General features: G+C 58.1%; 216 protein-coding genes and 2 tRNA genes (2 of these 218 running past the window's edge). 136 read left to right on the forward strand and 82 right to left on the reverse strand.

From position 1 onward, the window contains the following. The 6 genes from rpsF to alr all read left to right on the forward strand — a co-directional run. Positions 1-142: the final stretch of a 30S ribosomal protein S6 gene (gene rpsF / locus QPL94_RS13495; RefSeq protein WP_135955260.1), read on the forward strand. The gene continues 275 nt to the left of window position 1, outside the view; 142 of the gene's 417 nt are visible here — the last part of the coding sequence; the start codon falls outside the window, past its left edge; it ends in the stop codon at positions 140-142. A 29-nt stretch (positions 143-171) separates the two neighbouring features. Beyond that, on the forward strand, positions 172-402 hold the full coding sequence (gene rpsR / locus QPL94_RS13500; RefSeq protein ID WP_114613426.1) for a 30S ribosomal protein S18: 231 nt from the start codon (positions 172-174) through the stop codon (positions 400-402). A 27-nt stretch (positions 403-429) separates the two neighbouring features. Next, positions 430-1,296 carry a hypothetical protein gene (locus QPL94_RS13505; protein WP_137437459.1) on the forward strand — a complete coding sequence of 289 codons (867 nt, stop codon included), beginning with the start codon at positions 430-432 and terminating at the stop codon, positions 1,294-1,296. A 20-nt stretch (positions 1,297-1,316) separates the two neighbouring features. Next, positions 1,317-1,763, forward strand: coding sequence for a 50S ribosomal protein L9 (rplI, locus tag QPL94_RS13510; RefSeq protein WP_137437460.1), 447 nt, complete (start codon positions 1,317-1,319; stop codon positions 1,761-1,763). 148 nt (positions 1,764-1,911) lie between these two features. Then, on the forward strand, positions 1,912-3,309 hold the full coding sequence (gene dnaB / locus QPL94_RS13515) for a replicative DNA helicase (protein WP_285358066.1): 1,398 nt from the start codon (positions 1,912-1,914) through the stop codon (positions 3,307-3,309). Continuing rightward, positions 3,309-4,406 carry an alanine racemase gene (gene alr, locus QPL94_RS13520; protein ID WP_285358069.1) on the forward strand — a complete coding sequence of 366 codons (1,098 nt, stop codon included), beginning with the start codon at positions 3,309-3,311 and terminating at the stop codon, positions 4,404-4,406. Before dnaB ends, alr begins: the two co-directional genes overlap by 1 nt. A gap of 1 nt (position 4,407) precedes the next feature. Here alr and QPL94_RS13525 read toward each other — a convergent pair whose 3' ends face one another. Beyond that, complete coding sequence (locus QPL94_RS13525; protein WP_285358070.1) at positions 4,408-4,767, reverse strand: hypothetical protein; 360 nt, start codon at positions 4,765-4,767, stop codon at positions 4,408-4,410. 204 nt (positions 4,768-4,971) lie between these two features. On the opposite strand from QPL94_RS13525, the gene QPL94_RS13530 reads away from it, so the two are divergent. Then, positions 4,972-5,850 (forward strand): sugar nucleotide-binding protein, encoded by an 879-nt coding sequence (locus tag QPL94_RS13530; RefSeq protein WP_137437464.1) that lies wholly within the window; start codon positions 4,972-4,974, stop codon positions 5,848-5,850. Between the two features lie 35 nt (positions 5,851-5,885). On the opposite strand, the gene fnr is transcribed toward QPL94_RS13530, so the two are convergent. The 3 genes from fnr to ylqF form a co-directional block, all read right to left on the reverse strand. Further along, on the reverse strand, positions 5,886-6,632 hold the full coding sequence (gene fnr / locus QPL94_RS13535; RefSeq protein ID WP_285358071.1) for a fumarate/nitrate reduction transcriptional regulator Fnr: 747 nt from the start codon (positions 6,630-6,632) through the stop codon (positions 5,886-5,888). A 161-nt stretch (positions 6,633-6,793) separates the two neighbouring features. Further along, the gene (gene fabB, locus QPL94_RS13540) at positions 6,794-8,002 is read right to left on the reverse strand and encodes a beta-ketoacyl-ACP synthase I (RefSeq protein WP_285358073.1); all 1,209 of its coding nucleotides are present in this window, start codon (positions 8,000-8,002) and stop codon (positions 6,794-6,796) included. Between the two features lie 138 nt (positions 8,003-8,140). After that, positions 8,141-9,028 carry a ribosome biogenesis GTPase YlqF gene (gene ylqF / locus QPL94_RS13545; RefSeq protein WP_285358074.1) on the reverse strand — a complete coding sequence of 296 codons (888 nt, stop codon included), beginning with the start codon at positions 9,026-9,028 and terminating at the stop codon, positions 8,141-8,143. Between the two features lie 218 nt (positions 9,029-9,246). Here ylqF and QPL94_RS13550 point away from each other — a divergent pair, with 218 nt between their 5' ends. Continuing rightward, a complete protein-coding gene (locus QPL94_RS13550; protein WP_285358075.1) occupies positions 9,247-9,699 on the forward strand; it encodes a Spy/CpxP family protein refolding chaperone in 453 nt (150 codons plus the stop codon). 187 nt (positions 9,700-9,886) lie between these two features. Here the strand turns inward: QPL94_RS13550 and QPL94_RS13555 are convergent, their stop codons facing one another. The 4 genes from QPL94_RS13555 to QPL94_RS13570 all read right to left on the reverse strand — a co-directional run bounded on the left by QPL94_RS13555 (position 9,887) and on the right by QPL94_RS13570 (position 16,115). Next, entirely contained in the window at positions 9,887-12,373 is a 2,487-nt protein-coding gene (locus QPL94_RS13555; protein WP_285358076.1) for an efflux RND transporter permease subunit, read from the reverse strand. Between the two features lie 52 nt (positions 12,374-12,425). Beyond that, the gene (locus tag QPL94_RS13560; RefSeq protein ID WP_285358078.1) at positions 12,426-13,646 is read right to left on the reverse strand and encodes a methyl-accepting chemotaxis protein; all 1,221 of its coding nucleotides are present in this window, start codon (positions 13,644-13,646) and stop codon (positions 12,426-12,428) included. A gap of 8 nt (positions 13,647-13,654) precedes the next feature. After that, positions 13,655-14,701 (reverse strand): lipoyl synthase, encoded by a 1,047-nt coding sequence (gene lipA / locus QPL94_RS13565; protein ID WP_137437471.1) that lies wholly within the window; start codon positions 14,699-14,701, stop codon positions 13,655-13,657. Between the two features lie 136 nt (positions 14,702-14,837). Further along, positions 14,838-16,115, reverse strand: coding sequence for an O-acetylhomoserine aminocarboxypropyltransferase/cysteine synthase family protein (locus QPL94_RS13570; protein WP_285358080.1), 1,278 nt, complete (start codon positions 16,113-16,115; stop codon positions 14,838-14,840). A gap of 144 nt (positions 16,116-16,259) precedes the next feature. Here QPL94_RS13570 and QPL94_RS13575 point away from each other — a divergent pair, with 144 nt between their 5' ends. The 5 genes from QPL94_RS13575 to QPL94_RS13595 are packed head-to-tail and all read left to right on the forward strand — an operon-like array spanning position 16,260 to position 21,858. Then, positions 16,260-18,008, forward strand: a complete 1,749-nt coding sequence (locus QPL94_RS13575) for a peptide ABC transporter substrate-binding protein (protein WP_285358081.1) — start codon at positions 16,260-16,262, stop codon at positions 18,006-18,008. 8 nt (positions 18,009-18,016) lie between these two features. Next, entirely contained in the window at positions 18,017-18,937 is a 921-nt protein-coding gene (oppB, locus tag QPL94_RS13580; protein ID WP_285358082.1) for an oligopeptide ABC transporter permease OppB, read from the forward strand. After that, positions 18,937-19,869, forward strand: coding sequence for an oligopeptide ABC transporter permease OppC (oppC, locus tag QPL94_RS13585; protein WP_285358083.1), 933 nt, complete (start codon positions 18,937-18,939; stop codon positions 19,867-19,869). Before oppB ends, oppC begins: the two co-directional genes overlap by 1 nt. 19 nt (positions 19,870-19,888) lie before the next feature. Next, positions 19,889-20,857 carry an oligopeptide/dipeptide ABC transporter ATP-binding protein gene (locus tag QPL94_RS13590; RefSeq protein WP_285358084.1) on the forward strand — a complete coding sequence of 323 codons (969 nt, stop codon included), beginning with the start codon at positions 19,889-19,891 and terminating at the stop codon, positions 20,855-20,857. Then, positions 20,854-21,858, forward strand: a complete 1,005-nt coding sequence (locus tag QPL94_RS13595; protein ID WP_285358086.1) for an oligopeptide/dipeptide ABC transporter ATP-binding protein — start codon at positions 20,854-20,856, stop codon at positions 21,856-21,858. The genes QPL94_RS13590 and QPL94_RS13595 overlap by 4 nt, the downstream gene beginning before the upstream one ends. A gap of 14 nt (positions 21,859-21,872) precedes the next feature. Here the strand turns inward: QPL94_RS13595 and QPL94_RS13600 are convergent, their stop codons facing one another. The 10 genes from QPL94_RS13600 to QPL94_RS13645 form a co-directional block, all read right to left on the reverse strand. Continuing rightward, positions 21,873-22,688 carry a PA14 domain-containing protein gene (locus tag QPL94_RS13600; protein WP_285358088.1) on the reverse strand — a complete coding sequence of 272 codons (816 nt, stop codon included), beginning with the start codon at positions 22,686-22,688 and terminating at the stop codon, positions 21,873-21,875. Positions 22,689-22,900: 212 nt separating this feature from the next. Continuing rightward, positions 22,901-22,977 (reverse strand) — tRNA-Met (locus QPL94_RS13605). A gap of 89 nt (positions 22,978-23,066) precedes the next feature. Further along, entirely contained in the window at positions 23,067-24,158 is a 1,092-nt protein-coding gene (gene ychF, locus QPL94_RS13610) for a redox-regulated ATPase YchF (RefSeq protein ID WP_285358090.1), read from the reverse strand. A gap of 251 nt (positions 24,159-24,409) precedes the next feature. Further along, complete coding sequence (pth, locus tag QPL94_RS13615) at positions 24,410-25,000, reverse strand: aminoacyl-tRNA hydrolase (RefSeq protein WP_285358091.1); 591 nt, start codon at positions 24,998-25,000, stop codon at positions 24,410-24,412. Between the two features lie 39 nt (positions 25,001-25,039). After that, complete coding sequence (locus QPL94_RS13620; protein ID WP_285358092.1) at positions 25,040-25,693, reverse strand: 50S ribosomal protein L25/general stress protein Ctc; 654 nt, start codon at positions 25,691-25,693, stop codon at positions 25,040-25,042. A 156-nt stretch (positions 25,694-25,849) separates the two neighbouring features. Further along, on the reverse strand, positions 25,850-26,800 hold the full coding sequence (locus tag QPL94_RS13625) for a ribose-phosphate diphosphokinase (protein WP_285358094.1): 951 nt from the start codon (positions 26,798-26,800) through the stop codon (positions 25,850-25,852). A 52-nt stretch (positions 26,801-26,852) separates the two neighbouring features. Next, positions 26,853-26,927: transfer RNA gene (locus QPL94_RS13630), tRNA-Gln, on the reverse strand. Between the two features lie 19 nt (positions 26,928-26,946). Next, a complete protein-coding gene (gene ispE, locus QPL94_RS13635) occupies positions 26,947-27,804 on the reverse strand; it encodes a 4-(cytidine 5'-diphospho)-2-C-methyl-D-erythritol kinase (protein ID WP_285358095.1) in 858 nt (285 codons plus the stop codon). After that, complete coding sequence (gene lolB / locus QPL94_RS13640) at positions 27,801-28,439, reverse strand: lipoprotein insertase outer membrane protein LolB (protein ID WP_285358096.1); 639 nt, start codon at positions 28,437-28,439, stop codon at positions 27,801-27,803. The genes ispE and lolB overlap by 4 nt, the downstream gene beginning before the upstream one ends. Next, a complete protein-coding gene (locus QPL94_RS13645) occupies positions 28,436-30,196 on the reverse strand; it encodes a tetratricopeptide repeat protein (protein ID WP_285358098.1) in 1,761 nt (586 codons plus the stop codon). The genes lolB and QPL94_RS13645 overlap by 4 nt, the downstream gene beginning before the upstream one ends. A 231-nt stretch (positions 30,197-30,427) precedes the next feature. On the opposite strand from QPL94_RS13645, the gene hemA reads away from it, so the two are divergent. Genes hemA through QPL94_RS13665 form a run of 4 tightly spaced genes read left to right on the forward strand, consistent with a single transcriptional unit; the run spans position 30,428 to position 34,391 of the window. After that, complete coding sequence (gene hemA, locus QPL94_RS13650) at positions 30,428-31,717, forward strand: glutamyl-tRNA reductase (protein ID WP_285358099.1); 1,290 nt, start codon at positions 30,428-30,430, stop codon at positions 31,715-31,717. Next, positions 31,714-32,799: a peptide chain release factor 1 gene (gene prfA, locus QPL94_RS13655; RefSeq protein WP_285358100.1), complete on the forward strand. Its 1,086-nt coding sequence runs from the start codon at positions 31,714-31,716 to the stop codon at positions 32,797-32,799. Before hemA ends, prfA begins: the two co-directional genes overlap by 4 nt. Beyond that, a complete protein-coding gene (prmC, locus tag QPL94_RS13660; protein WP_285358102.1) occupies positions 32,792-33,640 on the forward strand; it encodes a peptide chain release factor N(5)-glutamine methyltransferase in 849 nt (282 codons plus the stop codon). The genes prfA and prmC overlap by 8 nt, the downstream gene beginning before the upstream one ends. Further along, complete coding sequence (locus tag QPL94_RS13665; protein WP_285358104.1) at positions 33,630-34,391, forward strand: HesA/MoeB/ThiF family protein; 762 nt, start codon at positions 33,630-33,632, stop codon at positions 34,389-34,391. The genes prmC and QPL94_RS13665 overlap by 11 nt, the downstream gene beginning before the upstream one ends. A 113-nt stretch (positions 34,392-34,504) precedes the next feature. Here the strand turns inward: QPL94_RS13665 and phrB are convergent, their stop codons facing one another. After that, on the reverse strand, positions 34,505-35,905 hold the full coding sequence (gene phrB, locus QPL94_RS13670) for a deoxyribodipyrimidine photo-lyase (protein ID WP_285358107.1): 1,401 nt from the start codon (positions 35,903-35,905) through the stop codon (positions 34,505-34,507). A gap of 105 nt (positions 35,906-36,010) precedes the next feature. Between phrB and QPL94_RS13675 the strand changes: the two genes are divergently transcribed. From QPL94_RS13675 to QPL94_RS13700, 6 genes are read left to right on the forward strand one after another with little or no spacing between them, the layout of a single operon-like run. Beyond that, positions 36,011-36,829 (forward strand): DUF432 domain-containing protein, encoded by an 819-nt coding sequence (locus QPL94_RS13675; protein WP_285358109.1) that lies wholly within the window; start codon positions 36,011-36,013, stop codon positions 36,827-36,829. 48 nt (positions 36,830-36,877) lie between these two features. Further along, on the forward strand, positions 36,878-37,765 hold the full coding sequence (locus QPL94_RS13680) for a mechanosensitive ion channel family protein (RefSeq protein WP_502881548.1): 888 nt from the start codon (positions 36,878-36,880) through the stop codon (positions 37,763-37,765). After that, positions 37,746-38,243 carry an ATP-dependent zinc protease family protein gene (locus QPL94_RS13685; RefSeq protein WP_285358111.1) on the forward strand — a complete coding sequence of 166 codons (498 nt, stop codon included), beginning with the start codon at positions 37,746-37,748 and terminating at the stop codon, positions 38,241-38,243. Before QPL94_RS13680 ends, QPL94_RS13685 begins: the two co-directional genes overlap by 20 nt. After that, positions 38,240-39,145, forward strand: a complete 906-nt coding sequence (gene rimK / locus QPL94_RS13690) for a 30S ribosomal protein S6--L-glutamate ligase (protein ID WP_114613449.1) — start codon at positions 38,240-38,242, stop codon at positions 39,143-39,145. Before QPL94_RS13685 ends, rimK begins: the two co-directional genes overlap by 4 nt. 1 nt (position 39,146) lies before the next feature. Further along, positions 39,147-40,214 carry a succinylglutamate desuccinylase/aspartoacylase family protein gene (locus tag QPL94_RS13695; RefSeq protein ID WP_285358112.1) on the forward strand — a complete coding sequence of 356 codons (1,068 nt, stop codon included), beginning with the start codon at positions 39,147-39,149 and terminating at the stop codon, positions 40,212-40,214. 14 nt (positions 40,215-40,228) lie between these two features. Then, positions 40,229-40,654 (forward strand): secondary thiamine-phosphate synthase enzyme YjbQ, encoded by a 426-nt coding sequence (locus tag QPL94_RS13700; RefSeq protein ID WP_285358113.1) that lies wholly within the window; start codon positions 40,229-40,231, stop codon positions 40,652-40,654. Between the two features lie 20 nt (positions 40,655-40,674). Here the strand turns inward: QPL94_RS13700 and QPL94_RS13705 are convergent, their stop codons facing one another. Continuing rightward, positions 40,675-42,336, reverse strand: a complete 1,662-nt coding sequence (locus tag QPL94_RS13705) for a sensor domain-containing diguanylate cyclase (RefSeq protein WP_285358115.1) — start codon at positions 42,334-42,336, stop codon at positions 40,675-40,677. Positions 42,337-42,668: 332 nt separating this feature from the next. Here QPL94_RS13705 and QPL94_RS13710 point away from each other — a divergent pair, with 332 nt between their 5' ends. The 4 genes from QPL94_RS13710 to QPL94_RS13725 all read left to right on the forward strand — a co-directional run bounded on the left by QPL94_RS13710 (position 42,669) and on the right by QPL94_RS13725 (position 49,178). Beyond that, a complete protein-coding gene (locus QPL94_RS13710) occupies positions 42,669-43,646 on the forward strand; it encodes a TAXI family TRAP transporter solute-binding subunit (protein ID WP_285358117.1) in 978 nt (325 codons plus the stop codon). Between the two features lie 87 nt (positions 43,647-43,733). Next, a complete protein-coding gene (locus QPL94_RS13715; protein WP_285358118.1) occupies positions 43,734-45,923 on the forward strand; it encodes a TRAP transporter permease in 2,190 nt (729 codons plus the stop codon). Between the two features lie 91 nt (positions 45,924-46,014). Continuing rightward, entirely contained in the window at positions 46,015-47,829 is a 1,815-nt protein-coding gene (locus QPL94_RS13720) for a sensor histidine kinase (protein WP_285358119.1), read from the forward strand. Further along, positions 47,826-49,178, forward strand: coding sequence for a sigma-54-dependent transcriptional regulator (locus tag QPL94_RS13725; protein WP_285358120.1), 1,353 nt, complete (start codon positions 47,826-47,828; stop codon positions 49,176-49,178). The genes QPL94_RS13720 and QPL94_RS13725 overlap by 4 nt, the downstream gene beginning before the upstream one ends. 21 nt (positions 49,179-49,199) lie before the next feature. Here QPL94_RS13725 and QPL94_RS13730 read toward each other — a convergent pair whose 3' ends face one another. Both QPL94_RS13730 and QPL94_RS13735 read right to left on the reverse strand, forming a co-directional pair. Then, complete coding sequence (locus QPL94_RS13730) at positions 49,200-49,880, reverse strand: response regulator (protein ID WP_285358122.1); 681 nt, start codon at positions 49,878-49,880, stop codon at positions 49,200-49,202. Then, complete coding sequence (locus tag QPL94_RS13735; protein WP_285358124.1) at positions 49,877-51,466, reverse strand: ATP-binding protein; 1,590 nt, start codon at positions 51,464-51,466, stop codon at positions 49,877-49,879. Before QPL94_RS13735 ends, QPL94_RS13730 begins: the two co-directional genes overlap by 4 nt. A 252-nt stretch (positions 51,467-51,718) precedes the next feature. Here QPL94_RS13735 and QPL94_RS13740 point away from each other — a divergent pair, with 252 nt between their 5' ends. The 4 genes from QPL94_RS13740 (at position 51,719) to QPL94_RS13755 (ending at position 55,851) form a co-directional block, all read left to right on the forward strand. Then, positions 51,719-52,696, forward strand: a complete 978-nt coding sequence (locus QPL94_RS13740) for a Bug family tripartite tricarboxylate transporter substrate binding protein (RefSeq protein WP_285358125.1) — start codon at positions 51,719-51,721, stop codon at positions 52,694-52,696. Further along, entirely contained in the window at positions 52,693-53,139 is a 447-nt protein-coding gene (locus QPL94_RS13745) for a tripartite tricarboxylate transporter TctB family protein (protein ID WP_285358126.1), read from the forward strand. Before QPL94_RS13740 ends, QPL94_RS13745 begins: the two co-directional genes overlap by 4 nt. Beyond that, entirely contained in the window at positions 53,139-54,665 is a 1,527-nt protein-coding gene (locus tag QPL94_RS13750; RefSeq protein ID WP_285358127.1) for a tripartite tricarboxylate transporter permease, read from the forward strand. Before QPL94_RS13745 ends, QPL94_RS13750 begins: the two co-directional genes overlap by 1 nt. A 76-nt stretch (positions 54,666-54,741) precedes the next feature. Next, entirely contained in the window at positions 54,742-55,851 is a 1,110-nt protein-coding gene (locus QPL94_RS13755) for a porin (RefSeq protein WP_285358128.1), read from the forward strand. 91 nt (positions 55,852-55,942) lie between these two features. Here QPL94_RS13755 and QPL94_RS13760 read toward each other — a convergent pair whose 3' ends face one another. The 8 genes from QPL94_RS13760 to QPL94_RS13795 form a co-directional block, all read right to left on the reverse strand. Further along, a complete protein-coding gene (locus QPL94_RS13760; RefSeq protein ID WP_502881549.1) occupies positions 55,943-57,328 on the reverse strand; it encodes a PhoH family protein in 1,386 nt (461 codons plus the stop codon). A gap of 20 nt (positions 57,329-57,348) precedes the next feature. Then, positions 57,349-57,840, reverse strand: coding sequence for a CBS domain-containing protein (locus tag QPL94_RS13765; protein WP_285358129.1), 492 nt, complete (start codon positions 57,838-57,840; stop codon positions 57,349-57,351). A gap of 58 nt (positions 57,841-57,898) precedes the next feature. Then, on the reverse strand, positions 57,899-58,648 hold the full coding sequence (locus tag QPL94_RS13770) for an START domain-containing protein (protein WP_285358130.1): 750 nt from the start codon (positions 58,646-58,648) through the stop codon (positions 57,899-57,901). A 201-nt stretch (positions 58,649-58,849) separates the two neighbouring features. After that, positions 58,850-59,104 (reverse strand): cell division topological specificity factor MinE, encoded by a 255-nt coding sequence (minE, locus tag QPL94_RS13775; protein ID WP_137437499.1) that lies wholly within the window; start codon positions 59,102-59,104, stop codon positions 58,850-58,852. Positions 59,105-59,107: 3 nt separating this feature from the next. Further along, positions 59,108-59,920 (reverse strand): septum site-determining protein MinD, encoded by an 813-nt coding sequence (minD, locus tag QPL94_RS13780; protein ID WP_137437500.1) that lies wholly within the window; start codon positions 59,918-59,920, stop codon positions 59,108-59,110. A 65-nt stretch (positions 59,921-59,985) separates the two neighbouring features. Next, positions 59,986-60,750, reverse strand: a complete 765-nt coding sequence (gene minC / locus QPL94_RS13785) for a septum site-determining protein MinC (protein WP_285358131.1) — start codon at positions 60,748-60,750, stop codon at positions 59,986-59,988. Then, on the reverse strand, positions 60,747-61,136 hold the full coding sequence (locus QPL94_RS13790) for a HopJ type III effector protein (RefSeq protein WP_285358133.1): 390 nt from the start codon (positions 61,134-61,136) through the stop codon (positions 60,747-60,749). The genes minC and QPL94_RS13790 overlap by 4 nt, the downstream gene beginning before the upstream one ends. Further along, positions 61,136-61,414 (reverse strand): DUF1244 domain-containing protein, encoded by a 279-nt coding sequence (locus tag QPL94_RS13795; protein ID WP_137437503.1) that lies wholly within the window; start codon positions 61,412-61,414, stop codon positions 61,136-61,138. Before QPL94_RS13795 ends, QPL94_RS13790 begins: the two co-directional genes overlap by 1 nt. 114 nt (positions 61,415-61,528) lie before the next feature. Here QPL94_RS13795 and dinB point away from each other — a divergent pair, with 114 nt between their 5' ends. Next, the gene (gene dinB, locus QPL94_RS13800; protein WP_285358135.1) at positions 61,529-62,593 is read left to right on the forward strand and encodes a DNA polymerase IV; all 1,065 of its coding nucleotides are present in this window, start codon (positions 61,529-61,531) and stop codon (positions 62,591-62,593) included. A gap of 82 nt (positions 62,594-62,675) precedes the next feature. Beyond that, the gene (locus tag QPL94_RS13805) at positions 62,676-64,802 is read left to right on the forward strand and encodes a tellurite resistance TerB family protein (RefSeq protein ID WP_285358136.1); all 2,127 of its coding nucleotides are present in this window, start codon (positions 62,676-62,678) and stop codon (positions 64,800-64,802) included. On the opposite strand, the gene QPL94_RS13810 is transcribed toward QPL94_RS13805, so the two are convergent. Together QPL94_RS13810 and QPL94_RS13815 are read right to left on the reverse strand one after the other, a co-directional pair. Further along, entirely contained in the window at positions 64,760-65,332 is a 573-nt protein-coding gene (locus QPL94_RS13810; RefSeq protein ID WP_285358138.1) for a phosphatase PAP2 family protein, read from the reverse strand. The two genes, QPL94_RS13805 and QPL94_RS13810, sit on opposite strands and share 43 nt — an antisense overlap. Further along, positions 65,298-66,545: a glycosyltransferase family 4 protein gene (locus QPL94_RS13815; RefSeq protein WP_502881550.1), complete on the reverse strand. Its 1,248-nt coding sequence runs from the start codon at positions 66,543-66,545 to the stop codon at positions 65,298-65,300. The genes QPL94_RS13810 and QPL94_RS13815 overlap by 35 nt, the downstream gene beginning before the upstream one ends. A gap of 110 nt (positions 66,546-66,655) precedes the next feature. Between QPL94_RS13815 and QPL94_RS13820 the strand changes: the two genes are divergently transcribed. From QPL94_RS13820 to QPL94_RS13835, 4 genes are all read left to right on the forward strand, one after another. After that, complete coding sequence (locus QPL94_RS13820) at positions 66,656-67,693, forward strand: NADP(H)-dependent aldo-keto reductase (protein ID WP_285358141.1); 1,038 nt, start codon at positions 66,656-66,658, stop codon at positions 67,691-67,693. A 255-nt stretch (positions 67,694-67,948) separates the two neighbouring features. Further along, positions 67,949-68,263 carry a hypothetical protein gene (locus tag QPL94_RS13825; protein WP_285358142.1) on the forward strand — a complete coding sequence of 105 codons (315 nt, stop codon included), beginning with the start codon at positions 67,949-67,951 and terminating at the stop codon, positions 68,261-68,263. 167 nt (positions 68,264-68,430) lie between these two features. Then, positions 68,431-70,638 carry an acetyl-CoA hydrolase/transferase C-terminal domain-containing protein gene (locus QPL94_RS13830; protein WP_285358143.1) on the forward strand — a complete coding sequence of 736 codons (2,208 nt, stop codon included), beginning with the start codon at positions 68,431-68,433 and terminating at the stop codon, positions 70,636-70,638. After that, entirely contained in the window at positions 70,638-71,096 is a 459-nt protein-coding gene (locus QPL94_RS13835) for an FKBP-type peptidyl-prolyl cis-trans isomerase (protein WP_285358144.1), read from the forward strand. Before QPL94_RS13830 ends, QPL94_RS13835 begins: the two co-directional genes overlap by 1 nt. Positions 71,097-71,098: 2 nt before the next feature. Here QPL94_RS13835 and QPL94_RS13840 read toward each other — a convergent pair whose 3' ends face one another. Together QPL94_RS13840 and QPL94_RS13845 are read right to left on the reverse strand one after the other, a co-directional pair. After that, a complete protein-coding gene (locus tag QPL94_RS13840; RefSeq protein ID WP_285358146.1) occupies positions 71,099-71,941 on the reverse strand; it encodes a lysophospholipid acyltransferase family protein in 843 nt (280 codons plus the stop codon). Next, a complete protein-coding gene (locus QPL94_RS13845; protein WP_285358147.1) occupies positions 71,942-72,706 on the reverse strand; it encodes a GNAT family N-acetyltransferase in 765 nt (254 codons plus the stop codon). 299 nt (positions 72,707-73,005) lie between these two features. Here QPL94_RS13845 and QPL94_RS13850 point away from each other — a divergent pair, with 299 nt between their 5' ends. From QPL94_RS13850 to glpK, 3 genes are all read left to right on the forward strand, one after another. Then, a complete protein-coding gene (locus QPL94_RS13850) occupies positions 73,006-73,743 on the forward strand; it encodes a response regulator (protein WP_285358148.1) in 738 nt (245 codons plus the stop codon). Positions 73,744-73,801: 58 nt separating this feature from the next. Then, positions 73,802-75,376 carry an ATP-binding protein gene (locus tag QPL94_RS13855; protein WP_285358149.1) on the forward strand — a complete coding sequence of 525 codons (1,575 nt, stop codon included), beginning with the start codon at positions 73,802-73,804 and terminating at the stop codon, positions 75,374-75,376. 311 nt (positions 75,377-75,687) lie between these two features. Then, entirely contained in the window at positions 75,688-77,169 is a 1,482-nt protein-coding gene (gene glpK / locus QPL94_RS13860) for a glycerol kinase GlpK (protein ID WP_285358151.1), read from the forward strand. Between the two features lie 20 nt (positions 77,170-77,189). On the opposite strand, the gene QPL94_RS13865 is transcribed toward glpK, so the two are convergent. Then, positions 77,190-78,260 carry an ABC transporter ATP-binding protein gene (locus tag QPL94_RS13865; RefSeq protein ID WP_285358152.1) on the reverse strand — a complete coding sequence of 357 codons (1,071 nt, stop codon included), beginning with the start codon at positions 78,258-78,260 and terminating at the stop codon, positions 77,190-77,192. A gap of 4 nt (positions 78,261-78,264) precedes the next feature. Beyond that, positions 78,265-79,179 (reverse strand): ornithine carbamoyltransferase, encoded by a 915-nt coding sequence (argF, locus tag QPL94_RS13870; RefSeq protein ID WP_285358154.1) that lies wholly within the window; start codon positions 79,177-79,179, stop codon positions 78,265-78,267. A gap of 328 nt (positions 79,180-79,507) precedes the next feature. Between argF and grxD the strand changes: the two genes are divergently transcribed. Continuing rightward, positions 79,508-79,834, forward strand: a complete 327-nt coding sequence (gene grxD / locus QPL94_RS13875) for a Grx4 family monothiol glutaredoxin (protein ID WP_137437519.1) — start codon at positions 79,508-79,510, stop codon at positions 79,832-79,834. 15 nt (positions 79,835-79,849) lie between these two features. Here the strand turns inward: grxD and QPL94_RS13880 are convergent, their stop codons facing one another. From QPL94_RS13880 to QPL94_RS13900, 5 genes are all read right to left on the reverse strand, one after another. Next, positions 79,850-80,626: a TonB family protein gene (locus QPL94_RS13880; protein WP_285358156.1), complete on the reverse strand. Its 777-nt coding sequence runs from the start codon at positions 80,624-80,626 to the stop codon at positions 79,850-79,852. A 10-nt stretch (positions 80,627-80,636) separates the two neighbouring features. After that, positions 80,637-82,868, reverse strand: coding sequence for a DUF1631 domain-containing protein (locus QPL94_RS13885; protein WP_285358157.1), 2,232 nt, complete (start codon positions 82,866-82,868; stop codon positions 80,637-80,639). Positions 82,869-83,054: 186 nt separating this feature from the next. Beyond that, entirely contained in the window at positions 83,055-83,657 is a 603-nt protein-coding gene (locus QPL94_RS13890) for a Yip1 family protein (protein WP_285358158.1), read from the reverse strand. 123 nt (positions 83,658-83,780) lie between these two features. Further along, entirely contained in the window at positions 83,781-85,058 is a 1,278-nt protein-coding gene (locus QPL94_RS13895) for an HlyC/CorC family transporter (protein ID WP_137437523.1), read from the reverse strand. Positions 85,059-85,155: 97 nt separating this feature from the next. Next, positions 85,156-85,962, reverse strand: a complete 807-nt coding sequence (locus tag QPL94_RS13900) for a cytochrome C assembly family protein (RefSeq protein WP_285358159.1) — start codon at positions 85,960-85,962, stop codon at positions 85,156-85,158. A 179-nt stretch (positions 85,963-86,141) separates the two neighbouring features. On the opposite strand from QPL94_RS13900, the gene ffh reads away from it, so the two are divergent. From ffh to ung, 13 genes are all read left to right on the forward strand, one after another. Continuing rightward, complete coding sequence (ffh, locus tag QPL94_RS13905) at positions 86,142-87,530, forward strand: signal recognition particle protein (protein ID WP_285358160.1); 1,389 nt, start codon at positions 86,142-86,144, stop codon at positions 87,528-87,530. 143 nt (positions 87,531-87,673) lie between these two features. Next, positions 87,674-87,919, forward strand: coding sequence for a 30S ribosomal protein S16 (gene rpsP, locus QPL94_RS13910; RefSeq protein ID WP_007154391.1), 246 nt, complete (start codon positions 87,674-87,676; stop codon positions 87,917-87,919). A gap of 32 nt (positions 87,920-87,951) precedes the next feature. Continuing rightward, positions 87,952-88,479 carry a ribosome maturation factor RimM gene (gene rimM, locus QPL94_RS13915; protein ID WP_137437527.1) on the forward strand — a complete coding sequence of 176 codons (528 nt, stop codon included), beginning with the start codon at positions 87,952-87,954 and terminating at the stop codon, positions 88,477-88,479. Between the two features lie 3 nt (positions 88,480-88,482). Beyond that, positions 88,483-89,241 carry a tRNA (guanosine(37)-N1)-methyltransferase TrmD gene (gene trmD / locus QPL94_RS13920; protein ID WP_285358165.1) on the forward strand — a complete coding sequence of 253 codons (759 nt, stop codon included), beginning with the start codon at positions 88,483-88,485 and terminating at the stop codon, positions 89,239-89,241. A 26-nt stretch (positions 89,242-89,267) separates the two neighbouring features. Then, positions 89,268-89,624, forward strand: a complete 357-nt coding sequence (rplS, locus tag QPL94_RS13925) for a 50S ribosomal protein L19 (RefSeq protein WP_027831200.1) — start codon at positions 89,268-89,270, stop codon at positions 89,622-89,624. Between the two features lie 108 nt (positions 89,625-89,732). Continuing rightward, positions 89,733-90,665: a site-specific tyrosine recombinase XerD gene (gene xerD / locus QPL94_RS13930; protein WP_285358167.1), complete on the forward strand. Its 933-nt coding sequence runs from the start codon at positions 89,733-89,735 to the stop codon at positions 90,663-90,665. A gap of 172 nt (positions 90,666-90,837) precedes the next feature. Then, positions 90,838-91,584, forward strand: a complete 747-nt coding sequence (locus tag QPL94_RS13935; RefSeq protein WP_285358168.1) for a DsbC family protein — start codon at positions 90,838-90,840, stop codon at positions 91,582-91,584. A 113-nt stretch (positions 91,585-91,697) separates the two neighbouring features. Beyond that, entirely contained in the window at positions 91,698-92,999 is a 1,302-nt protein-coding gene (locus QPL94_RS13940; RefSeq protein WP_285358170.1) for a homoserine dehydrogenase, read from the forward strand. Positions 93,000-93,013: 14 nt separating this feature from the next. After that, positions 93,014-94,417 carry a threonine synthase gene (thrC, locus tag QPL94_RS13945; protein WP_137437531.1) on the forward strand — a complete coding sequence of 468 codons (1,404 nt, stop codon included), beginning with the start codon at positions 93,014-93,016 and terminating at the stop codon, positions 94,415-94,417. A 5-nt stretch (positions 94,418-94,422) separates the two neighbouring features. Beyond that, positions 94,423-96,156, forward strand: coding sequence for a single-stranded-DNA-specific exonuclease RecJ (gene recJ / locus QPL94_RS13950; RefSeq protein ID WP_285358172.1), 1,734 nt, complete (start codon positions 94,423-94,425; stop codon positions 96,154-96,156). 588 nt (positions 96,157-96,744) lie between these two features. After that, positions 96,745-97,840, forward strand: a protein-coding gene (gene prfB / locus QPL94_RS13955) for a peptide chain release factor 2 (protein ID WP_137437533.1) whose coding sequence is annotated in 2 segments (ribosomal slippage) — positions 96,745-96,816 and positions 96,818-97,840 — 1,095 coding nt in all. Because the reading frame shifts where the segments join, the coding sequence is not laid out codon by codon here. A 51-nt stretch (positions 97,841-97,891) separates the two neighbouring features. Next, positions 97,892-99,424, forward strand: coding sequence for a lysine--tRNA ligase (lysS, locus tag QPL94_RS13960; protein WP_285358174.1), 1,533 nt, complete (start codon positions 97,892-97,894; stop codon positions 99,422-99,424). Positions 99,425-99,426: 2 nt separating this feature from the next. Further along, a complete protein-coding gene (ung, locus tag QPL94_RS13965; protein WP_285358176.1) occupies positions 99,427-100,173 on the forward strand; it encodes a uracil-DNA glycosylase in 747 nt (248 codons plus the stop codon). A 174-nt stretch (positions 100,174-100,347) separates the two neighbouring features. Here ung and QPL94_RS13970 read toward each other — a convergent pair whose 3' ends face one another. From QPL94_RS13970 to nadB, 5 genes are all read right to left on the reverse strand, one after another. After that, the gene (locus QPL94_RS13970; RefSeq protein WP_285358178.1) at positions 100,348-101,181 is read right to left on the reverse strand and encodes an HDOD domain-containing protein; all 834 of its coding nucleotides are present in this window, start codon (positions 101,179-101,181) and stop codon (positions 100,348-100,350) included. Between the two features lie 117 nt (positions 101,182-101,298). Beyond that, on the reverse strand, positions 101,299-102,297 hold the full coding sequence (ygfZ, locus tag QPL94_RS13975; protein ID WP_285358179.1) for a CAF17-like 4Fe-4S cluster assembly/insertion protein YgfZ: 999 nt from the start codon (positions 102,295-102,297) through the stop codon (positions 101,299-101,301). Positions 102,298-102,311: 14 nt separating this feature from the next. Beyond that, entirely contained in the window at positions 102,312-102,782 is a 471-nt protein-coding gene (locus tag QPL94_RS13980; protein WP_285358181.1) for a hypothetical protein, read from the reverse strand. Then, the gene (locus tag QPL94_RS13985) at positions 102,766-103,020 is read right to left on the reverse strand and encodes an FAD assembly factor SdhE (RefSeq protein WP_285358183.1); all 255 of its coding nucleotides are present in this window, start codon (positions 103,018-103,020) and stop codon (positions 102,766-102,768) included. Before QPL94_RS13985 ends, QPL94_RS13980 begins: the two co-directional genes overlap by 17 nt. Before the next feature lie 44 nt (positions 103,021-103,064). Beyond that, complete coding sequence (nadB, locus tag QPL94_RS13990) at positions 103,065-104,669, reverse strand: L-aspartate oxidase (RefSeq protein ID WP_285358185.1); 1,605 nt, start codon at positions 104,667-104,669, stop codon at positions 103,065-103,067. Positions 104,670-104,868: 199 nt separating this feature from the next. On the opposite strand from nadB, the gene rpoE reads away from it, so the two are divergent. From rpoE to pdxJ, 13 genes are all read left to right on the forward strand, one after another. After that, complete coding sequence (gene rpoE / locus QPL94_RS13995; RefSeq protein WP_285358186.1) at positions 104,869-105,486, forward strand: RNA polymerase sigma factor RpoE; 618 nt, start codon at positions 104,869-104,871, stop codon at positions 105,484-105,486. A gap of 14 nt (positions 105,487-105,500) precedes the next feature. Beyond that, positions 105,501-106,079, forward strand: coding sequence for a sigma-E factor negative regulatory protein (locus QPL94_RS14000; protein WP_285358187.1), 579 nt, complete (start codon positions 105,501-105,503; stop codon positions 106,077-106,079). A 42-nt stretch (positions 106,080-106,121) separates the two neighbouring features. Then, a complete protein-coding gene (locus QPL94_RS14005) occupies positions 106,122-107,156 on the forward strand; it encodes a MucB/RseB C-terminal domain-containing protein (protein WP_285358188.1) in 1,035 nt (344 codons plus the stop codon). Continuing rightward, positions 107,153-107,602: a SoxR reducing system RseC family protein gene (locus QPL94_RS14010; RefSeq protein ID WP_285358189.1), complete on the forward strand. Its 450-nt coding sequence runs from the start codon at positions 107,153-107,155 to the stop codon at positions 107,600-107,602. The genes QPL94_RS14005 and QPL94_RS14010 overlap by 4 nt, the downstream gene beginning before the upstream one ends. 131 nt (positions 107,603-107,733) lie before the next feature. Beyond that, a complete protein-coding gene (locus QPL94_RS14015) occupies positions 107,734-109,158 on the forward strand; it encodes a DegQ family serine endoprotease (RefSeq protein ID WP_285358716.1) in 1,425 nt (474 codons plus the stop codon). Between the two features lie 148 nt (positions 109,159-109,306). After that, complete coding sequence (locus QPL94_RS14020; RefSeq protein ID WP_285358191.1) at positions 109,307-112,033, forward strand: bifunctional diguanylate cyclase/phosphodiesterase; 2,727 nt, start codon at positions 109,307-109,309, stop codon at positions 112,031-112,033. A gap of 105 nt (positions 112,034-112,138) precedes the next feature. Further along, the gene (lepA, locus tag QPL94_RS14025; protein ID WP_137437546.1) at positions 112,139-113,941 is read left to right on the forward strand and encodes a translation elongation factor 4; all 1,803 of its coding nucleotides are present in this window, start codon (positions 112,139-112,141) and stop codon (positions 113,939-113,941) included. Positions 113,942-113,952: 11 nt separating this feature from the next. Beyond that, positions 113,953-114,738 (forward strand): signal peptidase I, encoded by a 786-nt coding sequence (lepB, locus tag QPL94_RS14030; RefSeq protein ID WP_285358194.1) that lies wholly within the window; start codon positions 113,953-113,955, stop codon positions 114,736-114,738. Positions 114,739-114,767: 29 nt separating this feature from the next. Further along, a complete protein-coding gene (locus tag QPL94_RS14035; protein WP_285358196.1) occupies positions 114,768-115,157 on the forward strand; it encodes a DUF4845 domain-containing protein in 390 nt (129 codons plus the stop codon). Continuing rightward, positions 115,154-115,843 carry a ribonuclease III gene (gene rnc / locus QPL94_RS14040; protein ID WP_285358197.1) on the forward strand — a complete coding sequence of 230 codons (690 nt, stop codon included), beginning with the start codon at positions 115,154-115,156 and terminating at the stop codon, positions 115,841-115,843. Before QPL94_RS14035 ends, rnc begins: the two co-directional genes overlap by 4 nt. Then, on the forward strand, positions 115,843-116,760 hold the full coding sequence (gene era, locus QPL94_RS14045; protein ID WP_285358199.1) for a GTPase Era: 918 nt from the start codon (positions 115,843-115,845) through the stop codon (positions 116,758-116,760). Before rnc ends, era begins: the two co-directional genes overlap by 1 nt. A 7-nt stretch (positions 116,761-116,767) precedes the next feature. Further along, on the forward strand, positions 116,768-117,496 hold the full coding sequence (gene recO / locus QPL94_RS14050) for a DNA repair protein RecO (protein ID WP_285358201.1): 729 nt from the start codon (positions 116,768-116,770) through the stop codon (positions 117,494-117,496). Beyond that, a complete protein-coding gene (gene pdxJ / locus QPL94_RS14055; RefSeq protein ID WP_285358202.1) occupies positions 117,486-118,235 on the forward strand; it encodes a pyridoxine 5'-phosphate synthase in 750 nt (249 codons plus the stop codon). The genes recO and pdxJ overlap by 11 nt, the downstream gene beginning before the upstream one ends. Positions 118,236-118,253: 18 nt before the next feature. Here pdxJ and QPL94_RS14060 read toward each other — a convergent pair whose 3' ends face one another. Beyond that, positions 118,254-121,136 carry an ATP-binding protein gene (locus QPL94_RS14060; RefSeq protein ID WP_285358203.1) on the reverse strand — a complete coding sequence of 961 codons (2,883 nt, stop codon included), beginning with the start codon at positions 121,134-121,136 and terminating at the stop codon, positions 118,254-118,256. Between the two features lie 247 nt (positions 121,137-121,383). Between QPL94_RS14060 and cysM the strand changes: the two genes are divergently transcribed. From cysM to QPL94_RS14085, 5 genes are all read left to right on the forward strand, one after another. Then, entirely contained in the window at positions 121,384-122,277 is an 894-nt protein-coding gene (cysM, locus tag QPL94_RS14065) for a cysteine synthase CysM (RefSeq protein ID WP_285358204.1), read from the forward strand. Between the two features lie 35 nt (positions 122,278-122,312). Further along, entirely contained in the window at positions 122,313-123,650 is a 1,338-nt protein-coding gene (gene rlmD, locus QPL94_RS14070; protein WP_285358205.1) for a 23S rRNA (uracil(1939)-C(5))-methyltransferase RlmD, read from the forward strand. Between the two features lie 58 nt (positions 123,651-123,708). Then, a complete protein-coding gene (gene relA, locus QPL94_RS14075) occupies positions 123,709-125,946 on the forward strand; it encodes a GTP diphosphokinase (RefSeq protein WP_285358206.1) in 2,238 nt (745 codons plus the stop codon). After that, positions 125,943-126,800, forward strand: a complete 858-nt coding sequence (gene mazG / locus QPL94_RS14080) for a nucleoside triphosphate pyrophosphohydrolase (protein WP_285358207.1) — start codon at positions 125,943-125,945, stop codon at positions 126,798-126,800. The genes relA and mazG overlap by 4 nt, the downstream gene beginning before the upstream one ends. Positions 126,801-126,928: 128 nt before the next feature. After that, entirely contained in the window at positions 126,929-127,273 is a 345-nt protein-coding gene (locus QPL94_RS14085; RefSeq protein WP_137437558.1) for a pilin assembly protein, read from the forward strand. A gap of 78 nt (positions 127,274-127,351) precedes the next feature. Here the strand turns inward: QPL94_RS14085 and QPL94_RS14090 are convergent, their stop codons facing one another. Beyond that, on the reverse strand, positions 127,352-127,585 hold the full coding sequence (locus tag QPL94_RS14090) for a hypothetical protein (RefSeq protein ID WP_027831232.1): 234 nt from the start codon (positions 127,583-127,585) through the stop codon (positions 127,352-127,354). Between the two features lie 101 nt (positions 127,586-127,686). Here QPL94_RS14090 and ppc point away from each other — a divergent pair, with 101 nt between their 5' ends. From ppc to QPL94_RS14125, 7 genes are all read left to right on the forward strand, one after another. Further along, positions 127,687-130,332, forward strand: coding sequence for a phosphoenolpyruvate carboxylase (gene ppc, locus QPL94_RS14095; protein ID WP_285358211.1), 2,646 nt, complete (start codon positions 127,687-127,689; stop codon positions 130,330-130,332). Positions 130,333-130,357: 25 nt separating this feature from the next. After that, positions 130,358-131,728, forward strand: a complete 1,371-nt coding sequence (locus tag QPL94_RS14100) for an HDOD domain-containing protein (RefSeq protein ID WP_285358213.1) — start codon at positions 130,358-130,360, stop codon at positions 131,726-131,728. A 203-nt stretch (positions 131,729-131,931) separates the two neighbouring features. Further along, positions 131,932-132,585, forward strand: coding sequence for an adenylate kinase (gene adk / locus QPL94_RS14105; protein WP_285358214.1), 654 nt, complete (start codon positions 131,932-131,934; stop codon positions 132,583-132,585). A 4-nt stretch (positions 132,586-132,589) separates the two neighbouring features. Next, complete coding sequence (gene tsaB / locus QPL94_RS14110; protein WP_285358215.1) at positions 132,590-133,285, forward strand: tRNA (adenosine(37)-N6)-threonylcarbamoyltransferase complex dimerization subunit type 1 TsaB; 696 nt, start codon at positions 132,590-132,592, stop codon at positions 133,283-133,285. Positions 133,286-133,318: 33 nt separating this feature from the next. Then, positions 133,319-134,116 carry an undecaprenyl-diphosphate phosphatase gene (locus QPL94_RS14115; RefSeq protein ID WP_285358217.1) on the forward strand — a complete coding sequence of 266 codons (798 nt, stop codon included), beginning with the start codon at positions 133,319-133,321 and terminating at the stop codon, positions 134,114-134,116. Positions 134,117-134,209: 93 nt separating this feature from the next. Beyond that, complete coding sequence (locus tag QPL94_RS14120) at positions 134,210-134,572, forward strand: UDP pyrophosphate phosphatase (protein ID WP_285358218.1); 363 nt, start codon at positions 134,210-134,212, stop codon at positions 134,570-134,572. Beyond that, entirely contained in the window at positions 134,572-135,381 is an 810-nt protein-coding gene (locus tag QPL94_RS14125; RefSeq protein ID WP_285358219.1) for a class I SAM-dependent methyltransferase, read from the forward strand. Before QPL94_RS14120 ends, QPL94_RS14125 begins: the two co-directional genes overlap by 1 nt. 21 nt (positions 135,382-135,402) lie before the next feature. Here QPL94_RS14125 and plsB read toward each other — a convergent pair whose 3' ends face one another. Further along, complete coding sequence (plsB, locus tag QPL94_RS14130; RefSeq protein WP_285358220.1) at positions 135,403-137,871, reverse strand: glycerol-3-phosphate 1-O-acyltransferase PlsB; 2,469 nt, start codon at positions 137,869-137,871, stop codon at positions 135,403-135,405. A gap of 144 nt (positions 137,872-138,015) precedes the next feature. On the opposite strand from plsB, the gene nudC reads away from it, so the two are divergent. After that, complete coding sequence (gene nudC / locus QPL94_RS14135; RefSeq protein WP_285358221.1) at positions 138,016-138,837, forward strand: NAD(+) diphosphatase; 822 nt, start codon at positions 138,016-138,018, stop codon at positions 138,835-138,837. After that, positions 138,834-139,682 carry a glutamate racemase gene (gene murI / locus QPL94_RS14140; RefSeq protein ID WP_285358222.1) on the forward strand — a complete coding sequence of 283 codons (849 nt, stop codon included), beginning with the start codon at positions 138,834-138,836 and terminating at the stop codon, positions 139,680-139,682. Before nudC ends, murI begins: the two co-directional genes overlap by 4 nt. Here murI and QPL94_RS14145 read toward each other — a convergent pair. From QPL94_RS14145 to QPL94_RS14160, 4 genes are all read right to left on the reverse strand, one after another. Next, entirely contained in the window at positions 139,660-140,667 is a 1,008-nt protein-coding gene (locus QPL94_RS14145; RefSeq protein WP_285358225.1) for a DUF2156 domain-containing protein, read from the reverse strand. The genes murI and QPL94_RS14145 overlap by 23 nt on opposite strands. 49 nt (positions 140,668-140,716) lie before the next feature. Continuing rightward, on the reverse strand, positions 140,717-141,370 hold the full coding sequence (locus QPL94_RS14150) for a class I SAM-dependent methyltransferase (protein ID WP_285358227.1): 654 nt from the start codon (positions 141,368-141,370) through the stop codon (positions 140,717-140,719). Between the two features lie 241 nt (positions 141,371-141,611). Next, positions 141,612-143,786, reverse strand: a complete 2,175-nt coding sequence (locus QPL94_RS14155) for an EAL domain-containing response regulator (protein ID WP_285358229.1) — start codon at positions 143,784-143,786, stop codon at positions 141,612-141,614. Between the two features lie 22 nt (positions 143,787-143,808). Next, positions 143,809-145,788 carry an HDOD domain-containing protein gene (locus tag QPL94_RS14160; RefSeq protein ID WP_285358230.1) on the reverse strand — a complete coding sequence of 660 codons (1,980 nt, stop codon included), beginning with the start codon at positions 145,786-145,788 and terminating at the stop codon, positions 143,809-143,811. 317 nt (positions 145,789-146,105) lie between these two features. Between QPL94_RS14160 and QPL94_RS14165 the strand changes: the two genes are divergently transcribed. From QPL94_RS14165 to QPL94_RS14180, 4 genes are all read left to right on the forward strand, one after another. Next, positions 146,106-147,449: a MinD/ParA family ATP-binding protein gene (locus QPL94_RS14165; protein ID WP_285358232.1), complete on the forward strand. Its 1,344-nt coding sequence runs from the start codon at positions 146,106-146,108 to the stop codon at positions 147,447-147,449. Positions 147,450-147,687: 238 nt separating this feature from the next. Continuing rightward, entirely contained in the window at positions 147,688-149,226 is a 1,539-nt protein-coding gene (locus QPL94_RS14170) for a fatty acyl-CoA reductase (protein WP_285358234.1), read from the forward strand. Positions 149,227-149,508: 282 nt separating this feature from the next. Continuing rightward, a complete protein-coding gene (gene acs, locus QPL94_RS14175; protein WP_285358236.1) occupies positions 149,509-151,455 on the forward strand; it encodes an acetate--CoA ligase in 1,947 nt (648 codons plus the stop codon). A gap of 44 nt (positions 151,456-151,499) precedes the next feature. Then, positions 151,500-152,165, forward strand: a complete 666-nt coding sequence (locus QPL94_RS14180) for a response regulator (protein ID WP_285358237.1) — start codon at positions 151,500-151,502, stop codon at positions 152,163-152,165. 149 nt (positions 152,166-152,314) lie between these two features. Here QPL94_RS14180 and QPL94_RS14185 read toward each other — a convergent pair whose 3' ends face one another. Beyond that, entirely contained in the window at positions 152,315-153,295 is a 981-nt protein-coding gene (locus QPL94_RS14185; protein ID WP_285358238.1) for a D-2-hydroxyacid dehydrogenase, read from the reverse strand. A gap of 257 nt (positions 153,296-153,552) precedes the next feature. On the opposite strand from QPL94_RS14185, the gene QPL94_RS14190 reads away from it, so the two are divergent. The 3 genes from QPL94_RS14190 to QPL94_RS14200 are packed head-to-tail and all read left to right on the forward strand — an operon-like array spanning position 153,553 to position 155,559. Further along, positions 153,553-154,779, forward strand: a complete 1,227-nt coding sequence (locus tag QPL94_RS14190; RefSeq protein ID WP_285358239.1) for a pyridoxal phosphate-dependent aminotransferase — start codon at positions 153,553-153,555, stop codon at positions 154,777-154,779. 5 nt (positions 154,780-154,784) lie between these two features. After that, positions 154,785-154,976, forward strand: coding sequence for a CPXCG motif-containing cysteine-rich protein (locus QPL94_RS14195; protein WP_285358240.1), 192 nt, complete (start codon positions 154,785-154,787; stop codon positions 154,974-154,976). Between the two features lie 13 nt (positions 154,977-154,989). Continuing rightward, positions 154,990-155,559: a YceB family lipoprotein gene (locus QPL94_RS14200; RefSeq protein ID WP_285358242.1), complete on the forward strand. Its 570-nt coding sequence runs from the start codon at positions 154,990-154,992 to the stop codon at positions 155,557-155,559. Here QPL94_RS14200 and QPL94_RS14205 read toward each other — a convergent pair whose 3' ends face one another. Next, positions 155,560-156,711, reverse strand: a complete 1,152-nt coding sequence (locus QPL94_RS14205) for an isocitrate/isopropylmalate dehydrogenase family protein (protein ID WP_285358244.1) — start codon at positions 156,709-156,711, stop codon at positions 155,560-155,562. 193 nt (positions 156,712-156,904) lie between these two features. Here QPL94_RS14205 and QPL94_RS14210 point away from each other — a divergent pair, with 193 nt between their 5' ends. Continuing rightward, positions 156,905-157,672: an EAL domain-containing protein gene (locus tag QPL94_RS14210; RefSeq protein ID WP_285358247.1), complete on the forward strand. Its 768-nt coding sequence runs from the start codon at positions 156,905-156,907 to the stop codon at positions 157,670-157,672. A gap of 21 nt (positions 157,673-157,693) precedes the next feature. Beyond that, positions 157,694-158,050: a hypothetical protein gene (locus QPL94_RS14215; protein WP_285358248.1), complete on the forward strand. Its 357-nt coding sequence runs from the start codon at positions 157,694-157,696 to the stop codon at positions 158,048-158,050. A gap of 9 nt (positions 158,051-158,059) precedes the next feature. On the opposite strand, the gene QPL94_RS14220 is transcribed toward QPL94_RS14215, so the two are convergent. Continuing rightward, positions 158,060-158,953, reverse strand: a complete 894-nt coding sequence (locus tag QPL94_RS14220; RefSeq protein WP_285358250.1) for a LysR family transcriptional regulator — start codon at positions 158,951-158,953, stop codon at positions 158,060-158,062. A gap of 120 nt (positions 158,954-159,073) precedes the next feature. On the opposite strand from QPL94_RS14220, the gene QPL94_RS14225 reads away from it, so the two are divergent. The 5 genes from QPL94_RS14225 to QPL94_RS14245 all read left to right on the forward strand — a co-directional run bounded on the left by QPL94_RS14225 (position 159,074) and on the right by QPL94_RS14245 (position 164,032). Then, positions 159,074-160,285 (forward strand): acyl-CoA dehydrogenase family protein, encoded by a 1,212-nt coding sequence (locus QPL94_RS14225; RefSeq protein ID WP_285358252.1) that lies wholly within the window; start codon positions 159,074-159,076, stop codon positions 160,283-160,285. A gap of 232 nt (positions 160,286-160,517) precedes the next feature. After that, positions 160,518-161,333, forward strand: coding sequence for an SDR family oxidoreductase (locus QPL94_RS14230; protein WP_285358254.1), 816 nt, complete (start codon positions 160,518-160,520; stop codon positions 161,331-161,333). A gap of 158 nt (positions 161,334-161,491) precedes the next feature. Continuing rightward, positions 161,492-162,556 carry a phosphotransferase family protein gene (locus QPL94_RS14235; RefSeq protein WP_285358256.1) on the forward strand — a complete coding sequence of 355 codons (1,065 nt, stop codon included), beginning with the start codon at positions 161,492-161,494 and terminating at the stop codon, positions 162,554-162,556. Then, positions 162,556-163,245 carry a histidine phosphatase family protein gene (locus QPL94_RS14240; RefSeq protein ID WP_285358257.1) on the forward strand — a complete coding sequence of 230 codons (690 nt, stop codon included), beginning with the start codon at positions 162,556-162,558 and terminating at the stop codon, positions 163,243-163,245. The genes QPL94_RS14235 and QPL94_RS14240 overlap by 1 nt, the downstream gene beginning before the upstream one ends. A 16-nt stretch (positions 163,246-163,261) precedes the next feature. Beyond that, positions 163,262-164,032: an SDR family oxidoreductase gene (locus QPL94_RS14245; protein WP_285358258.1), complete on the forward strand. Its 771-nt coding sequence runs from the start codon at positions 163,262-163,264 to the stop codon at positions 164,030-164,032. 2 nt (positions 164,033-164,034) lie between these two features. On the opposite strand, the gene QPL94_RS14250 is transcribed toward QPL94_RS14245, so the two are convergent. Continuing rightward, positions 164,035-164,904 (reverse strand): DUF6279 family lipoprotein, encoded by an 870-nt coding sequence (locus QPL94_RS14250; RefSeq protein WP_285358259.1) that lies wholly within the window; start codon positions 164,902-164,904, stop codon positions 164,035-164,037. A gap of 212 nt (positions 164,905-165,116) precedes the next feature. Between QPL94_RS14250 and QPL94_RS14255 the strand changes: the two genes are divergently transcribed. After that, positions 165,117-166,517 (forward strand): DUF4397 domain-containing protein, encoded by a 1,401-nt coding sequence (locus QPL94_RS14255; RefSeq protein ID WP_285358260.1) that lies wholly within the window; start codon positions 165,117-165,119, stop codon positions 166,515-166,517. A 110-nt stretch (positions 166,518-166,627) separates the two neighbouring features. On the opposite strand, the gene QPL94_RS14260 is transcribed toward QPL94_RS14255, so the two are convergent. The 3 genes from QPL94_RS14260 to dacB form a co-directional block, all read right to left on the reverse strand. Beyond that, on the reverse strand, positions 166,628-167,437 hold the full coding sequence (locus QPL94_RS14260; protein WP_285358262.1) for an OmpA family protein: 810 nt from the start codon (positions 167,435-167,437) through the stop codon (positions 166,628-166,630). Between the two features lie 26 nt (positions 167,438-167,463). Further along, on the reverse strand, positions 167,464-167,838 hold the full coding sequence (locus QPL94_RS14265; protein WP_285358264.1) for a DUF4398 domain-containing protein: 375 nt from the start codon (positions 167,836-167,838) through the stop codon (positions 167,464-167,466). Positions 167,839-168,262: 424 nt separating this feature from the next. Further along, complete coding sequence (dacB, locus tag QPL94_RS14270) at positions 168,263-169,828, reverse strand: D-alanyl-D-alanine carboxypeptidase/D-alanyl-D-alanine endopeptidase (protein WP_285358266.1); 1,566 nt, start codon at positions 169,826-169,828, stop codon at positions 168,263-168,265. Positions 169,829-170,109: 281 nt separating this feature from the next. On the opposite strand from dacB, the gene QPL94_RS14275 reads away from it, so the two are divergent. Together QPL94_RS14275 and QPL94_RS14280 are read left to right on the forward strand one after the other, a co-directional pair. After that, complete coding sequence (locus QPL94_RS14275) at positions 170,110-171,033, forward strand: aldo/keto reductase (RefSeq protein ID WP_285358267.1); 924 nt, start codon at positions 170,110-170,112, stop codon at positions 171,031-171,033. Next, entirely contained in the window at positions 171,030-171,716 is a 687-nt protein-coding gene (locus QPL94_RS14280; RefSeq protein WP_285358268.1) for a DUF6064 family protein, read from the forward strand. Before QPL94_RS14275 ends, QPL94_RS14280 begins: the two co-directional genes overlap by 4 nt. Here QPL94_RS14280 and dkgB read toward each other — a convergent pair. Next, positions 171,685-172,494, reverse strand: a complete 810-nt coding sequence (gene dkgB / locus QPL94_RS14285; protein ID WP_285358269.1) for a 2,5-didehydrogluconate reductase DkgB — start codon at positions 172,492-172,494, stop codon at positions 171,685-171,687. The two genes, QPL94_RS14280 and dkgB, sit on opposite strands and share 32 nt — an antisense overlap. A gap of 124 nt (positions 172,495-172,618) precedes the next feature. Here dkgB and QPL94_RS14290 point away from each other — a divergent pair, with 124 nt between their 5' ends. Next, a complete protein-coding gene (locus QPL94_RS14290) occupies positions 172,619-173,032 on the forward strand; it encodes a GFA family protein (protein WP_285358271.1) in 414 nt (137 codons plus the stop codon). A 23-nt stretch (positions 173,033-173,055) separates the two neighbouring features. On the opposite strand, the gene QPL94_RS14295 is transcribed toward QPL94_RS14290, so the two are convergent. Next, complete coding sequence (locus QPL94_RS14295) at positions 173,056-174,138, reverse strand: PQQ-dependent sugar dehydrogenase (protein ID WP_285358718.1); 1,083 nt, start codon at positions 174,136-174,138, stop codon at positions 173,056-173,058. 258 nt (positions 174,139-174,396) lie between these two features. Here QPL94_RS14295 and QPL94_RS14300 point away from each other — a divergent pair, with 258 nt between their 5' ends. Continuing rightward, a complete protein-coding gene (locus QPL94_RS14300; RefSeq protein ID WP_285358272.1) occupies positions 174,397-176,574 on the forward strand; it encodes a TonB-dependent siderophore receptor in 2,178 nt (725 codons plus the stop codon). Between the two features lie 96 nt (positions 176,575-176,670). Here the strand turns inward: QPL94_RS14300 and QPL94_RS14305 are convergent, their stop codons facing one another. The 6 genes from QPL94_RS14305 to QPL94_RS14330 form a co-directional block, all read right to left on the reverse strand. Continuing rightward, on the reverse strand, positions 176,671-177,531 hold the full coding sequence (locus QPL94_RS14305; RefSeq protein ID WP_285358273.1) for a (2Fe-2S)-binding protein: 861 nt from the start codon (positions 177,529-177,531) through the stop codon (positions 176,671-176,673). Then, positions 177,518-179,569: a Fe(3+)-hydroxamate ABC transporter permease FhuB gene (gene fhuB, locus QPL94_RS14310; RefSeq protein WP_285358274.1), complete on the reverse strand. Its 2,052-nt coding sequence runs from the start codon at positions 179,567-179,569 to the stop codon at positions 177,518-177,520. Before fhuB ends, QPL94_RS14305 begins: the two co-directional genes overlap by 14 nt. Beyond that, positions 179,559-180,491 (reverse strand): iron-siderophore ABC transporter substrate-binding protein, encoded by a 933-nt coding sequence (locus tag QPL94_RS14315; RefSeq protein ID WP_285358275.1) that lies wholly within the window; start codon positions 180,489-180,491, stop codon positions 179,559-179,561. Before QPL94_RS14315 ends, fhuB begins: the two co-directional genes overlap by 11 nt. Beyond that, complete coding sequence (locus tag QPL94_RS14320) at positions 180,481-181,254, reverse strand: ABC transporter ATP-binding protein (RefSeq protein WP_285358277.1); 774 nt, start codon at positions 181,252-181,254, stop codon at positions 180,481-180,483. Before QPL94_RS14320 ends, QPL94_RS14315 begins: the two co-directional genes overlap by 11 nt. A gap of 93 nt (positions 181,255-181,347) precedes the next feature. Beyond that, on the reverse strand, positions 181,348-183,138 hold the full coding sequence (locus tag QPL94_RS14325; RefSeq protein ID WP_285358279.1) for an ABC transporter ATP-binding protein: 1,791 nt from the start codon (positions 183,136-183,138) through the stop codon (positions 181,348-181,350). Between the two features lie 71 nt (positions 183,139-183,209). Then, the gene (locus QPL94_RS14330; RefSeq protein ID WP_285358281.1) at positions 183,210-183,662 is read right to left on the reverse strand and encodes a YaiI/YqxD family protein; all 453 of its coding nucleotides are present in this window, start codon (positions 183,660-183,662) and stop codon (positions 183,210-183,212) included. Positions 183,663-183,772: 110 nt separating this feature from the next. Here QPL94_RS14330 and QPL94_RS14335 point away from each other — a divergent pair, with 110 nt between their 5' ends. Genes QPL94_RS14335 through QPL94_RS14350 form a run of 4 tightly spaced genes read left to right on the forward strand, consistent with a single transcriptional unit; the run spans position 183,773 to position 187,286 of the window. After that, entirely contained in the window at positions 183,773-184,339 is a 567-nt protein-coding gene (locus QPL94_RS14335) for a histidine phosphatase family protein (RefSeq protein WP_285358283.1), read from the forward strand. A gap of 36 nt (positions 184,340-184,375) precedes the next feature. Then, positions 184,376-186,337, forward strand: a complete 1,962-nt coding sequence (locus QPL94_RS14340) for an alkaline phosphatase D family protein (protein WP_285358284.1) — start codon at positions 184,376-184,378, stop codon at positions 186,335-186,337. A gap of 57 nt (positions 186,338-186,394) precedes the next feature. Continuing rightward, the gene (locus QPL94_RS14345; RefSeq protein WP_285358285.1) at positions 186,395-186,733 is read left to right on the forward strand and encodes a zinc ribbon domain-containing protein YjdM; all 339 of its coding nucleotides are present in this window, start codon (positions 186,395-186,397) and stop codon (positions 186,731-186,733) included. A gap of 37 nt (positions 186,734-186,770) precedes the next feature. Continuing rightward, positions 186,771-187,286 (forward strand): phosphate-starvation-inducible PsiE family protein, encoded by a 516-nt coding sequence (locus QPL94_RS14350; RefSeq protein WP_285358287.1) that lies wholly within the window; start codon positions 186,771-186,773, stop codon positions 187,284-187,286. A 26-nt stretch (positions 187,287-187,312) separates the two neighbouring features. On the opposite strand, the gene QPL94_RS14355 is transcribed toward QPL94_RS14350, so the two are convergent. Further along, the gene (locus QPL94_RS14355; RefSeq protein WP_285358289.1) at positions 187,313-188,041 is read right to left on the reverse strand and encodes a tellurite resistance TerB family protein; all 729 of its coding nucleotides are present in this window, start codon (positions 188,039-188,041) and stop codon (positions 187,313-187,315) included. 216 nt (positions 188,042-188,257) lie between these two features. Between QPL94_RS14355 and QPL94_RS14360 the strand changes: the two genes are divergently transcribed. Further along, a complete protein-coding gene (locus QPL94_RS14360; RefSeq protein WP_285358290.1) occupies positions 188,258-188,770 on the forward strand; it encodes a copper chaperone PCu(A)C in 513 nt (170 codons plus the stop codon). Between the two features lie 126 nt (positions 188,771-188,896). Here QPL94_RS14360 and vapC read toward each other — a convergent pair whose 3' ends face one another. Further along, positions 188,897-189,298 carry a type II toxin-antitoxin system VapC family toxin gene (vapC, locus tag QPL94_RS14365; RefSeq protein WP_285358291.1) on the reverse strand — a complete coding sequence of 134 codons (402 nt, stop codon included), beginning with the start codon at positions 189,296-189,298 and terminating at the stop codon, positions 188,897-188,899. Next, positions 189,295-189,489 carry a type II toxin-antitoxin system VapB family antitoxin gene (locus QPL94_RS14370; protein ID WP_011785720.1) on the reverse strand — a complete coding sequence of 65 codons (195 nt, stop codon included), beginning with the start codon at positions 189,487-189,489 and terminating at the stop codon, positions 189,295-189,297. Before QPL94_RS14370 ends, vapC begins: the two co-directional genes overlap by 4 nt. Positions 189,490-189,634: 145 nt before the next feature. Between QPL94_RS14370 and QPL94_RS14375 the strand changes: the two genes are divergently transcribed. The 5 genes from QPL94_RS14375 (at position 189,635) to QPL94_RS14395 (ending at position 193,283) form a co-directional block, all read left to right on the forward strand. Beyond that, on the forward strand, positions 189,635-190,663 hold the full coding sequence (locus QPL94_RS14375; protein ID WP_285358300.1) for a DUF5677 domain-containing protein: 1,029 nt from the start codon (positions 189,635-189,637) through the stop codon (positions 190,661-190,663). Continuing rightward, on the forward strand, positions 190,647-191,402 hold the full coding sequence (locus QPL94_RS14380; RefSeq protein WP_285358302.1) for an AAA family ATPase: 756 nt from the start codon (positions 190,647-190,649) through the stop codon (positions 191,400-191,402). The genes QPL94_RS14375 and QPL94_RS14380 overlap by 17 nt, the downstream gene beginning before the upstream one ends. Further along, positions 191,403-191,819: a VOC family protein gene (locus QPL94_RS14385; protein ID WP_285358303.1), complete on the forward strand. Its 417-nt coding sequence runs from the start codon at positions 191,403-191,405 to the stop codon at positions 191,817-191,819. 22 nt (positions 191,820-191,841) lie between these two features. Then, positions 191,842-192,243, forward strand: coding sequence for a GFA family protein (locus QPL94_RS14390; protein ID WP_285358304.1), 402 nt, complete (start codon positions 191,842-191,844; stop codon positions 192,241-192,243). Positions 192,244-192,341: 98 nt separating this feature from the next. Then, positions 192,342-193,283: an enoyl-CoA hydratase/isomerase family protein gene (locus QPL94_RS14395; protein ID WP_285358305.1), complete on the forward strand. Its 942-nt coding sequence runs from the start codon at positions 192,342-192,344 to the stop codon at positions 193,281-193,283. 463 nt (positions 193,284-193,746) lie between these two features. Here QPL94_RS14395 and QPL94_RS14400 read toward each other — a convergent pair whose 3' ends face one another. Beyond that, positions 193,747-194,790 (reverse strand): IS110 family RNA-guided transposase, encoded by a 1,044-nt coding sequence (locus QPL94_RS14400; protein WP_285358306.1) that lies wholly within the window; start codon positions 194,788-194,790, stop codon positions 193,747-193,749. Positions 194,791-195,024: 234 nt separating this feature from the next. Between QPL94_RS14400 and QPL94_RS14405 the strand changes: the two genes are divergently transcribed. After that, on the forward strand, positions 195,025-195,246 hold the full coding sequence (locus QPL94_RS14405; RefSeq protein ID WP_285358307.1) for a GDCCVxC domain-containing (seleno)protein: 222 nt from the start codon (positions 195,025-195,027) through the stop codon (positions 195,244-195,246). Positions 195,247-195,318: 72 nt separating this feature from the next. On the opposite strand, the gene QPL94_RS14410 is transcribed toward QPL94_RS14405, so the two are convergent. Both QPL94_RS14410 and QPL94_RS14415 read right to left on the reverse strand, forming a co-directional pair. Continuing rightward, positions 195,319-195,750, reverse strand: a complete 432-nt coding sequence (locus tag QPL94_RS14410; protein ID WP_285358309.1) for a tautomerase family protein — start codon at positions 195,748-195,750, stop codon at positions 195,319-195,321. Positions 195,751-195,779: 29 nt separating this feature from the next. Beyond that, complete coding sequence (locus QPL94_RS14415; RefSeq protein WP_502881553.1) at positions 195,780-196,148, reverse strand: DMT family transporter; 369 nt, start codon at positions 196,146-196,148, stop codon at positions 195,780-195,782. Between the two features lie 148 nt (positions 196,149-196,296). On the opposite strand from QPL94_RS14415, the gene QPL94_RS14420 reads away from it, so the two are divergent. Further along, positions 196,297-197,223 carry a pyridoxal-phosphate dependent enzyme gene (locus QPL94_RS14420; protein WP_285358310.1) on the forward strand — a complete coding sequence of 309 codons (927 nt, stop codon included), beginning with the start codon at positions 196,297-196,299 and terminating at the stop codon, positions 197,221-197,223. 71 nt (positions 197,224-197,294) lie between these two features. Here QPL94_RS14420 and QPL94_RS14425 read toward each other — a convergent pair whose 3' ends face one another. Further along, positions 197,295-197,813 carry a host attachment protein gene (locus QPL94_RS14425; protein WP_285358311.1) on the reverse strand — a complete coding sequence of 173 codons (519 nt, stop codon included), beginning with the start codon at positions 197,811-197,813 and terminating at the stop codon, positions 197,295-197,297. A gap of 225 nt (positions 197,814-198,038) precedes the next feature. Here QPL94_RS14425 and QPL94_RS14430 point away from each other — a divergent pair, with 225 nt between their 5' ends. The 4 genes from QPL94_RS14430 to QPL94_RS14445 all read left to right on the forward strand — a co-directional run bounded on the left by QPL94_RS14430 (position 198,039) and on the right by QPL94_RS14445 (position 201,181). Then, positions 198,039-199,049, forward strand: a complete 1,011-nt coding sequence (locus QPL94_RS14430; protein WP_285358313.1) for a DctP family TRAP transporter solute-binding subunit — start codon at positions 198,039-198,041, stop codon at positions 199,047-199,049. 60 nt (positions 199,050-199,109) lie between these two features. Continuing rightward, positions 199,110-199,604 (forward strand): TRAP transporter small permease, encoded by a 495-nt coding sequence (locus QPL94_RS14435; RefSeq protein ID WP_285358314.1) that lies wholly within the window; start codon positions 199,110-199,112, stop codon positions 199,602-199,604. Further along, positions 199,594-200,898 (forward strand): TRAP transporter large permease, encoded by a 1,305-nt coding sequence (locus tag QPL94_RS14440; RefSeq protein ID WP_285358315.1) that lies wholly within the window; start codon positions 199,594-199,596, stop codon positions 200,896-200,898. The genes QPL94_RS14435 and QPL94_RS14440 overlap by 11 nt, the downstream gene beginning before the upstream one ends. A 121-nt stretch (positions 200,899-201,019) precedes the next feature. After that, positions 201,020-201,181, forward strand: a complete 162-nt coding sequence (locus QPL94_RS14445; RefSeq protein WP_285358316.1) for a PFL_1563 family small protein — start codon at positions 201,020-201,022, stop codon at positions 201,179-201,181. Positions 201,182-201,375: 194 nt separating this feature from the next. On the opposite strand, the gene QPL94_RS14450 is transcribed toward QPL94_RS14445, so the two are convergent. The 4 genes from QPL94_RS14450 to QPL94_RS14465 form a co-directional block, all read right to left on the reverse strand. Beyond that, positions 201,376-201,816, reverse strand: a complete 441-nt coding sequence (locus QPL94_RS14450; RefSeq protein WP_285358317.1) for a universal stress protein — start codon at positions 201,814-201,816, stop codon at positions 201,376-201,378. A 102-nt stretch (positions 201,817-201,918) separates the two neighbouring features. Next, positions 201,919-203,127, reverse strand: a complete 1,209-nt coding sequence (locus QPL94_RS14455; protein WP_285358319.1) for an efflux RND transporter periplasmic adaptor subunit — start codon at positions 203,125-203,127, stop codon at positions 201,919-201,921. Between the two features lie 21 nt (positions 203,128-203,148). Then, entirely contained in the window at positions 203,149-205,527 is a 2,379-nt protein-coding gene (locus tag QPL94_RS14460) for an ABC transporter permease (protein ID WP_285358320.1), read from the reverse strand. Positions 205,528-205,531: 4 nt separating this feature from the next. After that, positions 205,532-206,254, reverse strand: a complete 723-nt coding sequence (locus QPL94_RS14465) for an ABC transporter ATP-binding protein (protein ID WP_285358322.1) — start codon at positions 206,252-206,254, stop codon at positions 205,532-205,534. 230 nt (positions 206,255-206,484) lie between these two features. Here QPL94_RS14465 and ndhC point away from each other — a divergent pair, with 230 nt between their 5' ends. From ndhC to QPL94_RS14540, 15 genes are all read left to right on the forward strand, one after another. Next, positions 206,485-206,901, forward strand: a complete 417-nt coding sequence (ndhC, locus tag QPL94_RS14470) for an NADH-quinone oxidoreductase subunit A (protein WP_285358323.1) — start codon at positions 206,485-206,487, stop codon at positions 206,899-206,901. Positions 206,902-206,973: 72 nt separating this feature from the next. Beyond that, positions 206,974-207,651, forward strand: coding sequence for a NuoB/complex I 20 kDa subunit family protein (locus tag QPL94_RS14475; protein WP_285358324.1), 678 nt, complete (start codon positions 206,974-206,976; stop codon positions 207,649-207,651). Between the two features lie 50 nt (positions 207,652-207,701). After that, on the forward strand, positions 207,702-209,474 hold the full coding sequence (gene nuoC / locus QPL94_RS14480; protein WP_285358325.1) for an NADH-quinone oxidoreductase subunit C/D: 1,773 nt from the start codon (positions 207,702-207,704) through the stop codon (positions 209,472-209,474). Further along, positions 209,474-209,989 (forward strand): NADH-quinone oxidoreductase subunit NuoE, encoded by a 516-nt coding sequence (nuoE, locus tag QPL94_RS14485; RefSeq protein ID WP_285358326.1) that lies wholly within the window; start codon positions 209,474-209,476, stop codon positions 209,987-209,989. Before nuoC ends, nuoE begins: the two co-directional genes overlap by 1 nt. A gap of 50 nt (positions 209,990-210,039) precedes the next feature. Next, a complete protein-coding gene (gene nuoF / locus QPL94_RS14490; protein WP_285358720.1) occupies positions 210,040-211,356 on the forward strand; it encodes an NADH-quinone oxidoreductase subunit NuoF in 1,317 nt (438 codons plus the stop codon). Further along, positions 211,356-214,073 carry an NADH-quinone oxidoreductase subunit NuoG gene (gene nuoG, locus QPL94_RS14495; RefSeq protein WP_285358327.1) on the forward strand — a complete coding sequence of 906 codons (2,718 nt, stop codon included), beginning with the start codon at positions 211,356-211,358 and terminating at the stop codon, positions 214,071-214,073. Before nuoF ends, nuoG begins: the two co-directional genes overlap by 1 nt. Further along, positions 214,070-215,047, forward strand: coding sequence for an NADH-quinone oxidoreductase subunit NuoH (gene nuoH, locus QPL94_RS14500; protein ID WP_285358328.1), 978 nt, complete (start codon positions 214,070-214,072; stop codon positions 215,045-215,047). Before nuoG ends, nuoH begins: the two co-directional genes overlap by 4 nt. A 57-nt stretch (positions 215,048-215,104) precedes the next feature. Then, on the forward strand, positions 215,105-215,668 hold the full coding sequence (nuoI, locus tag QPL94_RS14505) for an NADH-quinone oxidoreductase subunit NuoI (protein ID WP_285358721.1): 564 nt from the start codon (positions 215,105-215,107) through the stop codon (positions 215,666-215,668). A gap of 18 nt (positions 215,669-215,686) precedes the next feature. After that, entirely contained in the window at positions 215,687-216,217 is a 531-nt protein-coding gene (gene nuoJ, locus QPL94_RS14510) for an NADH-quinone oxidoreductase subunit J (RefSeq protein WP_285358329.1), read from the forward strand. Continuing rightward, positions 216,214-216,522, forward strand: a complete 309-nt coding sequence (nuoK, locus tag QPL94_RS14515; RefSeq protein WP_285358330.1) for an NADH-quinone oxidoreductase subunit NuoK — start codon at positions 216,214-216,216, stop codon at positions 216,520-216,522. The genes nuoJ and nuoK overlap by 4 nt, the downstream gene beginning before the upstream one ends. Further along, complete coding sequence (gene nuoL, locus QPL94_RS14520) at positions 216,519-218,402, forward strand: NADH-quinone oxidoreductase subunit L (RefSeq protein ID WP_285358331.1); 1,884 nt, start codon at positions 216,519-216,521, stop codon at positions 218,400-218,402. The genes nuoK and nuoL overlap by 4 nt, the downstream gene beginning before the upstream one ends. After that, entirely contained in the window at positions 218,399-219,931 is a 1,533-nt protein-coding gene (nuoM, locus tag QPL94_RS14525; protein ID WP_285358333.1) for an NADH-quinone oxidoreductase subunit M, read from the forward strand. The genes nuoL and nuoM overlap by 4 nt, the downstream gene beginning before the upstream one ends. Beyond that, positions 219,928-221,370 (forward strand): NADH-quinone oxidoreductase subunit NuoN, encoded by a 1,443-nt coding sequence (gene nuoN, locus QPL94_RS14530; RefSeq protein WP_502881554.1) that lies wholly within the window; start codon positions 219,928-219,930, stop codon positions 221,368-221,370. The genes nuoM and nuoN overlap by 4 nt, the downstream gene beginning before the upstream one ends. A gap of 1 nt (position 221,371) precedes the next feature. After that, a complete protein-coding gene (locus QPL94_RS14535; protein WP_285358335.1) occupies positions 221,372-221,602 on the forward strand; it encodes a hypothetical protein in 231 nt (76 codons plus the stop codon). A 31-nt stretch (positions 221,603-221,633) separates the two neighbouring features. After that, positions 221,634-222,107, forward strand: coding sequence for an ion channel (locus tag QPL94_RS14540; protein ID WP_285358337.1), 474 nt, complete (start codon positions 221,634-221,636; stop codon positions 222,105-222,107). 6 nt (positions 222,108-222,113) lie between these two features. Here QPL94_RS14540 and QPL94_RS14545 read toward each other — a convergent pair whose 3' ends face one another. Continuing rightward, on the reverse strand, positions 222,114-222,950 hold the full coding sequence (locus QPL94_RS14545) for a M90 family metallopeptidase (protein WP_285358338.1): 837 nt from the start codon (positions 222,948-222,950) through the stop codon (positions 222,114-222,116). A gap of 203 nt (positions 222,951-223,153) precedes the next feature. On the opposite strand from QPL94_RS14545, the gene QPL94_RS14550 reads away from it, so the two are divergent. The 3 genes from QPL94_RS14550 to QPL94_RS14560 all read left to right on the forward strand — a co-directional run bounded on the left by QPL94_RS14550 (position 223,154) and on the right by QPL94_RS14560 (position 224,605). Then, positions 223,154-223,612: an MgtC/SapB family protein gene (locus QPL94_RS14550; RefSeq protein WP_285358340.1), complete on the forward strand. Its 459-nt coding sequence runs from the start codon at positions 223,154-223,156 to the stop codon at positions 223,610-223,612. Between the two features lie 27 nt (positions 223,613-223,639). Next, positions 223,640-224,311, forward strand: coding sequence for an SDR family oxidoreductase (locus tag QPL94_RS14555; RefSeq protein WP_285358341.1), 672 nt, complete (start codon positions 223,640-223,642; stop codon positions 224,309-224,311). 99 nt (positions 224,312-224,410) lie between these two features. Beyond that, positions 224,411-224,605: a hypothetical protein gene (locus QPL94_RS14560; protein ID WP_285358343.1), complete on the forward strand. Its 195-nt coding sequence runs from the start codon at positions 224,411-224,413 to the stop codon at positions 224,603-224,605. Between the two features lie 53 nt (positions 224,606-224,658). On the opposite strand, the gene QPL94_RS14565 is transcribed toward QPL94_RS14560, so the two are convergent. Next, entirely contained in the window at positions 224,659-226,122 is a 1,464-nt protein-coding gene (locus tag QPL94_RS14565) for a vanadium-dependent haloperoxidase (RefSeq protein ID WP_285358345.1), read from the reverse strand. 257 nt (positions 226,123-226,379) lie between these two features. Further along, a complete protein-coding gene (locus QPL94_RS14570; protein WP_027831301.1) occupies positions 226,380-226,586 on the reverse strand; it encodes a cold-shock protein in 207 nt (68 codons plus the stop codon). Positions 226,587-226,818: 232 nt separating this feature from the next. On the opposite strand from QPL94_RS14570, the gene QPL94_RS14575 reads away from it, so the two are divergent. After that, positions 226,819-227,757, forward strand: a complete 939-nt coding sequence (locus QPL94_RS14575) for a M23 family metallopeptidase (protein ID WP_285358346.1) — start codon at positions 226,819-226,821, stop codon at positions 227,755-227,757. Continuing rightward, positions 227,754-227,800: the start of an antibiotic biosynthesis monooxygenase family protein gene (locus QPL94_RS14580; protein WP_285358348.1), read on the forward strand. 277 nt of this gene lie beyond the right edge of the window; only the first 47 of its 324 coding nucleotides appear in the window; the start codon lies at positions 227,754-227,756; its stop codon lies beyond the right edge, outside the window. Before QPL94_RS14575 ends, QPL94_RS14580 begins: the two co-directional genes overlap by 4 nt.

The raw sequence follows: 227,800 nt of genomic DNA on the forward strand, positions 1-227,800 counted from the left end.
CGATGGTGCCGATACGGACCTGTCCCCGATGAAAGCTTCCGAGTCCCGTGAAGACCGTCGTGGCGGCGATGATCGTCCGCGTCGTTCAGCTGAATCTGACGAGCCACGTCAGCAGGCTGAAACCCAGGACGAAGAAGAGTAAAACCATCACCGGAGTTGAGGAGTTAAGTTATGGCTCGTTTTTTCAGACGTCGTAAGTTCTGCCGCTTCACGGCAGAAGGTGTTAAAGAGATCGATTACAAGGATCTGGACACCCTGAAAGGTTATGTTACTGAAACCGGCAAAATCGTGCCCAGCCGTATCACCGGCACCAAGGCACGCTATCAGCGTCAGCTGGCTACCGCTATCAAGCGTGCTCGCTACCTGGCACTGCTGCCGTATTCGGACAGCCACGATAACTAAGTAACAGAATAAACAGGACCCGGGACCATGCGTGCACTGGCACAGTTTGTAATGCGCGGTCCTCTGCAGGCAGGCGGGGTTGCGGCAGTTACCACTGCGATACCCCTGTTGTTCTGGATTGGTGCAGCGGTTATCGGCCTGGTCATTCTCAGGCTGGGTATCAGCCAGGGGCTTAATATCGGCCTCTGGGCATTGCTTCCGGCACTCGGCTGGAGCTGGTTCGGGCAGGACCCGACAGCACTGGCGGTATTGCTTCAGGTGATGTTGATTGCGTCCATACTGCGAACAACCCTGTCCTGGGAGAAAGCGCTTCTGGCAGGCAGTTTCCTGGGTATTGTGACAGGCATGATGCTGCCCCTGCTGTATCCGGATCTGTTAAATGATCTGGTGCAGACCGGGGTCAGGTTTTACGAAGAGTACAATGCTGAAGTCGCCAGCAGTCTTGGCGACCGGCTGGAAACAGTCATTCGGCAGACCATGAACGCAAGCATGGCAGGCACTTACCTGGTTACCGGTGTGGGCATGACCATGTTGGCAAGATCCTGGCAGGCAGGGTTGTATAACCCTGGCGGATTCCGGGCCGAGTTCCACTCGCTCCGGCTGTCACCGGCAATCGCGGTTATCTGTGTGATTACCATGGTGGCAGGGCCCGTCCTCGGGCTGAACTCCATGCTGCTGGGATGGGCCGGAGGGTTGCCGCTGTTTCTGGCGGGGCTGGCCCTGGTTCATGGCATTGTTGGTCGTAAAAATCTGAGTGGTCAGTGGCTGATAATATTCTATCTGGCGCTGGTACTGCTTGGTCCCAGCCTGATGATTCTGTTAGTAGTTCTGGCTTTTGTGGATAGCTGGCTGGACATCCGGAGGCGAATAAAACCCTCCGGCCCGGCTGAATAAAGCACGAAGAGGTTAACGAGATGGAAGTTATTCTGCTCGAAAAAGTAGCAAACCTTGGTTCACTGGGTGACAAGGTCAAAGTAAAGGCCGGTTACGGTCGTAATTTTCTGCTGCCGTATGGCAAGGCTGTTCCGGCAACTGCCGACAACCTGAAGGCGTTCGAAGAGCGTCGTGCAGAGCTTGAAAAAGCTGCCGCCGAGAAGCTGGCCGAAGCCCAGGCTCGTGGCGAGAAGCTGGAAGGCGCCTCCGTCACTATCACCTCCAAGGCTGGTGAAGAAGGTAAGCTGTTCGGTTCTATCGGTGTGCGTGACATCGCTGATGCGATTACCGCCACTGGTACCGAAGTCGAGAAAAGCGAAGTTCGTCTGCCGGAAGGTCCACTCCGTGTGGTCGGCGAGTACGAAATTGAGCTTCAGCTGCATTCCGACGTGACCGTTGCGATTAACTTGGCTGTTGTTGCAGAGTAAGCAGTCGAGTAAATTGCACGTCAGGCGGTAACGCCGGGTTTCGACCCGGCGGCAGCCATACAAGCCCGGAATCCGCTCAGTTGGATTCCGGGCTTGTTGCTTTGTGGTGTATGATTTGTCCTTGCCCTAGCTAGACGAAGAAGTTTCCATGGCCAATCCGAATTTCAAACCGGTAAACAGCGACCCCGAAACCAGCCGGATCAAGGTTCCGCCTCATTCTGTTGAGGCCGAACAGGCGGTTCTCGGTGGCCTGATGCTGGACAACCGCAGATTTGATGAGATCTCGGAAATGATTTCCGCGGTCGACTTCTATCGCCAGGACCACCGGCTGATCTTCGGCGCTGCAGAACGCCTTGCCAGTGAGAGCGAACCGCTGGATGTGGTTACGCTGACGGAATTCCTGGAGCGTGCAGGCGATATTGAAGACGCCGGAGGGCTTTCCTACCTGGCAGAGCTGGCAGAAAAAACCCCGGGTGCCGCCAACATTCGCGCCTACGCGGAGATTGTGCGCGAGCGTTCAATACTGCGGCAGCTGGTGCAGGTATCCGGGCAAATCTCGGATTCGGCCTTCAATCCCCTGGGGCGAAACAGCAACGAGATACTGGACGAAGCCGAGCGCAATGTCTTCCAGATTGCTGAATCCCGGGTAAAGGAAGGCACCGGCCCGCAGACCATCAATCCGATTCTCACCAAGGCTCTCAGCCGTATCGAGGAGCTGTTTGAATCCGGCGAAACCACAACCGGCCTGACCACAGGGTTCAAGGATCTGGACGAGTGGACATCCGGTATGCAGCCGTCCGACCTGTTGATTGTGGCAGGGCGACCCTCCATGGGTAAGACCACCTTTGCCATGAACATCGTCGAGAACGCGCTGATCAGCACCAGCACGCCGATTTTGGTGTTCAGCATGGAGATGCCCGCGGATGCACTGGTGATGCGTATGCTGTCGTCCCTGGGACGGATCGACCAGAGCCGGATCCGCAGTGGCAAGCTGGAAGAGGATGACTGGCCCAGGCTTACCTCGGCCGTCAGCCTGTTGAAGGACAAGCCGCTTTACATTGATGACACGCCGGGCCTGAGCCCGACGGAGATGCGCTCTCGCGCCCGCCGTATTGCCCGTGAGAACAACGGCCAGCTTGGCCTGATCATGGTGGATTACCTTCAGTTGATGCGGGTGCCGGGTAACACCGAGGGCCGTACCGCCGAGATTTCCGAGATTTCCCGGTCCCTTAAAGGCATCGCCAAAGAGCTCAGTTGCCCGGTGGTAGCGCTTTCCCAGCTCAACCGCAGCCTGGAGCAGCGGCCCAACAAGCGCCCGGTGAACTCGGACCTGCGGGAATCCGGCGCCATCGAGCAGGATGCGGACGTGATCATGTTCGTCTACCGCGACGAGGTATACAACGAAGACACGTCCGACAAGGGCATCGCCGAGATCATTATCGGCAAGCAGCGGAACGGCCCCATTGGCACCGTTCGCCTGGCCTTTATCGGCAAGTACACCAAATTCGAAGACCTGGCCCACGGCGATTACGGCGGGGATTATTGATGCCACGGAAGACCGTTGCCCGCATTGATACCGGGGCACTTCGCCATAACTATCGTCTTGCCTGCAGGCTGGCCAGCCCGGCCCGGGCAATGGCGGTCATCAAGGCTGATGGCTACGGCCATGGCATAGGTGAAGTGGCACGGGCGCTGGCGGATGAAGCTCCGAAGTTTGCCGTTGCCTGTATTGAAGAGGCTCTGGCCATCCGGGAGGCGGGTGTTGATCATGCGGTGGTATTGCTGCAGGGTCCGCACAGCGTCGAGGATGTCGCCACCAGCGCCCGTGAAGGTTTCGAAATGGTGGTGCACAGCGGCTACCAGCTGGACTGGCTGGAGCAGGCACCGGCCACGCCGAAGTTCTGGCTCAAAGTGAATACCGGAATGAACCGCCTGGGGTTTGCACCTGCTGCTCTGGCGCAGGTGATGGCCCGCTTGAAGGCACATGGCTCAGAAGGGCAGGTTATAGGCTTCGTCACCCACTTTGCCTGCGCGGATGACACTTCCAGTGGTTTCACCGACAAGCAGACCCGGGTCTTTGCCGAGGCCGTGGTTGACTGGCCAGCGCTGGAAAAAAGTGCCGGCAACTCCGCAGCCCACTTTCTCCCCGGCCAGCCGCTGTTTGACTGGAGCCGCCCCGGCATCATGCTGTATGGCGCTTCTCCGACGCTTGGAAAAACCGGGCCGGAACTGGGCCTTGAAGCAGTGATGACGCTGGAAGCCGAGTTGACGGCGGTTCGAACGCTCCAGCCGGGGGAATCCGTGGGTTATGGCTGCTCCTGGACAGCGGAACAGGAAACACGGATGGGAATTGTCGGGATTGGCTACGGTGATGGTTACCCGCGCCACGCCGGCACGGATACGCCGGCCTGGGTGGCTGGTAGCCGTATACGTCTGATCGGTCGGGTGTCCATGGACATGCTGGCGGTAGACCTGACCAACTCTCCGGCCGCCCGTCCAGGAGATACCGTCGAGCTGTGGGGGCGGCATGTGAGTGTCGATGAGGTGGCGCAACACGCAGGTACCATCGGCTACGAGCTGCTTACAGGTATTACAGCCCGGGTGCCCAGGCTGTATGACAGTTCCGGCGATGGGCCAGTGTAGCTCAGGAAGCAACTTCCGGCTCGTGGATGATTTCCTCAATGAAATCGAGAATGGCCGCCAGGCTGCGGTCATCCAGTTTTTTCAGTACCTTGTGGACCACCATCTTGCTGCCTTTGAGCATGCTGCTGATGCCCATCCTGGCCATGCCCATCAGCATGCTGCTGGCATTCAGCCGACGCAGGGGTTCCAGGAAGAAAAAGTCCAGGCCGTTATCGGTCATCTCGACAATCAGTTCAAACAGCTTGTCGATGGCTTCCTTGTCGGCCTTGCCCCGTTCGCGGAGTTCGCTGACAGTGTAAAGGGCGCGGGTGCGCAACTCATCCGGTATGGGCGCGACGATGTGGCTTTGTTGTTTCAGCATATGGGATCCTGTTGTTGTATGCTCGTAGGGTCTGCTCGGTTCTCCGATACGCATTCTATGGGTTGGGGCACAGGTGCCATTGGCTTGAACGGTATCAGGTACCCGTCATATCAGTGATATCCCGGGTATGCGTTCCAACCGTCGGCTTGAACGATTACAGTATGGATAAAGACAGTCGACCGAAACCGGAGGCAATGAGCGCCCGTGCACGTTCTTGTTGTTCATGATTATGGCCCGTTGGGGCGGGTTTTGCTGGAGCGCTTGAGAAAAACGTCGCTTCACGTCAGTCCGTTGCTGATCAGTGAGCTGGAAACGGCGGATCTCACAGCACTGGACGGCTGGATTCCCCAGGATACTGACCTGATTGTGAACGCGTTATGGCTGGCCAACCCGGAAATTGCCGAACAGGATCCAGAGGCTGCCCATAAGGTATCCTTTTCGCTGCCTGTTGCGTTGGCGGAGTATGCCCGCGACCGGAACATGGCCCTGCTGCAGCTGTCGACCTGTTACGTGTTCGATGGCCGCAAGCAAAGTGCCTATATCGCTTCCAACCCTGGCCAGCCCAGCAATGAGCTGGGTAATTGGCAGTGGGAATGCGAGCAGGCAGTACGAACGCTTTTGCCCCGCCATATTATCCTGCGAACGGGCTGGAGCCTGGGGCGTTTTATCCGCAAGGTACAGTCCGTGGCGGCGCGCTCCGATGTCATCAAGCTGCCCGGCAAGTGCCATGGTCAACCGGTGACCGTAAGCGATCTTTCCCGGGTGATGACCGCGATTATTCAGCAGATTGATTGTGGTGCCGAGGTATGGGGAACCTACCAGTATGCCGGTGCAGAGGATATCTCGCTCTATGAGCTGGGCCTGGCCATCACCGGGCTGAGTGGTATTCCCGATGGATTGCGGGTGGTGGATGAGATGCCGGCCTGGGCCGCTCTCGAGCCTGCCAATACCACGATGATCTGCACCAAGATCCGCAATACCTTTGGCGTCAAACAGCTGCCCTGGCGTTCCGGGCTGGCGGAAGAGCTGGAGTTACTTTCGCTGAATGGGGACAGGGAGCTGATTGACGAACCGGCGAGCTGACGGCACCCGGTTCGTGGTCAAGGCAGACAGCGTCATCAGGTGTTCTGACGCGAAAATTCCCGGGTGACTGTCTGCAGTGCTTCCACATCCAGAAGCTCTACCTCCCGCCCCCGGGCGCTGATAATGCCCTGATTCTGGAAACGGGTGAACACCCGGCTGACGGTTTCTACCGCCAGGCCCAGGAAATTGGCAATGTCGTTGCGCGCCATGGGCAGGCTGAAGTTGGTGCCGGACATGCGGCGACGCTGGAACCGGCTGGACAACGACAGCAGCAGTGCCGCAATCCGCTCCTCTGCCGTATTCTTGCTCAGTAACATGGCCAACTGATGGCTGCCCTGGATTTCCTGGCTCATCAGGTGATACATGTGGTGCTGGAGATCCGGCAGGCTACTGGTGAGTTCTTCCAGCTTGTCGACCGGAAACTCGCAGACACTGGTGCGCTCCAGGGTCTTGGCGGTGCAGGCATAGTACTTGCTGCCCAGGCTGTCCAGGCCCACCAGTTCGCCGGGCATGAAGAATCCGGTTACCTGCTCCTCGCCATTCTCACTGATGATGGACGTCTTGATGGCCCCGCTCTTGACCGCAAAGCAGGAGCGAAACGGCGTGCTCTGGTCGAAGATATGCTCGCCGCGATTGAAAATCCGGCCCTGCTGGACAATATCTTCAAGACGGTCAAGTTCATTTTCTTCCAGAGCCAGGGGGAGGCAAAGATTGCTGAGACTGCACTGGTGACAGGATGCCTTGAGGGGGGACGCCTGGTGGAGTCTGATAGGTTGGGCCATGGTAGACGAGCCATCCATTATTGATTCATGTCAAAACCGTACTCTATTACGAACAGTAGGCTTTGCCAATGACTAATGCCATTGACAATTATAAGCATATACCCATTCAGCGGCGCTGAACGGGCCTGGGCGGTCAGTTCGATCGGATTGGCAAAAAATCCTCAGATTTTTTCGAACACCAGAGAGGCGTTGGTGCCGCCGAACCCGAAACTGTTGGACATCACTGTACTGAGATCTGCCTGTTTGGCGTCCGGCCCCACAACCGGCATGCCGGCGATGGTCTCGTCCAGGTTCGTCAGGTTTTTGGTGCCGGCGATAAAGCCGTTCTGCAGCATGATCAATGAATAGATCGCTTCTTGGACACCGGACGCCCCCAGGGAATGGCCAGACAGGGACTTGGTGGAGGAAATCTGCGGTATTTTGTCGCCGAAGACGTTCCGTACGGCTTTCATCTCCGCCACATCACCCACCGGTGTGCTGGTGCCATGGGCGTTGATATAGTCCACCGGCGCTTTCACCGTGGCCAATGCCTGCTGCATGCAGCGCATGGCGCCTTCCCCGGACGGCGCCACCATGTCGTGGCCGTCTGACGTGGCGCCGTAACCCACCAGTTCCGCAATGATGGTTGCACCACGATTGCGGGCGTGCTCCAGCTCTTCCACCACGACCATGCCACCGCCGCCGGCGATCACGAAGCCGTCACGGCCACTGTCGAAGGGTCTTGAGGCCGTTTCCGGAGCATCGTTGTACTTGGTGGACAGGGCACCCATGGCGTCGAAGAGCATGGTCAGGCTCCAGTCCTCTTCTTCACCGCCACCGGCAAACACAATGTCCTGCTTGCCGGCCTGGATCTGTTCGGCGGCATGGCCGATACAGTGGGCACTGGTGGCACAGGCTGACGACATGGAGTAGTTCACGCCGCGAATCTTGAAAGCCGTGGCCAGGCAGGCTGATACCGTGCTGGTCATGATCCTGGGCACCATATAGGGTCCGATGCGCTTCACGCCTTTCTCACGCATGATATCCACCGCTTCCACCTGGCTGGCGCTGGACGCACCGCCGGATCCGGCAATCAGGCCAGTTCGATCGTTGGATACCATGTCATCCGTCAGCCCGGAGGAGGCGATGGCCTGCTCCATGGCGAGGAAACTGTACATTGCCGATTGGCCCATGAATCGTCGGGTCTTGCGGTCGATGACCGAAGTGTCCACATCAACGGAGCCCGCAACCTGGCTGCGGAAGCCCATGTCCCGATAGGTCTCGTTGAAGCGGATACCGGATTTACCGGTTTTGAGGCTTTCCAGCACCGCTTCGGTGGAGTTGCCGAGGCAGGAAACAATGCCCATGCCAGTGATTACAACCCGTCTCATACCTTCCTCCTTTAAAAGGTCTGCTCCGAAAACCGGGCAGATCCTTTTCGCGTCTGACTGTAACTACCAGTCTAGGCGCTTTGGCGTTCGGGCGGTATTTGACCTTGGTAAGGGAGAAACCACTACCTGAAGGAGGCGTCAGGGTTTCTCATTTTTGGCCTGTTGGCGCTCGGCCTCTTCCCGGGCCTCTTTTTCCACCATCTCAGGTGTTTCCAGGGAGATGCGCCCCAGCTTGCCGGAACGGAATTCATTGAGCAGTATCTCCGACACCTTGTGCAGGTCCGGAACGCCGCCACGACCGAGGAATCGTCGCTTCAGTGCAATGCCGTCCATCAGTGCCAGTCCGTCCTGTGGCCTTTCCTCAAACCCGTAGCGCGCCATCACCAGTTCCGGGTACGCCTCCAGCAGATAGTCCGCCTCGAACATGGCCACGTCCTCGAACTCGATCACCGCACTCCGGATGGCGCCACTGATGGCCAGCCGATAACCACAGGCTTCCGGCGACAGCTTGGGCCAGAGGAACCCCGGGGTGTCATACAGCAGCACATTGCCTGGCAGTTTGATGGTCTGCTGTGCCCGCGTCACGGCGGGTTCATTCCCGGTCTTGGCGGCCGGTCGGCCAGCGATGGTGTTGATCAGTGTGGACTTACCGACATTGGGAATGCCCAGAATCATCACCCGCAGAGCCCGCTTCTGACGATCGTGGCCAGGCGTCATCTCACCCGCCAGGCGCAGGATATCCAGTGCTTCCGCCCGCTGGTTGTGGGTCATGGTAATGGCGCGCACGCCACGCTCCTGCTCCAGCCAGGTCAGCCACCGGTCGGTGATGGCCGGGTCGGCAAGATCACGCTTGTTGAGCACCTTGATCACCGGCGTATCGCCCCGCAGGGCAGGGACCAGCGGGTTTTCACTGCTGAACGGCAGACGTGCGTCGACGACCTCAATGATGAGATCCATCTGGGGCATTATCTTTTTGATCTCCTTGCGGGCTTTGTGCATATGCCCTGGAAACCAGTTAATGGCCATGTTTGGTACTCCGGAAATGGCTGAACGGCGCCATTATGGACGGGAATGACTAAATTTTCACATTTCTCTTAACCCGCCTGTGGCGGGAGCTGAGGGTTTCGAGGGTGTGAAGTGTGTATAAAAAGAGGAGGGGTCGGGGTGAAATGCCCAGTTGTTTTGTTTTAGGGTGTAGTTCTCGCAAACCTAAAGCGACCAAAAACCAACTAGTGGAGATATCTATGAAGCTCGTGAAACTGTTCGGAATTGCCCTGATTGCACTTGGGTTGTCTTCTCCGGCGATGGCGCAGCAATCTGGCGGGCAGCCGGACCAGGTTGATCAGCTGGCGCAGATGGTTGGCCTGAGTGACGACCAGCAGAAAGAAATCCGTGGCATCATCGAAGAGATGCAGGCTGAGATTCAAGAGCTTCAGGGCGAAGCCCAGCAACTGCAGCAGCAGATCCAGGCGCAGATCAAGCCGGATTATGACGAAGACGAGATTCGCGAAAAAGCGGAAGAGCTTGGTGACGTCACTGGCGAGATGACAGCCATGTCCACCCTCATGCAGGCCAGGGTTGATGCAGTCTTCACTGAAGCGCAGCGCGAAGAGCTGAACAAGCGTATGCAGCAAATGCAGCAGCAGATGCAACAGCGCCGCCAGATGCAGCAGCAACAACCGCAGGGTATGCAGTAAGCCCCGGTAGTATCGCCTGCCTTCCGGGTTAACACCCGGAGCATGAAAAAACCGCCCTGGCTTCTGGCCCTGGCGGTTTTTTTGTGCCTGTAGCCTGCTGGTTGGGAGTCAGGTCGCGGCGGGAAGGGCCTACACCGGTGCGACTATCGCCAATCTCAGAAGGCTAGGGGAACGAGAACTCCAAAACTCACCCCCGAATGCCGAACGGCTTAACCAGCACAATAAGCCGAGGCAACAGGGTAAGGGCGCCAACCAGAGCCATAAACATGGCAAAGCCGGTGAACAAACCGAAGTAGATGGTCGGAATAAAGTTCGAGAGCACCAGGATTGAGAAACCGGTGATGATCGTCAGCGAGGTGAAGAACATCGCCTGACCGATACTGCGGTGGCAGCGGTGCATGGTGGCGATGTAGTCGCCGTCTTTCTCGAACTCGGTCTTGAAGCGGTGGATATAGTGGATGGTATCGTCCACCGCAATCCCCACGGTAATCGCCGCCACCGTAATCGTCATCATATCCAGCGGAATACCCAGCCAGCCCATCAGACCCAGCACCGAGCCCGCGGCAATCAGGTTCGGCGCCATACCGATCAGCGCCAGCTTTATCGACCGGAACAGGATCAGGAACATGATCATGATGGCCAGGAATACCACGCCCAACGTCTTGATCTGGGACTCGAACAGGCTTTGCAGCATGTTGTTGTACATCACCGTCATCCCCGTGAGCTGGATCTGGTTGTCTTCAAAGCCCATTTCTTCGGTCAGGTGAGTACGTATGCGGTCCAGCAACGCCTGGCGGCGCAGGTCCGGTGAGGTCTCCAGAATGCGGATACTGAAACGGGCCTGGTCGTGTTCCTCGCTGATGTAGGGTGTCAGCAGGATATCCTGCAGATCGTCTGGCACCGCCGAGGGCACAAAGGCCAGCTCCAGGGCGTTCAGGGGCTCGCCGCCGTTGACCTGGGCCAGTATGTCCAGCGTGGTTTTGATCGACTGTACCTTGCCGGTTGCCGCCAGGCTGTCCAGATAATAGTGTACCTTGCTCAGGCGGTCCATCTTCTGGTAAGTGAACCAGGTATCCCGGTACTCCTCAGCGCCGTCGCAGTCGTCCACAAACGGGTCGCAGTCGCTGGCGAAGGGGTCACCGCCGCTGGCGCTTTCCGGGGGCTTGTCGTCCGTTATTACCACGTCCAGCGGGGTGGTGCCGCCCAGGCGGTCGTCGATGGTGATCATGCCCTGGTGGATTTCAGTGCTGGACTTGAAGTAGTCGATGAAGCTGTTTTCCACTGACAGGCGGTTGAGGCCGATGACGCAGAGTATGGCGAGGATGCCAGACCCAACCAGTACGGTTTTGCCATAGTGCTCGGTAAACCGTGCAAACATGTCGGTAAAGGGAACCCGGTCCGAGCGCACCCGGTCGTCCACCGGTGGCGGCAACAGCGCCAGCAGCGCCGGGAAGATCACGAAGGTGATGAGAAAAGCCACGGCCAGGCCAATGGTCATCATCCAGCCGAAATCAATGACCGGGCGGATGCCGCTGAAGGTGAGCGAGCCAAAAGCGACGATGGTAGTGATGGCCATGTAGAAGCAGGGCTTGATCATCGCCAGCAGGGTATTGCGAAGCGTGTCCCTGGGCGAGGCATCCGGCTCGTCGTGCTGGAATTCCCGGTAGCGAACGATCAGGTGGATGGTCAGCGACAGGGTCATGATCAGCAACAGCGATACGAAGTTGGAGGAGATAACTGTAACCGGCCAGCGCGCCCAGCTCAGATATCCGATCACCAGCCAGACAGTAAAGCTGCAACACAGCAATGGCACCACGACCCAGCGCCACTGGCGAAAAATGATCGCCAGGGTCAGCAGCAGGAATACCAGTACGCCGATGCCAAAGGTGGAAAGATCGTTCTCGATAAAGCGAATCATGTCCGCGACGATCATAGGCACGCCGCCCAGGTAAATTTCGGCCCGGTCCCGGTAGCTGTCGAGAATGGCGCGAACGTTGTCGATGGTGCGGTCACGCTCTTCGCCTTGGGCTTCGGTGAACTCGATAAACTCCTGGCTCACGGCTTCCAGTCGTTGCTGTTCTTCCTCGGTAGCGTCGCCGCTGTCGACCCTGTCCCGCAGGCTGTTGCGCTCATACAGCAACTCAAAATAGCGTTCCGGGGTGGGCAGGTTAACCTGTATCGCGGTGGTTCGTCCGTCCTCGCTGATCAACAGGTTGGGGTAAAGGGGGTTACTGAGCAGGGCCTTGCGGGCGGTTTCGGGTTCAACCCCATCTTCGTCGATCGTTTTGATCTCGGAGTCCACAGTGTCCAGGGTCAGGTCCGGGCTGTGAAGCAGGGGAACGTTGAGTATGCTGTTGGTGGAGCTGACGTTGTCCAGTGCCGCCAGGTCATCCCGCAGAGACGCCAGCAGTGCCAGGCCATCCTCACTGAACAGCTCTTCATTGGGAGTAAAGGTGACAACCAGAAAGTCGTCGGAGTTGGTGAACCGTCGGTTCACTTCCCGGTACTGCTCCAGGGAGCGGTCGTTCTCGAGAACCAGGGATTCGGCCGAGGCGTCCAGACGGAACTGGTCCAGCCGCAGGCTGGCAATCACCAGCAGCACACCGAACAGCAGAAGAATCACAACGGGACGGGGGAAAATCAGCCGGTCATAAAACGATCGAAGCCAGGACATCGAAAAGAGCACCCTTCACAATGGAAACGAGTGCAGAGTGTGCCACAAAGTGTCAGTCGACGGTGACTCTGTTTGACGCTTCTTCGAGGGAATCGATCAACTGTTTCAGACGCTTACTCATGTCCGCACTTTCAGTGAGCTGGGTAACCATGCTTTCGGTGGTGTCGCGGATGCTCTGAACGTTGGCCAGCACCTGGTCAGTGGACGACGTCTGGTCGGCGGAGACGTTGGCAATTTCCTGGTTGGTCTCGTCGATGCGGCTGACGACCGAGTTGATGGCATCCAGGGATTTGCGGGCTTCTTCGGATTCATCCACACAACGGGACGCGTCTTCTGAACTGCCGGTCATCTGGGTGACGGCGGCGTCCATGGCGGTGAGCAGGCGGTCGATGGTGCCCTGAATCTGGTCAGTGGAGTCCTGTACCCGCTGCGCCAGGTTGCGAACTTCGTCCGCCACCACGGCAAACCCCCGGCCCTGTTCCCCGGCCCGGGCCGCTTCAATGGCGGCGTTCAATGCCAGCAGGTTGGTCTGTTCGGCAATGCCCTTGATTTCGGCAACCGCGTGACTGATTTCGTGGCTGTTTTCGGCCAGCGCCTGAACACTGTTTGCCGATGTCTGGATGGCCGTTGCCAACTGACGGATGGAGTCCGCACTGCGGCTGACCCGCTCGCTGCCATCAATGGCGGTGTTTCTGGCTTCGTGGGACAGGGTCTTCGCAATACCGGCCTGTTCAGCAATGCCGGTAAAGCTCTGAAGCATGGTTTCGACGACCTCGGCGCTGCGATCGGCACCGGACTGCTGGCGGCTCAGGTCGTCCCTGCGGGCTTCCGCCGCGGTTGTCAGCGCCCGTACCTCATTGTGCAGGTGGTCGATCGCCTGTTTCATGCTTTTGACCACACCCATGGTGCGGTCCTGCATGGCGTTGAAGGCCTGGGCCATCTCCCCGATTTCGTCCGTGGAGTCAACGTGGGCCCGCTCGCTCAGATTGCCGGATGCCTGAACCGAAACCATGGTCTTTTTCAGGCGGTACACGTGTCGTTCGATAAAAGAAATCAGCAGTTGCGAGCCGGCCATCTCCAGTACCATCAACACGGCCACCACCAGCGCGAAGCCTCCGGCGGTTTCACTGAAAACGGCCGAGAAGGACTGGTCAGTCAGCCCGGCTATGGTGTTCATGGCGTAGAGCACCAGCAGGCAGAGCACTACGAACACAACGATATTGAGCAGCCAGAACTTGTATTTAAGCCGGGCATTCCTGAGCAGTTGTAGCATGGAGGATCTCAGTCAACGGCTTTTACGGGGATTTGCTGTGCTTTCGATGAAGCGGGAACTTCCGGCACAGCAAGGCCAAGGTTGTTCTTCTCGAACACCCGGTCGGCGCGATAGCTTGAGCGCACCATGGGCCCTGAGGGCACTTCCATGAAGCCTTTCTCCAGGCCGATTTCACGGTAGCGGTTGAAGTCTTCCGGGGTAACGTACTTCTCGACAGGCAGGTGGTTCTGGGTGGGGCGCAGGTACTGGCCCAAGGTCAGGATATCCACACCGACGGCCAGCAGGTCGTCCATGGTTTCCAGTATTTCTTCCTCGGTTTCACCCAGACCCAGCATCAGGCTGGTCTTGGTAAGCACGTCCGGACGGTATTTCTTGGCATGGGCCAGAACGCTGAGGGTTTTTTCATAGCCGGCGCGCGGGTCCCGCACATGGGTGGTCAGGCGTTTCACGGTTTCCACATTCTGGGCAAAAACATCCAGGCCGGAATCCACTACCTTTTCAACATGTTCCATCACTGCATCGAAATCCGGCGTCAGGGCTTCAACGGCTACGTGTGGTGTGCGTTGCTTGATGGCGGATACGCACGCTGCGTAGTGGGCTGCGCCACCGTCGTCCAGGTCGTCCCGGTCCACGGAGGTGAGCACGATATAGCGCAGACCCATGAGTTCCACGGATTTGGCGGTATTCTCCGGCTCTTCATGGTCCAGCCAGCCTTTGGGGTTACCGGTGTCGACGGCGCAGAAGCGACATGCGCGGGTGCAGACGGAGCCCATAACCATGATAGTGGCGGTGCCGTTGGTCCAGCACTCACCGATGTTGGGGCAGTGGGATTCCTGGCACACCGTGCTCAGGCGGTGTTCGCTGACGTTCTTGCGAACGGACTCATAACGCTCGCCACCGGGCATACGGGCCCGCAGCCAGGAGGGTTTGCGCTGGGTTCCTGTGTCGATAATGCCCGAACCCGACCGTTTGATTCCGTCCTTGATGGCGGAAAAACCATGTTCATTGCGGAACTTGGAACCACTGGTGACACGGGGTTTGGCATTATCGCTCATTACAACTGGACTCTTTGCGGCTGACTCGGGGCTTGGCTGATCTTAGAAGGGTAATCCGCACCCGCGAAGGATACAAGACAGGTACGGATAATCACGGGGATTCCGGGCACGACATTCGTCGTACCCGGTTGCCGGTTCAGGCCGTGGCCTTGTCCAGCGCCTGACTGATATCGGCAATGATGTCATCCACATGCTCAATGCCAATAGACAGCCGCACGAGATCCTCACTGACGCCGGCACTTGCCAGCTCTTCCGGGTTGAGTTGCCGGTGAGTGGTGGTGGCCGGATGGCAGGCCAGGGACTTGGCGTCGCCAATATTCACCAGGCGGTAAATCAGTTGCAAGGCATCGATAAACCTGGCGCCATTTTCCTTGCCACCGGTGATACCGAAGCTGAGGATACCGGAGGCGCGGCCGCCACAGATCTTGTCGCAGGTGGCCTTGTAAGGGCTGTCTGCCAGGGTGGCGTAGTTGACCCATTCAACGGACGGGTGATTCTGCAGGTAGTTGGCCACTTTTTCGGCGTTGTCGCAGTGGCGCTCCATACGCAGGCCAAGGGTTTCCAGGCCCTGCATGATCAGAAAGGCATTGAACGGAGCCAGGGCGGCACCGGTGTTACGCAACGGAACCACACGGCAGCGGCCGATGAAGGCCGCCGCGCCCAGCGCTTCGGTATAGACGACACCATGGTAGGAGGGGTCCGGCTCGTTGAGCATGGGGAATTTCGCCTTGTTGGCGGCCCAGTCGAACTTCCCTGAATCCACCACAACGCCGGCAACCGTAGTACCGTGACCACCGATGTATTTGGTGAGGGAATGAACCACGATATCGGCGCCATGCTCAATGGGGCGGCACAGGAACGGTGTTGCCACGGTGTTGTCGACGATCAGCGGAATGCCGTGTTTGTGGGCAATTTCCGCCCAGCGCTCGATGTCCACCACGTTGCCGGCCGGGTTACCAATGGATTCGCAGAACAGGGCACGGGTATTGTCGTCAATGGCCTTGTCCACGGCGTCAAAGTCATCGTGCCTTACCATGCGGCAGTCGATGCCCTGATTTGGCAGCGAGTGGGCAAACAGGTTGTAGGTGCCGCCATAAAGCTGGCCGGTGCTGACAATGTTATTGCCCACCTTGCAGATGGTCTGCAGAGCATAAAGGATAGCAGCCATGCCCGATGCCACCGCAAGTGCCCCCACGCCGCCTTCCAGTTGCGCCATGCGCTCTTCCAGTACGGCGTTGGTGGGGTTCATGATGCGGGTATAGATGTTGCCCTGGACCTTCAGGTCAAACAGGTCGGCACCATGCTGGGTGTCGTCAAAGGTGTAGGAAGTGGTCTGGTATATGGGAGTGGTAGCGGCGTTGGTGGTTGGGTCGCCGTTAAAGCCCGCGTGGAGGGCGATGGTTTCCGGTTTCATGATGTGCATCCCTTTTTATTGCGTACTGGTGTTGAGGTAGAGCGTACCGGGTGAGTATGCCACAGGCAGTGGAATGTGAGCAGAGTTTCATGTTCGTGTCATTGGCTTGTGACTTCCCTGATTTCGCGCTAGCTTCGGTCAGATATGACCCCTATCACCCAGCAACGAACAACCTTCATGAGGCACCGGCAGGCGGGGAGTGGCGTACGGCACACTCGCTGTGTCCGGGCCGCTCTGTTACTGCTGGTGCTGCTGGCGTTGGCGGCCTGCAGTGACGAGGGTCAGCAAAAGGCCGGTGATGAAGCCCTGGCGGCGGCGGATATCCGTGCACCGGAAGCGCGTATCCGGGAGCATCCGGAAACCGGCGAGAAACTGGCCCGCAAGCAGGTGCTGGTGCGTGGCAATGCCAGTGAACCGGCGTCGCTGGACCCCCATCTGGTGCAGGATACAGTGGGCGGCGCCATTGTGGTTGATCTGTTCGAGGGGCTGACCCGCAGTGGCCCAAGCGGTGATACCGAACCGGCTTTGGCGAAGTCCTGGTCGTCATCGGACAATAACCTGACCTGGACCTTCCAGTTGAGGGAAGATGGCCGCTGGAGTGACGGCACCGCTGTCACGGCCCATGACTTCGTGTACGGCTGGCGGCGGGCCGTAGACCCGGAGGTGGGGTCCAACTACGCCTACTACATCGAATCTGCCGGGGTGGCCAACGCCGGAAAGATCATTGCCGGGGAGAAAGCACCGGAAACCCTGGGTGTGCGTGCCCTCGACGATTTCACCTTCGAGGTGTCCCTGGCCGAACCCATCACTTACCTGCCGGACATGACCGTTCACTACACCATGTTTCCCGCCCCCAGGCAGGCCATTGACGCTCACGGCGCGGACTGGACCAAGCCTGGAAACATGGTCTCCAACGGCGCCTACCAACTGGACACCTGGCACCTTGGGGAGAAGCTGGTGGCGGCCCGCAATCCCCATTATCGCGAGGATGACAGCACCCTAATCGATCGGGTGGTGTATTTGCCCATCGAGTCGGCCTCTGCCGAGCTGCAGCGTTACGCCAGTGGGGAGCTCCACATGACCTCCACGGTGCCGGTTTCCCAGATGGCGCGGTTGAAAAAAGAAAGGCCGGATGAACTGGTGATGGCGCCGAGCATTGCCACCTACATGTACACCTTCAACGTAAACCGGCCGCCGTTTGATGACGTGCGTGTTCGCCGGGCCCTCACTTACGCCATCGACCGAAACATCATCGTCAGCTACATCACCCGTGGGGAACAGATGCCGGCCTTCAGCCTGACCCCGGCCTATGTCAGTGGCTTCGATTTCCGGCAACCGGACTACGGCACCTGGAGCCAGCCAGAACGGGACGAAGCAGCACGCCTGGAGCTCAGGAAGGCTGGTTACACTGAAGACAATCCGCTGGAATTCGAGCTGCTCTACAACACCGATGAAAGCCACAAGGCGCTGGCCATTGTGATCAGCCAGATGTGGAAGGAAAAACTGGGCGCAAAGGTCACCATCAGGAACCTGGAGTGGAAGACCTTTCTCTCCGAGAAGCAGGCTGGCAACTTCGGTATGGCCCGCCATGGCTGGAAAGGGGACTACAATGAAGCGTCCACCTTCCTGACGTTGTTAACCAGTGACAGCGGCAATAATGATGGCGGCTGGAGTAATCCCGAATACGATCAACTGCTGCTGGATGCCCGCTCCAGCGAGGATCCGAACCCTTATTATGTCAGGGCGGAGGAAATCCTGTGGCAGGAATTCCCGGTGGCGCCGGTGTATTTCAACACCACGGTGGCCCTGGTGAGCCCAACGCTGAAGGGCTACCCGGAGAATAACCCCCGAAACATTATCTACAGCAAGGATATGTACATCACTGCGGACTGAGGGAAGCCATGTTCAGTTTCATAATCCGGCGTTTGCTGGTAGCGGTGCCCACCGTTCTGGCATTGATTACCGTCTCTTTCGTGCTGATGCACGCAGCGCCGGGTGGCCCGTTCACCAACGAGCGTAATGTCCCCGAAGCGGTGATGGAAAACATCGAAGCCAAGTACAACCTGGATAAGCCTCTCTGGCAGCAGTACTTTATCTACGTAGGCAACGTCGCACAGGGTGATCTGGGGCCCTCGTTCCGCTACAAGGACTTCACCGTCAACGAGTTGATTGAATCCAGCTTTCCCCGCTCCGCCTATATCGGTGCCTGGTCCTTCCTGTTTGTGGTGGTGTTCGGGGTGGGGCTGGGTGTTGTCGCCGCCCTGAAACAGAACCGCTGGCCGGACTACACCGTGATGACCGCCGCCATGACCGGGGTGGTGTTCCCCAACTTCGTGATGGCGCCGCTGCTGGTGCTACTGTTTGCCGTTACCCTGCGCTGGCTGCCCGCCGGTGGCTGGGAAGGTGGACAGGTGGAATATATTGTGATGCCCATCATCGCCATGGCAACTTCCTACATCGCCCAGGTGGCGCGGATCACCCGCAGCAGTATGATCGAGACCCTACGCAGCCCGTTTATTCGTACCGCCCGGGCCAAAGGTATCCCGCGACACAAAATCGTACTGCGCCATGCGCTCAAGCCGGCACTGATCCCGGTGGTGTCCTACCTGGGCCCAGCTTTTGTTGGCATCATTACCGGCTCGGTGATTATCGACCAGGTCTTCTCCACCGGTGGCATTGGTCAGCACTTTGTGAATGGCGCCATTAACCGGGATTACTCGCTGATTCTCGGTGTCACCATTCTGGTGGGTGTTCTCACCATCCTGTTCAACGCCGCGGTGGATATCCTTTACACCTGGCTGGACCCGAGGGTGCGGTACTGATGTTTTTCTCTGACAAGCACGCCGGGATGGGTGAGCTGGCGGACACCCTGGCAGACGATGCCTATACCGAAGGCCGCAGCCTGTGGCGCGACGCCCGCCGGCGGTTCATGAATCACCGGGCAGCGGTGGCAAGCCTGGTGGTACTGGCACTGCTGCTGTTGTTTGCGGCTTTTGGCCAGCACCTGTCACCCTGGGACAACGAGTCCATCGACTGGGCCAGCCTGCCGAACCTGGATGAAGACGGCGTGCCGAGCCTGGCCAGCCAGCACTACTTCGGTCTGGACCCCATTGGCCGCGACCTGTACCAGCGCACGGTGCAGGGCAGCCGGATATCGCTGATGGTGGGTGTGCTCGGGGCACTGACGGCAGTGATTATCGGCACGCTGTACGGCGCCATTTCCGGCTACGTGGGCGGGCGAACCGACGCCATCATGATGCGCACCCTGGAAGTGCTCAGTGCCTTCCCGTTCATGTTCCTGGTGATCGTGCTGATGGCGGTCTTCGGGCGCAATGTGCTGCTGATCTTCATCGCCATTGGCGCGGTGAGCTGGCTGAACATGGCCCGTATCGTCCGCGGCCAGACCCTCAGCCTCAAGCGTAAGGAGTACATCGAGGCCGCCATGGCCGTGGGCGTGCATCCCATCCTGATCGTTATGCGCCACATCGTGCCCAATGTGCTGGGGGTGGTGATTGTCTACGCCACTTTGCTGGTGCCGGAAATGATCCTGTTCGAGTCCTTTATCTCGTTCCTCGGGCTGGGGGTGTCGGAACCCTACACCTCCTGGGGCGCGCTGATTTCGGAGGGGGCGGATGCCATGTGGACTGCTCCCTGGACGCTGATCTTTCCCATGCTGATGCTGGTGCTCACCCTGTTCTGTTTCAATTTCCTCGGCGACGGGCTGCGGGATGCCCTCGACCCCAAAGACCGCTGAGCCGGCAGGAACCCGATTTATGGCAATGCTGGAAGTCAACAACCTCAAAGTGGATTTCGACACGCCGGACGGCACCCTGCAGGCGGTGCGGGGGCTCAGTTACCATTTGGAGGCCGGGCAGACCCTGGGGATCGTGGGGGAGTCCGGCGCCGGCAAGAGTCAGGGCGTGTTTGCCCTGATGGGTCTGCTGCCGGACAATGCCCGGGTGAGTGGCGAGGTGCTGTTTGAAGGCGAACAACTGCTCGGCCTGTCGGAAAAACGTATGAACCGGATCCGCGCGGCCCGCATCGGCATGATCTTCCAGGACCCGATGACCTCCCTGAACCCCTTCATGAAGGTCAGCGACCAGCTCACCGAGGTGCTGGTGCAGCACAAGGGCATCAGCCGCAAACAGGCGCTGCGGGAGTCTCTGCAGATGCTGGATGCGGTGCGTATCCCGGAGGCCCGCAACCGCATCCACCGGTATCCCCATGAATTTTCCGGTGGTATGCGCCAGCGGGTGATGATTGCCATGTCCCTGCTGTGCCGTCCACAGCTGTTGATTGCCGACGAACCCACCACCGCCCTGGATGTAACGGTGCAGGCCCAGGTGATGGGCTTGCTGCGGGAACTGCAGCAGGAATTCAACACCGCCATCATCCTCATCACCCACGACCTGGGCGTGGTGGCGGGAAGCTGCGACCAGACCCTGGTGATGTACGGCGGCCAGATGATGGAATACGCCGCCACCCGGGACCTGTTCCGCGACCCGACCCATCCCTATACCATAGGGCTGATGGGGGCGATTCCGCGTATCGACGAGCAGATTGACGAACTGGTCACCATTCCCGGCAATCCGCCCAATCTGATGAATCTGCCGCCCGGCTGTCCGTTCTTCAGTCGCTGCCCGGTGGCCGAGCCTCGTTGCTATCACGAACTGGACCGGCCGGAGCATTTTGAGCCGGACCGGATAAGGGTATGTAACCTGCCACGGGAGGCCGTCCGATGAGCAAACAGCAGCCCCTGCTGGCGGTTGAAAACCTGCAGGTAACCTTTGACATCATGCCCCGCAACGCCTGGCCCTGGACCCGCCCGGAGCAACTGCGGGCGGTGAACAACGTCAGCTTTACCCTGAATGAAGGGGAGACGCTGGGTATTGTGGGCGAATCCGGCTGCGGCAAGTCCACCCTGGCAAGGGCTATCATGGGCATGGTCCCCAGCCAGGCAGGGAAGGTGGTCTGGCTGGGCGAAGACCTGCGGGGCCTGAGTCTGAAACAACTGCGCAAACGCCGCCAGCGCCTGCAGATGGTGTTCCAGGACCCGCTCGCATCCCTGTCGCCCCGCATGACCGTTGGCGACATCATCGCCGAACCCCTGCGCACCCACTACCCGGAGATCAAGGGCGCGGAGTTGAGGGAGAAAGTGGACGCCATCCTGGACCGCGTCGGCCTGCACTCTCACCAGAAAAACCGCTACCCCCATGAGTTCTCCGGCGGCCAGTGCCAGCGGGTAGGCATTGCCCGGGCGCTGATCCTGGAGCCGAAACTGATCATCTGCGACGAGCCCGTCTCTGCGCTGGATGTATCCGTGCAGGCCCAGGTCATCAACCTGCTGAAAAGCCTGCAGCGGGAGATGGGCCTGTCACTGATCTTCATCGCCCACGACCTGAGCGTGGTGAAACACATCAGCGACCGGGTGATGGTGCTGTATCTGGGCAGCGTAGCTGAAAACGCCACGCGGTCTGAACTGTTCGCCAACCCCCGACATCCCTACACGCAGGCCCTGATGGCCGCCGTGCCGATTCCCGACCCGGAGAGGGAGAGGGCGAAACCCCCAGCGGAATTGGAAAGCGATCTGCCATCTCCCATGGACCCGCCCAGTGGCTGCGTTTTTCGCACACGCTGCCCGCTGGCAACGGAGTATTGCAGCAGGGAGGTGCCGGTACTGGAAGACAAGACCGGGGCAGGGCATTGGGTGGCTTGTCATTTTGTGGAGAGAGATCCAGGATGAGAATGCCGCCTGAACTACTCCAGTGATTTGGACACAATGCCTGACGGGGGGCTTTCCCGGCCACTTTGGTCTACCACGGTGATCGCGAAGTGCCAGTGCCCCTTGGGCAGATCCTGAAAAGTGTAGGAATCCTGGTCGCTATCCACTTTATGGACGTTGCCCAGTTTTTTTGCGCTGTTGCCATACAGGATTCTGTAATGGTCAATTTCACTGAGCGCTATCGATGTACCATCCACTCGGGTCAGCGGGGCGGTCCACGACAGGCTTATGGTTTTGTTGGAGGCCTTGGGTTCCGTTCTGGCAGCAGGTTTGGAATCGGGAGTGATCACGGTGTTCGAGATGGGAATGCCAGCACCATTGGCAAGGTCGGTAATCGTCAGGTAGGCAAAAGCACGGCCTTTGTTTTCGCGATACTCCATGATCAGCGGTAAGCGCTGCCCGGCACTCAGTGAAACGTCGTGACTATGATGCTGTTTGCCCTGGCGCTTCCATTGGTTGATAACGGCCTCGTTACCGATATAAAGCTTAACACCGTCGTCGGTGTTGGTGGTAAACCGATATTGCCGCGTCCCTTTTCGATGGGGTGCCGTGAACAGCCCGCTCCAGCGCACACTGAAGCCATCCGCCGGGACCCCCTTCATTGGGTTGCTGGAGCTCCAGTTGAACTTGATGTTCGAGTCCACGCGGGAGTGGACCAGGTAATTGAAGTTATTGCCTTTGTAGTATTCGCCGAAAAAACCGGGAGTGGGATTGGTTTCGTTGGCGGATGTAGTGGCGGCAATGGCAAGAAAAAGGGAGCCTGCAATGTAGATCAGTTTTCTGAAAGTCATCGTGAGCCTCTTTTAATTGTTTTAAGCAGGAAGCGCTATTCCGGAGCGAACCTCTATGCGGGTGGAACGTATGGAGTATGCCAGCGTGGTTTTAAAAACCGGGATCAGGGTAGACCCGTTAGTGCGGAGTGTTTAATTAAGAATTGTTCAGTTTGTAACCGGGCAGGTATTAAAAAAGGGCCCACGCTTGCGCGAGGACCCTTTTGTAATGCTGGTAGCAAGGGGCGGAGTCGAACCGCCGACCCCGGCATTATGAGTGCCGTGCTCTAACCAACTGAGCTACCTTGCCATTTCGTTGCGGGACAAGCCCAAACGAGGCGCGTATTTTCAGTATTTGGGCACCTGCTGTCAAGGCTTGGGGCCCGCTTTTTCAGAAAATTACACGTTGAACCGGAAGTGGATGACGTCGCCGTCCTGAACGATGTATTCCTTGCCTTCCAGGCGCCACTTGCCGGCATCCTTGGCGCCGGCTTCGCCGTTGTACTTGACGAAGTCTTCGTAGCTCACCACTTCGGCGCGGATGAAGCCACGCTCGAAGTCGGTGTGGATGACGCCGGCGGCCTGGGGGGCGGTTGCACCGACTTTCACGGTCCAGGCACGGACTTCCTTCACCCCGGCGGTGAAGTAGGTCTGCAGGTTCAGCAGGCCGTAGCCGCCGCGGATCACCCGGTCCAGGCCCGGTTCGTCCATGCCCATTTCTTCCAGGAACATCGACTTTTCATCGTCTTCCAGTTCGGAGATCTCGGCTTCCATCTTGTTGCAGATGGGGACTACCACCGCGTTTTCGGATTCGGCGATTTTGCGCACCGTATCCAGGTGAGGATTGTTCTCAAAGCCGTCTTCGCTGACGTTGGCGATATACATGGTCGGCTTCACGGTAAGCAGGCACAGCTCGCGGATCAGTGCCATCTGATCCTTGTCCAGGTTCATGCTGCGCACCGGCTTGCCTTCGTTCAGCACTGGCATCAACTTCTCGAACATCTCCAGTTGCGCCTTGGCTTCCTTGTCGCCGCTCTTGGCGACCCGCTGGACCCGCTTGATGGCTTTCTCGACGGTTTCCAGGTCGGCCAGCGCCAACTCGGTGTTGATCACCTCGATGTCCGAGGCCGGATCGATCTTGTTGGACACGTGAATAACGTTGCCGTCTTCAAAGCAGCGCACCACGTGGGCGATGGCATCGGTCTGACGGATGTTGGCCAGAAACTGGTTGCCCAGGCCTTCACCCTTGGAGGCGCCCTCTACCAGGCCTGCAATGTCGACAAACTCCATGGTCGTTGCGACCACTTTTTCCGGCTTCACGATCTCGGCGAGCTTGTTCAGGCGCGGATCAGGCATGGCAACCACGCCAGCGTTGGGCTCGATGGTGCAGAAGGGAAAGTTTTCGGCGCCAATGCCGGATTTGGTCAGCGCGTTGAACAGGGTGGATTTGCCGACGTTCGGCAGGCCTACGATGCCGCAGTTAAATCCCATGGAATGCCTCTGCTGGGTATGAAAAATTTGGCCGGATTATACCGGTGTATGGGGGTGTAAGCGAATAAGGGGAAATCTTCAGGGATGTCGGATTACGCCTGCGGCTAATCCGACCTACAGTGGGCCAGGCCTGGTGTAGGTCGGACTGGCATTTGTCGGATTACGCTTTGCTAATCCGACCTACGTGTGTCCGGGTGCTCGGTGTCGTTGTAGGTCGGATTAGCCGCAGGCGTAATCCGACAGAGGCCGGCTCAGGGGGTCGGCTTGAAACTATGGAGCCGGTTCATGGCAGCTGAGAGTTTGCCGCTGGCCGCATCCGGCAGCACGCGGATGATCTCGTCGATCACGGCGTTGAGTTCTTCGGTTTCCCGCTTGCCGAGGCGGCCGAGTACGTAGCCGGTTACCTGGCGGCTGTCGCCGGGGTGGCCGATGCCGATGCGCAGTCGCTGGAAGTCGTTGGTGCCCAGGTGGGCAATGGTGTCCCGCAAGCCGTTGTGTCCGCCGTGGCCGCCGCCTTTCTTGAGTTTGGCAGTGCCGGGGGGGAGGTCGAGCTCATCGTGGGCAACCAGAATCTGTTCGGGCTGAATCTTGAAAAAGTCCGCCAGTGCCTTGATGGAGAGGCCGCTGCGGTTCATATAGGTGGAGGGATTCAACAGGTGCAGGTCCAGACCCTGCATTTGAATGCGGGCATAGAGCCCGTGGTACTTCTTTTCGGGGCGGAGCGTCTGGCCCGCTTCACGGGCCAGCGCTTCGACGAACAGGGCGCCGGCGTTATGGCGGGTATTCGCATAGTCGGGGCCGGGGTTACCCAGCCCCACCACCATGAGAATATCCTGTGCCATTTGCCGTCGCCCTCGTCACTACAGTAGCGAAAGGAGCGATTACTCCTTGTCTTCGCCTTCTTCACCTGCTTCGCCTTCTTCGCCTTCACCGGTATCTTCGGTCTTGGCAGCGCGAGGCTTGTGGATTGCCACTACGGGCAGATCGTGATCTTCACCCTGCAGCAGTGCAGCGATACGAACGCCTTTGGACAGCTTCAGATCGCTCAGGTGAATAACCTGATCCATTTCCACTTCGCTCATATCAACTTCAATGAACTCTGGCAGGTTCTGCGGCAGACAGATGACTTCCACTTCGTTGATCTGGTGGTGAGCAACGCCGCCCTGGAGCTTGATGGCCGGTGCAGACTCTTCGTTCAGGAAGTGCAGCGGTACGTTGACGTGGATCTCGTGATCCTTGTCGACGCGCAGGAAGTCGGCGTGGGTCAGCAGCGGCTTGTACGGGTGACGCTGCAGATCTTTCAGGATCACGCTTTCTTTCTTGCCGTCCAGTTCGATGGTCAGAACGTGAGAGAAGAAGGCTTCGTTCTCCAGAGCTTTTTTCAGCTCGTTGTGCCAGATGGAGATAGAAACGGCTTCTTTTTTGCCGCCATAGACGATGGCGGGAATTTTCCGTTCCTCACGACGCAGGCGGCGGCTCGCACCTCTCCCCTGATCGCCACGAGGAAATGCTTCAATAAGAAATTCCTGAGACATGGTTATAACCTCACTTTTCACCCGAGCGGCCCGCGACCAGGTCCTGAACAGGTGACATTTTCGAAATGCCGGAAGCTTTTCCGGCGGACTAAACAGACCGGGAGCCCACTGGGCTCCCGGTCCGGATTCTTTTCAGTAAATCAGGTTGTTAGCTAATCAGGCGTTCTCGAACATCGCGCTGATAGACTCTTCGTTGCTGACGCGACGAATGGATTCTGCAAGCAGCCCAGCCATACTGAGGATGCGGATCTTATCACAATTGCGCGCTTTGTCACCCAACGGGATGGTGTCACAGACAACCAGCTCGTCCAGTTCGGAAGCGTTGAGGTTGTCAACAGCCGGTCCGGACAGGACGGGGTGTGTGATATAGGCGACCACTTTGGAGGCCCCGTGCTCTTTCAGAGCATTGGCGGCTTTGCACAGAGTGCCGGCGGTATCGATGATGTCGTCCACCAGGATACAGGTCTTGTCTTTCACATCACCGATAATGTGCATGACCTGGGATACATTGGCTTTCGGGCGACGCTTGTCGATGATGGCCAGGTCGGCATCGTCCAGGCGCTTGGCCACGGCGCGGGCACGAACAACGCCGCCCACGTCAGGGGATACCACAACAAAGTTTTCGAAACGCTGCTTTTCGATATCCTCGAGCATCACCGGCGTGGCGTAGATGTTATCCACCGGAATGTCGAAGAAGCCCTGGATCTGGTCGGCGTGCAGGTCCAGTGTCAGAACCCTGTCAACGCCAATATTGGAGATCATGTCTGCAACCACTTTCGCGCTGATGGCAACACGGGTGGAACGAACGCGGCGGTCCTGACGGGCGTAGCCGTAGTAGGGGATAACCGCGGTAACCCGGGTGGCGGAGGCACGACGCAGGGCGTCAGCCATCACGATCAGTTCCATCAGGTTGTCGTTGGTGGGGTTGCAGGTGGGCTGGATGATAAAGACATCATGCCCGCGAACGTTTTCATTGATTTCGACAGTGGTTTCACCGTCGCTGAACGTTCCAACGGTGGCCTGGCCCATGGGGATGTGGAGTTTCTGGGCGATGGCCTTGGCAAGCTCGGGATTGGCGTTGCCGGTAAAAATCATCAGTTTGGACACGACGGCATCCTTCTCGGTAACGGCGTTTGATTCAGAAGAAGCGGGAGAAAGGTGGCTGGGGTGGCAGGATTCGAACCTGCGCATGACGGGATCAAAACCCGTTGCCTTACCACTTGGCGACACCCCAGTATCGTGCTTTTTTGGCATCATTTCAGCTCTGTCAGCTTTTTGTGAAGTGGTGAAATGTTCACCCCTTGAGCTACGAACCCCGTGATGCCGGAGGGTTTGCTTTCCCAGATAATCCGGGCTGCGGATTCTGTCGGGAAACGTCCAAATATGCAAGCCCCGGTTCCGGTTAATCTTGCAGGTCCGAATTGTGCAAGCCACTCCAGGCTTTGATGAACCTCAGGATACAGTCTTCGAACTACATCCTCACAGTCGTTTCGGTACCTCGAGGCGTCTCCCTCAAAAGCGGGCGCTATTTTGATTCCGGGGGTATCCCTTGTCAACCCTTGCTCGGAAAAAATCTCTTTAGTGCTTATATCGCACGGTGGTTTTATAACCACAAACCAGTCTTCCGGAGGGTTGGCGTCGGTAAGCCGTTCACCCACGCCTTCACCCCACGCTGAGTGGCCACGAACGAATACCGGGATATCGGCGCCCAGGGCCAGTCCAAGCTCGGCCAGCTCGTCGAGAGAGCGGTCGAGACCCCACAGGTGATTCAGCCCCAGTAGCGTGGTGGCGGCATTGGAGCTGCCGCCACCCAGGCCGCCGCCCATGGGCAGTATTTTGTCGATGGCGATGCTGACGCCGGCAACCGGGTTGTTGGCCGTTGCCGCGAGTTGTCGGGCTGCGCGGAGGACCAGGTTGTCTTCGTCGGCTACGCCGGGCACGGATTGCTCGAGCACGATCCGGTCATCCGTGCGGGGCGTCAGGGTGATCGTGTCGCCATAATCCAGAAACTGAAACAGGGTCTGCAGTTCGTGGTAGCCATCGGGCCGGCGACCAAGGATGTGCAGGAACAGGTTCAGCTTTGCCGGGGAGGGTAATGCCAGGCGGGTCACCGGCCGTCTCCATCCGTCTGGTGCCAGGTGGTCACTACCAGCCTTACGCGTTTCTTGCCCTTGACTGCGGTGATCCGGGCCGGCAGGGGCGGATAATCGTTGATGAACGTTTGCCAGCGGTCGTAGCGGATTTCCCAGCCCAGCTGGCGGATGACGGCCAGCCGGTCCTGATCGTCAAAGAACAACCGGAAATCACCTTCAGGGCCGGGCAGGCCCCTTATCCACCAGGCCAGGCTGTTGATCGGCAGTTGCCAGCCGGTGGCGGCATTGACCAGGGCTTCCGGATCGCCGGACTGGTACCGCTCGCCGTCCGGAAGCGTGAGTTCGATAAAGCCGGGCATGCCCTCAAGGGTAGTGCGGCCCATGCCGAGGAAGGACGAGGACAGAGCCAGTTCGTAGGCTTCCTGGTCCTGTTTCCAATAGTTGATCACGGCAGTACCGCTGTCCGAGGGTTGGCGGACAGCCAGTTTGCCCGTCAGTTCCCAGTGCCGGAACTGGTCGCGTTGAGCGCTGGTTGTGCTCCAGTCCGCCGGTGGCTGCTCGGTCAGGCCTTCGGGCAGCGGGTCAACCTGCAGGGAAGTACAGCCACCCAGAATCAGGGCGGCGAGCGTCAGAGCAATCGCGTGAAATCTCACGGGGATTGCTCTCCGGTCAGCCTCTCAACGGTCTCGATCAGTATCGGGTGATCCGGGTCCTGCTCGAAACCTTCTTCCCAGATGATGCGGGCCTGTTCCTCTTCGCCGGTCTGCCAGAGTACTTCGCCGAAGTGGGCGGCCACCTCCGGGTCGGCATAGGCTTCCCAGGCGCGAGAAAGGTACTCAAGGGCTTTTTCGGTGTCACCCTGCTGATAGAGTACCCAGCCCATGCTGTCGAGGATGGCAGGGTTTTCCGGGTCAATTTCCAGCGCCCGCTCAATATAATCCCTGGCTTCCGCGTAGCGATTCGAGCGGGTAGTGATGATGTAACCCAGGGCATTAAGCGCAACCGCATTCTGTGGCTGCTCGTCAATGATCTGTCTCAGGTCTGCCTCCGCCTGCGCCGAATCGCCCATGGAGTCCAGCAGCATGGCGCGCGCATAGCGGATGCGAATATTGTCCGGGTAGTCTTCCAGGGCCTTGTTGGCCGCCTTCAGTGCCTGCTCGTTTTCCTCCCTGTCCAGTAGCAGGTTGATTTCCAGCAGGTGGAAGTTCTCTTCCTGCGCCGGGTTGTTCTCCCTCAGCTGTTGTATTGCGGCCAGTGCCTCGTCAAGATCGCCCTGCTCCGCCATGAGTTCGCTCGCCCGTGCCAGGGCGGGGAAGTAATAATTACCTTTCTCCACGTTGTTGTAGAAGCCGATGGCCTGCTCGGTGTTGTCCTCCTCGTCGGCAATCCGGCCCAGGTAATAATGGGCTTCATCGGTATGGTGGCCCTGTTCGATCAGCCGGGTCAGTTCTTCCTCTGCCAGGGCGCTCTGGCCGTTCTCAAGCGCCACAAGCGCGTGGGAAAGGCGTAGGCCGGGTACATTGGGGAAGCGCCTGACCAGCCGGCTGAATTCGTCCTGGGCTGCCTGCAGCTCACCTTCGCCGATCAGCATGCGGCCATAAAGAGTGCCCATCTGGCGGTTGTCGGGGAAGCGCCGGGTGTGACGCAGAAGGTGGTCGAGTGCCTTGCGCTTCTCGCCGGCCTGGTAGAGCAGGTCTCCTTTAAGAACCAGGGCGGGCTGGAAGTCGGGCTCATCGTTCAGCAGGGGAGTCAGTTTATCCAGGGCCTGCTGGGGTTCGCCGGTAACTTTCAACAGCAGGGCGATGCTGTACTGAAGTTCCGCATTGCCCGGGTGTCGTTGTTCCATTTGCCGGTAGAGCTGGAGCAGCTCCTGCTGTTGTTCGGGCGGCAGGTTGCCCGCCATGGCTGCGAGGCTGTCAAAGTCTGCATCACCACCCAGGTCCATGATGCGCTCCATGTGCCCCAGGGCAGTCTCCAGATCGTTGTTCTTTACCGCCTGGATGGCCGAGATCCGGTGCGCCTGCATGTTGTCCGGGTCCACATCCAGCCACAGTGTGGCCAGCTTCTTCTGGGCGTTGTCGGCGTTGAGGGACTGGGCAATGCGCATGGTTCTTTCGATCACTGCCTTGTCGCGGGACTGCTGGGCCGCTTTCATGTAATTGACAAGAGTGACGTCAAAGCGCCCGCGTTGGGCGGCTATCTCGCCGGACAGGAGCAGGTAGAGCACTTCAGGCTCGAAATCAGCGTAGCGGATTTCCGGTTCCTGATTCTTTTCCGCCGAAGGCCCGGTGTTTTCGGTATTTTCCGGCGACGTGTCGGGTTGCTGTTCCTGATCACCCTGGAGAAAAGCGCAGCCGGACAGGGAAAGCCCGAACAGGCAGGTAACAAGCAGTAATGCGGACTTTTGCATGCAACATCCCATGATCTGTGTACAGTGCACCTGATCGGCCGGAAGTGACTCTGGCGGCAGTCTCAGATGTGGCGTAATAAGACGAGGTTCTATGATGGCACAAGCGCCTGATATTGCCCAACCTGTCAGCAGTTCCCGATATCACTGTGGTTTTGGGTGGCGATAGAGGCCTCTGGCCGTTAAAATACCGTTAATTCTCCGTCTTCCGGCATAAGGCAGTCTAACCCCGATATGGCACTGGTCACCCTCGGAATCAACCATCGTACCGCACCGGTCGAGTTGCGTGAGCGCGTCGCGTTCACTCCCGAGCGCATGGCTGAGGCCTTTGCCGAACTGCGAGCCACCACCGGGGCCAGTGAGGCCGCCATCCTTTCCACCTGCAATCGCACCGAGCTTTACCTTGCCGGGGACGACGATTGTGCGCCCGCCGTGCTGCGCTGGCTGGCCGGATTCCATGACATGGAGGCCGGGGATCTGGAAGAAGTGCTTTATATTTACCGGGACTCGGAGGCTGTGCGCCATATCATGCGGGTAGCGGCCGGCCTGGATTCCATGGTTCTTGGTGAACCCCAGATCCTGGGGCAGCTCAAGGATGCCTACGCCCTGGCCCGGGAGCATAACGCCAGCGGAGCCTTCCTGTCGCGCCTGTTCGAGCAGACCTTCTCCGTGGCCAAGCGGGTACGCACCCAGACTGCCATTGGCGAGAACCCGGTGTCTGTCGCTTACGCCGCCGTCAGCATGGCGCACCATATTTTTGCGGACATGTCCCGCAACAAGGCCCTGCTGATTGGTGCCGGCAAGACCATTGAACTGGTCTCCCGGCATCTGGCGGATGCCGGCGTAACGAATTTTCTTGTTGCCAACCGCACCCTGGAACGTGCCCAGGCGCTGGCGGAGTCCCGTGGCGGGAAGGGGATTCTGCTCTCGGAGATTCCCGACCACCTGGCCGACGTGGATATCATCATTTCTTCCACCGCCAGCCCCCTGCCGATTCTGGGCAAGGGCGCTGTGGAGCGGGCGCTGAAAAAACGCAAGCACCGCCCCTATTTCATGGTAGATATCGCGGTTCCCAGGGATATAGAGCCGGAAGTCAGCTCGCTTGCGGACGTTTACCTCTATACCGTCGATGACCTGCGTCAGGTTATTGAAGAGAACGTACGCTCCCGCGAAGGGGCGGCCCGGGAAGCAGAAAACCTGGTCACTGACGGTGTACAACAGTTCCTCAGCCAGCTGCGGGCGCTGGATGCGGTGTCTACGCTCAAGCAATTCCGTCAGCGCGCAGAAACCCTGCGTGACGCGGAAACCGAGAAGGCCATCCGCGCGCTGCGCAATGGTGCCGACCCGGAAACCGTCTTGCGGGGCATGGCCCGGGGGCTGACCAACAAGCTGCTCCACGAACCTTCCATCCAGGTCAGGAAGGCGACAACCGAAGGCAGAACGGAAGTCACCGAATGGCTCCGAGAGCTGCATCAGCTTGATGCGCTGGATGCCGACGCGCCCATCATCCCGGAAAAACTATGAAGTCATCGATTCAGTCACGCCTTGAGCAGCTCACCGACCGCTTCGAGGAAGTCAGTGCGTTGTTGAGTGATCAGGGCACTATCGCCAATCAGGACAAATTCCGGGATCTTTCCCGGGAGTTCGCGGAAATTGAGCCCATTGTTCACTGCTTTCAGGCCTGGCAGAAATCCCGCGAAGATATCAGTGAAGCGGCAGAGCTGGCCCGCGATGGTGATGCTGACATGCGTGCCATGGCGGAAGAGGAGCTGAGCCTTGCGGAACAGAAAAGCGAGGAACTGGACGAAGAGCTGCAGCGCCTGATGCTGCCCAAGGACCCCAACGACGGCAAGAACGTGTTCCTGGAAATCCGTGCCGGCACCGGTGGTGACGAGGCCGCTATCTTCGCAGGTGACCTGTTCAGGATGTACATGCGATACGCCGAGCGCAAGCGTTGGCAGGTGGAGGTCATCAGTGAAAACGAGGGAGAGCATGGTGGCTACAAGGAAATTATCGCCCGTATCGCTGGCAGTGCGGTCTATGGCGCCCTGAAGTTCGAGTCCGGCGCCCATCGTGTGCAACGGGTTCCGGAAACCGAGTCCCAGGGCCGTATCCACACCTCTGCCTGCACGGTGGCGGTGATGCCGGAAGCGGACGAGGCCGAGGCTGTGGAAATCAACAAATCCGACCTGAGGGTGGATACCTTCCGTGCCTCCGGTGCCGGCGGCCAGCACGTGAACAAGACCGATTCTGCCATTCGTATCACCCATATCCCCAGCGGTATTGTGGTGGAATGTCAGGAAGAACGCTCCCAGCACAAGAACCGCTCCAAGGCCATGAGTTTTCTGGCCTCCCGTCTCCAGAACGAGGAAATCGAGCGCCAGCAGAAATCCATGGCGGCCACCCGCAAGAGCCTGGTGGGCAGCGGTGACCGCTCCGAGCGCATTCGTACGTACAATTTTCCTCAGGGCCGGGTGACCGACCATCGCATCAACCTGACCCTGTACAAGCTGGACGAAGTGATGTCCGGTGACCTGGACGCGGTTATCGTGCCCCTGCAGCACGAACATCAGGCCGATTTGCTGGCTTCACTGGCTGATGAGTGACGCGCCTTTATCCTGTGAGGCACTGCTGAAACAAGCCGCTGACGTTATCGGTGGCGATACCCCGCGCCTGGATGCCGAATTATTGCTCAGTGACGTGACCGGATGGTCCCGGACCACCTTCCGGGCCTGGCCTGAGCGTCAAGTGAACGTTGCCGAGGTTGCCCGATTCTGCACCCTGGTGGAGCAACGCTGTGAGGGCCGACCGGTGGCGCACCTGTTGGGCGAACAGGAATTCTGGTCACTGCCACTGAAGGTTAACCCCTGCACACTCATTCCCCGGCCCGATACCGAGTGCCTGGTAGAAGCCGCCTTGGCGCTGGAGTTGCCGGAAAACGCCAAAGTGCTCGATCTGGGCACCGGTACCGGCGCCATCGCGCTGGCGCTGGCCAGTGAACGGCCCGGCTGGCAGGTTTCCGCATCCGATGCCATCACCGAAGCGGTAGAACTGGCCGCGGAAAATGCCACCCGCCTGGGCCTGCCGGTGACGGTGAGGCAGAGCAACTGGTTTGCAGATCTGCCAGCTGGCTGCTTTGATCTGATTGTCTCCAACCCTCCGTACATTGCGGACACGGATCACCATCTGGGCGAAGGAGACGTACGGTTCGAACCGGCGTCGGCCCTTGTTGCCGGCAATGATGGCCTGGATGATATCCGGCGGATCACCGCCGAAGCGCCGGCCTGGCTCTCGCCGGGTGGCTGGCTGATGCTGGAACATGGTTATGAGCAGGGTGCGGCGGTGCGGCGGCTTTACACCGAATCAGGCTTCGCCAGTGTGGAAACCCGCCAGGATTACGGCCGTCGTGATCGCTATGCCCTTGGGAGAAAACACCATGCTGAATGATGAAGAACTGCTGCGCTACAGCCGGCAAATACTGATGCCCCGATTCGACATCGCCGGCCAGGCCAGACTGAAGTCTGCGCGCGTTCTGGTCGTTGGCGCCGGCGGCCTGGGTTGCCCGGTGGCTCTTTACCTCGGCGCTGCGGGTGTTGGCCATCTGACTCTGGCCGACGACGACAGTGTAGAGGTAGCCAACCTGCAGCGTCAGATAGCATTCGAGCAGTCCGATCTTGGCGAGTCCAAAGCTGAGCGTCTGGCTGATCGTGTGCGGCGTATAAACCCGGAGGTGTCAGTAACTGCATTGCCCGAACGACTGGAGGGGGACGAGCTACAGCGTCAGGTTGATTCTGCCAGCCTGGTGGTTGACTGCACGGACAACTTCAATACCCGTTTCGCCCTCAATCGCGCCTGTGTCGCGGCCCGTGTGCCACTGGTTTCTGGCGCGGCTATCCGCGGGGAAGGGCAGTTGGCGGTTTACGATGTGCGTGATGAAGCCAGCCCTTGTTACCACTGTTTGTATGCCGAACAGGGCAATGAAGACCTTACCTGTTCCGAGGCCGGCGTCATTGGTCCATTGGTTGGCATGATTGGCGCTTCCCAAGCCATGGAAGCCATCAAGGTAATCACCGGCGTTGGCAAAACCCTTACGGGCCGGTTGCTGATCCTCGATGCCTGGCAAATGGAATGGCGTGAAATGAAACTGGCAAGAGATCCGGGGTGCCCTGTTTGCGCAGGCCGGCGAACGGGGGAGTAGAAAACCGGCGGGTAAGCTCTACCAAAACACGCTGTAAATACGTCCCTGTACGCTCGGGCTCCGCCATCCCTGGCTCCGCACGGTTTTGGCCGAGCTTACCCGCCGGTTTCCCCCTACTTTTTCAGGGCCTGAAACTTTGCTATCGCCTCTTTTCTGCTTTCCTTGAGGTCAACAATCGGTCTCGGGTAGCCTCCCGGGATGACACCAGAGATCCAAGGCTGATGAATTCGCTTGCTATCCAGTTTCGCCAGCTCCGGAACATATTTACGGATGAATTCGCCATCGGGGTCGAAACGCTCACTCTGGGTGGCCGGATTGAAGACGCGGAAGTAGGGCGCTGAATCGGTGCCGGTGGAGGCGCTCCACTGCCAGCCGCCGTTGTTTGAGGCCAGGAATCCGTCGACCAGTTTCGACATGAAATAAGCCTCACCCAGGCGCCAGTCGATAAACAGGTTCTTGGCCAGGAACATGGCGGTGATCATCCGCAGGCGGTTATGCATCCAGCCGGTCTGGTTCAGCTGGCGCATGGCCGCATCCACAATGGGGATGCCGGTGTTGCCGTCCTTCCAGGCCTCAAACTTCTCGTCAGGTGAATTCCATTGCAAGGCCTCGGTCTCAGGCTTGAAAGCCCGGTGCATGCTCACCCTGGGGTAGTGGTAGAGGATGTTGATGTAGAAATCCCGCCAGGCGATTTCGTTGGTCCAGGTGGCCAGGCCTTCCTGATTGCCGCCCATGCCCTGATGCTGGCGGGCGGCAATCAGGCATTGTCTGCCGGAGAGCACACCGTTGGCCAGGTAGGGCGAAAGCATGCTGGTGCCATCCACCGCAGGCAGGTCCCTCAGATTCTTGTAGTCGCCCGCGCGGCTGTCGAGAAATTGCTCCAGTTGACGATGGGCTGCATCTTCGCCGGTTTCAACCAGGCGGGGAGGAAGGCTCTCGAAACCTTCGGGAGTCTCGTCAAAGCTGGATGCCTCGACGACATCGCCAACCGGCTCGGGGATGGCAAACAGGGTTGGCTGCGCTGCGTCGATCCAGCTACGCCATCGGCGGGAGAATGGGGTGAAGACAGAGTAGGGCTCTTCCTGCTGGGTCAGGATGCTGCCAACGGGTGCCACGGTCTGGTCCCGGTACTTTTTGACGCCGGTGCCAGTGGATCCGAGAGCCTGTTTCAGGGCTTTGTCCCTGCGTCTTTCGTTAACTCCGTATTCCTCGTTGAAGTGAACATGCCGGATACTCTCGCGCCGGCAGAATTCTTTGAGTTTTTCAGTGCTGTCCGTAAAGGTTGTTGCGGTGATAAACGATAGCGGAATACCCAGCTTTGCCAGCTCTTTCGACAGGGCGTTGGCGTGGTCCAGAACGAAGCAAACACGGGCCGGGGACCAGTCGTGCTCTCGCCACTGCTCCGGGGTGACGATAAAGCAGGCGCGTACCGGTTGCTGTTGTTTGCAGGCGGCAGTGAGGGCGGCGTTATCGGCCACGCGCAGGTCGTTTCGGAACCAGACGAGCTGAGTCATTGTGCTTCCTGTATCTGGTGGAGGGTTGATGACGACGATGGATATTCGCCGGAACGTGCTGATTGGATTATAGTTAATCGCAGAATTCATCAATAAAGGGCCGGAATGGCAACGAGTCTGGAAACACCGCAAACGATGCAGGATGGCCAATGGGGAGTACACTACGCGCTGGAACCCGGACAGACACAGTACCATGAGCTCTGCCATACACGGGTTTGGGCAACCTTGCTGGAGCAGGAATGGCAGATCCGTTATCAGCGCATGCCGGAAGACGACGATCAGGAACGCTGGCTGCAGCGGGTAACCGATACCCTACCGGATGCCGAACTGGGTGTTCAGCGATTTGTGCGGCCGGACGATGGTTGCCAGCTTCATTATCTGCCGGCCATGTCGAGCCTCGCCACGGTGATTCGTCCCTATCAGCCGCTGACCATTCCCGCCGACAGTGAATGCACGATCTACGTGGGCACGCTCCTGTGGATGCGAATTCAGGCCGGGAGCAAAGGGACACACCTGATGGAGCTGCCGCTGGCGGATCCGTCTCTCACCTGGGTCGGCCGGACTACGATGGAAGGGGAGCTTTGCTACTCTGCTGCCACTTTCGCGCGGCTGGTGCTGGATGCGGTGCCCAAACGCCCATGGCGTGCCATCACGCCCGTGAGAATTGTCAATGAACGGCAAGAACCGCTGTTGCTGGAGCGCTTTAATCTGCCAACCCCTCTGCTGTCGCTGCACCGTAATGAAAAGGGCCATCTGTGGACACCGGGTGTGACGGTTATCTGTGAAACGGATATGAATTCAGCGCGCCTGCGGGTTGACCATGATCTTATTGCTGCTGCCGGGCACTGCGAGCTGGTGGCTCCCGCCCGGGAGCAGACCGCTCGGGGTGGCCTGGTACGAGCCTACGACCGCATATTTGGCTGACAGATCCAGCTGTTTGTCGTTACCCATGCCGCAGATGGAGTTACCTTTTTGATTGAGCAGGTTGAAAGCAGTCTGATGCAGTTTTTCGGTGCCATTGCCTGGGGTAAGTGGATCAGCACCCTGTTTTTGCTGGTTCTCGGCATCGTGCTGGCTTCCTTCGCGGCCCGGGCCATTTCCCGGTTCATGGAGGATCGGGCCTCGCGTCACCACACCGTGATGGTAAGACGGCTGGTATTCTACCTGGTACTGGCCATATTCTTCTTTGCTGCGCTGAGGGAGGCTGGCTTTTCCCTGGATGTGGTGTTGGGTGCGGCCGGCATATTGACCGTTGCCATTGGCTTTGCCTCCCAGACCTCCGCCTCCAACATGATCAGTGGTCTGTTCCTGCTGGTGGAAAAGCCCTTTGAAATCGGTAACTTTATTGAGGTGGAGGGCACCATTGGCGAAGTCGTTTCCATTGATATGCTGAGTGTGAAGCTGCGTACGCCGGACAACCTCTATGTGCGCATCCCCAACGAAACGCTGATCAAGACCCGGGTGGTCAATCGCTCTCGCTTTCCCATCCGCCGAATGGACCTGACTGTAGGGATTGCCTACGCCGAGGATGTGGCGCGGGTGGAAAATCTATTGTTGGACCTGGCAAGACAAAGCAGTGTCAGTCTGGAGGAACCAAAGGCGTTTGTACTGGTGACCGGGTTTGGTCCATCCTCGATAGATATGCAGTTTTCTTTCTGGCTGCCTAGCGACAGGGTATTGCAAGGGCGCAGCCAGATGATGGTGGCCGTCAAGAAAATGCTCGATGAGGAAGGGATTGAAATCCCGTTCCCTCACACAAGTATCTATGCCGGAAGTCACTCCGAGCCTTTCCGGGTGGAACTGCTTCGGCCTCAGACCGACACCAACAAGGGAGAACCGGATGCCGACCAGAACGGATGAAGCCACCAAAGCCGGCCAGGCGCCGGACACCGACGGAAAGCTGGCCCTCGGCTGGCGTGAATGGGTTGCCTTGCCGGAGTTCGATATATCCCGTATCAAGGCGAAAGTGGATACTGGCGCTCGCACCTCGTGCCTTCACACGTTTCGTACCGAGCCATACACTGACAGCGGCGAGCGTCGGGTCCGCTTCTGGGTGCACCCTGTCCAGAATGATCTGCATCATGTGGTGGAATGCGATGCGTTGGTGCTGGACGAACGCAATGTGTCGGACTCCGGTGGTCACAAGGAGCTTCGGCTGGTGATCGAAACCCGCATCGTGCTCGGCGACACCGAATGGCCGATTGAAATGACCTTGACCAACCGTGACTCCATGCGTTTTCGTATGCTGCTTGGTCGAACGGCAATGGCCCGTCGCGCCATTGTACTTCCTGAATGCTCCTATCTTGCCGGTAAACCGGCCCTAAGGACGAAAAAATGAAAATTGCGATTCTGTCGCGTAACCGTCATCTCTACTCGACACGTCGTCTGGTGGAAGAGGGTGTTAACCGGGGCCATGAAGTGAAGGTGATTGACTGCCTGCACTGCTCCATGAATATTACCTCCGCTGACCCGAGGATCCACTACCACGAGGAAGTACTGGAAGACTTCGATGTGGTGATTCCCCGTATCGGTGCTTCGGTGACTTTCTACGGCACAGCGGTGCTGCGCCAATTCGAGATGATGGGGGTTTTTCCCGTCAACGAGTCCGTGGCCATTACCCGCTCCCGAGACAAGCTGCGCTCACTGCAACTGCTGGCCCGCAAGGGTGTGGGCATGCCGGTGACCGGGTTCGCCAACAAGCCCGATAACGTGCCGGAACTGCTGAAAATGGTGGGCGGTGCACCGGTGGTGATCAAGTTGCTGCAGGGTACTCAGGGCATTGGTGTGGTACTGGCGGAAACCCGCAAGGCGGCTGAAAGCGTGATCGAGGCCTTTATGGGCCTGAAAGCAGACATCCTGGTGCAGGAGTTCATCAAGGAAGCCGGTGGCGCCGATATCCGCTGTTTTGTCATTGGTGACAAGGTGATTGCAGCCATGAAACGCCAGGGTGGTGAAGGTGAATTCCGGTCCAACCTGCACCGCGGCGGCACTGCATCGCTGATTCGCATCACACCGGAGGAGCGTCGAACGGCAATTACTGCGGCCAAGTCCATGGGCCTCAACGTGGCCGGTGTGGATCTGCTGCGCTCCAGCCGCGGCCCGCTGGTGATGGAAGTCAACTCCTCGCCGGGCCTTGAAGGTATCGAGAATGCCACCGGTAAAAACGTGGCCGGCATGATCATGAACTGGACCGAGAAGAATCAGCAGCCCTGGAAAACCCGCACCAAGGGGAGGGGCTGAAATGGCCGCTCGGGCCCCCTTCGTCATGGCCGGCTATGAGATCAAGGCCGGAACCCGGCAGACCGTGGAAATACCGGTCGCCAAGTTGTATACCCACACACCGCTTCACGTTCCTGTTGAAGTGGTGCATGGCCGCCGCAGTGGCCCTGTGTTGATGGTGTGTGGTGCGATTCACGGGGATGAAATCAACGGTGTGGAAATCGTGCGCCGGGTGCTGACCAACTCCGCCTTGCGTCATCTGCGGGGTACCCTGGTTGCTGTGCCGATCGTTAACATCTTCGGATTTGTACAGCGTACCCGCTACCTGCCGGACCGCCGTGACCTGAACCGCTGCTTTCCGGGTACGGAGTCAGGCTCTCTGGGAGGGCGCATCGCTTACCTTTTGCGTACCCAGATCATGGAAAATGTTACCCATATTATTGACTTGCACACGGGGGCCATACACCGGTTCAACCTGCCACAGATTCGCGCAGAGCTGAAGAATCCGGAAACCATCCGCATGGCGGAAGCCTTCGGTGCGCCGATCATCATCAATGCCAGCTTGCGGGAAGGCAGCCTACGGGCCTACGCTGATTCCCAGGATATTCCGGTGGTGACCTTCGAGGGCGGAGAAGCCCTGCGGTTTGACGATGTCGTAATCTCCAGTGGCGTGAAAGGTGTGATCCGGGTGATGCGGGAGCTGGAAATGATTCCCGCCAAGAAGGGCCCTAAGGCGCCGAGAAAACGCTCGGAAACCGCCGCCAACTCGCAATGGGTACGTACCGACACAGACGGCATCATGCGCCCGGTGGCAAGCCTGGGGCAGAAGGTGCGCAAGGGCCAGAAACTGGCCATGGTTGCCGACCCGTTCGGCGAGTCCGAGACGGCCGTGCTCTCACCCTGTTCCGGCATTGTGATCTGTGTGAACAACCTGCCGCTGGTTAACGAGGGCGAGGCCATTTATCACATCGCCCGGTTCGATGAACTCAACGAGGCGGAAAAGGCCATGGATTATTTCCGCAGCAGCTACGAGGGGGACTTGGGCGACGATATGATTCCCGTTCACCCTTGGGATGACCGGCAGAGATAACGACGAGGTGGGCTATGATCTGGGATCAGACTTTTATTGAACTGGCGCCCCTGCCCAGGGGCTTTCACCTGGTGACCAATGAAATCCTGGCCCAGGCGCCTGCGTTGCAGAATTGCCAGGTAGGGCTGCTGCACCTGTTCATCCAGCATACCTCTGCCTCCCTGGCCATCAATGAAAACGCCGATCCGGACGTGCGCGGTGACCTTGAGCGGCATTTCAATGTGATGGTGCCACAGAACGCACCTCACTATGAGCACACCACCGAAGGCCCGGACGATATGCCTGCCCACATCAAAAGTGTTCTGGTTGGCCCGTCGCTCACTATTCCGGTGAACGATGGCCATCTGGCCCTGGGTACATGGCAGGGCATTTACCTGTGCGAGCACCGGGATAGTGCCGGCGGCCGGAAAATTGTGGCCACGTTGCAGGGGCGCTGGTAGAGGGCCGGTGTTAACGGCCGTTATTGGGCTGTTGTTTCAACCGGCTCGTACCCGAAACTGTTTCTGCCGCTCTCCTTGACCTTGTAAAGCGCCTTGTCGGCCGCACTGACAAGGTCCTCCATTGTAAGGTCGCTGTGGGGTACCACCGTTGAAACTCCGATGCTGATGGTCAGGTAGGGCTCAACCGGGTTGCAATCGTGCTCAATTCCGGCCGCGATGATCTGCTCCCGTATCAAGGCAGCAATCTCCATGGCGGCATCGACATCGGTTCCCGGAAGCACCAGCAGGAATTCCTCGCCGCCGTAGCGGGCTGCCATGTCGGATTTCCGCTGCACAGCGTTCTCCAGAATAGCCGCAACCTGCTTCAGGGCGTCGTCTCCCGCCTGGTGCCCATACCGGTCATTGTAGCGTTTGAAATGGTCAATGTCGGCAAGCATGACAGTGAGAGGGTCGCCGGTTCGGCTCAGGATTTCCCACGCCTGTTGCAGCTTCTTTTCAAGAGCCAGCCGGTTTGAAAGACCGGTAAGAGGGTCGTGCTCGGACAACCGTTTCAGTTCGGCATTGGCGCTCTGGAGCTCGCTCTGGATTTCAAGCACCTTTTGATGCTTTGACGTCAGCTCGGCATTCAGCCGCAACAGTTCCGTATTGTTTGACTCGATCACCCCCAGCATGGAATTGAACTCCCGGGACAGGGCTCCGATTTCATCGTTGTTTTTGATGCTGGCCCGAAGGGAGTAGTCCATGGCATCGGAAATACTGGCTATATCGGCTTTCAGACTCATGATCGGCTTCACGATCATCCACCGGAACAGTGCCAGCAAAGCTGCTGCGAGAACGGCGCACAGGAACACGAGCAGTGCCACGCCATAGAAGGTGATTTCTTTACCCAGCTCAGTGATTTCGCGCGGTAGAATCGCGGTTGCCCGCAAGCCAGGTGTGCCCTCGATGCTGTAAATCTTTGAGGCGGAGAGTGTACTCCGGTCAATGGTTTCAAGTGTGTACGTATCCGCGCTGGCCGGAACCCCGGTATCCGGGACCGGTTCGATACTGAACTCCAGGACAATCTGCTCTGAAAGCGTGCTGACCAGCTCTTCATCCAGAAACTGGCCAAACACCACATACCCCTGGTGTGGGCCAGAGCCATCGCTTTTCACGATCGGGCGCATGGCAAAGAGAACCGGAATGCCATCCACCTCGACAATGCCGCTGGTGCTCTGGTCATCGATGTATGCCTCGGTGTCAATCCGCTGTCTGAAGCCTGCTATGGCTGCGACAGCCGCATCGAGGTAGCTTTCTGACAGATCGACGTAGTCGCCTTCAGGTGGAAAGTCGAAAACCCTTCCCCAGACGGGTTGCCCGTCAAGGTCGAGGAACAGGGCAACATCGAACCCGAAGTTCAGAAAGGTGTCCGGATACAGATTGGACTCGATGTACTCCGGATCACCGGTTTGAATGAACGAATAGGTGTCATTCCATGCCGACCAGTCGTAAACGGTGAAATCGATAGTTTCACGCTGGGCTTCCAGCCGCCGGACGACCCGGTCAATGTTGTTCCTGGCGTAATCGACCTCGATATCATGAAAGGCGGGATAGATAACATTGCGCTGGATAAAAAAGGCTGACACCGAAAGCAAAAGCCCCATCAACAGAATCAATGCGGTGGTTTTTGCAGAAATCGACATGGCATTGGGCCTTGCGTACGGGCGGCTGTTCCGGAGTGGGCTGGGTTCAGTCTCACTATCAAGGCTGACCTGATTATAGTTTGACCAGTTACGTTTCCCGATGGAAGGCATTGGACAAGATTTGACAGTCTTGGCCGATCTCCACCCATTGCAGGGTTTTAATGGGTGTGTTTCTACCCATTTTGATGTTCTGAAATGCCATTTTATTCAATAGGATATTGTTTTAAAAAAAGTTTCCGAACCTGGTCTGCTCCTTGCTCCCTTCCCGTCACTGAAGCCTGCTGTGCTTCGTTGAGCACCCAACAAACATAATGAAACAGGGAGCACCCTCTATGAAAACCCAAGCCGTAATTGCGTTGGCACTTGCCTCTACTTTCGCTGTTACCAGTCCGGTTGTTGCACAGGACAAGTCCGGCTGGCCAGACAACTTCACGGTTGGTACTGCCAGCCAGGGCGGAACCTACTTTGCGTATGGTTCCGGGTGGGCCAATTTTGTTGCCGATAACCTGGGCGTGTCTGGTGGTGCCGAAATCACCGGTGGCCCGATGCAGAACATGGCGCTGGTACACACCGGAGATCTGCAGTTCGGTCTGACCACCATGGGCCCCGCCCGGGAGTCCATGGAAGGTAACAGCCCGCTCGCACCGGGTCTGAACATGGATAACGTCTGCGCCATCTTCCCGATGTACCAGACGCCCTTCTCCGTTACGGCACTGTCTGATTCTGGCATTACCTCGATTTCAGACATTCCCGATGGCGCGACCATTGGCTTCGGGCCCGCCGGCTCCACCTCTGATACCTATTTTCCGCGCATGATGGAAACCCTGGGGGTGAACTTCGAGCGCCGCAACGGTAGCTGGTCAGACCTGGGTACCCAGTTGCAGGATGGCCTGATCGACGTGATTGCCTTCGCTGCCGGCATTCCCATCCCGGCCGTCAGCCAGCTGGAAGTTCAGACCGACGTGAACATCATCGGCATGACCGACGCAGAAGCCGAGAAGATCACTGGTAACTTCCCGGTTTCCGAGTTCATCATTCCGGCGAGCACTTACCAGTCCCTGGAAGAAGATTCCCGTGTGGTATCCATGTGGAACTTCGCCATCGCCAACTGTGACGTTCCGGAAAGCCTGGTGTATGAAATTACCAAGCTGACCATGGAGAACAACGATCAGATGGTGTCGATCCACAAGGCGGCACGCACGTCGATCCCGGAAAACTACGACAAGAACAACGTTCTGCCCTGGCATCCGGGTGCGGCTCGCTGGTTCAACGAAAATGGTTACGAGATTCCCGAAAGCGAGATCAAGTAACTATCGTTGCGTGTCAGGGGGTTCGGCCGGGCCCCCGTCGGCGGCCGGCTTAATGCCGGCCCAGTTTTTCTGTAGACAGGGCTTATCATGACCACCGAACACTCCCCCAAGGATTCGACCCCGACGGTAATGTCGGACGAGGACCATATTCTTGCCCACAACGTGGACGAGGAGCCCGTTGAGGCCAATCGACGAATGTTTGATGGCTGGTTGCTGAAATTCGTTACCTTGCTGACGATCGGCTATTCATCATTCCACCTTATCTCGCTGAACATTGCTCCGATGGAAACCTGGAGTTATCGTATTGTCCACGTGGCGGGCGCCCTGGTGCTGGGGTTTATACTGTACGCCGGTGCCAGGTTTGCCACCCGGGAAGAGGGTGGCGTACGTCATAAGTGGACCACCTGGGTTGGTGGCGTTGCCCTGTTGCCTGCCCTTTACGCGCTCTACCAGACGTTTTCCTTCAGCCAGATAGTGGCCGGCGGCGCCCTGCGTATTCCGCCGGAGCTGGAAACCTGGCATTTTGGCTGGCCTCTGCTGGCAGCCACCGCCATTGGTATTGTTCTGAGCTGGTTCCACCAGCGTGAGCGCTCGCGGTTCAGCGTACCCGATCTGGCGCTGATCGTGTGCTCGATTGCCGTCGCGGCCTATTTCCTGGTGGCTTACAACACGAATATGCGTATGAGCACGGGCACCTCGTTTGCGCCCGTGGGCATTTCTTTCGCCGCCGTTGCCGGCACCGCCCTGATCATGGAGCTGACCCGCCGGGTTGCCGGTCTGGCGCTGGTGGTGATTGGCCTGGTGTTCCTGGTGTATGTGTTTGCCGGTCCCTACCTGCCTGGCTTCCTCGGATACCCCGGATTGTCGGTGCAGCGCTTCTTCAGTCAGGTGTATACCGATGCCGGTATTCTGGGGCCCACCACAGCGGTTTCTTCAACCTACATTATCCTGTTCATTGTTTTTGCCGCTTTCCTGCAGGCGTCGAAGGTGGGCGATTACTTCGTGAACTTCGCCTTTGCGACGGCCGGTCGTTCCCGTGGCGGTCCGGCCAAAGTGTCGATCTTTGCTTCGGGTCTGATGGGTATGATTAACGGCACCAGTGCCGGCAACGTGGTTTCTACTGGCTCGCTGACTATCCCGCTGATGAAAAAGGTGGGGTACTCCAAGAAATCCGCCGGTGCGGTCGAGGCTGCTGCGTCGACCGGCGGACAAATCATGCCTCCGATCATGGGGGCGGGCGCCTTCATCATGGCGGAAATCACCGGTATACCCTATACCGAAATTGCCATTGCGGCGATCATTCCTTCGATCCTGTACTTCGCATCGGTCTATTTCATGGTGGATTTCGAGGCAGCGAAAATGGGCATGCGTGGCATGCGTGAGGATGAACTGCCGAAGCTTCGTAAGCTGATCAAGCAGGTGTACCTGTTCATTCCCATCATCATTCTGATCTATGCCCTGTTCCAGGGGTATTCGGTGATTCGCGCCGGTACGCTGGCTACGGTGTCTGCTGCGGTGGTGAGCTGGTTGACGCCCAACAGGATGGGGATACGCTCCATTCTGCGGGCGCTGGATATTGCGTCCATGATGGCGATCCAGATTATCGTGGTGTGTGCCGCTGCCGGTATTATTGTGGGTGTGATTTCACTCACCGGTGTTGGTGCCCGGTTCTCGGTACTGCTGCTGGATGTGGCCGAGGCCAGCCAGCTGCTGGCGCTGGTTTTCGCCATGTTCATTTCCATCCTGCTAGGCATGGGGATGCCAACAACCGCAGCTTATGCGGTGGCCGCGTCGGTCGTGGCGCCGGGCCTGGTGAAACTGGGAATTGACCCGCTCACAGCGCACTTCTTTGTATTCTACTTTGCTGTGGTGTCGGCCATCACGCCTCCGGTTGCCCTGGCGTCCTATGCGGCGGCCGGTATTTCCGGGGCCAATGCCATGGAAACGTCGGTGGCTTCGTTCAGGATTGGCATCGCGGCATTTATCGTACCGTTCATGTTCTTCTACAACAGTGCGCTGTTGATGGACGGGGACTGGTTTGTTATCGCCCGCGCCCTGGTCACCGCAACCTTTGGTGTGTACCTGCTGTCTGGTGGCGTATTGGGCTGGTTCGGCAAGGTCAGCGCGCCCTGGCTGGTTCGTATCATGCTGATTGTCGCGGCGCTGCTGATGATCGAAGGTGGGCTGTGGACGGATATGACTGGCGTTACCCTCGCGGTAATCTCATTCCTGATCCAGCGCCAGCGCAGACAGCGCATTGCGCCCATGGCAGTCTGATCCCGCAGAAAGCAGGTCAATCGCACCGGTGTGCGGTTGTCCTGCCCAATGCCGGGCGTTACGCTAGCAGTTTTCTCGGGAACCGGGTTATATGTCCTACCGGATCGGTGCTGTCCTCATATTCTGCCTGACTCTTCTGGTCTCCTGGGCGGTGGGTGGCTGGGTCGGTTACAGACAGGTGGAGCAGGAAAGCCTGGAAGAATCCTTTCGCTACCGTCAGCTCGTGGCCAACGAACTCAATCGCTATCTGCCAATACCCGAGTTGATGGCTGAGCATCCGTTACTGGCGGAGGCACTTAGTTCGCCAGACGCGGCCCGGATCATCCTGCAGGCCAATGTAGAAATGCAGCGGATGGCGACCATTGTCGGCAGTTCCGATGTGTATCTGCTGGATACAACCGGGCTGACCATCGCGGCCAGTAACTACCTGCAGAACGACAGTTTTGTAGGCCAAAGCTACCACTTCCGGCCCTATTTCAGTGATGCCATGGAGACCGGTGAGTCGGCCATCTATTTCGCGCTGGGCTCGATGTCCGGTGTTCGCGGCCTGTATTTCTCCCATCCCGTTCGTAACGAACGTGGCAACATTCTGGGGGTTATTGCAGTCAAGGTGCTGGTGCAGGAGCTTGAGTCCCAGTGGCATCGGCCTGCCACGTTACGGGAAGCCGAGATGGTGGTGCTGGATCCGGCCGGTATCAGCTTTCTGGCCAGCAAGTCCAAGTGGTTGTACCGGGATTTCAATGGCCCGGAATCGGCTGCGCCCGGCAAGGCCTCCCGCCGGCGATACCCGGACCGGGAGCTGCGCCCCATCAATTTTGAAGTGCTGGAGAAGCCCCCCGGATTGTCCGGGCAGTCTGGCAAAATCCGGATGATGGAAGAGGGTGTGGCCCGGGAATACCTGAGTATCAGAACCCCGTTGCCGAGGCTGGACTGGACCCTGCAGGTGATGGTGAGCACCCGGCCGGTGCTCTGGACCCGTCTCGGGTTTGTAGTGGCCGGAATGGTCGTGTTCTTCGGTGGTCTGCTTACCTGGCTGTACCTGCGCGAGCGATATCGCCGTGAAGCGGAACTTGCGCTTCGTGGGGAGCAACTGGAGCGCAGTGTCGCGGAGCGGACAGTGGATCTCGAGCGTTCGAATCAGCAGTTGCTGGAAGAGGTGCGCGAACGTGAGCGCACCCAGAATGAGCTGCGCGAGACCCAGCAGGAGCTGATTCAGGCGGCCAAGCTGGCCGTGCTGGGGCAGATGTCGGCTGGCCTGAACCACGAGATGAACCAGCCGCTGACAGCCATTCAGACATATGCCCGCAATAGCCGGCGCTTCCTCGAAAAGGGCGCATCCGAGATGGTGGAGGCCAACCTCGTTGAGATCGTCAGTCTGTGCGACAAAATGGCCGAGCTTACCCGTCAGTTCAAGGTCTTCGCCCGCAAATCCGAGGGGCCACCCACTGTTGTGGACCTGCGGCAATCGGTAGATGCTTCGCTGAAGATCATCGCGGCCCAGGACAACAGTTCCGGTATTGATATCCGCTGGAACCGCCCGGAGCATCCGGTAATGTGTCACGGTGACCTGATACGGATCGAGCAGGTGATGGTGAACCTTCTGGCCAATGCGGTTCAGGCTGTAGATGGAACTGAACAGCAGAAGATTACGATTGATATTGATGGGGACAATGAGAACTGGCGGTGTACCGTGCGAGACAGTGGTTCCGGTTTGCCGGGTAACAGCGAGCAGATTTTTGAGCCCTTTTTTACCACCAAGTCGGTCAAGCAAGGACTTGGTTTGGGCCTTTCAATATCGCGCCAGATCGTGGACGCCCTGGGCGGAAGCCTGACAGGGCGCAACCGGAGTGACGGCCCCGGTGCGGAATTTGTGCTAACTCTGAAGAAGCGGGAGACCACGGAATGACAGACGTATCGGTAATCTTTGTGGATGACGACCCGCACATACGCCAGGCAATCGCCCAGACCCTTAACCTCGAAGACATGCCGGTTGCCTGTTTTGAGGATGCTCCATCCGGCCTGGAGAAAATAACATCCGAGTATGACGGCGTTGTGTTGTGTGACTACAACATGCCGGGTATGGATGGCATCGAGATGCTGGACCGGGTAAGGGCTGTGGATGAGACCATCCCGGTGATCATACTCACGGGGCAGGGCGACATAAGCACGGCGGTGACTGCCATGCAGCGTGGCGCCTATGATTTTATAGAGAAGCCGTTTGATGAGGACGAGCTTCTTGAACTGCTGCGCCACGCCCTGGAGAAACGTAACCTGGCTCTGGAAAACCGTCGCCTGAAAGCTCAGTTGAAGCAGCTGGCACGGCCTGGCCCCCGTATTCTGGGGAATTCTCCGAGCATGCAGAAGGTGGTGGCGACCATTGATCCGATTCTGGATATTTCCGCCAATATTCTGCTGCAGGGGGAGACCGGCTCCGGTAAGGATGCAATTGCACGGTATATCCATGAGAACAGCCCCCGCAGTAGTCACAACTTCGTGGCCATTAACTGTGGCGCGGTGCCGGAGCACCTGATTGAGAGCGAGCTCTTTGGCCACGAGGCCGGCGCCTTTACCGGCGCGGACAAACGCCGCATTGGTAAAATCGAGTATGCCCACAAGGGCACCCTGTTCCTGGATGAACTGGAAAGCATGCCCATGGCGCTTCAGGTGAAGCTGCTGCGGGTACTCGAAGAGCAGCGCGTTGAACGCCTGGGTAGCAATCAGGTGCAGGAAGTGGATGTGCGCATCATTGCTGCCACCAAGGCTGACCTGAAAACACTGAGTGACGAATTTGAGTTTCGGGCCGACCTGTACTACCGTCTGAACGTGGTGAAGGTGGATATTCCGCCGTTGCGTGAGCGCAAGGAAGATATCCCGCTGCTGTTTCACCACTTCGTACTGATCGCAGCGGCCCGGTATGACCGCGAGAGTATTCCACTCGATGCCAGCCAGGCAGCACGGTTGATGCAGCATTCCTGGCCGGGCAATGTGCGGGAGCTGCGCAATCTGGCAGAACGTTACGTGCTGCTGGGGCCAGCGGCACTGAAAGAAGACGACCCGTCCGCGACCGCTAATGTGGCGGCGCGCCAGACCCTGTCGGAAATGATGGACGGGTTCGAGCGTTCGGCGATCATAAGCGCGCTGAATGCCTGCCAGGGCAGCATCAAGGACACCATGGTCCAACTCGGCATCGCCCGTAAAACGCTGTACGACAAGATGAGAAAGCACGGGCTTGATAAGTCGCAGTTCAAGGATTGAACCGCACCACAGGCCGTTGATCTAGATGTGGTAACGCCTTTCCGGGCGCCCAACGCTGCCGTAAGTCACTTCCGCCGTCAGCTCACTCATGCCCACCAGGAACTCCAGGTAGCGGCGGGCAGTAGTTCGCGATGCCCCCATGGCATTGCCGACTTCTTCCGCGCTCCATTGGCCGCCCGATGAGACGACCTCGCGGATTTTATCCAGCGTAATACTGTCAATGCCCTTGGGCAGTCTTTCCGGCCGCTTCGGCGGGGAGGAGTCGCCACTTCTGGGTAGCAGGACATCAACTTCTTTCTGTGCGACCTGCACGAGGCCCGACAGGTGCTGCAGGTGGTCGCGATAGCGGCTGACGGCCTCCTCGAGACGCTCAAAGACCAGGGGTTTGAGAATATAATCGAAAACGCCACCACGCAGGGCGCTCCTGAGAGAATCTACCTCCTTGGCAGCGGTGATGAGAATGACATCGCTACTGCTATCCTGAGCCCGGAGCTCCCGGAGCAGTTCCAGCCCGTTGCCATCCGGAAAATAGATATCCAGCAGGATCAGGTCGGGTGCCATGACTTCAGTGAGATCACGGGCGTCTTCGAGGCTGTGAGCGATGCCACACAGCTCCACGTCGTCAAGCCGCTCCACAAACCGTCGCTGGATTTCGGCAATCCTGCGGTCATCTTCGACGATCAGGATTCGGATAGTGGTCACTGGTGATCCCTCCCTTTACCGTGTTTCGGAAGGTAGAGTGTGAAGCGGGAGCCTTCCCCGGGGAGATCGTCAACCGTGATGGAGCCTCCCCAGCGATTCAGGAACTGACGCACCAGGTGCAGACCATAGCCGTGTTCCGTGCCCTGCTTTGTGCTCACGCCTTTCTCGAAAATTTTCTGCCGCGCGTCTTCGGGAATGCCCGGCCCCTGATCCTGAACCTCGAAGATCAGTTCATGGCCGAGGTCTGTCATGGACAGCTGAACAATTCCACCAGCACCGGTCTGCTGGCGTGTTGCTTCCAGGGCGTTGTCGATCAGGTTGCCCAGCACGCTGACCAATTGGTCACGGGGCAGGTCCGGTGGAATATCCGTCATGCGACTTTCGGAATCAATATGGAGCCGAAGGCCCATTTCCCGGGCCCGGTTGTATTTGCCCAGAAGGCAGCCGGCGATCACGGGATCGGGGACGGCATCCAGCAGCAAGTGAATCAGAGCCTGGTGATCGCTGACTTCGCTGCCGATCAGGTTCAACGCCTCCTCGTAGGCTTCGATCTGGATCAGGCCGGCAATGGTGTGGAGTTTGTTGGAGTATTCGTGGGTCTGGCTTCTCAAGGTATCAGCGTATTGCTGTATGCGGGTAAGTTGCCGGCTCACCTGGTCCACTTCGTCCCGTAGCCTGAAACTCGCCACCACGCCGATAATTTCTGTGCCCTGGCGGACGGGTAACCGGTTGACGATCATTTGCCGATTTTGCAGCCAGACTTCCCGGTCAAAGTCGGGAACACCGGATTCCAGTACCGAAAGCAGGTCACTTTCCGGTAGCACTTCGAGAATTGGCCTGCCTGTAAGGGGAGTGTCGGGATCAATGCCAAGAGTTTCCAGGGCAGTCCTGTTAAATGTGGTAATGACGCCGTCACGGTTGATGGCGATGATGCCTTCCCTGACCGACTGAAGCGTGGCGTCCCGCTCCTGGAACAGGCGTGCGATTTCCTCCGGTTCCAGTCCGAATATGGCGCGCTTGAAACGGCCGGCAATGACCATGGCAATGAATATGCTGACCAGGAGGGTGAGACCCACAACGCTGTACAGCACGAAACTGTAGCGTCTGATAATCGCATCCACCTGATTGACCCCATAACCCACCGACACAATGCCGATAATATCCCCGGTATCCGGATCAATCACCGGTGCCTTGCCACGCATGGATTCGCCGAGGCTGCCCTTGGCTCTTGCAACGTAGGCCTCGCCCTCCTTCAGGGCGCGCAGGCCCCAATCGCCGTCATCGTCTGCCATGGAACGGCCGATGCGGTCCGCGGTGGGATGCGCAAGCCTGATGCCGTAGTGGTCGCCAATAACAATGAAAAGGGCTTCGTTGGTCAGTGTCATACGGGTTGCCAGCCGGTTCAGTTCGTCGATGTCCCGCTGCTGCACGCCTTCAATGACTGAGGGGGCTGCCGCGACGGTTTTCGAGACCATAAGCGCCCGTTGTCCGATTTCATCAAACAGGGAGTCACTGAGGTAATAGCCGGCGAACACGCCAATCAGGATCGTCTGCACAGCGCTGACGAATCCGAGCGTGAGGATCATCCGGGTTTTCAGTCTGGTTTTTCGGAACACGTTGTCAGCAATGATTGGTTCGTTGTCGTTATAGGGTCAGGTTAAATCACCGGTTGCTGTATTACCCGTAAATTTTATGAACTAAACGCCCTTTAGTTTCTTTAAAGGCATTACGCGCACAAGCTTCTGGCTGCATTGGTCAGCCTCTAACCTCTGCCTTGTACCGCTCTCCGTTGGCTCTGCCCCGGAAGCGCTCATAACAACAAGACAGAGGTGACAATCATGATGATCAAACGATGTCTGTCGTTCGTCGCGGCAGCGGCTTTCAGCCTTCATGCCACCGCGTGGCAACCTTCCGGAAAAGTTGAATGTATTGCCCCGTCAGATCCGGGCGGTGGCTGGGATTTCACCTGCCGCAGTGCCGGCAATGTGCTCAGGGACCTGGGACTGGTCGATGGCAGTGTGCAGACGGTGAACATGGCAGGGGCCGGGGGTGGCGTTGCGTACGCTCACACCGTCAGCAAACGCGCTGAAGATGACAAGCTGATCGTAGCGGCATCAACAGCAACCACCACTCGTCTGGCCCAGAAGCAGTTTCCCGGTCTGGACGCGGACATGGTGACCTGGATCGGCGCGCTCGGTGCAGATTATGGCGTTATTGCCGTGGGCAAGGACTCTCGGTATGAGAATCTGAATCAGCTGCTGGACGCTATCAAGGAGAACCCCAAGTCCGTCAAGTTCGCCGGTGGCAGCGCCAGGGGCGGCTGGGACCACCTGAAAGTCCTGATCGCCGCAAAGGCTGCGGGTGCCGATCAGCTGCCCGCCATTCCCTACCTTTCCTACAACAACGGCGGCGAGGCCATGACCCAGGTAGTTGGCGGTCAGGTCGACGCCTTTACCGGTGACGTCTCCGAAATAACCGGCTTTATGTCATCCGGTGATCTTCGTGTGTTGGCGGTGCTGGCGGATGAACGCCTGCCGGGTGATTTTGCCGATATCCCGACAGCGAAAGAGCAGGGCATCGATGCGGTTGGCCCGAACTGGCGGGGCTTCTACATGCCTAAAGGCGCCTCCAGTGAGTCGAAGACATTCTGGACCAACACGATCAATACCCTCTACGCCAGCGAGCAGTGGAAAAAGGTCATGAAGGCCAACGGCCTCATCCCGTTCCATCCTCCTGCAGGCGAGTTTGACGGGTTTGTTCGGCAACAGGTGCAGGACATTGAGGACCTGTCCCGGGAAATAGGGCTGCTGAAATGACTGGCCTTGGTGATCGACTTCTTGGGCTGGGCCTTCTGGTTCTGGCAGTTGCCTATGGCTGGATTGCACAGCAGTGGCCCGAGCCCTTTGGCGGCGCGGAAACCGTGGGGCCGGAAACCTTCCCCACCATCCTCGCGGTTGTTCTGGCCGCCGGCAGCATCTACCTGATGGTCAAGCCGGACCCGGACGCCCAATGGCCGCTGGGCAGGACAGCACTGGAGCTCGTGGTGTCCCTGGTTGTTCTGGTGGTGTACGCGATGTTGCTTGAACCCCTGGGGTTTGTCATTTCGACAACCCTGGCGGTGGGCACCCTTAGCTGGCGCATGGGTGCTCCGCTCAGGCGCGCCTTTGTGACCGGGCTGGCAAGCGCTGTGGTGGTGTTCGTGCTGTTCAACTACGGCCTGTCCCTGAACCTGCCCGCCGGCCCGCTGGAGGTGAACTGATGGAAACGCTTGGATTTCTGATGGAGGGGTTCGCGGTTGCCCTTACACCGTACAACCTGATGTTTGCCCTGTTCGGCGCCTTTGCCGGCACCCTGATCGGCTGCTTGCCGGGTCTCGGCCCCGCCAATGGTGTGGCAATTCTTATTCCTCTGGCATTTGCCTTGGGGCTGCCCCCGGAAACAGCCATGATCCTGCTCACCTCGGTGTACGCGGGCGCCATGTACGGTGGTCGCATTTCTTCCATCCTGCTCAATATCCCCGGTGATGAGCCGGCCATGATGACCTGTCTGGACGGTTACCCCATGGCCAGAAAGGGGCGCGCCGCAGATGCGCTGGCAATCTCTGCCATTGCGTCCTTCTCCGGCGGTCTCATCGGCACGATCGGCCTGATCATGTTGGCGCCTGTGCTGGCAAGGTTTGCGCTGAGCTTCGGGCCAGCCGAGTATTTCGCGCTGTTCCTGCTGGCCTTTGCAACTCTTGGTGGTATTACCGGTAAAAATCCGATGAAAACCGTTATTGCCGCCACACTGGGGATCATGATCTCGACCGTAGGTATCGATATTTCCACCGGCACCCAGCGCTATACCTTTGGTGTACTGGAGCTGTATGAAGGCATCGACTTTATCCTCGCCATCGTTGGCCTGTTCGCCATCTCTGAGCTGCTGTTTTTCGTCGAGTCACGCATGGGTGGCGGGCGCGAAAAGATGAACGTGGGTAAGTTGACGCTTACTTTCAAGGAGATCATGTCAACCGTTCCCACCCAGTTGCGTGGTGGTGTGCTCGGGTTTATCTCGGGGGTCCTGCCAGGTGCAGGTGCTTCTCTGGGCAGCTTTATCAGCTACACCCTGGAGAAGCAGGTGCTGGGCAGGAAAGGCAACTTCGGGGAAGGCGACATTCGCGGCGTAGTAGCTCCTGAAGCGGGTAATAACGGTGCGTCATCGGGCGCACTGGTTCCCATGTTGACCCTGGGTGTACCGGGAAGTGGTACCACGGCGGTTCTGCTGGCGATGCTGATTTCGCTGAACATCACACCCGGCCCGCTGATGTTCACCCAGAACGCGGATATTGTCTGGGGCGTTATCGCAGCCCTTCTTATCGGGAACGTCCTTCTGTTGCTGCTGAACATTCCGCTGGTCGGGTTCTTTGTGCGGCTGCTGTCCGTTCCCCCCATGTACCTTTTGCCCATCGTGACCATGGTGGCTTTTGTAGGCATCTATTCGATCAGCAACAGCGCCTTCGACCTGTATTTCATGGTGGCCTTTGGTGCGGCGGGGTATTTCCTGCGCAAGCTGGAAATACCGGTGGTGCCGATCATCCTCGGCCTGTTACTGGGGCCGGAAATGGAGAAAAACCTCGGGCATGCCCTGGTGCTGTCTGACGGTGACTGGAGCGTCCTTTGGGCCAGCACCCTGGCCAAGAGTTTCTGGCTTGTTGCCGGCCTGAGCCTGGTGCTGCCTTACGTGGTTGGCCCCATGCTGCGTCGCCGCATGAACGCAGCCATGAAGGAAAGCCCGGTAAGCGATTGAGCGTGGTCCGGCTCATTTCAACGGATCTTTGTCAGTCCTGAAAAGCAATAAATACAATCAAGAGAGGAATTATCCGATGAGAAAACAAAAACTGATGGTGTCATGTGTTGCTTTGGTAGTTTGCGGTTTCTCCGCACCCGGAGTGTTTGCCCAGTCCAAAGTGCCGAAGGTTTCCAGTGAGGTGCCAGTGTCGGACGTCGCCATTGATGTCTACGGCCAGCTGAACTACGGCGTTCTGGTCGGGGACACGGGGGATGGCAGCGAGCACTTCATTGTTGATAACGACAACAGCGGTAGCCGGATCGGGGCCAGGCTGAAAGGCGATCTCGATGGCACGAATCTGGCAATCGGTGCCCATGTGGAGCTGGAGTACCAGCAGAATGCTTCCAACAAGGTGACCCTTGAAGAGCGGTCAATCAGTGGCGAATTCAACGAGCGTCAGCTCAACCTGTTTGTTTCAGGTGGATTCGGCAAGTTATCACTTGGTCAGGGCGACGGGGCGGCAAACGGAAATATCGAACGGGACCTGTCGGGTACCAAGGTTATTTCCTACACCAACCCCAGCCTGGTCGGTGGCAGCCTCGACTTTCTGGATGATGCCACCAGTACCCGGGTCGCGCTCGGGGCAACAACAAGTGACCAGGACTTCGAGAGCCGTTATAGCCGTGTGAGATACGACCTTCCCGCCATGGGAGCGTTCAAGCCCGTGATAAGCCAGGGTATTAAAGGCGGTGATGATGTGACGGAAGTTGGCGTCAGGTTCTCTGGTGAGTTTGGCGGCAAGATTGACGGTGCATTGGGGTATTCCGTCAGGGATATTGGTGGTGTAGCTGGCGATTCTGAAACAATGGGAGGCTCACTGTCATGGTTGCATGGCAGCGGTATCAACCTCACGGGGGCCTACTCAACCACCAGCGACGATAACCCGGCCAATCCCGATGCCGATTTCTATCTCGCCAAACTGGGCTACAAAATCGGCAGGCACGCCTTCGATATTCACTACATGGAAACGGAAGACCGGGCGGAAAAGGGCGATTCGGCGGAAACCCTCGGGGTAGGTTATGTCTTTACCCCGATCAAGTGGTTTGAGACCTATGCCGGGTACAACAACCATTCCCTGAATCGCTCAGGCGCAGACTTTGACGATGTCAGCACTGTGCTGGTCGGGGGGCGCCTCAAGTTCTGAGCGGCCCGCATCTGTTGTTGTGCCCGGGTGAATAACCCCCACTTTGCCGCACCGGCTTCCCGGTGCGGCTTTTTTGCGTTTACCTGAACGATCAGAGATTTGCTTCCGCGTATTCCGCCAGTACCGACCTGGGCACGCCCTGCAGGTGAATATGCCCGCCATGGCGGAAGCTCTTGAAGCGTTCGGTCATGTAGGTCAGGCCTGAGCTCAGGGCACTCAGGTACGGGGTGTCGATCTGCGCCAGGTTGCCCAGACAGATCACCTTGGAGCCGTTGCCAGCACGAGTGATGATGGTCTTGATCTGGTGTGGTGTCAGGTTCTGGGACTCGTCGATGATGATCAGGCTGTGCTGGAAGCTGCGCCCGCGAATGTAGTTCATGGATTTGAAGTGCAGGGGCACCTTGCTGAGGATGTAATCCACGCTGGCGGTCATGTTCTCGTCGTCTTCGTGGAGCGCTTCCAGGTTGTCCACAATGGCGCCCAGCCAGGGCTCCATTTTCTCGGCCTCGGTGCCGGGCAGGAAACCGATATCCTCGTCCAGCCCCTGAGTGCTGCGGGTAGCGATAATGCGTTTGTAGATCTTGCTGGCAACGGTCATCTCGATGCAGGCAGCCAGGGCCAGGATGGTTTTTCCGGAGCCGGCGGAGCCGGTGAGGTTCACCAGGTGAATGTCCGGGTCCAGCAACAAGTTGAGGGCAATGGCCTGGTAGATATCCCGCGGCACCAGACCCCAGACTTCCTCGTTCATCAGGTCGTGCTGATGCAGGTCGCGGATGACAATCTGGTTGTCGCTCAGGTCAGACACCTTACCCACGAAACCCTGTTCATCAATCACGAACTCGTTGATCGTCAGCTTGGCCAGGTCGCCCTCGCGACGCAGGATGTGTTCGGTGATGCCCTCCCGCTGGATGGTTTCCACTTTTTCGATGGTGTCCCAGAAGGAATTGGCGAACTCCTTGTAGCCCTTGGGTAACAGGTCGATGTCGTCCAGCAACATGTCGTTGTGGTAGTCCTGGGCTTCCACGCCGAAGCCCCGGGCTTTCAGGCGCATGTTGATGTCTTTGCTGACAAGGATGATATCGCGGGACTTGTGGCGGGCCTGCAGGGCGGCCAGGGTATTGATGATCTTGTTGTCGTTGAGGTGTTCCGGCAGGCCGTGATTGCCATGATGTTCGGTGCTCATCAGTATGGACAGTGCCCCCAGGGGTTCTGCCTTCTTGCCGCGCACGATAGGAACGCCTTTCTCGATGTCTCCGGGGCTGGCGTCTCCCAACAGCTTGTCGATATTGCGTATGGCCTGGCGGCAGTCTGCGGCGACCGCCTGCTTGCCGGATTTGAGACTGTCGAGTTCTTCAAGGACCGTCATCGGGATAATGACGTCATGTTCTTCAAAATTCAGGAGGGCGTTCGGGTCGTGGATGAGGACGTTGGTGTCGAGGACATACATCTTTCTGCGAGCCTGCGGTGCTCTTGGCATAGGGTGTGATACCTCTCTGGTCAGCCGTTCCCGGCACAGCGGTTGGTGAGCTCCTGGTCGGAGATCAGTTTGAGCATGTCATACGTGGTCACAATACCGGTGATCTTTTCGTCTTTGGTGATGAAAATCCGGTGCAAATGTTCACGCATCATCATGTCGGCAATGTCGCGCACCGGAGTCTGCTCGTCAACCGATAGAACAATGGGCGTCATGATGTCGCGAACTTCCACCGGTACCTTGCCCATTTCCTCGAAAATGGCCATGCGCAGGCGTCGGGCTTCCTGCTCTTCTTCCGGAGTCATGCGGGTATCAGTTTCCGGCCGGCTGGCGTTCCAGCGAAATTCGGTGATGTCCTTGAGGGTGGCAATACCGACGATCTCACCGGTTTCATCGGTAACAGGGCTGCCGGTTATCTCATTGTCGGTGAGGAATCTTGCCAGCCGGTCCATCGTCCATGACTCGGGTACGGCCTTGATACTCGGGGTCATGATCTCGTAAGCGAGAACGGTCATTTACGGTTCGGCTCCGTTAACAGGTCCATTGTAAAAGAGCTTAGCTGTTAGTTACTGGCTAGTCATCCCCTGATTGAGTTTTGGGGGTCACACCCTTCAGTTTGCCATCGTCGTCGTAAACCAGCTCGTGGTTCTGGTAGCGATCCCACCGGGCCACACGCTCTAGCTGTTCGATTGAGCGGATGGGAATATCCACCAGCAGGGTGTTTACCAGCCAGCCGGGTATCGATCCGTTGGGGTTGGTGTGCTGTATCCAGATCATGCGGGTCTGGTCGCCCTCGGGGATGAACCGGTACAGGGTGTCGGACTTGTCGACGCGGACATAGTCACTTTCTTCCTCACGCTGGTCGGGGATGGCGTTGAGGTCCATCACGATCTCGCCGTTGTTCTGGTCACCCCGGGTGCGAATGCGGATGACATAGTCCCGGTCGGTGACTGGCCAGGGCATGTCGTTGACCGAGTAGGCGTAGCGGTCATGGAAGCTGCCGTCACCGAAGGCGTAGGATTCAGAGCAGTTGTGCACCCATTCCACGCAGGACTCCGGGTTGACCATCACGGCCATGAGATTTTCGATGGGCACGTCGAGAACCGCCTCGGCCTTGAATGCCTGGAAGCTGGAGTCGGGCTGGTCGATGGTGAGTACCCGGATGTTGTCGGTTTCCTTGCGAAGGCTCCAGCCGTCGGCGTTTTCATCCGGCAGCTGCGCCAGTGCAGTGGCCGAGACCATGGCGGACACAATGGTCGTCATCAACAGTGTGGTCAACGCCCAAATCCGGCGGTTGATGCCCGGGGCCTTCAGGTTATGCATAGGTTTCACATCCTTGGAAATGTCCGGGCGAGTCTATCATGGGTGGTGTCTTGCCTTGCGGATGTAATCGGGGGATTGTGAACTGGGTAACTGACTGAAATTCTGAAGGTAACTTTTGGCCTGATTTGATGGGCAGAATGGGCAGAGTGAACGACTCCGGCAGGTTCCCTGCCGGAGTCGGAGGAAAAAGGGCGGGTCCGGTCAGTGCTCCGGCAGGGTCACATTCAGTTCCAGCACTGAGCAGCTGTCGTTGCGGTCGACTTCCACCTGCACCATATCATCGCTGATCTGAACGTACTTGCGGATGACCTCAAGCAGCTCTTTCTGCAATGCTGGCAGATAGTCGGGCTGTTCGCGCTGGCCCCGTTCGTGGGCAACAATGATCTGCAGACGTTCCTTGGCAACACTGGCAGAACGGTTGTCCTTCTTACTCTTGAAATAGTCGAAGAAACTCATCCGTCAGCCCCCCTTGAACATCCGTGAGAAGAAACCCTTTTTCTGGGATGACATAAACCGGTGCTCACGCTCCTCCCCCAACAGACGGGCAACAGCATCATCATAGGCCTGCCCGGCGTCGCTGTCTTCCTCAAGAATCACCGGAAGCCCCTGGTTGGAGGCGTTCAGTACAATCTGTGATTCAGGAATCACACCCAGCAGGGGGATAGCGAGGATTTCTTCCACGTCTGCCACCGACAGCATTTCGCCCCTGGCCACCCGGTCCGGGTTATAGCGGGTCAGTAGCAGGTGTTCCTTGACCGGATCCTGTCCCATTTCGGCGCGGCGGGACTTGCTCTGCAGAATGCCCAGAATCCGGTCGGAGTCCCGTACCGAAGACACTTCCGGGTTGGTGACCACTACCGCTTCGTCAGCGTAGTACAGGGCCATCAGCGCACCGTGCTCGATGCCGGCAGGGGAGTCGCAGACAATATAATCGAAGCGCTCGGACAGCTCGTTGATAACCTTCTCGACACCCTCTCTGGTCAGCGCCTCCTTCTCCCGGGTCTGGGATGCAGGGAGGATGTAGAGGGTATCAACCCGTTTGTCCCGGATCAGGGCCTGGTTCAGCGTGGCTTCGCCCTGGATCACGTTCACGAAGTCGTACACCACCCTGCGTTCGCAGTTCATGATGAGATCCAGGTTGCGCAGGCCCACGTCAAAATCAATGACCACGGTCTTGTGGCCACGTTTTGCCAGCCCGGTGCTGATAGAGGCGCTGGTTGTGGTTTTACCTACGCCACCTTTTCCTGAGGTAACGACAATGATTCTAGCCAAGGTTGCATTCCTGTTTTGCGGTGGATTCATCGTTTTCCCCGCCTGTGCGGGTAGTTACGTTCTGATCAGGCCTTTTCCAGTGGCGTTACCACCAGCAGGTCTTCCCTGAGCTGGATCTGGACGGCGGTTTTCCAGCCGTTGTCCTGAAGATCTTCGGAGATTTTATAGTGTCCGGCGATGGACACAAGCTCTGCTTCAAGAGACTGACAGAATACCCGCGCGTGCTCGGCACCATGAATGCCCGCCAGGGCCCGGCCGCGTAGTGGTCCGTACACATGGATGTTGCCCGCTGCCAGCACTTCAGCGCCGGCCTGTACTGGCGCCAGAATGATGAGGTCACCGTCCGGGGCGTATACCTGCTGGCCAGAGCGCACCGGCTGGTTGATGATTCTGGCGGGCGCGGGTTCGCCATGGTTTTCCACCCGTGGCGGTGTCGGGCTATCGATGGCCTCCGTGGTCTCAGTGTCCGGCCCGGTGTCGATTTCGCGGTCTCTCTGGTTGCCGCCAGGAAGCAGCGCCAGGGATGCGCCCCGCGCCAGTCGACGCTGGTCGTCGTTGCCGCCGCGCACGCCGATCACATGAATATTGTGACGGCGGCAGGTTCCGATAATCTTGAAAAAATCCAGTTCGCTGCTTATGCCCTCGTACTTCTCGAGGCTGACGATCAGCGGAATATCCTTGAAAAAGCCCGGGGCCTGGCTGATTTTGTCCCGCAGAGTGCTTTCGAATTCCTCGTCGTCGAAGAAATACAGCTCCAGTGCCGTCATGGACACGCTGGCACTCTTGAGCTGGAAACATTGTTTTACCCCGGATACGGCGGTCTCGCTCATGGGTGGGTCTCTTCCGTGGTGTCGTCCTGAGTGGTAGCCGGGCGCTTGCGAAGTGCCGGGCCGTCAAAGCGGATACCGGACCAGCCGGTGCCGATAAACTGGCGGATATTACCGTGGCTCTCCCCCGCGGGCTCATCAAGAACCTGCCGGTAATGCTGCGCAAACAGGCGCAAGGTGTCGGCTTCGTTCAGGTTGCAGTACTGAGCCAGAGAAAATACCCGGCAGGAGCCGGCATTCTCGCCAGCGCCGTTGTACAACGGCCCATTGTGGAACCCGGTGGGCCGGTACTCGAAAAACCGGTCAATCAGGGCCAGGGTGTCTTCAAAGTCGCCGTGGCCGGCATCTACGGACGCCAGATGTATGCGAACCGCGTCATTGAGGTTCATCAGCCGTGATCCCTCTTCGGGCCTTGCTGATACCGGGCTTTCCACTCCTCGTAAGGCATCCCGTAAACGATTTCGCGGGCCTCGGGATCGGATAGCTCGAAGCCTCTCTCTGTGGCTTCTGCGCGATACCATTTGGAGAGACAGTTGCGGCAGAATCCGGCCAGATCCATCAGGTCAATATTCTGAACCTCGGTGTGTTCACGCAAGTGACTGACCAGTTTTCGAAACGCGGCTGCTTCGATTTCTGTCTGTGATTGTTCCGGGATAGGGTTCGTCATGGTCGCTTGCACCTGTGTATGGAGTTGACGTTGTGAGCTCCTGACATTCTCGGCATGTTACCGTAAGATACAAGGCTGTACATATGTACAGATAATTTACTTGATTGAAGAGTCATGGCCCAGCGCAAGATTATCCATGTAGATTGCGACTGTTTCTACGCCGCGGTGGAGATGCGGGACGATCCATCCCTGAGCGACGTTCCCCTGGCGGTCGGTGGTGAGGGTGGCCGTGGCGTGGTCACCACCTGCAACTATAAAGCCAGGGCTTTCGGGGTGCGGTCTGCCATGCCCGGTGGTGAGGCGCGGCGCCTTTGCCCGGGGCTGGTCACCGTACCGCCTGATATGGCCCGCTACCGGGCGGTATCGAAGCAGGTGATGGCGATTCTGCGGGACCTGACCGACCTGGTGGAGCCGCTATCCCTGGACGAGGCCTTTCTTGACGTCAGCGAGGTCAGTGATCACAAGGGTAGCGCGACCCTGATGGCGCAGTATCTGCGGCAGCGGGTGAAGGACGAAGTGGGTATCACCATCTCTGCAGGCGTGGCTCCCAACAAATTTCTGGCAAAGATCGCCAGTGACTGGGAAAAGCCCGATGGCCTGTTTGTCATTCGCCCGGAGGACGTGGATGGCTTCGTGCAGGACCTCAAAGTCGAAAAGCTGTTCGGGGTCGGACAGGTCACAGCCGGCAAACTCCATGGTTTGGGCGTTACGACCTGTGGCGATCTGCAGAACATTGCCGCCGAGGTCCTGCTGGAGAAATTTGGCAAGCAGGGCTATCGGCTACGGGAAATGGCCTTTGGCCGGGATGACCGCGACGTGGTGGTGTCCCGCATTGCCAAATCCGTCAGTGTAGAGCGCACCTTTTCCCAGGATCTTCCCGACAAGCGCGCCTGCGAGTCGGTTATGGCGTCACTGGTGGCAGACCTGAACCTGAGGCTGAGCCGCAAGGCCGCCCGCAAGCCTATCCACAAGCTGTTCATAAAGATCCGCTACAGCGACTTTTCCACTCACACCCTGGAGCGGGTTCGGGAGCAGATCCGGGAGCCGGGGCTGGAAGATTACCGGCCGCTGCTGGATGAACTGGTTACCGATACCGGGCGCCCGGTGCGTCTGCTGGGGCTTGGGGTCAGGTTCCGCAACGACGAGTCGCCGGTTATGCAGTTGCGGCTGTTCGACTGACCCGTAAAAGTAGGTTTGGCCGTTATTTGGCTGTTTTAGTTCAGGGTGCTATCTTTTTAACAGGGCACACGGAGCCTGAACTATGGACAGTTTATTGGCCTCTGAAGCCTTCGAGTTCGGACTCGGGGCTTTTTTCGTCATATTTCATGCTTATGGCCGGTTCAACACACCGGTCTCCAACCGCAGCTCCACCACTCGATGGCGCTTCAATGGTTGCTTTGTGTTGTATTCCGGCGCCCTGGTGCTGATCTACTGGCTGGTTACGTTCTTTGCCTGGGTCTCGCCGGAAGTGGTTGACCGGATACTGCCACTGCTGGGATGGCCCGCTGGATCCGAGATGGAGGGTGGCGACCTCTTCCGTAGCCCGCTGACGATTGCACTGATTTTCACCGCGTTGCTGCCGAACTTTCCGGTGCTGAAGAAAGTAGACCATAAGCTGCTGCAGATATTCTGGGACCTGGCGGAAATACCCGGGCATGCGGTCAAGCTTGCCCATCAGATGTACCGTGCCCCTTACCATATTTTCCCCATGAAATTTGACGAGATGGAGCGGGATGCCAAGGCCTTTGACATTCCCGCAAATCGTGGCGAGTTAACAGATGACCATGCCTCTCCGGCCTTCGCCTGGGCAACGGCCTGGTCATTGATCAATGAGGTAAGGCATTGGCACGAAGGCCGCTCGCGCTATCACCGTTTTATCCAGGACCGGGAGGGCGAGTATGAGGCCCTGAGTATGGAGTTCACCACGCTCAGCTCACGAATTGCCGCTTATTATCGACGGCTGGAGGAGCTGGGAGGGCGCCCGCAGCGTATCGAAAAAGACCTCAGGGATTCCTTGGTGAGCGACGGGCGCGACCTGTTCATGAGGCTGTGTCGCCTGCTGGCCCACGCAGTGCTGGACATCGAGATCGGACCGGGAGCACGTCGGCGCGCACTGGAAACCTTCGGGTTCGAAGTTCCGGACGATGAACCGGAATCGCTTGGCATGGCAAAGCTGCTACAGGTCGTTGCGATAGCAATGGCGGCTTTTATGGCGGTGTCATTTATCCGCTATACCATCGAGGGGGGGAATGGAGCGCCTTTCGGTACCGTCGTATTCTTCGCGCTATTGATGGGGGCCAATTTTGGCGTATCGGCTCACGCCGGCACATTTCCCAAAAGCCGCTGGCGATTCGCCGATATCGAGGCAAACCGCAGCCGTCCATGGGGTGGCTATGTTTTCTCTGGCGTCCTGGCAGTCGCTGCCAGTCTGGTTGTGATCTCCGCGTTGCGGTTCACCCGTTATGTGTTTGACGGCAGGACTTATCAGGCAGGGTTTGACCAACTGGTTGTCGACCTTTCCTGGTCCTTTCCCTACCTGTTCCTCTCGTTTGCCATAGGGTTCGGTGTTGCCTGGGTCTGTGATACTGAATGGCGGCGTTGGCCGGCCCGCTACAGGCGATGGCTTGATGCGTTGGCCCTGGGCATCATCGGTGTTGTCGGTGCCTATATCTGTTACAGCGCCATGCATGGTTTTCTCCCCTTCGAGGGAACCAAGGCGCCCCAGTTCCGGGATGCGAGTGTCGCGGGTGCAGTGCAGTTCATTGTTCAGAGTGCGGTGGCCGCCGCGCTGATTGGTGCGTTGGTCCCTGGTTGGTATCGGCAAAACCGCTATCGCAGTCCGGTTCAACGGGTCTGTCGTTATATTGACCGCAACAGCCATGACTTGAGGATCGAGGCGGGTAAGCTGGCACCCTTCATGTTGAAAAACCTGCTGACGAAAGTTGCTGCGTCGTCTGCTATGGCTGATGGACTGCTGGATCATGCCGAGCGGGATGTTCTGCGGGACACGCTTAACAAAATGGCAGAACATAACCTGCTGGATTTCACGGTAGACGCCGGAATGGAAGAGATGATGCAGCAGGTCGAGCGCTGGCGTGAGGAGGACGCGGAAGCGTTGAGAAACGAGATGCTACAAGCATTACAGATGCTGAGAGGCAGCGAGTATCTGGCGGGGCTGATGGTTCAGTTGAGTGCAGCCACCGGGTATGCGGACGGCGTGTTCCAGGTACCGGAACAGTACATTCTGGAGTGCGTCGCCAGGGCTCTGAACCTTGATCCCCAGAGCGAGCTTGCAGCCTGTAGCCTCTGCCGGGGATGGGTGGGGCCCGGGCCGGGCGTTACGGTTCAGGCTGCAAACAGGACCGACAGCGGCTCGCCAATGGTGTAGACCGAAACCAGACCCAGGCTACCGCCAATCAGGGCTCCGGCGGCGACGTCACTGGGGTAGTGCAGCCCGAGTACCACACGGGAAGTGGCGACGCTCAGGGTAAATGGCAGGAGCATCCAGGCCAGCTCTGGCGTGGTCATGGCCAGCACAGTATTGAAGCAGACAGCGTGTAATGTGTGGCCGGAGGGGAAACTGTACCGGTCAAGGGGTGGAGTGCCGCAGTTGATGGATGGGAATGAAATGAATGGCCGCTCGCGGATCAGCCAGCGTTTCAACAGCTTGTAGCTGATTGTGCAGGTCAGCCCGGTGACCACCATCAGCAATGCGATGGCCAGCCCGTTTTGCGGCCTGATCAATGGCATGGCCAGGATTACCAGATACCACAACCAGCCGTCGCCCAACCGGCTTACTACCTGGAAGTACCCCTGAACCGGGCGAAACCTCAGGCTACGGTTGATGGATTGGCAGAAGGCAAATTCCCTCTGGTCCACCACGCTAAAGAAGCGAGATGCTTTGGTGTTTGAGGGCATTGTGGTGGGTCCTTTGTGGCTGGTTCAGTATCAGGCGCTCGAACTGATCGATCTGTGCCGCCCAGTCCAGTTCCAGTGCATCCAGGCGCGCCTGAGCACGAATTCTGTTCATCAGTGTTGGCTGATCGGCCAGTCGCAGGGCGTGGTCTACAAAGCCCTCGTCGTCAAGCAGGTGGGCTTTCATACCGTTGTCCTCGTGGCGAATATGCTCGCTGGCGGCAGCATCATCAAAGGCAACGACAGCGAGGCCGCTGGCCATGGCTTCGGTGACCACATTGCCAAAGGTGTCGGTTTTGCTGGGAAACAGGAAAATATCACCGGATGCATAATGCCGGGCCAGGTCCTCGCCCCTTCGGGTGCCGGCAAAAACATAGTCCGGATGGCGCTCGGTCAGACGCTTGCGCATCGGCCCATCACCCACCAGGATGAATCTGGCGTTGGGATGCAAGCCTCGAATGCGCTCGAAGCAGGACACGGCCATTCGCAGGTTCTTCTCCGGGGCCAGCCGGCCGACATAGAGAACTGCCCGATCATTGGGTTGCAGCCCCCATTGTTGTCGCAATGCCGGGTCGCGCTTGTGAGGCGCAAAACGCCTGCAGTCGACGCCACGGCTCCAGACAGAGGTAGGGTGAATGCCCATGTCGGCAGTGGTGCGGGCTATTTTCCGGGTCGGCACCAGGGTAAGGGCGGTCCGGTTGTGGAACCAGCGGCCGTATGCGCACAGCAGTTTTTCCAGAAAGCCGGCGCCGTAATAGCGGCTGTAGGCATGGAAGTTGGTGTGAAAACCGGAGCTGACCGGTATGCCCGCCTTCCGGGCCGCTGAAACCGCGACAACACCAAGGGGGCCCTGAGTCGCTACATAGACTGCGTCGGGGCACTGGCGCTTCCAGAGAGAGGCCAGGTATGCGGCGCGGGCGATTCCAAATCGTAATTCGCCATATCCCGGCAGTGGCAGGCCGGTAACGACATACTCCTGCGAGAACAGGCATTCACCCGCCTCGGAGAACTCGCCTTTTGTCTCATGGCCCTGGCGAGGGCGGATAACCGTTACCCGGTGCCCGCGCCGCATCAGCCCCAGGCACAGATACCAGAGGGTGTTGGCCACGCCATTGATTTCCGGAGGAAAGGTCTCGGAAACGATGGTAATGTGAAGCCTGCGCCCTGGGGCCTGGGTGGTTCCGGTCACGATGTTTCCTGCGCTGTGCTTTTTCATGCCTCTACTATGGAAATCCGGCATGACAGTTCCGGGACACTTTCGTGACAATCCCTTTACCCTTTCAGCGATCGACTCTTTACCTTTTCAGCATCGAACATGGAGGAAGCATGAAAACCCGCAAATTGGGCAGGACCGATATTGATGTCAGCGAGATCTGCCTGGGCACCATGACCTGGGGAGAGCAGAACACCGAGCAGCAGGCGTTCGACCAGCTGGATTTGGCAACAGCCGAAGGTGTCAATTTTATTGATGCGGCCGAGATGTACCCGGTGCCGCCACGGCCCGAAACGCAGGGGCTGACGGAAACGTATCTGGGCAACTGGCTGACGAAACGCGGGCGCAGGGATGATCTGGTGATTGCCTCCAAGGTAGCCGGGCCGGGGAATGGCCTGACGTATCTGCGACATGGACCCCGCCTGACCCGGGACCATATTCGCCAGGCCTGTGAAGACAGCCTGCGCCGGCTCAAGACGGACTATATCGATCTCTACCAGGTGCATTGGCCGGACCGAAATGCCAACTTTTTTGGCAAACTTGGCTACAGGCACAATGCGGATGAGCAGGCCACGCCCATTGAGGAAACGCTCGAGGCGCTGGCTGAACTGGTAAAGGAAGGCAAGGTCCGCCAGATTGGCCTGTCCAATGAAACGCCCTGGGGAACCAATGAGTACCTGCGCCTTTCCCGGGAGCGCAACTGGCCCCGGATTGTCAGCGTTCAGAACCCCTACAATTTGCTCAACCGAACCTTTGAAGTGGGAATGGCGGAAATCGCCTGTCGCGAAGAGGTGGGTCTGCTGGCTTATTCGCCCCTGGCATTCGGTATGCTCTCCGGCAAGTACCTGGATGGCAAACGCCCCGAGGGCGCCCGGATGACCCTGTTTGAACGGTTCACCCGATACACCAGCGGACGGGGTGCCGACGCTACCCGTGCTTATGTGGACCTCGCGGCCAGCCAGGGGCTTTCCCCGGTGCAGATGGCGCTTGCCTATGTCACCAGCCGTGATTTTGTCACCAGCAATATTATCGGAGCCACCACCCTGGACCAGCTTCGGGAAAATCTGGGATCGACGTCTGTTTCCCTGGATGACGATGTGCTAGAGGCGATCGAAGACCTTAACAGGGAGTACACCTACCCCTGCCCGTAGCCGTGCCGGGGTTACGGTTCCTTAATAGTCAGTTTTCCGGCACCTGCTATCCCATGTCGCTAAAAGATACGGGATAGCGACCCTGATTACAGTCTGAAACGCAAGTTGATGCTTTTTTGACAAAACCATGGCGATCTTGTGACAAAAAAGCGTCATAAATGTGTGCGAAATCACATCTTTCTGGCCATTAATCATTAGACTTAAGCATTACGTGACAGTAGACTTCCGTTTCGCTAACAGGTCGCCAGAATAATCATGATTATCCGTATCTTCATCGCACTCCTTGCCCTCAACATGATTGCTTTCGTGGTTCGCGCCGAGGCCAGTGAGCGCTATTTTGCCGACGAAATGCCTGCTGAAGATATCTACCAGCTTCAGGACCAGATGTCGGGTGATTTTGAAAGTGACGAGGTAGACATGTATACCAACCTGGGTTCACGTTTGCTGAGTCTCGGTTTCAGCCGCTCAGATTCCCGGGAAAAGAGCTATGCTTCGGACCGTGCCCGGCCGGATCACGGTATTGCACTGCTTGAGGAAGGCGCCTGTCTTAACCTCAAATGGAACTTCTGACTCGCTCCAGGACCCGCTTTCCCGCACCGCGAACCGATTTCAGCTACCCCTCCCTGTATTGACTGTCCCGATCTGACGTTTATATGACCAGGCTCATTGCCTGAGGCGTTTTCGCATGTGATTATTCCTGTCAAAGGCATTTTCACGCACAGAAACGGAGCATGGCCATGGCAAAGGAACAACCGGTAACGATGGAAAGTAGCGCTGAGTGTGTGGACGAGCTGATCCGTCGGGTAGGAAAAAAGATCACGCTCGGTCTGCCTCTTGGTCTTGGCAAACCTGTCCGCTTCGTCAATGCACTGTATCAGCGCGCGAGGGACGACTCTTCCATTCAGCTGCACATCGTGACGGCGTTGTCCCTGACCGCTCCGGGTGGAAGTTCATCGCTGGAGAAGCGTTTCCTGGGGCCGTTCGCCGAGCGGCTCTACGGCCAGATTCCGGAGCTCGAGTACGCGCGGGATGTGATTCAGCAAAAGTTGCCGGATAACGTGAAAGTGTCGGAGTTCTTTTTCAAGGCAGGCTCCTTTCTCAACAATGAGACCCAGCAGCGAAATTACGTCTGTACCAATTACACCCACGCCGTCCGTGACCTGATGGCGCTGGGTGTCAATGTGGTGGGACAGATGGTGGCGCCTCCCACGGAGCCGGAACAACAGGGCAACTTCAGCCTGAGCTGTAATCCCGACCTGACCCTCGACCTCATTCCCTTGCTGAGGGAGCGGGAAGAGGCGGGAATGCCGGTCGCGATCGTGGCAGAAACCAATAGCCATCTCCCCTATATGGGTAACGATGCTGCCGTGGAGCAGTCTCGTTTTGATATTGTTCTTGAGCAGGCTTCCTCTGACTATCCGCTGTTCTCGGCTCCGCAGATGTCGGTGAGTCCGGAAGATCACCTGATCGGATTCTATGCCAGCGCAATGCTGAAAGACGGCGGCACCCTCCAGGTGGGCATCGGATCCCTGGGGGCGGCGCTGGTCCACAGTACAATCCTGCGGCACACAGATAACGACCACTGGAAAAAGGTGTTTGACCACCTCGGAATTGCCGAGCGCTTTCCGGTGGTTAACGAGTACGGCGGTACCGGAACGTTCACGGAGGGCCTGTACGGCTGCAGCGAAATGATGGTGGACGGATTCATCTACCTGATGGAAGCCGGAGTACTTGACCGGGAAGTATTCGACCATGCCGGTCTGCAGACGCTGATCAACCGGGGCGAGCTGGCTCACACTGTTTCGCTGGACACACTGGACGTGTTGCGCCGTGAAAAACTGATTGTCTCGCCATTGCGGGCCCGTGATGTGGAGTGGCTCTGTCGTTATGGCATCTTCCACTCCGGGGTGGAGTTCAAGGGAGGGCGCCTGAGAATTGGTGACCAGTCGCTTGAACCGGACCTGGACAGTGACGACGCCAGGCAGGCGATTGCGTCACTGGCCCTGGGGGAGAGGCTGGCCGGGGGGGTTGTCCTCCATGGTGGTTTCTATGTCGGGCCGGAACAGTTCTATCAGCGCCTGAGGGACTTGCCGCCGCAGGATCGGCAGCGTATCTGCATGACCAGCGTGAACTACATCAACCATCTTTACGATCACGCCTTTGGCAATCAGCGCCTTAAGGTTGCACAGAGGGTTCACAGCCGCTTCGTCAACTCGGCGATGATGTATACGCTTAACGGAGCCGCAGTCTCCGACGGTCTGGATGATGGTCGCGTGGTCAGTGGCGTAGGGGGACAGTACAATTTTGTGGCCATGGCCCACGAGCTGCCGGGCGCCCGATCTGTGCTGACTTTGAGCAGTACCCGTAATTCTGCCGGTAAAACCCTGTCCAACATCGTGTTCAGTTACGGCCACTGCACCATTCCCCGTCACCTGAGGGACATCGTGATTACCGAATACGGCATCGCGGACCTGCGTGGTCAGTCCGATGAGCAGGTATACCTGCGTCTGATCCGCATTGCTGACTCCCGGTTCCAGCAGGACTTGCTGAAACAGGCGCAGAACGCCGGGAAAGTGGATGCGTCGTTCCGTTTGCCGCCAGAGTGGTGCAACAACACGCCGGAGGCGATTCAGGCCGCGATCCAGGCGGCTGGAGACAAAGAGGTATTTCCTCCGTTCCCGTTTGGCAGGGATTTTACCGATGAAGAACTGAGGTTGGGCAAGGCGTTGCAGAGCCTGAAGGCCGCAACGGCAACTCGCCGTGGTAAACTGGCAACGTTATGGCGTGCAGTGAAGGCAAAGGACGACCAGGATCGGTACCGGTCGTTGCTAGAGCGCATGAGCCTGGACAATCCCAGAGGGCTGAAAGCCAGGCTGGATCAACGCCTGGTTATTCACGCACTGAATCTGACTGATACACCGGAAACAGGAAACCGTACTGCCTGATGCAAAAGCCTGCCGTATTTACCGTTCATTATGTTCTCAAGAACAAAGTAGGAGAGCTGGTCGACACTTCCGAGGGCAGCGAGCCGCTGTATTTCCTGGAGGGTAGCCCCGAAATCATTGAAGGCATCCAGAAAGCGGTGAAAGACCGCAACGTAGGGGACTGCCTGGAGGTCACCGTGCCGCCCGCCATGGCCTATGGTGAGCACAATCCGGAGCTTATCCGCACGGTGCCCCGGTCCATGTTCGAGGGCGTGGAAAACCTGCAGGTGGGGATGAAGTTCCAGACCAACACCGGTGATACCGCACAGGTTGTCCAGGTGGTGGGTATTGACGGTAACCTGGTGCGGGTCGATGCCAATCATCCGCTGGCTGGTTTCACTCTCTACTTTGACCTGGAGATTATCGGCAAGCGTGAAGCCACGGAAGAAGAAATCAACGCCGGCCATCCCCTGAGCTGACGTTAGACCTCCGGGCCGGCAACCGCCGTCGGCCCGGCCGTTTCCCGGTTTGACAGCCGCCCGGCCTGGATCTGCCACAAGCCTTCCTGAACCGTTTTCTGCAGTTCCCTGGTTATCTCCGACATTTCGCAGCCGTCTCTCAGGGATACTACGGGGTGGGCGATAACACCCACTTCAACGGCCGGCTGGCGCAGCATGCGGACCAGATGGTGCTGAAATTCGTCATCGCCGATAAAGGGCGCCAGGTGGTCCGGGTGCCCGCGCCGCAGGTAGCCGATACTGACAGGCTGGATATCCACCCCGGCATCCGCTGCGGCGTGAAGCAGACGGCTGTGAAACGGCAGAACTGTCACACCTGCAGTGGTGGTACCTTCCGGGAACACCAGTACTGACTGTCCGCGAATGAGCGTGTCGGCAATTTCACGGCGGGTCTGCCCCGCCATGCCACTGCCGCGCTGAATAAACAGTGTGCCGGCCTGAGTTGCCAGCCAGCCGATGACCGGCCAACGACCCACTTCCGCCTTCGACAGAAATCTGAGGGGTACCATACCGCCGAGCACCGGAATGTCGGACCAGGAAATATGATTGCTGACGTAGAGCACGGGCCTGGGGCTGAACGCACCCTGTGCCGACACGCGAAAGCCCAGGCAGCGGCTGGCACCGTTGAAGCAGAAACGGGCGAAGGGCGCGCGGTCGATCCGGCTGCGGAACAGAGCATCAGTTAACAGCAGGGCACCGGCAAGGGAGGCCGTCAGGGCCAGAAAGCCGGCAAACAGCGTGAGTCGAGTGGTCAGACGTAGCAATTCCATGGCCGGTACCCGGGTTATTATGTTGGTTCTGATCACTTACTGGCCCTGTTTACGCATGAAGTGGCGGCTGTAGCGGCTGGCCAGATTGTTGACATCCAGCACCACCAGCAGGTCTGCGCAACGGAAATCCGGGTCCCAGCACGGCTCTCCGCACACACGGGCACCGAGCCGCATATAGGCCCTGATCAGCGCCGGCACATCGACCGGCCGGTCTTCACTGACGGCGTGGGTAAGGTGGGGCAGCGCCCGCAACGGGGTTACCCGGTATTCTTCGCTGGCCAGGAATTCCCGTTGCAGGTAGCGCGCTATCCGCCAGGCTTTCAGGCCACCATCAGACATGCCGATACTGGCACAGCCAATCAGGTAGTCCACATTCCGCGACACCAGGTATTCCGCCACCGATGCCCACAACAGGCTGATGGTGGCACCGTTGCGGTAGTCGGGGTGTACACAGGTACGCCCGAGTTCGGCAACGGTTCCCGGAAGCCGATACAGCGAAGAAAGTTCGAATTCACCCTCGGAATAGAAGCCACCGGCCTCCAGGGCCTTGCTGTGATGAAGTACTCGCGTGGTCGCTACCAGCTCGCCGGTGTTGTCGTCGGTGACGACCAGATGGTCGCAGAAGGGGTCAAACTCGTCCGCATCGATTCCGGGAACTGCGGCACCCAGATCCGAACCGTACTCTTCCGAAAATACGTCATATCGCAATCTCTGCGCGGATTCGACCAGATCCGGCTGCCGGGTGATTACGGTTTTAAGTCGGCGGGCCGGGCGGGATCGGCGGGCTGTCTGGGCGTTCATGGCTATGCCTCTTTGTGTCCTCTTTTGGACAAGGCTATGAATTCGGTGTGACATCGAAATGAACCGCGGGTGACAACTTTGTGACACCGGCCGGGGCAGGAACTGGACTGTGACGTTTGTCACGGGCTGTAACGAACCGGCGCTTCCATGTATATTTCTGAATAGCATGTATAATTGCTGTTACAGGAGGTAGCCTGTATTGTCAGTTACATGGCAGATCTTCTGACATACGATTCTTCTCCGTCCAGGTGGGGTGAACCTGGCCGGAAGCTTCAGAAACCGGAAAAACAAAATCAGAGATGGACGGCGTGGAACAGACGAACGAAAGTTGGCGGATTCTTATAGTCGAAGATGATGAGAGACTGGCGGAGCTGACCAGGGAGTATCTGGAAAGCAATGGTCTGACGGTCGCTCTTGAAACTCACGGTGGCAAAGCGGTAGAGCGTATCCGTCAGGAGCAGCCTGATCTGGTCGTGCTTGACCTGATGTTGCCCGGCGAAGACGGGCTTTCGATCTGCCGGCGTGCCCGGCCATTCTATCCCGGCCCCATCATCATGCTCACTGCCCGCACGGATGACCTTGACCAGGTGCTCGGCCTGGAAATGGGAGCCGATGATTACATTGGCAAACCGGTTCAGCCCAGGGTATTGCTGGCAAGAATCCGTGCCCTGCTGCGGCGAGTCACCGAAAACAGTTCGGCGGCTGCCGAAGAGGGCAGTGGCGAGGAACCTGTCAGGTTGCAGTTCAATGACCTGATTGTCGATCGCTCCATGCGCGAGGCGTGGCTGAACGATGACAGCATTGATTTGACCAGTGCAGAGTTTGACCTTCTGTGGCTGCTGGCCAGTAACGCCGGCCGCGTTCTCAGCCGTGAGGAGATTTTTACCGCGCTGAGAGGGATCGAGTACGATGGCCAGGACCGTTCGATCGACGTCCGGGTTTCGCGGATACGGCCAAAAATTGGTGATGATCCCATTCATCCGAGGCGCATCAAAACCGTACGCAGCAAAGGCTATCTGTTCGTAAAGGAAGCCTGACTGTTCAGTCTCTGGCGCTGGCCCGTTCGGGCCGGCGTTCATTGCCAGGGTTATCGCAATGCCCCTCAAGTTTTTTCTCAAGCTTTATGCCCGCCTGATTGGCCTGACCTTTCTGATTCTCCTGCTTTGTGCCGCACTTTTTCTGGGTGTGAATTCTGTACGGGAGCAGTTCTGGCAGGAACGGTTTTCGGGGTCTTTGCTGCACTGGATCGCAGCTACTCCCTATCCGGAACAGCAATACCACTGGCTTGAGTCATTTTATGATCTCCGGGTAACCCCTCCCGGTGACCTGCCGTTCTCTGAGGTTATTATGGAGCGGCTTGCCTATGGCCAGGTGGTGGCGCTGGAAACCAGCATTGGTCAGCAGGTAATGATTCAGGATGGTCAGGGCCGAATTCTCGACCTGCGATTCCGGGATATCTACAGCGATGTTGCCGAGGCAACGGCCCTGATTGCCCGCATCCACCTTGACGACATGCCGGCAGAAGGCCGGGAAGACGCCATGGTGCAGATCTCTGAAGCGCTGGCGGTGGAAATGGACCCTGTTCAGGATCAGTCAAAACTCCCTGATTCGGACGTTCTCGAGCGTGTTTCCGAGCGAGGCATCTCGCTCTATCATCACCCCTCGCAGGACCGGGCTCATGTGCTTCTTCGCCTCGACGATGGCACCCTGGTGGATCTGGCAATGCCGTCGCCGTTCAATCCCTGGGCCTGGCCAGTAGTGCTGCTGCTACTGGTCGTAGCGGGCAGTGTACTGGCGTTGGCGCTTTATCTCGCCCTGAGGGATGTAGACAGCAACCTCCGCGCCGTGGAGTCCGTCGCCATCCGCATTGCCCGTGGCGAAATGGGTGCTCGAGTCGATGCCGGCGACAGCCGTCTGGTTTCCCGGTTGGCGGCAGCCTTCAACAGCATGGCGGAGCATATCCAGAGGTTGGTGGGCGTGCAGCGGGAAATGATCCATGCGGTGTCCCACGAATTGAGAACGCCGGTGGCGCGCATTCGTTTTGGCGTCCAGATGATTGAGAGTGCCAGCAGTCCGGAAGCGTTGCAGAAACAGCTCGACGGCATCGATGGTGATATCCAGGAACTGGATGAGCTGATTGACGAGATACTGACCTACGCGCGGCTGGAGCAGGGCGGGCCGGTCTTCGCCCTACAGGAAACATCGGTGTCGGACATCGTTCGCCAGGTGGTGAGCGAGCAGCAGATGACCCGCCCTGAGTACAGCATTGAGGCGGATATCGACGAAGAGTCAGAACGCTGGTCGCTGTCGGATGTAGAACCCCGGTACCTGCATCGGGCGGTTCAGAACCTGGTAGGGAATGCCGCTCGTTATGCCACGCGGAATGTCAGGGTCCACTGCCAGTTTGATGAGGATAATTGCCGTATCGATGTCGAGGACGACGGCCCCGGCATTCCGGAGGAGGACTGGGAGAAGGTGTTTACGGCCTTTGCCCGGCTTGATGACAGCCGCACCCGGACGTCCGGTGGTTATGGTCTTGGCCTGTCCATTGTGAGAAGAATTCTGTACTGGCACGGCGGCCAGGCATTTGTCAGCCGCAGTGACGAGTTGGGCGGTGCCCGATTCAGCCTGGTATGGCCCCGCAAGAAGCCGACCGAACACAGCCTGTGACCGGTTTTGTGACGGGTTTCTCGGCGCCTAACCGGATGTAACAAACCAGCAACACAACCACAACTGACGCCCAGGGTGATCAGCGGGATACTGATCGTGTAAGGGATGACTTTTGAGGTTGCAGTTCTTACGAACTTTCCTTGTTTCATTCGTCATTTGAGGGCCGGTTTTCCGGCCCTTTTTTTATGGTTGTTTTCCCTGTTATTTTCTCCGTCTCCATGGTGTTCTGCCCATAGCGTTCTCCCCGATCCTTTGAGAAGATTGCTGCATTCAACAAGAATGATGCTGATCAATCTGAAAGGACGCCTGAAATGACCCAGTACCTGCTCGCCATCGACCAGGGGACCACCAGCTCCCGCGCCATTGTATTCGACGCATCCGGCACCTCTGTCGCTACCGCACAACAGGAATTTCACCAGTATTTCCCCAAAGACGGCCAGGTTGAGCATGACGCCCGGGAAATCTGGGACAGCACCCTGTCGGTCTGCCGAAAAGCGCTCAAAGAGTCGGGCGTTGATGCCTCGGAGCTGGCGGGTATCGGCATCACCAACCAGCGTGAAACCACCGTCATCTGGGACCGGAAAACCGGTGAACCCATTCATCACGCCATTGTCTGGCAGGATCGCCGCACGGCATCTGTCTGTGCAAAACTCAAATCCGATGGTCATGAAAACACCGTGGTTGATCGCACCGGCCTGCTAATTGACCCCTATTTTTCAGCCACCAAGATTGCCTGGATTCTGGATCACGTTGAGGGGGCGAGAGCCAGAGCTGATGCCGGGGAACTCGCCTTCGGCACCGTTGACAGCTGGCTGCTGTGGAATCTTACCAATGGCCGCTCGCACCGCACCGATGCCACCAACGCCTCCCGCACCGCACTGTTCAATATTCACGAGCAGCAATGGGATGGGGAATTGCTGGCGCTGTTTCGGGTTCCCCCGGCGTTGCTGCCGGAGGTGCTCGATTCCGCGGCGGACTTCGGCGTCACCGATGAACACTGGCTGGGTGCCCCCGTGCAGGTAGCGGGTATTGCCGGTGACCAGCATGCGGCACTGGTAGGCCAGGCGTGCTTTGAGCCTGGCATGGCGAAAAGCACCTACGGAACCGGCTGCTTCCTGATGCTGAACACCGGAGAGAAAGCACTGCGTTCGGAGAACCGGCTGTTGACAACCATGGCCTATCGCCTCAATGGCAAGCCCTGCTATGCCATGGAAGGCAGCATATTTGTTGCCGGGGCTGCCATGCAATGGTTGCGTGACGGGCTTCGGCTGATCAAGCACGCCAGTGAGTCCTCTGCCCATGCGGCTGAGGTGGGCGTGGACAATCCGGTCTACCTGGTGCCGGCGTTCACCGGGCTTGGCGCACCCCACTGGGACCCCCATGCCCGCGGTGCGATTATGGGACTGACCCGGGATACCGGTATCGCCGAAATTGTTACCGCTGGCCTGCAATCCGTGTGCTATCAGACCAAGGATCTGATACGGGCAATCCTGAACGATGGCGCGTCCCTGCAGGCATTGCGAGTGGATGGCGGTATGGTGGTGAATGACTGGGTGATGCAGTTTCTGGCGGACATTCTCAACGTCTCGGTGGACCGCCCCAGGGTAACGGAAACCACAGCCCTGGGGGCAGCTTACCTGGCTGGCCTGCAAACCGGCGTGTACCAGAGTCTGGAGGAGATAGCGCAGTTGTGGGAGCGGGAACGCCGTTTTGAGCCGGAGATGCGGCCGGCCCTGAGGGAGAAACTCTATGCCGGATGGCTGGACTCGGTTGAGCGGATCTGTAATAACTGAATCGGTGAAGCTTTCCCGGTTCAGGCTCGCTCGAATGCGATCAGGTGGTCGGCTTCCACCCGCACCGGTACATGTTCGCCCAGATAGAAATCCAGGTGGCTGCGGAACAGCGCTTCGAATTCGGTGTCTTCCGAGCAGCGGAAGCGATAGAGGGTTGAGGTACCGGCAAAGGTCTTTTCCACAACCCGGGGTTTCAGGTCCGACTCTGCGTCGTAAACAATGTCATCCGGCCGGATCAGCACATCCACCAGCGTGCCTGCCTTCCACTTGTAGGCCCGGTTGCCGCGTATAACCCCGAGCTCAGAGTCGATCGTATCCGGCCCCAAGGTCTTGCCCGGTATGAACCCACCCTGGCCGACAAAGCCTGCCACAAAGCGATTGGCGGGCTCATGGTACAGGTTGTAGGGCACATCCCACTGCTGGATGCCACCATCCTTGAGGACCGCCACCTGATCACACATGGCAAACGCTTCCTGCTGGTCATGGGTAACCAGGATGGCACTGATGCCGAGGGTCTTGAGAATTTCCCGGACGTCCAGGCTGAGCCGGCGGCGAAGGTCTGCGTCCAGGTTCGAAAATGGCTCGTCCAGAAGGATCAGCGTGGGCTCCGGGGCCAGCGCCCGGGCAAGCGCCACACGCTGCTGTTGGCCGCCGGACAGTTCATGGGGATAACTCCCCGCGAGATCCTGAAGGTGAACCAGTTGCAGCAGTTCCATGACCTTCTGGCGTTTTTCTTTCCGATCTTCGCTACGCAGGCCAAATCCGACATTTTCAGCAATCGTCAGATGCGGAAACAGCGCATAGTCCTGGAATACCATGCCGATTCGACGCTTTTCCGGTGCCAGGGTCCGGCCGGGAAGGCTGATGGAGCTGGACTGCAGGCGGATCTCACCGGTATTGATGGGCAGGAACCCCGCCAGGGCTCGCAGGATGGTGCTTTTGCCGCAGCCACTGGGGCCAAGCAGGCAGCCGATGTCGCCGTGGCTGAGGGCAAAGCTGACGTCTTTCACGACAGAGGTGCCGCCATATCCACAGGACAGGTTGTTTACTTCCAGCAGCCAGTCAGCGGGCTGTACCAGGCTTTCAGTCATCCAGTCAGTCCAGTCGATTGAGAATCAGGAACTCGAGCAGTGCTTTCTGTGCATGCAGACGGTTTTCGGCTTCGTTCCAGACCACGGAGCGGGGATGCTCCATCATGTCTGCGGAGATCTCCTCACCGCGATGGGCAGGCAGGCAATGCATGAACAAGGCGTCCTTGTCCGCCAGGTTCATCAGTTCAGGATTGATCTGATAACTGCGGAAGGCCTTTTCCCGCGCTTTCTGCTCATCCTCCTGGCCCATGGAGGCCCAGACATCAGTGACCAACAGGTCAGCCCCTTTGGCGGCCTCAGCCGGATCGCGAACAATGGAGACATGCTGCCCCTGGCCTTCGATCAGCCTGTTGTCGGGCTCATAACCTTCCGGGCAGGCCACGCGAAGGTTGAATCCGAACTGTGCGGCCGCATTGATATAGGACTGGCACATGTTATTGCCGTCGCCGATCCAGGCTACGGTGCCGCCGCGTATGCTGCCGCGATGTTCACGGTAGGTCTGCATGTCAGCCAGCAGCTGGCAGGGGTGGAAGTCGTCTGTGAGCGCATTGATGACGGGAGCTCTCGATGCTGCCGCAAACTTCTCAACAGTGCTGTGGGCGAAGGTTCGGATCATCACCGCGTCCACCATGCTGGAAATTACAATGGCAGAATCTTCAATGGGCTCTCCCCGGCCGAGCTGGGTGTCCCGGGGAGACAGGAACAGCGCAGCGCCACCGAGTTGTGTCATGCCAGCTTCAAAGGAAACCCGGGTGCGGGTCGAGGATTTCTCGAAGATCATGGCCAGAACACGGTTCTTCAGGGTTTCCCGAAAGGTTCCACCGCGCCACTCATTGCGGAGTCGGGTACCGTGATCCAGCAGTTGCTCCAGCTCGTCGGAGCTCAGGTCATTGAGTGTGAGAAAATGTCTTGCTGCCATGCTATGGCCCTTAGTTGATCGATAACCCTGTCTCTGAATTCCGGGGCATGTTCGTGGTTACAACCGGCCCGCAGCAGTCATTGTCCTGAAACGACAATACGCCAGCAGGCGGCGAGGGCCGCACTGGCGGGATACAAAGACGGGGGTTGCCTGGCTGCCTGAAAGACAGGGGCTCAAGTCTAGCCCGTCAGGGTTCTGAAGACAACGCCACCGGCCGAGTGGTTGCGCTGGATCAAGGTCGGTGTTTGGTGCCGATGCCGGTACGTGTACAATGGGGTCAATCAGGTGGCCGCAAGGCGATCCCGTTTTCAATGAGAGGTAAGTACCCATGGATATCAACGAAACCATCAAGAGCCAGCTTGAGGAAAACCCCATTATCCTTTACATGAAAGGTACTCCTCAGGCCCCACAGTGTGGCTTTTCCGCCAAAACCGTTCAGGCCCTGATGGCCTGTGGCGAGCGGTTTGCCTTCGTGAACATTCTTGATAATCAGGAGCTGCGTGAAGGCCTGAAAGTCTACTCGAGCTGGCCGACCTATCCACAGCTTTATATCAGCGGCGAGCTCGTTGGTGGCTGCGATATCATTCTGGAAATGTCCGAGAGTGGTGAGCTGGCCGAACAGGTCAAGGCTGCTGCCAAGCAGGCTGAAGCCTGAGATAGATAACCGCTTTTACAGGCGTTCCGGGGTGAAAATCAGTTCAACCCGGAAACGCTTCCTTCCTGAATGTTCCTCTGGTGGCTCCGGGTAGGGGCTGGCAAGCAGTGCAGCCTGATAAACAGCCCTGTCGATCTCCCGGAAGCCCGTTGACCGGGTCACCTTCGCGCTGGTCAGCGCGCCACTTCCCATTAGCTGCAGTTCCAGTTCCATGGCAACCGGCTCCGCAACACGGTGGCTTGATGGAACCGGGCGTTTGTCCAGTTCGCTGCCAACCCGGGCTGCCAGGCTCACCAGGTAGGGATCGGTCTGCTCTGGCGAACGGCTGACCTGTGTTATCGGCTTCGGTTCTGTCTCAGGGGTTACCTCCGGGGTGCCTGCGGCTGAAGCAACGGAATCGCGAGAAGGTGCGGATTGTTCCGGGGGCTGGTCAGAGGTCTGTTCCCGGGAAGGAGAGCGTGAAGGTTCCCCGGCGGCGCGGACCTGCTTGCCGGGAGAGTTCAGGGTGACAATGTCGGGCCGGATAGCGGGTCGTGAGTTAGCCGCTACTGGCGCGGCACGTGCCGGTTGATTTTCACTCGTTTGTGCCGCCGCACTGGCTGCGGTTTCGGACGAGGGCTCGCTGCCGGGGCTCACCAGCTCCACCCGCACGGTCCGGCGATGGGATTCCGTCTCCGGGGGCGTGAAAGGCAGCGCTGACATCACCAGGGTATGGAGTAGCAAGGCAATCGATATTGCGAGGGTAATCCGGTATTTGCCCGGAAGACCGGTAACACTGCCATACTCCAGCATTGACGCCAGCTTACCCCGCCTTGCTCCGCAAGCTGCCCACAACGGCGTCCAGCGCCCGATCAATCAATGCGCCCTGCTCAAGAACAGTCAGGCGTCCGCGCCGCATTTCGTGGGCGAGATCGGTACGGGATTTCTCAATAACCTTCAGCCCCATGCGGTTAACAAAGACGAAACTGTCTGCTTCTTCGATAATCGCAGACAGCTTGCAGCGGAAGCTGGCACCGTTGACCAGATTGAATTCCACCCAGTTGCCGATCTCAATGGCGTCGATCTGTGCCACATATTCGGCAATTGCCGCGTCCTCCAGCTCCTGTTGACGCTGTATCGCGGTTTGGTGGCTGATGGGATCATCGTCCTCATCTTCCGGTTCTGGCTCGGGAGCGTCTTCCATGGCTTCTGCAAGTGCGTTGGCACGGAAGGCTTCGGTCAGCTCATGCTTGAGGTCCGACATCATTTCATCCAGTTTGGATGAATTGTAGGAGACTTCCTCAAGGCCGGCCCTCAGTGATTTCAGCAATCCGGGCACCACCCGGACCCACTGGTCCCGCTCCTCGTCGTCCTGGTGGGGATGCAGGCACCAGATCAGGTCGTCCACAACCCGGACGGTCTGGGGCCAGCGATGCTCCACGTCGTCTCGCAGGTAAGCCAGGAACATGACCCGGCTCCAGCCATTCAGCAAGATATTCCGTACCGGCTCCTGGAGTTTGTAGCGCGCCAGCTTCTTCTGCAGCAACTGATCCACGGTCTCCTGGGCTTTCTGTGACTTGATGCGGCCGCGCTCGGATTCCCGTGTGCGCTGCTCCACCAGGGAAGCCTTGCGATTCTCTCTGGCCAGGAACTGCTCAAATTCCTCGCACAGGGTTTCGAACAGGGTTACGTCGCCGTCAAATTCGTTCAGGATGCGGGCAACCACCGCATGAATCTGCTCATACAGCTTGTCCCGGGTTTTTTCGTCGCTCTCACTCCAGCCGATGCCGGCCCGGGCAAGTGAGTTAAGCAGGCGACGGGCAGGATGGGTGGCTTTGCTGAAGAACGTCTTGTCCTTGATGACCACTTTGAGAATGGGAATCTGAAGCCGGCTGATCAGCACCTGTACCGGCGCCGACAGGTTGTAGTCGTCCAGAATGAATTCGAACAGCATGGACACCAGGTTAATCAGGTCCTCGTCCATTTCATTCAGTGCCGGCTTCTTGCCGTCGCTGGTGTTTCCGGTTTGCGCAAGCAGCTGCTGGACAACCTGGTACAGATCGACCATCACCGGCTTGCCGGCACTCAGGTTGCCGCTGACCTGCTCACCCGGGGGTTGCTGGGGGAGCGCTCCGAGCAGGCTGGCAAGCTCTGCGCCTCCGATAACATGAACGTTCGGGTCTGACGACCGGGGCGGAATACCTGCATTGGCACGCTGATGGGCGAGCATTTGCCGGATTTGCTCGAACATGGCACCTTCGTGATGCCCTTGCTGCTCGCTTGCGGCAGATGCGGTTTCACCGGGCGCCTGGCCGGCAGTTGTGCCCGGGGCAGAGCTGTCCTGTTGCTTGCCAGCTTTGCCGTGGTAGCGGAAGTTAGGAATGACGCCGGCCTGGATCAGTATCCGGTTGGCTTCATCCAGCAACATGCCAAGGTTGGAGACGACATAACGGTCAAACTGCTTGAGCAGGATCAGGCGCTCGCGAATCTGGATCTCGAGGGCCTGGATTGCTTCCACAAAGGCGCTGCACAGGTGTTCGGGAGCCATCGGGTTGACGGGTATGTCTTCACTGGCGCCCGGGTATACCACACTGAATCGGGTTTGCAGTTGAAGCAGGGGGCCCTGGAAGTGAACCCTGGATTTGGTGATCATGGCGTTGAGGGCGACCTGTTCCTCCAGGTCGTCGTCACCCACCAGCGACAGGCTGTCGGAATTAGTCTGGCTGGCCAGGCTTTCATCTGCGGCTACGGTACCGCTTCGGGGCGGGTTCGCAAACAGCTGGGCCACCGCATTCTGGAAATGGCGCTCGACACCCTTCCGTTTGATGCGGATTTCGCGCATGGCTTCAAAATAGCGGTTCTGCTCGTTGTTGCTCCTGGCATTGTTTGCCAGTTCGAACAGCGAGTCATCAACTGCGTCAAATGCACCCTGCAACAAATCTCCCAGTCCGGCAACGACAGTGTCACGGATACGGACCACCTGTGCAGGTACGGGATTTGAACTCCCAGCCTCCCGGTGCTCGCGGAGATAATGTATGCCGGACTGCTTATTCATGGCCGACTCCTGTGTACGCCTCAACCGGATACATGACCGAGCTTACGACTGCGTTTATTATTTATACGTTAAATCTACCTCATTTTAACACTCGGTAACATAACCAAATGCCAACTGAGCCCAGAAATAAAAAAATCCCGGGATACCCGAAGGTGCCCGGTTTTCAGATGTAACTGTTGGCAGGTGTCAGCTCACATACACCGGACCAATACCCACACTCCATATCACCACGGTAATTGCCAGCAGGGCAACGAACATGACCAGGCCGACAGTCAACACGGCAGAGGCGAACATGAATCCCCGCTCTTCCGGTATTTTCATCAATATCGGTAGCCCTTCATAGAGCAGATAGACGGCATAGGCAATGGCAATCAGCCCCACGATCATGTTGACCCAGATATTGGGATACACTGCGGCGATGCCCAGCAAAAACACCGGTGTTGCCGTATAGGCTGCCAGCGTAACGCCTCGCGGGTTACTGTCCTTGACGTCGTAGGTCGCGGCAAAAAAATCGATGAATCGGCCAATAATATAAATGCCTGTCAGCATGGCCAGGTAAAAGAGAGCTGTCAGCTGCAGGGCGCTGGTGGTTGTCAGTCTGATCACCTGGCCGTCACCGATTTGCCAGCCAACCTGGGTGCTGCCGTAGAAGCCGGCAATGGCCGGGATGAGCCCCAGCAACAGAACATGGCCCAGGTAAAGCTTGCCAAGGGATTCCGGCTCGTTGCGAATGGCTTCCCATTCACGATCCGGGTGCGTAAGCAGACCCAGGGTATGGGTTAGACTCATGGACGTACTCCTGTTCATTATTGTTATATCTCAAGCCTTCAGTTTTGGTGGGAAAGGCTTTTGGGTCAAGAGAAAGATTAAACTTTGATATTTCTAACAGAATTCTTGTTATAACCGGATAGCCTACTTGAGAGAGCGTTTTTTTCGCTTCTTGGGGTGAACGATGGCTGCCTTGACCACGTTATCCTTGATCTGCAGTACTTCAACCCGGTGCCCGCCTACTTTAAGGCAGACGTTCGTTTCCGGAATGTTTTCCAGGGTCTCGGTGATCAGCCCGTTAAGAGTCTTGGGGCCGTCAATCGGAAGCTTCCAGCCCAGGGTTTTGTTGATGGTTCGGACTGCGGAGGTGCCGTCGATAATAAAGGTGCCGTCATCCTGGGGAATGATGTCCGGGCTGGTGGCGGCGTAATCGGTAGTAAACTCGCCAACGATTTCTTCCAGTATGTCCTCCAGGGTGGCCAGGCCCAGAACTTCTCCGTACTCGTCAACCACGATGCCGAAACGCCGCTTTTGCTTCTGGAAGTTGATCAGCTGTGTGTTCAGTGGTGTGCTTTCCGGAATGAAGTAGGGCTCCCGGCAAAGCTGCATCAGCATGGCCTTGTTGATGTCATCCTGCAGCAGTAGCCTCGAGACATTTCGCAGGTGAAGCACGCCCTGTATGTTGTTGATATCGCCTTTGAAGACCGGCAACCGGGTATGCTGACTGCTTCTGAGCTGGCGCAAAATGGTGTCCAGATCGTCATCCAGGTCGATACCGACCACTTCATTGCGGGGCACCATGATGTCATTCACGGTCACCTTTTCAAGGTCCAGGATGCTGACCAGCATGTCCTTGTGCTTCGCCGGTATCAGGGCGCCCGCCTCGTTGACCAGGGTCCTGAGTTCCTCCCGGCTGAGGTGTTCGTTGGCAGCGTCGTTGGCGGACACGCCGATGATTTTCAGTATGGCGCCGGTGAACAGGTTCACCGCCCACACCACCGGGTAAAGAATCTTTAGCAGCGGGCCCAGTATATGGGAGGCGGGGAAGGCAATTTTTTCCGGAAACAGGGCTGCGAGTGTCTTTGGGGTTACTTCCGCGAATATCAGTATGACAATCGTCAGCAGCACAGTGGCAATGGCAATGCCGGCATCCCCCCAGATACGAATGGCGATGACGGTCGCAATCGCGGAAGCAAAGATATTGACGAAATTGTTGCCAATGAGGATGACGCCGATCAGCTGATCCGTGCGGTTCAGCAATCCCTGGGCCCGTTTGGCGCCCTTGTGGCCAGTCTTGGCCATATGCTTCAACCGGTAACGATTGAGCGACATCATGCCGGTTTCGGAGCTGGAGAAGAAAGCGGACAGCAGGATGAGTCCCGCCAGGATGATGAACAGCGCGGTGAGCGATGTCTCGTTCAAGACTGAATGTCCTTATTTTGCTGATAAGTTGGGAAAATAGGCGGTTGGTGATCGCGGTGTCAAGTGTGTACCGGAACGGGGGCGGCTACGAAGTTCGTCAGCCGCCCCGGTGGAAGACCAGTTCAAGCACAAACTTGCTGCCGTAGAAGGCGAGCATAAGCAGGGCACAACCGGCGAGAGTCCAGCGACTGGCGGTTATGCCGCGCCACCCACGTGTGTAGCGCCCGATCAGCAATGCCAGGAAGACAGCCAGGGACAGAAGTGAGAATACAGTCTTGTGGGCCAGGTCCTGGGCAAAAATATCATCAATGAACAGTGCCCCGGTGACAATGGCCAGCACCAGCATCACCACGCCCGCCCAGACCATTTCGAACAGCAGGGATTCCATGGTCTGCAACGGCGGCAGGTTTCTGATCATTATGCTGTTGTAGTTGTGCTTGAGCTGGCGATTCTGGAGGTACAGCAGGGCTGCCTGTATAGCCGCCAGCGTGAACAGGCTGTAGGCTGTGACCGACAGCGCGATGTGCGACAGCATGCCGTAACTGTCTTGCGGGACCAGTTGGGAAGAAGGGTGGGTGATCAGGCTCATGACGATGGTCAGCGCTGCGATCGGATAAACACCAAGGAAGAGGCTCTGGACCGGCTTGCTAAGGTTAAGTCCCAGCAAAAGAAACACAATCAGCCAGGAAATGAGCACCGAACTCTGGAAGAATCCGAAATCGAATCCGCCTTCCTGGTGGACAGTCTGGGCAATCAGCAGGCCATGGGCGGTCAGCGCCAGCATGCCGATAAGGGTGGTTATTGCAATATTGGTATGTACCCGCCCCCTGAAGCTGAGCGCCTGCAGGGCAGTACCAATGCTGTATAGTAATAATGAAGTGACCGCGAGAATCAGCGTTCCCATGACTTCCTTTTAACCACTCTCTGACTGGGGTGCGGCGGGCTTTCGCGCCGATTTGACCGGGCTGGTCGTTTCAGGGCGATAGTCTGGTTATAATGTCGCGATTATGCAACAGGAATCAAGGAACCTGATCGGGTTCCCGTGTTTCATGCACTCAATTAATCCGGGTACGGAAGATCAACATGTTTGAAAACCTCCAGGACCGACTTTCCGGCAGTCTGCGCAAGATTTCAGGTCAGGCGCGGCTGACCGACGACAACATAAAGGAAACGCTGCGTGAAGTTCGCATGGCGCTTTTGGAGGCAGACGTTGCCCTGCCAGTGGTCAAGGCATTTATAGAGGGCGTGCGTCAGCGGGCCATTGGCCAGGAAGTCCAGCGTAGCCTGAGCCCGGGCCAGGTATTCGTGAAAGTGGTCCAGCAGGAGCTGGAGCGCGTGATGGGGGACGGCAATGAGTCTCTCAATCTGGCGGTAGCGCCCCCGGCGGTGATCATGATGGCCGGTTTGCAGGGTGCTGGTAAGACCACCACCGTTGCCAAGCTTTCCCGGTTCCTGAAGGAGCGGCACAAAAAAACCGTGATGGTGGTGAGCGCCGACGTATATCGGCCCGCGGCAATACGCCAGTTGGAAACCCTGGCAGGGGAAGTCGGGGTCGAGTTTTTCCCCAGCACTGCGGACCAGGACCCGGTCGATATCGCCAATGGTGCGTTGGATGCTGCCCGCAAGAAGCATATCGATGTGGTGATCCTGGATACCGCCGGCCGCCTCCACGTCGACGAGCAGATGATGGGCGAGATAGGGCGGCTGCACAAAGCGGTAAACCCTGTCGAGACCCTGTTCGTGGTGGATGCCATGACCGGTCAGGACGCGGCCAACACCGCCAAGGCCTTTAACGATGCGCTGCCGCTGACGGGTGTGGTTCTCACCAAGACCGATGGCGACGCCCGTGGCGGCGCCGCGCTGTCAGTGCGCCACATTACCGGCAAGCCCATCAAGTTCCTCGGTGTGGGGGAGAAATCGGACGCCCTGGAGCCGTTCCATCCGGACCGGGTGGCATCCAGAATCCTCGGTATGGGGGATGTGCTCTCCCTGATAGAGGAAGCCGAACGCAAGATTGACCAGAAGAAAGCCGAAAAACTGACGAAGAAGATCAAGAAGGGCAAGAACTTTGACCTGGAAGACTTCCGCGACCAGTTGCAGCAGATGAAAAATATGGGCGGTATCGGTGGCCTGATGGATAAGCTGCCGGGTATGGGGCAGATGGCGCAAATGGCCCAGCAGCAGGTGAATGACAAGTCCATGGGGCAGATGGAAGCCATTATCTGCTCAATGACCCCCAAGGAGCGCCGCTATCCGGATGTCATCAACAATTCCCGCAAGCGCCGCATAGCAGGCGGCTCCGGTACCCAGATCCAGGACGTCAACCGGCTGCTGAAACAGCACAAGCAAATGCAGAAAATGATGAAGAAATTCGGCAAGAAAGGCGGAATGGCTAACATGATGCGGGGTCTTGGCGGTATGATGCCGCCGGGCGGAGGCGGTGGCGGAATGCCACCCCGTGGACGTATGTAGAAACCGGGATGTATTCCCTGTTTTCTTTGGCGTTCATTTAGCATAGAATAGCGCCCCTTTCGAGTATGGGTCTTCGCGCCAGCCTTGGTTTGGCGGGTGTGAATCGTACAAAGTTCGTACAACAGAACAGGATATTGGTCGAAATGGTAATAATCCGTTTGGCTCGTGGCGGCTCCAAGAAGCGCCCGTTCTACCATCTGACAGTGACAGACAGCCGCAAATCCCGCGACGGTCGTTTTATCGAGCGCGTTGGCTTCTTTAACCCGGTCGCTCGCGGTCAGGAAGAGCGTCTGCGTATTGATCGCGATCGCATTGATCATTGGCTGGGCCAGGGCGCTCAGACCAGCGAGCGCGTTGCCCAGTTGCTGAAAGGCGCTGCGGCAGAGTAATAGAGTTAACGTTTCATCACCGGGGTTAGGGCATGGCTCAGCATTCGCAGGAAACTGTGATTGGTCAGATTACCTCGGTGTTTGGGGTTAAAGGGTGGCTTAAAGTCCACTCTTACACGGACCCCAGAGAAGGGATACTGAACTACCGTGACTGGACTTTGGTCCACAATGGCAAGCGTATCCCTGCAAAGCTTGAGGAAGGTCGCCGGCAGGGCCAGGGGATCGTTGTCAGGCTGAAAGGCATTGATGATCGTGAAATGGCTCGCAGTTACTGCGGCGCCGACGTTATTGTGCCCACCGAAGAGTTGCCAGAGCTACCCGAAGGGGAATACTACTGGTATCAGCTGGAAGGGCTTGACGTGTTCACGACTGAGGATGAGTGCCTCGGCAGGGTGCATCATCTGATAGAAACAGGCTCCAACGATGTCCTGGTGGTGAGGGCTACTGATGCCTCCATCGACCAGCGTGAGCGGCTGATTCCCTACCGTCCGGACCACGTTGTCCGGAATGTGGATCTGGCCGCTTCGCGTATGGTAGTCGACTGGGATCCGGAGTTCTGACGGGTGTGGATTGGCGCAGTCAGTCTGTTCCCGGAGATGTTCGCTGCGGTGACCGAGTATGGGATTACCGGCAGGGCGGTCAGAGATGGTTTGCTGACCTTCAGTGCCTGGAATCCCCGGGAATTTACCCACGATCGTCACCGCACTGTTGACGACCGGCCTTATGGTGGTGGTCCGGGCATGCTGATGAAAATTCAGCCGCTGCGGGATGCCATACATGCGGCACGGGCGTCGGCACCCGGCAAGGCCTGCGTGGTTTATCTGTCTCCCCAGGGGGAGCCGATGGACCAGAGCGTGGTTGAGTCACTGGCGGCAGAACAGAACCTCATTCTGGTAGCCGGGCGGTACGAGGGTGTTGATGAACGCCTGATATCGGCCGAAGTCGACCGGGAGGTGTCACTGGGAGATTTTGTGCTCTCCGGTGGCGAACTGGCAGCCATGGCTGTTATTGATGCGGTTACGCGCCTCATCCCCGGAGCGCTGGGTCATGCGCAGTCGGCAGAGCAGGATTCCTTTGCTGACGGTTTGCTGGATTGTCCGCACTACACCCGGCCCGAGGTTTACGAAGGTCAGGCGGTGCCGGATGTTTTATTGGGCGGTCACCATGATCAGATCCGGCGTTGGCGGCTCAAGCAGTCGCTGAGGCGAACCCGGGAGCGACGCCCCGACCTGCTGGAAAAGCGGGTGTTTACGGACGAAGAGCGTAAGCTGCTGGAAGAGATTTTGAACGAACCGGGTGCCTCTGAATCATCAGGGCATTAAAAGATTGGGTATCAGGAGCACTAACGATGAGCGGTAAGAACAACATCATCAGTCAGATTGAATCAGAGCAGATGACCAAGGAAATCCCTGCCTTTGCGCCGGGTGACACCGTGGTTATCCAAGTGCGTGTAACTGAAGGCAACCGCGAGCGTCTGCAGGCGTTTGAAGGCGTTGTCATTGGCAAGCGCAACCGTGGCATGAACTCTTCCTTCACTGTACGGAAAATTTCCTACGGCGTTGGCGTTGAGCGTACCTTCCAGACCTTCTCCAAGCTGATCGACAGCATCAGCGTGAAGCGTCGCGGCGACGTTCGCCAGGCCAAGCTTTACTACCTGCGCGACCTGTCTGGCAAGGCAGCTCGTATCAAGGAAAAGCTGGGCTGATCAGCAGCGGTTGCTGGTCAAGTTCGTTGAAAAAGGCAGCCTTTGGCTGCCTTTTTCGTGTCTGATCTCCATAACTGCATCGGCGCGGTACGTTTCGAGTAAGCTGTTATGAGCCGGAAGACCAACTCCAGAGCTGAATTGCGTCCCCCCGATGAAGCAATCATTGTGCGCTTCACAGATGCCGTCTGGCTTGAGGACGGGCTGGGTGAGAAAACCCGCGAGGCATACCGCAGCGATCTCGAACGCCTGGCGGTATGGCTGCAGGAGCAGCCGGGAAAACCATTGCTGGCAGACGTGCGTCGTACCGATTTGCTGGCCTGGATCGCCCGGGGTTTGGCCGATGGCTTCAAGACGTCCACCGCTGCTCGTCGCCTGTCTGGTTTGCGGCGTTTCTATCGCTACCTTTTACGCGAAGGGTTGATCTCAGAGGATCCGACATTGCGCATTGACAGCCCCAGGCTTCCGCGGCGCCTGCCGGATTCCCTGTCGGAGGACGATGTGGACAATCTGCTGTCGGAGCCCGACCCGGAGGTGCCCATCGAGCTTCGCGACAAGGCAATGATGGAAATTCTGTATGGCTGCGGTTTGCGGGTGTCGGAACTGGTGGCGTTGACCGTGGACGAGGTGAATCTGCGTCAGGGTGTGGTCAGGATAGTAGGCAAGGGAAACAAGGAGCGGCTGGTGCCCCTGGGAGAGGAGGCCATTGACTGGCTGGTGCGGTACATGAAGGAAGGGCGGGGTGAACTTCTCAGGGGGCGGCCAAGTAATGCGCTGTTTCCCGGAAACCGGCCGGTCGCCATGACACGGCAGACGTTCTGGCACCGGATAAAGCACTATGCCCTGCGGGCAGGCATCCACAAGCATCTTTCCCCACACACCCTGCGGCATGCCTTCGCCACCCATTTGCTGAATAATGGCGCAGACCTGCGGGTAGTGCAGATGCTGCTGGGGCATTCGGATCTTTCCACCACACAGATATACACCCATGTGGCGCGACAGCGATTGCAGTCCCTGCATCAGTCCCATCATCCCAGGGGCTAGTGTCATGTCTGGTTGCGGTGGCGATGCGCCTTGGTACACTGAACTTTTTTTGGTGGCCGGTGTCGCAACTCTCTCGACGCTATTAACTCTCTTGGTTTTTTTAACGACGCGGCGGGAATCGCGCTGCCGTGAAGATTGAACACCCTGTGAGCCCTTTTAACTGGAAGCCATTATGTTGATCAAGAGCCTGTTCAAGTCCTGCCTGCTGTTCGTTACCGCTACCCTGGTCATGGCCGGAGCATCAACCCTTCAGGCGGGTGAAGTAGAGGACAAGATTACCGAAAAACTGACGGCAGCTGTTCCTGGCCTGAAAATCTCCGAGGTTCGCAAGTCCGAAGTCAAGGGCCTGTACGAGGTGTACAGTAATAACGGGGATACCATCTTCACCACTGCCGACGGCCAGTACCTCCTTACCGGGGACCTCCTGAAGATTACCAGTACTGGCATCGCCAATGTCTCGGAACAGGGAAGGGCATCGCAACGGGCCCGTACAATGGACGATTTTGGTGGCAAGGGGGTGATCAGCTATGCTGCCAAGGGTACGGAGAAGGCCTCCATTGCCGTGTTTACCGATATTGATTGCCCCTACTGCCGTAAGATGCATGATGAAGTGCCACAGCTGAATGACATGGGCATTACGGTTCACTACTACGGTTTTCCCCGCTCCGGGCCCAACACACCCTCATTCCGCAAATATATTTCTGTCTGGTGTTCCGATGACCAGCAGGCAGCCATGGATGCCGCCAAGCAGGGCCGCCCTGTAGAAGAGCAGAGCTGTGACAATCCGGTCAGGGAGCAATTCCAGTTGGGCGGTCGCGTTGGTGTGACCGGCACCCCGGCGATCGTGCTGGAAGACGGTAACATGGTGCGTGGTTACGTGCCGGCCCAAAAACTGGCTGAAGGCCTCGGGCTGCTCTGATAGTCTACCGGTCTGAAGCTTTGCCCGTTGTGTCGGACAGGGCTTATTCGGGCGCACGTTAACCGTTATACTATCGCTCCCCACAGCAACCCATCGGGAACAGAGGTGAAAGCTTGAAAGACGTCAATGTCGGAATCTGCGGACTGGGAACAGTCGGTGGTGGTACGTACAACGTACTGACCCGGAACGCCAGCCTGATCACGGGCAGGACAGGTTTCAATATCCGGATTGCCAGGGTGGCGACACGCACACCCCGCAGCGATATTGATCTGGGTGATATCCCTTTCAGCACCGATGTGTTCGACGTGGTGAATGACCCGTCCGTGGATATTGTGGTGGAACTGATTGGCGGCTACGAGACTGCGCGGGAGCTGGTGCTGGCAGCCATCAAGAATGGCAAGCACGTAGTAACTGCGAATAAGGCCCTGATTGCGGTTCACGGCAATGAAATCTTTGAGGCTGCTGCGAAGAAAAATGTGATCGTTGCCTACGAAGCGGGTGTCGCCGGTGGAATTCCGGTCATCAAGGCCGTTCGTGAGGGCATGGCGGCCAATCGGGTCGACTGGATTGCCGGCATCATCAACGGTACCGGTAACTATATCCTGACGGAAATGCGTGCCGGCCGTGAATTCGCTGAGGTGCTCAAAGAGGCCCAGGATCTGGGTTATGCAGAGGCTGATCCCACCTTTGACGTTGAAGGTATCGACGCCGCTCACAAGTTGACCATCCTGGCCTCGGCAGGTTTCGGTGTGCCACTTCAGTTCGAAAAGGCCTATACCGAAGGGATTTCCGAGATTACCCCTTACGATATCGCCCATGCCGAGGTTCTGGGGTATCGCATCAAGCATCTGGGCATTGCCCGCCGTCGCGATGAAGGCATCGAGCTGCGCGTGCATCCCACGCTGGTTCCCCGTAGCCACCTCATTGCCCAGGTTGATGGTGTACTGAATGCAGTACTGGTGGATGGCGACGCCGTCGGCCAGACCATGTATTACGGCCCGGGTGCGGGCGACGAGGCCACAGCCTCTGCGGTAATTGCCGATATCATCGATGCCGCCCGTTCCGTCGCCGCTGAAAGCAACCAGCGTGTGCCTTACCTCGGCTTTGAGCCGTCGGCGATGGAAGATCTTCCGGTGCTGCCCATGGAGGATGTCCAGTCTGCCTATTACCTGCGTATCCAGGCGTTGGACCGCCCCGGCGTGCTGGCGAAAGTGGCGTCTATCCTGAGCGAGCACGGCATCAATATCGAGTCCATCATGCAGAAGGAATCGGAGCTGAAGGATGGCCGCATTCCGGTGATTATCCTCACCCACACGGTTCAGGAGCGCCAGATCAACCGCGCCATTGAAGAACTGGAAGCTCTCAGCGATATCGACGGAAAAGTCATTCGCATCCGTGCCGAAAACTTTAACTGACAGGAACGCGCAAGGTGAGATACATCAGTACACGGGGCGAAGCTCCCGCCCTGGGTTTTGAAGATGTCCTGCTGACAGGCCTGGCCACCGACGGTGGCCTGTATGTCCCGGAATCCCTGCCCCATTTCAGCCTGGAAGAAATCCGCAGCTGGCGCGGGCTTTCCTACAGCGAGCTGGCCTTCAAGGTGATGCATCCGTTCGTGGACGATGCCATTCCGGCAGAGGATTTCCGCAGGATGCTGGACGAAACCTACGGTGACGCATTTGCCCACAAGGCGGTCGCGCCACTGGTTCAGCTGGATAGCAATGAATGGGTCATGGAACTGTTCCGTGGCCCTACCCTGGCGTTCAAGGATTTCGCTCTGCAGCTGCTGGGGCGCCTGCTGGACTATGTGCTGGAGAAGCGACAGCAGCACGTGGTGATCATGGGGGCGACGTCTGGCGATACCGGTTCCGCCGCCATTGAAGGGTGCCGTCGCTGCAAGCATGTGGACATATTTATCCTGCACCCCCACGAGCGTGTTTCCGAGGTGCAGCGTCGCCAGATGACCACCGTGAAGGGTGATAACATCCACAACATCGCGGTGCGCGGCAACTTTGATGACTGTCAGCGGATGGTCAAGGCAAGCTTTGGCGACCAGTCGTTCCTGGGCGGAAAAACCCAGCTTGCGGCGGTGAATTCCATCAACTGGGCTCGCATCATGGCCCAGATTGTCTACTACTTTCATGCGTCGCTGGCCCTCGGTGGTCCGGATCGCAGTATGGCGTTTTCCGTGCCCACCGGTAACTTTGGCGATATCTTTGCCGGTTACCTGGCCAAAAAAATGGGCCTGCCCATCTCCCAGCTGGTGATCGCCACCAACCGCAACGATATCCTGCATCGTTTCATGAGTGGCAACCGGTACGAGCAGCTCAAGCTTGAGCATACCCTGTCGCCGAGCATGGACATCATGGTATCCAGCAACTTCGAGCGTCTGTTGTTTGATCTGCACGGACGCGATGGAATCGCTGTGAAAGAGCTGTTGGAAAATGCTTCCAGGGGGCCGGTCAGCATTGAAGACTACCGCTGGAAGCATGCCCGCAAGGTGTTTGATAGCGACGCGGTCGACGATGAAGGCACCACGGACACCATCCGTGAAATCTTCGAGCAGAATGAATACCTGCTGGATCCGCATACCGCCATCGGCGTTCGCGCAGCCCGCAACTGCCGTCGCGACCCGGCCATTCCCATGATTACCCTGGGCACCGCTCATCCGGCCAAGTTCCCGGATGCTGTGTTGCGCTCTGGTGTCAAGGCGGAGCCGGCGTTGCCGGTGCACATGGCGGACCTGTTCGAGCGGGAAGAGCAATACACCGTGCTGGATAATGACCTGCCTGCTGTGCAGGACTTCATCGCCAAACACTGGAAGAATACCTGACCGGTATGACACCAAAAAAAATCCTGCGTCGCCCCAGTCCGGAAACCACGCCGGACTGGGGTCAGAATCTGCCTCCACTGCTCCGCCGACTCTACGCCGCCCGTGGCGTTACTTCTGATGAACAGCTCAGTTATACCCTGAAGCACCTGGCCTCACCCATGGACCTCCGGGGAATCGACCGCGCTGTCGCTCTGCTGACTGAGGCAATTATCAGCCAGCAACGGGTACTGGTTCTGGGCGACTTTGACGCCGATGGTGCCACCAGCACGGCGGTGGCCATGCTGGGCCTGGGCATGCTGGGGTTGAACGACATCGATTTCCGCGTGCCCAGCCGCTTTTCCGATGGTTATGGCCTGACGCCCGGTATAATCCACCGGCTACAGGAAGAGGGCTCCCTGCCGGACCTGATGGTTACCGTGGACAACGGCATTTCTGCGGTTGAGGGTGTCCAGGCAGCCCGGGATCTGGGCATAAAGGTGGTGGTGACCGACCACCACCTGGCCGGCGAAACCCTTCCCGATGCCGACGCCATCGTGAACCCCAACCAGCCCGGATGCCCCTTCCTGAGCAAGAACGCGGCGGGTGTGGGTGTGATGTTCTACGTGCTGACAGCCTTGCGCAAACATCTCCGAGAGCAGGGCCTCCTGCCAGATCCGCAGCCCAATCTTGGCAACCTGCTGGATCTGGTTGCCCTCGGCACTGTGGCGGACGTGGTACCGCTGGATCACAACAACCGCATCTTCGTCGAACAGGGCCTGCGCCGAATTCGCCAGGGCGAAGCCCGCCCGGGTATTCTGGCGTTGCTGGAGGTGGCAGGTCGCGATCACAGCGAAATCAGCTCCACCGACCTTGGGTTTGTGGTCGGCCCAAGGCTTAATGCTGCCGGTCGCCTGGATGACATGAGCGTGGGCATTGCCTGTCTGCTGGCTGACAGCCGCGACGAGGCCCAGCGCCTGGCCCGGGAGCTGGACACCTTCAACCGCGAACGGCGCACCATCGAAAAAGACATGAAAACCCAGGCCCAGGACCTGCTGGCGTCCATGTCGCTGGATATTGAAGGTTTACCCTGGGGGCTGGCCCTGTTCGACACCGACTGGCACCAGGGCGTGATCGGCATACTGGCCGCCCGCATCCGTGAGCAGACCCACCGCCCGACCATTGCCTTTGCGCCGGACGACAACGGTGAAGACATCAAAGGCTCCGCCCGCTCCATTCCCGGCCTGCATATCCGTGATGTACTTGCGGTGGTCGACGCCCGCCACCCAGGCATGATGAAAAAATACGGTGGCCACGCCATGGCGGCCGGCATGACCCTGTCCCGCAATGATCTTGAAGCCTTCAGCGAGGCATTCGACAGGGCCGTGCGCGATACGCTGCGAGCGGAAGACCTGGAGGCTGCCATCACCACCGACGGCCCCCTGAACCCGGACGAACTACACCTGGAAACCGCCACACTGTTGAAGCGGGCCGGCCCCTGGGGTCAGCATTTCCCGGAGCCGCTGTTCGACGGCAACTTCCGCGTGGTCAGCCAGCGTATTGTTGGCGAGAACCACCTGAAACTGGTTCTCCAGCCGGAAGAGGGTGGCGCCATCATCGACGGCATCGCCTTCAACACTGGGCCGGAAGTGCCCGACTACACCCGGACCGGGGCCCGGGTGGTGTACAAGCCTGACGCCAATACCTTTCGCGGGCGTACCAACTTGCAGCTTCTGGTGGATTATCTGGAGCCTCTGGCCTGATTTTTCGGGACTTCGGCTTTTGGGGGCTGGGCCTGGGGTGGGGACTATTTTCTTTGGAAAAAGAACTCGCTTCGCTCAGACACCTTTTTCTGGCAGAAAATAGCCCCCCACCCCAGGCCCGACCAAACTCGAGAGTTAACGCTGTATAACGTAGGTCGGATTAGGCCCAACGGGCCGTAATCCGACAAAAAACCCAGAGAGCCGACGCCAAAGGCATAATTAACAAAACAAACCGAAGCCGAGTGATGGCGGATTTCAGGGTTGGCCGGGGTGATTGACCGGGCACTGTTGGATTACGAGGCGTTGCCTCTAATCCAACCTACGGTTCTGGCGTTAACTGTGAGCTCCGGGCGCCGATCGGGCAGGCCCTTCCGGGATCGTCAAAAACATGGATGTTTTTGTCGAGCGTACAGGGACGTATTCACCGCGTATCCCGGAAGGGCCTGCCCGATTGGTGCTTTCACCGAAGTCAGGTTGACGCAAGCACCGAAGTCGCGGTTAGCACCGGCTGATTTAAAAACAGATTTCCGGTAGAATCTCGCGTCTGATTTTGATCGCATCCATTTTCCGAGAGTGAGTAAGGATTTCATGGAAATCAATCCCATTGTTACGAAGATAAAAGACCTTCGTGAGCGCACTGAAGCGCTCAGGGGGTATCTTTGACTACGATCAGCGTAGTGAAAGACTGACCGAAGTAGAGCGCGAGCTGGAAGTGCCCTCGGTGTGGGAAGACCCCGAGCGGGCGCAGGCGCTGGGCAAGGAAAGGTCCGATCTTGAGTTGATTGTACGTACCATCGACAACCTCACCTCCGGCCTGGATGATGCCGATGGGCTGCTGGAAATTGCCGCTGAGGAAGAGGACGAAGGCACGGTTGCAGAGATTGAAGCAGACCTGGAAAGCCTCGACAAGGAGCTGGAAAAACTCGAGTTCCGCCGTATGTTCTCCGGCGAGATGGACGCCAATAACGCTTACCTGGACATCCAGGCAGGCTCCGGGGGCACCGAAGCCCAGGACTGGGCCAACATGTTGCTGCGCATGTATCTGCGCTGGGCCGAGCATCGCGGGTTCAAGGCCGAGATCGTCGAGTTGCAGGACGGCGACGTGGCAGGCATCAAAAGCGCCACCGTTCACGTTCAGGGCGATTATGCGTTCGGCTGGTTGCGCACGGAAACCGGTGTTCACCGGCTGGTTCGCAAGTCACCATTTGATTCCGGCAACCGCCGCCACACCTCGTTCTCGTCGGTGTTCGTATCCCCGGAAGTGGATGACAGTTTCGTGATCGAAATTGATCCGTCTGATCTGCGGGTGGATGTTTATCGTGCCTCTGGCGCCGGTGGTCAGCACGTTAACCGGACCGAGTCCGCGGTGCGCCTGACCCACAATCCGACCGGTATTGTTGTGGCCTGTCAGGCTGGCAGAAGTCAGCACCAGAACAAAGACCAGGCCATGAAACAGCTGAAGGCCAAGCTGTTCGAGCGCGAGATGCAGGAGCGTAACGCCGAGAAACAGAAGGCGGAAGACGCCAAGGCCGACATTGGCTGGGGCAGCCAGATTCGCTCGTACGTGCTGGACGATGGTCGGATCAAGGATCTTCGTACCAAGGTGGAGACCAGCAATACCCAGGCGGTGCTGGATGGTGACATCGACAAGTTTATCGAAGCCAGCCTGAAGATGGCGCTGTAACCAGCGCCTTCGCCATGCTGACCCGGACAATTCCCGATTTTGTGAGCCAACATGACTGAACACACCCAGAATGCACAGCCCGAGGACAACAAGCTGATTGCCGAGCGTCGCGCCAAGCTGTCTGAGATGCGCGAGCAGGGCAATGCCTTTCCGAACGACTTCCGCCGCGACGCCACCGCCGCCGAGCTTCAGGCCAAATACGGTGACAAGAGCAAGGAAGAGCTGGCGGAGATGGGTATCGTGGTGGCCATTGCCGGCCGGATGATGCTCGACCGCAAGGCGTTCAAGGTGGTTCAGGACATGACCGGCCGCATCCAGATTTATGCCACCAAGGATGTCCAGAAAGACACCAAGCACTGGGATCTGGGCGATATCGTGGGTGTGCGTGGCGTCCTGTGCAAGTCCGGCAAGGGCGACCTGTATGTGAGCATGGACGAGTACACTCTGCTCACCAAGTCACTGCGCCCGCTGCCGGAGAAGCACAAGGGCCTGACTGATACCGAGGCCCGGTACCGTCATCGCTATGTTGACCTGATGGTAAACGAAGACAGCCGCCGGGTGTTCTATGCGCGCTCGAAGATCATAAGTGTCATGCGCCAGTACTTCACCGACCGGGACTTCATGGAAGTGGAAACCCCGATGCTGCAGGTGATCCCGGGTGGGGCCACGGCGCGACCGTTCGTGACCCACCACAACGCCCTGGGCATCGACATGTACCTGCGCATTGCGCCGGAGCTGTTCCTCAAGCGCCTGGTGGTGGGTGGCTTCGAGCGGGTGTTCGAGATCAACCGCAACTTCCGCAATGAAGGGCTCTCCACCCGTCATAACCCGGAATTCACCATGGTGGAGTTCTATCAGGCCTACGCAGACCACAACGACCTGATGGACCTGACCGAAGACATGCTGCGCACCATCACCCAGAAGGTGCTGGGAACCACCACGGTAGTGAATACCCGCACCCTGATCGATGGTGAAGAAGAGACCATCGAATACGACTTCGGCAAGCCCTTCGAGCGCCTGACTGTGGTGGATGCCATCCTGCGCCATAACCCCGATATCAAGGCTGAGGCACTGGCTGACGAAGCCGGTGCCCGCAAGATCGCCAGGGATCTCGGCATCCATATCAAGAATGGCTGGGGACTGGGCAAGGTCCAGATCGAGATTTTCGAGGCAACCGCCGAGCATCGGCTGATGCAGCCGACCTTCATCACCGACTACCCGAAAGAAGTGTCCCCGCTGGCCCGCTGTAAAGACAACGACCCGTTCGTGACCGAGCGCTTCGAGTTCTTTGTGGGCGGCCGCGAAATCGCCAACGGCTTCTCCGAGCTTAACGACGCCGAAGACCAGGCCGAACGCTTCCAGGACCAGGTAGCCGAAAAAGACGCCGGCGACGACGAAGCCATGTTCTACGACGAAGACTACATTATGGCACTGGAATACGGTTTGCCGCCGACGGCTGGTGAAGGCATCGGCATCGACCGCCTCGCCATGCTGCTGACCAACTCCGCCTCCATCCGCGACGTCATCCTGTTCCCGGCCATGCGCCCGGAACACAAGGCGGAAACGAAGAAAGACGAGGGCTGACCATGCAGCCGGTGGAGATACTGGCAAACCAGCTCAAGCCCGACCGGGGCTGGTCAGAGCACCTTCGCAACGAATTCAGCCAGCCATACATGCAACAGCTGGCTGACTTTCTTGCGGCGGAAGAACAGGCCGGAAAAACCCTGTTCCCTGCTAGCCACCTCTGCTTTAATGCATTGAACAGCACCCCGTTGAACCAGGTCCGCGTCGTCATCCTCGGGCAGGACCCCTACCACGGCCCCGGCCAGGCCCACGGACTGTGCTTCTCCGTACGCCCCCACGTTGCCACACCACCGTCACTGGTCAACATCTTCAAGGAAATCCAGGAGGATATGGGTGTCCAGCCCCCGGACCACGGTTGTCTGCAACCCTGGGCCGACCAGGGCGTGCTGCTGCTCAACAGCGTCCTCACCGTCGTCCAGGGCCAGGCCGGCGCCCACCAGGGTAAAGGCTGGGAAACCTTCACTGACAGGGTCATCGAAACCATCAACCGGGAACGGCAGGGCGTGGTGTTTCTACTCTGGGGAAGCTACGCAAAAAAGAAGGGTCAACATATCGACCGCAGCAAACACCTGGTACTGGATGGTCCACACCCATCCCCATTAAGCGCCTACCGCGGCTTCTTCGGTTGCAAGCACTTTTCCCGGGCCAACGAGTGGTTAAAGCAAAACGGGCTACCCACCGTCGATTGGTCTTTGCCAAGCAAGTCAGAGTTACTGAAACAATACGGGAAAAGTCAGTCCAGCTCGTAAAGAGACTTCAAAGCGCGGCCCGCAACAAAGTCTGATCGGCCGGAGGCGGGGGTATTTTCTCTGACAGGAAAAGGTGTCTGAGCGCAGTGAGTTCTTTTCCCGAAGAAAAATACCCCCGCCTCCGGGCAGCCCCCAATTTTTCAGGCCCCCTGGCCCAGCCCCCGAATTATCAGGCTATTTAAGAAGCGCCATAGCCGCTTCCATCTGCGCATTCAGATCCTCTTCCTCGCTCATATCCACTTCCGGATCCAGCCCAAGCCGATCAAACGCCGAAATCGTCTTCCAGTCCACCTCAGTCCAGGGGTGATCCGTCCCCGCAATCAACTGCAGATTGGCAACCAACACCAGATCCGCATAATCCGCCGCCGGCACCTCACGATGCAGATTCGCGTATTCCAGAGGCACATTCTGCAGCTCCTTCGGAAAATCCCACTTCTGCAGAATGGTGGCGCCGATGCGAGGATGAATCTCATCAATCACATTATCCAGCATGATACTGCTGATCTGGATATCACGGTCCTCTACGTAACGCAGAATCGGCAACACCCCGATCAGGTGAACCAGCCCCGCCAGAGTGGCCTGGTCCGGTTTGAGTTTGGTGTAATGCTGCGCCAGCACATGGCACACACCCGCCACCTCGGTGCTCTTCTGCCAGGTGGCACGCAGACGCTTGTCGATCATGTCGGATGTGGCCTGGAACATCTGCTCCATGGCCAGGCCCATGGCCAGATTGCTGGTATAGGCCATGCCAAGGCGGCTGACGGCCATGTTCAGGTTTTCAATGGCACGGCTGCCACGGAACAGCGGGCTGTTGCAGACACGGATGATGCGGGCAGAAAGCGCCGTGTCGTTGCTGATGCACTTCACCAGATCAAGAATGGCGGAGTCTTCATTTTCGGCGATTTCCCGGACCTGCAACGCAACTTCGGGAAGCGTCGGGAGTACAAGTTTGTCGTTTTCAATGGCATCGGTCAGATCGGTTTTTATGGTTTCGACAATGTTCGACATGGTCAGCTGTGGTCCGCCTGTTGAATGTTGCCTGGCCGGCAGAAGAATCCGGAAAGGCCAAAATGTTCAGGTATATGAAGTACTTTATAGCAAATTCTCAGCATTCTTCCTGTCAACTTATGTATCAGACGGCCCCGTTTGTTCACGTTCTGATACCGAATAGGGCAGCGGGCGCAGGGAAAGGGTAGTGTCTGGCGCACTCTCTGGTGCCAGGCTGAGCTCCGCCGCATCATGCCGTACCACGGCAAGAAGTTCGGCGCTGCCATCAGCAAAACCGACAGAGTTGATCACCGTGCCTACCGGACGATCGCCATCCCGAACCGCTTCGCCGGGGGCAGGCAGGGTTTCGGTTTGCCCGGTCGCGAAGCGGTAAAGGCTTTTCTTGAGTTGCCCCAGAAAATGCATGCGGGCAATCACTTCCTGCCCGGTATAGCATCCCTTTTTGAAGTGAATGCCTCCCACGTGCTGCCAGTTCAGCATTTGCGGTACAAACCCTTCTTTGGTGGCCGGGGTAAGCGCCGCTACACCGGCTGCAACTTCGGAGGCATGCCAGTCGGACAGGGTAGTCTCGGGAATGTTGTTCAGCGCTTGCTGCAGCGACTTGTCCAGAGCTCCGGTCTGCCACAGCTCGTAGCGGGCCATGCCCTCAGCGGTCGTCATTGTGCGGATGAGGTGGCCACCCTGGATTGTCACTGAATCCCCTGCCGTCGCCAATCTGCCGGTGGCGTCGGGCAGCAGTTGGCTCACCGTGGAGTCGCCCATCAAACCGATTATCCGGGCGTCGGACTCCACTTCCATGGAAGTGCCACGGAAAAGCATCAGGTATTTGCGCAGATGAGCGACGGTATCGTCTGCCAGATCGACCGGTAGCTCCAGGAGTACGTCGTCGCCATCCCGTACCAGTCTGGTCAGACAGTAAGCCCGGCCTTTCGGGGTGCAGGCGGCAGCCCTCGGGGCGTGACTTTGAGTGACGTCATCAATCTGCTGGCTGAATTGCCCCTGCAGAAACTTATCGGTTCCCGGGCCGGCTACTCGCACCATAACCCGGTCGGAAATGGTAACGCGGGACGGATGAGGCAGCGGATGGCTGGCAGCCGGGTTTTCGGTGTCTGACATGGAACGCTCCGGAATCAGTGGGTTTCCTGAACATTGAGGGGTTGCTGGCCCAGGCGAAGCCATACCCGCAACTGGCGGAAGGCTTCTGGTGAGGTGTTGCAGAGCCTGGGTGTGAGCGCAACAAGAACAACAGGGTATGTGCCTGATATGGTGCCGGTACGTCGCAGTTTCAAGATGGTGAACCCCGCGCTCACCCGGCTTTCACCGGAGGGTAGCACGGCAACATCCTCGCCGGCGCCCAGGCGTGCGTATAGCTGTTGGTTTTCAACTTTCAGGCCGACCACTGCGTTCGGGCCTGACAGCAGACCGTTACGACGATACTGGTAGATGGCACCGGCGGAGGTGAGTGTGGTCAGTAGCAGCCCAGCCAGGCCATGGTCGCTGGCCAGAAGCGCCATCAGGGCGGTCAGCAACAGCCAGGGCAGGGCGCAGAGAATACCCACCGGATGGGATGGCGAGATTGGCAGGTTAATCCGGCTGGACACGTTTCAGAATGATATCGACGATGCGTTGAAGGTCCGGGTCTTCCGGGCGGCTGCGCTGCATGAACCACTCGAACATATCGTTGTCTTCGCAGGTGATCAGTTTGTGGTAGCGGGCCTGGTCTTCTGCCGGTAAGTCCCGGTAGGCCTCTTCCAGGAACGGGATCAACAATACGTCCAGCTCAAGCATGCCGCGACGGCTGTGCCACCACAGGCGGTTAAACTCGGTGTTGTCAGACATGAATGCTCTCAGTTGCCCAATGGGATCAGTTTGGACCGGCCCGGTTACGGGGACGGTCGTCTATAGGTTGTAGGAACCAGTACGGTATCTTTTGCTTCGTGGAGCAGTCCCGGAAAATCCAGTGTGTAATGCAAACCACGACTCTCCCTGCGCTGCAGGGCCGAGCAGATGATCAGGTCGGCAACGGTGACCAGGTTGCGCAATTCCAGCAGGTCATTGGACACCCGGTAATTGCTGTAGAACTCGCCGATTTCCCGCTCCAGCAGATCAATACGGTGTTTGGCGCGCTGCAGACGTTTGGTGGTACGAACGATGCCCACATAGTCCCACATGAAATGCCGCAGTTCGTCCCAGTTGTGGGAGATTACCACGTCCTCGTCGGAATCCCTCACCTGGCTTTCGTCCCAGTCGGGGGCCATTGGCGGTGGGGGGATATCCGATTCCCGCCGCGCGATATCAGCGGCAGCGGCACGGCCGTAGACCAGGCACTCCAGCAGGGAGTTGCTGGCCATGCGATTGGCACCGTGCAGTCCGGTAAACGCGGCCTCGCCAACGACATAGAGCTGGTTGATATCGGTACGGGCCCGGTCATCGCTGAGCACCCCGCCACAGGTATAGTGAGCGGCGGGTACCACCGGAATGGGTTGTCTGGTGATATCAATTCCGAAGAGCAGGCACTTTTCGTAGATGGTCGGGAAATGGTGCCTGATAAAATCAGCCGGCTTGTGGCTGATATCAAGCAGCAGATGATCTGCGCCCAGGCGTTTCATCTCATGGTCAATCGCACGGGCAACGATGTCTCTGGGGGCCAGTTCGCCCCGTTTGTCGAACCTGTCCATAAACCGGGTGCCGTCCGGCAGCAGCAGCACACCGCCTTCGCCCCGCACCGCCTCGGTAATCAGGAACGATTTGGCGTGAGGGTGGTACAGGCAGGTGGGATGAAACTGGTTGAACTCCATGTTGCCGACCCGGCAGCCCGCCCGCCACGCCATGGCGATGCCGTCCCCCGACGCGCCATCGGGGTTGGTGGTGTAGCGGTAGGCCTTGCTGGCGCCACCGGTGGCGATGATGGTAAACCGGGCCCGGAAAAGTTCAACGTGGTTATCTTCCAGGTTCAGGATATAAGCGCCTACACAGGCGTTGCCCGGTAGCGAAAGTTTGCGGTTGGTGATCAAGTCTACCGCGACCCGCCGCGACATGAGTGAAATATTGGAGCGCGCCTGGGCCTGTGACGTCAATGTTGTGGAGACCGCATGGCCAGTAGCATCAGCCGCATGGATGATGCGTCGGTGGCTGTGCCCGCCCTCCCGCGTGAGGTGATAGTGTGACTCGTCATCGCGGGTGAAGGTGACGCCGCTGTCAATCAGCCAGTCAATGCTCTCGCGGCCATGCTCCACGGTAAACCGCACGGCGTCCTCGTGGCAGAGCCCGCCCCCGGCGCTGAGGGTGTCGCTGATGTGGTTTTCCAGGGAGTCGGCGTCATCCAGTACCGCTGCAATACCGCCCTGGGCCCAGAGTGTTGCTCCGCTGCTTATGTCGCCCTTACTGACAATGGCAACCTGCAGGTGTTCGGGCAGGTTAAGCGCAGCGGTCAGTCCGGCTGCGCCGCTACCGATTATCAGAACATCGAATTCGTAGGATTGTGGCATCGGGTCGTTATCGCAGGCCATAATGTGGAGGTGTATTGAACTAAACTTTGTGCCTGCTGTCTATTTGGCCTGACGGGGTGCTCCCGGTAAAGTGGGTGCACCATAGCCTAATCGGACATCAGGCAGCAGCATGAATCCACCGAAGCAAAGGCAAGCTGACCCTACGGTCGCTCACTATGGAAATCCCGGCACTCCGTCCATGACTGCGGATACAGAACGACACAAGGAAGAAAACAGCGAAAGCCAGACAGACCTTCAGTTGGTAAGGAAGGTTCGTCATGGTGACCGGCCTGCCTTTGACCTTCTGGTGGTCAAGTACCAGTCACGGGTAGCGTCGATCATCAGTCGGTATGTGTACGACAGCCAGGAAGTGATGGACCTGACCCAGGAAACCTTCGTCAAGGCCTATCGCGCGATAGACCGCTTTCGCGGTGACAGTGCCTTTTATACCTGGCTGTACCGGATTGCGGTGAACACGGCGAAGAATTTCCTGGAGTCCCGTGGTCGCCGTCCGCAGGGGAGTGCAGACGCCGTTGAAGCCGAGAACTTTGACGACGGCTCAAGGCTGAGAGATATCGCATCACCGGAAAAACTGTTACAGCGGGACCAGTTGCAGGAAGCGCTCAGGGTGGCCATAGGCAACCTGCCGGAGGAACTCCGGTCAGCGTTTCTGCTCAGGGAGTATGACGGGCTGAGTTATGAAGATATCGCCGGTATTCTCGAGTGCCCGATTGGCACAGTCAGGTCGCGGATTTTCAGGGCGCGGGATGCGGTGGATCGTCACCTCGGCCCCTTATTAAACGATTCCCGGACATAATGAGGTTGCGTCCTATGGATGATCGTCTCAAAGAAACCCTGTCGGCAATGATGGATGATGAAGCGGATGAACTGTCTGTCCGCCGGTTATTGTCTCACGGTCGCCAGGATGAGGTTCGTTCCCAGTGGCAGCGTTGGCAGCACGTGCGTGACCTGATGCATCAGGGCAACCTGTCTGATGACCGGGTGGATGTCAGTGCCGGTGTCAGGGCAGCACTGGATGGCGGTGTGCAGAAAGCTTCCGACCCGGTAACGTTGCGCCAGAATGGCAAAGAGCGAAACTGGCACTGGCCTGCGGTTGCAATGGTAACCCTGGCATTGGCGGTGGGTTTTGGTGCCGGCGCCGGGTGGGAGTCCGTGGACAGTGCTGACTCGATCGCCAACGCCGGTATTGCGCCTGAGCAATCTGAGGGCCAGGGGGCTGATGCTATGGGTGAGCCGGTGCAGGAAGTTGCCCTGCAGGGGCTGGATGAAGAGCAATGGGAGCACGTCAGCCGCTACCTTCTGGAGCATGCCCAGCATAACAGCGTCGGGGCAGGCCGTGGCTCGGTGGGTTACGCAAGGCTGGTAAGTGCATCCGGACCGGGCTACTAGGCTTGTGATTTCATCCTGAATACAGTCGGAGTTGAATATTTGATGCGCAAAACGGGAACCGGAATCACAGCTCGACGACTGAGCCCTGGCAGGCGCTTGCTGTGCCTGTTCGCGATTCTGGCTGTTTTTCTGTCCGGCCAGGCACTCGCTGATGCTGACAGCAAAGACGCGGAATACTGGCTTGGCCGTCTGGGCCCAGCCCTGAACATGACCTCATACCGCGGTGTGTTTGTCTACGCGCGGGGTGATCAGGTAAGTTCCATGCAGATCGCCCATCGCTATCAGGACGGCGTCGTTGAAGAGCGACTTGTTCCCCAGGATGGTGCCAATGGTGAAATCGTCCGCAAGGGGATGCGTGTTGTGTGTGTGCTTCCGGATCACGGGCGCATCCAGTTGGACCAGGTGATTCCTTCCGGTCCGTTTGCAGAAGCATTTTCAAGTCAGCTCATGCCGGTCAGCCGCTGGTATCAGCCAGAGCTGGCCGGAGATGATCGCATTGCCGGATACGACGTGGTCAAGCTTGCCCTGAAGGCCAAAGATGGGCTTCGGTACAGTCACCAGTTGTGGCTGGAAAAGTCCACCGGTCTGCTGGTAAAAAGCCATGTGCGTTCATCTACAGGCAAGGTCCTTGAGCATTTCCAGTTCACCAGTCTCGAAATTACCGACAGGCTGTCGGACAGCGAATTTGTGATTCGCACCGAGGGCGATGAAATTGCCAGGGAGCTGGCGCCCAAGGCAACCGCTTCCCCGGCGCCGCGGATGGACGGCTGGACTCTGGAATGGCAGCCGGATGGATTCATCCCTGCGGCGGCGCCACGTTCCGGAAAGGGGCAGGCAGTGGCTTTTTCAGACGGTTTGGCGGCATTTTCAGTGTTCGTCGAACCGGCTCGCAAGATTGCGATGCCGACCGGGGCTTCACGCATCGGTGCAACAACCGTATATATGAAGCAGCTTGAAATTGACGGCGTGGACTTTTTTGTGACGGTGGTTGGAGAAATTCCTCCGACAACTGCCCGCAAGGTCGCTGAGTCCGTTAAAGTCGACGATACGCTGGCCTTCGGAGCTATCGGGCAATGATTACGGAAACGGGCAAGGTCGTGGCGCTCAGTGGGAACCGGGTCTGGGTGCAGACAATCCGGACCAGTGCCTGCGAGAGTTGCTCGGCGCGCAATGGCTGTGGTCAGCGGGCATTGGCCGGTGTGTCTGGCGGCCGTGCCAACCAGGTGCTGGTTACCAACAGCATGGGTGCGAGGGTTGGCGATGAAGTGACGGTCGCCATTGACGAATCTGCGCTGCTGGGCGCGTCCCTGCTCGTGTATGCGTTACCTCTCGTATTGCTGGTGCTTGGGGCTGTTGCCGGTCATCAGCTGTCAGGGGGGCTTGATGCGGTAGCCATGTTGGGTGCCGCCCTGGGGATGGCGGCGGGTTTCGTGGTCGCCCGGCGGGTGGGCTCGAACCCTGCGCGGGACTATGAACCACGGCTGGTAAAAGTCGGACAGGCTCTGTCCGACCCCGGCTGCTGAATCACTGTCTTGCTGTTGAAAATCCCGGTTTTGACCACACAATATTCTGTAAACAATCGCTGATCAGGGGGTTCTGAATGCTCAAAGTAAAGAATGACCGTGAAATGTCGTTCTGGCTCGGGGGCCGGAGGATGACAACGGTCGGTTTGTACCTTCTTTGCCTGCTGGTGCCTTTGTCGCTGGCTCAGTCTGTAGCGGCTAGCGGCTTGCCGGATTTCACTGAGCTGGTGGAAGAGAACTCCTCTGCGGTGGTCAACATCAGTACCACAACCGAACCGAAGTCCGGCGGCAGCCGGCCCCATGGGCTTCCGTTCGATGAACGCCAGCTTGAACAACTGCCTGACTTCTTCCGGGATTTCTTCGGTGGCCCCCAGTCGCCTTTCGGGGGAAGCCCGGGCGGGTCCGCCCCTCGCCAGTCCATGGGTTCAGGCTTTATTGTCTCCAGCGATGGCTATGTATTGACCAATAACCACGTTGTGGAAGGTGCGGATGAGATCATTGTGCGCCTGAACGACCGCCGTGAGTTGCCTGCCAAACTGGTGGGCACTGATCCCCGTTCAGACATGGCGGTACTGAAGATTGAAAACGGAGACGACCTACCCGTCGTTCGGGTGGGAAGCTCAAAGGACCTGAAAGTGGGCGAATGGGTGTTGGCCATCGGCTCCCCCTTCGGCTTTGATTATACGGTAACAGCCGGCATCGTCAGTGCCCTTGGCCGGTCGCTGCCGTCTGAAAACTATGTGCCCTTTATCCAGACCGATGTGGCTATCAACCCGGGGAACTCCGGGGGACCTCTGTTCAACCTGGACGGCGAGGTTGTTGGCATCAACTCGCAGATCTACACCCGCTCCGGCGGCTTTATGGGGGTCTCGTTTGCCATTCCCATTGACGATGCCATGAATGTGTTCCGGCAGATCAGGGACGATGGTTCGGTTTCCCGTGGCTGGCTTGGCGTCCTTATCCAGGAAGTGAACCGCGATCTGGCGGAGTCCTTCGGCCTGAAACGTCCGCGAGGCGCCCTGGTTGCAGAGGTTATGTCAGGTTCGCCTGCAGAAAAAGCTGGTTTGAGGGCCGGTGATATCGTCCTTGAGTACGACGGCGAGGACGTAACCCTGTCTTCCGATTTGCCGCCCATGGTGGGTCGCACTCCTATTGGCGAGACCGCCTCCCTGGAAGTGATGCGGGAAGGCAAGCAGATTACCCTGGATGTTGAAATCGGTAAGCTGCCGGAAGAAGGCCAGGAGCGTGCTTCCGCCCCGGCTACTGGCACAAACGGACCGTCATCCGCGCCACTGGGCATGACGGTTGAGCCGTTGCCGGAGGACGTCAGGGACGCACTGGGGGTTCCCGGTGGTGTGCTGGTGTCAGACATCGCCCAGGGGCCCGCAATGAATGCCGGAATTCGCCCCAATGATGTGATTACCGAGCTCAACCGCCGTTCGATCAGCTCCGTGGAGGACTTCCGGGAAGCGGTGGCGTCCCTGCCGGAAGACAGCGCGGTATCGGTGCGGGTTGTACGCCAGGGCCGTGCGATTTACCTGGTCATGAAGCCCTGATCACTCCGGCCGCTGCCCTGAGGCTGCGGTCACAAATTGGAACAGAATTGAGAGCCCGGCTGGTTGTTGGTTAAACGACAGCCAGCCGGGCTTTTGTTATAGTGGCCTAAAATAAACAGATTACTGGCCATGGATCGGACCTGCCCGAATGATGAAAAAAAAGGATCTACCCCTCCGGAAGCTGCTCCAGCCCCGTTATTCATGGGTTGCCTGGTTGCTGTTGATCGCGTGCCTGGCCGTGACCGCGTTGCTGTGGCAGGTCTCTATTCGCCTGGTTGATGATCGTACCGAAGCACGTTTCAAAACCCAGTCCCTGCAACTCAAAACCGCCATCGAAGAACGCCTGTTGAACTATGAGCAGGTATTGGCGGGCAGTGCTGGTCTGTTCGCTGTTGCCGGTGACGTCACCAGGGGGGACTGGCGGGAATATATCGACAATGTGGATATCAATCGCTATTACCCGGGCATCCAGGGCATCGGTTATGTCCGGAAGATCGGTGTCCGCCAGATGGCCGATCACATAGCATCTGTCCGGCGTGAGGGGGTTCTCAATTATCTGGTAACGCCGCTGGGCACCGGCCCGGATTACTACCCGATGGTGTATCTGGAGCCCGGTACCGAGCGAAACCGCAAGGCCCTGGGGTACGATGCGTTCAGCGATCCGGTGCACCGGCGTGCCATGATGCGCGCCAGGGATCACGGCGAACCCAAGGTGACCGGCAAGGTGGTGCTGGTACAGGAAGAAGTGGCCGAAGATCAGGCGGGCTTTCTGATGTATTACCCCGTCTATCAGGGGGGCGATGTGCCGGAAAGTCGTGGCGAGCGCCAGATGATGCTGGCGGGGTATGTCTTCAGTGCGTTCAGGATGAATCATCTGCTGGACGGTATTGTCGGCCTGATTTCTCCGTTTCTGGATGTGAAGATCTACGATGCCGGGGAGATCTCCCGGGACTCGCTGATGTACGGCTCCAATCTGGGCTCCCTGGACGAGGATTTCAGCTTTGCGATGAGCCAGACGATTAATCATGGTGGTCGGGACTGGCTGTTGCAGACCCGTTCTACGCCAGCCTTTGATTATCTGGCTTCTGACCCTCGCCCGCCTATTGTCCTCGGCTCCGGAATTCTCATCAGCCTGCTGATGTTCCTGTTTGTTCTTACCATGATTCGCAGCCGGATCATGGCGCAGATCAGCGCTGGTAGGTACCGGGCCATCACCGAAGGGGCCGCCAATGTGACTCTGGTTCTGGAGCGCTCCGGCAACCCCCGTTACGCGAGCCCGTCCAGCCGCGACATCCTTGGTTTTGACCCGGAACAGGTTTACCGCCTGGATCTCGACACCCTGGTTCACGCGGAAGACAGGCCTCAGTTAAAGGCCGGTTTTGACGAGGCGATCAAATCGCCCGGTAAACAGATGCCGGTTATCCGTGCCCGCATACGGGATTCGGAAGGTCAGTGGCGAGATATGGAGGGTACCTATACCGCCATGCTCAATGTGCCCGGGGTCGATGGTGTGGTGCTCAGTTTGCGAGACCTGACCCAGCTCAAGGCGGCCCAGTCGGAACTTCACCGGCTGGCGTTTTATGATCCGCTAACCGGCCTGGCCAACCGCCAGTTGTTCAAGGACCGCCTGAGCCACGTGGTGCGCAGAAGCCGCCGCAGCGAGGAGCCGGCTGCCCTGATGTTCCTGGATCTGGATGGCTTCAAGCGAATTAACGACACCCTGGGCCACGACTCTGGTGATGAGTTACTCAAACAGGTATCCCAGTGGCTTACCGGCTGCGTAAGGGAAGAGGATTCGGTGGCAAGGCTGGGTGGTGACGAGTTTGTTGTGCTGTTGTCGCGCATCAGCGGCCCGGACGCCGCAGGTAAGGTTGCCGAAACCATACTCCGGCGCCTGTGCCAGCGCATTCGCCTGAACGATCATGAAGTGGGCATCACCGTCAGTATCGGTATTACCATGATTCCCCACGACAGCGAAGACTCGGGCACGCTGATGAAATATGCGGACCTGGCCATGTATCGGGCCAAGGAGCTGGGGAGAAATACGTATCAGTTCTTCACCCCTGCGATGAACATCAAGGCAGCCCGGCGTCTGTTGCAGCAGGAGGAGCTGGCGACGGCACTGGATGGCGACCGCTTTGTTCTGCATTACCAGCCCAAGATTGATCTGGTGAGCGAGCGGGTCATCGGGGTTGAGGCATTCCTGCGGTGGCATCACCCGGAGAAAGGGCTGGTCAGCGCCCAGCAGTTTATCTCCCTGGCGGAGGAAACCGGGCTGATTGTCAGGCTCGGTGAGATGGCATTGCGACAGGCGTGCATCCAGGTGCAGGCGCTTGAGCGTGCCGGGTTCGAGTCACTGAAAATGGCGGTTAACCTTTCCGTGCGTCAGCTGACGGATTCCGGCTTCCTGGACATGATGCGCCAGGTGATTACCGAGACCGGCGTGTCGCCGGAGCGTCTGGAGCTTGAAATGCCGGCGGAACTGCTGAATGAGGATCCGCGGATGCTCAGGGAGCTGCTGACATCTCTCCACGATTTGGGCGTTTGCCTGATTCTGGATGATTTCGGCACAGGCTCCTGTTCGCTGGTTGCCCTTCAGCAGCTGCCGCTGGATGTGATCAAGATCGACCACCGGTTTATCCGCGACATTCCCTACAGCGTCAGCGCCACGGACGTGGCGTCGGCGGTTATTGCGCTGGCCAGAAAATTACACCTCACCGTGGTCGCCGAAGGAGTGGAAACACCGCAGCAGTTGAGTTTTCTCAAAAGCGCCGGCTGCGCCCAGTGCCAGGGCAACCTGTTCAGCTATCCGCTGGATGAGGATGCCCTCATTGGCTTCCTGATTCGGCAATATGAGCGGCCGCTGACGTCCTGATCATGGCAATGGGGGCCGGTAACCGGTAAAATCACGCCGTCGCCGGACACCGGCAACGGCCCTTCCGGGCTCAATCCTTCGTATTTTTATGAGTATTCATTGTCTGTGACTGAACTGAGCCGAATCCGAAATTTTTCGATCATCGCCCATATTGACCACGGTAAATCCACGCTGGCAGACCGTTTTATCCAGATCTGCGGCGGCCTCACGGAACGTGAAATGGCCGAGCAGGTGCTTGATTCCATGGATCTTGAGCGTGAGCGCGGCATCACCATCAAGGCCCAGAGCGTGACACTCAATTACACGGCCCGGGATGGTCAGGAATACAAACTGAACTTTATCGATACCCCCGGCCACGTGGACTTCTCCTACGAAGTGTCGCGGTCGCTCTATGCCTGCGAGGGTGCCCTTCTGGTGGTGGATGCGGGCCAGGGTGTCGAGGCGCAGTCCGTGGCCAACTGCTATACCGCCATCGAGCAGGGCCTGGAAGTGGTGCCGGTGCTGAACAAGATGGATCTCCCGCAGGCTGAGCCGGAACGGGTCGCCCAGGAAATCGAGGACATCATCGGTATTGCCGCCACCGAGGCGGTCCGCTGCAGTGCCAAGAGCGGCATTGGTGTGGAAGACGTTCTGGAAGACCTGATTGCCAAGATTCCGCCACCGAAGGGCGACCGCAGTGCGCCGCTGCAGGCGCTGATTATAGACTCCTGGTTTGATAACTACCTGGGTGTGGTTTCCCTGGTTCGGGTGACCGAAGGCACTTTGAAAAAGGGCGACAAGATTGTCCTGAAGTCCACCGGCAAGGCCTGGAATGCCGACAAGGTGGGCATTTTTAACCCCAAGCCCAAGGATACGGATATTCTGGAAGCCGGGGACGTCGGCTTTGTAGTCGCCGGGATCAAGGACATTCATGGTGCGCCGGTAGGCGACACCATTGTGCAGCAGAAAGGGTCGGACGATATCCCGATGTTGCCGGGTTTCAAGAAAGTGAAGCCCCAGGTTTACGCCGGGTTGTTTCCGGTCAGCGCGGACGACTACAACGATTTCCGTGATGCGCTGGAAAAACTGACGCTGAACGATGCCTCGCTGTTTTTCGAGCCTGAAAGCTCGGATGCCCTCGGCTTCGGTTTCCGTTGTGGCTTCCTCGGCATGCTCCACATGGAGATTGTCCAGGAGCGTCTGGAGCGTGAATACGACATCGATCTGATTACCACGGCACCGACAGTAATCTATGAAGTCGTTACCAAACAGGGTGAGACCCTGTCGGTAGACAATCCCTCCAGCCTGCCGGATATTGGTTCCATTGAGGAAATGCGTGAGCCGATTGTGGAAGCCAGCATTCTGGTGCCTCAGGAACATCTGGGTAATGTCATCAAACTGTGTGAGGAAAAACGCGGCATCCAGAAAAACATGCACTTCATGTCAACCCAGGTGCAGGTGACTTACGAGTTGCCGATGGCGGAAGTGGTTCTCGACTTTTTCGACCGCATCAAGTCGGCCAGTCGCGGCTTTGCCTCACTCGATTACCACTTTGTGCGTTTCCAGACCGCTAACCTGGTGAGACTGGACGTGCTGATTAACGCCGAGCGCGTGGATGCTCTGGCGCTGATTGTGCACAAGGACCAGGCCCACTATAAGGGTCGCGCCCTGGTCGAGAAAATGAAAGAGCTGATTCCCCGGCAGATGTTTGATATTGCCATTCAGGCCGCGATCGGCAATCAGGTGGTCTCCAGGGTAACCGTTAAGGCGCTGCGTAAGAACGTAACGGCCAAGTGTTACGGTGGTGACGTCAGCCGGAAGAAGAAACTGCTGCAGAAGCAGAAAGAAGGTAAAAAACGCATGAAGCAGCTGGGTAATGTTGAGGTGCCTCAGGAAGCGTTCCTTGCCGTACTGAAAGTGGATAACTAAAAGGCACCTGAATGGATATTGATTTTCCCCTGGTTCTGGTAGTTCTGACGTTTGTAACGGGGCTGATCTGGCTGTTGGACATACTCTTCCTGCGCAAGCGCCGGCTGGCAGCGGCAGGAATGGCGCCAGGTGAAGGCCGGGCAGAGGAAGAACCAAAAGAGCCCTATCTTGTGGATCTCAGCCGCTCCTTCTTTCCGGTGCTGGCTGTAGTGCTTGTTTTGCGATCGTTTCTGGTGGAGCCGTTCCAGATTCCTTCCGGTTCCATGCTGCCCACCCTGGAGGTGGGAGACTTTATCCTGGTGAACAAATACGCCTATGGACTGCGGTTGCCCGTGGCGGGCACGAAGATACTGGAAGTGGACGACCCCGAGCGCGGTGATGTCATCGTATTCCGGTATCCGGAAGATGGCAGTACCAATTACATCAAGCGGGTTGTTGGTATGCCCGGTGATCGCATTCGCTACCAGGATCGTGAGTTGTTCATCAACGGTGAAAAAGTCGAGTCCCGCTTTGTGGCGAGATTGCCGCCCGTAGAGTTGTGGCGCGAAACGCTCGGCGATACCCAGCACGATGTGTTCCTGACCCTGGGGCGGACAGGCCGTTCCGGAGAAGGCGAGTGGCTGGTGCCGGAAGGCGAGTACTTCGTGATGGGTGACAACCGGGATAACAGTAATGACAGTCGCTATTGGGGCACGGTTCCTGATGAGCTGGTTGTGGGTAAGGCATTTGCGATCTGGATGCACTGGCAATCGCTGACCAGTCTGCCATCCTTTGATCGTGTGGGCGGCATAGAATAAGTGCGTAGTCATTCAGGGGTGTCTCTATAATGAAGAAAAACAGTCTCTCATCCATGCGAAAGCAGTCCGGTGCTTCGGCACTGGTGATCATGATCATGGTGCTCTTTTTCGGTGGCCTGCTTACACTGGTGATCAAACTGGGGCCCGCTTACCTGGATGACATCACCATTCAGGAAGCACTGGAAAGTCTTGACGGGACCGAGGACCTCTCCACTATGGGGCCTGCCCAGGTAAGAAGTCTCATCAACAAGCGTTTGAGCGTCAACAATGTAAGAGGCTTTGACGCCAAGAACATCACCGTTGAGAAAAACGGCGAGTTTGTGGTGATCAATGTGGATTATGAAGTCCGCAACAACCTCTTCCGTAACGTGGATACGGTTATCCACTTCCAACACGAGTACGAGATGAAGGGCAAGTGAGTTCACAACCGGATCTGGAACAGCTGCAGCGACGTATCGGTTATCAGTTCAACTCTCCCGAGCGTCTGCTGCTGGCGCTTACCCATCGCAGCTATGGCAACCAGAACAATGAGCGCCTGGAGTTTCTGGGCGATTCCATTGTCAACATGGTCATAGCGGAGCATCTTTACCTGCACTTTGAGAAGGCCCGGGAAGGGCAGCTGAGCCGTCTGCGGGCCCGTATGGTCAAGGGTGTTACCCTGGCGGAAATCGGCCGTGAATTCGAGCTGGGAAAATACCTCCGGCTGGGCTCCGGGGAGCTCAAAAGCGGTGGTTTCCGCCGCGAATCCATCCTTGCAGACGCTGTGGAGTCCATCATTGGCGCTATTTACCTGGACAGCGACTTTCATACCTGCCGGGAGCAGGTGTTACGCTGGTTCGAGCTGCGCCTGAAGCAACTGGATCTGCAGGACACTCAGAAAGATCCGAAAACCCGGCTGCAGGAATATCTGCAGTCACGACAATTTCCGCTGCCGCTCTATGACGTCATTTCCGTGGATGGTGAAGCCCACGCCCAGACGTTCCATGTTTCCTGTGCCATGCCATCACTGGACCGGAAAACCACCGGTACCGGCAACAGCCGACGAATTGCCGAGCAGCAGGCCGCCCGCAACGCCCTGAAACAATTGGGTGTGGAGAATGATTGATGAATGATGTTACCCGTCCGGAGAATCCGGACAGCCGTTGTGGTTTCGTGGCGATTGTTGGCCGTCCCAATGTGGGCAAGTCCACGCTGCTGAACCATATTCTGGGCCAGAAGCTGAGCATTACCTCCCGCAAACCCCAGACCACGCGTCATCAGGTTCTGGGGATCAAGACCGAAGGCCCGGTTCAGGCTATTTACGTGGATACACCGGGTATGCACGAGGAAGAGCCTCGCGCCATCAACCGGTACATGAACAAGGCCGCCACGTCGGCATTGAAGGGTGTTGACGTGGCGGTGTTCGTGGTTGACCAGATGGCCTGGACCACCGCCGACGAAATGGTGCTGGAAAAACTCAGCAGCCTGAAGTGTCCGGTGATTCTGGCAGTGAACAAGGTCGACCGGATCGAGAATCGGGAGGCCCTGTTGCCGCATCTGGACATGCTGTCCCGGAAACGGGACTTTGCCGAAATGATCCCGCTGTCTGCCCTGAAGGGCATGAATCTGGAGCCGCTGGAGGAAGCGGTAGGGCGTTTCCTGCCACAAAGCGTTCATTTCTACCCGGATGACCAGATTACCGACCGCAGTGAACGGTTTATGGCCTCGGAGATGGTGCGGGAGAAAATCACCCGGCAACTGGGCGCCGAGCTGCCGTATTCCGTGGCCGTCGAGATTGAGGAATTCCGCAAGGACGGCAAGACCCTGCACATATCGGCGCTGATTCTGGTGGAGCGCGAAGGCCAGAAGAAAATCATGATCGGTGACAAGGGCGAGCGCCTGCGCCGTATTGGCCAGGAAGCCCGGGCTGACATGGAGCGCCTTTTCGACAGCAAGGTCATGCTGAGGCTATGGGTCAAGGTCAAACGTGGCTGGGCCGACAGCGAACGGGCACTCAAAAGTCTTGGTATGAACGACTTCTGAGGCGTCTATGACGGGGCCAATACAGCAGGAGCCCGCTTACGTCCTCCACCGCCGGCCATGGCGCGAAACCAGTCTGATGGTGGATATTTTCTCTCTCAATGCGGGCCGGTTAACCATTATTGCCCGTGGTGGCAACAGCGCAAAAAGCCCTCTGAAGGCACAGCTTCAGCCCTTCCAGCCGTTGCTGCTGGACTGGACAGGCCGCAGTGAGCTGAAGACCCTCACTCAGGCGGAAGTGCGTGGCGGGCCCGCGCTCAAGCGCACCCTGTCGCTGTACAGCGGGCTCTATGTGAATGAATTGTTGCAACGCCTGCTGCCACTGGCAGATCCCCACCCCCGTCTCTTTGCTTCCTATATCGACGTCATTGCCGAGCTGTCAGAAGCCAGTGATGTCGAGCCGGTTCTACGACGATTTGAACAGTCCTTTGCAGCAGAGCTGGGCTATGACTTTGCCTGGGATCTGGCTACCGACACCGGGTTTGCGGTCGAGGCGGGTGAGTATTATTGCTATGATCCCGAGCAGGGGATTCTGGCCACGCCGTCGGTTGGTGCCAGGCTTCAGAACCTTCCCGGCGCCACGCTGCTGGCGCTCGCTTCCGGGGATCTGGAATCAACAGAATGTCGGCGTATTGCCAAGCGGGTAACCCGGGTACTGGTGGACTACCTTCTGCAGGGCCGGCCCCTCAACAGCCGAAGCCTGTTCAGTCATCATCGAGGAGATCGTAATGAACCCTAGCCCAACGAACCCCAGAGTGCTGCTGGGCGTCAATATCGACCATGTGGCAACACTGCGCCAGGCCAGGGGCACCCGCTATCCTGATCCGGTTCAGGCGGCCATACTGGCGGAAGAGGCCGGGGCTGATGGCATTACCATTCATCCCCGGGAGGACCGCCGACATATCCAGGATCGGGATGTACTGCTGCTCAAGGAAATACTGACCACCAAGATGAACCTGGAAATGGCGGTTACGGACGCCATGCTGGCCTTTGCTGAACAGGTGCGCCCGGAATGCGTATGCCTGGTGCCGGAAAAGCGCGAAGAGCTGACCACGGAGGGCGGGCTCGATGTGGACGGCCAGGAAGCCCGTGTCGCCAAGGCTTGCGAGCGGTTGGCAAGGATCGGCACAGAGGTGTCCCTGTTCATTGACCCGGACATTGCACAGATCGATGCCGCTGTCCGGTGCGGTGCGCCGGTGGTGGAGCTCCACACGGGCGAATATGCCGAAGCTGCTACGCCAGACGCTGAAAATGCCGCATTTGATACCCTGTTGACTGCGGTTGAGCATGCCCGGAAAAAGGGCCTGATTGTGAATGCCGGTCATGGCCTTCACTACCATAATACCGAACGCGTTGCGGCCATCGGCGGCATCAACGAGCTGAACATTGGCCATGCCATCATTGCGAGGGCTGTTTTCACTGGTCTGAAAGAAGCGGTCAGGGACATGAAGGCCATCCTGGGAAGCGCCCGCGGCTAAGCGGGCGCCTCACACACTTCAATCGGCAGTAGCCTGCTGATTTTGCTGGCGGAAAAGTTGCTGCCAGTCGGTCTGTTCACTCCAGGTTTGCAGGCGCTCCATGGCAACGAGCAACTGGTCTTTCTGGTATTCTGCATCCGGTGAGGCGCATTTCAACGCCGTTTCCAACTGGTTGGCGGCGCCTCGCAGTTCCGGTACTCCGCAGTATCGGGTGGCGCCGTGCAGTTTATGCACGCACTCCAGTAATTCTTCCCGCTCACCGTTTTCCCAGAGTCTGTTCACCCGGTCCAGGTCGGCGCGAATCTGCTCAACCAGCATGCTGAACAATTCCTCTGCCAGGTCTGCTTTGCCGGCAGCCAACTGGATGCTCTCGGCGATGCTGACGCAATCCGGCTGTTTCTTGCGGGTGGAGGGGCGCAGTGCCCGGCGGGTATCGCGAACCTCCGGTACAGGCAGATACCCGGTCGCGGATTCTGCATCGCAGCTATACCCGGTGTAGTCGTAGATAATGTCGATCAACTGGCTGTTACTGATCGGCTTGGCAAGATATCCGTCGAATCCCTGGCGCGAGAGCCGGTCCTGCTCTTCGGCCAGTGCATGGGCCGTGAGGGCAATGATACGGGTGCGATGGCTGTTGCCATCAAGGCCGCGCAGTCTTTCAGTGGTCTCGACACCATCCATTCCCGGCATCTGCAGGTCCATGAAAACCAGATCAAACGGCTTCTGCCGTGCCTTGCTGAGGGCTTCGAAACCACTGCTGGCACCCTCGGCTTCAATCCGGCAATCGTGTAACAGGGTCAGCACCAGTTTCAGGTTGGCATCGTTATCGTCCACGGCCAGCACCCGCGGTACCCGGCCAGACTGTTGGGCTGTCGCCCGTGCCTCGGCCGGCACCGGAAGCTGTCGCTGTCTGCTGCTTATACCGTGTACCAGTAACAACAGCTCATCGTAGAGGGAGTCACGGCATACCGGCTTGGTAAGGTGGCCGCTGGCCAGGCCGGAGAGCGGTGTGTCATGTGTATCCAGCGTCGGGGTCAGCAAAAGAGTGCGGCAGTCTCTCTCCAGTTCCAGGGTCCGTACCAGCGAGCAGTACTGGCTGGAGTTAAGCAGATGCCGGGTGATGCCGAGAAGGGCAATGGCGTAACCGGATTGTGCTTTCTGGGCCTCCTCGATCTGCTCCTGCATGGCGCCTGGCGAGGCAACCCGGTCCACCGTCATGCCCCATTCCCGCAGCAGGTGTTCTACTGCCAGACCAGTGGTTTTCTGTTGCTCCAGATAGATAACCCGCTCGCCGCGCAGGGCATCTTTCGGTGCGATAGCCTCTCCGGTGGAGGACAACTCCGATGTCAGGGTAAACCAGAAGGTGGAGCCCTTGCCGAGCTCGCTTTCCAGGCCAATCTTGCCGCCCATTTCCTCGACCAGGCGCTTGGATATGGCGAGTCCAAGACCGGTGCCACCATACTGCCGGGCGGTGGAGGCGTCCGCCTGGCTGAAGGCATTGAACAGGGACTGCTGCTGGGCCCGGGAAAGGCCAACGCCGGAGTCGGTAATGCTCAGTCTCAGGGTCATCCGGTTACCTTCCTTGTCTTCTTCCTCCAGGCTGGCCCGTAAAACCACTTCACCGGTCTGGGTGAACTTGATGGCGTTGTTGACCAGATTGGTGATCACCTGCTTCACCCGCAGCGGGTCACCCATGATGTTGTCCGGTACATCGTTGTAAACCAGTGATACCAGGTCCAGATTCTTGCCATGGGCCGCCGGAGCCAGCATGACCATGACTTCCTCGACAATGTCACGGAGCTGGAACGGAATGCGGTCGAGAATCAGTTTGCCGGCCTCGATTTTGGAGAAATCGAGAATATCGTTGATGATCGTCAGCAGGATTTCCGACGACTTGCGGATGGTGCTCAGGTGGTCCCGCTGCTGACGGGGCAGGGGGCTTTTCAGCAGCAGTTCGGTAAAGCCGATAATGCCGTTCAGGGGCGTGCGGATCTCGTGGGACATGTTGGCCAGGAATTCCGATTTTATGCGGCTGGCTTCAAGCGCTTCCTTGCGGGCAAAATCCAGTTCGATGTTCTGGATTTCGATGGTCTCCAGGGTTTCGCGCAGATCTTCCGTGGCCTGGTCAATGTTTTGCTGCATCTCGGCCTGGGCGTTGCTCAGTTCCCCGGCCATGGCGTTCAGGCCGGATTCCAGTTGCTCGAATTCCGGGCCGGCCCCGGTGTAGACACGGGTGTCCAGCTTGCCTTCCTTCAGCCGGGCAACGGCTTCGTTGAGTTCGAACACCGGGTCTGTAAAGGCGCGGCTCAGGCGCAGTGCAATCACCAGGCTGAGGAGGACCCCTCCCAATACCAACAGCAGAGAAATCAGCAGGGCCTTGTAGGTTTCCTTCTCGGTGCGAACATGTGACATCTCCACCGTGACCCAGCCAATCGGCTCCTTGTTGTCATTCGCTGCATCGGGACGGGAATCCGGGGACAGCATGCTTTCAATCATCAGATCCTGCAGGTAAACCGGAGTGACAAATAGCGTGCTGTCCGGTCTGCTGATCTGCTTGGCTTCGTCGCCGGTCAGGGCTTCCTTGCCGACGTCATCCGAGCTGCCAGGGCCGGTGTGGAGCAGCCGGCTATGCTCACTGTCGAAGAAGGTGATGGAACGAACGTCCTGCTCTTCCAGCAGGGCGTTGGAAAGGCTGCTCAGGAGGCTGCGATTGGCAGTGAAAAGGCCATACTCCGACCCGGCAGACAGTTGCCGCGAAAGGGATTCGCCACGATCCTTGAGCAGGTTTTCAATATTGTTGACCCAGCTGTAGGTAAAGAAAAGCCCCAGCATCAGGGTGGTCAGAAGGGTGGGGACGAGCGTCACCACAAGTACTTTTTTGCGTATGCCCCAGCGCCGCATAGTGTGTTCCCGATTGACTTCGCCGGCCGGATATCCGGCATTCTTCCCTGTCAGAATAGATGATTCCAACCAGTCTGGCCGTGTTGGAGCTCCCGGATATAGCCCGCAGTCATGGATATAGCGAGAAGCTGTATTGGGAGGCAGCGGATATTCCGCGTATCATGCGAACCCGGAGTGTACCACAGGCTTGTGTTGTCGGCGTTAATGGCTGGCCGCGGGTTGCGGAAGATTTGAAGAAGGTAAAAGCATGCATTTCCCGACCATAGAAGATTACGTAGGGCATACGCCCCTTGTCAGGTTGCAAAGGCTTCCGGGTAAGACCAGCAACGTGATTCTGGCAAAGCTGGAAGGCAACAACCCGGCAGGTTCAGTGAAAGACCGCCCCGCGATCAGCATGATTCAGGAAGCGGAACGGCGCGGCGAAATAAAGCCTGGTGATACGCTGATCGAGGCCACCAGTGGTAACACCGGTATCGCCCTGGCAATGGCGGCGGCGATAAAGGGTTATCGCATGGTTCTGATCATGCCCGAGAATGCGAGTGAAGAGCGCCGGGCCTCCATGCGGGCCTATGGTGCCGAGATCGTCAGTGTTACTAAAGAGGGTGGCATGGAAAGCGCTCGGGATCTGGCTCAGAAAATGGAGGCGGAAGGCAAGGGCAAGGTGCTGGACCAGTTTGCGAACCAGGACAACCCGCTGGCGCATTACCGCACTACTGGCCCGGAAATCTGGGAGCAGACCGGAGGCAGGGTTACCCATTTTGTCAGCTCCATGGGCACCACCGGGACCATCATGGGTGTCTCCCGATATCTCAAAGAGCGCAATCCTGATATCCGCATAGTGGGCCTGCAGCCAAAAGAAGGTGCATCCATACCGGGTATCCGTCGCTGGCCGGAAGCCTACCTGCCGAAAATCTATGAAGCTTCCCGCGTCGACACCGTGCTGGATATTGGCCAGCAGGAAGCCGAAGACACCATGCGTGCACTGGCCAGTGAAGAAGGCATCTTCTGTGGCGTTTCCTCCGGCGGCTCCATTGCCGCGGCACTGAAACTGTCTGCACAGGTTGAAAACGCGGTGATCGTGGCCATTATCTGTGACCGGGGCGACCGTTACCTGTCTACCGGTGTGTTTCCCGGCGCCTGAATTAACCAAGACCAGACCCCAGCAAGAGACGTCCTATGAGCAGAAGACGCAGGAAAGTCCTGCCCAACGAGCCGGTGCGTTGTGTTATTGAAACCCTGAGTCACGACGGCCGCGGTATCTCCCGTGATAATGGCAAGGCCCGGTTCGTTGACGGTGCGTTGCCGGGTGAGACGGTGATGGCCAAGGTGATCAGCTCACGCAGCAAGTTTGACGAACTGCGGACAGTCGAGGTGCTGGAAGCCGGTGAAGGCCGGATTACGCCACCCTGCGAGTTTGCGGACCTGTGCGGAGGCTGCAGCCTGCAGCACATGGACAGCGATGCTCAGATCCGGTTCAAGGAAGACACCCTGAGGGAACACTTTGCCCATTTCGGGGGCATCGAGCCGGAAGAATGGGTGCCCCCCATGCGATCACCGGCACTCGGCTATCGTCGCAAGGCCAGACTGGGGGTGAAGTATGTGCCGGCACGAGAGTCGGTCCTGGTGGGGTTTCGTGAAAAACGCAACAGCTTCCTGACCGATATCGACCGTTGTGTGGTTCTGGATCCGCGTATTGGTGACCGCATTACCCCGCTGCGGGAAATGCTCCATGGCCTGGAGGCCTATCGTCGCATTCCCCAGGTAGAAGTGGCCTGTGGGGACCAGGAGGCTGCAATGGTGTTCCGCAACATGGACCCCTTGAGTGAATCCGACACCGCAGCGCTGATCCGCTTCGGCCAGGCCCATGAATTGCATATCTACCTGCAGCCGAAAGGGCCGGATACGGTGCACAGAATCTGGCCGGATTCCGGCGAGGAACGTCTGTCCTATCGCATGGAAGAATTCGACCTGACCATGAAGTTTCATCCCATGGACTTTACCCAGGTCAATGCAGGGATCAATCGCACCATGGTACACAGGGCCGTGGAGTGGCTGGACGTCCAGCCTGGCGAGCGGGTGCTCGACCTTTTCTGCGGGCTGGGGAATTTTACCCTGCCGTTGGCGCGTCGTGCCGCTCAGGTGGTTGGCGTGGAAGGCGATGATGCCATGGTGGTTCGTGGTCGGGAAAACGCGGAACTCAACGGGCTTTCGAATGTCGCATTCCACGGCGCTGACCTGCAGGCGGATTTTACCGCACAGCCGTGGGCGGCAGAGGGGTTCGACAAGATCCTGATTGATCCGCCACGTTCCGGCGCCCAGGAGGTTTGTGAATACCTGACCGCTTTCGGCGCGAAACGGATCGTGTATGTTTCCTGCAACCCGGCCACGCTGGCCAGGGACGCAGGGGTTATGGTGCGCAATGGTTACCGGCTGGTGAGGTCGGGTGTTATGGACATGTTCCCCCACACCACGCACGTTGAATCCATGGCAATGTTCGAACGCGTGGATAACTGATGAACTTCGGTGCCGGTCACGGATGGCCGGATAAACGACCAGGAAGAACAAGAGCGATATGGTAAAAGTTCGCGAAGATTACGCAGTCACGGGCGATGGACAGGTGGATATCGAACGCTGGGTTCGTCAGATCGAATCGCAGACACACCTGGAAGATGCCGAACAGTTCCGGCGGGCGTGCGAAAAAGCGGCAGCTATCGATTTTCAGGCAGTCCGGGAAGACCGCGTATGGGCACCCGGCGCCAGCAGCTTCCGTACCGGTATTGAAATGGCCCAGGTGCTGGTGGAGCTGCACCTGGACCAGACCAGCCTGGTGGCGGCGATTCTCTACCGGGCTGTGCGCGAAGAGCGTATTCCCCTGGAGGAGATCCGTAAAGAATTCGGTGACGAAGTGGCCGGGCTGATTGATGGTGTTCAGCAGATGGCGGCCATATCGTCGATTCACCATCCGCTCAAGGGCAATGTGCTCGGCCAGACCGAGGGCCAGCTCGACAACGTCCGCAAGATGCTCGTTACCATGATTGACGATGTCCGGGTGGCATTGATCAAGCTTGCTGAGCGGACCTGCGCCATCCGTGCGGTGAAAAATGCGCCCGAAGAAAAGCGCATGCGCGTTGCCCGTGAGGTTTTCGACATCTACGCACCCCTGGCGCACCGCCTCGGCATCGGCCATATCAAGTGGGAGCTGGAAGACCTCTCTTTCCGCTACCTGCACGAATCGGCCTATAAAAAGATTGCCAAACTGCTGGATGAAAAGCGGCTGGACCGTGAAAGTTACATCAAGCGGGTGATCACCTCCCTGAAAGACGAGCTGGGGGCTTCCGGCATAGAGGGGGAGCTGTCGGGGCGCGCCAAGCACATCTACAGCATCTGGCGGAAGATGCGCCGCAAGGGTATCGATTTTTCCCAGGTCTACGACGTACGTGCGGTACGGATACTGGTGCCGGCCGTGCGTGATTGCTATGCCGCACTCGGCATTGTGCATACGCTGTGGCGCCACATCCCCAACGAATTTGATGACTACATCGCCAATCCCAAGGAAAACGGCTATCAGTCCCTTCATACCGCGGTGATCGGCCCGGAAGGGAAAGTGATGGAGGTCCAGATCCGTACCCATGCCATGCATGAAGAGGCGGAGCTCGGGGTTTGTGCCCACTGGCTTTACAAGGGCATGGACAAAGGCAACCGTTCGGTGGGCTACGACGCCAAGATCAACTGGCTGCGGCAGGTCCTGGAATGGCAGGAAGAACTTGGCGACCTGTCCGGCCTGGCCGACCATCTGAAATCGGACGTGGCCTCCGACCGGGTGTATGTGTTTACGCCGGAAGGCCACGTGGTGGACCTGCCCCAGGGCGCCACGCCTGTGGATTTTGCCTATCGGGTTCATACCGAGATTGGCCACGCCTGTCGTGGTGCCAAGGTCAACAGCCGCATTGTGCCGCTGACCTATCCCCTGAAAACCGGCGACCAGATATCCATTCTCACCTCTAACAACCAGGCGCCGAGTCGTGACTGGCTGAACCCCAGCCTGGGCTATATCCAGACCTCTCGCGCCCGGGCCAAGGTGACCCACTGGTTCAAACAGCAGGACCGTGACCGCAACATCATTGACGGCAGGGCGATCCTGGAGGATGAATTCAGGCGGCTGTCGCTTTATGACGTGGATCTGAACGACCTGGCCCGCAAGGTGAATTACCAGGCGGCCGAGGACATGTTTGCGGCGGTGGGAGCCGGCGACCTCCGTCCGACCCATGTCGCCAATATCGCCCAGCAGATGCTGGAGCCGAAATCGGAACAGCTGGACCTGAAGCTCAGCACCCTGAGGCGCAAGCCCTACGATACCGAGTCGGACATCCAGATCCGGGGCGTCGGCAAGCTCAAGACCCAGGTGGCGAAATGCTGCAAGCCACTGCCCGGAGACCCGATCGGCGGCTACATTACCGTGGGCCGCGGCGTGACTGTCCACCGGCAGGACTGCATTACCTTTCTGAGCCTCAAGGAGTTCGAGCCCAACCGGATTATAGAAGTAAGCTGGGGTGGTCAACCCGTTGCCGTTTATCCGGTGGATGTGGAGATCCAGGCGTATGACCGTTCCGGATTGCTGCGGGATATCACCCAGGTGCTGTCATCTTCCAAAAGTGACGTGCTGTCGCTGAACACCATGTCCAACAAGGATGAAAACACGGCCACCATGACGGTGACGGTGGAAATATCCAGCCTCGACCAGTTGGCCCGGTTGCTGGCTCAGATCCGCAATCTGCCCAACATCATCGACGTCAGGCGCAAACGCTCATGAGCTATACCATTGACGACCTGAAAACCCTGATGGCACGGCTGCGGGATCCTCAGGCCGGGTGCCCGTGGGATACCCGCCAGACTTTTAGATCCATCGTGCCCCACACCCTGGAGGAAGCCTATGAGGTAGCCGATGCCATCGACCGGGAGGATTATTCGCACCTGGAGGACGAGCTGGGCGACCTGTTGTTCCAGGTAATCTTCTACAGCCAGATGGGGAAAGAGCAACGCCATTTCGATTTCGACTCGGTGGTGGACAATCTGGTGCGCAAACTGGTCCGGCGCCATCCCCACGTGTTTCCGGATGGCACTCTGGAAAGCCGGATCGACCCGGACAATCGCCCCGGTGAGGCCGAGATCAAGGCCAACTGGGAGCGCATCAAGGCCGAGGAGCGGGCGGCGAAACCGGAAGAATCAGCTGATTCCGGGCCTGCAAGACGGCTGGATGGTATTGCCCGGACACTCCCCGCAATGGTGCGTGCTGAAAAACTTCAGCGCAGGGCAGCCAATCACGGCTTTGACTGGCCGGATGTCGAACCGGTGTTCGACAAACTTCATGAAGAGATTGATGAGCTGAAAGAAGCCTGGTATGACGCCTGCTCCGGCGCCGGCCCGGTGGAGGCTGTCGAGGATGAGCTGGGGGACCTGCTGTTTGTCTGCGTTAACCTGGCACGGTTCATGAAGGTTAATCCCGAGCAGGCCCTCAATAGCACCAATCACAAATTCGAGGCGCGATTTAGTGCCATTGAGGAACACCTCGAACGCGAAGGCCGTGATATGGATGGTGAGTCACTGGAGGCGCTGGATGCGGTCTGGCAGGCTGTCAAAGGGATTGAAAAACAGCGGAAAAAGTAACGGATAAGTACAATCCGTTACCATTATTTCCGCCCCCGGTGCGGTTGCTTCGTCTACACTTCCGGTTACGGATGCACACCTTTTGTGCGTCTGGTGGGCCACCAAGAAGATGCAGGAGTGAAGGCACCATGAAAATCAAAGATCTGGTCAATTACTGGGACAAGCATGCACGTGGTCGGCTGACCCGGGATGCGTATTTTGCCAACCTGTCCGACCAGCATCACCAGCGACTGGAAAAACTGGCCGCGTTGTACCCGATGAAGTCCTCCCAGGATCTTATGCGGGACCTGATCTCCGCTGCTCTTGACGAACTGGAGACCAGCTTTCCTTACGTCCAGGGCTCAAAGGTTGTCGCATTCGATGAGGACGGCTTCGAGATCTATGAAGATCAGGGCATGACCCCACGCTTTATCAGCCTCAGCCAGAAGCATATCCAGAAGCTCAAGGCACGCCAGCTGGAATCGGTTGCCTGATCAGGCCAGCAGCCTGATCACAACAGACCTGCGATAACCACGGGGTGGTCCCGCCACCCCGCAGTAGACTGCCCGCCGTTATTTTTCCTTGCCTTCCAGTTTGTCCTTCAACGGGCTCAGCCGGACCAGGTCGTCCAGTGCTGCACCGATCATGTCATTCAGAATATCGCTTTCCGAACGGTCCGGGTAAAGTTCCGCCAGCGCAGCTATGCGCGCAGCATCTTCCAGCGGCAAACGGAGATTGTAATCGTGGCTCCGCTCGACAGGTTCTTTCTTGCCTTCCCAGTGTTTGGGCAGATCGGTTACTTTCATGAATACTCCTTGCGGCCACAGGCTTTAATCGTTAGACAGGCTTTAAGAGTAAATAGTATCGTAAGTTTACTTCGCCTCCGTCAATTTAAAAGGACGTCAATGTGACCGAGCTACACCCCGAACTCCGAGAAAACGTGCGCATGCTGGGTGAGTTGCTGGGACAAAGTATCCAGCGCCAACCTGGCCAGGACTGTTACGAGCTGATTGAAGAAGTGCGCGCGGCGGCCAAGGCAGATCGTCTGCAGGAAAGTGGTTCCGGTCAGCGTCTGGTCGCCCTGCTGGGAAAATTGCGTGATGACGAGTTGCTACCGGTAACCCGCGCCTTTAACCAGTTTCTCAACCTGGCCAACCTGGCTGAGCAGTATCATGGCATCCGACGTAAGCGCGGCCACCAGTCGGATCTGATGGTCGAATCCCTCAGCGAGGTATTCACTCGCCTCAAGAACGGTGGTGTCAGTGCGGAGGATCTGCACCGGCGGGTTGCCGACCTGCGTATAGAATACGTGCTCACCGCCCACCCGACGGAAGTGGCGCGTCGCACACTGATCATGAAATACGACGAGATGTCCGACTGCCTGGCCCGCCTGGATCATGATGACCTGATGCCCGCGGAGCGCGAGGAAATCGTGGACCGGTTGGCGCAGCTGGTCACCGAAGCATGGCACACGGACGAGATACGCCACGAGCGACCAACGGCGGTGGACGAAGCCAAGTGGGGATTTGCCGTTATCGAGAACAGTCTGTGGCAGGCCCTGCCGCGTTTTCTCCGTAGCCTTGACCTGTCGCTTTCCGAGGCTACGGGGAAGGGGCTGCCGCTGGAGGCTTCGCCAATCCGCATTGCCTCCTGGATGGGGGGTGACCGTGACGGCAACCCCAACGTCACCCATGAAGTAACTCGCAAAGTGTTTCTGCTGGGTCGGTGGATGGCCGCCGATCTTTATCTGCGGGATATCCAGGCGCTGCGTGCCGAACTTTCCATGTGGCAGGCCAGCGATGAATTGCGTGCAGTCACCGGGGATTCCCGCGAGCCCTATCGCATAGTGCTGGCAGGGCTGCGGGAAAAGCTGATCAAGACCCGGGATTGGGCGGAAGCCAGCGTTGCCGGCGAGCCGGCGGATACCAAGGATATCCTGTTTGCCAACGAGGATTTCACCGGTCCCCTGGAGCTGTGTTATCGCTCCCTGGTTGAGTGCGGCCTGGAAACCATCGCCAACGGACCGCTGCTGGATACCATTCGCCGGGCTCACACCTTCGGTCTTCCGCTGATTCGCCTGGACATTCGTCAGGAAGCATCCCGCCATGCAGCGGCGGTTGCTGAAATGGTGGACTACCTGGGAATGGGCGACTACCTGTCGTGGTCAGAACAGGAGCGCCAGGACTTCCTGGTGCGTGAGCTCAAGGGTCGGCGCCCATTGGTACCAAGACACTGGCGGCCCTCGGAAGAGGTCGGCGAAGTGCTGGCAACCTGTGAGGTAGTGGCGCAACAGACACCAGAAGCCCTGGGCTCTTATGTCATTTCCATGGCCAGCAAACCGTCAGACGTACTGAATGTGATTCTGCTGCTGCGCGAAGCCGGCATGGAAAACCGGATGCGGGTGGTGCCGCTGTTCGAGACTCTTGATGACCTGCGTGGTGCACCAGACAGCATGGCGGCGCTTTATAATGTGGATTGGTACCGGGATTATTGCGAGGGCCGCCAGGAAGTCATGATTGGCTACTCCGACTCGTCCAAGGATGCCGGCCAGATGATGGCTGCCTGGGCTCAGTACCAGGCCCAGGAACAGCTGACGGAAGTTGCCACGGAGCACGGCATTCACCTGACGCTGTTCCATGGCCGTGGTGGCACTGTGGGCCGTGGCGGCGGTCCCGCCAACCGCGCGATTCTGTCCCAGCCGCCGGGGTCGGTTAATGGCAGCTTCCGGATTACCGAGCAGGGCGAAATGATCCGCTTCAAGTTTGGCCTGCCCCGGCTGGCGGAGCAGAGCCTCACCCTCTATACCACGGCCGTGGTGGAGGCCACCCTGGCACCACCCCGTGGACCGGAACCGGAATGGCGCGAGGTCATGGACTGGCTGACGGAGCGGTCCCTGAAAGCTTACCGGGACGTGGTCCGGGATAACCCCGAGTTTGTTCCCTATTTCCGCCAGGTCACCCCTGAACAGGCCCTGGGCAAGCTGGCCCTCGGCAGCCGTCCGGCAAGACGCAAACCCGGCGGCGGCGTGGAAAGCCTGCGGGCCATTCCCTGGATATTCGCCTGGACCCAGATGCGCCTGATGCTGCCCAGTTGGCTGGGTAGCGACGTTGCCCTCGAAGAGGCTTTCCGCGAGGACCGTGTGCCGGTGCTGCGGGAAATGATGCAGAAATGGCCGTTCTTCAAGACCTACGTGGATATGCTGGAAATGGTGCTGGCCAAATCTGATCTGCGAATTGCCAGCTACTATGAACAGACCCTGGTCAGCGACCCTGAATTGCTGGAGCTGGGCAGAAGCCTTCGGGAACGCCTGCAGGGTTGCATCCGCCACTTGCTGGAACTGAAGGAGCAGGAGACGCTCCTGGAACAGGAACCTGTATTTGCCCATTCCATGCGTGTACGTAATCCGTATACTGATCCGCTACACTACTTGCAGGCCGAACTGTTGAAACGCGACCGCGAAAGTGAAGGCAAAGGCGAAGTTCCGGACATGGTAGAACGTGCCCTGAAGGTCACCATGGCAGGCATCTCGGCAGGTATGCGGAACACCGGATAATGAAACGGACCACAGGAGTAACGCCGTGGCGTTAGCGGCAAGACTGGAAGGTTTTCTGACTCGCAAGGGCATCGCCTACCGTGAACTGGCGATTGATCAGGTGCTCAACTTCGATGCCGCGGTTATGGCGTCTGGTCGCTCGCAGGACGAGTTTATCCGTGCCACGCCGTTGATCGACATCAATGGCGTCGTCATGGCTGTCCATGGATACAACACCAGTCTCGATATGGATCTGGTCCACAAACTTACGGGCAGGCGCTTGCAACCACTGACCGCCCGCCAGTCCGCACGCCTGTTTGCAGACTGTGACCCGGGGTTCCAGCCACCGGTAGGCGCTGCCTATGACATACCGGTATTGGTCGATCAGGACGTACTGGGTTACTCGCGCACGCTGATGTGCTGTGGTACCGACAACACTCTGTTGGAACTCGACCGCACGTCATTGGCCAGGGCATTGGCCGATGCAACACCGGGACACCTGGTGATTCGTGGCCAGAACAACGGAGAACGTGAGGCACTGACGCTGGAAGAGGTGGCCGATAAACTTCAGAAGTTATATCGCCTGCCGCCCATGCCGGCATTGGCATTACGTATTCTGAGGCTGACTGCCAACACCGAGGCCACCGCCCGGGAACTGGCGGAGCTGATCGAGTTTGATCCGAGTCTGACGGCGCAGATCATGCGCTACGCCCGGTCAGCACTCTTCAACTATCCCGGCCAGATCAACTCCGTGCAGGAAGCGGTTACCCGTGTACTTGGCTTTGATCGCGTCGCCCACATAGCCCTGGGTATCGCGTCAGTCCGCGCTTTTGAAGTGCCCCGTCAGGGAATGCTGGGGATGGATCAGTTCTGGCGGCATTCGCTGTATTGCGCCTTCCTGTGCCAGCGTATGGCACCGAAGTGCAATGCTGACAAAGGGCTGGCCTATCTTTGCGGATTGCTGCACAACTTTGGCCTGTTACTGATCGGGCACCTGTTCCCACAGGAGTTCAACGAGCTCAACACCCTTCGCGAAGCCAATCCGGAAGCCAGCATGCATTCACTGGAGCAGCAGGTATTCGGTGCCGATGACAACCAGCAGATGCTGGCCGTCGGCCATGGTGCCATTGGCGGTATTCTGCACCGGTTGTGGGAATTGCCGGATCCGGTCGTCAAGGCTGCGGGCATGCACCAGCACCAGGGATATCAGGGCGAGCATGAAAGCTATGTGCTGATGGTTCAGCTTGCCAACGGGTTGCTCAAGGAGAAGGGCATCGGGGATGAGTTCAACCCGGATGATCTGACTGCCCTGGCAACCCCCCTTGGGCTGACAGACGGCGATGTCACACTGCTCAGTGAGGAGATCGACAAGGTTTCCGGAGATCTGGACGCGTTGGCACTTTCCCTGTCATCCTGACCCCGAATGCTTGCAGATGACAACCTGATGGTACCTTTTGGTGCATGCTACGGAGGTCCACTTTCTCTGAGGTGGCTGAGTTCGTATAATGCGCCTTCTTCGGCATGGCGCGTCGGGCTGTGGCCGGCGAGAGGCTGTCGCAAAGCCGCAGGGTTTTGCCACAGCTTTTCAAATGATAATGACTACAACGGGAGCACAGCGTTATGAGAATCATCATGTTAGGCGCGCCAGGCGCGGGCAAGGGGACTCAGGCCCAGTTTATAACCGAGCGGTTTGGTATTCCCCAGATTTCCACCGGCGACATGCTGCGCGCAGCGGTCAAGGCCGAGTCGGAGCTTGGTAAACAGGTCAAGGAAGTGATGGCTTCCGGGGGCCTGGTGTCTGATGACATCATCATTGCGCTGATCGAAGAGCGGGTCAAACAGCCGGACTGCAAGAACGGCTTCCTGCTGGACGGTTTTCCCCGCACCATTCCCCAGGCTGAAGCCCTGAAAGATCAGGGTATCGACATCGACTACGTGGTCGAGATTGCCGTTGACGACGAGGAAATCGTAAGTCGTTTGTCGGGTCGCCGGGTGCATGAGGGCAGTGGCCGCATCTATCACGTGAAATATGATCCGCCCAAAACCGAAGGCAAGGATGATGAAACCGGTGAACCTCTCGTTCAGCGCGCCGATGACCAGGAAGAGACGATTCGAAAGCGCCTGAAGATTTACCACGAGCAGACGGCACCGCTGGTCAACTATTACCAGGACTGGGCGAAGAAAGACCCGGCTGCTGCCCCGCAATACGTGCGTGTTGAAGGCGTTGGTGGCCTTGATGACATCCGCGATCAGATCCTTACCCAATTGAAGTAACGGCGTGAAACTACTGGCACTGGATACCTCGTCCGAGGGCTGCTCGGCGGCTCTGTTGGTGGATGGCAGCGTGGCGGAGCGGTTTGAACTTGCTCCCCGGGGGCATACCCGGCTGCTGATGCCGATGGTCCGCGAGCTTCTTGCTGAACAGGGTCTGGTGCCCGCTGAGCTTGATGCCCTGGCATTTGCCTGTGGTCCGGGGTCTTTTACCGGTCTGCGAATTGCCACGGGGGTCGTTCAGGGCCTGGCCTATGGCCTTGACGTGCCTGTTGTTCCGGTGTCGTCACTGGCCGCCGTCGCGGCGGGTGCCATTGCCCGTTTCTCACTGTCTGACGGTGCCGGTATCGCGGTGGCGTTTGATGCCCGTATGGGCGAGGCCTACTGGGCGTGCTATATCTGCCGGGCCGGCCAGCCAGAGCTGATGGGTGACGAGCAGGTATGTGCGCCGGAATCCGTTGCCCTGGTCTCGGGCAGTTCGGACTGGTTTGGTGCTGGTCAGGGTTGGGCGTTGCGGGACAGCTTTCCGGCCGCCGTTACCGGCGCGATGACGAAAATCGATGCATCCCTGGTGCCCAGAGCTTCCCGAGTCGCTGAACTGGCCGCCCTTGCGTTTCATGAAGGTGCCGGTGTTTCTGCTGCAAAGGCCCAGCCTGTCTATATTCGCGACGAAGTTGCCTGGAAGAAACTCCCCGGCCGTTGATAACCTCCCCGCTACCACCCGGAAACACTGCCCATGGAACTGTGGCACATTATTGTATTGGCTGTTATTCAGGGGCTGACGGAATTTCTTCCGATCAGCAGCTCCGCTCACCTGATTCTGCCGTCGCAGATTCTGGGCTGGCCGGATCAGGGCCTCGCCTTTGATGTGGCGGTGCACGTGGGCACCCTGGCGGCGGTGGTCTGGTACTTCCGCAAGGAAGTTGTCAGGCTCACCGTTGCCTGGGCAGGAGATACCGCCCGTGGCCGGGTGGGGCAGGACAGCGGGCTTGCCTGGGCGGTTATCGCCGGTACTGTTCCGGCCGGTCTGGCAGGGATCCTGCTCAACGATTTTATCGAGTCCTCCCTGCGTTCGGGGCTGGTTATTGCCGCCTCTACCGTCGGCTTTGGCCTCGTGCTCTGGTGGTCGGATGCGGTAGGGCGCCGTGCCCGGGAATTGCCATCCCTGACCATGAAAGATGCCGTGATCATCGGGTTGGCCCAGGCGCTGGCTCTGATTCCCGGCACCTCCCGCTCCGGTATAACCATCACCGCTGCACTGTTCCTGGGCTTTGGCCGGGAGGCAGCGGCACGCTTTTCGTTCCTGCTCTCTATTCCGCTGATCCTCGCCGCCGGCCTGTTGAAGACGCTCGAACTGGTGGAGCAGGGTGGGGCAACCGACTGGGCTGCCATTGCACTGGGCGCTGCGCTGTCGTTTGTCAGCGCGGTGATCTGTATCCACCTGTTCCTGAAGTTTCTTGAGCGGCTCGGCCTGATGCCGTTTGTCATCTACCGGATGGTGCTTGGTGTGTTGCTGATTGTCATGCTGTGGTAGAGAGCAGAACAAAATGTGACCAGCCAGCTTTTAAAACCGGGTTAAATCTTTCATAATCCGGGTTCAGTTATAACCACAACCGGTGTGCCTGAAATGATTGGTGGTGTAAATCCTAACAGCGGCCTTCCGTTCCAGTCCGGCAATAACAGCCCGGTCAGGGAACGCAGTGATGTGGCCCGTGCACCAGCGACAGCGCCGGATAACAACAGCGATGCGGTCCGGCGGGACCTCTCGGACACCCGTTCCCGTAATGCCGAAGCTCGGCCAATACCTTCCGCAGAGTCCCTTGAGCGGCGCATTGAAGCCCGCCAGGCGGCAGAAGATGTTAGGCTGGAGCGTTTTCGCGCCGACGAAGTACCCCTGAATACCTCAAGAGCCTTATCCACATTTGCCGATGTGGCCGCCCGGGGCGATGCCCCTGATAATGTCCTGGCCGGCATCGATATTCTGGTTTGATGTCTCCCCCGAACAGCCCCCCTGAACTCGCCGTTGCCTGCAGCCCCCTGGGTGATGGCCTTGCTGCGAAGCTGATGGCTGAACAACTCTCGCTGCCGTTTCTTGGTACGGTGCGCCCACGCGATGTCCGGGATTATCCGATGCTACTGTTTTCCGATGAAAACGGCCTTGGCCTGCAGGTAACTGGCAAAGGGGCCCCGGGCCCGGTCCGGGCAGAATTCGTAACGGGAAAGGCGGGATATCGCAGAGAGCATGGCGGCGGTACCGGCCAGCTGATCGCTAAAGCGGTTGGCCTGCAGAAAACAAGGCAAGCGCTGCATGTTCTGGATGCGACTGCCGGCCTTGGTCAGGACGCGTTTGTGCTGGCGTCCCTGGGCTGCAAGGTGACGCTTTTCGAGCGCTCACCGGTTATACATGCGTTGCTCAGTGATGGTCTTGCCAGGGCCGCCCTGAACGAGCAGAGCGCGCCGTTGGCTGCGCGCATGGCGCTGCAGCCGGGGAACAGTATTGACTGGCTTGGGCGGGCGGAGAAAGGTGCAGTGGATGTCGTTTACCTGGACCCGATGTTTCCCCACCGGGACAAATCGGCACTGGTAAAAAAAGAGATGCAGGTATTCCGCACGGTGGTGGGTGACGACGACGATTCCCCCGAACTGCTGGCAGCGGCTCTGGCAGTGGCAACCTACCGGGTGGTCGTCAAGCGCCCCCGCAAGGCCGGCCCGGTGAGCGGCCCGGAGCCGACCACCCGTACTGAGGGTAAAAGCAGCCGCTATGATATCTATTCCATCAAGGCGCTACCCGGCAGTTAATGTACCCGTAACGCCACATACTCAGGCCCCGAGCATGGTCACCTGCTGGATGGCCTGGCGTTTTTCCACGCTCAGAACCAGTCGGGCGTCTTCTGCAACTTCATCAAGACCTTCGCTGTAGCACAGCAGCCCGTTTTCGTCGGTGGTGATCACGCCATTGTGCTGCATGTTGGCAATAAAGCTGCGGAACAGGGTTTTATCAAAGAATTCCGGGGCATTGAGGCCAAACAGAATCGACATGCGCTCGGCCAGCAGGGTGCTCTGCTCTTCCAGCTCGGTGGCAGTGATCTTGCCAGAACCGTACTTGCGCAGTATGCCGATGGCAATATGGTAGCGCTCCAGCGTCTGGATAATGAATCGCGACAGTATCCGTAGACGAAGCATGGCATCGGTGCCCTCTTCGGGGCGGCTGATCCTGTCATCGTCTTCCTCGAAAAGCAGGCCCCTGGACACCAGCACGTCGATCCACTGATTGACAACACCGGCAATATCGTCCGGATGATACTTCAGGAACAGCTCTGATCTGAGGTAGGGGTAGGCAACGCTGGCAAGGAACTCGATCTTCTCCCTGCGCAGTGACTGCTTGTTCTCGAACAGGCTGGCGATCAGTGACGGCAGGGCGAACAGATGCTGAATATTGTTGCGATAGTAGGTCATCAATATGGCGTTGCTGCCTTCCAGGGCAATGATGTCGCCAAGCTTCTGGGGCTGGCGGGTAACCAGCCCCATGTTCTCACAGTAGGCCACCCAGTCCCTGCCATTGCCTTCCGGCAACGTGATGGTCTCCGCGTAGGGGTAGGCTTTCAGCAGGTCTGCGTACTGATCCATCAGGCGGATCAGCTGTCCCTCATCCATGGCCAGCCGCTCGGTGCCCAGCAATGCGGTGGCGGTAATGCCAATGGGGTTGACTGCAACCGCGGCATTGATATTGGAAGCAACACGGGTCGCCAGTTCAGACACCGCCTGACTCAGCCACTTTGGCCGGTATTCGGAATCGTAGGCTTCTTCGCGCCAGCTGGGCTCGATTTCGTCCAGCACACTGGCAAGTGGAATCGCTTCGCCGAAGTTCAACGCCACCCTGCCAAAGGAGTTGTTCAGTTTGCGGACAGTCTTGGCCAGGGCGAACACGCTTTCCTTCTGTTTTTTCTTGCCCCGCAGCTCACCCAGATAGGAGCGGCCTTCCATCACCTTCTCGTAGCCAATGTAAACCGGTACAAACACAATGGGCTTGCGGTGGTCCCGCAGGAAACTGCGGACGGTCATGGACAGCATGCCGGGCCGCGGTTGCAGCATTCGTCCGGTGCGGCTGCGCCCACCTTCGACAAAGTACTCAACGGAGTAGCCCCGCGAGAACATCACGTGCATGTACTCGTTGAACACTGTGGCGTAAAGCGGATTGTCACGGAAGCTCCGGCGCATGAAAAAAGCACCGCCACGACGCAGGATGGGGCCGACAAGGGGCATGTTCAGATTGATGCCTGCGGCAATGTGTGGCGGCATCAGGCCGTTTTTGTAGAGTACATAGGACAGCAGCAGGTAATCGATGTGGGAGCGGTGGCAGGGAACATAGACCACGGCATTGTCCTGGGCCATTTCCTTGGCCACCTGGATGTTGTTGATGGAGATACCGTTGTAAATGCGGTTCCACAGCCACGACAGCAACACTTCCATTACGCGGATGGTGACAACAGACATGTTTGCGGCGATTTCATCGGCGTACTTGTAGGCCTTGGCGCGAACTTTCTCCGGGGGAATGTCGTCCATGCGTGCCGTTTCGCGGATGGCTTCCTTGACCGCCTGGGTGCGCACCAGGCCGCCGACCAGTGTACGGCGATGTGACAGATCCGGGCCCAGAACGGCCTGGCGTACACGGCGGAAATGGGTGCGGAGCATGCGTGCCAGTTTGCGGTTGGCGCGATCCTCACTGTGACGGTATTCGTCGATGACCTGTTTCAGGGACAGCGGCTGGTTGAACTGCACGTAAGTGCTGCGACCGTGCACCAGAATGATCAGGAACTTCTGCAACCGACCAGCCACCGACCAGGTGTCTGAAAGCAGAAGCTTGACCAGAGATTTTTCCTTGTCCGGGGAGCGCCCCCAGAACAGCGATACCGGCACAATCTGTACGTCCTGCTCCGGGTGCTCCAGGCCGTGGCGAACCAGTGCACGGAATTCACTGGTGGGAATCGGTGTCCGGCGTCGCTGGAACAGGCCACCAATCCTGCGATACAGGAAGAAAAACGAATGGTTTGGCCCGTTTTTCACCGGAAGGGAGGATTCTGCCCCTGGCAATCCGGCGCTCAACACTTCCTGCTCCAGTACCAGCCGGCTGGAGAGAGAGCTGTACTGCAGCACGTAACAAACCGGCTTTTCCGGATCCAGTCCCAGCGCTTCGGAGCTATTACCGCTTACATCCGTCCGGACCCACAAGAACAGGATCTTGCGGAAAAGGGTCAGGATCAGGCTGCGAAGGCCCAGGAAAAAACGCATAAATGGTCGCTCCGGTTCACAAAAACAGGCGCTAAGTTTACTTGGTTGCGCACGGTGCCGAAAGACATGATGTCGTTCAGTTGTATTGCACCGGTATGGTACATTTTCATCTCATGCCTTCATGATAGCTGCAGGATCCGGATTATGGCGATATGGACACCCGGTTGGTCGACAAAAGCCCCTGGCGATAATGACCTTGTGTTGGCCATTGCTGGCGACGCGGTACTGAAGCCGGATTCCGGGTGGCTGCATCCGTGGCAGGCAGTATCGCCATGGATCAGGACTGAGACCGGCCCGATTTATGTTGGTCAGTGGGGCTGTCAGGACGCCTATGTTGCCGAAACGGACACCGATGCCCTTCCGGGCCGGCCTGAGCCCGTGCCATTGAGGGATGCTCTGTTGATGATGGAAGACGCACCGGCAGATATGCTGGGGACCGCGTTCCAGGTTCACCAGTGGTGGCGGGACCATCAGTTTTGTGGCCGTTGTGGTGGCACTACCGGCATGCATCCCCTGGAGCGGGCGAAGTGGTGCGACGCTTGTGGCATTCCCTGGTATCCGCGACTCGCACCCTGTGTGATTGTGGTCATCCGCAGGGATGACCACATGCTTCTGGCCCGTTCCTCACGGGTAAAACGCCACTTTTTCAGCCTGATTGCAGGGTTTGTGGAGCCAGGCGAGAGCATTGAAGAGGCCGTGGCCCGGGAGGTCAAGGAAGAAACCGGTCTGGACGTCAGCAATGTCCGTTACCAGGCTTCCCAGCCCTGGCCATTCCCCCATCAGCTGATGTTGGGTTTTTTTGCGGATTATGCCGGCGGTGACCTGGTGCTGCAGGAAGACGAAATTGCCGAGGCGGACTGGTATCGGCCGGGTGAGTTACCCCCGGTGCCGCCTTCCACCACGATTGCCGGTCGGTTGATTCATGCCATGGCAGGGGAAATCAGTAGGAGGGGGGCACAATCGTGACAACGCCCAGGGTGCTGGTCTTCGATTCCGGTGTTGGCGGCCTGAGCATCGCTGCCTGTATCCACAACCAGTTGCCCGCAGTCCGGCTAGTGTACCTGGCGGACAACGCCGGCTTCCCCTACGGTAACCAGCCGGAATCGGTGGTTATAGAGCGTAGTCAGGCCCTGATCACGGCCGCCACAGAGGCATACCACTGTGACGTTATTGTCGTTGCCTGTAATACCGCCAGTACCGTCATGCTTCCGCATTTGCGGGCCATGACAACCATACCGGTCATCGGTGTTGTACCCGCCATAAAGCCTGCCGTGTCACTGTCTGTTAATCGCCGCATCGGTGTACTGGCAACGCCGGCAACAGTGCGGCGCCCCTACCTGGAGAACCTGATCACTGACTTCGCCGATGGTTGCACCGTTGAGCGCCTGGGGCATCCGGATCTGGTGTACTGGATTGAGCGTCTTGTCACCGGTGTGCCGGTCCCTGAGGCGTTGTTATCAGAAGCGCTACAACCGTTTCGTGAGGCGGGGGTGGATACGGTGGTGCTGGGCTGTACCCATTACCCTTTGATCGGGGACCTGTTAAAAGCGCAATTGCCAGAGGTGAAATACTGGGTGGATTCCGGTGATGCCATTGCCCGCCGCGCAGCCTGGCTACTGGAACAGCAGGGTCATGCGGCTGACAGCCTGAAGTGCCCGATTGATAAGAGGCCTGTTGAGGCAGCTCTGTTCACGGGTGAGGCGCCAGGTGGCCTGGGTGTGTTCCTTGATCAGCTTGGCCTGGGCGGCACAGATATCCGGGGGCAGTGGCCGGCTGCGGTTGAGCCTGTTACAGCAGCCGGGTCAGTTTGAACATTGCCAGGAATTCCAGCGCTGGTAATGAGCGACGGTGGCAGCAATAGGTCTTGAAATTTTCGCCACGGAACCTCGACTTGGTGAACTCCAGCCCCTTGAAGTTGTAGAGGAAATTACCCTTCTCATACAGCCCGTGCATGATGCGCTTGAGCAGGCGGCTTTCCTGGTGCTCGGTAGCCCGGTCCAGTGACAGCGGGATCAGTCCCAGATCCAGGAAGGGCACACCTTCGGCCTTGAACACATCCATGGCATGAGCCATCAGAGTGTAGAAAATACCCTGACGGAAATCGGCATTGGCCCTGGAAATATTGGGCACGTAGCTGATGATCTCGTTGTTGCGGTAGATGGGGTCAAAATAGATAAAGCCCACGGCCTTGCCATCCTGGTAGGCATAGAAGTGACGCTCGTTTTCCCGGTATTCCATCTCCATGGGGCGAATGAGGAAACGGATTTCCTTGCTCTTGCATTTGCGCGTGCGAATCCAGGCGTCGGAAATTTCCCGCGTATGGTCGTCGCTGAAGCGCTCCTTGACAGTGATGCTGTTCTTCTCGGCCTGGTTCAGGGCGGTGCGCAGAATCTGCTTCTTCTTGCCGGTCAGGGACCAGTTTTTCAGGTTGATGCGGGCCTCGCTGCCAAACTGGGTGCCATACAGGCCGAATCGGCGATAGAGATAATCCACAACCGGTTTGGACACCTGAATATAGCAGGCGTTGGGGAAGCGCTGATGGAACTTTTCCAGGACGAGTTCAAAGTGCTCCGGCGCGGTGACCGGGTCAGACAGAACAAAGGTTCCGCCCCACTTGCGCATGTAAGCCAGGTAGCCGATGCCGGGGACGTCGAAATACTGCATGCCCGGCTGCAGCGTGGAAAATGACTGGGAGTGGGTGCCGTACTTCTTCAGGTAACCGACACGTTCCGGGAAGGTAAAGGCGCACTCATCCAGCGACTGGATGCCGTCGAGCGAAAGAATCTGATCTGACATGGTGTTGCTCCCCCGGTTGTTGTTTTTTAATTGGCGCGAGGACTGCTGGCTACGCCTGTTTCTGTCCCAGAATTGACCAGTAGCAGTTCATGTTCAGCAGCTTGAAGTGCTTCTTCTCGGTAACCTGAAGGCCAAGACGCTGCATGTGCTCGGGGTAGTTGTAGATCTTGTGGAAAGCGTTGTTGGCAAACAGCCAGAAGATGAAAACGGCCATGTACCAGTACATCTTCTTGAACAGGCGGGCGACAAGGTTGCCGGTGGGGTAACAGAAGTCGCCAACTACAACCCTGGCGTCGGCTTTGCCCAGGCGGATCAGGTGCTCCAGCACCCGCACCATCATCTCTTCGTCAAACACATTGAGGAAAAAATTGGCCACCACCATGTCGTAGTGCTCGTAGTCATCCACTTTCATGATGTCGCTGTGAATACGGCGGATAGTGAGGTGTGGGGCCTCTTTTTCCTGGGCTTCTGCGAACTTTCGCAACATGGTTTCAGACAGGTCCACTACGGTGACATCGGCGCCCAGCTCTGCTGCGCGGATGGCATCACGACCATGGCCGACTCCGGCAAACAGGATGCGGTCACCGGGCTGGACGGTTTCCACATCAAGCATGGCGGTCTTGCAGCGGTGGATGTTCTTGCCGCTATAGAGGTTGCTCAGAAAATCGTAAACCGGACCAATGTATTTGTATTTGTCGTGCATGGTGACTTCTGCCTGTCCATATCCAGTGGAGGCTTCCATCGTTCTTGTAATGGTTGGTTCACCGTGTGGTGAATTCGATGGAAGCACCTGATGGATTTGAGCTTAGAGAAGCCGATGGGGGAATTATGTGCAGTGATGCGCATTTTCGGATACATAAAGTAACGAACAGCAACACTTTGCAAACCAGATCAACATTTTAGATCAGAGTGTCCGACAATGGAGTATCGGTTATTTCGGCAGGTCAGAATGCGACGGCGCGGGCAGGAATGTGGCCGAGGGTTTTCTCGATGACATCGGCCGGCCGCGCCGGGCCATAGAAGAAGCCCTGAACCTGGTGGCAGCCAAGGCTTTTGAGGTAGGCCAGTTGTTCGTCGGTTTCCACGCCTTCTGCGACGATTTCCAGCTTCAGGCCATGGGCCATGGCAACGATCGCATTGACGATGCAGGCGCCGTCCTCGCCACTGCGAATGGCCTTGACGAAGGACTGGTCCACTTTCAGGGTGTGGATGGGCAGGCGGTGGATGTAGTTCAGGGAGGAGTAGCCGGTGCCGAAATCATCAATCGCGATCCTGACGCCTAATGCAGCCAATTCACGGAGTTTCTGACTGATCTGCTCAAGATCGTTCATGATCACGTTTTCAGTGATTTCGATTTCCAGGTTTTCCGGTGGAAACCCATGGGCGTGGATCTGCTCCATCAGAGTCTCAACAAAGCGTGGATGTTCCACCTGCACCGGTGACAGGTTCACAGCCAGCCGCAGGTCGCTGTGGCCATCACGGATCCATTGGCCGACATCGCGACAGGCCCGGTCCAGTACGCATTCGCTGAGTTTGGCGATCAGTTTGGTTTCTTCCGCCAGGGGCAGGAAGTCACGTGGGTAAAGCAAGCCACGCTCGGGATGCTGCCAGCGTACAAGTGCTTCCAGACCCACTATCCGGTTGCTGGTGGAGCAAACCTGGGGCTGGTAGAACACCCGCAGCTCGTCTCTCTCAAGCGCCAGCCTCAGGTCCCGCTCCAGGTTCAGGCGGTTGGCGGTATCAATGCTCATGCTCTCGGAGTAGAAACGATACCCGTCCTTTCCTCGGGCTTTGACATGGTACATGGCGATGTCGGCATTCTGGATCAGGTGGTCCATCGACTCACCCGCTTCCGGATAGATGGCGATGCCGATACTCACGCCAACAAACACCTCGTGATCACCCAGCTGGAATGGCGCTCGCAGGGCCTTGATCAGTTTCTTGGAAATCTGCCGGGCATCTTCATGGCTGTGGATCGATGGTAGCAGGAGGGTGAATTCATCCCCGCCAAAGCGGGACAGGGTGTCGCCCTTGCGCAGGCAGCGTTCCAGCCTCTGGGTCACCGCCTGCAGCAGGCGGTCGCCCATGGCGTGGCCCAGGGTGTCGTTAATGACCTTGAAGCGGTCCAGGTCGAGAAACATCACCGCCAGTTTCTGTTCACTGCGGCGGGCATGGGTAATCGCCAGATCAAGCCGGTCCTTGAACAGGGCACGGTTGGGCAGTCGGGTCAGCAGATCGTGATAGGCCTGGAAGTTGATAAAGGCTTCTGCTTCCTTGCGCTCGGTAACATCGCGCGCGGTGCCGTAATAACGGGCTTCCCGGCTGGCATACTTGCCATCTTCGTCGTTGGAGTGGGGCCAGGTTTCCGGGTCGATGGGGAAGGCGGTGATTTCAAAATGCCGGTTGGCCTTGCGGCTGCCCCGGGTTTTCAGGCGTACTTCCAGGGTGCGGGGGTTGTCCGCGGAAATATTGGGGCCCTTGAGGGCATAGGTGCCCCTGGCAATGTCCCGGTCGTCCAGTATGTGGCGAAAGTGCCGGCCACAGAGCTCGGTGGGCTGGTAGCCCAGCAGGCTTTCAATCTTGCTGTTCACAAAGCAGAAATGGCCGTCGCCATCGAGCATGAACACAATGTCGGGGGAACTGTTGACGATGTAACGGTGAAGTTCTTCCGACTTCTCCAGGCGCATGCGTATGTGTTCATGGGCGCGCATCAGCGAGCGCTTGCCCAGAACGCTGTTTACAGTCGTCAGCAGTTCTTCCGGGTCAAAAGGCTTGCGGATGTAGTCCAGTGCACCCCTGCGCAGGGCCCGACTGACGGAACTGAACGAGCTTTCCCCGCTGACAACGATCACACCACAGTCTGGCTGTTCTGATGACAGCCGCTCCATGACATCGAATCCATCCACATCAGGCATGCGCAGATCCAGCATCGCCAGATCAAAGGATTCAGTCTCGAGAATCCGGTAAGCCATGCGGCCGCCTTCTGCCTCGGTGACGTCATACCCCTTGCCCTTGAGCAGTGATGCCAGGCCGGATAGCAGTCTCGGGTCGTCATCGACGACAAGAATACGTGCCTTTGCGCCGTTGCCGGTGGTCCATTCGGTGCTCGAAGGTTTCATTATTTACGCCCGTCGCTTTTCGTCATTCGTCATCGTTTTTGTTATTTGCCGCCGAGGGGAACAGTATTCGGAATGCTGTCCCTCCACGCCCTGTGCGGCAATTAATGATGCCCTCCATGTCATCAATGAGTTGTTTTACCACGCTCAGGCCGAGGCCGCTGTGGCCCTTGCCTTTGGTGGATCGAACCGGAGAAAACAGGGTGTTGCGGATGTCGGCAGGAATTCCTTTGCCTGTATCCGCTATCTCCAGTTCAACCCAGGTTTTTCCGCTTTGCCAGACAGGAGCCAGGGTGTGGATAGATACGTCGCCACCCTCGGACAGGCTCTCGGCTGCATTGCGGACCAGGTTGATCACCACTTGCCGGATCACCGCGCGCGGAACTGAAACATCGGTCGGTTCGTCGCAAAGATCCAGGGTCAATGTTTTTTCGTCGCCGCTGAAAAGACTGTCTTCCAGCAGGTCCCGTAGTGTTCGCAGTTCATCGTTCAGATTACAGGCCGCGGGCATCTCCGGAGAGTCATAGCCCGGGGTGCGGCTGATCTGCAGTAGAAGATCGCCGGCACGGTCCAGTTCATCCCGGATAACATCCAGCTCCTCCTGAACCTCGTCATCGTCAAGCCGGTTTCTCAACTGATAAATATACTGCCGGATGATGGTCAGCGGATTGCTGACTTCGTGAACCTGGCGGCGGATAGCGTCGCGGGTCAGCTCAGCGTCGATGCTTTGCTGGTTATCGTCACTGTCGGCCAACAGGGTAGCCACCGCTTGCGACAGCTTTTCGCTGAACAGTTGTCCCAGTTCTTCGGTCTGCCCGGAATTATCGTTATCGGTACCTACGGCAAAGACCCCGACGCAGTCTTCGTCACCATTAACGGGAATGGCCACCAGTGAGGGGGTCTTCAGCAGGGACAGCAATTGCCGGTCCAGCACCGTCGGCGAACGGTCGTCCAGGCAAAGGGCAACGCCACTGGTGAAAGCTTCGGTCAGCACACTGGTGGCTGGCCCGCTGGCAACCGTGAGATCGGGGATGTCGCCGTTGCTGGCAGACAGCAGGGTCAGGCCATCACCGGCCTGGCCAAAATACAGTGCCGGCAGGCCGGTGATCAGCGTCAGGCTGTTGACCGTTGCGGCCAGGTACTCCTGAGCGCTGCCGCGTATCGGCGACAGGTCCAGGGCCTGGTTGGCCATGGCCTGTTTCAGTATTGTCTGCTTGAGTTTGTGGTTGGAGTGGCTGGCATCGTATTCATCGGACAACGGTATACCAAGGGACTCGGCCACGCCACTGACTTCCTGGTCAATGCGCCGGTTGATTTCCCGCGTCAGTTCTTCGTTCAGTCCGAAAATGGTGCCGGCGGCGGCGATACCCGCGGCATCGGACTGCGCCAGCCTTGTGGCAAGGCTGATCAGTTTGACCAGGTGGCCCGCGTCGCGGATCTCTGTGGGCATGGCCTGCTGGTAGCGCATGGCGTCGGCGGCCATGGGGCCAAGGCCCCAGGAGCTGACCAGCTCCGCAGCGATGTCGGCCTGATGGTCGAAATAATACTGTTGCGTATCTCCCGGCGGCGTCTTGAGAGCAATCAATTCGCCCACGTTGTGAAGCATGCCGAGCATGAAAGCCTGGTCGGGTTCGGGGTAGCGTGTCAGCGTTGCCAGAGCACGGGCCGTCAGGGCTGTTGTCAGTGAGTGTCGCCAGAAATCCCTGAGTTGCTGCCACTGGTCTGCCCCGAGTTCATACAGGATCTGTCGCAGCGCGGCAGTCAGTACCAGGGTGTGAAAGCGGCGCGTTCCGAGTCGCAACAGGGCCTGGTCTATGCAGCGAATTTCGGCGACGGCGCCGTAAAGCGCCGAGTTGGCGAGCGCCAGCACCCGTGACACCAGCGCAGTGTCGGCAGAAACAATGTCACTAATCCTGCGGTAGCTCTCGTCCTGATGACAGGCCTCCAGCGCCCTGAGGGTAACCTCCGGGAGACTTGGTAACTGTATGTCAGGGGCAATCTGCATAAGCCTGCCTGTGTGCAATACCTGATTAGTCGTTAGATTCTGACAGTTTGTTCATGAAAAAACATCGGATCTGAGCTTAGACAATAAGCTGACTATATTAAACAGTTATTGGTCCTTTTTTGGGCAGAGTATTACCCGCCTTGTGATGTGTGTAAACTTTTTACAGATATAATGTAGTCGATGCGTTCATTTTGCGCGATCAGATAGCACGTTTTTGGCTACAGTTAGAGCACTGTCCGGGTTACACTTTGACGCAGTGCACAAAATTCCCCGAAATTGTGCCAGTCAGCGGGTCAGACGGCGCCTTATAAGAATTCATGATGGACTCCCTCACAGCCAGGCAGCACCAGAGCCAACCCAGAACACTGGCGATTACCGGTGGCAAGGGAGGTGTGGGTAAAACATCCGTCGCACTCAACCTTTCTCTTACCCTCGCCCGTGAGGGATACAGGGTTCTGCTGCTGGACGGTGACACTGACCTTGCCAATGTCAGCATTATGCTGGGGCGGTATCCGACGCGGACCCTGGCCAATGTGATGGCCGGGGAGTGTGGCCTTCGCGATGTCATTATGGAGGCAGAGTGGGGGCTACATATCATTCCTGGTGCGTCCGGAGTGGAGCAGTGTGTGGAGATGGCTGCGGATGAAAGCCTGCGTGTTCTCAGGGCGCTCTCCCGGCTGGAGAAAGATTACGATTACGTGATAACCGACACCGCATCCGGCTTGCAGAAGACAGGCATGCACATGATTGCTGCTGCAGAGCTGGCCTGCCTGGTGGTCACGCCCGATCCCGCTTCGTTGACGGATGCGTTTTCGCTGATCAAGTTGCTGATTCGCCGTGGCTATCGAAGGACGCCCAGTGTGTTGGTCAATATGGCTCAGGGCGCCAGCCAGGCAAGGTCCGTTTTTCAGCGCCTGGACGCTGCCGCTCAACGCCATCTGGGGGTGTCGTTGCATTACCTGGGGGCTGTCTGGCGGGATGAAACGCTGCGCCAGTCTGTACTGAACCAGCGCCCGGTGGCTCTGATGCCGCCTTCGGACCCGTCCTGTCGCCAGTTTCGTACGCTCTCCGACATGCTGAATGTGCGGTTACGCCAGCTTCCCCCGCGAAAGGCCGGGATTGCAGCCTACTGGCACCGGGTATCGACGGCACCGGGGGAATCTGCTCCGGCCACTCTTAATAGTGACCCCGGCCAGCCAGTGGATCCAGCGGCGGAATGTAAGCGACTGATCGCCGATATTGGCAAAGTGCTGACCAATAGCAATGATGCGGCCTTGCTGCGTTATGAAGCGTTCAATGGCTTTTTTGCACTGCTGGGGCGCACTATGGATGCAGACACGATCGAAATCCTCCAGACAGGCCTGGCCGCTCTCGACTGGGAACGGCTTGGCAAGGATCAGCGGGCCCATCTGGCCACCCACCTTCACCACGTAGCCAGCCAGATTGATCCGGACTCTGTCCAGCGCGATTCCATTCAGCACGACTCAGTCAAGAACAGGGCGCAGCAGGGCGGGCCCGGAAGGGGGCGTGAGCCCTACTATGACCGTATCAGCTTTGGCGACCAGAGCCGGCTGGTGAGAGCGCTCAAGGAGCAGCCTTCCGATATTTCCCTGGATCAGTTGTTACGGTCCCTGGCGGATACTGACAGGAACGGATCCTGACTGTTTTTTGTCTCTTCTTTATTCCAGGAAATCACCTTATATTATTGTCATTTTTTTTACGTTCTTTGTAGCGTAACTTTGCAGTGTGTCACCGCACTGTAATGGCGTCTGTGCAAATATTGACCTTATTCCCCGGAATCGTGGCCCGCAATATGCAGTGGTCAGGAAACCGTTATTTTTAATCTGAAACCAACTGCACTTATTGGCTGCACAGTGACTACGAGAAGGAGTTCACGCCATGGAAAAACAGCACCTACAGACCGGAACGTCGGCGTCCGGCGTTCTTGAACAGCTTCGCGGCAAACACGTGCTTGTCACCGGTACTACAGGATTTCTCGGTAAGGTAGTGCTGGAAAAGCTGATCCGTGCGGTACCCGATATCGGCGGCATACACCTTCTTATACGGGGCAACAAGCGCTACCCAGTAGCCCGGGAGCGTTTTAACAACGAGATTGCCAGTTCGTCGGTATTCGAACGTCTCCGGCAAGACGATAACGAAGCCTTCGAGAATTTTCTGGAAGACCGCGTTCACTGCATTACCGGTGAGGTCACGGAGCCCCGATTCGGCCTGACGCCGGACCGCTTCCAGGCGCTTGCCGGCCAGGTCGATGCCTTTATCAATTCCGCGGCCAGCGTCAACTTCCGGGAAGAACTCGATAAGGCGCTGAAAATCAACACCCTGTGCCTGGAGAATGTGGCGGCCCTGGCAAGGCTGAACAGTAAGATGGCCGTGATCCAGGTATCCACCTGTTACGTGAATGGCAAGAACTCCGGGCCGGTGACCGAATCCGTTATCAAGCCTGCCGGCGATGCCATTCCCCGCAGTACCGATGGTTACTATGAAATTGATGAGCTGGTGCATCTGCTGCAGGACAAGATTGCCGATGTTCGCTCCCGTTATTCCGGCAAACTGCTTGAAAAGAAACTGGTGGACCTGGGGATTCGCGAAGCCAACATTTACGGCTGGAGCGATACCTATACCTTTACCAAGTGGCTTGGCGAGCAGTTGCTGATGAAGGCGCTGTCAGGCCGGTCACTGACCATCGTACGCCCATCCATTATCGAGAGCGCCCTGGAAGAGCCTTCGCCTGGCTGGATTGAGGGTGTGAAGGTTGCCGATGCCATTATTCTGGCTTATGCCCGAGGCAAGGTGTCGCTGTTCCCCGGCAAACGCAGTGGCATCATTGATGTGATTCCGGTGGACCTGGTTGCCAACAGCATCATCCTGTCCCTGGCTGAAGCGATGACAGAGCCGGCCCAGCGACGGATTTACCAGTGTTGCAGCGGCAGTTCCAATCCGATTTCACTGGGTAAGTTCATTGACCACCTGATGGCCGAGGCGAAGTCCAACTACGCTGACTATGAACAGTTGTTCTATCGCCAGCCCACCAAGCCTTTTATTGCCGTAAACCGCAAACTGTTCGATGTGGTGGTGGGTGGTATGCGACTGCCGTTGTCCATCGCCGGCAAGGCGCTGAGGCTGGCGGGCCAGAACCGGGAGCTGAAAGTTCTGAAAAACCTGGATACGACCCGGTCGTTGGCCACCATCTTCGGGTTTTACACGGCGCCGGATTATGTTTTCCGCAACGATGGACTGATAGCGCTGGCCTCCCGTATGGGCGAACTGGACCGGGTGTTGTTTCCGGTGGATGCTCGCCAGATTGATTGGCAACTCTACCTGCGCAAGATTCACCTGGGCGGGCTCAATCGTTACGCCCTCAATGAACGCAAGCTGTATAGCCTGCGCGCCGCCCAGCCCCGAAAGAAAGCAGCGTAAAACCTGCAGGATGTCGGATCCCCGCCTCCCGGGGATCCGCTTTTCACTTGTTGTTTCTGCCAGTGGGTCTATCCTTTATGGCAGGTTCCTGAACAACAGCGTCACCCCTTGTGAAGTCGTCATTCTGGCTAAAAGTGCTGGCGCATTAGGACGTTAGTCTAATTCATTGTTCACTGGCACGCATGTTGAACTATGGGTATCCGTCTTCAGGGCTTTTTTGCCCGCACGCTCTACATTACAAAACCGATAATGACAACAGACTCTAACTAAAGGGGGAGCACAATGACTGATAAACAGGTTTATCCGGTAAGCCCGGATGTGGCCAAAAGGGCCCTGCTGAACCGGGATCAGTACGAGAAAATGTATCGCCAGTCGGTAGACGACCCGGAAACCTTCTGGGCCGAACACGGCAAACGCCTTGACTGGATCAAGCCGTACTCCAAGGTGAAAAACACCACGTACGATTACGACAACCTCTCCATCAAGTGGTTTGAAGACGGCCAGCTGAATGCGGCCGCCAACTGCCTCGACCGTCACCTGGAAAAGCGCGGTGACCAGACAGCGATTGTTTTCGAAGGTGATGACCCCGCCAATTCCCGTAATGTGACCTACCGCGAACTGTACGAAGAAACCTGCAAGTTCGCCAACGTCCTGAAAGATCAGGGCGTCAAGAAAGGCGATGTGGTCACCATTTACATGCCCATGATCGTGGAAACCGGTGTTGCCATGCTGGCTTGTGCCCGTATCGGTGCGATCCACTCTGTTGTCTTCGGTGGTTTCTCGCCGGAAGCACTCGGCGCCCGCATTGCCAACGGCAAATCCCGCTTTGTCGTAACCGCTGATGAAGGCGTTCGCGGTGGCCGCAAGATTCCGCTGAAGAAGAATGTGGACGCGGCACTCAATAATGAAGCCGGTGCTGACGTCGACAAGGTAATTGTGGTCAAGCGCACCGGTGGCGATGTGCCCTGGAAAGATGGCCGTGACCAGAGCTATGAAGAGCTGATGAAGGGCGCGTCTACGGATTGTCCTGCCGAGCCAATGAACGCGGAAGATCCGCTGTTCATGCTCTACACCTCAGGCTCCACCGGCGCTCCGAAAGGCGTGCTGCATACCACGGGTGGTTACATGGTCTTCACCTCCATGACCCACGAATACGTGTTCGATTACCACGACGGCGACGTTTACTGGTGTACAGCAGACTTCGGCTGGGTCACCGGCCATAGCTATATTCTGTATGGCCCGCTGGCTAACGGTGCAACCACCGTGCTGTTCGAGGGTGTGCCCAACTACCCGGACACCTCCCGCATGGGTCAGGTGGTGGACAAGCACAAGGTGAATATCCTCTACACCGCGCCCACCGCCATCCGCGCCCTGATGGCGGAAGGCGAGTCCTGCATGGACGGCACTACCCGCGAAAGTCTGCGCCTGTTGGGCTCCGTGGGTGAACCGATCAATCCCGAAGCCTGGGAGTGGTACCACCGCGTTATCGGTAACAGCAAGTGCCCGATTGTCGACACCTGGTGGCAGACAGAAACCGGCGGCATCCTGATTTCGCCGCTGCCCGGCGCTATCGACCTGAAGCCAGGGTCGGCCACAGTGCCGTTCTTCGGCGTTAAGCCTGCGCTGGTGGACAACGATGGCAACATCCTGGAAGGCAAGACTGAGGGTAACCTGGTTATCCTTGACAGCTGGCCCGGCCAGATGCGCACCATCTATGGTGACCATGAGCGCTTCAAGCAAACCTACTTCAGCACCTACAAGGGCATGTACTTTACCGGTGACGGTGCCCGCCGTGACGAAGACGGTTATTACTGGATTACCGGCCGCGTGGACGACGTGTTGAACGTGTCTGGCCACCGTCTGGGTACCGCCGAGGTCGAGAGTGCCCTGGTATCCCACGACAAGGTTGCCGAGGCCGCGGTGGTAGGCTATCCGCACGAAATCAAGGGGCAGGGCATCTATGTCTATGTCACCCTGGTTCACGGTGAGGAACCTTCCGACGAGCTCAAGAAGGAGCTGGTACAGTGGGTGCGTAAGGAGATTGGTCCAATCGCATCTCCGGACGTGATCCAGTGGGCACCGGGACTGCCAAAAACCCGTTCTGGCAAGATTATGCGTCGGATTTTGCGTAAGATTGCATCTAACGAGCACGACCAGTTGGGCGATACTTCCACGCTGGCGGATCCGGGTGTGGTGGATGACCTGATCAGCGGTCGTGCGAACAAGTAAGGCCTGTCTGTGATCAGGCTATGCACCTGTGAGGAATCTGTTGAATGACACAAACCATTATCGTCGCCGATGATCACCCGCTGTTTCGAGCAGCTCTGAAGCAGGCGGTCAATCAGGCGGTACCTGATGCCAGAACAGTGGAAGTGGACAGCATCAAGGCGCTGCAGGCGGCGGTGGAGTCGCACCCGGATGCGGATCTGGTGTTGCTGGATCTGAACATGCCGGGCGCCCATGGCTTCTCCGGGCTCGTGTTCATGCGCGGGCAGTATCCGGGGTTGCCGGTGGTGGTGGTGTCAGGATCGGAAGAGATGCAGGTAATGCGCCGCTCGATCGACTACGGGGCGTCGGGCTTCATTCCGAAGTCCGCGCCATTGCCGACCATTACCGAGGCGATTCAGGCAGTCCTGGAAGGGGACGTCTGGCTGCCGGAAGGTGTGGCGGACAAGATCGAGCGCATGCATTCGGACATGACGGATTTTTCCGAGAAGCTGGCGTCACTGACACCGCAACAGTTCCGGGTGCTGGGTATGCTGGCCGAGGGGCTTCTGAACAAACAGATTGCGTACGATCTGGATGTGTCGGAGGCCACCATCAAGGCGCATATTACGGCGGTGTTCCGGAAACTGGGGGTTCGTAACCGGACCCAGGCGGTGATCGCGATTCAGCAGATGGAGATTGATCCTTCGGATACGTCGTTGTCGGGTAGCTGATTGGTTTGAAGGTTTTATTGAAGGAGGTTTGGTTTTGTCGGATTACGGCTTCGCCTAATCCGACCTTCGTTCCGGGCCTGCGTCTCATGTAGGTCGGATTAGCCGAAGGCGTAATCCGACACCTCAATTACCGTCGTACTCCAACCCACTCACTTACTCGCATACCCCAACTTCTTGTCCACAAAATTGAACAATTCCTGGCCCTTGTGCCACCGGTCCAGGTTCTCAAGAAACTGGTCCGTCAACGCCCGTTTCCAGCCAATGAAATCCCCGGACATGTGCGCGGTCATAATCACGTTCTCCATGTCCCATAGCGGATGATCCGCCGGCAGGGGCTCTTCCTCGAAAACGTCCAGGGCAGCGCCGGCGATATCGCCGTTGTTCAGGGCGGTAATCAGGTCGTCGGTTTTCACCACCGGGCCACGGCCGATGTTGATCAGGCGGGCAGATGTGCGCATGGCCTTGAATGCTTTCTCGTCGAACAGGCCTTCGGTCTGTGGGGTGAGCGGGGCGGCGATCACGACAAAATCCGCCAGGCCCAGTTGTTCGGTCAGATCGTCATTGCCGTGTACTGCAATGAAATCAGGGTCGTCATGGCGAGGCTTGCGAGCAACGCCGTGGGGCTTCAGGCCGGCCGCCTTGCACAGCCGGGCGATCTGGCCGCCAATGGAGCCGGCGCCAACGATGAGCACCTGCTTGCCTTCGGCTCTCTCGGTATCCCGGTGCTGCCATTTGTGTTCGGACTGGAGCTTCAGTGAGCGAGGGAAATCCTTGGCGAACATCAGGATGGTACACAGCACGTATTCGGCAATGGTTCTGTCAAAAATGCCCCGGGCGTTGGTAACGATGACATCGCCTTTGATCAGATCAGGAAACATCAACGCATCCACACCGGCACTGGTGGCGTGAATCCACTTCAGCTTGTCCGCCGACGGCCAGGCGGCAGCCAGTGCCTCAGTGCGGAAGTCCGTCACCATCATCACGTCGGTGCCCGGCAGGGTATCTCGCAGGGTAGGCTCGTCAGAGGCAAAGCGAACCTCTGCCCGTGCCCTCAGTGCATCCATGCCGGGAGGTTCTTTCTCTCCGGGTGCTGTCAGAACGGTCACAACCGGTTTGCTGTGTTGGGTCATCTGTCCTCCGCCATGCTGTTTGTCCGCGTCCGGTCGCGGGAATCGACAGTCCGGATGTCAGGCTTACAGTCTGGTATCTGACTGTGGGCTGGTCAACCTGAGCCGTTATAGGATAAAGGTCGTAGACCCTGTAATGACGGCGCTGGCAGCCTTTCAGTTTATCTGTTGAATCTTTCTGTTTAATGTCTTGTACGCCCCCTGTTTACTGGCTAACCTGCAGGGGTATCTATTTTTTGCCCCGTTTCAGGAGGTGTTTTATGGCAGAAGCCGCCAATAAAGAAACCGGCCAGACCAAACCGCGTAAAGTGAAATACCGGAAGAACAAGGCCAGTTGGAACCCTGCGATGCAGGCGGTTCCGGTGCCGGGCATTCGTCGCATGGTGAATATGGCGGCCACCATGAAGGATGTCATTCATCTTTCTATCGGTCAGCCGGATCTGCCAACACCCAAGCATGTTATCGATGCCTATATCGATGCCCTTAACGCCGGGCAGACAGGCTACACCATGGATGCAGGGCTACCTGAGCTACTGGTAGCACTGCGCGATTATTACGGGGCCCGCTACGATCGCAAGCTGACGCGGGACAATATCCTGATCACCAGTGGCGCCACCGAGGCCATGTACCTGGCGATTTCGGCCACGTCCGCTCCCGGGCGTCAGTTCATTGTGACGGATCCTTCCTTCCTGCTTTATGCGCCCCTGATTCGCATGAACGGCGGTGAGGTGAAATTCGTTCCCACCCGCGCTGAAAACGATCACCAACTGGATCCCGATGAAGTCATCAGGGCCATGGGGTCTCGTACGTTTGCCCTGATCCTCAACAATCCGAATAACCCCACGGGGGCTGTTTACCCCCGCAGCACCATAGAGACCATTCTTGAAGAGTGTGCCTACCGTGGTATTCAGGTATACGCGGATGAGGTCTACGATCATCTGATTTTCGACGATGATGACTTCGCCAGCGTACTCAACTGCTCGATGGACCTGGATAACATCATGTGCATCAGCAGTTTCTCCAAGACCTACAGTATGGCAGGGCTGCGGGTAGGCTGGGTGATTGCAAGCCAGGCTGCCATCAAATCCCTCCGCCGGTTCCACATGTTCACCACGTCGGTGGCAAACACGCCCTCACAGTTTGCCGGTGTGGCCGCCCTGACAGGCGACCAGCAGTGCGTCAGGAACATGGTGGACATCTACCGTGAGCGCCGGGACAAGGTGGTAGAGCTGATCGACCAGACTCCCTACATGACCGGTTACAAGCCTGGAGGTGCCTTCTTTGCCTTCCCGGATCTGCCACCCCATGTGGACGGATCTGATCTGGCACTGCGGATGCTCAAGGAAACCGGCGTCTGCCTGGTTCCCGGTGATGCATTCGGTGAAGCCTGCACCAACGCCGTCCGTATCAGCTTCTCGACCACCTGTGAGAAGCTGGAGGAGGCGTTCGACAGGATTATCCCCTGGATGGCGAAACAGCAGTTCTGACCGCCATGTCAGCCCTGGACTCGGTGCTCATCCAATGCCCCTACTGCTGGGAGACGCTGGACATCAGCGTCGACCCTTCAGTGGCTGATCAGGAGTACGTAGAGGATTGCCAGGTGTGCTGCCAGCCCATCGTGGTTCATGTGGTCCTGGACGAGAATCTGACACCAACGGTGGATGTCCGGGCCGAGAACGAATAAGGAGATTGCCCTGATGTTCACCACCCCTTCCCGACTCATGTCGGTTGTCATGCTGATTTCCCTCGCGTTACTGGGAGGCTGTGCCAGTCTGTCTCCCTATTCCATATCCGAGGCAACACTGGAGCGACACCTTCAGGACACGGTCAGCGAGTTTGACCGCCAGCAGTTGCAAAGTGGCTCACCACTGAGCCTTAACCTGAGCAATGCGGACATCACCCTGGGGCCGGATGGTCGTGACGTAGCGGTGATTGATTTGCGCGGCCAGGTGTCCCTGAATGCCCTGTTGGCAAAGCTGCCTGTGGATATTGCCCTGAAAGTGGAGGGGGCTCCGGTCTACGACAGCGAAGAGAAGGCCATTTACATTCGCCGCCTGCAATTGCTCGAGAGCAGCATTGAGTCGCCGTTTTTTAAGGGCGACCTGAAGCCCGTAACGGACACGGTTATGCGGGCAGTTGCCCAGATGCTGGAAACCATGCCGGTCTACCGGCTGGATGAAAAGGACTTCACCCAGCGGATGTTCGGAATGGTCCCCATGGGCGTGCGGGTAGCGCCCGGGCGGCTTGAGTTTGTTATGGCCGAGTAGTCATTTCAGGCGGTCGCGGACAGCCTTGCCAATTTCCTGGGTGCCTCGTCTGGCACCGGCATTCTCGGCCAGGTCGGCAGCGACGGCATCAAATAACTCCCGGCCTGCGGCAGCGACTGCAGGGTTGTTACGCCCCAGCCAGTCCAGCATGCGTGCCGTGGTAAACAGCATGGCGGTCGGGTCGGCGAGCCCCTGGCCGGCGATGTCCGGCGCGCTGCCGTGGGTTGGCTCAAACATGGACGGCATGTCGGGGTCGTCCGGGTTCAGGTTGCAGGAGGGGGCTACGCCCATGCCACCGGAGAGCACAGCGGCCAGATCGGTCAGTATGTCGCCCTGAAGGTTGCTGGCAACCACCACATCGAAGGCCCAGGGGGCCTGGACAAACTTCATACAGGCAGCGTCCACCAGTTCATGGTGTGTTGCTACATCCGGATATTCCCTGGCCATCTCCTCGAAGGCCTCGGTGTACATATCGCCCCAGTAGCGTAGTGCATTGCGTTTGGTAACGATGCACACCTGGCTTTCGCAGGTTTTGCCATCCAGTGTCTTGAAATGACGGGTTCTGGCTTCTTCAGCACGGGCAGCCGCACGCAGGCGGGCCTGCTCGAAACCATAGCGGATTATCCGGTCGGTGGCGCGGCGGGTGAACACCTCCATCTGGGTAGCGACTTCGTCCGGTGTGCCCTTGCGAAGTCGGCCGCCCTGGCTCACATACTCGCCCTCGCTGTTTTCCCGGATCACCAGCATATCAATGTCTTTGGCGCGTTCGTCGGCCAGATACTGACGGGCACCGGGAAGAAGCCTGGCAGGCCGTTCGCAGACCCACTGGTCAAACCCTTTACGCATGTCCAGTAGTGGTGCCAGGGAAATGCTGTCAGGCAACAGGTAACGGTCAGGGTCATCAACCGGACCGGGATCGCCCAGCGCACCCAGAAGAATGGCATCGTACTTTTGCAACTGGTCGAGAGCATCGGCGGGCATGGATTCCCCGTTTTCTTCGTGCCAGGCGTGGGATGGCCAGGGGAAGCGGGTCCACTCCAGGGGAAGATTGTGGCGAGACCTCAATGCTTCCAGGCAGTGCACTGCCTCGGCAACCACTTCAGGGCCGATTCCATCACCGGGGGTGACGGCAATACGGATTTTCTGGGCCATTCAGGATACTCCTTCGGGTCGCTTTGTACGTATCGAAAGTTGTGTGCTTCAGTGTAGTCATGTGACACAAGGAATCCACACGATTTAACAAGACATAGCTTTCACCGGCAATGGTTTGATGGCTATAGTTCAATTTATTGCTTTAGGATGTGTTGTTATGACTATTGAGCCGTTAAATTGGTCTGGAGTTTGAGTGGATAATAAGCCTGCCGTTCTGTTTGATGAGTCTCATTGCGAGCAATGCGCTTGTGGAGAAGGCCTCGATTTTGCGTTTACCTTCGCTTTCCAGCCGATCGTGGATATCACCAGCGAGAGCGTCTACGCCTACGAAGCCCTGGTTAGGGGGCCAGAGGGCGAGGGGGCATACAGTGTTCTCTCGAAGGTGAACGAGAAAAACCGCTACTCCTTTGACCAGATATGCAGGGTAAAAGCCGTAAAGCTTGCAGCACGTCTGGGTATGGAAACCAGGCTGAGCATCAACTTCATGCCCAACGCGGTCTACAATCCGGAGTATTGCATCAGGACTACGCTTGCTGCCGCACAAACGTACAAATTTGATACCCGCAAAATCATTTTTGAACTGATCGAGACCGAGGACCTGTCTTCGCTTGATCATCTGGTGAATATCATCAATTCCTACAAGGAGATGGGGTTCCATACGGCCCTGGATGACTTTGGCGCCGGTTATTCGCGCTACAACATCCTGATCGCCAGTCCGCCAAATCTGTTGAAGCTTGATATGGCCCTGGTGCGAGACGTTCATAAAGAGCCGAACAAGCAGGCAGTGGTAGCTGGTATCATTACAATGATGACGCAGCTCGGCGGGCGAATCGTGGCTGAAGGCGTGGAAGAAAAGGAAGAGTATTTCTGGCTGCGGTCTCAGGGTATTACGCTGTTCCAGGGGTATCTGTTTGCCAAGCCGGGGTTTGAGTGCCTGCCGGAGCCTTACTTTCCCTGTTAGAAAAGCATCTGAGGATCAACTTTGTTCTATCGCCTGATTACCATCGTTGGCGGACTCATTTTCGTCATTGTCCTGTTCGCCCTGATCTGGTTCTTCTGCAAACAGTTTCTGCTTCGCCACGGCGTCAAAGATCAGGTGTCCGACCGTGCCACAGAACTGGCCACCTGGACCTTTGCCGGCGTGGGTGTGGGCCTGGTATTCGCGGTTCTGGGTGCCTTTGTCCTCGGCCCCTGGGCTTTCTACCGCACACTGCGGGGCCATGATGCGCCGGTGTCCGACGGTGCCGCTATCTGGTGGGGTTTTGGTATTGTTGCTGTCTCGCTGGGCATCACAGCAGCAGGTTTCCTCGGGTTCCTGAAGCTGGTTGGTGCCTTTTAGCAGCCGCACTCAGGCAATACTGTTCAGTTGCTCCCGGAACCAGATCAGCGCCGGCTCCCGTTCATAGGCCTTGTGCCAGTATAAGTGCACATCGATAGGAGGCAGGTCTGCGGGGGCGGTGTGAATGACGATGTCGGCACGCTCGGCGATAATGCGGGCGTAGTTCTCCGGCATGGTCAACAGCAGGTCGGTTCCTTCTGCTACCCGGCAGGCGGCGTAATAGTGCTGGCACCTCAGCCGGATGTTGCGCTGCACCCCGAACCGCGACAGCTCGAAATCCTCGATGCCCGGCCCCTCAGAGCGGGACGATACCAGCACATGCTTTGCCTCAAGGTACTTGTCCATGGTCAGCTTACCGCCAATCAGCGGGTGCCCCTTTCTTGCCAGTACGACAAGCCGGTCTCGTCTCAGAAGCTCATGGGCGGTCTGATTGCTGACCGGCAGCAGTACATCCACCGCAAAATCCAGCTTTCCTGCTGCCAGTTGGGTCTCCATGTCTCTCCGTGGCACCCTCTGGCTGACAATCTCCAGCTCCGGATAGCTCTCCAGTCGGCCCATCAGCTTTGGTAAAAAGGTGGACTCAAGAATGTCCCGCAATGCCAGCGAGTAGGTTTTGCGCTGGTTGGCAGGATCGAAGGCGTGGAACTGATTTACCGCGCTCTGTATCTGGGTCAAACCCGGACGCATGGATTCCAGAAAGCGACGGGCCAGGGGCGTGGGCACCATCTGGTTGCCCTGGCGGCTGAACAGTGGGTCATCGAAATGCTCCCGCAACCGTGACAGGGAATGGCTTACCGCAGGCTGGGTAAGGTGCAGGGCCCTGGCCGCCCGGGTCAGGCTCCCTTCCCGGTAAATGGTGTCGAATACGTGCAGCAGGTTCAGGTCCAGCCGGTTGAGCGCCACAAGTGCCTCCTGTTTGCGAATAAACAGATCTTATAATAAAGGATAAGAATAATTCAGTCGCGTAATAGTTAGGGGAAATCTAGACTGGTGCCATATCGGTCAAACCACGAGGATACGGCGATGGATTTCAATATTTCCGAAAAAGGCCAGGACTATCTCAAGCGCGTCAAAACCTTCATGAAGGAGGAGATCTTTCCCATTGAAGAGCAGTACCACAAGGAGCTGATGGCACAGGAAAACCGCTGGGTCGTGCTGCCTGTCATCAAGGAACTGAAGGAAAAAGCCAGGGCCCAGGGCCTGTGGAACATGTTCTTTCCGGACGAAAAGAACGGTTGTGGCTTGCTGAACTCCGACTACGCCCTGATTGCCGAAGAAACCGGCCGCAGTTTTATCGCCCCGGAAATATTCAACTGCAACGCGCCGGACACCGGTAATATGGAAGTGCTGATCCACTATGGCTCCGACGAACAGAAAGCCGAATGGCTGCCCCGCCTGCAAAGCGGTGAGGTCCGCTCCGCGTTCTGCATGACAGAGCCGGGCGTCGCTTCTTCCGACGCTACCAACATGGAAGCCACGGCCATCGTGGAAGGCGATGAGGTTGTCCTCAACGGTCGCAAGTGGTGGAGCACCGGTGTTGGCCACCCGGACTGCAAGGTCGCCATCTTCATGGGCCTGACCGATCCCGATGCCCACAAACACCGCCGTCACTCCATGGTGCTGGTGCCGCTGGACTCCCCGGGCGTCAAAATCGAACGCATGCTGCCCGTGTTCGGCGCCTACGACGAGCCTTATGGCCACGGCGTTGTCTCTTTCGAAAACGTGCGCCTGCCAAAGAGCGCCTTCATTGCCGGCCCGGGCCGCGGTTTCGAGATCGCACAAGGCCGCCTTGGTCCCGGCCGCGTACACCATTGCATGCGGGCGATTGGTGCCGCGGAACGTACACTCGAATTGCTGATCAAACGCGCCACCAGCCGCGAGGCCTTCGGTCGCCCCATTGCCAAGCTCGGTGGTAACCCGGACATCATTGCCAATGCGCGTATGTCGATCGAGCAGGCGCGGTTGCTGACATTGAAATGCGCCTGGGCGCTGGACACCAAGGGTATTTCGGGTGCCTTGCAGGAGGTTTCGATGATCAAGGCGGTGATTCCCAAGATGCTGCAGCAAATTGTGGATGATGCCATTCAGATTCACGGTGGCGCCGGTGTAAGCGATGACGACTTCCCACTGACCGAGCTGTTCGCCTATGCTCGGGTACTGCGCCTGGCCGATGGCCCCGACGAGGTTCACCGGGCGATGGTTGCCCGGTTGGAGCTGGCCAAGTATCGGAAGTGAGCCCGCTAGTTTCGGAGTGTGAGCAGACGGACGGGGCATTCTGAAACACGCTCCTTCGGCACATCCATGTGACGCTTGGACTCCGCCATCCATGGCTCCGTACAGTTTCAGAACGCCCCGTCCGTCCGCTCAGTCGAACTCTGAGAGTCGGGCCTCAGCGCGTTCCGGCTCCAGCTCTTGCATGGATTCAGATAGAACGAACTCAGATAACTAAGACAACGGTGAAACACAGATGACACAGCGAGTATTTATAACCGGCGGGGCCAGTGGCCTGGGCCGGGCGATTGCTTTGAAGTATGCCAAAGAGGGAGCAAGGGTCTGCATTGGTGACATTAATCCCGAGCAGGGGGTTGCCGTAGAACAGGAGATCAACAACGTCGGTGGCGAAGGTTACTTCGTTGAGTGCGATGTGCGCCGGCTGACGGATCTGGAGAAGATCTGTGCAGACCTGACCAGTAAGTGGGGTGGGGTAGACGTTGTAGTGAATAACGCCGGCGTCGCCTCCGCAGGCTCCATTGAAGACACCACCATGGCCGACTGGGAATGGATCCTGGACATCAACGTGCTGGGTGTGGTTCGTGGCTGCAAGGCCTTTACCCCGCAATTCAAGAAGCAGGGCTCCGGCGCGTTTGTGAATATCGCCTCCATGGCCGGGCTTATGCTTGCGCCGTTGATGGACAGCTACAATGTATCCAAGGCCGGTGTGATCGCGCTCTCGGAAACCCTGAGCCAGGAACTGAGAGACTCCGGTATTCACGTCAGCTGTGTGTGCCCGGCGTTTTTCCATACCAACCTGACCAGCAGCATGCGGTCTGACATCCCCGGCATTCAGCAGAACGTCAACAAATTGATGAAGCGTTCCACCATCAGCGCTGAAGATGTGGCGGATGACATCCTCCGTGCGGTCGAAAAAGGCGATTTCTGGGTATTGCCCCATGCCAAGGAACGTCGCATGTGGATGGTCAAGCGCCACGCGCCCAAGGCGTTTGACTGGCTGATGCACCAGGAGAGCAAGCGCTGGATGAAGAAAATGGGCGGTAAGGCGTAAGTCACCGTTTAACATAGAATCAGGAAGCAAGGGGGCAGGTCTTTCCAGAACCGTCCGGAGCCATGGATGGCGGAGGCCGAGCGTACAGGGACGTATTTACAGCGTGTTCTGGAAAGACCTGCTCCCTTGCTGACGTCTGGATAGTAAAGGAGAGCCGAATGACCCAGATTGACCAGGCTGTTGATATCCGCGAAGGCGAAGAGCTGGATGTCGCGGCTGTTGACCGCTTCATGAAGCAGGCCATTCCGGACCTGGAAGGCCAACCGGAAATCAAGCAGTATCCCGGTGGCGCTTCCAACCTGACCTACCAGGTGGATTATGGCGACCGTTCCTACGTGTTACGCCGTCCGCCGTTCGGCAAGATTGCCAAGTCCGCCCATGACATGCTGCGGGAAGCGAAGGTGATGCGGGCGCTCAAGCCCGAATTTCCCTACGTTCCCAATATCGTCGCGATCTGCGACGACCACGATGTGCTGGGTTGCGATTTCTACGTGATGGAGCGTCTGAAGGGCATCATCCTGCGCCAGGATTTCCCCAAGGACTTCGAGCTCAGCGAGGCAGATACCCGCAAGCTGTGCCTGAACGTGATCGACAAGCTGGTGGATCTGCATAATGTAGATGCGAAAGCCACCGGCCTGGACAAGCTGGGTAAGGGTGCCGGTTATGTACAACGCCAGATTGGCGGCTGGAGTGACCGTTTCCGCAAGGCGAAAACCGATGACGTGGGTGACTTTGAAACCGTCATGGGCTGGCTGAACGACAAGATGCCGGACGACATTGCCCAGGTGGTCATCCACAACGACTATCGCTTTGACAACGTGGTGCTGAACCCGGACAACCCGTTCGAGGTTATCGGTGTGCTGGATTGGGAAATGGCCACCATCGGAGACCCGCTGATGGACCTGGGTAACAGCCTGGCCTACTGGATCGAGGCAGACGATGAAGGCCCGTTCCAGATGCTGCGCCGGCAACCCACCCATCGCCCGGGCATGCTGACCCGCAAGGAAGTGGTCGCTTACTACGCCGAAAAGTCCGGCCTGAAAATCGACAACTTCGACTTCTATGAAATCTACGGCCTGTTCCGGCTGGCAGTGATTGTCCAGCAGATCTATTACCGCTTTTACCATGGCCAGACCAAAGACAAGCGCTTCGCTGCCTTTGGTCATGCCGCCAATTACCTGGAGAAGCGCTGCCAACGACTGATCGAGGCGAGTGACCTGTAATGGCAACGATCTATCTGATTCGCCACGGGCAGGCCAGTTTCGGCAAGGAAAACTACGACCAGCTGTCGCCCCGGGGGTGGGAGCAGGGCCGTGTTCTTGGCCGTTGGTTCGCCGGGAAGGTAACGCCCAGTGCGGTGTTTGGTGGCAACATGGAGCGCCACCGGGAAACCGTGGAAGCCCTTGCCAGTGGCTACGGCGACACTCTTCCCGACATGCAGGCGGTTGAAGGTTTCAATGAGTTTGACCATACCCAGGTGGTTGAGCGCCTGCGTCCCGAATGGCAAGACCGTGAGCGTATGGCGCGGGACCTGGCCGCGTTTCCCAAACCCGCGAGAGCGTTCCAGCAGGTCTTCGAGGAAGCCATGGTTCGCTGGGTCAGTGGCGAGCACGATAACGAGTACGCCGAAACCTGGGGCGATTTCCGCGAGCGGGTGATCACATCCCTGGAGCAGCTGATTGAATACGCAGACGGTGGTGACACCCTGGTGTCCACCTCAGGCGGTCCCATTGCTGTTATGGCTCAACACCTGCTGCAACTGAGCGATCGCAAGGCACTGGAAATGAATTCCGTCATTGCCAACACCAGTGTCACCCGGATCCTGCACTCCGGGGCCCGTCGCAGCCTCGCGGTGTTCAATAATTACAGTCATCTGGAAGCGGAAGACGCCACCCTGGTGACTTTCCGATAACGAATTGAGGTGAAGAATGAGCAAGCAAGACCTGTTTGACCTGAGCGGCAAAGTGGCCCTGATTACCGGTGCCAGCCGTGGTATTGGCGAGAGCATCGCCCGCACCCTGGCCAACTATGGCGCCCACGTGATCGTCAGCAGCCGCAAGATTGATGGCTGCGAGGCCGTGGCCGGTAGCATCCGCGAGGGCGGTGGCAGTGCCGAGGCCCATGCCTGTCACATCGGTGAAATGGACCAGATTGAAGACATCTGGCAGCACATTGAATCAAAGCACGGCAAGCTGGATATCCTGGTGAACAACGCCGCTGCCAACCCCTATTTCGGCCCCATTGAAGACACCGATCTGGGCGCCTACCACAAGACCGTGGACGTGAACATTCGCGGGTATTTCTTCATGTGTGCCCGAGGTGCCCAGATTATGAAGAAGAATGGCGGTGGATCCATAATTAACGTGGCGTCTGTGAACGGCGTTAATCCTGGCCACTTCCAGGGCATTTACTCGGTCACCAAGGCGGCGGTTATCTCCATGACCAAATCGTTCGCCATGGAACTGGGCCAGCAGAATGTGCGGGTGAACGCCCTGTTGCCGGGGCTGACTGACACCAAATTCGCCAGTGCGCTGACCAGCAACGAAGCCATCAAGAAACAGGCCATGGCCCACATCCCGATGAAGCGGGTTGCGGATCCGGACGAAATGGCAGGTACGGTTCTATATCTGGCCTCCGGTGCCTCCAGCTATACCACAGGCACCTGCATTAATGTGGACGGCGGCTATCTGACAATCTGACCTCAGCTGCTTGTGTTTTCGGTATCCTCGCCGACACAGGCGAGGGTATCGAAGTCTCCCCTCAGTTCTGAAGCCCGCCCTAACAGATGATCAAGGTGGCGCTGGTCCGCCTGTTGTAAAAGGTCTGTCATCAGCTCTGCTATGGCAGTCCGGCTGTCGGCCATCATCTGCTGATAACGTTCCCCACGGACTTCTTCGTTATTGTCGATCAGGTAACCGATACGGTCGCTAAAACGGTCGCTGTCCCTCTCTTCCAGGGCCTCCAGCAACGCCTCCTGCCAGTTGCGCCGGCCTTCCAGCCAGATTTCCGTCTGTTTACCCCGGGCTTCTGACCATCTGATGACGGTTGCCAGCTGACTGTCATTCAGTGGGCCCAGCCAGCGCTCGACCCGCTCCGTGGTGCGCTCAGCCCGGGCTGCCCGGGTCTGTTCCGGGTTATCCGCCAGAAGTTCGTCTTCCAGTTCCTGCTGGCTTTCCTTCATGTTCTCAGCCAGCTGGCGGACCTGCTCATCGGTCAGACTCGCCAGAAGCCGTGCAGCGGCAGGTTTGGCCCGATCCATCAGTGGCGGGAAGAAAGCAAACAGTTTCTCCTGATGCCAGGCCACCGTCGACTCATCAAGGTCGCCGGAACGTACGTCGCTTTTGAGCCGGGTAAGCCATTGGGAATATTGCGGCAGTTCGGTGCTGCAATGCCACTGGCGAAGGTTCTGTATGTCCCGTTCCAGCCGGGATTCCTGCTCCGATGTCATGGGGATGTAGTCATCCACCCACCAGACGATGCCCCAGTCCGCGTAGCGGTATGCCAGCTTGGTGGAGCTGCACCCTGCCAGTAATAGCAGGCTGAATAATGTAATGAATAGATAACGGCCCATGATTTCCTGCCCTGGTATGTACTCTGAACCATACGATGGTTGATGGCTTTCAGATGGAGTTCATGAGCAATCACGTGAATTGTCAAATTTTGTGAATCCGATTTCGGCGCACACCCGTAAGTTGCAATTACGTACAGGTCAGGGACTGAATCTGTGCAGGTTCGAACCACTTTGTCACCGGTAATCTTCCTCTGCATCTAAGGAGCAGAACAATGACAAGCAAGTATGCATTACCAATAGTGGTCGCGGGCTCAATTGTGCTTGCGGGATGTTTTGACGGTTCCAGCAGTTCCTCCGATCCTGCGCCAGTAACAACGCAGGTTCGTGTGATTCACGGTGTATCGGACGCCCCGGCAGTAAACGTGGGTATCGACGGCGACATCGCCATTGCGGGAGCGGATTTCAAACAGGCGGCGATCCTTGATCCGGCTGTCGGGAGCTACTCGGTCACAGTGGACGGACTTCTTCCGGGAGGTGCTACAACCACAGTTATTGGACCGGCTGATCTGACGTTTGAAGAGGGTATCCGTTATGACGTGATTGCGTCCGGCAGTGTTGGCGCGGGTACGGTCGCACCGATTGTCCTTGCAGACGATGGAGAGCGAACCGATCCTGATTCCGTTCGGCTGCGTGTGGTTCACCTGTCGCCCGATGCCGATCAGGCAGCAAGTGGTCCGGTTGATGTGTACCTGACCCTGGCCGCTGACGGGAATGCGCTGCCTGCTGAACCCAGCTTTACCTTCTCGTTCGGAGAAGATGTCGGGCCGCTGGAGGTGGGCGCTGACACGTACCGTGTCCGTGTGACGCCTGAAAACAGCGACACCGTTGTCTACGATAGCGGTGAGGTACCGCTGCCCTCCGGCGCGGATTTGCTGATTGGTGCGGTAGATAACACCGGAGCCAACCGCACGCATATGGACGCCAGCCCGGTGAGCCTGATCGTTGCAAACGGAGCTGACGTCACGGAACTGTTTGATGTGGAACAACAGGCTGGGGTGAGGGCTGTTCATAACTCGGCCGACGCACCAAATGTGGATGTCCTGGTAGACAACAGCGTTGCCTTCGCCAATCTTGCGTTTCCGGACGTTGTGCCAGGAGCATCACTGGATGCTTATGCGAAAGTACCGGCTGGCACTCGTAACGTCAAAGTCACGCCCGCCGGCAATAACTCCGACGTGCGGATAGAAGCAGATCTCGATCTGGTTAATGCACAGGGATACACAGTTGTAGCATTGAACTTGCTGGCGGACATTGAGGCTCTGGTGCTGGAAGACTCGGTTCGCAGCATCGCCACCCAGGCAACTGTCAGGGTGGTTCACGGTTCAACGCTCGCCGGACCGGTCAATGTGTATCTGTTACCCGAAGGTGAAACGAATGTGAACGTTGCGCAGCCGGTACTGACGGATGTGCCATTCAAGGCCAACTCAGGGTATCTGGCAGTTACGCCGGGCATTTATAACCTGGTGGTGACAGATGACAGTGGTAATGCGGCTATTGGCCCTGCGGAAGTAAATCTTCAGGTCGGCGGCATTTATACCGCTATTGCCCGTGATACACAGGCTCTCGATGGCGCTGATCTGATCTTGCTGGATGATTTTGTACTGGGGAACTGATCCAGTCCGGAACCTGAATACGTAGGCACTGTTGTACATTCAAAGCGTTGATAATGCAGCCCCGGAAATTCCCGGGGCTTTTTTTTTGGTTTACAGTGTCATGTTGGCAATTACCGGGTTTCGATATTGCCTTCCTCGTCGGAGATAACAATCTCCACCCGGCGGTTTTGCTGCCGCCCGCCAGAAGTATCATTACTCGCTACCGGGAATTCTTCGCCAAACCCCTTGGTTTCTACCCGATCACGACTGATACCCATGCTGACCAGGGCATCACGGACTGATTCCGCCCGGCGTTCAGACAGTTCCTGGTTGTACGACGCTTCGCCGGTACTGTCGGTATAGCCTTCTACACGTACCCGGCGATCCTCGTATTCCCGCATGAACTCAGCCAGTCGGTTAACGGTTGCTTCACCGGAGGACTTCAGTTCGGCCCGGTTGAGGTCGAACAGTACATCACCAAGAGTCAGCACCATCCCACGATCTGTTTGCTCGGCCTGCATGGCTTCCATTTGCAGGCGAAGCTCTTCCGCTTCCCGTCTGGCTTCCGCTGCTTTATTGGAGCTCATCTGTAGCTCCAGCTTCCTGCGCCGTTCCTCCGCGGAATTGATCTGTTGCTGCAATTCTGCGCGCCTTCCCTGTTCGGCGGCAATTTGTGCGTGCCGATTGGCAAGGTAGGCTGCATGCTCAATCTCGACAATGTCCGCGTCATCTTCCAGCAGCGATTCCGCACGGGACAGCTGGTCCCTGGCCTCCCTTAACTGACGATCGCCGCTGCGGGCCACGTTCGGGTCGTTCCTGATTTCCTCATAGGCAGCCCTTGCCTCCTCGATTTTCTGGTTGTCCTGGGGCGTACTGGCACAGCCGGCCACCAAGACAGAAAAGCTCACTGCCATGCCCAAAGTCATGTTGCGCTTGTTCATAACAATCTCCTGTTTCCGCTGAGGCCTTACTGGCGTTCTTCGATTCGTTGGCGAAGAGATTCGATATTCGTATTGATCTCTTCAACCGCCTGCTGTGCCTTCGCGGTGTCTGAGCGGGCCCCGGCCAGTTGTGCATCGACGGAAGCTTTCTCCAGAAGGCGGGTTGCCTCCCTATATTTTTCCGCTTCGATCAGTTCTTCCGCGTCGGCCACCCTGTTCTGCGCTTGGTTCAACAGCACTGGCTCGAAGTCTCTGGCATCTGATGAAACTGCCTGCTGGATGGCTGACTCGGCAGATTGCAATTGCCCATCCGGCCGCTCCACAGAACTGGCACAGCCACCCACAAGGACAGCAATGCCAATAATGCCGGCAGCGCCTAACATCGAAGTATGCTTGTTCATGCACTATCTCCTTCCAGTGAAGGACGAGGACTGTTTGTCTCGCCCGAACTCAAGGTAGACACCTCTGTAAACGGAACACCCTTTTCAGGGACCACGTTCTCCAGTCAGAGCGTCTTCTCCCGCTACGCTTAAGACTAGCAGCTGGTTCAGGACCCGGCATGACGGTATGGAAATAAACTCCGGCTGTTCATCTTTCTGGTCTTTTTTTTCAGCTCTTTCGGTCGCGGTTGTTGGCAGGGCCACAACCGCCACCCAAATGCCATTGATCTGGCCGTTTCGAAGCGTGAACGGGGTGGATGACATAATTGTAACCAGGGACCAAAATACGATAGACCTGATGACAGATGTAGCGCCATGCCCGTGACATGGCGGGTGAAAACCGCAAGGGGGGAAGTGTCTGAGCCGAGCTGTTTACGCCGTAGGCTTAGCGAATCTCGGTGCCACTGGACGGCGCCTGGGAAAGCGTGGTTCCGGTGGGCGGGCGGTGATGAAGGGAGTAGATAATCCGGTCCAGTACCGCCTGACCGTTCCAGGCCGGGTCATTGTTGACCATGCCGACAACCGCCCAGGTGGTGTTGGTATCGTCCCGCGTGAAGCCGGCAATAGAACGAACATTTTCCAGATAACCGGTCTTGATGCGTCCTTTGCCGTCAAGGCCGGCGTTTCTGAGCCTCCTGGCCATGGTGCCGTCCATAGCAATCAGCGGCATGGAGGCCATCAGGTCAGCTGAGTAATCGCTGTTCCAGGCGTGTTGGAGGATCTGGGCGCCCTGGCGGGCAGTGATGCGGCCGTGACGGGTCAGGCCCGCACCATTATCAATAACCATTCCCGCGGTATTGACGCCTTTGTCCTGAAGCCACTGATAAATGACGCGGATGCCGGCAACCCGGTCGTCTTCATCGTCGTCCAGCCGGTACTCCGAGCCAATGGTCAGCAACAACTGGCGGGCCATGACATTACTGCTCCACTTGTTGATGTCGCGCACCATGGTCACCAGGTCGGGCGAGGTGGTTTTCAGTAACAGTCGGGCATCTTCTGGTGTGCTGGCCAGCAGACTCTTGCCGCTGATCTCGATGCCCATATCCGTGAGCAGCGAGCGTATCAGCGAAGCAGTGTATTGCTCATGGGGCAGTACAGACAGATACGCGGTCGTGCGGCAGCCCTGGGGTAACTCACCCGTTACCCTGACGGTGACCCGGTGGTCATCATGGAAGATGGGCTCCCAGTCAAAGTTTCTACGGGCGGGGCAGGGCCCTTCAGCCGCTGCGGTTACCCGGTTGTCGATCACAACATCGTTGAGTGAGGGCGCGCTCCAGGCCTGGGTGCCGCGCTCGTCGGCCCGAACCTGGAAATGCACCAGGTTAAGGTTGGTGAGGTAGGGCGAGGGCTGAACCAGAAACGGCGCATGGGGGTTGTTGCCGTTGTCGTCGAAGACAGGCAATCCCTCTGCCAGCTTGAACACGTCACCATCCAGAACAAGATTGCCATTGATGGCGCTGATGCCCATGCCGCGAAGCTCACTCAGGGTGCTCCACAGGCGCTCGATGGTCAGCTTCGGGTCGCCGCCCAGATCGACATAGAAGTTGCCGTTGAGCGTGTCGCCCACAAGCTCACCATCGGTATAGAAGTTGGTGTCCCAGTGATAGGTCGGCCCCAGGGTTTCCAGCGCTGCATAGGTGGTGATCAGCTTGAGAATGGAACCGGGGCTCATCAGCGCGTCGGCGTTGATATACTGCTCAATGCCGGGGCCGTTCAGGGGGATGGCCGCCATGCTCAGCGCGTGCTCGTCATTCAGGGACTGAAATGCGTAGTCCCGCACCTGGCTGCTCCAGGTTTTCTTGGTGCTGGCTGCCGGGTCAGAAGCGAATGCAGTGCCAATTGAGAGTATGGCTGCCAGGGTGGAAACGAGCAGGCGCGGCACAGCTCTACCATGCTGGCAGCCCGTTCCGTTGTGTGTCTTGTAACAATGGCTTCGTGCCGTCAGCAACATGGTGCAACGCTCGTTGATTCTCGATTTACTTACAATAGCCCAAAATTCAGGCTCATACTATGTGGAAAGGCTATACATGACGTTAAAAAATGCCAGTAGTGTCGTTGTTTATACTACCTTTTTGTTAAGGGATGTAAGTGCTCTATTTAATCAACAGGTTAGCAACCGGACATCTTGCAGCGTTACGATAGTCAGCAAGAACAAAACCTGAACCAGTGCGGGTACGTAGTGCAATTATGAGCGGTGCAATCATGAGCGCAACGGATACCGGAGGCTGAGAAATGGCAACACAATGGACCCGACGACAGTTCCTGGCCGCACTGGCGGCCACCGGCCTCTCACTTCGCATGCCGGGACTGGTGGCAGCACCCGGCGAGGCGGCGATCACCCGGCCCATTCCCTCCTCCGGGGAGCGGTTGCCCGTGATTGGCATGGGTACCTGGCGCACGTTCAATGTGGGCGGGGACCAGCATCTGGTGAACGAGCGCACCGAGGTGTTGAAGACGTTCTTTGAACTGGGCGGCACCCTGGTGGACTCGTCGCCCATGTACGGCTCGGCCGATGATGTCATGGGGGAAGCACTTGAGACCCTGAACGCCCATGACAAAGTGTTTGCTGCCAACAAGATCTGGACCCGGGATGGCGGTGCCACCCGGGAGCAGGACAGGGAAACCCGCGAAAAATGGGGCATTGAACGCTTTGATCTGCAGCAGGTACACAACCTGTTGGCGTGGGAGGAGCACCTGGACACCCTGAAGCAAATGAAGGCGGACGGGGAGATTCGATATCTGGGTATCACCACCTCCCACGGCCGGCGTCACCGGGATCTTGCGCACATCATGGAACAGCACCCCCTCGACTTTGTGCAACTGACCTACAATGTACTGGACCGGGAAGCGGAACAACGCCTGTTGCCGCTGGCAAGAGAGCGGGGCATTGCGGTCATTGTGAATCGCCCGTTCCAGGGCGGCAGCCTGTTCCGTCGCTTCCAGTCCGAGCCATTGCCCGGCTGGGCAGAAGAGGCAGGTTGTGGCAACTGGGCCGAGTTTTTCCTCAAGTTCATCGTGTCCCACCCGGCGGTCACCTGTGCCATTCCGGCGACAACCCGTGTGGAGCATATGGAAGAGAACATGGGCGCTTTGTACGGGACGCTTCCTGATCAACAACAGCGCCGGAAAATGGCCGATTACGTGGCGGGGTTATGACCGATGTGAATTGGTTGAGCTATTCACTGTCTGACTTTCTGATGTTCGGGCCGGAGGTGTTTCTCCGGCTCTTTGTTCGTATCAATCAGGATTTCTGGCCCTGGCAGGGCATTGCGGTTGCAATGATGCTGTTGATTGCCGGGTTGCTGGTGCGTGGTGACAGGCTGGCGAAACGGGGCACTCTGTTGCTGCTGGCGGCCGCCTGGATGTGGTGCGGTGCCGGGTTCCTGATGGAATATTACGGACCCATCAATATACCAGCCGCCTGGTTTGGCTGGGCCTTTATTCTGCAAGCTGCGCTGTTAACAGTCGCGGCGCTGGTCTGGCCCTGGGATGGGCGTTCTGCAGCGCCTGCGCGCCGATGGCAGGCGGGCATCGGCTGGTTGGTGATGGCGTCGCTGCTGCCATTGCTGGCAGCGGCGCAGTCCGGAAACTGGCAGGGCGTCGCCCTCTTCGGGATCACGCCAGACGTGACCGTTGCCGCCTCTCTACCTTGCCTACTGCTGTTGCCCAGGCGGGTTCGCTGGCTGTTTCTGCTGCTGCCGTTGCTCTGGTGCCTGTTCAGTGCGGCAACCTTGTGGACGCTTGGCACACGGCTGATGTTTGTCCTTCCCGCTGCCATACTGGTGCTGACGATGGTTAGCTTCTGGTTCAGTCCCAGGCCGGCGCAAAGTCCGGGTTAGCGATTCGTTCACCACGGTCCAGCTTGTCTATCTGAGCAATTTCTTCCGCACTGAGTGTGATACGGAGCGCATCCAGGTTGGCTTTCTGGTGCTGGGGGCGCGTTGATGACGGAATCGGTACCACGCCTCGGGACACGACCCAGGCAATGGCAATCTGTGCCGGAGACGCATTGTGCTCCCGGCCGATGCGGATCAGGGTTTCATCTTCCATTACCTTGCCCACGGCCAGTGGCATGTACCCTGTCACGGTAATACCCAGTTTCTGCGCATGCTCCACCACTTTGCGATTGGCCAGGAAAGGATGGACCTCAACCTGGTTGGTGAAGATGGCTGTCTCGCCTAGAATCTCTTTCGCCTGGTCCATCTGGGCGCAGGTGAAGTTGGATATGCCGATGTGTGACGTCAGCCCCTCCCGTTGTGCGTCCCGCAAGGCACCCAGGTAGTCCGTCATGGGCACTTCGTCGTTCGGTGACGGCCAGTGGATGAGGGTGAGATCCACGTGGTCCGTTTTCAGCCGCGCCAGGCTGTCGTGCAGGCTGTTGATCAGGTCACTCGGGCGAAGCTGGTCGTGCCAGATCTTGGTGGTCAGGAATATATCGCGACGTGGGATGCCGCTGGAGGTGATGCCATCGCCCACTTCAGACTCATTTTCATACATCTGGGCGGTATCGATATGCCGGTAACCCAGAGAAAGGGCGCTTTTAACCGCCTCACGCGCATCGTTACCTTTCAGGCGGAAGGTGCCCATACCGATTTTCGGAAGTGTGCTGAATGCCATGGTGTCCTCCTTTGCGAACGCTCTGATTTGTATGTGGTGCCCGCCCGCTGGTTCTTCAAGTGGCAGGTGGTTATCATACCGGCCGCGGAAACACGGCAAGCCGACTAATTACCGAGGTCAAATCATGCTGACTGGGCAATGCCTTTGTGGCGATATCAAGCTGGAATACGACGGCCCGTTGGGACCGATAGCCCTGTGCCATTGCAGCCAGTGCCGGCGCGCCCATGGCAGTGCGTTTTCCGCCAGCGCGCCAATTCAGAAAATCCGAACCCGTTTTACCGCGGGTGAAGAGCTGGTCCGGGAATACGAATCCCGCCCGGGCAAGTACCGGGGTTTCTGCCCCCGCTGCGGCAGCCAGCTGTACAGCCGGGTTGATGCCATTCCCGGTATCCTGCGCCTGCGGGTCGGCATGATCAACGAGCCTTTGGGCAAAGGACCGGCATCACACGTTTATGTCGGTTCCAAGTCGGACTGGTTTGCCATCACGGACGATACTCCCCAGTACGACAAAACCGAAAGAAGCTATGATCCGAACTGACGGTCCGAACTGAGGGCACCGGATCATTCCGCGGGTACGATCCGGTAAACCTTGCCGTCGGAATGGTCTGTCAGTAACCAAAGGGCGCCGTCAGGCCCCATCCGCACATCGCGGATACGTTCGCCCAGGTCTTCCAGCAAATCCTCTTCCTCTTTGACGTCCTCGTTGTCGAGACTCAGGCGTACCAGCTTACGCATCTTCAGTGCGCCCACAAACAGATCGCCTTGCCATTCAGGAAACTGGTCCCCGGTGTAGAACGCCATGCCCGAGGGGGCAATGGACGGGTCCCAGTAGTGCAGCGGGTCAGTCACGCCCTCCATGGTGGTCTTGTCGGTAATGGGCACCCCTGAATAATCGATGCCGTAAGTGACGTCTGGCCAGCCGTAGTTGTTACCGGCACGAATAATGTTGATCTCGTCGCCGCCCCTGGGCCCGTGTTCGTGGCTCCAGATTTCACCGGTCTCAGGATGAATGGTCATACCCTGGATATTGCGATTGCCATAGGTAAAGAAGGTGTCGTTTACGGTGGGGTCGTCGGTGAACGGGTTACCGGGAGCCGGATCGCCGTCAGTGGTCAGGCGATGCACACCACCGGCATCGTCATCCGTCGCCTGGGCACGGTTCATCTCGCCCCGGTCACCCACGGCAACGTACAGGTTGCCATCGCGGTCGAACTCCATGCGGCCGGCGAAGTGCCGCCCGGTGGTACCACGGGGCAGGGCTTCGAAAATCACCTCAACATCCGATAACCGGTTGCCATCCAGTTTTGCCCTTGCCACCCGAGTGGTCATGCCTTCGCGGCTTACCTTGTGGGCGTAACTGAGAAACAGGATCTGGTTAGTCTCGAAATCCGGGTGCAGGATCACGTCCAGCAGGCCGCCCTGGCCAGAAACGACAAGTTCTGGCAGTCCGCTCACCGGTTCGTCTACCAGTGCGCCGTCACGGATGATTCTTAACCGTCCCTCACGCTCGGTAACCAGCATGGAGCCGTCCGGCAGAAACGCAAGGCTCCAGGGGTGTTCAAGATTCTGTGCCACGGTTTCCAGACGGAACTCCGCCTTATCGGAAGAAAAAACCTGTTCCGACACCGCCGTGGCTGAAAGCATCACAAAGCTGAGGCCGAGGATCAGTCGGGTGCAAGTTCGCATGGGAACCTCCGTTTCTTATGGTGCCGTTCGATAGCTGACTGATGTTTGAGAATAGCAGTTGGAGTGAGCTCCAACGAGGTGTCTTGTCCCGCAAGGGTATATAGGGCGACAAAAAATCAATGGATCAGTGTTTTGGTATTTCAAACGATAATGATTCGTATTAATATACGAGAATGAGGTTTAAATCCTGTAATAAACCCTGAAACGGAGAAAAAGATGTCCCGAATTCCGGAACCCCTGTTCCGCCGCAAGGCGCTGTTCACCGCGATCGTTTGTGCAACCCTGCCGGCTTTCGCTTCGGCCCAGGACAACCAGCCCACAACACTCCAGGCACTGGATGTATCCGCAGAGCGTGGTCAGGTTTCATCTGAATCCACCGGCAGCTACACCAGCGGGGCAACCACAACCTCCATGAAGATGGAGCTCGGCCACCGGGAAACACCGCAGGCAATAACCGTGGTGACGCGCGAGCAGATGGACGATTTTGCGCAAAACGATATCAACGATGTGCTGGAGGGAACCACCGGCGTGACCGTGGAATCCGTTGAGACAGATCGCACCTACTACACATCCCGCGGTTTCGATATCAACAACTTCCAGTACGATGGCGTCGGCCTGCCGGCGGTATACGACAACGTGCAGGGCGAACTGGATACCGCCTTCTTTGACAGGGTTGAGGTGGTGCGCGGTGCGAACGGTTTGATGGCCGGTTCCGGTAACCCGGCGGCAACCGTTAACTTCATCCGCAAACGCCCGACAGCGCAGACTAACGCCTCTGTTGCGGTCACCGGGGGATCCTGGGACAAGAAGCGCATTGTGGGGGATGTGTCGGGTGAGGTTTCGGAATCCGGGGCCGTGCGTGGCCGTGTGGTTGCCGGTTACGAGGACAAGGATTCCTACCTGGACCGCTACAGCAACGAAAAGCAGATGTTTTACGGCGTGCTTGAGGCCGACCTGACGGACACCACGCTGCTGACACTGGGCCACTCGATACAGACCTCGGACACCGACAGCCCGCTTTGGGGCGCGTTGCCCCTGTTCTACACCGATGGCACCGCAACAGACTTCGCCCGATCAACCAGCACCGCTTCGGACTGGTCCTACTGGGACAACACCCAGCACAACAGTTTTGTGGAGCTGCAACAGGAGCTGGCTGGCGGCTGGCGGGCCAAAGGCACCGTATTCCGGCTGGAGAATGACAGTGAATCAGAGTTGTTTTACCAATACGGCACGCCGGATCCGCAAACCGGTGACGGGTTGCTGGCCTATCCGAGTCAATACGATCTCAACGTAGAGCAGTTGGTGGTAGACGCTTATGCGACCGGCCCCTTTGAGTTGGCAAATCGGACCCATGAGCTGGTGTTGGGAGCCACCTGGTCCCGCTCAGAAACGGTGGACGAGTCCCGCTATGGTCAGGGTATTGGTAACGCGCTGCCACCTCTGAACGAGTGGGATGGCAATTATCCGCGGCCCACGTTCGATAATGGTGTTGGCGGATCAGACTGGACGGATCGTGAAACCGCCACTTACGCCGCTGCCCGCTGGACCCTGACCGACAACCTGACAGCCATTACCGGTGTTCGTCTCACCTGGCTCGACAGTAAAGGCACCAGCTACGGCGCAGAGAAAACCACCAGTTACGATGCGGTTGAAACGCCCTACGCCGGGCTGATCTACGATCTGAACGACAACCATTCCGTGTACGCCAGTTACACCGAAATCTTCACGCCGCAAACCGAGCTGGACATCAATCGTGATCGCCTGGACCCGATCGATGGCGTGAATTACGAGCTGGGCCTGAAGAGCGAATTCCTGAATGACCGGGTGAACACCACGGTCGCACTTTTCCAGACGGAACAGCAGAACGTGGCTGAGGTTGCAGGCACCTTCGCGGGTACTCCGGACGCGTACTATCGCGGCATAGACGGACTTGAAAGCCAGGGTGTTGAGCTTGAGTTCGTGGGCGACGTAACCGACCGAATCCAGCTGTTTGCCGGCTACACCTACGTGGACATCGAAGACGCCGATGGCAACTCCGCCAAACCCTTTGTGCCGGAGCACCTGGCGCAACTGCGGGGTACCTGGAAAGTGCCAGGCGTCGAAGGGCTTGAGCTGGGCAGCAAGGTGCGCTGGCAGTCGTCCATCAGCCAGGATCAGGGCGTGGCCACCACAGGGCCGAACGCCGGAGCGAAGATCGTCACCGAGCAGGAAAGCTATGCGGTGGTGGACCTGATGGCCAGCTATGACTTTGCCCGAGACTGGAACGCCACGCTGAACGTGAACAACGTGACCGACGAGAAATACATCGAAAGTCTCAAAAAGTTTGGTACTTCTGCCCAGGGTTTCTATGGCGACCCGGCGAACGCCAGCCTGACAGTCTCCTGGGTCTACTGATCCGGAGGTGAAGAGAGGGCGGGAAGTCACTCCCGCCCTCATTGATGATAAAAGGGAGGAGAAGGAATGACGCCCGAACAGGAAATGATTGAAGGATTAAAGCTGGCCGCAGGCGCCGGTATGGTCATCGGCGTGGTTGCCATTGGCCTGGCTCTGGGCTCGGCTATCGGGGTTTGATGGCTGGCTGAGGGCTGCCAGTCGCTCCTTGCGATAGACGCCACAGGTGCCGCAATAACCCCCCTCGGGTAACAGATACTTCAGACAACATCCCTTTCGCTGTGGGATGGCCGTGGTCTGCCCGCCAAACACCGCCGGAATCCAGTCGATGAAGTGGTTGGCGTCATTGCGAAACTCCCCCAACCAGCGCTGGGCCAGGTCACAGGTTTCAGCAGGCTCTGCCAGATTCCATACCGCCGAGAACGGCGCCCCCAACCCTAGCCCGATGCTGCTCCAGTAGGCTCCGGGGCTCACCCCCAGCCGCTGCCTGAACACCGGATACCAATCTCGTGTCAGCCTCCCGACCGAGCGGACAAAGCACTCCTCATCGACGGCAGGCACACCCGGGGTCTGGAACCAACGGGACGTGACTGATTCCCCATGCTCAACAGGAACGAGAAAAATGCGCCGGGGATCGGGCAGGGGAGCCTGGCCATCCCGGAACAGCCGCAGGGTCAGTGGGGCAATCACATTTAACGCCAGATCCTGCTGAAGCACGGAAACCCGGGCCCGGATGGCGCGGGAATCGGAAGCATTCGGGTAATCGGTGTTGACCTGGTCAATCAGCAGTGTCGGCTGCTCCAGGCACTGCGCCAGAGAAAACAGACCAGGGCGTTCGTCGGCGGAAGGTTGAAGTACCTGGGCGAGGATGGACTCCCGGTCCAGCCCGGCGGATGCCAGGAGCCGGGCGTAACGTTCGGCCCATGTGTCTGACAGCCCGGCGTGTTCAGGATCGGCCATGGCGGCTCAGCCCCCACAGGAAATAGACACCGCCAACCAGCGCAGCCAGCAACCCGGCAGGCAACTGGCTGGGGAAGACAACAATGCGGGAGAGATAATCTGCCACGGCAAGCAGCAGACCCCCCACCAGGGCCGCCACAATCATCTGCCGGCCGACAGTTTGTTGCCCCAGCACTCTTGCCAGGTGCGGGGCGATCAGCCCCACAAAACTGAGGGGGCCAATGACCACAGTCGCGGCGGCGGTCAACACTGCCGCCAGTAGCAGCAGCGACAGCCGGGCACGGGATACCGAAAGCCCGAGAGATGCCGCAGCGGTATCTCCGAGGGGCAGAATGGTCAGTGGGCGCACAATCAACAGCAGCAAGGTGCTGACCAGCACGACAAAGCCCAGCAGGCCGAAAGCCTCGCTTTCAGAAATCAGCCAGGTGGAGCCATACATCCAGTTCAGCAGTTGCGAGGCGACGGTGCCGCCGGAAGCCATCACCAGCCGCAGGCCGGCGTCCATGAACACATACAGGGCCAGACCACCGAGCAGTAGCTGATTCCCTGCAAACCGGTGCTTGCGGGCGAGCAGAATCAGTAGCCCAAGAGCGCCGGCGGCACCCAGGGTAGCCGCGCCAAGCTGGCCAATGCGGCTGACTTCGGCACCTGTAAGCACGATCAACACCATGACCAATGCGGCACCGCCACTGATGCCCAGCATCTCCGGGCTGCCCATGGGGTTGCCCGTCATCCTCTGAATCAGTGTGCCGGCCAGCCCCAGCGCCACCCCGGCAAGCATGGCCGCCAGCAGCGGGGGCCCACGCCAGACCCAGGCGTCGCCCCATTGCGTTATTGATGTCCAGTGCCAGCCGTCCAGCCCCGGAGCCCAGCCGATGGAGACAACCACGGTGGTTATCAGCAGTGTGGTAACGATGCAGGTAACAAGAACGGGTGATCGGCGCCTGGGCAGGAAGCCGCCCGGACTGGATTCCTGCCCAGGCATGTGATGGGTGTTCCTGAAACTCTGAAGCGCCAGCAGGATGACCGGGCCGCCAATCAGGGCGGTGGTGGTGCCCGTGGGCACCAGGGAGCCATCGCCCCAGGTGGACGCCCAGTGCGCCAGGGTGTCGGCCAGCAGCAACAGCCCGCCCCCCATGAGGGTGCTCCAAAGCAACTTGTTGCCCAGTGTGCGGGCGCCCAAGAGCCGGGCCAGAACTGGCGCGGCCAGGCCCACGAAGGCCACCACGCCAACCCGGCTGACAACCGTGGCCGTCATCAGCACCACCAGAAACAGCGCCAGTGCCCGTATAAGCCCGACTCTGGCGCCCAGGGCACTGGCGGAGGTCTGCCCCAGTTGCAGTAATTGCAGCGGCCGCATCAGCAGCAACATCAGAATGGCGAGGACGATTACCCGGGGCCAGAGCTCCATGAACGGCCCCCAGTTGTTCTGTACCAGCGAACCGGCGCCCCAGATAAACAGATTGCCCAGCCATTCACCCTTGAGCAGCAGGAACGCCATGTTCATGGCTCCCAGGAAGAAGGTGATGACCAGGCCTGCCAGAATAACCGTGACCGGAGAGAATCCGAGCCGCCAGGTGAGCGCGATCACCATGCCGATGGCCAGCAAACCACCACCAACCGCTGCCAGTTCGGGACTGAAGGCCAGCAGCCCGGGTGCAAACAGCGTGGCAACGGTGACGCCGAACTGGCCGCCAGCCTCCACACCAAGGGTGGTCGGGGAGGCCAGCGGGTTGCCCAGTACCTGCTGGGTAATGGCCCCGGCCAGCCCCAGCCCGCAGCCGATCAGGATGGCGATCGACACCCGGGGTGCCCAGCTGTAGTGGGCCAGAACCGAGGAATAGTTGTCAGGATCAAAGGTCCAGAACGCCGACACCAGCGCGCCGGCATCCAGTTCGCCCAACCAGGGGGCGGAACTGGCAATCAGCGCGCCAACCCACAGAATAACTGCCGCCACCGGCAGTTTTGCGGGAATGACAGGGCGCGACGCGGGCAGGTCAGAGCCTTCAGCGACATTGTCAGAGCCGTCAGCGTACATTGTCGAAGCCTCCTTCCAGCAGGGCATCTGTCAGCATGGTTGCCAGCCGTTTTACCGGAAACACACCGCCGAATGGCCACACGGCGTCTATCCGGTACACCTCGTTACGCCTGACGGGGGGCAGGTAGGTCCAGAAGGGGCTGTTGGCCAATGTGTCGGCAAGCCCGGGCAAAATCGGGGAGATCACTACAATGCGGCTGTTCTGGTAAGGGGCGATGGCTTCCAGCCCGACAACCGAGAATCCCCAGAAATTGCCCTGCCGGGGCCAGGCGTTTTCAAGCCCGAGGGCCGTCAGGGTGGTCTGATACAGGCTGTTGGGCGCGTAAACACGCACATGTCGGTCATCCAGGAAGTTCACCAGGGCCACCGGTTTGTCGGTCATGCCTGCGTCTTCCAGGCGTTGGCGCTGGGTTTCCAGGGTCTGTTCGAGGTCTGCCAGAATGGCATTGGCCCGGTCTTCCCGGCCGAGCATGTCAGCGAGTGTGGTCAGCATTTCACGGGCCTTCTCGAAAGGCCGATTGCCTTCCCTGTACACACTGATCACGTAGGTCGGTGCAATCCGTTCAAGCAGTCTGGAGGCAGGCGCCATTTCCGAACTGGTGACGATCAGGTCCGGTTTCAGTTCCGCGATCGCTTCCAGGCTTGGCGCCACGCGGGTGCCGATATTGTGAACACCGGCGGGAAGTACCGGCTCATTCACCCACACATCGTAGCCATCCCGGTCGGCCACGCCCACCGGTGTTACGCCAAGCAACAGCAGAGCTTCGGTGGCAGCCCAGTTCAGGGTAACAATTCGCTTCGGCGCCTCATCCAGGGTGATGGTGCCGTACTCGTGTTGCCAGGTTTCAGCGCTGGCCGGTAACGAGAGCAAGCCGATGAACAGCAGTGCCAAAAAGGCTCTGGCGGAATACTTAATGGACATAGGAAACCCACTGCCCCGGCGCACGCTCCATCACGCCCATGGGGACACCGTAGATGGTTTCCAGTATCCCTGAATCCATGATCTCCCGCGGACTGCCGTCTGCAATCAGTTGCCCGGTTTTGAGCGCCACCAGGCGGTCGCAGAAGCGGGCGGCCAGGTCCACATCGTGCAGAACCACGATTACGGTCAGCTCCCTTTCTTCGGCCAGGCGATGCACCAAGCGCAGGGTTTCCACCTGGTGTTTCACATCCAGCGCCGAGATGGGTTCATCAAGCAGCAGGCAGCGGGTTTGCTGGGCCAGCAGCATGGCTATCCACGCCCGCTGGCGTTCGCCTCCGGAGAGCGTATCCACAGAGCGATGCTGGAAGCGGTTGAGCCCGGTATCTGCGATAGCCTGGACGATCAACTGATGGTCTTCGTTGTTGTAGCGGCCCAGTGGCCCGCGCCAGGGATAGCGGCCCAGGGCGACGAGCTCCCTTACCGTGAGGCCATCGGTGCCCGGCGGATGCTGGGGCAGGTAGCCCACCGTACGCGCAAATTCCCGTGCGCCGGTGGTGCGGAAGGAAGTACCCAGCAGGCTGACGTCGCCGGCAGTGTGCGAGATCTGGCGGGCCAGAATCTTGAGCAGTGTGGATTTGCCGGAGCCGTTATGCCCGAGCAAAGCGGTAACCTCGCCCTCCCGGAAGTCGAGGTTGATGTTCCGGAGAATGGCGATGTCGCCGATGTTCACATCCAGGCGGGATACTTCGAAGAACGCAGACATGCAGGCTCCAATGATTCTGAAGGCCTGCAGCATAATCTAAATGCGAATTACTATCAATAATGTTTTGTGTTTCTTGATAGCGGGTGCCAGGCGTTATGCCTGGCCGGTTTGTACCCGCCACTGGGCGGTGTAGGCGCCGTTGCTTTCCAGCAGATCCTCGTGCCGGCCGGACTCCACAATCCGACCTCCGTCCACGACCGCGATAGTATCTGCGTCCACAATGGTGGACAGGCGGTGAGCGATCATGATCACCGTGCGGTTATGGCCGATGCGCTTCAGCGAGCGCTGGATGGCGGCCTCGGTTTCATTGTCGACAGCGCTGGTGGCTTCGTCGAGAACGAGGATGGGAGGATCTTTCAGCAACGCGCGGGCAAGGGACAGGCGCTGGCGCTGTCCGCCGGACAGCCTCACGCCCCGTTCTCCTACGGCGGTAGACAACCCCTCTGGCAGCGCTTCAATGAAAGACCAGGCTTCAGCGGTTTTTGCCGCCTCAATGATCTGTTCGTCGCTGGCGCCCGGGAACCCGTAGGCGAGGTTGTCACGGATGCTGCCTTCGAACAGGTAGACATCCTGGCTCACCAGCCCGATGGCTTCCCGCAGGGATTTGAGGCTGACGGACTGGATGGGTTGTCCGTCGATGCGAATCTGGCCGCCCGTTGGATCGTAAAAACGCAACAGCAGCTTGATCAGTGTCGACTTGCCGGAACCGGTCGCGCCTACAAGCGCCAGGGTGTTCCCGGCCGGTACGTGTACGGAGATGTTATCGATACCGGCACCGCTGGACGGATAGTGAAAGCTTACTTCCTCGAAGCTGACTTCACCTTTCACGGGTTGTTCCAGGATCTTGCTGGCATCGTCTTTTACATGCACCGGCTCGGCCAGCAGGTCGAGAATGCGGCGGGTACTGGCCATGGCCCGTTCAAACAGGTCGATCACTTCCGCAAGGCCGGTCAGGGGCCACAACAGGCGCTGGGTCAGGAACACCAATACCCCGTAGGCACCAACGTTCAGGTTGCCTTCCAGCGCCATCATGCCGCCGACGGTAAAGGTGGCCAGGAATCCCGCGAGAATCGCCATGCGGATAACCGGAATAAAGGCCGAACTGATACGAATGGCCCTGCGGTTGGCCTCCACATACGCCTCGCTGCTGGCCTTCAGGCGCTCGGCCTCACGCTTTTCAGCGGTAAAGCTCTTGATGGTGGCAATGCCACCCAGGTTGTTGGCCAGGCGGCTGGACAGGTCGCCCACCTTCTCCCGCACATCCGCATACAGTGGGCCGGCCTTGCGCTGGAAGTAGAACGCGCCCCAGACGATCAGCGGAATCGGCGTGAATGCCAGCAGGGCGATCAGTGGAGACAGCACAAAGAACACCGCACCCACGGCAACAACGGTCACCACCACCTGGATCATGGCGTTGGCGCCGCCGTCCAGGAAACGCTCCAGCTGGTTGACGTCGTCGTTCATGGTGGCCACAAGCTGGCCGGAGCTGCGGGCTTCAAAGAAGCTCATGTCCAGTTTCTGGGCGTGCTCGTAGGCGTCTTGCCGCAGGTCGGACTGCAGTCGCTGGGCCAGGTTGCGCCAGAGAATCTGGTACAGGTATTCGAAGATGGATTCGCCGGCCCAGATGAAGAAAGTGAGAACGGCCAGAATGGTGATCTGTTCCTGGGCGGTTTCAAACCCCAGGCCCGCCACGAAGCTTTCTTCCTGATTGACCACCACATCAATGGCAACACCAATCAGGATTTCCGGGGCAATGTCGAACAGCTTGTTGATCACGGAGCAGGTGGCTGCGGCGATGATCTTGCGACGATAGCCTCTGGCATAACGCAGAAGGCGCCCGAGCGCTGCGAAACTGCTGGTGGTCTTGTGGGAAGGCTCGCTCATGGTTCGCTCCGCTTGCGCCAGAAAAGCGGCAAGGGTAGCCGATTTCTCAGTCTTTTAAAACAGAATCATTATCACTTGGGGGCATTCCGTTGCAGCCAGCGGTCCAGCTTGTCCGCAAATTCCTTGCGGTCGGTCTGGCCTAACGGTGGCGGTCCGCCGGTGACCTGGCCGGCGTTTCGCATCTCTTCCATGAAGTTGCGCATGGCCAGGCGCTGGCGGATATTTTCTTTGGTAAAGGCCTGGCCGCGCGGGTTGAATACGTCCGCGCCTTTTTCGATGGCTTCGGCGGCCAGGGGAATGTCCTGGGTGATAACCAGGTCGCCCTGCTGCATCTGGTCCATAATTTCGTTGTCGGCCACATCAAAACCCTGGGGAACCTGGCGGCGTTTGATGTAAGGGCTCGGGGGCAGGTTGATGGCGTGGTTGGCAATAAACGTTGTTTCAACTTGCCAGCGGGTGGCGGCGCGGCAAAGGATTTCCCGGATGGGGACGGGGCAGGCGTCGGCGTCGACCCAGATTGGCATGGCTGGTTCCTTTGTTGGTTCGGTTCTGGGTGGAGTTTACCTTTTGTTGATGTGAGCCTGGTAGGGTTGGCTCGCGTATCTCTCTACATTGTTTCAGGGAGGTGTTGACCATGAACAGCCGGTTGTTCTTGTCTGGTTTGTTGAGTTTTATCGTCTGCTTTAACGCATTCGCCGCCGATGCCACCGCAGAGGCCTGGGAAGCCCTCCGAGAGGGCCGGGCGGTTTTGATGCTACGGCATGCCCTGGCGCCGGGTACCGGAGATCCTGGCAATTTCAACGTGGACGACTGCTCCACACAGCGCAATCTGAACGAGACTGGCCGTGAACAGGCGAGGGCGTGGAAGCCTTTATTGGCGGAGCATGGTATTGATCAGGCGCGGGTGTTCAGCAGTCAGTGGTGCCGTTGTCTGGAAACGGCGCGGGAAATGGATGTGGGGCCGGTGGAGGAAATGGAATCGCTGAATTCATTTTTCCGCAACCGGGGCGACGGGCAGATGCAGACCGAGCAGACGATTGCGATTGTGAACGAGCTGGAACCCGGGCCGCCGGTGGTGCTGGTGTCGCACCAGGTGAACGTGACTGCGCTGACGGAGGTGTACCCCTCATCTAACGAGGGAGTGGTGATTGCACTGCCGCTGTCCGAAAACCCGACCGTACTGGCGAGGGTCTCGCCTTGAGGTCAGGTAAATGTCGAAGTGCGTCAGGAGGACTAAATGAGCGAACGGCCTTTGCAGTCCCTGCCGCCAGTATTGGCCGGGCCGATTCTCAGGCACACCACCTGTGACAGGCTAACCTTCTGGCTGGTGGGGTCCTGTTCGCTGACGCTGCGGTTGCGCCTTTATCGGGAAGATGCCGGTGAGCCGTGGATTGACCGGGAGCTTTCCGAAAACGAAGTTTCCCGGGTACGTTTCGGGGATCATGCCTGCCTGCATTTGATCGATATTGAGCCCGACGATGCGCTACCGGTGAAAACCCGCATCGGGTACGACTTGGGTGTGTCCAGCGCTCTGTCGCCTGAGAATGGCGATGGTAAAGAGTCCTGGATTGAGGAATGGGCGCCACACCTGTGCATGCCGGGATCCAGCCGGCCCGATTTTGTTATCAAAGAACGGCTGGACCGCCTGGCCCATGGCTCATGCCGGCGGCCTCATTCCTCGGCGGCCGACGGGTTGGTGAGGATGGACCAAACGCTACTGGAATCCCGGTCTGACATTGCCAAACGACCCGCTTTGATGCTGATGACCGGCGACCAGATCTACGCCGACGATGTTGCAGGCCCCATGCTCCGGGCCATACACAGCCTGATCGATGGCCTGGGCCTGTACGATGAAGTGCTCACCGGGAGTTCGGTCAGTGACAGCAAGGCATTGCGTGAGAACCCGGATACCTACTTTCACCGGGAAAAGTTGCTGCCGGATATTCGCAGCAACGAGGCGCTGGTAGAGCGTTTCTTTGGCGGCGTCAGAAAGCCGGTATTCACCACCGCCAGTGCCCACAACCATCTGATCGGCCTGAACGAAGTCATGGCCATGTACCTGTTGGTCTGGTCGCCCGTGTGTTGGCACTTGGTAACCATGGAACAACCGGCACTGTCGTCGGTAGACGCAGGGGTCTATCAGCAGCAGCAAGCTGCTATCGACGAATTCGTGGCCGGATTGCCCCGCGCGTCACGGGCATTGGCGCATCTTCCAACCTACATGATCTTCGATGATCACGACGTGACGGACGACTGGAATCTGTCTGCGCTGTGGGAAGCCACAACCTACGAACACCCGTTCTCCCGTCGTATCGTGGGCAATGCCCTGGTCGCCTACCTGCTTTGCCAGGGGTGGGGCAATAATCCCGATGCCTTTGACGACATCATGCCTGCTATACGGGCGCTGGCGACATCGGCGGAGCAGGGCGCTGTGTTTGACCAGGCGTTGCAGGACCAATTGATCAATCAACTGATGCAGTTCGAGAACTGGCACTACAATCTGCAGACCTCACCGCGCATTGTGGTGCTGGATACCCGTACCCATCGCTGGCGCAGTGAGCTCAACCGCGCCAGACCCTCTGGTCTGCTCGACTGGGAAGCCCTGAGCGAATTCCAGCAGGACATCATGGGCGAAAAGGCCGTGATTGTGGTGTCTCCCGCGCCCATGTTCGGTGTGAAGTTGATTGAAGTGATCCAGAGCGTGTTCACCTTCTTCGGCAAGCCACTGGTGGTGGATGCAGAAAACTGGATGGCCCATCGGGGTGCCGCCAGTGTGCTGCTGAACATCTTTCGCCACTCGCGTACCCCCGAAACCTTCGTGATCCTCTCTGGCGACGTTCACTATTCCTTCGCCTACGACGTGCGCCTTCGCCACCGGCCGGACCGGCCCAGAATCTGGCAGATCACCAGCAGCGGTATCAAGAACGAATTCCCCCACACACTCATGGAGTGGCTGGACCGTATCAACCGCTGGCTCTACGCACCTTGGTCACCACTGAACTGGTTCACCAAACGTCGGCGAATGCGGATAACACCCCGGGAACCCGAGGGCCGAGATGCGGGCGAAAGACTCTGGAACAACGCCGGAATCGGCATCGTTGAACTGGATGAGGAAGGCGCGCCTACAACCATCACACAACTGAATTCACGCTCCGGCGGCACTCAGTTCCTGGAGCCTGAACGCCAGGATGACCACTAGGCAGGGGCTGTTCTCTGGTATTATCGTGACCTTAATCCCTTGTTCAGGAAATCTCTGATGTCTCAGTTACCCCCGTGCCCCCAGTGCCACTCCGAATACACCTACGAAGATGGCGTTCAGCTTGTGTGCCCCGAATGCGGGCATGAATGGAGCGAAGCGGAAGCCGCCGTTGCCGAAGCCGGTGCAGTGATTCGTGACGCCAACGGCAATGAACTTCAGGATGGTGATACGGTCTCTGTGATCAAAGATCTGAAGGTCAAAGGCTCCAGCTCTGTGGTAAAGGTTGGCACCAAGGTGAAGAACATTCGTCTTGTGGAAGGGGATCACGACATCGACTGCAAGATCGACGGCATTGGTGCCATGAAACTGAAATCCGAGTTCGTCAAAAAAGCCTGATTCGGAACGTTCATCGCGGGCTGTATGGAGAGATTGAATGGCCGATAACGATAAAGAAGTCACATCTGCCCAGTCACGACCTGATAATCGGCACGAACTGCATCAGGAGCTTCCGATTGATTTCCCTGATCCTTTTTTCCGCGGTCTGCACCGGGTCATTCGCTTTGCGATCCGGGTGCTTGCGGTACTGATGGTCGCGGTTATTCTCTGGGGCGTTGGCGATGTTATTTACATCATCTACGACAGACTGATCACGCCACCTTTCCTGCTGTTGAATATCAACGATATTTTCTACACTTTTGGTGCCTTCATGGCGGTGCTGATTGCGGTGGAGATCTTCATTAATATACGGCTCTATCTGGGCACCAACGTCTTTCCCGTGCAACTGGTTGTCGCCACGGCGCTTATGGCCATTGCCCGGAAAGTCATCGTGCTGGATTTCGAAACACTGACGCCCATGTACCTGCTCGGTATTGCCGCGACCACATTGGCGCTGGGTATCACCTACTGGCTGTTAAGGCAGGGCAATCAGTATCACGACTGGGATGACTGATCGCCCTCTGTTCGAAGAGTGCCTGGCTAAACGCTCGCGGCAACCTGGACCTGTTTCTCCAGTTCCCTGGCAAGGGCCGGCTCCAGCGTCAGGGCATTTGCCAACTGGTCCAGCCATGCGCGCTCCATGGGGTTCTGATCGTCAATCATCACCGCACTGACGATATAGATTTCCCGGCTCGCCTGGGGTGAGTCCGCGCTCCGGGCCAGGGCGTTGGCGTCCAGCGGGGCGTCGAACTGCTGCTGAATCCAGGCGTGCAGTTCGTCATCGGGTCCGAGTTTTTCGATCTCCTGGGTAAGCAACTCACGCTCGTTGGCGTCGACGTGGCCGTCAGCCCGTGCCGCCATGATCATGGCCTGGAGTATTTCCAGGCCACGTTGATCCTGGGCACTGCCTTGCAGTTGTTCCAGGGGTTGGCCTTGCCGGGCGTTGTCGGCGACCGGGCCAGAGGATTGGGCCTGGTAGTTCTGATAGGCTTTCCACGCCAGCACACCAACCCCCGCCAGGGCACCGTATTTCAGAGCCTTTCCGCCCATTTTCCGGCCCCGCTTCGACCCCAGCATAAGCCCGACAGCTCCACCACCGAGCAGACTCTTGACGTCAATGCCCCCGGAGCCTGAACCTCCGGAACCGCCGCCACCGAACTGCGATGCGAGATTGCCCACCATGCGGTTTATATCGGTACCTCCTCCTGCGCCTGGCTGGCTTCCGGATGCCTGGTTCATCAACTGCTTGAGAATGTTCATCGCGTTCATGTATTCACTCCAGAATTGCGCCTATGGCTAAGCTGATCATTGGGTTGAGGCATATCTGTATCCGCTGGTATGACCGTGGCGTTCAGATTTGGTGCCCGAATGAAGATATGACATTGGATGCAAAATTGACGGTGAGGCTTGTCATCAGCGGCGGCGAAAGTGACACTGTATTCGTTTTGCCAACCTGTTGATGACAAACCCATAAAGCGAGGCTCCATGAAAACACTCACTGCGCTGACCGCCAACGTGCTGTTAGGTTTCAGCCTTCTTGCAGGCACGCTGTCCACCACTGCACAGGCCCAAGAGTACACCGAAGGCAATATCACCATCGATCACCCCTGGAGCCGCCCAACACCCCCGGGTGTTCCCATGGGCGTTGGCTATATGGCGATCACCAATCATGGCGACAGCAACGTCACCTTCACCAGCGCCACCACCCCCAGGGCAAAAAACGTCTCCATCCACGAAAGCACGATGAAAGACGGCACCATGAGTATGCGTCCTTTAAAAGACGGCCTGGCCATCCCGGCCGGCGAAACCGTGGAGCTTAAACCCCACGGCTACCACCTGATGCTTGAAAAGCTGAACGGCCCCTTGAAAGAAGGCGAAAGCGTTCCCCTAAGATTAACATTCGAGGGCGCGGTGGACATGAACGTTGAATTAAACGTTGAGCCGTTGGATGGAGGAATGCAGAAAAAAGACAACGGAATGGACCATTCCGGGCACTGAACGATGCTGGCTAGAGTTATACGAACAGGGGCATATAACTCCAGTGATTCTACCTCATGCACTTGAATCTACGGGTTTTTTATCGAAGGTGCCGGGGTTATGCGAACGGGTTCGTATAATACGCAGTTATGTTTCTCTCAGAGCAGGCTCGAGCCCAAGGTGCTCAACAAAAGGAATGAAGTCGCGATCCAAAAACAGTAAAGGTAGCTCCATCTCTATGCAGAAGGTTGCGATGATCACATCAGCAGTTTTTCTGATTGTGATGCCCCGTTTTCGAAGCGCTCGGTAGTTGTCGGCGCATTTGGCTGCCATGTCTTTGCCAAACATCTCATACTGCTCAAGCGCGAGCAGGCTTTGTTTGGTCTGACGATATTGTTTGTCGTTGCGAATGCCTTGCAGGATTTCCAGAAATATGAGGTCGCCGATAGCGACGGATCCGTGGACTATTGAGGCATCCAACAGGTCAGTGTGCGGGTTTATGACTCCGTTGAAATAGTCGATCCAGACACTGGTATCCACCAATATCATCCGGCGCTCCGCATTTCATCCAGGTCGCCTTCCCACTTGATTTTGCCTCGCAGCTTTCGAATTTCCTGCTGCTTGCTAAGCTGAACTAGAAGTTTCAGGCCTTGCTCAACGGCCTCTTTTTTGGTTTCGTAGCCAGAGGCTTTGAGAGCTTCGGCCATCAACTGGTCGTCTATGACGATGTTCGTTCTCATGTCGCACCTATGTGTATCGATGTCGGTTTTTATACACAATCTAGCACTTCAGGAAGAACATAACAATCGGCTGCACAGCGACCGATTTTCCGCCGCTTAGCGGCTCCAAACCGGCGCGTGAGCCGGGCGTTATATGAATTGAAGCATGGATATCCTGCAGAAGGCATTTGATGAAGCAGTGCAAGAGCTTGCTCAATCCGCTACATCTGAGGAAGAGCTTGACGCGATATCCGATGCTCTTCCTGATCAACTTGAAGATTTACTTGGACACTTGCCGGATCAGATTCTCTCGACAATCCAGGAGAATGCACGCGATGGCCTGGAAGAGCGGAGGGCTAATCATGCAGCATTTGTCAGTCGCGATATCACCCGATGGCAAAAGGGGTTCGATCAGCTAGAACTGTTAATTGAAATTGCAGTAGAAGCCGGAGGGTCGTTCAACGAAAGGCTTCGGCCTGACGCGGCAGAGCAAACGGACATCTTGTTCGATATTGTTGTCAGGCTCCACGCAAAGGGGTGTCTTATAGGCAAAGAGATCCTTGCTTTGCTTAAGAACGGTTTTGCGGATGGAGCGCATGCGCGATGGCGTGCACTTCATGAGATATCTGTTACTGCGATGTTCCTAGCCAAACACGGGGAGGCGGCAGCGCTCAGCTACTCTGACTTCGAATTTGTCGACGCGTATAAAGGCGCATCGCAACTCAATCACTACGAATCTCGTATCAATGCGTCCGGCTTCAGTGACGAGGAGATTAGTGAGTTCAAGTCACAATATGATGCTGTCCTCGCCAAGCATGGTACGCACTTTAAGGAGCCTTACGGGTGGGCTGCTGAGTTCTTGTCAAAGGGAAGGCCAACCTTCTTCGCGCTTGAGGAGGACGTAGGGTTAGATCATTGGCGCCCGTACTACAAATGGGCAAGCCAGATTATTCACGCAAATATCAAATCACTTCGGAGCTCGCTCGGTCGATCTGAGACTGCTGAAGATATTCTACAAGTAGGGCCCAGCAACTCCGGCATGACTGATCCCGCGCATTCAACAGCCATATCCTTGCTCCAACTGACCTGTACAACTCTCTTCCTGTCGCCGAATTTTGACGACCTCGTTACGGCAAAGGTGCTCGCGACATTATCCGATCAAGTAGGGGAGTCGTTCTTTGACTGCGATCGATAGCCGCCCATATAACAAGAGCCATCAAACAGCTATGACGAGAAAGACATTAGGTTTAACCCGGAAACCAAATAAAGACGCTAAACCAGTGGCTAAGGAAGCCGAAGCTATGGTTGAGGTTGAAGGTGAGGCTGATCCACAAAAACGTTTTTTAAACGGTGTGGCTATCAATCCAACGCCGGGGATTCGCCTGGAGTCAGGTTCCGAAAAACTCACGGTGCGCGCGATGGATTTGATCACGCCGATTGGAATGGGGCAGCGGGGTTTGATAGTTGCACCGCCGGGGTCTGGAAAGTCGACGATTTTAAAAGATATTTGCCAAGCGGTGGGAAAGGCGTATCCCGACATTAAACTTTACGCGTTATTGATCGATGAGCGACCCGAAGAGGTGACTGATTTCAAGCGTAGCGTCCCGGCTGAGGTACACGCTTCTTCTTCGGATGAAAGCTATGCTCATCACGCTCGCGTTGCCGATGAGCTTTTTGATATCGCTCGCCAACAAGCTGGCGAGGGTCACAACGTCATGATTGTGATTGATTCTCTCACGAGGCTTGCGCGTGTGCACAATGCGGAGCGAAAGAGCAGCGGTCGTACTATGTCTGGCGGGGTTGATGCTCGAGCGATGGAGATCCCGCGCAGGTTGTTTGGCGCTGCACGAAACATTGAAAATGGCGGCTCGCTTACCATTTTGGCAACCGTGTACTGGTGCCTGCTGGCGTTATACATCAAAGGAGGATTCTGAATGAAGCCAAGGATCAGCATGATTACGCTGGGCGTCAGTGATCTGGAAGTGTCGGTACGCTTCTATGAGCAGGGGCTTGGCCTGCCGAGGATGGATTCACCGCCAGAGGTCGCCTTCTTCACACTCAATGGCAGCTGGCTCGGACTATACGGGCGGGAATCGTTGGCGAAAGACGTGGGGATACCTGCCGAAGGCAGCGGGTTCGCCGGCTTCACGATTGCGCATAACGTGGATTCCGAGGCGGCAGTTGACGAACTTATGGAACAGGCTGTGTTAGCAGGTGCGAAAGTGGTGAAACCCGCTCAGAAGGTGTTCTGGGGCGGTTACTCCGGCTACTTTGCCGATCCAGACGGTTATCTGTGGGAGGTCGCGCATAACCCCCTCTTTTGGGTTGGTCCGAAGGATGAAGAAGCCTAACCAGGCAGTGGAAGGAGTTCTAATGACTGATCATTTGGGTTCTTGTCTGTGCGGCACTGTAAGTTTTGAGGTAAAAGGTGATTTCGACAGTTTTTACCTGTGCCATTGTCAGCATTGCCAAAAAGATACAGGTTCGGCTCATGCGGCAAATCTATTCTCAAGTTCAGCTAAATTGGTCTGGCAGTCGGGTGCAGATGCTGTGACTTCCTTTACGCTCCCCGGCACTCGTCATAACAAAAGCTTTTGTAAGTTGTGTGGTTCAGCATTGCCAGACACTCAGATCGCAGGTTTGCTCGTCGTTCCCGCAGGGTGTTTGGACACTGAAATCGCCATGTTGCCAACTGCGCATATTTTCTCATCCAGCAAAGCTGCTTGGGATGAGGGGTTAGGGGAGGTGCCAAAGTTCGAGGGACTGCCAGCTTGAGCTACCATCACATAACCAGTGGCTGTTGTCGGGCGCACCTACGCTGCGCTCCGGCACGCCGCAAAGCCGCGCGTTAGCCAGCTTCAATAGGACCCCGTATGGAAAAGTTAATCGAAACGGAACAGCATGGACGCATAGTGATCGCGAAATTCAGCAATCCGCCGTATGCGTTGCTGACAGAATCAATGTGCAATGAACTCAATGAATTGATCGTGTCGGTAGATCGCGATCAGAATGTCGGTGTTGTGGTGTTTACCGGTTACGACCCCAATAGATTCATATCCCATTACGATGTTGGTGAACTGTTGGAAGTAGCCGAAAGCTCACCGTCTATCTCAATAGGTCAGGCCAGATTTGCATTGGCCGCTGTCAGGGCGCTAAAAAGAATTCCCGGAATGCGGTGGCTGCTCCAAAAATCACCGGCTGCAGGCCTCCTACAGTTACAAAAACTCCATGAAACCTTGCAACTGATGGGGCGCAGTGGGACGATTTTTATCGCTGCAATCAACGGCCAAACAGGGGGCGGTGGCTTAGAATTCACACTCGCATGCGATATACGCTTTATATCCGATAGTGCAGAACTTGCACAATTCGAAGTTTTGCTCGGTTTCCCGCCCGGAGCAGGTGGGACTCAAAGATTGTCACGCCTTATCGGGCGTGGTGCAGCTTTAGAGCTCATGCTTACTGGTAGGGGAATCTCACCTAAAGAATGTTTATCCCTGGGACTCGTATCTGAGGTGATTCCTCATGAAAAGCTGCTTGACCAGGTTCTCAGGAAGGCGGAACCGCTATCTCATCGCAGCAAAGCTGCTGTAGCGGTGATTAAGCAGTCGGTTATCGAAGGCGGGTCTTTGGCGCTCGAGAAGGGTTTGCAACTGGAGCAAAGCGTATTTCTATCATTGTTAGGGTCAAGTGGCGCGAAAAGGGCTTCTAAAGCATACGTTGAGTTCATTGATTCAAAGAAAGTTCTTCCCGTAAATGACCCAATCGCGAGAACAAAACTAGAGGCTGGTAGTTTTGTAGATCTAACCGATGGCTAACACATATGAGCCTTCTCGGATTCAATAGGCAATAGTCATTTTTTTGGCCGCGCCAGCGGCCAACCTAAACCCATGAGCGAGAACGCCTGCTTCGTCAGTCTCATTTGGCTGTCAGGCACTTGCAGCAAACACATATAGGGGCTCTCTAACGTGGCGTTAGGCCACAGCCTGACCCGTCGTTCCATCGGTCGGTCAGGGGCACCAGACAGTCATCGGTTAACCGGTCACTGGCACTATTCAAGGTGTCGGGCTGCAAGGCTCCAGTTAGGTTAAGGCTCAGGACCGGTGTAAGCGCACTGGCTCATGGTATTAAGGCACGCCCACGGGCTGGCTAATCAAAGCATCTGGTTTCAACATCGGTGACAGAAAACCGCTTGGGTATCGGGTACCAGTCAGCGGACTCGCAGTCTTCAGCGTCATCCTTTCTGATCCAGTTAGACGTCATGCTCAGCCCGTGGCGTGACTAACCTCTCAGGAACCGTTGTTCATCGAACACCCTTTTGTCTTTGAGCATGAAGTACACCGCGCGCCCCAGCTTGTGCGCCAAGGCGGATAGGGCCTTGGGTTTGTTCATTCGCCTCTGGAGTTTTTCGACGTAGCGCTTGGCCTTGTCGTTGTTGCGAATAAACAACACGGCTGCTTCAGAGAACGCCCACTTCAAATGGGCATTGCCGATCTTGTTGCCCTGGGTGCCGTAGACCTTGCCGGCGGATTCCGCTTTGCACTTCACCAGGCGAGCGTAGGACGCGAACTTCTGAACGGATTCGAAGCGTTGAATATCGCCGACCTCATAGAGAATGGTCAGGGCCAGAATGCGACCTACTCCAGGAATGGTCTTCAGCACGTTGAGTGACGCCGCGTCGTGTTGTTTGGCCTGCTGCTCCAGATGCCATTCAAGCTTTTTGAGTTCGTGCTGATAACAATCGACGATGGCCAGGTCCAGATCGATGTTGCGCTGAACGTCTGGACCGGTAAAAGCAGCGGTGAGTTGTGACCGGCCGCCGGGGTTGTTGAGGTTGGCTTTGCTGGGCGGCAGATTGTACTGGCCCAGAGTGTTCACAGCGTGGGCCTTGAGCATAGCCCCATGCCGGACAATTCGAGTACGGCGACGCAACAGATCGCGGGTGGCCCGCATCTCCTTGGGATAGACGTAAGCCAGCGGGAAATTACCACCGCGCATGAGCATCGCGATCTTGAAGGAATCAATATGGTCGTTCTTGGTTTTGCCGCCATGGATCGCCTTCATGTACAGCGCATGGCCCAGAATGAAGTGGATGCCGTGTTCTTCGCACAGGTCTGAGATCCAGTACCAGCAGTGCATGCATTCGACACCCACGACGAGATCATCGCGAAAGGGTTCCAGCAGAGCCAGTAGCGGTTCCGGCCGGGCTTTGATTTCCTTGTGCAGCAGCACTTCGCCCTGCTGGTCGATGATGCAGACGTAGAGGCTGCGGGCGTGCAGATCGATTCCACAATAATGGCGGTGGGTGCTATGGTAAAAGTTCATTGAGTCTTCTCCCTTGTAGTGCTTGGTCGCCTTCCAGCTTAGCGGGCAACCGCTGGGCTGGGGAGAAGGCTCAATCAGTATCAAGGCCAATCACGGCGACGCCTACTGCATTGCGGCTTCGCCTCCATTCCGTAGCCGCGCATGCTGGCTGGCGATAGGCCCGGTCAGCCTCTGTGCTGAGCAACGTCCAGTGTGAATGGGCCTGAAATTCATACCTTTCGGGAGGGCATGGCTATGGTCGATGTAGTCTTGGATTCAACTATTAAATGTCCACACTGTGGCCACCAGAAAGCGGAAACGATGCCTACCGACTCATGCCAGTATTTCTACGAGTGTGAGTCTTGCCATGTTTTACTAAAGCCCAAGCATGGAGACTGCTGTGTTTTTTGCTCATACGGCACAGTACCGTGTCCACCGATTCAACAAGGGTCAGGGTGTTGTACTCCTGGCCCATAACAAGTGACTATGGTTTCAACACCGACGGGCGGTGGTCAGCCGGAAAGGCAGGTGCATTGAAGGTAACTCCGGTTAATTGGGTAACTTGGCTCGCTTTTCCGGAGACATTCCCCGTTCCCACTCAGCCTCATCGCCCGGCGCTGGCAGAAACCGGCCAAACTCGACCATCTGCGCGGCCGGAAGGTCTTGCAGGTAAATCCAGATGTCCTCAGTTGTTACGCCGGTAATCATGGCTATCGCCTCAAGCATCTGGCTTATCACCGCCTGCTTGACCTTGGCGCTGCGTCCTTCGCGAACCAGTCCAGAGACATAAACCTGGGGCTCGGTGTTCACCTGCCCACCCACAAAATGGTCACCTTCCCCAAGAGCCGTGAACAGAACCTGGGCAAAAAACCGGGGCGCGCCGGTTTGGCTACTATGGGCCGTTGTTATGGCATCCGCGATTTGTGATTTCTGCTGCTGTGACAGAGAAAGGTTCGCGGTGGTAACGGTATACGTTGGCATGGAAGATTCCTCCCGATCTGCCTGATAACTTAATGCACAGTAGCCTTCGAGAACAGGTTAATCACCGCAACACCGGTAATGATGAGCGCTATACCAATCACACTGGCGGCATCCAGAGTTTGCCCGTAAATCAGCCAGCCGATAAACGTCACCAACACAATTCCCAGCCCGGCCCAGATGGCATAGGCCAGGCCCACCGGGATTTCCTTCAGTGTGATCGAGAGGAAATAAAAGGCGACGGTATAGCCCACAATCACCAGCAGGCTGGGCCAGAGCCTGGTAAACCCATCACTGGCTTTCAGCCCGCTGGTTGCGACCACTTCTGCAACAATGGCAATGCCAAGAAATAACCAACTTTTCACAGTGAATCTCCAGTACCGCACGAAATTGGGACGCAGACGATACCAGCCCTCATCGCTGCCTGACAGGGTGGCTATAGACAAGGCGGAGCTCCCGGGCCTGTGGTTGTGTTCCGGGGAGAGCTTGAGGCTGGCCTTTCTGTGCAGCACTATGAGGTAAAAGCGACTAAGGAAGGCGATACGTATTATGAAACTTCACATTGAAACGCCGCTTATAGAATCCCGTGCTATGAGCACCATCACGGGGCGCTCAGTCTGGATTAAGCTCGAGGCATTGCAGCCGCCGGGGTCCTTCAAAATACGGGGAATTGGCCACGCGTGTGAAACCTATCTGGCTCAGGGTGCTCGTAAGTTCGTTTCGTCATCTGGAGGAAACGCTGGCTTGGCGGTCGCCTACGCGGGTCGCCGGCTGGGTGTTCCGGTGACGGTTGTCGTGCCGGAAACCACCACTGAAAGAGCAAAAGAACTTCTGCAGTTGGAGCAAGCGGAGGTCATCGTGCACGGTGCCTCCTGGCAAGAAGCCAATGCCCTTGCACAATCGTTGGTGGGTGCATCGGATGCGTTTCTCCACCCCTTTGATGATCCGCTGCTCTGGCAGGGCCACGCCACACTGATTGATGAAGTTTTCCGCTCCGGTCTTAAGCCCGACGCTGTTGTACTTTCCGTTGGCGGAGGCGGTCTGCTTTCGGGGGTGATGGAGGGGCTTCATCGCAACGGATGGAGTGATATTCCTGTTTTCGCCGTGGAAACTACGGGGGCAGCCTCCTTTCATGCAGCCGTAAGCGCCGGTCATACTGTCGAGTTGGAGCGGATAACAAGCATCGCCACTTCGCTTGGCGCCAAACGCGTTTGCGAGAAGGCCTTCCAATGGTCAAAGGATCACCCGATCCACAGTGTCGTGGTATCAGACCAAAGCGCACTGTCTGCCTGCGAGCGTTTTCTTGCCGATCATCGCATACTCGTAGAGCCCGCCTGTGGTGCGAGTCTGGCAATGGCTTATGAGAATGCACCAGACCTCGAAAGTTTCAGCAATATCCTGGTCGTGGTATGTGGCGGAGCTACTTCCACGATTGATCAAATCAGGGAATGGGGGAGCAGCAAACACAGAAACTAGATGCGATAACCCGACCGAATGGCCTGGCCCGCATTCACCGAGTCAGGTCGTTATCTGCCCCCGTGACTCGCTTACGGCCCACCCACAGCGGGCCGCTTGTCCTTGGGCAGAAAGCCATCCTCCGCGAGTTTCAAATGCAGTTCCTGAGGCTTGAGGTGCGCGAGATCCTTGTAGACCTCGGTCAGCGTCACCTGGTCGGTGGGCAGGGCGTTTAGCTCCGGTCTCAGAACTCCGAGCATCTGGCTTTCGGCGCAGAGTACCAGGTGGCTGACGTTTTTCTCGCGTATGACCTGCTTCAAGTCGGCCACGATATCTTTGGCGAACTTGCGGTTGACCTGATGTTCGCGTTTGTCGCGGTGTTCGTCGTAATTGTGGTGCGGTACTGCCGTGCCTTGACCTCCCTGGTGCTCACGTTGCGCCCCGCGGCTATCGCTCCAGATCTCACTCTCGCTCGCCGTGTGTTCCGGGTTGGAGAGAGTCTTATACTCCGTCAGGTATGGGGACCTTTCCAATTCCGGTGTATCAGAGGATTCCAGCGTGAAAATCCGCGCTTTCGCTAGCTCTGCTGCAACGACACAGTATTCAGCCATGTTGGGCCTCCAAGTTTGTTCCCCCATAACTTTCCAGCCACTGTTGAACTGCTTTTCGGAAGCTGGCCCATAGGTCAGATGTTTGGTTGGGGGAAGATATTTCAAGGTGTTTCACCTCTGGCTCCGTTTATTGCCTTCCGAAAGGTCCATTCCTATACTCGCATAGCGGGGCGCTGCCTGATCGCCGCTGCGATCCGTCCAATTCCAATAAAAAAGGAAAACATCATGTTGAAACGTTGCACATTTCTGGCTGCTGCTGCGGCTACGCTACTGTTCAGTGCTACCTCTCATGCCCAGTACAAGGATGAATACACCGTCTCCACCGTGCTCCCGTCTGCCTTCCCGTGGGGGCAGGCTGCCGACAAATGGGTGGAGTTGGTCAAAGAGCGCTCCGACGGGCGCATCAACATGAAGATCTACAGTAACTCCCAGTTGGTTTCCGGCGACCAGACCAAGGAGTTTTCAGCCATGCGTTCCGGGCTGATCGATATGGCGGTCGGTTCCACCATCAACTGGTCGCCGCAGGTGCCTGAACTGAACCTGTTCTCCCTGCCGTTCCTGATGCCAGATTACGAAGCCATTGATGCGATCACCCAGGGCGAGGCCGGCGAAGCCGTCTTCGCGGCCATCAAGAAACGCGGTGTCACCCCGCTGGCCTGGGGCGAGAACGGCTTCCGCGAGCTCTCCAACTCCAAGCTGACCATCGAGGAGCCGGCTGATTTGGACGGCCTGAAGATCCGCGTTGTCGGCTCGCCGCTGTTCCAGGATACCTTCACGGCGCTGGGCGCCAACCCGACCCAGATGAGCTGGGCCGATGCCAAGCCGGCATTGACCACCGGTGCCGTTGATGGCCAGGAAAATCCGCTGTCAGTCTTCGATGTGGCGCGTATCGACCAGGTCGGTCAGAAGTACCTGACCCGCTGGCACTATATGGCGGACCCGCTGGTGTTCGCGGTCAGCAACAGCATCTGGGACCAGTTCAGTGCGGAAGATCAGGAATTGCTGAAACAGGCGGCGGTCGACGCCGGCCAGTGGGAGATCGAAAAATCCCGCAGCGAGATTGATGAGACCCTGGCCGCCATCAAGGACCGAGGCGTGGAAGTTACCGAGCTGACGGATGAACAACGCGAGGCTTTCGTAAAAGCCACCCAGTCCGTTTATGGAGAATGGACTCCGCGTATTGGCGAGGATCTGGTCAAGCAGGCACAGGAAGCGGTCGCCAACCGTAACCAGTAACAGCGACCTGCCCAGGCGCCTGCCACCACCGGCGGGCGCTTTTTCCGAACCGGAGTCTCCATGCCGTCCCGTCCTCCCAAGTTCCGGCCCGATGCCTGGCTGGCCACCATCGCCCTGGTTGCGATCTGCCTGATCAGTCTGGGTAATGTGATCGTTCGCTACGCGACGGATGCGTCGTTTGCCTTTACCGAAGAGTTCTCGGTGTTCTTTCTGGTGATACTCACTTTTGCGGGTGCCGCTGTGGCCGCGCGCCACAACCAGCACATTCGCATCGAACTGATCGAGCACTACCTGCCAGCTTGGGCCCGAAGGATGGTATTTGTGCTGCAATGGCTGGGCGGCGTTACGGTCCTGGGCATCATGACCTGGTACGGCAGCACCTTTGCCCTGCAGGAATACCAGTGGGAATCGCTGTCTCCGGGGCTGGGGCTGCCCAACTGGATCTATGTGATCTGGCTGCCGCTGTTGTCCGTTGCCATCATCATTCGCATGACTCAGAACCTCATCGACCGCCTGCGTGGCAAGGAAGATCCGGAGGTGATCCATGAGTCCTGATCTGCTGATGATTGGCAGCTTCCTGCTGGCACTGATGCTGGGGATGCCGGTGGCGATTGCCCTCGGTCTGGGCGGGGTGGTGGGTATCGTGGCGGGGCTGCCACCAACCATGCTGGGCACCTTCGGCACCAACACCTACAACAGTGTGGCCAAGTACCCGCTGATTGCGATTCCCCTGTTTATCCTCACTGGTCTGATTTTCGAGCGCGCGGGTGTCGCCGCCAGCCTGGTGCGCTTTGCCCAGGCGATTATCGGCCCCCGGCACGGCGGACTGACCGTGGTCGCGGTGCTGGTGTGCCTGATCATGGGGGGCATGAGCGGTTCCGGGCCTGCCGATGCGGCCGCTGTCGCGATGGTGATGCTGCCGAGCATGCGCAAAGCCGGCTACCCCCAGCCGTTTTCGGCGTCACTCATTGCCGCCTCGTCGTCCACAGCGATCCTGATTCCGCCCTCCATTGCGCTGATTCTCTATTCCATCGTGGTGCCCGGCGTAGATCTTCGGGCATTGTTTGCCGCAGGGATATTTCCGGGCATTCTGGCGGGCGTGTCCCTGCTGGCGCCGGCTTTGTATTTTGCCAAAAAATACCGTTGGGAAGACCCGAAAGCGGTCGAGCGTCCGCCATTCTGGCCCAGTTTCAAGGCAGCCCTGCCAGCCCTGTTTGCGCCGGTGATCATTCTCGGCGGGCTGCGCTCGGGCCTCTTCACTCCGACCGAAGCTGCAGTAGTTGCAGTCGCCTACGGGGTGCTCGTCGGTTGTGTGCTCTATCGCAATCTCAGCATCCGCAATCTCTGGAGCCTGATGACGGAAGCCGCCGTTACCTCTGGCGTCGTCATGTTCATCATCGCGCTAGCGGGTATCTTCGCCTGGGCGGGCACCACGCTCGGGACTTTCCAGCACCTGGCCGATGCTTTGCTATCACTCTCCGAAAATGGCTGGGTGCTGCTGGGGCTGGTGATGGTGCTGGTACTGATCGCCGGCATGCTTTTGGATGCGATCTCCATCTACCTGATCCTGATTCCGATTGTGTTGCCGCTGATGAATCATTTTGGCTGGAACCCGATCTGGTTCGGCATCCTGCTGGCGATGAACATCGCCATCGGCCAGTTCACGCCGCCGGTGGCCGTTAACCTGATGGTCACCACCCGGATTGCCAACATCCGCCTGGAGCACACCATAGGCTGGGCGATGGTCTTTGTCGCCGCCATGGCGGTCAGCCTGGTGTTGGTGATGCTGGTGCCGGGCATCGCCCTGTGGTTACCGGACAAGCTTGGTTATGTGGTGGGGCCGTGGTAGCGGGGTAGAACGCTACTGGTGATAGTGAGAATCTAATTTCGTTGTTATTTTCAACAATTTTTTCCTATTTAAGATATGATGAAAGAAGGCGAGCAAGCCTAACTTTAACCCGGAGAACATCATGAGCAAGAAACCCATAAAAGATACAGTCACTACCGCCTCTATTGAGGAGCAAACTGCTGAATTTTTGAAGTCTGGCGGGGCTGTTGAATATGTCGTCAAGGGTAAAAGCGGACACATCGCCACGGCAGGTTCGAAGCAGATTAACCTGAAAGGTAGCTGATGGGTTCGATGCCTGGCATCAATCGATCAGAGATCGGAGGACGCTATGGCTGTCGGTGAAAGCGTGCCCGAGGCGATCCTTCCCTGGATGCCAGTTTATGCTGTGTGGGCTTGTCCACCCCGGCACCGCCCGGGTCCACGAAGCTCTCGGGAACCTGCTGGTAATCATGAATAAAAATGAAAGCAATAAAGGTGTTATTCGCTCACAACGGTAACCGGCCCGTTAGCGTGCCTGACGACCTTTTCACTGATACTGCCCAGAGTAAGGCTCCGCACTGTCGAATGGCCGCGTCTTCCCAACACCAGGTGAGTGCCCGGATTGGCTTGCAGGTATTCGATGATTTCGTGGGCTGGCTCACCTTTGAGGAGAACCTCATCAGTCGGTTCGGCTATCCCGCTCACGGCCTCTTTTACGGCATCGAACACTTTGCGCCCGTAATCCTTTGCCTCTTCCTCAAGTTCAGTGGGCCATACGCCGCTGATAACCAGTCGCTCTACCTTTGAGCCCGGAAACACGGTTAGCAGCTTGAGTGACTGGCCGGTGGCTTTGGCCAGATTGGCCGCCATTTTTGCAGCGTGTAACGACTGATCTGAACCGTCACAAGCAACGACAATGCTTGAAGTATCGTTGGCCATGGTTCGCTCTCCCTTCCTGTTGGATGTTCTGTCAACGTAACATTGATACGGTCACAGTATGGTTGACTCAGGTCATATCGGCGAACTGCTTGTGAATCGCTATTACCTGATCCGAACCTGGTCGCCATCACTGAGCTCCCGGCCGGGATGACGGACTACCTGGTCGCCTTCATTCAGCCCGCTCTCTATGGCTGTCACCAGACCGTTGCTTCTGCCCGTTTTCACCGTTTGTATTACCGCATGCTCGTCCCTGATCAGAAAGACGGCAGGCTGGCCGCCGTGTTGAAAAACGGCGGAGGCCGGTGCCTGAAGCACATCCGTTGACTGCCAGAGGATGAATTCGGCGTCTACACGGTAACCGTCTCCCAGCATTTTCCAGCGTTCGCGGGGGGTGACCATGTCTGCTATCACCCTGACGCGCTGCTCCTCTACGCCGAGGGCCGAAACGTCTGCAAACCCGACGGGCTCCACTCGACGAACCACGGCGTCAAGCAGGGTTCCACCCCAGCCGCTGAGCCGGGCCTGAACGCCGGGTTCCAGCTTGACCGCATCGAAACTGAGTACATCCACCACCACCTCCAGAGCACCCGGGTCGCCAAGCTCGAGTACGGCCTCGCCAGCCTGGATAACGCCTTCGCTTTTGCGCAGCAGGCTCAGAACGCTGCCGTTGACGGGCGACCGTATTGCCAGCCGTTCTGCCGGTTGTTCGCCCTCAGACCGAGCTGCGGAAACCTCCAGCCGGGTTCTGGCCGCGGCCAGTTCATGGGCGGCGACTTCCTCATCAAAGCGGGCGGATCGAAGAATGGCCTGGGTGCGGGCGGCGGCAGACTGGGCTTGTTGCAGGCGCTCACGGGATACAAAATCGGAGCGGTCAAGGGACAGCAGTCGCTGGTATTCCGCCTCTGCCAGTTCGGCATCTGCCGCTGCAGCCCGGGTTTTCTGGCGGACGGAGTTCAGTGCCGAGCGTGCGGCCTCCACTTTTGCTTCTGCTTCCGCCCGGCTGCGGGCATCGAGCACACTGGCTGGCATCGGGTCCACCTCGGTCAGCAGCTCACCGGGAATGACCTGGTCGCCCACGTCCAGCTCCACCCGGTGCAGGTATCCGGTCACCGGCGAAGAGACCACATAGCGGTCTTTTACCCGGGTTTTGCCTTCCTCCAGTATGGTGACTTCCATGGCCCCCCGTTGCACTGGTGCCAGGTCTACCCAGACAGGCTCCGGACGAAGGATAAAGGCCACCACAACAATGGCCAGAATGCCAAGGATGAACCAGAACAGCCACTTACCCGCCAAATGCTTACCTTCTGACATTAATGATATTCCTGTATCTGGTTATTCCCGGGTTTTCAGGACAGCCACGAGGTCGAGTTTACGCAATCGCCACCAGGTAATGAATCCGGATGCCAGGGCAGAGACGATGACCACATTGGCCGCCAGTGCCAGTGTTCTGCCGGTGATAATCAAGGGTACCCGGTACAGCTCGGTTTGCATCATGGTTACTACCAGGCTTGCCAGCCCATGGCCAATGGCCCATCCCAGGGGGATGCCCAGTATCAGCAGGATGGCCAGTTCACCCAGAAGAATATGGGCCACTTCGTTGTGGCTGTAGCCCAATACTCTCAGGCTTGCCAGATCCCGTCCACGCTCCGCCAGCGAGATGCGCACGGTGTTGTAGATCACTCCGAAAGCGATAATGCCGCCCAGAAAGCTTATGACGAGAGTATAGGTGAGGAAGGTTTTTGCCAGTGTTTCAAAGAAACTGTCCAGCATTGCCTGGCGGACGTTGATGGCCATCACCCGAGGGGTGTCCCGCAGGTCCCGATAAACGGTTTCCGCCTGTTCCGGATCCAGGTTCATCAGCACCTGGTTGATGACGGTCCCTTCCTGAAGTGTCCGGTTCATTGCGGCCAGATTCATATAGGCACCCACGCCCAGAAACTCGCTGGTTACTCCGGCAACCTGCAGGTTCAGCACTGGGCGATGACCATCCAGCACCCGGACCTGAACAGAGTCGCCGGCGGCAAGCCCCAACTGTGCGGCCAGGAAGTCCGTCAGCAGAAGCCCCGCTGGAGGTATCGGCACTTTGTTAAGGTGTTCGTCTACAATGAACTGTAAGCGGGCATCATCCGGAATACCGGTCAGGGCCGTGCGCCATCGCCGGTGGCTATTGGCCAGCTCTATCGCCACGACACGCCGGCCTTCGGTGTACCGCACGCCGGGCTGCCGCACCATTCCGTACATGGCAGACTGATTAACGGGATCGGTCAGGCTAATGGTCAGGTCCTGTTGCTGAACCCGGGCAAACTGGGTGTGTACCATCAGTGAAACAGAGCTGAACTGGAAGTTGCCCACCATCACAACGGCTGTCGCCATCGCTATGCCTGTTACCGACAGCGCAGCCCGGGCCGGGCGCCGTGCCAGTTGCCTGACAATCATGCGGGATGGCTGGCTGAAGCGTATCCAGGACAACATGCGCTCAGTGAAAGTGACCCGATAGCTGGCAGGGGCTTCCGGTCGCATGGCCTCAGCCGGGGGCAGGGAAGCGGCACTGCGAATGGCGCGCCAGCCCCCGATCCAGGCGACAACAATGGTCAGCAAACCCAACAGCATTACCCAAAAGGGGCTGACGTGGAACAGCAGTTCCGGAAACCGGTAGAACTCCATATAGAGTTCGCCCAGCGCCCGGCCCAGCCACATGCCGGTCCCCGTGCCGATTATCAGGCCAACCAGGGCAATGGCGAGCACCAACTGGCTGTAGTGCCAGCCAATCTGCCAGTTGCTGTAACCAAAGGCCTTCAATACTGCAATGATGTCCCGCTGGGTACTGATCAGCCGGGTGATCACAACATTGAGCAGAAACATGGCGACCGCCATAAAGATGGTGGGGAATACCACTGCCATGGTTTTCAGCTGGTTCAGTTCGTCACTCAGGAAACGGTGGGAAAACTGGTCCTCCCGGGCATAGGCACCGGTGCTACCGTATGGCGCCAGCAACCGGTCCAGTAATGTGATAACGCCGGCCACCGGAAACGCCGGGTCCACCTGCAACACCAGGCTGTTGAAGGCGCCGCGCATATCCATTGCCGACGCGAGCGCTTCCCGGGCCATCCAGAGCACTCCGTAGCGTTCGTAGTCGGGTAACATCCCGCCCGGAGGGATGACATAAATAAATTCCGGAGATTCAACGATACCGACAACGGTGAGGCTTTGTCGCCGGCCGTTGATGATGGCGCCCAGCCGGGCCCCAAGCTGCAGATCGTGGGCGTCGGCAAAGCTGCCGATTACTGCCACTTCATCGCTGCGTGCAACGTGTGGCAAACGCCCCTGGCGCAGGTAGACCCGGTTGACCTCCGGTTGCCCTTCGGGTGGCAATGAGACAAGGCGGGCGGAGGCAGGGTCACTGAAGCCAGGCACCTCGAGCTTTGCAACGCCTTCGACCCGTCCGCTTACGCGAGTAACACCGGGAATGTCCGCTACCCGTTGCAGAACGAAGCGCGGCGCACGTTTTAACGTGGCGAACACATCAGCAAACTGGTGTGCCTGATAATACTGATCACGGGTAACGGTGAGCGAGGAATAGTTCACCAGTGACAGCAGACACACGGCAATGCCGCCGGCGATCACCAGGGCGATGGCCAGTGTCTGGCCCCGGATCTGCCATAGCTCGCGGCGTAGTTTGGTATGCAAGGCACTGGTGCGAAAGTGTGGCATGGCGTTACCAGCTCAGGGTCCGCGGGTCCTGCCGCATTGAGTTGCGGTATTCACCACTGATGGTGCCGTCAGACAGCGTAATGACCCGGTCTGCCATCTGTGCAATAGAGGCATTGTGGGTAATGATCACGGTGGTGGTGCCGGTTTCGCGGTTGGCGGTATCCAGCGCCGCCAGAACAAGCGTGCCAGTGGCTGAGTCCAGGGCGCCGGTAGGCTCGTCGCACAGCAGCACTTCCGGGCGCTTGGCAATGGCCCGGGCGATAGCCACCCTTTGCTGCTCCCCTCCGGAGAGCTGGGCGGGGAAGTGATCCATCCGTTGCCTCAGACCCACCAGCTCCAGTGCCGCTTCCGGACTCATCGGGTTGCGGGCGATTTCGGTCACCGCAATAACGTTTTCCCGTGCGGTCAGGCTGGGTATCAGGTTGTAGAACTGGAACACGAAACCGACGTAGTCCCGGCGATAACGGGTCAGTTCCCGATCTTTGGCCCGGCTCAGGTCGATGTTCTGGTATTTCACCTCGCCACTGGTAGGCACGTCCAGCCCGCCAAGAATGTTCAGCAGGGTGGATTTGCCCGAGCCGGAGGCTCCGAGCATCACCACCAGCTCGCCGGAAAAGAGATCCAGATTCACTCCCCGCAAGGCGTGCACCTCAACCTCCCCCTGTTGATAGGTTTTTGTCAGCCCCGAGGTGTGAAACACCGGTAGGCCGGAGGTGGGTCTGTCCATGCAAGAGGCCTTTGCCCTGAATTGGTTTGCGTCCACTGCCATCGTCGCGGTTCTTCTGCCAGTGAAGGTATAGCACAAGTTGTTCCTATATATCAGCGAGGCGGAGCTTCCTATCTATCGCGCTCATTATTTGCGCAATCGCCAATCCGTTGTTAGGTTTTAAGCAAGCACGCTTTAAATCGCATTATCCGTCTTCCCAACGGCAGCCTCCACGCTGCCACGGAGAGCGCATGGCAGACACTGTCAGTGAATTACTGGTCCGCTACTGGGCGACCGGCTTCTTTATCGTTGCCGCGCTGGGCCTTTGCGCCGTTATGGTGGGCGTCTCCAGCCTGCTGGGTGGGCGCAGCCAGGGCGTCAGTAAATCTCTTCCATTTGAATCCGGCATTATCGGCACCGGTGATGCCCGCCAGCGTTTTTCCGTCAAGTTCTATCTGGTCGCGATGCTATTCGTGATCTTCGATATCGAAGCCGTGTTCCTGTTTGCCTGGGCCATCGTCATTCCCGACGTGGGCTGGACCGGGTTCTGGGGTGCGGCAGTATTTATTCTGATCCTCCTGGTTGGCCTGCTGTATGACAGTCGTACCGGTGCCCTGGACTGGGCGCCGGAATCATCCGGTGGCAGGCCCCGTAGTCCGGCAGGCTGACCCAACGCACCTGATCAAGGCGCTGGCCGGCGGTGGTTATATCGCCGGGTCCGGTGCCCATGGAGGCGCACTATGTCCTATACCCTGACAAGGGCAGAGCAAACAGCACAAGGCAGCAGCCGGTATCCGGTTCAGCAGCAGGAGCCGTCTGAGGATCCGGTCAAGCGTCAGCTTGAACGCAACGTGTTTACCGGCAAACTCAGCGAGGTACTCAATGACGCCGTCAACTGGGGCCGCAAGAACTCCCTGTGGCCATACAACTTCGGGCTGTCCTGCTGCTATGTAGAGATGACCACCGCTTTTACGTCGCCCCATGACATTGGCCGTTTTGGCTCCGAAGTCATCCGGGCCTCGCCCCGTCAGGCGGATTTCATGGTCATCGCCGGTACCTGCTTTATCAAGATGGCACCGGTAATCCAACAGCTCTACGACCAGATGCTGGAGCCCAAGTGGGTGATCTCCATGGGTTCCTGCGCCAATTCGGGCGGCATGTACGACATCTATTCAGTCGTGCAGGGAGTGGACAAGTTCCTGCCGGTGGATGTGTATGTACCCGGTTGCCCGCCCCGGCCCGAGGCCTTCCTGCAGGGTTTGCAGTTGCTGCAGGACTCGATCCAGGAGGAACGCCGGCCCCTGTCGTGGGTGGTGGGCGATCAGGGGGTCTATCAGGCAGAGATGCCTTCCCAGCGGGAAAAATGGCGTGATCAGCGCATCCAGGCCACGGAACTGAGGACACCCGACAAACTCTGACGCCGTTCGATGTCGTTTCACCACTGATTTTCAGGAGCTGAACAACGACCATGAACATGGAGTGCATCAGTAACCCGGACACTACCGGTGACAATCTGGCTGCCACCCTGAGAAGGGATTTCGGTGACCGTGTGCTTTACGAGCAGCACACCCTCACCGGTATGCCCGTGGTCTGGGTGACGCGGGACGCGCTGACCGATGTGCTTGGTTACCTGAAAAACCTGACCGCGCCTTTTGACCTGCTCTACGACCTCTCCGCCGTTGACGAGCGCCTGCACAGTGACCGTCGCGGTCTGCCACCGGCCGACTTCACGGTGTTCTACCAGCTGCTTTCCATCAGTCGCAACGCAGATATCATGCTCAAGGTGGCCCTCTTTGCGGATGACCTCAGCCTGCCCACAGTGACCGGAGTTTACCCGGCGGCGAACTGGTACGAGCGGGAAGTCTGGGACATGTTCGGTATCACCTTTGCCGGCCATCCCCACCTGACGCGTATCCTCATGCCACCGACCTGGTCCGGCCATCCTTTGCGCAAGGACTATCCCGCCCGGGCCACGGAGTTTGACCCCTATACCCTGACAGTGGAGGGCCAGCAGACTGAACAGGAGGCCATGCGGTTCGAGCCCGAAGCCTGGGGTATGCAGCGGGAGCGGGACGGGGCCGAGTTCATGTTCCTTAACCTGGGGCCCAATCACCCCTCTGCCCATGGGGCTTTCCGCATCGTGCTGCAACTGGATGGCGAGGAGATCGTCGACTGTGTGCCGGACATCGGCTATCACCACCGGGGCGCCGAGAAGATGGCGGAACGCCAGTCCTGGCACAGCTTCATTCCCTATACCGACCGCATCGATTACACCGGCGGGGTGATGAACAACCTGCCTTACGTACTGGCGGCGGAAAAGCTGGCGGGCATCGAGGTGCCGGACCGGGTGAAGGTGATCCGGGTGATGATGGCGGAAATGTTTCGCGTCACCAGCCACCTGTTGTTCCTGGGCACCTACCTGCAGGATCTGGGGGCGATGACACCGGTGTTCTATACCTTCAGCGACCGGCAGCGGGGCTATGAGGTGATCGAGGGCATAACCGGCTTTCGAATGCACCCGGCCTGGTACCGCATCGGTGGCGTTATGCAGGACCTGCCCCAGGGTTGGGAGAAACTGGTGCAGGGCTTTCTCGACTGGATGCCTTCACGGCTACGGGAGTACGAGCGGGCGATGATGGAGAATGCCATCGTGCGCGACCGAACCCGTCATGTGGCTGCCTTCAATACCGCCGAGGCCCTGGAGTGGGGCGTTACCGGCCCCAACCTGCGGGCCACCGGATGCAACTTCGACCTTCGCAAGCAGCGTCCATATTCCGGTTACGATCAGTTCGATTTTGAAGTTCCCCTGGGCCATAACGGCGACGTGTTCGACCGGGGCCAGTTGCGCATCGAGGAAATGCGCCAGAGCCTTCGCATTATCCAGCAGTGCGTGAACCACATGCCGGCGGGCGACTACAAGGCGGACCATCCACTGACCACGCCGCCGCCCCGGGAGCGCATGCTGGAACACATCGAAACCCTGATTACCCACTTCCTCCAGGTGTCCTGGGGGCCGGTGCTCAAGCCCCAGGAATCCCTGCAGATGGTGGAGGCCACCAAAGGTATCAACAGTTATTACCTGACCAGTGACGGCAACACCATGAGTTACCGCACCCGCATCCGCACGCCGAGTTTTCCGCACCTGCAGCAGATACCGTCGGTGATGCGCGGTGGGTTTGTACCGGACCTGATTGCCCACCTGGGCAGTATCGATTTCGTGATGGCAGACGTGGACCGCTGATGATGGCAGACACACCACAGACAACCGTGCTGATTGGCAGCGATGGCTTCGACCTTGATCCGGCCGATGAAACCTCGATTATCGAGGAAATGGATCATTACGAGCAGCCCCAGGCCGCCTGTATCGAGGCCCTGAAGATTGTCCAGCGCCGTCACGGCTGGGTGCCGGATGGCGCTATCACTGCCATCGCCCGGGTGCTGGGCATTGGTCCGGGCGAGGTGGAAGGTGTGGCGACATTTTACAGCCTGATTTTCCGCCAGCCGGTGGGTCGTCATGTCGTGCTGGTGTGCGATAGCAGTGCCTGTTTCCTGACCGGTTTCCAGGAATTAAGGCAGGCACTGGTGGCCCAGTTGGGGATTGATTACGGACAGACCACGGCAGACGGGCGTTTCACCCTGTTGCCGGTCTGCTGCCTGGGTGCCTGCGATGGCGCACCAGCCCTGATGATTGACGATGACACCTACGGCCCGGTGTCGCCCGATGATCTGCCCGGCGTGCTGGAGGGCTATCCATGAGCCAGTTCATCGCCAGCCAGCGTGATTCGGTTCGTTATCGCAGCCGGCTGATGCAGACCGAGGCAGAGCGCCACCCTGATACCCACCCATTGACGTGGCGGTTGCGGGATGACGGCGAGGTGGTCTGGCTTGAGGAATACCTGAGTAAGGATGGCTACCAGTCCGTCCGCAAGGCGCTGGCCGATAGCGATCCCCAGGCCATTATCGCCACCATGAAAGACGCCAATGTCGGTGGCCGTGGCGGTGGCGGCTTCTCTGCCGGGCTCAAATGGAGCCTGACCCTGCAGGGGAATGATATGCCCCGGGGCTACCTGATCTGTAATGCCGACGAGATGGAGCCGGGCACGTTCAAGGACCGGCTGTTGATGGAGCATCAACCGCATCTTTTGATCGAGGGCATGATCCTGGCTGCCCTGGCCAACAATTCCTGTTTTGGCTACATCTTTCTTCGGGGGGAATATGTCACGGCCGCCCGGGTTCTGAGTCGGGCCCTGGAAGAGGCTCGGGCCGGGGGCTGGCTGGGCGCTGATATCAATGGCAGCGGCTTCGATTTTGACATTGCGCTGCACACCGGCGCAGGTCGATACATCTGCGGCGAGGAGACTGCTTTGATCAACTCTCTGGAGGGCAAGCGCGCCAACCCCAGGACCAAGCCGCCGTTCCCTGGCCAATCCGGCGCCTGGGGCAAGCCTTCGGTAGTGAACAATGTGGAAACCCTGTGCAACGCGCCGGGGGTCATTCTCAATGGCGCGGACTGGTATCAGGGACTGTCCGGTGACCGGAGCGAGAATGGCGGCAGCAAGCTGTATGGCATTTCCGGCCTGGTAGAAAAGCCAGGGCTTTGGGAGCTGCCGATGGGGACGACAGGCGGCGAGATCCTGGACCGGGCAGGGGGCATGCGTAACGATCGGCAACTCAAGGCGTGGCTGCCGGGGGGCGCCAGTACCGGCTTCCTGTTGCCGGAGCATCTGGATATACCATTGGATTTCGACACCGTGGGCAAGGAGGGCAGTCGCCTGGGCACCGGCCTGCTGACGGTAGTGCCGCAGGAGCAGAGTATTGTGGCGCTGGTGCGCAACCTGGAGGAATTTTTCGCCCGGGAGTCCTGTGGCTGGTGCACCCCGTGTCGCGACGGCCTGCCCTGGACCGCCAAGGTGCTACGAGCTCTGGAACTGGGGCAGGGGGAAGACGGCGATATCGAGTTGCTGGAGAAGCTGGCGGCGGACTGCGGCCCGGCGCAGACCTTCTGTGCCCACGGGCCCGGTGCCGCGATGCCCTTGCAGACGGCGCTGAAGCATTTCCGGCACGAGTTCGAGCAGGGTATCAGCGCACGCCCGGTTAAAGCGGCGGAGGGACAGGCAGAATAATGGCAACGATTCACGTGGATGGACAAAGCTACGAAGTTAACGGAGCCGATAATCTGCTCCAGGCTTGCCTGTCCCTGGGCCTGGATATTCCCTATTTCTGCTGGCATCCGGCCATGGGCAGCGTGGGGGCCTGCCGCCAGTGCGCCGTGCGCCAGTACAAGGACGAGGATGACGACAAGGGTATGCTGGTGATGTCCTGCATGACGCCGGCGGCGGATCAGACCCGCATCGAAATTGACGACGAGGAAGCGAAGGCTTTCCGCGCCAGTGTGGTGGAGTTGTTGATGATCAATCACCCCCACGACTGCCCGGTCTGTGAAGAGGGGGGCCACTGCCACCTGCAGGACATGACGGTAATGACCGGCCACGACCGGCGCCGTTACCGGTTCAGCAAGCGCACTCGTCGTAACCAGTTCCTGGGCCCGTTCATCGCCCACGAAATGAACCGGTGCATTACCTGTTACCGCTGTGTGCGCTTTTATAATGATTACGCCGGGGGCACCGATCTTGGCACCTTTGGCAGCAAGGACAATGTCTATTTCGGCCGCTACGAGGAAGGCACCCTGGAAAGCCCCTTCGCCGGTAATCTCACCGAGGTGTGCCCCACCGGTGTGTTTACCGACCAGAGCCATTCTGATCGCTACACCCGCAAGTGGGACATGCAGTTTGCCCCCGGAATCTGCCACCAGTGTTCGATGGGCTGCAACACCAGCCCTGGGGAACGCTATGGCGAAGTCCGCCGGATCGAGAACCGCTATCACGGCGAGGTGAATGGCTATTTTCTCTGTGATCGCGGTCGTTTTGGCTACGGCTACGTAAACCGCTCCGACCGGCCCCTTACACCGGAGTGGCGGCAATCGCCGGACAGCGAGCCGGTCAGCCTGGGCGTGGATGACGCACTTGCCCAGGCAGGCGACGCCCTGCGCCACGCCCGCCGGGTTATCGGCATCGGCTCGCCAAGGGCCAGCCTGGAGAGCAATCACCAGTTGCAGGCGTTGGTCGGAGCGAACAACTTTTCCACCGGTATCGAGGCCCGGGAGCAGGCCTGCCTCGAACTGATGAACCATCTCCAGCGTCACGCTGGCCTGCCAACCCCGACGCCCCGGGAGATGGAAAACCACGACGCCGTGCTGGTACTCGGGGAGGACCCGGTTCAGAGTGCCGGCCGCCTCGGTCTGAATCTGCGTCAGGCAGCCCTGGCACGATGGGCGGCACTGGGCGCAACCATTGGTATACCGGACTGGAACGCCGAAGCCCTCAAGACCCTGGCACAGAACCGCTATTACCCGCTGTTTATTGCCTGGCCGGCGCCCACGGACCTTGATCAGGTGGCTGCAGCGCGTTATGCGCTGGACCCGGACGGCATTGCCCGGCTGGGTTTTGCGGTGGCTCATGCCATCGATCCCGCGGCCCCGGTGGTGGAGGGGCTGACGCCTGACGATGATGAAGCTGCCCGGACTATCGCCAGGGCACTGATGGCAGCAGAGCGACCGCTGATCGTCAGTGGTGGCTCACTGGCCTCCGAGGCCGTGCTTGAGGCCGCAGGCAGTGTTGCACGGGCCCTGTCCCGTCGCGCCAAAAGAGGCGGGCTGGTGCTGATCCGGCGCGAAGTCAACAGCACGGGATTGTCCCTGATGGGTGGTCATCCACTGGACTGGGCGCTGGACGAACTGGCCCAGGGTAATGCCGACGCCGTGGTTGTGCTGGAGAACGACCTTTATCAGCGCTTGCCCACCCAAAGGGTGGATGAGGCCCTGGCGCGAGCGGAAATCCGCATAGTGTTGGATCACCAGCGCACTGCGACGGCCGCCCTGGCAAGCATCCTGTTCTCGGCTGGCAGCTTCGCCGAGTCCGATGGCACCCTGGTGAACCTGGAGGGCCGCGCCCAACGCTTCTTCCAGGTCTACGAACCTGGCTATATGCGGCCGGAGACGCGCATTCATGAAAGTTGGCGCTGGTTGCACGCAGTTTCCGCGACTTTGCGAGGCGAAGCCGCCAGCGATATCAACCTGGATACCGTTGTCCGGGCGTGTGCGGATACCCATCCGGCGTTAGCCGGCATGGTCGACGCTGCTCCGGATGCTCATTACCGTATCAGGGGGCTGCGGCTGGCCAGGGAGCCCCACCGGTACAGCGGCCGCACGGCCATGCGTGCCGACCAGGAAGTCAGTGAACCTCGAGCACCCCGGGATTCCGACACGGCGTTCGCCCATTCCATGGAGGGTTACAGTGGCTACCAGGAGCCCCGGCAACAGGTACCCTTTGCCTGGGCGCCGGGCTGGAACTCGCCCCAGGCCTGGAACAGGTTCACCGACGAGGTGGGGGGGCATCTGCGCGGCGGTGACCCCGGAGTGCGCCTGATTCACCCGGTGCCCGGACAGGGGAGCTACAGCCAGCCCACTCAATGCGTCGAAAGCACCGATGCCCTGCGGGCTCTGATCCTGCCCCGCCTGTTCGGCGGCGAGGAGACCTCCGCCCGGGCTACGCCTATCCAGCAACGGACGGAATTACCCTGCCTTACTCTGAGCCCTGACGATGCCCTACGGCTGGCGGTCAGGAGCGGAGACGTCGTAACCATTGAGGAGGGCACGAAGCTTCCGGTTTACGAGCAGGAGAACTGGCCCACTGGCTGGGCGGGCCTGCCGGCCGGGCTGATCCCTGGTTTGCTGACAGGTGAATCCGTAACCCTGAACGAGTCCGCGGGAGATCAGCCATGAACTGGTGGACTCCGCAACTCGAGGCCATCCTCTGGGGTATGGTGCAGGCACTGGTGATCCTGCTCGGTGTGGTGCTGATGAGCGCCATCCTGATCGTGGTCGAGCGTCGCCTGCTCGGCTTGTGGCAGGACCGCCACGGTCCCAACCGGGTAGGGCCTTTCGGCACCCTGCAAGTGGTTGCGGACCTGATCAAGATCTTCTTCAAGGAAGACTGGATACCGCCCTTCGCCGACCGCCCCCTGTTCGTGCTGGCTCCGGTCATCGCCTTCGCCTCGTTGCTGTTGTCGTTCGCGATTATTCCGATCACGCCGGGCTGGGGCGTGGCGGATATGCACATCGGGCTGCTGTTTTTCCTGGCCATGGCGGGCATTAACGTTTACGCCGTATTACTGGGGGGCTGGGCCAGTGGCAACAAGTACGCCCTGCTAGGTGCCATGCGGGCATCGGCCCAGACACTGTCCTACGAGGTGTTCATGGGTCTGGCGCTGATGGGGGTGGTGGCCCTTGCAGGGTCCTTCAACCTGCGTGATATCGTCGCGGCGCAGGAAGGCCTCTGGTTCGTGATCCCCCAGTTTTTCGGGTTCGCCACTTTCCTGATCGCCGGCGTCGCCGTCACCCACCGGCATCCCTTCGACCAGCCCGAGGCCGAGCAGGAGTTGGCGGATGGTTATCACATCGAATACTCCGGCATGAAATTCGGCATGTTCTTTATCGGCGAGTATGTGGGCATGTTGCTGGTGTCGGCGCTGATTGTGACGCTTTTCTTTGGCGGCTGGCATGGCCCATGGCTGCCACCGATCCTGTGGTTTGCACTCAAGACGGGCTTCTTCCTGCTGCTGTTCATTCTGTTGCGGGCTTCGTTGCCCCGGCCGCGCTATGACCGGGTAATGAGCTTTGGCTGGAAGGTGTGCCTGCCGCTGACCCTGGTTAATTTACTGGCTACCGGAGCGGTGATGCTCCTGGTGGGTGCATAGGGAGGACTTATGGAAAAAGAGGAAAAAGGGGAAAAAGGGGAAAAAGAACAGGTCCCAATGATCCGGTCGTTGTCCTCAACCTCTTTTCTGAGGCTGGTGCCGGCCACCTGGTCCCAGATACGTACCCTGGGCATGGTGTTCATGCACAGCTTTCGCAAACGGGAGACGGTGAATTACCCGGAACAGGAGGTTTACCTGCCGCCACGCTATCGAGGCCGTATCGTGCTGACCCGCGACCCCGACGGCGAGGAGCGCTGCGTAGCCTGTAACCTGTGTGCCGTCGCCTGCCCGGTGGACTGCATCTCCCTGCAGAAAGGGGAACAGGAAGACGGCCGCTGGTACCCGGAATTCTTCCGCATCAATTTTTCCCGCTGCATTTTCTGCGGCATGTGTGAAGAAGCCTGCCCGACGTCCGCCATCCAGCTGACACCGGACTTCGAGATGGGCGAATACGATCGCCAGCAACTGGTGTACGAGAAGGAAGACCTGCTGATCAACGGCCCCGGCAAGGACCACGACTACCACTTCTACAAGGTGGCGGGCCTGGCCATTGGCGGCAAGGACAAGGGCCAGGCGAAAAACGAGGAGGCACCGGAGGATGTGCGCACGCTGCTTCCCTGAGCGGACAAGGAGACACTGATGGAACTGGCTTTCTATCTGAGCGGCCTGGTGGCGGTTCTGGCCACCGTGGGGGTGATTAGCGGCACCCACGCAGTGCATGCAGTGGTGTACCTGATCGTTTCGCTCATCGCCGTGGCGCTGGTGTTCTTTGCCCTGGGGGCACCCTTTGCCGGTGCTCTGGAGATCATTGTCTACGCAGGTGCCATCATGGTGCTGTTCGTGTTCGTGGTAATGATGCTCAATCTGGGTCCGGACACCGAACGGGAACAGACCCTGATGCACCCTCGCTACTGGGCAGGGCCATCAGTGCTGGCCCTGGTACTGATGGCAGCACTGGCAGCACTGATCAGCCAGGGCGTCGTGGGCGAAACCATTGACGGGGAACTGCTTACTGCGCGGGCGGTGGCGCTGACGCTGTTCGGACCCTGGCTGATGGTGGTGGAATTGTCGGCCATCCTGCTTCTGGCTGCCCTGGTTACGGCCTCACATGTGGGGCGGCGCAGCAACGGCCGCGGCACCTCGTCACGCCCGACAGGAGGCGACTCATGACGGGTATTCCCATGGAGCACGGGCTGATCCTGGCGGCTATATTGTTCAGCCTGGGGCTGTTGGGGCTGATGCTACGCCGCAATATGCTGTTCGTGCTGATGAGCCTGGAAGTGATGCTCAATTCTGCTGCGCTGGCCTTCGTGGTGGGCGCGACCGCCTGGAACCAGCCGGACGGGCAGGCCATGTTCCTGCTGGTGATCACCCTGGCAGCGGCGGAAGCCAGCGTCGGGCTGGCACTGATGATCCAGTTCTACCAACGGTTCAGATCCCTTGATCTCGATGCAGCCAGCAGGATGCGCGGATGATGGCATTGGCGGTCGTACTCTCGTTTCTGTTTCCCCTGGCGGGCACGCTGGTGCTGGCTTTTTCCGCTGGGCGTCTGAGCATGCGTGCCGCCTCGCTCATCGGGGTGGGCAGTGTCGGGTTGTCAGCGTTGGCGACGGCGTGGGCGGCGACGGCGCACTCCGGCGGCAGTGAGAGCGTGGCCCTTTGGAACTGGATCACGGTGGGGGCTTTCCAGCCCACCATCGGTCTGGCGGTGGATGGCCTGTCACTGGTAATGATGTCGGTGATTACCGGCGTGGGCTTCCTGATCCACCTGTTTGCCGCGTGGTACATGAGCAGGGAGGAAGGCGTTACCCGCTTCTATGCCTGGATGAACCTGTTCGTATTCAGCATGTTGCTGCTGGTGCTGGGGGACAACCTGCTGCTGTTGTTCCTGGGCTGGGAAGGCGTTGGCTTGTGCAGCTACGGGCTTATCGGCCATTACTATCGCAGCCATGCCAACGGTCAGGCCGCTTTCAAGGCCTTTGTGGTGACCCGCATCGGCGATGTGTTTCTGGCCCTGGGGTTGTTCCTGATTTTCATGGAGCTGGGCACCCTCGATATCCGAACCGTGCTGGAAGTGGCACCGCAGGCCTGGGCACAGGGCAGTACCACCGCCAACCTGGCGGCGCTGCTGGTGCTTGGTGGCGCCCTCGGCAAGTCGGCCCAGGTGCCACTCCACACCTGGCTGCCGGATGCCATGGCCGGCCCGACGCCAGTGTCGGCATTGATCCACGCTGCCACCATGGTTACCGCCGGTGTTTACCTCATTGCCCGTCTGCACGGGCTGTTCCTGCTTGCGCCTGACGTCCTGCTGCTGGTGGGCGTGATTGGCGCGGTCTCACTGCTGTTGGCGGCGTTCGCGGCCCTCGCCCAGACCGATATCAAGCGGGTACTGGCCTATTCCACCATGAGCCAGATCGGCTACATGTTCCTGGCGCTGGGGGTAGGGGCTTTCGAAGCCGCCATTTTCCATCTGGTGACACACGCTTTCTTCAAGGCCCTGCTGTTCCTCTCCGCCGGCGCGGTGATTGTCAGTTGCCACCATGAGCAGGACATGCGCCGCCTGGGTGGGCTCTGGCGCAAATTGCCGGTCGCCTATGCTGGCTTCATTGTCGGCGGCGCCGCGCTGGTGGCGCTGCCCCTGGTCACCGCTGGTTTCTACAGCAAGGACGAGATTCTGTGGCAGGCCATGGCCGCGGACCAGACCGGCCTTCTGCTGGCAGGTCTGCTGGGCGCCGTGCTGACCGGCCTCTATACCGTCCGGTTGATCCTGGGTACGTTTCATGGCGAGCCCGGCCATGGCGAACCGACCAGTGACCACGTCCGCCATCCCGAGCCGGGCACCAATCCGGTCACCCATCACCTGCCACTGGTCGTGCTGGGGATCTGCTCCACCGTTATCGGGGCGTGGCTCTATCCAGGGCTGGGCGAGCTGTTTCCCGCATCGCCGGGAGAGACTGCCGACACCGGCCATACCCTCTTGCAGGTGCTGGCCATGGGTGCGGTCATCGCTGGCCTGCTGCTGGCGGCGTGGCTGTATCTGTGGCAGCGCAGCTGGCTTGAGGAGACGGTACGCCAGGGCTTCGGTCGCGGTCTCTGGAGACTCTGGCACAACGCCTGGGGTTTTGATGCGCTGTTCGACCGGATTCTGGTAAGGCCCTGGCAGTTGATGGTGAAATACCTGCGGGTCGATCTGGTGAATCTGATGATGAACCTGCCAGCGCTGGTGGCGCGGGCCCTGAACGCCGGCCTGGTGCGCATCCAGAATGGCCGGGTACGCAGCTATGCCCTGGTGATGGTGTTCGGCGCCACGGTGATCCTGTTGACGCTGGCCCTGGTGCCGGGAGGGGCCGCATGATTCTGGTGTGGCTGATTCTGATTCCGTTTATTGGCGGCCTGTTGTGCTGGCAGGCCGAACGCTGGAGTCACCAGGCGCCTCGCTGGATTGCCCTGGGCACCATGCTGTTCGTGCTGGTGATCAGCGTGGTGGTATGGCTGAGTGGCGACTTCACTCTGGCAGGTGATGGCGGCAGGCAATGGCTTCTGGAATGGCGGGCACCGTGGATTCCCCGGTTCGGCATCGAGATTCACCTTGCCATGGACGGACTGTCGCTGGTCCTTGTGGCGTTGACCGGCTTTCTCGGCTTGCTGGCGGTGCTCTGTTCCTGGCAGGAAATTGCCGACCGGGTGGGCTTCTTCCACCTGAACCTGCTGTTCATCCTTGGCGGCGTAGTGGGTGTGTTCCTGGCCCTGGACCTGTTCCTGTTTTTCCTGTTCTGGGAAATGATGCTGGTGCCCATGTATTTCCTGATCGCTCTTTGGGGGCACAGCGGTTCGGCAGGGCAGACACGAATCCGCGCCGCCACCCGCTTCTTCATCTACACCCAGGCCAGCGGCCTGTTGATGCTGGTGTCGATTATTGCGCTGGTGTTCGTGCACTACTCAAACTCCGGGGAGTTGTCATTCAGCTACGACACCCTGCGGGGGACCGATGTGCCAGAGCCGCTGGCCTTCTGGTTGATGCTCGGATTCTTCATCGCCTTTGCGGTCAAGCTGCCGGTGGTACCCTTCCACGGCTGGCTGCCGGATGCCCATGCCCAGGCGCCGACCGCCGGCAGTGTTGACCTGGCGGGCATTCTGCTGAAGACCGCCGCCTACGGCATACTTCGGTTTGCGCTGCCGCTGTTCCCGGAACAGTCCCAGGCTTTCGCTCCGGTGGCGATGGCCCTGGGGCTGGTCGGCATTGTCTATGGCGCAGTGCTGGCCTGTGGGCAGCAGGACATCAAGCGATTGATTGCGTACACCAGTGTTTCCCATATGGGCTTTGTGCTGATTGCGCTCTATTCCGGATCGGAACTGGCGATCCAGGGCGCCATTGTGCTGATGGTCGCTCACGCCTTCTCGACCGCTGCCCTGTTCATCCTCAGTGGCCAACTTTACGAGCGCATTCATAGCCGGGACATGCGCATCATGGGTGGACTCTGGGGGCGCATACCGGTGTTGCCCGGGTTTACCCTGTGCTTTGTGGCGGCCTCCCTGGGAATGCCCGCCACTGCCAACTTCGTAGGGGAGTTCATGATCCTGTTCGGGACCTTCCCTGGTGCACCGGTGGTGGTGGTTATCGCCAGCATAGGGCTGGTGCTGGCGGCCATCTATTCCCTGCTCCTGATGCAGCGGGTGCACTTTGGCCCTGAATACCGTTCGGGCCCACTCGCCGGGCCTGATGCCCGGGAGTACGGCATCATGCTGGTGCTGCTGGTGCTCACGCTGGCAGTGGGGCTCTATCCGCAACCCCTGCTGGATACCACCGCTGACGTGGCCGCACCGGTAGCCGAACTGTTCACTGGCAGTGTGGACCTGGCACTCCGGGCAGGGGAGGTAAACTGATGCTGACCCTGGCAAATCTGATCGCCATTCTTCCGCTGATCATCGTTGCCGCTACCGCGATCCTGGTGATGCTGGGTATTACCTGGCAACGGCACCACGCTGGAACGGCAATGGTGTCTACGGCAGGGCTGATACTGGCCCTGGTAAGCGTGCCGCTGGCCTCAGCGGCGCCCTCGTCACCGCCGCTGATGACCATGGACGGACTGGCCATAATGGGCAGTGTTCTGGTGCTGATTTGCGCTCTGGTGACGGTGGCCCTGAGCCACCATTATCTGACCGGTTTTATCGGCTCACGGGAGGAGTTTTACCTGTTACTGCTGTGTGCCGTCACGGGAGCCCTGGGTCTGGTGGCCAGCAACCACCTGGCTACCCTGTTCATCAGCCTGGAACTGCTTTCGATGCCGCTTTACGGAATGCTTGCCTATAGCTTCCGGGCGGAACGGTCGCTGGAGGCAGGCATCAAGTACCTGATTCTCTCTGCTGCCGCCACTGCCTTCCTGCTGTTCGGTATGGCGCTGATCTATGCCCGCACCGGTCGCCTTGACCTGACCGGCCTGGTATCGGGGCTGGTCACCAGCGCGGATGTCTGGAGCCTGGCCGGGGCGGTGCTGATGCTGGTTGGTCTGGGCTTCAAGCTCTCCGTGGTGCCTTTCCATCTCTGGACCCCGGACGTTTACCAGGGCGGACCCGCCCCGGCCACGATTTTCCTGGCCACGGTCAGTAAACTGGCGGTGTTCGTGGTGCTGGTGCGTTTGATGGTGACCGCACCCATCTTTGACAGTGACTGGCTACGGGGCCTGATTACAGTGCTGGCTTTGCTGACCATGCTGGGCGGCAACCTGCTGGCGTTGTTCCAGCAGAATCTCAAGCGCCTGCTGGGGTACTCATCCATTGCCCACTTCGGGTACCTGATGGTGGCGATCGTCGTGGGGGGCGCGCTTGCCGTAGAATCCGTTGGGGTCTACCTTGTAACCTATCTGGTCGCCACCCTGGCGGCCTTCGGTGTGGTCACCCAACTGTCCAGTCCTTTCGGGGGTGAAGACGCGGCCGGGCTGCACCACTATCGTGGACTGTTCTGGCGCCGGCCCTGGCTGGCGGCGGTGATGACGGTGAGCTTCCTGTCCCTGGCGGGTATCCCGCTCACCGCCGGCTTTATCGGCAAGTTTTACGTACTGGCCCTGGGTGTTTCCGATAGCCGCTGGTGGCTGGTGGGCGGTATCGTGGCAGGCAGCGCCATTGGCCTGTTCTATTACCTGCGGGTAATGGTCACACTGTACCTGCCGGAACCCGGCATGCGCCGGAGGGACGCCACCAGTGACTGGGGCAATCGGATCGGCGGGCTGACGCTGCTGATCGTTGCGGTGCTGATTCTGGTTCTCGGGGTGTACCCAACGCCCATGATTCAGTGGTTAACAGGACTATCTATTGGAGTCAGTTGAATTGACAGTGACACCCCAGGAGCTTGATGCCCTGCTGGAAACCATCCCGGATGCGCGCGATGGTCTGACCCGCACCGAGCGCATCATTCTGTATGTCTTGCAGGAAACCCAGCGTGAACTGAATGGGCGCAATGTGCCGACGGTGATGCTTTATGGCCGGGTGGTGGAATACGTTAATATCAGTGAGCAGGAGCTTCACGTGTACCTGGACAGGTTGGGTGTGCAAGGGTAACGGTGGTCGGTGTAAAAGCGGGATCTAGGCAATGGAGGAGTTTTTAGTGGGCGGCGAACTGATTGTGGTATCAGTGACAGCGCTGGTGGTTGGTCTGGTTGTCGTCTTCCATTTTGAGGTCACTCAGCTGCTGAACCGTTTTCGCCCCAGTCAGAAACTCTCGTCACCAAGGACCTTCCGCAACCGGCCGATCATACTCGCAAACATGTTTGTGCTGCTGATCGCCCATGTGGTGGAAATCTGGCTATTTGGTGTGGCCTTCTGGTACCTGCTGGATCAGGATGGCCTGGGTGCCATTGATGGCTACGCCCACCTCAGCTTGCTGGATAGTGTTTATTTCTCGGCGGCCACATACACCACGGTGGGATGGGGAGACCTGGCGGCAACCGGCCATGTCCGGTTTCTGGCCGGCACAGAGGCCCTGGTGGGATTCATGATGATTACCTGGTCGGCATCCTTCAGCTATCTGGTCATGGCCCGCGCCTGGGGCGATGGCAATCGATGATCATAATCAATGGCGAACCGGTGCTTCGACGGGCGTCAAGGTCACTGGGTCTAACCTGTAGAACCCGCGTAATACCTCGTATACCTCTGGTTGCTCCGCTTTGAGATGGTCGGGCTGCTGGAAGAAGGCTTCTGTCAGCACGGCAAAGAACTCGGCGGGCTCCGTAGCGCCGTAAGGGTCCAGCCAGGGCTTCCGGTGGTGATGGAGCGAGTGCCGCAGATTTTCATAGGCCCGGGTCATGGTTTCCTGCCAGTGTCTGGCCTGCTTGCCGCTCAGAGGAGGCGCGCCGTCGGCAGTGCCATCCAGGTAATCCAGCTGATGGGCAAATTCGTGGAGGATGACATTATGCTGCCCGGCAGGATTGACCGCACCTTCCTCACATTGGGCCCATGCCAGCACCACCTGGCCGTGGCTTGAGGCTTCGCCGGAGCGTATCTGGTTGCTCTCGCTGACCACGATCCCGTCGCTCTCGATTTCCCTGACATGATAGGCGTCCGGATACACCAGAATGCTGCTTACCTCGTCGAAATCGGAGAAGCTGCGGGCAACGATTAACAGGCAGGCATGCCCTGCAATGGTAAGGCGCACATTGTCGTCCACTTCAAACCCATCGCAGCCATAAAAGGATTTTTCCGCCAGGAAAAGCTGTATGTGCTGCTCAAGCTGCCGTCTCAGTTCCGGAGGTAGCCTGTCATAGACGGGCACCCGGGACTGGAGTATTTCCCGCCAATAGGTCGGGAAGGGCTGTTGCAGCTGCCGTTCCCGCCGCCAGCCCCGGTAGAAAAACAGGTAGAAAACCGAAAACCCTATAACAGCCAGCATGCAGAGGGTGTAGATCAGCATTGGTGGGGCTCCGGCTCCGGATACTGTTGGTGGGCTGACAGTGTAATTGGTATCCACAGCCGTCACCAGGCTCCGCATTGCCACTAGCCGCAGGCCGCCCAACACCCGTGCAAAGCTGTCGGTTTGAAAGTGAGCAGGTTTGCGATGCTATGCTTAGGACGGATTGGAGTCGTCTATCAACCAAAACGTCTTTAAGGCAAACCATGGAAACTGAAATCGCGCCTTTGGATATGCTCCTGCGACTAGTTGTTGCCGCTGGTCTGGCCCTGTTTTTGGGTCTTGAGCGGGAATTCCGCGGTAAGCCCGCCGGACTGCGTTCGCATATGCTCGTTTCGCTGGGTTCGGCAACCTTCATAATTATCGGTATGAGCGTCCTTTTCGCCACTGCACAGGGGGACCCATCTGCCCGCATAGACCCTACCCGGGTGGTCCAGGGTGTGGTTGGCGGTATCGGTTTTCTCGGTGCCGGAAGTATTATTCGCAGTGGTGGGCAGATCCAGGGTATTACCACGGGCGCCTCGATCTGGCTTGCAGGAGCCATCGGAGTTGCTGCCGGTATCAACAACTTCTACCTGGCGGGAATGGTGACGTTCATTGCGCTGGTGATCATGGTGGTACTTGGCCGTTTTGAACGGGAGTTGGTTTCCGAAGATAACCCGTGAACTTTTAATACTGACCAGGAGGTTTCCATGTCTGATACCAGAACTGTTGTTATTACCGGTGCCAACCGTGGCATAGGTCTCGAGCTTGCCTGTCATTACGCCGGTGAGGGCTGTGATGTGATCGGAGTCTGCCGTGAAGCATCGGCAGAACTGAAGGAAGTGGCTGCCCGGCTCATTGAAGGGGTGGATGTAACTACCGACAGTGGCATCCAGACACTGATGGACGGGTTGAAGGGGCAATCGATCGATTTGCTGATCAACAATGCTGGCCTGCTGCAGGATGAAAAGCTGGGCAGTATCGACTTCGACTCCATCCGCACCCAGATGGAGATCAACGCCTACGCGCCACTTCGGGTAGCGGAGGCGCTGGTGTCGCAGATTCCTTCTGGAGGAAAGATTGCCAATATCACCAGCCGTATGGGTTCCATTGCGGATAACGATTCCGGTGGTCGCTATGGCTACCGCGCCTCCAAGGCGGCGTTGAATGCCTTTGGCAAGTCCCTCGCCATGGACCTGAAACCCAGGGGCATAGCCGTTGCCCAGCTTCATCCCGGTTATGTGCAGACCCGCATGGTGAACTTTGGTGGGCTGATCACTCCTGCGGAGTCCGCGAAGGGCCTTGCGGCGAGGATCGAGGGGTTAAACCTGGAAAACACTGGCTCGTTCTGGCACAGCAATGGCGAGGAGTTGCCCTGGTAACGGAGGTTTCTCCACAGGGGAAAAAGGAAATTCATTTACAAGCATCCGATCTAATACTAAGGTCTTAGATGTGTGCTTGAGTTATTGGAGGGTGGTCTGATGAGCAAAGCGCTGAATGGACATTTCACTTCCAAGGAACAGGCCCGTAACGTCAAGGATGATTTGATTGCCATGGGCTTGCCCCAGGAAAATATTTATATTGAAGTTGATGAGCAGGTGATCAGAGTTATGATTCCCTCAGAGGAGCGACGGGAAATTGAAGAGATATTTGATCGCCATCGTGTAACTTATTAGTCATTGACGGTCACGCGGCCATAGGCAGTGTGACCGTCGGTGCCCCTCGTTGGCTATTCACCTTTCAATTTAGCGTCCAGAAACTTATAGGCATAGCCTGCTACGCGATTACCTATTTTCTCCCCCGCTGGAAGAGACGACAGGAAATGCACGCCTGACCAGAAGCGGCTCATTGAGCAGTTCTGCTCGAAGTCACTCCAGGTCGGGAAAACCAGCTCCAGGTCTTCGGCTGGCGTAAATCCCGGTTCAATTCGCGAGCTGCCTTGTGGCACGGGTACCACATAACCGAGCTGGTCTGAACCAAGGAATAGCCGGCTGGCTTCAGCGTGGGCAGCGCAGAAGCTGGCAGAGGCGGAGGGGTATTCCGGATGATCCGCCACGGGCAGGTAACTGGTCCATTCCGAACCCTTAAGATCGTAAACAGTCCCTTGCCCCGGGCCGCCCCATGCGGTGACCAGTTCTTCACCGTAGATATAGCGAATGGCGCTGAATGGCCGAACCGCGTCAAAGCGCTCCTTTTCCTGCCAGATGGCGATGGCTGTATCAAAAGCGGCCATATTGGTCAGAAAGTCATACTGAATGAATTCGGCCAGTGACAGCTGCTGGCTGAAAGCGGCGAAAACGGCCGAGAACCCCAGGCTGTTTATCTTGTTGTCGAACAGTTCCGCCTTGGCTTTTTGCTCGTCCGTCATGCTGGCTGATGCCTGAATGACTTCATCCGCCTGCTGCCGGTAAGCGCCATAATTGCGAACGTTGCTTTTAACCGGCGGTCTGGCGCGGAAACGCTTGGGGTTATGGTACGAGTAGGGCTCGGTAAGTCTCATTTGCGGGGTGACGAACTGCTGAATCTTGAACAGGCCGTTGCTGCCTGTCATCGCTGGCTGCCAGCGAGAGGGATCACTGAGTTCGTAGGCAGTATTAACCGGGGCGTAGCCGGTATAGTCGGCATAAGGCGCGCGGTGATAGGTTCTGTCTCCTTCGTTGCCCAACTGGTTCATGCCGTCGTTTTCCCGGGCAGCCACCAGTGCCAAGCCTGCGGAGTTACCGATTCCCGCGGGTTCGGTCAAGTCTGTTGAGGTGTTCTCCGGGTCCAGCCCTACTGACTCCAGCATGGCGCGCCAGTCGCTGTTTCTGTGGGGGAAGAGGCTGTTAAGCGCATGGTATGAGGCATACAGCAGCGCGATATTGAGGTTTGTATTGTCTTCGCTTTCATTGGCCGGCCTTCGACCCAGGTTTGAATAGACGCCAACAGCCGTTGGATGGTAGGGAGCAACCGCGTCGAACCAGCTGTTGGTGATCACGGTGGTTGCCCGCAGTACCAGCGTGGCGTCACTCGCGGTGGGTGAAACTTCGAAGATCGCCGGAATGGCGAAAGGGATGACCACTTCAATGGCGGCGTTACCGTTTGCCAGGTCGTGATGTTCGTTGGCCTTGGCGGGTATTATCACCATACACAGTATGAGTGACAGGGTCAGAATCCGGGGGTGCAGTGAATGGAACAGTTCAGGCTTGCTCATGGCGTTTTCCTCCCATGGAGCACAGAGTGATGATGGTGTTAACCCATCCTGGTTCAGTCTGCTAACGCGCCATTTGCGGTTCTGCCACAGGTGGTAATGCTGCGACTACGCTGTTCGGGTTGGGGGGGGGCGTCATGCCTGCCTGTAATTATAGTTTATAGAGAGCGAGATCAATGGAGAAAGGCAGGAAAATTCTTCGGGATCCATAACGAAAAAAGGCAGCCGAGGCTGCCTTTTTCAAACGTGCTGGCTGTTATTTAAACAGCAACTACGTTTTCTGCCTGAGGACCTTTCTGGCCTTCAGTAACGGTGAAGTCGACTTGCTGGCCTTCAGCCAGAGTCTTGAAACCGCCACCTTGAATAGCGCTGTAGTGAACGAAGACGTCCGGGCCGCTTTCGCGAGTGATAAAGCCGAAACCTTTTGCTTCGTTGAAAAACTTAACAGTACCGGTAGTTGTAGACATAATCATAATCCTGAATTCGATAATTTAATGTGCAGCCAGACCACCTGAAACGATGACTGGTCAGCGTTGTGCGGAAACAAAAAACGCGCGGAATCAAAAACAGGACGGGCAACTACCAAAACAACTGAGATGCGTCTTATTCGTGAACTGCTGTGCTAATCTTTCCTACGAGAGGCACTGTACTCTTATGCTCCCCGCCTTTGCAAGTCTATTTTGACAGGATCGATAAGGCATGACTCTTTTTCTCCTCATTATGTCCCACCTGTTTGTTCCACTGGTGTTCATTGTTGCGGTAGGTTTCGGTAAGGCAGCATCCCGCATCCACTGGTTGAGCTATCTGGCTCTGGCCGTTGTTTATCTGCTGCTTATCCAGCAGGCAGGCGCCTGGATATGGCTTGGTGGATACTGGCCCTGGCTGTTCTGGGCTGGCCTGGTGGGGAGCACAGCCTGGTTCCTGATGCGCCACATGTCGGCGCTGCCGGTGTGGCCAGCCTGGCGGCCGGTGGCGATCTTGTCGCTGGGTTTCAATATTGCCGTGTTGGCCGCCCTCCTGGTGCCTGCCTGGTCTGTACTGGAGGCGGCAAATCCGGGTACCGAGCCTGTTGAGTTGCGATGGCCCCTGATCGAGGGGCAATACCGGGTCGGGCAGGGAGGCAATTCCCATGTAATGAATCACCACTATGGAATCGATGCTCAGCATCATGCGATTGACGTGGTTCGTACTGTCCGCTTCGGTCTGCGCACCCATGAGATGGTTCCCGACGTGCTGGAGGATTATGGCATCTGGAATGCCCCGGTAGCAGCGCCGTGTTCGGGCGAGGTAACGAACGTCGGCACCGGCTTACCGGATCAGACGCCCCCCCGGAACGATCGTGACAATCCTGCCGGTAATTTCGTGGCTATCCACTGTGGCAAGGTGACCGTGGTGCTGGCGCACTTACGCCAGGGGTCGGTTTCGTTGCAGCAGGGCGATAAGGTATTGTCAGGGGATCTGATAGGGCGAGTGGGCAATTCCGGGAATTCCAGTGAGCCCCACCTTCACGTGCATGCGGTACAGGGTCGGGTCTCCGATCACGATAACCTTATGTGGGAGGCCAGGGGCCAGCCCATGAGTTTCGATGGTCGGTATCTTGTTCGCAATGATGTTGTCGGAAAGAGGATTGATCGATGAAGTATATCTTTGAGGTTCGCATCCGGGAGGGGCATACAGCAGA

Origin of the sequence: Marinobacter sp. SS13-12 (genome assembly GCF_030227115.1) — a bacterium.
Lineage (GTDB): Bacteria > Pseudomonadota > Gammaproteobacteria > Pseudomonadales > Oleiphilaceae > Marinobacter.

Excerpts from the sequence above, each read along its gene's own strand:
- QPL94_RS14560 (WP_285358343.1), top strand. The coding sequence starts at position 224,411 with ATGAGCAAAGCGCTGAATGGACATTTCACTTCCAAGGAACAGGCCCGT.
- lysS (WP_285358174.1), top strand. The coding sequence starts at position 97,892 with ATGACTGAACACACCCAGAATGCACAGCCCGAGGACAACAAGCTGATT.
- QPL94_RS13755 (WP_285358128.1), top strand. The coding sequence starts at position 54,742 with ATGAGAAAACAAAAACTGATGGTGTCATGTGTTGCTTTGGTAGTTTGC.
- QPL94_RS14090 (WP_027831232.1), bottom strand. The coding sequence starts at position 127,585 with ATGAAAGTAACCGATCTGCCCAAACACTGGGAAGGCAAGAAAGAACCT.
- QPL94_RS14420 (WP_285358310.1), top strand. The coding sequence starts at position 196,297 with ATGAAACTTCACATTGAAACGCCGCTTATAGAATCCCGTGCTATGAGC.
- QPL94_RS14160 (WP_285358230.1), bottom strand. The coding sequence starts at position 145,788 with ATGCAGATTGCCCCTGACATACAGTTACCAAGTCTCCCGGAGGTTACC.
- QPL94_RS13815 (WP_502881550.1), bottom strand. The coding sequence starts at position 66,545 with ATGAAAAAGCACAGCGCAGGAAACATCGTGACCGGAACCACCCAGGCC.
- QPL94_RS14015 (WP_285358716.1), top strand. The coding sequence starts at position 107,734 with ATGACAACGGTCGGTTTGTACCTTCTTTGCCTGCTGGTGCCTTTGTCG.
- QPL94_RS14170 (WP_285358234.1), top strand. The coding sequence starts at position 147,688 with ATGGAAAAACAGCACCTACAGACCGGAACGTCGGCGTCCGGCGTTCTT.
- nuoH (WP_285358328.1), top strand. The coding sequence starts at position 214,070 with ATGAACTGGTGGACTCCGCAACTCGAGGCCATCCTCTGGGGTATGGTG.
- QPL94_RS14405 (WP_285358307.1), top strand. The coding sequence starts at position 195,025 with ATGGTCGATGTAGTCTTGGATTCAACTATTAAATGTCCACACTGTGGC.
- argF (WP_285358154.1), bottom strand. The coding sequence starts at position 79,179 with ATGGCAGCAAGACATTTTCTCACACTCAATGACCTGAGCTCCGACGAG.
- nuoK (WP_285358330.1), top strand. The coding sequence starts at position 216,214 with ATGACGGGTATTCCCATGGAGCACGGGCTGATCCTGGCGGCTATATTG.
- QPL94_RS14295 (WP_285358718.1), bottom strand. The coding sequence starts at position 174,138 with ATGCTTTCAGCCACGGCGGTGTCGGAACAGGTTTTTTCTTCCGATAAG.
- QPL94_RS14240 (WP_285358257.1), top strand. The coding sequence starts at position 162,556 with ATGGCAACGATCTATCTGATTCGCCACGGGCAGGCCAGTTTCGGCAAG.
- nuoF (WP_285358720.1), top strand. The coding sequence starts at position 210,040 with ATGCAGACCGAGGCAGAGCGCCACCCTGATACCCACCCATTGACGTGG.
- QPL94_RS13735 (WP_285358124.1), bottom strand. The coding sequence starts at position 51,466 with ATGATCCTCACGCTCGGATTCGTCAGCGCTGTGCAGACGATCCTGATT.
- QPL94_RS14290 (WP_285358271.1), top strand. The coding sequence starts at position 172,619 with ATGCTGACTGGGCAATGCCTTTGTGGCGATATCAAGCTGGAATACGAC.
- nuoL (WP_285358331.1), top strand. The coding sequence starts at position 216,519 with ATGATGGCATTGGCGGTCGTACTCTCGTTTCTGTTTCCCCTGGCGGGC.
- QPL94_RS14355 (WP_285358289.1), bottom strand. The coding sequence starts at position 188,041 with ATGAACGCGATGAACATTCTCAAGCAGTTGATGAACCAGGCATCCGGA.
- QPL94_RS14335 (WP_285358283.1), top strand. The coding sequence starts at position 183,773 with ATGAACAGCCGGTTGTTCTTGTCTGGTTTGTTGAGTTTTATCGTCTGC.
- nuoM (WP_285358333.1), top strand. The coding sequence starts at position 218,399 with ATGATTCTGGTGTGGCTGATTCTGATTCCGTTTATTGGCGGCCTGTTG.
- alr (WP_285358069.1), top strand. The coding sequence starts at position 3,309 with ATGCCACGGAAGACCGTTGCCCGCATTGATACCGGGGCACTTCGCCAT.
- QPL94_RS13600 (WP_285358088.1), bottom strand. The coding sequence starts at position 22,688 with ATGACTTTCAGAAAACTGATCTACATTGCAGGCTCCCTTTTTCTTGCC.
- ylqF (WP_285358074.1), bottom strand. The coding sequence starts at position 9,028 with ATGGCCATTAACTGGTTTCCAGGGCATATGCACAAAGCCCGCAAGGAG.
- QPL94_RS13770 (WP_285358130.1), bottom strand. The coding sequence starts at position 58,648 with ATGCATAACCTGAAGGCCCCGGGCATCAACCGCCGGATTTGGGCGTTG.
- QPL94_RS13550 (WP_285358075.1), top strand. The coding sequence starts at position 9,247 with ATGAAGCTCGTGAAACTGTTCGGAATTGCCCTGATTGCACTTGGGTTG.
- cysM (WP_285358204.1), top strand. The coding sequence starts at position 121,384 with ATGCATTTCCCGACCATAGAAGATTACGTAGGGCATACGCCCCTTGTC.
- QPL94_RS14305 (WP_285358273.1), bottom strand. The coding sequence starts at position 177,531 with ATGGCCGATCCTGAACACGCCGGGCTGTCAGACACATGGGCCGAACGT.
- QPL94_RS14555 (WP_285358341.1), top strand. The coding sequence starts at position 223,640 with ATGTCTGATACCAGAACTGTTGTTATTACCGGTGCCAACCGTGGCATA.
- QPL94_RS14280 (WP_285358268.1), top strand. The coding sequence starts at position 171,030 with ATGACCGATGTGAATTGGTTGAGCTATTCACTGTCTGACTTTCTGATG.
- QPL94_RS14180 (WP_285358237.1), top strand. The coding sequence starts at position 151,500 with ATGACACAAACCATTATCGTCGCCGATGATCACCCGCTGTTTCGAGCA.
- QPL94_RS14430 (WP_285358313.1), top strand. The coding sequence starts at position 198,039 with ATGTTGAAACGTTGCACATTTCTGGCTGCTGCTGCGGCTACGCTACTG.
- QPL94_RS13790 (WP_285358133.1), bottom strand. The coding sequence starts at position 61,136 with ATGAACCTCAATGACGCGGTTCGCATACATCTGGCGTCCGTAGATGCC.
- rpoE (WP_285358186.1), top strand. The coding sequence starts at position 104,869 with ATGACTGCGGATACAGAACGACACAAGGAAGAAAACAGCGAAAGCCAG.
- QPL94_RS14235 (WP_285358256.1), top strand. The coding sequence starts at position 161,492 with ATGACCCAGATTGACCAGGCTGTTGATATCCGCGAAGGCGAAGAGCTG.
- QPL94_RS13555 (WP_285358076.1), bottom strand. The coding sequence starts at position 12,373 with ATGTCCTGGCTTCGATCGTTTTATGACCGGCTGATTTTCCCCCGTCCC.
- prmC (WP_285358102.1), top strand. The coding sequence starts at position 32,792 with ATGAGTGACGCGCCTTTATCCTGTGAGGCACTGCTGAAACAAGCCGCT.
- minE (WP_137437499.1), bottom strand. The coding sequence starts at position 59,104 with ATGAGTTTCTTCGACTATTTCAAGAGTAAGAAGGACAACCGTTCTGCC.
- QPL94_RS13880 (WP_285358156.1), bottom strand. The coding sequence starts at position 80,626 with ATGCTGGAGTATGGCAGTGTTACCGGTCTTCCGGGCAAATACCGGATT.
- QPL94_RS14275 (WP_285358267.1), top strand. The coding sequence starts at position 170,110 with ATGGCAACACAATGGACCCGACGACAGTTCCTGGCCGCACTGGCGGCC.
- nuoJ (WP_285358329.1), top strand. The coding sequence starts at position 215,687 with ATGGAACTGGCTTTCTATCTGAGCGGCCTGGTGGCGGTTCTGGCCACC.
- fhuB (WP_285358274.1), bottom strand. The coding sequence starts at position 179,569 with ATGTACGCTGACGGCTCTGACAATGTCGCTGAAGGCTCTGACCTGCCC.
- QPL94_RS14000 (WP_285358187.1), top strand. The coding sequence starts at position 105,501 with ATGGATGATCGTCTCAAAGAAACCCTGTCGGCAATGATGGATGATGAA.
- QPL94_RS14540 (WP_285358337.1), top strand. The coding sequence starts at position 221,634 with ATGGAGGAGTTTTTAGTGGGCGGCGAACTGATTGTGGTATCAGTGACA.
- QPL94_RS14085 (WP_137437558.1), top strand. The coding sequence starts at position 126,929 with ATGAAAATCAAAGATCTGGTCAATTACTGGGACAAGCATGCACGTGGT.
- QPL94_RS13855 (WP_285358149.1), top strand. The coding sequence starts at position 73,802 with ATGCCCCTCAAGTTTTTTCTCAAGCTTTATGCCCGCCTGATTGGCCTG.
- QPL94_RS14545 (WP_285358338.1), bottom strand. The coding sequence starts at position 222,950 with ATGCTGATCTACACCCTCTGCATGCTGGCTGTTATAGGGTTTTCGGTT.
- ygfZ (WP_285358179.1), bottom strand. The coding sequence starts at position 102,297 with ATGTCAGACACCGAAAACCCGGCTGCCAGCCATCCGCTGCCTCATCCG.
- QPL94_RS13575 (WP_285358081.1), top strand. The coding sequence starts at position 16,260 with ATGACCCCTATCACCCAGCAACGAACAACCTTCATGAGGCACCGGCAG.
- nudC (WP_285358221.1), top strand. The coding sequence starts at position 138,016 with ATGGCGATATGGACACCCGGTTGGTCGACAAAAGCCCCTGGCGATAAT.
- QPL94_RS14390 (WP_285358304.1), top strand. The coding sequence starts at position 191,842 with ATGACTGATCATTTGGGTTCTTGTCTGTGCGGCACTGTAAGTTTTGAG.
- QPL94_RS13725 (WP_285358120.1), top strand. The coding sequence starts at position 47,826 with ATGACAGACGTATCGGTAATCTTTGTGGATGACGACCCGCACATACGC.
- QPL94_RS13850 (WP_285358148.1), top strand. The coding sequence starts at position 73,006 with ATGGACGGCGTGGAACAGACGAACGAAAGTTGGCGGATTCTTATAGTC.
- QPL94_RS14575 (WP_285358346.1), top strand. The coding sequence starts at position 226,819 with ATGACTCTTTTTCTCCTCATTATGTCCCACCTGTTTGTTCCACTGGTG.
- glpK (WP_285358151.1), top strand. The coding sequence starts at position 75,688 with ATGACCCAGTACCTGCTCGCCATCGACCAGGGGACCACCAGCTCCCGC.
- nuoI (WP_285358721.1), top strand. The coding sequence starts at position 215,105 with ATGATCCGGTCGTTGTCCTCAACCTCTTTTCTGAGGCTGGTGCCGGCC.
- QPL94_RS13890 (WP_285358158.1), bottom strand. The coding sequence starts at position 83,657 with ATGAGTCTAACCCATACCCTGGGTCTGCTTACGCACCCGGATCGTGAA.
- QPL94_RS14250 (WP_285358259.1), bottom strand. The coding sequence starts at position 164,904 with ATGGGCCGTTATCTATTCATTACATTATTCAGCCTGCTATTACTGGCA.
- QPL94_RS13825 (WP_285358142.1), top strand. The coding sequence starts at position 67,949 with ATGATTATCCGTATCTTCATCGCACTCCTTGCCCTCAACATGATTGCT.
- QPL94_RS13765 (WP_285358129.1), bottom strand. The coding sequence starts at position 57,840 with ATGACCGTTCTCGCTTACGAGATCATGACCCCGAGTATCAAGGCCGTA.
- vapC (WP_285358291.1), bottom strand. The coding sequence starts at position 189,298 with ATGATATTGGTGGATACCAGTGTCTGGATCGACTATTTCAACGGAGTC.
- QPL94_RS14425 (WP_285358311.1), bottom strand. The coding sequence starts at position 197,813 with ATGGCTGAATACTGTGTCGTTGCAGCAGAGCTAGCGAAAGCGCGGATT.
- QPL94_RS14115 (WP_285358217.1), top strand. The coding sequence starts at position 133,319 with ATGGAACTGTGGCACATTATTGTATTGGCTGTTATTCAGGGGCTGACG.
- QPL94_RS14165 (WP_285358232.1), top strand. The coding sequence starts at position 146,106 with ATGATGGACTCCCTCACAGCCAGGCAGCACCAGAGCCAACCCAGAACA.
- QPL94_RS14005 (WP_285358188.1), top strand. The coding sequence starts at position 106,122 with ATGCGCAAAACGGGAACCGGAATCACAGCTCGACGACTGAGCCCTGGC.
- QPL94_RS13685 (WP_285358111.1), top strand. The coding sequence starts at position 37,746 with ATGCCGACCAGAACGGATGAAGCCACCAAAGCCGGCCAGGCGCCGGAC.
- era (WP_285358199.1), top strand. The coding sequence starts at position 115,843 with ATGAATGATGTTACCCGTCCGGAGAATCCGGACAGCCGTTGTGGTTTC.
- fnr (WP_285358071.1), bottom strand. The coding sequence starts at position 6,632 with ATGGCCCAACCTATCAGACTCCACCAGGCGTCCCCCCTCAAGGCATCC.
- QPL94_RS14300 (WP_285358272.1), top strand. The coding sequence starts at position 174,397 with ATGTCCCGAATTCCGGAACCCCTGTTCCGCCGCAAGGCGCTGTTCACC.
- QPL94_RS14565 (WP_285358345.1), bottom strand. The coding sequence starts at position 226,122 with ATGAGCAAGCCTGAACTGTTCCATTCACTGCACCCCCGGATTCTGACC.
- rplI (WP_137437460.1), top strand. The coding sequence starts at position 1,317 with ATGGAAGTTATTCTGCTCGAAAAAGTAGCAAACCTTGGTTCACTGGGT.
- oppC (WP_285358083.1), top strand. The coding sequence starts at position 18,937 with ATGTTTTTCTCTGACAAGCACGCCGGGATGGGTGAGCTGGCGGACACC.
- rlmD (WP_285358205.1), top strand. The coding sequence starts at position 122,313 with ATGAGCAGAAGACGCAGGAAAGTCCTGCCCAACGAGCCGGTGCGTTGT.
- lipA (WP_137437471.1), bottom strand. The coding sequence starts at position 14,701 with ATGAGCGATAATGCCAAACCCCGTGTCACCAGTGGTTCCAAGTTCCGC.
- QPL94_RS13570 (WP_285358080.1), bottom strand. The coding sequence starts at position 16,115 with ATGAAACCGGAAACCATCGCCCTCCACGCGGGCTTTAACGGCGACCCA.
- QPL94_RS14245 (WP_285358258.1), top strand. The coding sequence starts at position 163,262 with ATGAGCAAGCAAGACCTGTTTGACCTGAGCGGCAAAGTGGCCCTGATT.
- nadB (WP_285358185.1), bottom strand. The coding sequence starts at position 104,669 with ATGCCACAATCCTACGAATTCGATGTTCTGATAATCGGTAGCGGCGCA.
- QPL94_RS14265 (WP_285358264.1), bottom strand. The coding sequence starts at position 167,838 with ATGAACAAGCATACTTCGATGTTAGGCGCTGCCGGCATTATTGGCATT.
- QPL94_RS14125 (WP_285358219.1), top strand. The coding sequence starts at position 134,572 with ATGTCTCCCCCGAACAGCCCCCCTGAACTCGCCGTTGCCTGCAGCCCC.
- QPL94_RS14255 (WP_285358260.1), top strand. The coding sequence starts at position 165,117 with ATGACAAGCAAGTATGCATTACCAATAGTGGTCGCGGGCTCAATTGTG.
- QPL94_RS13820 (WP_285358141.1), top strand. The coding sequence starts at position 66,656 with ATGAAAACCCGCAAATTGGGCAGGACCGATATTGATGTCAGCGAGATC.
- QPL94_RS13590 (WP_285358084.1), top strand. The coding sequence starts at position 19,889 with ATGGCAATGCTGGAAGTCAACAACCTCAAAGTGGATTTCGACACGCCG.
- QPL94_RS14325 (WP_285358279.1), bottom strand. The coding sequence starts at position 183,138 with ATGAGCGAGCCTTCCCACAAGACCACCAGCAGTTTCGCAGCGCTCGGG.
- rplS (WP_027831200.1), top strand. The coding sequence starts at position 89,268 with ATGAGCGGTAAGAACAACATCATCAGTCAGATTGAATCAGAGCAGATG.
- QPL94_RS13695 (WP_285358112.1), top strand. The coding sequence starts at position 39,147 with ATGGCCGCTCGGGCCCCCTTCGTCATGGCCGGCTATGAGATCAAGGCC.
- minC (WP_285358131.1), bottom strand. The coding sequence starts at position 60,750 with ATGAGCGAGACCGCCGTATCCGGGGTAAAACAATGTTTCCAGCTCAAG.
- QPL94_RS14400 (WP_285358306.1), bottom strand. The coding sequence starts at position 194,790 with ATGAACTTTTACCATAGCACCCACCGCCATTATTGTGGAATCGATCTG.
- QPL94_RS14445 (WP_285358316.1), top strand. The coding sequence starts at position 201,020 with ATGAGCAAGAAACCCATAAAAGATACAGTCACTACCGCCTCTATTGAG.
- dnaB (WP_285358066.1), top strand. The coding sequence starts at position 1,912 with ATGGCCAATCCGAATTTCAAACCGGTAAACAGCGACCCCGAAACCAGC.
- QPL94_RS13760 (WP_502881549.1), bottom strand. The coding sequence starts at position 57,328 with ATGCCAAGAGCACCGCAGGCTCGCAGAAAGATGTATGTCCTCGACACC.
- QPL94_RS14320 (WP_285358277.1), bottom strand. The coding sequence starts at position 181,254 with ATGTCTGCGTTCTTCGAAGTATCCCGCCTGGATGTGAACATCGGCGAC.
- ndhC (WP_285358323.1), top strand. The coding sequence starts at position 206,485 with ATGGCAGACACTGTCAGTGAATTACTGGTCCGCTACTGGGCGACCGGC.
- mazG (WP_285358207.1), top strand. The coding sequence starts at position 125,943 with ATGAGCTATACCATTGACGACCTGAAAACCCTGATGGCACGGCTGCGG.
- recO (WP_285358201.1), top strand. The coding sequence starts at position 116,768 with ATGACGGGGCCAATACAGCAGGAGCCCGCTTACGTCCTCCACCGCCGG.
- QPL94_RS14315 (WP_285358275.1), bottom strand. The coding sequence starts at position 180,491 with ATGTCCATTAAGTATTCCGCCAGAGCCTTTTTGGCACTGCTGTTCATC.
- rimM (WP_137437527.1), top strand. The coding sequence starts at position 87,952 with ATGGCTCAGCATTCGCAGGAAACTGTGATTGGTCAGATTACCTCGGTG.
- QPL94_RS14350 (WP_285358287.1), top strand. The coding sequence starts at position 186,771 with ATGGCCGATAACGATAAAGAAGTCACATCTGCCCAGTCACGACCTGAT.
- ung (WP_285358176.1), top strand. The coding sequence starts at position 99,427 with ATGCAGCCGGTGGAGATACTGGCAAACCAGCTCAAGCCCGACCGGGGC.
- QPL94_RS13795 (WP_137437503.1), bottom strand. The coding sequence starts at position 61,414 with ATGACGAACCCTATCCCGGAACAATCACAGACAGAAATCGAAGCAGCC.
- QPL94_RS13845 (WP_285358147.1), bottom strand. The coding sequence starts at position 72,706 with ATGAACGCCCAGACAGCCCGCCGATCCCGCCCGGCCCGCCGACTTAAA.
- QPL94_RS13810 (WP_285358138.1), bottom strand. The coding sequence starts at position 65,332 with ATGCCCTCAAACACCAAAGCATCTCGCTTCTTTAGCGTGGTGGACCAG.
- QPL94_RS14395 (WP_285358305.1), top strand. The coding sequence starts at position 192,342 with ATGGAAAAGTTAATCGAAACGGAACAGCATGGACGCATAGTGATCGCG.
- rpsR (WP_114613426.1), top strand. The coding sequence starts at position 172 with ATGGCTCGTTTTTTCAGACGTCGTAAGTTCTGCCGCTTCACGGCAGAA.
- QPL94_RS14385 (WP_285358303.1), top strand. The coding sequence starts at position 191,403 with ATGAAGCCAAGGATCAGCATGATTACGCTGGGCGTCAGTGATCTGGAA.
- QPL94_RS14360 (WP_285358290.1), top strand. The coding sequence starts at position 188,258 with ATGAAAACACTCACTGCGCTGACCGCCAACGTGCTGTTAGGTTTCAGC.
- QPL94_RS14465 (WP_285358322.1), bottom strand. The coding sequence starts at position 206,254 with ATGGACAGACCCACCTCCGGCCTACCGGTGTTTCACACCTCGGGGCTG.
- QPL94_RS14440 (WP_285358315.1), top strand. The coding sequence starts at position 199,594 with ATGAGTCCTGATCTGCTGATGATTGGCAGCTTCCTGCTGGCACTGATG.
- QPL94_RS14200 (WP_285358242.1), top strand. The coding sequence starts at position 154,990 with ATGTTCACCACCCCTTCCCGACTCATGTCGGTTGTCATGCTGATTTCC.
- QPL94_RS14410 (WP_285358309.1), bottom strand. The coding sequence starts at position 195,750 with ATGCCAACGTATACCGTTACCACCGCGAACCTTTCTCTGTCACAGCAG.
- QPL94_RS14185 (WP_285358238.1), bottom strand. The coding sequence starts at position 153,295 with ATGACCCAACACAGCAAACCGGTTGTGACCGTTCTGACAGCACCCGGA.
- nuoG (WP_285358327.1), top strand. The coding sequence starts at position 211,356 with ATGGCAACGATTCACGTGGATGGACAAAGCTACGAAGTTAACGGAGCC.
- QPL94_RS14155 (WP_285358229.1), bottom strand. The coding sequence starts at position 143,786 with ATGAAACCTTCGAGCACCGAATGGACCACCGGCAACGGCGCAAAGGCA.
- QPL94_RS14460 (WP_285358320.1), bottom strand. The coding sequence starts at position 205,527 with ATGCCACACTTTCGCACCAGTGCCTTGCATACCAAACTACGCCGCGAG.
- QPL94_RS14225 (WP_285358252.1), top strand. The coding sequence starts at position 159,074 with ATGGATTTCAATATTTCCGAAAAAGGCCAGGACTATCTCAAGCGCGTC.
- QPL94_RS13620 (WP_285358092.1), bottom strand. The coding sequence starts at position 25,693 with ATGTCTCAGGAATTTCTTATTGAAGCATTTCCTCGTGGCGATCAGGGG.
- rpsP (WP_007154391.1), top strand. The coding sequence starts at position 87,674 with ATGGTAATAATCCGTTTGGCTCGTGGCGGCTCCAAGAAGCGCCCGTTC.
- hemA (WP_285358099.1), top strand. The coding sequence starts at position 30,428 with ATGGCACTGGTCACCCTCGGAATCAACCATCGTACCGCACCGGTCGAG.
- dkgB (WP_285358269.1), bottom strand. The coding sequence starts at position 172,494 with ATGGCATTCAGCACACTTCCGAAAATCGGTATGGGCACCTTCCGCCTG.
- QPL94_RS14345 (WP_285358285.1), top strand. The coding sequence starts at position 186,395 with ATGTCTCAGTTACCCCCGTGCCCCCAGTGCCACTCCGAATACACCTAC.
- QPL94_RS13645 (WP_285358098.1), bottom strand. The coding sequence starts at position 30,196 with ATGCAAAAGTCCGCATTACTGCTTGTTACCTGCCTGTTCGGGCTTTCC.
- QPL94_RS13805 (WP_285358136.1), top strand. The coding sequence starts at position 62,676 with ATGGACAGTTTATTGGCCTCTGAAGCCTTCGAGTTCGGACTCGGGGCT.
- dacB (WP_285358266.1), bottom strand. The coding sequence starts at position 169,828 with ATGTTGCTGACGGCACGAAGCCATTGTTACAAGACACACAACGGAACG.
- QPL94_RS13970 (WP_285358178.1), bottom strand. The coding sequence starts at position 101,181 with ATGTCGAACATTGTCGAAACCATAAAAACCGATCTGACCGATGCCATT.
- QPL94_RS14450 (WP_285358317.1), bottom strand. The coding sequence starts at position 201,816 with ATGGCCAACGATACTTCAAGCATTGTCGTTGCTTGTGACGGTTCAGAT.
- ffh (WP_285358160.1), top strand. The coding sequence starts at position 86,142 with ATGTTTGAAAACCTCCAGGACCGACTTTCCGGCAGTCTGCGCAAGATT.
- nuoE (WP_285358326.1), top strand. The coding sequence starts at position 209,474 with ATGATGGCAGACACACCACAGACAACCGTGCTGATTGGCAGCGATGGC.
- lepB (WP_285358194.1), top strand. The coding sequence starts at position 113,953 with ATGGATATTGATTTTCCCCTGGTTCTGGTAGTTCTGACGTTTGTAACG.
- plsB (WP_285358220.1), bottom strand. The coding sequence starts at position 137,871 with ATGCGTTTTTTCCTGGGCCTTCGCAGCCTGATCCTGACCCTTTTCCGC.
- QPL94_RS14375 (WP_285358300.1), top strand. The coding sequence starts at position 189,635 with ATGGATATCCTGCAGAAGGCATTTGATGAAGCAGTGCAAGAGCTTGCT.
- QPL94_RS13595 (WP_285358086.1), top strand. The coding sequence starts at position 20,854 with ATGAGCAAACAGCAGCCCCTGCTGGCGGTTGAAAACCTGCAGGTAACC.
- nuoC (WP_285358325.1), top strand. The coding sequence starts at position 207,702 with ATGAACATGGAGTGCATCAGTAACCCGGACACTACCGGTGACAATCTG.
- QPL94_RS14195 (WP_285358240.1), top strand. The coding sequence starts at position 154,785 with ATGTCAGCCCTGGACTCGGTGCTCATCCAATGCCCCTACTGCTGGGAG.
- QPL94_RS14145 (WP_285358225.1), bottom strand. The coding sequence starts at position 140,667 with ATGTCAGATCAGATTCTTTCGCTCGACGGCATCCAGTCGCTGGATGAG.
- QPL94_RS14020 (WP_285358191.1), top strand. The coding sequence starts at position 109,307 with ATGATGAAAAAAAAGGATCTACCCCTCCGGAAGCTGCTCCAGCCCCGT.
- QPL94_RS13665 (WP_285358104.1), top strand. The coding sequence starts at position 33,630 with ATGCTGAATGATGAAGAACTGCTGCGCTACAGCCGGCAAATACTGATG.
- QPL94_RS14190 (WP_285358239.1), top strand. The coding sequence starts at position 153,553 with ATGGCAGAAGCCGCCAATAAAGAAACCGGCCAGACCAAACCGCGTAAA.
- QPL94_RS14570 (WP_027831301.1), bottom strand. The coding sequence starts at position 226,586 with ATGTCTACAACTACCGGTACTGTTAAGTTTTTCAACGAAGCAAAAGGT.
- pth (WP_285358091.1), bottom strand. The coding sequence starts at position 25,000 with ATGGCACAGGATATTCTCATGGTGGTGGGGCTGGGTAACCCCGGCCCC.
- QPL94_RS14120 (WP_285358218.1), top strand. The coding sequence starts at position 134,210 with ATGATTGGTGGTGTAAATCCTAACAGCGGCCTTCCGTTCCAGTCCGGC.
- adk (WP_285358214.1), top strand. The coding sequence starts at position 131,932 with ATGAGAATCATCATGTTAGGCGCGCCAGGCGCGGGCAAGGGGACTCAG.
- QPL94_RS13710 (WP_285358117.1), top strand. The coding sequence starts at position 42,669 with ATGAAAACCCAAGCCGTAATTGCGTTGGCACTTGCCTCTACTTTCGCT.
- xerD (WP_285358167.1), top strand. The coding sequence starts at position 89,733 with ATGAGCCGGAAGACCAACTCCAGAGCTGAATTGCGTCCCCCCGATGAA.
- QPL94_RS14150 (WP_285358227.1), bottom strand. The coding sequence starts at position 141,370 with ATGCACGACAAATACAAATACATTGGTCCGGTTTACGATTTTCTGAGC.
- QPL94_RS14035 (WP_285358196.1), top strand. The coding sequence starts at position 114,768 with ATGAAGAAAAACAGTCTCTCATCCATGCGAAAGCAGTCCGGTGCTTCG.
- QPL94_RS13935 (WP_285358168.1), top strand. The coding sequence starts at position 90,838 with ATGTTGATCAAGAGCCTGTTCAAGTCCTGCCTGCTGTTCGTTACCGCT.
- QPL94_RS13700 (WP_285358113.1), top strand. The coding sequence starts at position 40,229 with ATGATCTGGGATCAGACTTTTATTGAACTGGCGCCCCTGCCCAGGGGC.
- recJ (WP_285358172.1), top strand. The coding sequence starts at position 94,423 with ATGACACCAAAAAAAATCCTGCGTCGCCCCAGTCCGGAAACCACGCCG.
- acs (WP_285358236.1), top strand. The coding sequence starts at position 149,509 with ATGACTGATAAACAGGTTTATCCGGTAAGCCCGGATGTGGCCAAAAGG.
- QPL94_RS13525 (WP_285358070.1), bottom strand. The coding sequence starts at position 4,767 with ATGCTGAAACAACAAAGCCACATCGTCGCGCCCATACCGGATGAGTTG.
- QPL94_RS14455 (WP_285358319.1), bottom strand. The coding sequence starts at position 203,127 with ATGTCAGAAGGTAAGCATTTGGCGGGTAAGTGGCTGTTCTGGTTCATC.
- QPL94_RS13835 (WP_285358144.1), top strand. The coding sequence starts at position 70,638 with ATGCAAAAGCCTGCCGTATTTACCGTTCATTATGTTCTCAAGAACAAA.
- oppB (WP_285358082.1), top strand. The coding sequence starts at position 18,017 with ATGTTCAGTTTCATAATCCGGCGTTTGCTGGTAGCGGTGCCCACCGTT.
- pdxJ (WP_285358202.1), top strand. The coding sequence starts at position 117,486 with ATGAACCCTAGCCCAACGAACCCCAGAGTGCTGCTGGGCGTCAATATC.
- QPL94_RS13745 (WP_285358126.1), top strand. The coding sequence starts at position 52,693 with ATGACTGGCCTTGGTGATCGACTTCTTGGGCTGGGCCTTCTGGTTCTG.
- dinB (WP_285358135.1), top strand. The coding sequence starts at position 61,529 with ATGGCCCAGCGCAAGATTATCCATGTAGATTGCGACTGTTTCTACGCC.
- fabB (WP_285358073.1), bottom strand. The coding sequence starts at position 8,002 with ATGAGACGGGTTGTAATCACTGGCATGGGCATTGTTTCCTGCCTCGGC.
- QPL94_RS14435 (WP_285358314.1), top strand. The coding sequence starts at position 199,110 with ATGCCGTCCCGTCCTCCCAAGTTCCGGCCCGATGCCTGGCTGGCCACC.
- relA (WP_285358206.1), top strand. The coding sequence starts at position 123,709 with ATGGTAAAAGTTCGCGAAGATTACGCAGTCACGGGCGATGGACAGGTG.
- QPL94_RS14260 (WP_285358262.1), bottom strand. The coding sequence starts at position 167,437 with ATGAACAAGCGCAACATGACTTTGGGCATGGCAGTGAGCTTTTCTGTC.
- phrB (WP_285358107.1), bottom strand. The coding sequence starts at position 35,905 with ATGACTCAGCTCGTCTGGTTCCGAAACGACCTGCGCGTGGCCGATAAC.
- QPL94_RS14205 (WP_285358244.1), bottom strand. The coding sequence starts at position 156,711 with ATGGCCCAGAAAATCCGTATTGCCGTCACCCCCGGTGATGGAATCGGC.
- QPL94_RS13885 (WP_285358157.1), bottom strand. The coding sequence starts at position 82,868 with ATGAATAAGCAGTCCGGCATACATTATCTCCGCGAGCACCGGGAGGCT.
- QPL94_RS14370 (WP_011785720.1), bottom strand. The coding sequence starts at position 189,489 with ATGAGAACGAACATCGTCATAGACGACCAGTTGATGGCCGAAGCTCTC.
- QPL94_RS13675 (WP_285358109.1), top strand. The coding sequence starts at position 36,011 with ATGGCAACGAGTCTGGAAACACCGCAAACGATGCAGGATGGCCAATGG.
- QPL94_RS13705 (WP_285358115.1), bottom strand. The coding sequence starts at position 42,336 with ATGTCGATTTCTGCAAAAACCACCGCATTGATTCTGTTGATGGGGCTT.
- QPL94_RS13830 (WP_285358143.1), top strand. The coding sequence starts at position 68,431 with ATGGCAAAGGAACAACCGGTAACGATGGAAAGTAGCGCTGAGTGTGTG.
- QPL94_RS13560 (WP_285358078.1), bottom strand. The coding sequence starts at position 13,646 with ATGCTACAACTGCTCAGGAATGCCCGGCTTAAATACAAGTTCTGGCTG.
- QPL94_RS14010 (WP_285358189.1), top strand. The coding sequence starts at position 107,153 with ATGATTACGGAAACGGGCAAGGTCGTGGCGCTCAGTGGGAACCGGGTC.
- QPL94_RS14060 (WP_285358203.1), bottom strand. The coding sequence starts at position 121,136 with ATGCGGCGCTGGGGCATACGCAAAAAAGTACTTGTGGTGACGCTCGTC.
- QPL94_RS14550 (WP_285358340.1), top strand. The coding sequence starts at position 223,154 with ATGGAAACTGAAATCGCGCCTTTGGATATGCTCCTGCGACTAGTTGTT.
- rimK (WP_114613449.1), top strand. The coding sequence starts at position 38,240 with ATGAAAATTGCGATTCTGTCGCGTAACCGTCATCTCTACTCGACACGT.
- QPL94_RS13900 (WP_285358159.1), bottom strand. The coding sequence starts at position 85,962 with ATGGGAACGCTGATTCTCGCGGTCACTTCATTATTACTATACAGCATT.
- ychF (WP_285358090.1), bottom strand. The coding sequence starts at position 24,158 with ATGGGATTTAACTGCGGCATCGTAGGCCTGCCGAACGTCGGCAAATCC.
- QPL94_RS13715 (WP_285358118.1), top strand. The coding sequence starts at position 43,734 with ATGACCACCGAACACTCCCCCAAGGATTCGACCCCGACGGTAATGTCG.
- QPL94_RS13865 (WP_285358152.1), bottom strand. The coding sequence starts at position 78,260 with ATGACTGAAAGCCTGGTACAGCCCGCTGACTGGCTGCTGGAAGTAAAC.
- prfA (WP_285358100.1), top strand. The coding sequence starts at position 31,714 with ATGAAGTCATCGATTCAGTCACGCCTTGAGCAGCTCACCGACCGCTTC.
- QPL94_RS13720 (WP_285358119.1), top strand. The coding sequence starts at position 46,015 with ATGTCCTACCGGATCGGTGCTGTCCTCATATTCTGCCTGACTCTTCTG.
- QPL94_RS14475 (WP_285358324.1), top strand. The coding sequence starts at position 206,974 with ATGTCCTATACCCTGACAAGGGCAGAGCAAACAGCACAAGGCAGCAGC.
- QPL94_RS14230 (WP_285358254.1), top strand. The coding sequence starts at position 160,518 with ATGACACAGCGAGTATTTATAACCGGCGGGGCCAGTGGCCTGGGCCGG.
- QPL94_RS13505 (WP_137437459.1), top strand. The coding sequence starts at position 430 with ATGCGTGCACTGGCACAGTTTGTAATGCGCGGTCCTCTGCAGGCAGGC.
- QPL94_RS14330 (WP_285358281.1), bottom strand. The coding sequence starts at position 183,662 with ATGCCAATCTGGGTCGACGCCGACGCCTGCCCCGTCCCCATCCGGGAA.
- QPL94_RS13750 (WP_285358127.1), top strand. The coding sequence starts at position 53,139 with ATGGAAACGCTTGGATTTCTGATGGAGGGGTTCGCGGTTGCCCTTACA.
- grxD (WP_137437519.1), top strand. The coding sequence starts at position 79,508 with ATGGATATCAACGAAACCATCAAGAGCCAGCTTGAGGAAAACCCCATT.
- QPL94_RS13985 (WP_285358183.1), bottom strand. The coding sequence starts at position 103,020 with ATGTCTGACAACACCGAGTTTAACCGCCTGTGGTGGCACAGCCGTCGC.
- QPL94_RS14340 (WP_285358284.1), top strand. The coding sequence starts at position 184,376 with ATGAGCGAACGGCCTTTGCAGTCCCTGCCGCCAGTATTGGCCGGGCCG.
- QPL94_RS13740 (WP_285358125.1), top strand. The coding sequence starts at position 51,719 with ATGATGATCAAACGATGTCTGTCGTTCGTCGCGGCAGCGGCTTTCAGC.